Consider the following 230,686-nt stretch of genomic DNA (forward strand, 5'->3'; position numbering starts at 1 on the left):
CCGCACCCGATGGACGATACGTTGGAAGCCAGTCCTCGACGCCTTCGCCATCACCTTCGGTGACCGCTGGCCGGACGCCGAAACCTACTGATCAACACGCTGGAAACACCGTTCCTGCGAAAGACCCAAATCGGGGGGACATGACCGGAGCCGCAGGTCAGCGGGGGCGGGGGGTGTCGAGGTCGGGTCGTTCGGCGGTGGAGGGTGCGTGGTGTGGGAATCGGGTGGGTGCCCGGGTCACTCGCTCAGGCGCAGGAGGACCTTGCTGCTGCCCGTGGTTCGGTCGGCGGCGACCGCGAGGGCTTCGGCGGCTCCGGTCAGGGGGTAGGTGTGGGTGATGAGGGGGCTGACGTCCAGGCCCTCGGCCAGGGCCGTGAGGGCGTCGGTGATCTCATCCGCGAAGCGGTAGGAGCCGGTCCAGGTGATCTCGCGGGTCACCAGGTCGCCGAGCGCCGCCGGAGCGGGCTCGCCGGGGAGGTTGCCGACCTGGACCACGGTTCCGCCGCGGGCGGTCGCGCGCAGCACGGGACCGATGGCGGCCGGTGAGCCGGAGGCTTCGAAGGAGATGTCGACGTCCTCGGGCAGCGATTGCGTTGACAGGTCGCGGGTTTCGTCCGCTCCCATGCGCTTGGCGATCTCCAGCGAGGAGGCGGCGAGGTCCGCGGCGATCACCGCGGACGCACCCCGGTGCTTCGCCGCGGCGACCACGAGCGCGCCGATCGGCCCGGCGCCGTTGACCAGAACCGTTCTGCCGCGCAAGGATCCGGCCCTGCTCACCGCGTGCAGCGCGACGCCGAGCGGCTCGGCGAGCGCGCCCTGCTGCGTGGACACCCCGTCCGGCAACGGCCGCAACTGCCCCACCGGGACCGTCCGGTACTCGCTGAACCCGCCGTCGGTGTGCGGGTCGAACGCCGCCGAGCCGAAGTAGCGGACGTGCGGGTGCAGGTTGCTGCGCCCCTCCGGGTACGCGTGCTCGCCGACCAGCTCGGCCGGGTGCACGGTCACCGGCCGACCGACCTCCACACCGGAAACCCCAGGTCCGAGCCCCGCGACCCGTCCGGCGACCTCGTGGCCGAGGATCATCGGGTGGCGCAGGACGGCGGTGCCGGTGCCGCCGTGGCGCCAGTAGGAGATGTCGGATCCGCAGATCCCGCCCCACTCCAGCGCCAGCAGCACCTCGCCCTCACCGGGCACCGGGTCCGGGACCTCGTCGACGCGGACGTCGCGGTTTCCGTGAACGACAACGGCTTTCACAGGGCGTCCTCCAGTCGGACGAGGTCGCGGCCACGCGTCTCGGGCGACACCCAGGCGGAGACGAGCGTGATCAGCGAGTACACGATGAGCATCGCGGCGATGGGCCACCAGTGCTGCGTCCACGCGGTCAGGCTCGCCGCCATGACCGGGCCGATCGCGGTGGCCAGCGTGCCGCCGATCTCCTTGGCCACCGCCAGCTGCGTGAACCGGGTGCGCGAACCGAACAGCTCGGCCATCGTGACGCTCTCCACCGCGAACAGGCCGAGCACGCCGATGTTGAGGCCGAGGACCATCGCGATCGTCAGCATCACGGTGTTCCCGCTGGCGATGGTGGCCATCATCGGCACCGCGATGATCGCGGTCAGCAGGCTCAGCGCGAGGTAGACGGGGCGTCGGCCGAAGCGGTCGCCGAGCAGTCCCACCAGCGGAATCGTGGCGAAGCCCAGCAGCGAGCCGTAGACGATGGCGTTGGTCGGCACCGATCGGCTCACGGCCAGCGAGGAGGCGATGTAGCCGACGAGGAAGGTCTGCACGAGACCGGAGTTGCCGGCCTGGCCGAAGCGCAGCCCGAGCGAGAGCAGGAACGCCCTGCCCTTGCGCTGCTTGAGACCGGACTCGATGGCGCCCTCGGCCTTCGGCTCGACGTCCTCGCGCTCCTCGAAGACCGGGCTCTCCTTGAGGTTCGACCGCATCCACACGCCGAACAGCAGCAGCACGAAGCTCAGCAGGAACGGGATCCGCCAGCCCCAGGCGATGACCTGCTCCTCCGAGAGCACCACCAGCAGCAACGCCCACAGCCCGGAGGCGGCCAGGGTGCCCGAGTTGGTCCCCAGCGACACCAGCGAGGAGATCAGTCCGCGGCGCTTGACCGGCGCGTACTCGACGAGCATCACCGTCGCCCCGGCGATCTCGGCACCCGCGCCGAAGCCCTGGACCAGCCGCAGCGCGACCAGCAGGATCGGCGCCGCGATGCCGATCGTCTGGTACGGCGGCAGGACGCCGATGAGCGTGGTCGACGCGCCCATGATCGTGATGGTCAGGAACAGGACCTTCTTGCGGCCGATCCGGTCGCCCATCCGCCCGAAGTAGAAGGCTCCGACGAGCCGCGCGACGTAGCCGACGCCGTAGGTGGCCATCGCCGCGATCAGCCCGATCGCGGGGCTGACGTCGGGGAAGAAGATCTTGTTGAACACGATGGCCGCCGCCAGCGAGTACAGCTGGAAGTCCATGAACTCCATCGCGGTACCCAGCCAACCCGACACGGCGGCCTTGCTCAGCTCGCGAGTAGAACGTCTCACGGCACCCGCCGTCTGGGTGCTGTCCGTCATCGTGCGCTCCTTTGCTCCACGCCGCCGACTGATGTGGCAGTGCTGGTATACAAGCACTGACCGATCAGCCGGGTCAACCCTCGTCTAGTCTGACCCCGTGCCCGAATCCAGGAAGCGCTCCAACCGCCGAGTCATCTACGAGACGCTGCGGCGCAAGGTGCTGACCCTGGAGCTCAAGCCCGGCGAGGCGCTGTCGGAGAAAGACCTGGCCACCGGCCTGGGAGTGAGCCGCACGCCGGTGCGCGAGGGGCTGATCCTGCTCGCCGAAGAGGGCTTGGTGCAGGTGTTCCCGCAGATCGGCTCGTTCGTCTCCCGCGTGGACCCGCAACGGGTCGCCGACGCCCAGTTCCTGCGCGAAGCCGTCGAGCTCACAGCACTGGAGGACATGCCGGCCGACCTCGACGCCGAGCTGCTGGCCGAGCTGGAGGACAACCTGGCCCGCCAGCGCTCACCCGAGATCGACGTCGAGGAGTTCTTCGCCCTGGACGAGGAGTTCCACCGCGGACTGCTGCGCCTGTCCGGCCACGAACGCGCCTGGCCCACGGTCGTCTCGGCCAAGGGCCACCTCGACCGCGCCCGACGCCTCGGTCTCGAATCGAGCCCGCCGCAGGTCTACGCCGACCAGCACGTCGACATCCTCGACGCCATCCGAGCCCACGACCTGGACCGCGCCCGCGCCACCATGCGCACCCACCTCCGCGCGGTCTTCGCCGACATCGAACACCTCCGCAACCGCAAACCCGACCTCTTCGCCTCGGAAGAAGCCGCCACCCCGGTCCGCAAGAGCGTCATCGTCTGGCAGTGACCCGAGGCCGGCACGGAGAAATTCATGTCGTGGCGGCGCGGTACCCGCTCCCAGCTGACGCATTCCAGCCAAGTGCGCATCGGAACTTCGATCATTCGAGCCGCTGGCGCCCGCACCCCTCCCGCCGGATGGCGAACAAGGCCCCGCCGGAATCCCATGCTGAACTGGCCCGCCGCTTCTGGATGGATTGACAGCCGGAGGTCCCGGTTTGGGCGGGATGCGGCAGAGGAGAGGTGGACAGCGCCACCTCAGGCGGTCGCCCAGGTCTCGGCCTCCGTCGGGGTGAGGACTCCGTCGGTGATGAGGACTCTCAGGTTTCGGGTCAGTGGTTCGCCGGGTTCGAGTCGGATCGGGTTGTTCGGGGCGAGTTGGAGGCCGACTCCTGGGTAGTCCTCGACGCGCACGAACCACGGGTCGTCGTCACCGGCGAACACGAGGGTGAAGTCCCGGTCCGTCCAGGCCAGCCACGGTGTCGTCGATCCGTGCACGGACCTCTCTCCCTCCCCCTGCGCGGTGAACACCCGGGGCGCCACCGCCTGAGGAAGTCGCCAGAACAGGCCGCCGTAGCCGGCGTCGAGGCGCCCGTTGGTCGCCGGGCTGCCCAGCGCTTCGGGACGGGTGGTGGCGTTGGTCAGCGTCGTCGCCACGTCGAGCTGCCAGCCGCGGAGCGCGGGTCGGGCGCGCACCCGCCGGGATTCCCGGAGCAGCGTCTCGGCGGGCGTGCACCAGCTCAACGTCTCGTCGAAACCCGCGTCAGACCAGGTCAGCGCGGTGCTCTCGATGCGGCCGCGGTCGTCGAGGTCGACGTAGCCCGCGTCGCGGACGTAGGTGGGGCCGCCCCAGAAGTTCCACCCCTCCACGTCCTGCAGCGCCACCGAGAACCCGAGGTGCCACGGGTGGTCGTCCGGACAGGTGTCGGTGACGACCCGCCCCGCGAGGGTGCGGATCGGGTGCAGGTGCGGGCGCGGCCCCAGACGAGGGGGCAGCTCCGCACCGGAGCGGCGCTCGGCGACGACGGCACCGCCGATCCGGATCACTTCAGCCACGGAACATCCATTTCGGACAACATCCTCAACGACTCAGCCGATCGCACAACGTCTTCCGACACTCCTGGAATCACCCGCAGGCGCCGGCCGGGATCGTAGGAGTACGGAACCTCGCGCGGGTCGGGCGCCAGACGGACCGCTTCGAGCACCCGCATGAACGGTCGTGCCGACTCGGGTGGGACCAGCAGCGGTTCACCGTCGCGGATGTGAGCGATGAGGTTCGCCAGCAGATCGGTCGTCGCGTGCTCGGTGACCTCCACCCGGTCCGGCGTTTCCAGCCGGACCCGGTTCTCCCGGTACTCCAGGACGATCCGGCCCTTCGCGCCGTGGATCACCAGGTACGGCTCGACCACCCGATCCGCGCACAACGTCACCGCCACCGTGATCGGCGTGCCGCGCGCGGTCACCAGCCGGAGGCACGAGGTGTCGTCGGCCTCGATCGGGTTCGCCCGGTACAGCTCCACCGACAGCTCGCGCGGCACCTCGCCCGCCGAAACCCCGTCGATGACCAGGGCGTTGGCGATCGCGTGCGCGAAGGGATTCGTCAGCGCGCCGTCCACCACCGCCACGCCGTCCAGCGTGCGGCGCCCGGCCCAGCTGGCGCGGCCGTAGTAGTCGGCGTCGCGCTGCCAGGCGCCCGCGGCTCCGATCCCCCGCAGCTCCCCGATCACCCCGCCCGCCAGCAGCTCCCGCGCGTAGGACAGCGCGTGCGAACCGAGGCTCTGGAAACCGACCTGGCACGCGCGACCCGTGGTCGCCAGCGACGCCGCGAGCTCGTCGAACTCCGCGAGCGTGGGAGTCGGCGGCTTCTCCAGCAGCACGTGCGAACCCGCCCTCGCCGCGGTCAGCGCCAACTCGGAATGGGTGTGGATCGGGGTGCACACGATCGTCACGTCGGGCCGCGTCTTCTCCAGCAGCGCAGGCAGTTCCGGCTCCACCGGAACACCGAGGTCGACCTCCGGAGGGCGGGGATCGCAGATGCCGACCAGCTCGACGCCGGGCGTCCCCCCGACGTTGCGCAGGTGCCACCGACCGTGCCCGTGCACGCCGGCCAGCACGACGGTCGTCGCAGCGCTCATCGTCCCTCGCAAGTCCTCGGCTCCAGCGCATGGTAACCACCAGGAAAGCGCATTCCAATAGGCCGCCGAGTGGTTGACACCGACCGACGGGCGCTGTTCGATGGAAAGCGCTTACCGGCTGATCGGGACAACGGAGTGCCGAGGGGGCACAAGTGGCAACACGCATGAGCGGACAGCGCACCGACGACTCCCGGAGCAGATCGCGCCGGGCCGCCGCCAGCGGATGGATCGGCAGCGCGCTGGAGTACTACGACTGGTTCGTCTACGCCCAAGCCGCAGCGCTGATCTTCCCCAGCATCTTCTTCCCAAGCGGAAACCCCACCGTGGCACTGGTTTCCTCGCTGGGCACCTACGCCGTCGGCTACGTCGCCCGCCCCATCGGCGCGATCCTGTTCGGGCACTACGGCGACCGGCACGGGCGGAAGAACGTGCTGGTCCTGGCGATGCTGCTGATGGGCTTGTCGACCTTCGCCGTCGCACTGCTGCCGACGTACCACCAGGTGGGCCTGTGGGCTCCGGTCCTGCTGGTGCTGCTGCGGTTCGCGCAGGGCTTCGCCGTCGCCGGTGAGCTCAGCGGCGCCAGCGCGATGATCGCCGAGCACGCGCCGTTCGGCAGGCGCGGCTACTACACCAGCTTCAGCCTGCACGGAACGCAGGCGGGGCAGATCATCGCCGCGGCGGTGTTCCTGCCGCTGTCGGCGGTGCTGTCGGAGCAGGCCTTCGACTCCTGGGGCTGGCGAATTCCCTTCCTGCTCAGCGCGGTGGTGGTCTTCGCCGGTTACGTGATCCGCCGCCGGGTCGAGGAGACCGAGGTCTTCACCAAGGCCGAGAACGCTCCGGTGCGGGCGCCGTTCGTGCAGGTCATGCGCGAGAGCGGAACCGACGTGCTGCGGGCGATCTGCATGACGCTGGTCAACGTGATCGGCGTGGTGGTGTCGGTGTTCGGCGCCGCCTACGCGACGCAGTCCGGCTACGGCATCGAGATGAGCACGTCCGTCTACCTGTGGATCCCGGTGGTGGCGAACCTGGTCGCGCTGCCGTTCATCCCGTGGTTCGCGAGCCTGTCGGACCGCTTCGGCCGCCGGCCGCTGATGATCGTCGGCGCGCTCGGTTCGGGCGTGCTGTCCTTCGCCTACCTGTGGTCGGTGAGCCGCGGCGACGTGGTGCTGACCATCGTGCTGGCGATCCTGACCTGGGGGATCTTCTACCAGATCTGCAACGCCACCTTCGCCGCGTACTACCAGGAGCTGTTCCCGGCGCGCACCCGCGTCACGGGCTTCGCCATCGCGCAGAACGTCGGTCTGACCATCACCGCGTTCCTGCCCAGCATCTTCACCCTCGCCGCTCCCCCGGGGTCGGCGAACGTCCCGCTGGTGGTCGGCGGGCTGTGCCTGGGCATCAACGTCATCGCCGCGTTCGCCGCGTGGTCGGCGCGGGAGACCCACCGGGTGCCCCTGGAGGTGCTGGGCGAGAAGGACGCGGTGCCGGTGCCGCGCGAGGAGTTCGACCGGCTGCGCTCCGAGGCGCGCTGATCGGCGGACGGTATCCTGGGGAAACGCATTCCCCCAGGAACAAGGAGCGTCGTGGCGGCACGAGCAGCGACCCTCACCGACGTCGCCAAGGAGGCGGGCGTCTCCCTCGCGACGGCCTCGCGCGCTCTCAACGGCAGCGACCGGGTGGTCCGCGCCGAGCTGCACGACCGCGTGCTGCGGGCCGCCACCCGGCTCGGCTACTCGCCGAACGCCCAGGCGCAGTCCATGGCCCGGGGTTCCACCGACCTGCTGGGGCTGCTGGTCAACGACATCTCCGACCCCTACTTCTCCACCATCGCCGCGGGTCTGGCCAACGCCGCCGAGGAGCAGGGCCTGCTGGTGATGCTGTGCAGCACGGCGGGCAAGCCCGAGCGGGAGCTCGAACTGCTCGGAGCGCTGCGCCGCCAGCGCGGACGCGCGATCGTGCTCGCCGGGAGCCGCACCAGCGACCGCGCCCACCTGCGGGACACGGCCGCCCAGCTCGATCCGTTCGTGGCCTCGGGCGGTCGCGTGGTGGCCATCAGCGAACCGAAGTTGCCGGTCGACACCGTGGTGGTGGAGAACCGCCGGGGCGCGCAGGACCTGGCCGCCGAGATCGCCGTGCTCGGCTACCGGAGGCCGGCGATCCTCGCCGGCCCGGAGCACCTGCTGGTCTCCCGCGATCGGCGGGACGGGTTCACCGCGGGCTGGCCCTCGGGCGAGCCGGTGGTGGTGACCGACGAGTTCAGCCGCGACGGCGGTTTCCGCGCGATGCACCGGCTGCTGGACTCCGGCGCCGAGGTCGACTGCGTCTTCGCGATCAACGACCTGATGGCCATGGGCGCGATGGCGGCCTGCCGCGAGCGCGGTGTGGACGTGCCGCGGGACCTGGCGGTGGCCGGGTTCGACGACATCTCGACGCTGCGCGACGTCACCCCGGCGCTGACCACGGTTCGCCTGCCGCTGACCGACATGGGGCGCGAGGCGCTGGACCTCGTGCTCGCCTCCCCCACCGCGAAACCGCGTCGTCGCAAGGTCCGCGGTGAGGTCATCGTCCGCGAGAGCACTCCGCGGCGCTGACTCCCCCTTGCATCCGGCTCCCGCTTCCGCCTACGGTTTCGGTAAGCGCTTTCCACACAGAGGGGGTTCGGCATGGCCGAGCGACGGCTGGGCGTCATCATGAACGGCGTCACCGGGCGGATGGGATACCGGCAGCACCTGGTCCGGTCGGTTCTGGCCATCCGGGAGCAGGGCGGGGTCGAGCTCTCCGACGGCACCCGGGTGGTGCCGGACCCGATCCTCGTGGGGCGCAACGAGGAGAAGCTCCAGGAGATCGCCAAGAACCACGACATCGAACGCTGGAGCACCGATCTCGACGCCGCGCTGGCCGGGCCGGACGAGCTGTACTTCGACTCCCAGCTGACCTCGGTCCGCGAACCCGCCATCACCCGCGCGCTGGAGACCGGCAAGCACGTCTACACCGAGAAGCCGGTGGCCGACGACGTCGAGGGCGCGCTGCGGCTGGCCCGGCTGGCGCGGGAGGCCGGCGTGAAAACCGGTGTCGTGCACGACAAGCTGTACCTCCCGGGGCTGCTCAAGCTGCGCCGGCTGGTCGAATCCGGGTTCTTCGGCCGGGTGCTGTCGGTGCGCGGCGAGTTCGGCTACTGGGTGTTCGAGGGCGACTTCCAGTCCGCGCAGCGGCCGAGCTGGAACTACCGCGCGGAGGACGGCGGCGGCATCGCCACCGACATGTTCCCGCACTGGAACTACGTGCTGGAGAACCTCTTCGGCCGGGTGGAAGCGGTGACGGCGAAGGTCGTCACGCACGTGCCCCAGCGCTGGGACGAGCGCGGCGAGGCCTACGCGGCGACCGCTGATGACGCCGCGTACGGGATCTTCGAGCTCGCGGGCGGGGTGATCGCGCAGATCAACTCCTCGTGGACCACCCGGGTGCACCGCGACGAGCTGGTGGAGTTCCACGTCGACGGCACGCACGGCAGCGCGGTCGCGGGACTGCACCGCTGCGTCGCGCAGCACCGGGCGCACACGCCCAAACCGGTGTGGAACCCGGACCTGGTGGAGGCCACGCCGTTCCGGCAGCAGTGGTCGCCGGTGCCCGACAACCAGGAGTTCGACAACGGGTTCAAGGCCCAGTGGGAGCAGTTCCTGCGGCACCTGTGCGACGACGGCGACCACCCGTACGACTTCCTCGCGGGCGCGCGCGGGGTTCGGCTGGCCGAGGCCGGGCTGACGTCCTCCCGCGAGGGCCGTCGCGTCGAACTGGGCGAGGTGGCGCCGTGAGCCTGCTCCTCCCCCGCCCCGACGGTCGGATGGTCCCGCACACCACGGGCTCCCCGCGCGAGTGGCCGAAGCCCGAGGGCCCGCTGCGGTCGCGTTCGGCGTTCGCGGCGGCGCACGTGGTTCCGAGGACCCTGGGCGAGAACGTGCCGGGAGCGCCCGCCGACATCGACTGGGACGCCACGCTGTCCTACCGGCACCGGGTCTGGTCCTACGGGCTCGGCGTCGCCGAGGCGATGGACACCGCGCAGCGCGGGATGGGTCTCGGCTGGCGGGAAGCCGCCGAGCTGGTGCGCCGTTCGGCGGCCGAGGCCCGCTCCGTCGGCGGGGTGATCGCGGCAGGCGCGGGCACCGACCACCTCACCGGAACCCCGACGCTGCCGGAGGTGCTCGCCGCCTACCGGGAGCAGGCGGAGGTCGTGGCGGGCGCGGGCGCGCGGGTGATCCTGATGGCCTCGCGCGCGCTGGCGGCGGCTGCCCGTTCGCCCGAGGACTACGCGTGGGTCTACGGGTCGCTGCTGGACGAGGCCGACGATCCGGTGATCCTGCACTGGCTGGGCCCGATGTTCGACCCGGCGTTGCGCGGCTACTGGGGCACCGAGGACGTCCCGGTGGCGACGAAGGCGTTCCTGGAGATCATCCGCGCCCGGCCGGAGAAGGTCGACGGGGTGAAGGTCTCGCTGCTGGACGCCGAGCACGAGATCGCGCTGCGGCGGGAGCTGCCCGAGGGTGTGCGTCTCTACACCGGCGACGACTTCAACTACCCGGATCTCATCGTCGGCTCGAACGGGGAGTTCTCCGACGCGCTGCTGGGGATCTTCGCCGCCATCCACCCGGCGGCCTCCGCGGCGATCCAGGCGCTGGACCGCGACGACCCCGCGACCGCGCAGTCCCTCTTGGACAGCACGAAGGCGTTGGGCAGGCACATCTTCGAGGCACCGACCTTCCACTACAAAACCGGGATCGCGTTCCTGTCGTGGCTCAACGGCCACCAGCCGGGGTTCACGATGGCGGGCGGGTTGCACGCGGGCCGCTCGGTGCCGCACCTGGCCGAGGTGTTCCGGCTCGCCGACGGGGCCGGCCTCCTGGTCGATCCGCAAGCGGCCGAAGAGCGGATGCGCGGGTTCCTCGCGGTGAGCGGGGTGCAGCGGTGAGCGATCAGACGAGGTTGTCGTTGAACATCGCCACGACGAAGCGGTGGACGCTGCGGGAGGCGGTCGACGGCGCCGTCCGCGCGGGCATCCCGGCGGTGGGCCTGTGGCGCGACCGGGTCGCCGAGGAGGGGCTGACCGAGTCGGCCAGGCTCGTGCGCGACGCGGGGCTGCGGGTGTCGAGCCTGTGCCGGGGCGGTTTCCTCACCGCCGCCGACGAGGCCGGCGCGCAGGCGGCGCTGGCCGACAACCGGGCGGCGATCGTGGAGGCCGCCGCGCTCGGCACGGACGCGCTGGTCCTGGTCGTGGGCGGGCTTCCGGAGGGCGATCGGGACCTGGCCGGTGCCCGCGCGCGGGTGGCGGAGCGGATCGCGGACCTGGTCCCGTTCGCCCGCGAGCACGGCGTGCGGCTGGTCCTGGAGCCGCTGCACCCGATGTACTGCGCCGACCGCGCGGTCATCTCCACCTTGGCGCAAGCGCTGGACCTCGCCGCTCCGCACCCGGCGGAGCAGGTGGCGGTGGTCGTGGACACCTTCCACGTCCACTGGGACCCGGCGCTGGCCGAGGGCATCGCCCGCGCGGGCCGGGAGAACCGCATCGCCTCCTACCAGGTCTGCGACTTCGTCCTCCCGATCGCCCGGGACGCCCTGCTGTCCCGGGGCATGATGGGTGACGGGGTCGTCGACTTCGCCTCGATCACGAGCATGATCGACGCAGCCGGGTACACCGGTGACGTCGAGGTGGAGATCTTCAACGCCGAGATCTGGGACTCGCCCGGCGACCAGGTCCTTTCCGCCATGATCGCCCGCTACGGCGATCTCGTCCTCCCGCATCTGACCTAACGTCTACTGGATCCGAACACCCCACGTCAACCTTTTGTCCGGACATTCGCACCTGTCGTCCCACGTCGACCCGGGACGAACCGGCCACCTCTCGTCCACAGTGGACATGCATCGCGGAACCGCTTCGCGCGAACGGCTCTTGACATCGTTGTGAGGCAGCGCACAGCATTGATCCGCGCCAACGCGTCCCTCTAGACGAATCGAGGCCCTCGCCGAGATGAAGATCGGAGTAGCCGGGGTCGGTCGGATCGGCTCCATGCACGCCACGAATCTCGCCGCGCTCGACGACATCGACCAACTGCTGCTCTTCGACCCGGCACCGGGCAGGGCCGAGGCCGCCGCCACCGACCTCGGCCCGCCCGCCACAGCGGTGACCACTGTGGACGATCTCCTCTCGGCCGACGGGGTGCTGATCGCCACCCCGACCGGCACGCACCCGGACCTGGTGCGCGCGGCGCTCGCCGCGAGAACCCCCGTGCTGTGCGAAAAACCCCTGGCCTCAGACATTCCCACGATGTCGGCGCTGGTCGACGAGATCGAGAGATCCGGCGTCCCGGTGCTGGTCGGGTTCCAGCGCCGCTTCGACCCCGACACCGCCGAGGTGCACCGGCGGCTGCGCGACGGATCGGCCGGGTCGGTGTACCTGGTGCGCGCGGTGTGCAACGACCACCTGCCGCCGCCGAAGGAGTTCGTCGCCACCTCGGGCGGGTTGTTCCGGGACTGCCTGATCCACGATCTCGACGCGGTGCCGTGGCTGCTCGGGGAACCGGTCACCGAGGTCTACTCCTCCGGATCGGTGCTGGTCGACGAGGCGTTCCGGGAGGTGGGCGACGTGGACAACGCGGTGGTGTCGCTGCGCTTCGCCGGTGGCGCGCACGCGCTGCTCTCGGCTGCCCGGCACGACCCGGTGGGCTACGACTGCCGTCTGGAGGTCTTCGCCTCGCGCGACACGCTCAGCGTCGGACTCGACGAGCGCACCCCGCTCAACACCGTCGCGGGCACCGGTCCGCAGCGGCCCTGGACGTCCTTCACCGAGCGCTACCACGCCGCCTACCTGCGGGAGACCCGCGTGTTCCTCGACGTCATCGCCGGCCGGGCCGAGAACCCGTCACCGCCGAGGGAGGCGCTGGTCAGCCTGCGCCTGGCCGAGGCGTGCGAGGAGTCGCTGCGCATCGGCAAGCCGGTGGAGGTGGGCGCATGACGTTCAAGGTCGCGGCCGCGCCGATCTCCTGGGGCGTGAGCGAAGTCCCCGGCTGGGGCCGGATCCTCGAACCCGAGCGGGTCCTCTCCGAGATGGCCGGGCTCGGCGTGCACGCCACCGAGCTCGGACCGCCCGGTTACCTGCCGGATCCGCCGACCATCATCGGCAGGAACGGGTTGGAGCTGGTCGGCGGCTTCCTCGCCGTCCCGATGCACGACCCGTCCGCAGCCGAGAGCAGCGTCGCCGAGGCGTCGGCGACGGCGAAGAAGATCGCCGCCGGTGGGGGCGAGATCGTCGTGCTCGCCGCGGCCACCGGGCTCGACGGTTACGACGAACGGCCGCAGCTCGACGACGCGCAGTGGGCGACGCTCATCGACACCTGCCGCCGCATCACCGAGGTCGTCACCGCCGAGGGGCTGCGCGTCGCGATGCACCCGCACGTCGGCACGCACGTGGAGACCGAAGCCGAGGTCGAGCGCTTCCTCGCCGACTCCCCGATGCCGCTGTGCCTGGACACCGGGCACCTGCTGGTCGGGGGGACGGACCCGGTCGCGCTGGCCGAGCGGCATCCCGCGCGCATCGGGCACATCCACCTCAAGGACGTCCGGGCCGATCTGGCCGCCGAGGTCCGCGCCGGGCGCGTGGGGTTCGCCGACGCCGTCGCGCGCGGTCTGTTCGTGCCGCTCGGCGATGGCGACGTCGACACCGAGGCGATGGTCCGCTCGGTGCGCGCGGCCGGCTACCACGGCTGGTACGTGCTGGAGCAGGACACCGCGCTGGGGCCGGATTCCGACGACTGCGGCCCCCGGCGCAACACCGCGCGCAGCCTGGTCCACCTGGACGAGGTGTTCTCCCGGATCCAGGAAGGCCGATGACCTCACACCGCAGACCCGCGACGACGCGGTTGCTGCCGGTGCTCCTGGTCGGAGCGCTGGCGCTGGCCGGGTGCACCGGCCCCGAGGCGTCCGGGCCGCTGCCGGGCGCGCACCAGCAGGCCGACACCCGCGACGGACCGCTGCGCATCGCCGTGGTCAGCCACAGCACGCCCGGCGACGCGTTCTGGAACGTGGTGCAGAACGGCGCCGAGCAGGCGGGCCGGGACCTGGACGTCGAAGTCCAGTACCAGGCCGATCCCGACCCCGGGAACCAGGCGAAGCTGGTGGACAACGCCATCGCCCAGGGCGCCGACGGGCTGGTGGTCTCGCTCGGCAGCCCGGAGGCGATGCGGACCTCGGTGACCAACGCGGTCGCCGCCGGCATCCCGGTGATCACCATCAACGCCGGCGAGGAGGTCAGCCCCGCCTTCGGCGCGATCACCCACGTCGGGCAGAGCGAGGAGGTCGCGGGAACCGCTGCCGGGCAACGCTTCTCGCAGGCGGGCAAGCGCAAGCTGCTGTGCGTGATCCACCAGGCCGGTGTCGAGACGCTCGCCCAGCGCTGCGACGGCGCGCGGGAAGGCTTCACCTCAGGCGAGGTGATCGACCTGCAGGTCGACATCAACAACCCGACCGACGCGCAGTCGCGCATCAAGGGCGCGTTGCAGTCCGACCCGTCCGTGGACGGGGTGCTCACGCTCAACCCGCAGGTCGCCGCGAACGCGGTCAACGCGGTGCGCGAATCGGGCTCCCGGGCGGCGGTGTCGACCTTCGACCTCAACGGCGACGTGGTCGCCTCGATCCAGGCCGGGGAGCTGCTGTTCGCCGTCGACCAGCAGCAGTACGAGCAGGGCTACCTGCCGGTGGTGTTCCTGAAGCTGTTCCTGGACAACGCCAACACCGTCGGTGGTGGCGAACCCGTCTACACCGGACCGGGTTTCGTCGACAAGTCCACCGTGGACGTCGTCGGCGAGTACGCGCGACGCGGAACGAGGTAGGCATGAGCCGGCATCTCACCCGACCGGAGCTGGGCGCGGTGATCGGCGCGATCGTCGTGTTCGCGTTCTTCTCGCTGGTCACCGACGAGTTCCTGTCCCCGCTGGGGACGGCGACCTGGCTGGACGACTCGGCGACGCTGGGCATCATGGCCGTCGGCGTGGCGCTGCTGATGATCGGCGGCGAGTTCGACCTCTCCGCGGGCGTCATGACCGCCTCGACCGCGCTGGTCACGGCGATCGTGGCCACCGAGCTGGAGTGGAACGTCTGGGCAGGGCTGGCGCTGTCGCTGGTGTTCGCGCTGCTCGTCGGCGCGTTCAACGGACTGCTGGTGATGCGCACCGGGCTGCCGAGCTTCATCGTCACGCTCGGCACGTTCTTCGCGCTGCAGGGCCTCAACCTCGGCGTCACGCGCCTGGTCACCGGGACCGTGCAGGTCTCCGGCATCCGCTCGGCGCCCGGCTACGAGTCCGCCGGGTTCGTCTTCGCCTCCACCGCGGACATCGGCGGCACGTCGTTCCAGATCTCCATCGCGTGGTGGATCGGGGCGGCGCTGGTGGCGTCGTTCCTGCTGCTGCGCACGCGGTTCGGCAACTGGATCTTCGCCGTCGGCGGCTCGCCGGCGAGCGCCCGCGCGGTCGGCGTCCCGGTGCTGGGCACCAAGGTCGGGCTGTTCATGACCACCGCGCTGTGCGGGTGGCTAGTGGGATCGATCAACATCCTGCGGTTCACCACCGTGCAGGCCAACCAGGGCGTGGGCCTGGAGTTCCAGTTCATCATCGCCGCCGTCATCGGCGGGTGCCTGCTCACCGGCGGTTTCGGCTCGGCCATCGGGGCTGCCGTCGGCGCGCTGATCTTCGGCATGGTCCGGCAGGGCATCGTGTTCGCCCGCTGGGACAACGACTGGTTCTTCCTGTTCCTCGGGGTGCTGCTGCTCGGCGCGGTGCTGGTCAACAACTCCTTCCGCCGCCACGCGGAACGGCAACGGAGGTGAGGCGATGACTCCGCTCCTGCGAGCGCGCGGCATCGGCAAGAACTACGGCACCGTGACCGCCCTGGAGGACGTCTCGACGGTGGTCAACGCCGGCGAGGTCACCTGCGTGCTGGGCGACAACGGCGCGGGCAAGTCGACGCTGATCAAGATCCTCGCCGGTGCGCACCAGCACGACGCCGGAGAGCTGCTGTTCGAGGGGTCGCCGGTGCGGTTCCGCTCGCCTCGGGAGGCGCTGGACCGCGGGATCGCGACGGTGTTCCAGGACCTGGCGGTGGTGCCGCTGCTGAGCGTGTGGCGGAACTTCTTCCTCGGTTCCGAGCCCGGTAGGTGGGGGTTGATCGACCGCGAGCGGGCGCGGGAGACCACCCGCACCGCGCTCGCCGAGATGGGCATCGAGCTGCGCGATGTCGAGCAGCCGGTGGGCACGCTCTCCGGCGGTGAGCGGCAGTGCGTGGCGATCGCCCGGGCGGTGCACTTCGGCGCGAAGGTCCTCATCCTCGACGAGCCGACCGCCGCGCTGGGCGTCAAGCAGGCCGGGATCGTGCTCCGGCACGTCGCCCGGGCACGCGACCGGGGTTTGGGCGTCGTGCTGATCACCCACAACCCGCACCACGCCTACCCGGTCGGCGACCGCTTCCTGCTGCTCAAGCGGGGACGGAGCCTCGGCAGCCACGAGAAGGAGGACATCACCCTCGACCACCTCACCCACCAGATGGCGGGCGGCGCGGAGCTCGAAACCCTCACCCGCGAACTCGAATCCGACTGACCCTGGCCAACCCCACCTCCACCCGATACCCTACCAAGCACTTGCTTGACCCAGATTTCCACTGAGACCCCACCACCCCCGATTTCCACTGAAACCCGGTCCACGAGTTCCACTGGAATCGGGGTCCCTGGTTTCCGCTGAAGTCCGGTGCCGGATCTCCACTGAAATCGGGGGTGGGGTTTCCACTGAAATCCCGTGGTGGACGAGGTGAGGAGGCGAAGTTGGCGACGTTGCCGTTGTTCCGGCTCGATGGCCGGGTCGCGCTGGTGTCCGGGGCCGGGCGCGGGATCGGGGCCGCCACGGCGCTGGCGCTGGCGGAGGCCGGCGCGGACGTGGCGGTGCTGTCGCGCACGCCCGACCAGATCGAGGCGGTGGCCCAGCAGATCCGCGAGCTGGGGCGACGCGCGGTGGCGATCCCCACCGACGCCGGGGACCCCGAAGCCGTGGCGGGGGCGGTGGCCCGCGTCGCCGAGGAGCTGGGCCGGATCGACGTCGTGGTGAGCGTGACCGGCGGATCGATGCCCCGGCCCTTCACCAACACCCACGACGAGGCGCTGCGGAAGTCCTTCGAGAACAACGTCGTGCACGGGGTGCGTCTGGTGCGCGAGGCCGTGCCGCACCTGGCGAGGTCGGACGCGGCGAGCGTGGTGATGGTCTCCAGCAGCACCGGGCACCTCGTCGGCCGCGGCTACCTCGCCTACGGCGCGGCCAAGGCATCGCTCGACCACGCGGTGCGGATGATGGCCGCGGACCTCAACCCGCGCATCCGCGTCAACGCCGTCGCACCCGGGGCGATCCTCACCGAGGCGCTGGAGGTCGTGGCCGCCGACCCGCAGATGAAGGCGACGCTGGAAGGCCACACCCCGCTGCGGCGGATCGGCGTCCCGGAGGACATCGCCGCGGCGATCCTCTACCTCTCCTCCCCCGCCTCGTCCTACGTCACCGGCCAGGTCCTGGCGGTGGACGGTGGGCTGGTCGCGCCGAACATGCCGTTGCCGATCCCGGACGTCGAGGCCTGAGGCGGTCCCCCGAACGCCACCCGGCACGCGGTATCCGAGGTGAGCACCCGGCGGTAATTTCGAGGTGGGTGCAGGGCGGGACCCGTGGCTCGCGCGCGGTTCCGCGCCGCCGCTGCGGGAAGGAGCCGCCGTGCGTGATGACCTGGACGTGCTGATCGTGGGAGCCGGGCTGGCCGGGATCGGCGCCGCTCACCAGCTCCAGTCCGCCTTCCCCGGCCTGGACTACGCGATCCTCGAATCCCGCGATGCGCTCGGCGGGACCTGGGACCTGTTCCGCTACCCCGGCGTTCGCTCCGACTCGGACATGTTCACCATGGCCTACCGGTTCCGGCCGTGGCCCGGTGCGCAGTCCTTCGCGAGTGGTCCGGCGATCCGCGACTACGTCCGCGCGACCGCCGAGGACGGCGGCATCGACCGGCGGATCCGCTACCGGCACCGGGTGCTCAGCGCCTCCTGGTCCAGCGACGAGGCGCGCTGGACGGTGCTGGCCGAGCACGACGGCGACCAGGTGCGGCTGACCGCGAAGTTCCTGCACCTCTGCGCCGGTTACTACCACTACGAGCAGCCGCACGCGCCGGAGTTCCCCGGCGTCGAGCGCTTCACCGGAACCGTGGTGCACCCGCAGCACCGGCCGGAGGACCTCGACCACGCGGGCAAGCAGGTCGTGGTGATCGGCAGCGGTGCCACGGCGATCACCCTGGTCCCGGCGATGGCCGACGACGCGGCGCACGTGACGATGCTGCAGCGCTCACCCAGCTACGTGGTGTCGGTGCCCGGACGGGACCCGCTGCTCGCGCGCCTGCGCGGCAAGCTCGGCGACCGCGCGACCTACGCGCTCGTGCGCTGGAAGAACATCCTCTACAGCTCGGGCTCGTACCGGCTCAGCAGGGCGTTCCCGACGTGGATGAGCAAGGCGATCCGCAAGGCCGCGGCCGAGCGGCTCCCGGCCGGCTACGACGTCGACACGCACTTCAACCCCAGCTACGACCCGTGGGACCAGCGGATGTGCCTGGCCCCCGACGGCGACCTCTTCGACGCGCTGAGCAGCGGGCGGGCCTCGGTGGTGACCGACCACGTCGAGGAGTTCACCGAGACCGGGATCCGCCTGCGCTCCGGTGCCGAGCTGGACGCGGACATCGTCATCACGGCCACCGGGCTGCGGCTGCGCGCGTTCGGCGGCATCACCTTCACCGTCGACGCCCGCGAGGTCGCCCCGAGCGAGACGACCGTCTACAAGGGATCGATGCTGTCCGGGATCCCCAACCTGGCCTTCACCTTCGGCTACACCAACCACAGCTGGACGCTCAAGGCCGACCTGGTGGGCGAGTTCGTCGTCCGGCTGCTGCGCGAGATGTGCCGCAACGGCCACGACCGGTGCGTTCCGGTGAAGGCGAACCGGGGTGCGCGGCCGATGATCGAGAACTTCACCTCCCACTACGTCCAGCGCGGCATCGACGCCTTCCCGCGCTCGGACGTCAAGGCACCGTGGCGGGTGAAGATGGACTACTTCCACGACCTGCTGGTGCTGCGGCACCTGCCGATCGGCGACCGCGACCTCCGGTTCAGCCGGAGTCAGTCGCACGCGATGCCGTCACCGTCGCTGTCCAACGTGGACGAGTAGCCGGTGTCGCCGCGCCGCAGCGGCGCCGCTCCGGCGGCCCTGGCCTGCTCGCAGGTGGCGTAGTAGGCGGGCAGGACCTCCTCGGCCTGGGGCGGCACGGGCGCGGCTCGGGCCGCGCTGCACTGCTGACCCCACAGCCCGCGGCCCGCGGTCTTGGCCGTGGCCTCGGCCTGGGTGAGCTCCGAGGTGAGCCCCTCCGCCAGGAACGCCTGCGGGTAGAGCCGAGCCGCGCCCTGCTGCAGGGCCAGCGACGAGTACTCGGCGCCGTCGGCGAGGATCAGCGAGACCTCGGGTTCGGGACTGCGACCGCTGCTCCAGCCGACGCCGAAGGTGACCTGCACCGTCGCGTCGCGCAGCGCGCCCTCGGCGAACGCGCGGGCCTCGGAGCTCCAGCACTCCCCCTCCGCCGGGGCCTGCACTCCCGCGATGCGCACCACCTGCAGTTCCCGGCCGGGCACCTGGATCAGCACCCGGTCGTCGTCGAGGACGTCGCGCACCTGCGCCCGGTCCTGCTGCGGCGGGGGCGCGAGGACCGGCTCGGGAGTGATCACCGACGGCGGCGGCGAGCTCGGCTCCCGCAGCACCTGCGGCCCCGCGGGCTGGGCCCGCTGGTCCGTCCCGGACAGCCCGCCGACCACCAGCAGCATGATCACCGCGCCGAGCGCGCACGCCCCGGCGATCAGCGGGGCCTTCGCCGACTCGCCCTTGCGGTGCCAGTAGGCCGCGACCGCGGGCCAGAGCGTCACCGGCCAGAGCACTCCCGCGACCAGCCCGGCCATCAGCCACGGCCACGCGCGCCCCTGCCTGGCCCGTTGCCGCCAGAGCAACGCGCTCATGACCACCGTCGCCACCATGCCGACCAGGTGGACGATCCCGAAGAACATCGGACCCCTCACTGCGCTCGCGTTCGCAACGATGATCCCTCACTCGATCAGGTGGTCGCGGCCAGATCCCCAGGAACTCCACCCCACCGGAGCAACACCGTTCACACCTTCACCAGTGCGGACCCGGAGGACGGGTGCGCGATGCGACCCGAGCAGAAGCGGAGGGAATGATTCCGTTCCGATATACGTATTCAGCTCGCGTTCCGGGCTCTTCGGCGGCTGAACAGGGCGTGCATCGCGCAGGAGTAGTATTCGTATGCAGCTACTCCGAGGGGAGCCAAGTCCTTGATCACCAGTCGCGATGTGGCCCGCCTGGCGGGTGTTTCGCAGCCGACGGTGTCCCGGGCCCTTCGCGGCGATCAGCGCGTGTCGGAGGCTACCCGGGAACGGGTCCAGCGCGCGGCCGATGCGCTCAACTACGTGCCGAGCGAGACCGGCCGCAGCCTGTCGACGCGGGTGACCAAGCGCATCGGCGTCGTGGTCACCGACCTCACCAACCCGTTCTACCCGCACCTGATCGGCCCGCTGCACGACGAGCTGGAGCAGCACGGCTACCGGATGATGCTGTTCACCGAGCGGTCCGAGACCGCCGTGGCCAGCCAGCGCCTGCTGGACCGCTCCATCGACGGCGTCGTGCTGGCGACCGCGACCATCGGATCCCGTCTGCCCGACGACCTGCAGCGGCGCGAGCTTCCGTTCGTCTTCCTCAACCGCGAGGCCGGAGGCCGCCCGGCTGACGCGGCCGTCGTGGACAACGAGCTCGGCGGCCGGCTGGTCGCCCGCGAGCTCGCCCGGCTCGGCCACCGCGACATCGCCCACATCGGCGGTCCGGCGGAGACCACCACCGGCCGCGAACGCGAAATGGGTTTCCGCCTGGGGCTTTCCGAGGCGGGCATCGGCCTGCCCGAGGAGACCGTGCGGCGCGGTCCCTTCGACTTCGACACCGGATACCGGGGACTCACCGAGATCCTGGCCGGACCGACCCGCCCCACCGCCGTGTTCTGCGGAAACGACGTGATCGCGATCGGCGCGCTCAACGCCGCCCGAGCCCGCGGCGTGCGCATCCCCGAAGACCTCACGCTCTTCGGCTTCGACGACCTCCCGATGGCGGCGTGGGAGGCGTTCGGACTCAGCACCGTGCACTACGACCTGGGCGAACTCGCCCAGGAAGCCGCCCGCCTGCTGGTCCGGCGCATCGAGTCCGACGACGACCCCGAGCCCCGGCGCACGCTGTTCACCCCGGAGCTCGTCCTGCGCTCCACCCACGCCTCCCGCTGATCAGCGCAGCCTTCCCCCGGCTTCATCCGCTTCATGTGGATGAAGCCGGGGGAAGGACCGGCGGATCCTCAGCTCTTCAGGCTCCGCAGCAGGTGCATGAGGATGTGGGTGAGGTTGAAGAGCACCATCCCCGGCGGGGCCTGGGCGCCCTGCTCGGTGGAGCCGACGATGGTCATCAGCGGCGCGCCGCCCGCGGCCTCGACGACCTGGGCGAGGCGAGCGGCCACGTCCGGTTCCGACGGCCCGCTGCGGCCCATGGCCACCGAGAGGTCGGCCGGCCCCACCAGGACGGTGTCGACGCCCTCGACGGCGAGGATCTCGCTCGCGTTGTCGCACGCCTGCGGCGTTTCCAGCATCGGGACGACCATCGTGGTGCGCTCGGCCTGCGCTAGGTGTTCGGCGATGCTGTTGGTGCCGAAGCGGCCGGCGCGGCTGTAGGTGGCGAAACCGCGCTCGCCCAGCGGCGGGTAGTGCGCCGCCGCCACCACCTCCCTCGCCTGCTCGGGCGTGTCGACGTGCGGCACGATCACCCCCTGCGCGCCGAGGTCGAGCACGCGCAGCACCAGCGCCGGTTCGCGCTCCCCCACCCTGACCAGCACCGGAAGCCCGTGGGCGTCGGCGATCTGCAGGTGCTGCTGCAGGCTCAGCAGGTCGGCGGGACCGTGCTCGCAGTCGATGACCGCGTAGTCGAGCCCGGCCACGGCCGCCATCTCCAGCAGGTTCTCCGAAGGCAGCCGGAGCAGGCCGCCGTGCAGCCTCTCGCCCGCCAGCACTCGTTGCTTCAGGGTCGTCATCGCGCCACCATCCCCGCCGACAGGTCGATGTCGGCTCCGCACATCCCGCGCATCTGCAGCATCGCCACCAGCGCCTGGCCCACTTCCTCCTCGGTCACCATGCGCCGCAGCAGCGCGCGGGAGACGAACTCCTGCTCGGCGGCGGCCTCGGTGATCCCGCTGCGCTCGGCCTCGAGCCGGAAGTTGCGCGTCATGCGCGGCCCTTCGACCGGCCCCGGCGACAGCGAGTTCACCGTCACCCCGTTCGGCCCGACCTCTCCCGCCAGCGTCGTGGTCAGCCCGATCACGGCGGTCTTCGAGGCGCAGTACGGGGTTCGGCGCAGCAGCGGCCGCTTTCCGGACACCGAGGCGACGTTGACGACGTCACCGGCGCCCCGGTCGACCATCTGCGGCAGGAACGCCCGGCACATCAGGTAGACGCCGCGCACGTTGATGTCGAAGACCTCGTCCCACTCGGCGGGTTCGATCTCCAGCAGCGGTTTGACGGGTCCGGCGATCCCGGCGTTGTTGACCAGGATCGAGATCTCCTCGCCCGCCAGTTCCCCGGCGAGCGCCGCCACCGACTCGGGGTCGGAGACGTCGCAGGTCGCGGCACGTCCGTCGAGACCGTCGAGGGTCTCCTCCAGGGTGTCGCGCTTGCGGCCCACGGCGACGACCCGGGCTCCGGCGGCCGACAGGGCTCGGGACATCGCACGCCCCAGCCCGTTGCCGCCGCCGGTGACCAGGGCCGTTCGCCCGGTGAGCGGTGTGGTCATCGTTCTCCTCGTTCCAGTAGTTGCCCGATCAGCGCGCCCACGACTGCGGGTCGTTCCAGCGGGAGCAGGTGGCCTGCTCCGGAGAGCACGTGCAGCCGTCCCCGTGGTGCGTGCTTGACGATCTCCTCGTGAAAGCCGGTCGGGCACAGGCCGTCCCGGTCGCCGCACAGCACCCGCACCGGTCCGCCGTAACCGGCGATGGCGTCGAACGCCTCGGTCCGGGTGGCCTGGGCGGCGAGCTGGGCGTGGAAGGTCTCGGGCCCGATCCGCCCCGCCATGCCCAGGAACCGCTCCCGCAGGGGGCTTCGCGGTTCGGCGAACATCGCGGGCAGGATCTCCTCGACGACCTCGTCGAAGTCGGCCGCGGCCTGCCGCTCCCACGCTTGGCGCTGGTCCGGCCGAGGCGCTCCGGCGTTGGTCGACAGGGCGCCGAACGCGCTCACCCGCTCCGGCGCCCGCCGCAGCACCTCGAAGCCGACGATCGCGCCGAGGCTCAGCCCCACCAACGCGAACTCACCGTCCACTGCGGACAGCACCTGCTCGGCCATGCCGCCGATGGTCGGTTCGGTGATCTCCGCGTGCACCACCTCGCCCGGCAGCTCCGGAAGGTCCGACCACAGGTCGGCGTCGCAGAGCATGCCGGGCACCAGGACGATCGGGCTCACTTGCCCACCGGTCGCGGGATGAGGTGGAACGGGGCCAGGTAGCCGTTGTGGTCGACGCCGACACCGGCGTCCGCGGCGGCCTTGACGACCTCGTCGTCCCAGTCGAGGCGGACCCGCCCGTCACCGCTGTTGATGATCAGCATGCTCGCGGTCTCGTCGGAGGCGTTGCGGACCTTGCGCCACGCATGGGCCGGCACCGAGAGCATGTCCCACGGACCGAGCCGCACCGAGACCTCCTCCTCGCGGTTGAGGGTCACCTCCCACTCGCCGTCCTTCACCATCAGGACCTGCGTGCCCGCGTGCCGGTGGGTGAGCATGCCCTCGCCCGGGGCCGCGCGCAGCCAGGAGATGTTGTGGCCGTGCGGGTTGTAGATGCGCGGTTCCTGCAGCCGGTCCTCGGTCATGCCGAAGCCGATGACCTGCGCCAGCTCGGCCGCCCCGCCAGGCAGCGCCGAACCGAGCAGCGCCCGGGCCGACCACTCCAGGTCCTCGGCGGTGGCGACGCGCTTGCGCATCTTCTCGACCGGGAAGGAGCTCAGACCGGCGATGTCCTCCGGGCTCATCGGCCGCTTGAGCTCGACGTCCTCGGGCTTCTCATCACCGGCGACGGTGTCGACGAGCCGGTTGTCCTCGGTCAGGAACAGACCGTGCCCCTCGGCCTCGCGCAGCACGCTCGGACCCCAGATGATGCCGCCGGTGTCGTCGTGGCCGAGTGCGGTGAACAGCCAGCCGTCGTCGGGCCCGATGTTGGTGAAGCCCCGGAAGATCCAGGTCGGGATGGAGGCGATGTCGCCCTCCCGCAGCACCAGCTCGCCCTCCTGCCCGTCGGCGCCCCAGCGCAGCAGGAACTCGCCCCGGAAGCAGATGAACACCTCGGCGGTGAAGTGCAGGTGCAGGTTGTTGACGATGCCGTGGGGCATCGCGGCCGCGCCGATGTTGTAGCCGTGCGCCTCGCGCAGGTTGACCACCTGGTTCGGGCTCTGGGTCACCCCCGGCCCGATCATCGAGTAGTTCTCCTTGCGGTCGGAGCCCGGTGTGCGGCAGTCGATGAACGCCTGGTTGCACGAGACGAAGTCCGATCGCCGGATCGTCCGCCGCTCCAGTTCCTGCCGGGTCACCTCGACCTGAGACATCAGCACCTCCGTGTGAATACGTATGTATGGATGGAAGCCGTTGTGAAGAGCCATGTCAAGAGGACTCCGGAAACCGTCTACGCATGCCGTAGGGTTCGGCCGTGACCCTCAACCAGCTGCGCGCGTTCCTGCTGGCCCACCGACTCGGCACGTTCACGGCGGTGGCGGGCGAGCTCGACATGGCCCAGCCGTCGGTGTCCGAACTCGTCCGGAGGCTCGAAGAGGAGCTGGGGACCGCGCTGTTCGTCCGCGGCAGCCGCAAGCTGACGCTCTCCGAAGCCGGGCGCGAGCTGCTGCCCCACGCCGAGCAGGCCCTGGCCGCGGTGGACCACGGCAGCGCGGCCGTGCGCGCGCTGAACACGCTCAGCGGCGGCACGGCCACGTTCGGACTGCTGCGCAACGCCGACTACTACCTGCTGTCGGACCTGGTCCGGCAGTTCCTCGACCGCTACCCCGACGTCAAGGTCCGCTTGGTGGGGCAGAACTCGGCCGAGACCGCGGCGGCGGTCCGCGACGGCGACCTGGAAGCGGGCCTGGTCGTGCTGCCCATCGACGACGAGGCCCTGTCGGTCACCCCGCTGGCGCGCGACGAGGTCCTCTACGTCAGCCCCGATCCCGAGCGCACCCGGCGGCCGGTCGCGGTGGAGGACCTCACGACCGCACCGCTGATCCTCTACGACGCCCGCTACGGCTGGGCCGACCCGACCCGCCGCCAGCTGGCCGAACGCGCCCAGCTGGCCGGGGTGGCGCTGGACGCCGGGATCGAGGTCGAGCACGTGGAGTCCGCGTTGCGGCTGGCCGCCCAGGGCATCGGCGACACGATCGCCTCCCGCGCGGTGGTCAACAGCCGCCGCTTCCCGGCCGAGCTGCACACCGCGCCGTTCGCCGAACCGCTCTACGACACGATCGCGCTGATCCACCGCCGCAACCGCACGCTCTCCCCGGCCACCGGCGAACTCGCCCGCCTCGCCCAGGAAGCCCTCCTCGAAGGAGGAGCCTCCTGGGCGGACGGCTGAACCCCGCGTCAGGACCTGCGCGGCGCCAGCCGCGGGAGATGAAGACCCCGCGACTGGCGCCGCCGCCACCCGCACCGCTGAGCAGGCCACCACCAGACGAGAAGGACTACTCCATCGGTTTCCCCGTGGTGAGGTCGAGCCGGTAGCTCTCCTCCATCCACTTGATGACGACGACCAGGGAGATCACCGCGGCGACCGCGAGGTAGCCCCAGACGGCGTAGATCGTGCCGAAGGTGCTCACCAGCAGTGCCGAGACGAACGGCGTGATACCGGAGAACAGGGCGAACGAGCAGTTGTAGGCGACGCCTCCGGCGCTGAACCGGGTCTTGGTCGCGAACAGCTCGGCCACGCAGACCGTCACGATGCCGGTCAGGAAGAACTCCGGGATCACGTAGATCAGCTGCGCGATCACCGCTGCGGTGAACGTGCCCATCTGCGCGACCGCGAAGGCCACCGGGATGAGCACGAGCGCCGAGAGGTACCCGGTGATGAGCATCGGACGTCGACCGATCCGGTCCGAGAGAGCACCCGCCAGCGGCAGCAGCGGGATGATCGCCGCGACCGAGATGGCGTTGGAGCCCAGGGCCTCCGCCCGCGACAGGCCGACGTTGGACGACAGGAACTCCGGCAGGTACGTGACCCAGGTGTAGGACACGATCGCCAGGGTGATCGACGAGCCGCAGAACACCAGCATCTCGCGCCACTGCGACTTGAACGCCTCGGTGAGAGGTGCCTTGACGACCTCCGCGCCGTCGGCGGTGGCCTTGACGAACTCCGGCGTCTCGCCGACGCGCTTGCGCACCCAGAGCCCGACGAGGCTCAGCGGCAGCGCGAGCAGGAACGGGATCCGCCAGCCGTAGCTCTGCAGCGCGGCGTCGTCGAAGACGGCGGCGGTGAGCGCGGAAACGCCCGCGCCGCCGAGGATTCCGACGAACACGCTGATCGAGACGAACGAGGTGTAGTAGGCGCGTCGTTTCGGTTCGGCCCATTCCACGACGAACGCGATGGCGCCCACGTACTCGCCGCCGGAGATCAGGGCCTGCATCATCCTCATCGCCAGCAGCAGCAGCGGCGCGAGCATGCCGACCTGCGCGTAGCTGGGCAGCACACCGATCAGCGCGGTGCACAGACCCATCAGCGCGATCGTCCACAGCAGAACGCTCCGGCGACCGAAGCGGTCACCCCAACGCCCGAGGATCATGCCGCCGAGGGGCCGGATGATCGTGCCGATGGCCAGGATCGCGTACGTGCTCAGGACACCGACGACGGGATCCTGGGAGGGGAAGAACACCGGCGCCATGACCGGTGCGAGATAGCCGTAGATGCCGAAATCGAACTGCTCGACGAAGTTGCCGATCACGCCGGCCGTGACGGCTCTGCGCATCGGTTCTTTGGACTGTGCCTGCTTTTCGGGCACGGGAGTTGAAGTCGACAAACGTAGCTCCGAGATCCGGGGCGGGCATCTTCGCCCGCGCATGCCTGTTGCTCGATCGGACGAGTCGGCGGATTCGCAAGAGAGTCGCAGCGCCCGAATCGTGTGTCAAGCCCCACATGCATACGGATGAATTCACGATGCGGGAGGATCAAGCCAGTTCGACACCGGCTGTGCATACGGATTAGCTGATCGTGATCGCATAGGGTTGCCCTATGCCTCTTACAAGAAACTCCACTCTTGTCCTGTGGTCCAGCCCCGCTTAGCGTTCGCCTCATGCGATTCAGCTCACGGCTGCTCGGCGACCTGGCCGGGCGGTTCGAACACCTCAAAGCGCCCGCCTCGGACGCACCCGCGGCCCAGCAGGATCCCCGCGTGGCGCAACGCGTCTCGGAGATGCTCGGCGAGATCGAACGGGACGGCTTCGACGCGGTGCTGCGCTACGCGCGCGACCTGGACGGCTGGGACAAGCCGGACGTCGAGCTCAGCCAGGAGGCCATCAGGGCTTCCGGTGACGCGCTCACGCCCGAGCACCGCGCGGCGCTGGAACTCGGCGCCGAGCGCACCCGGCGGTTCGCCGACCTGCAGCGCGCGGGCCTGTCCGACGCCGAGGTCGAGCTCGCCCCCGGCTTGACCACCGGGTACCGCTACGTGCCGGTGCAGAGCGTCGGTGCCTACCTGCCCGCGGGCCGGTTCCCGCTGACCGCCGGCGCGTTCATGACCGTCGGCGTCGCCAAGGCCGCCGGGGTGCCGACCGTGGTGGCGTGCCTGCCGCCCGGCAAGAACGGCGAGGCGGACCCGGCGGTGGTGTACTCCGCGCACCTGTCGGGCGTGGACCGGGTGTTCGTGCTCGGTGGCGTGCAGGCGCTCGCGGCGATGTCGTTCGGCCTGCTCGGCGAGGCGCCGGTGGACATGATCGTCGGCGCGGGCAACGCCTTCGTCGCCGAGGCCAAGCGGCAGCTGTTCGGCCGCGTGGCCATCGACCTGCTGGCCGGACCGTCGGAGGTCGCGGTGATCGCCGACGAGACGGCCGATCCGGAACTGGTCGCCGCCGACCTGCTCGGCCAGGCCGAGCACGGCGTCAACTCCCCGGCCGCGCTGGTGACCACCTCCCGCGAGCTGGGCGAAGCGGTCATCGAGGAGGCCGACAAGCAGCTCTCCTCGCTGGCCACCGAGGAGATCGCCGGCCCGGCCTGGCGCGACTTCGGCTCGGTGACCTGGGCGCAGGACCGCGAGACGGCCGTGGCGCTGATGGACGACCTGGCTCCCGAGCACCTGGAGATCCAGACCGCCGACGATGACTACTACCACGCCTCGCTGCGCAACTACGGCTCGATCTTCCTGGGCACGTGGAGCACGGTCGCCTACTCCGACAAGGGCATGGCGGGCACCAACCACGTGCTGCCCACTGCGGGCGGCGCCCGGCACAGCGCGGGCCTGTCCGTGTCTCGATTCCTGAAACCGCTGACGTACCAGCGGGTTTCGAAGGAGGCGACGCCACTGCTGGCCGAGGCCGTGGAGACGATTTCCGACTACGAGGGCATGGCGGCGCACCAGGCCACCGCGACGCTGCGGCTGGAGCGCCTCCGGGAAGGCGACGCACGATGACCGAGGTTTCCGAGCAGCCCGCGGGATCCCCCGGCGGCACCATGGAGTCCGGCAAGCGCACGATGCCGAGCGACTTCAGCATCGCCGTGCGCCCCGGTGCGGGCGCGACGCTGGGCGGGGTGAACTACGGCGGTGAGCGCCGCCAGTCGATGGAGGGGTTCGAGGACGCCTACACCGACATCGTCGACTACATCGTCCGGATCACCCACCGCATCTGGGAAGACCAGGACATCGGCTACATCTACGACACCTACGCGCAGGGCTGCCGCCTCTACGACGACAGCGGCGTGAAGTTCGGGGTGGAGCGGCTGATCGACGGCACGACGCAGAGCATCAACGCCTTCCCGGACTGCCGTCACTACGCCGATGACGTGATCTGGGCGGGCAGCGACACCGAAGGGTTCGTCACCTCGCACCGGGCCATCAACATCGGCCACCACACCGGTCCCTGGCGCTGGGGTCCGCCCACCGGCCGCAGGCTGGAGACCTGGGTGATGGCCAACTGCGTGGTGTGGCAGAACGAGATCTACGAGGAGTGGGTCCTCTACAACACCGCGGCCAAGCTCCAGCAGCTCGGCATCAACGTGGCCGAGGCGGCGCGCACCTACGCCCGCGAAGGCGGCCTCGTCCCGGTCTCGGAGCGCCCCTCCTCGGAGGCGCTGCGGCTGGTCGGCGGCCGCAAGCCGATCGTGCTGCCGGAACCGGACAACAAGGCCGGTTTCGACGTGGAAGGCTCCGTGCGGGCGTTGTGGCACAACGTCTTCAACCGCCGGGACCTGAGCGCGGTCGACCGGTTCTACGCCGAGAACGTCCGCTGGCACGGCACCACCAACCGCACCGGCTACGGCCGGTCGGACGTGCGCGCCATGGCCCGCAGCCTGCTGGCCACCTTCCCCGACCTGGGCGTGCAGGTCGACGAGGTGTACTGGATGGGCAACGACACCGACGGCTACAGCATCTCGGTGCGCTGGTCGGGTGCCGGCACGCACCGCGGCTTCGGCCTCTACGGCAAGCCCACCGGCCGGCGGGCGCACCTCTGGGGCATGTCGCAGCTCTACGTGATGCACGGCCGCATCGTCGAGGAGTGGTCGCTGTTCAACGAGTTCGACGTCATCGCTCAGCTCGTGAGCGAGGACGGCGGACCGGAACTCCGCTGATCCCCGCCTTCCGCCCGGGTGCCGCGACTCGTGGCCACCCGGGCGGGTGAACGGGGCCCGCGTTCCTGTGAAACGGGCCGGTGGCAGACTCGAGGCGCTGGACATTACCAACAGGTAATGGCACATTCGACGTTTGCACGCACGGCCGCGAGGAGGCAGTGGACGTGAGCGGTTCCGAAGTCGACGCCCTGCTCGACGAGCTCCGGCAGCAAGGCTGGGAGTCCTACGTGTTCGGGCCGCGCGACGACCCGAGCGCGGTCGGCATGGCCTACCGCTGGCAGACCTGCGCCGACGTCCTGGTGCTGCACGCCGAGGACGAGGCCACCGCCTACCGGATGCCGCTGTGCCCGAACGCCGATCTCTTCGCGCCCGAGATCGTGTCCTGGCACTACCACGCCCCCGCCGAGTGGACGATCCGCGCCGTGCTCTCACTCCCCCGCCCCGGCACCCCCGACGCACCGCTGGCGATGCTGACCCCACCGCCCGACTGCGGGGTTCCCGCCCACCTGCGCCGCAGGATGACCATCAGGCCCAACCCCCGCCGCACCCACGCCACCACCTGATCAGGTTCGTTCTGCGCTGCCGCGGCCCGCTTCCGGGCGCAACCTGAGCTGGTGCCGCTGACGCATCCGGACAACACGCCTCGCCCGCACCGCAGCGAACTCGCGGTGAACCCGATCTTCACGCGCGAACCCGTGCACGTGCCGACCTACGACCTCCCCAGCCGGGGAACCGATCCCGAGGTCGCCTACCAGATCGTGCACGACGAGCTGATGCTCGACGGCAACGCGCGGCTGAACCTGGCGACCTTCGTGTCGACCTGGATGGAACCGCAGGCCGCCCGGCTGATGGCGGAGTGCTTCGACAAGAACATGATCGACAAGGACGAGTACCCGCGCACCGCGGCCCTGGAGGACCGGTGCGTGCGGATGCTCGCCGGGCTGTGGCATGCGCCCGACCCGCACCACGTCGTCGGCTGCTCCACCACCGGATCGTCCGAGGCGTGCATGCTCGCCGGCCTCGCGCTCAAACGACGCTGGCGGGGAACCGGCACGCCCAACGTCGTGCTCGGCGCCAACGTGCAGATCTGCTGGGAGAAGTTCGCCAACTTCTTCGAGGTCGAACCGCGGTACGTGCCGATGGAGGGCGACCGCTTCACGCTCTCCGCCGAGGAGGCGCTGCGGCGGGTCGACGAGAACACCATCGGCGTCGTGACCATCATGGGCTCGACCTTCGACGGCTCCTACGAGCCGGTCGCCGAGGTCTGCCACGCGCTCGACGAGCTGGCCTCGCGCGGCGGTCCGGACGTGCCGGTGCACGTCGACGGCGCCTCCGGGGCGATGATCGCGCCGTTCCTGGACCCGGACCTGGTGTGGGACTTCCGGCTGCCGCGGGTGGCCTCGATCAACACCTCCGGGCACAAGTACGGGCTGGTCTACCCGGGCGTGGGCTGGGTCGTGTGGCGCACGCCCGACGCGTTGCCCGACGAGCTGGTGTTCCGGGTGAACTACCTCGGCGGCGAGATGCCGACCTTCGCGCTGAACTTCTCCCGGCCGGGAGCGCAGGTGGCCGCGCAGTACTTCACCTTCCTGCGGCTGGGATTCGACGGGTTCCGGCGGGTGCAGCAGGAGTGCCGCGACGTGGCGATGCGACTGGCCCGCGAGATCGCCGCGCTCGGGCCGTTCGAGCTGCTCACCGACGGCAGCCACATCCCGGCCTTCGCGTTCACGCTGCGCGACAACGTCCGGAGTTATTCCGTATTCGACGTTTCCACTGCTCTGCGCGCCAGCGGTTGGCTCGTTCCGGCCTACACCTTCCCCGAGGAGCGGACCGACCTGGCAGCACTGCGGATCGTGGTGCGCAACGGGTTCAGCCACGACCTGGCCGACCTGCTGCTCGACGACCTGCGCCGCGCCATGCCGGCGCTGGAGGCGCAGACCGCGCCCGCTCGGGGTCACGACTCCGCGGGGTTCGCCCACGGAGCCCGTTCCCGCGACTGAATCGCGAACGGTGAAAACTTCCCGGACAGCGGGAAACCCCAGCCCGCAGCCGGTGGGGACGATCACGCTCAGTCGATCAGCTGATCGCAAGCCGTTCGGGGCCGACTAGCCTGCCCGGTTATGAGTCGTTCCGAGGACGCGAACGCGCGGCTGACCGAGCTCGCGCTGCAGGCGCGTCGCGGTGACCCGCACGCCATGGAGTCGTTCATCCGGGAGAGCCAGCACGACGTCTGGCGCTTCGTCGCGCACCTGGCCGGGCCGCACCTCGCCGACGACCTCGCTCAGGAGACGTTCCTGCGCGCGTTCCGCAGCATCCGCCGGTTCAACGCCCGCTCCTCGGCCCGCACCTGGCTGCTCACGATCGCCCGCCGCGTGGTCGTCGACCAGATCCGCTACGAGCGCTCGCGCCCGCGCACCACCCACGCCACCCCGGCCACCGAGCCGCCCTCGCCGGACACGGGTTTCGAGAACGTCGTCGAGCTCAACCTGCTGCTGAGCGACCTCGACCCGGAACGCCGCGAAGCCCTGGTCCTCACCCAGGTCCTGGGCCTCCCCTACGCCGAAGCCGCCCACGTCACCGGCTGCCCGATCGGCACCATCCGCTCCCGAGTCGCCCGAGCCCGCGACCAACTCCTGGCCACCCAAACCCACCAAGACGAAGAAACCGGCTGACCAGACCCCTCGCGCAACTACGCGGTAAACGGCCTCCCCGGCTACCCCCATCAACCGACGATCCGCCGGTCCCGCCCAGAACACCGGATTACGGCAGTAATCATGCCCCCGATTACGGCGGTAATCAGGGTCGCGGGACCGCCCGGACACGCTGGCGGTCACCCAGCCTCACGGATTTCAGCGGAGATCCGGGAACCCGACTTCCACTGAAATCGGGAACCCAGCCCGGGGGCACCGATGAACCGCTGGTCCTGCCCAGAGCACCGGATTACGGCAGTAATCGTGTCCCTGATTACGGCGGTAATCAGGGTCTTGGGGCGGCCCCGGACACGGTGGTGGTCGCCCGGCCTCACGGGTTTCAGCGGAAATCCGGGGCCTGAGTTCCACTGAAATCGGGAACTCGGCTGGGGGTGAGGGTGAGCGTTGATCATGGGGGCTTCGGGGCGGGACCGGGCGGTGGTGAGGCTCGGTCACGGCGTCTCGGGGTGCGGGTGACCCGGTGGGAACTTCTGGGGTGCGGGGAGCGACAGTAGTGGTGTGGACTGTTGCGTGTGCCGGGAGGCGCTGTCGGCGCGGTTGGACGGCGAGGAGCCTCCGGCGGCCTGGGCAGAGGTGGAGCGGCATCTCGCCGAGTGCGGTGAGTGCCAGGACTGGGAATCCCGCGCCGTCGCGTTGAGCAGGGAGTTGCGGGTGCGGGCGGTGCCGAGCACCCCCGACCTGACCGCGTCGGTGATGCGGGCGCTGCCGGCGCCCGCGGTCCGGCGCTGGCCCCGCGTGCTGCTCGCCGTCGTCGCAGTCGTGCAGATCGCGCTGGGCGTCGCGCAGCTGCTGGGCACCGGCGGCCACGAGGCGATGGCCGGGCACGTCTTCCACGAGAGCACCGCCTGGAACCTCGCGCTCGGAGCCGGGTTCGGCTGGGCGGCCTGGCGGGTCCGCGCGGGTGCCGGGATGGTGCCGGTGCTCGGTGCGTTCCTCGCCGTGCTCACCTTCGTCAGCGTCCAGGACCTGGTGGCCGAGGTCGTCACCACCGGTCGCCTCGTCTCGCACCTGCCGCTGGTGGCGGCGCTGGTGCTGCTGCTGGTCATCCGCCACGACCACCGGGACGGCGAAACCGGCCCGGGCCACGGCATCCGCCCGGGCGAGAACACCATCGCCGCGGACGATCCCGACGAACCGGCGCCACCGCGCGAGCTCGGCCCGACCGCCTACCGCAGGGCCGGATAGGAGCTGTTGAAGAACGCGGAGCCGTTTCAGGTGTGAGACTCAACCTGCACGCCGCAGGTACGCCGCGACGCCTAGCGCTTGCGGGCCATGGCGGCCCAGTAATAGGCGCTGCGCGGGTCGACCTCGTGCTGCGGGTGGAGCTTGGTGATCCCGGCCGGCTCCGGGTCGGGCCGCCACGCCAGCACCGGCGCCACCCCGGGCTCGACCAGGTCCAGGCCCTCGAAGAGCGCGGCGACCTCGTCCTGACCGCGCGGCTGGAACGGGATCCCGGACTGCTCGGCGGAGGCCACCACGCCCGCCATCGCCTCCGGGGCGAAGTCGGCGGTGGGGTGGGTGATCGTCAGGTAGCTGCCCGAGGGGACCGCGTCCATCAGCTTGCCGAGCACCTGCTCGACCTCCGCGTTCTCCCGGAAGTACATGAGCACCGCCACCAGCATCACGGCGGTCGGCTGCGTCAGGTCGAGCGTTTCGGCCAGCGCCGGGTCGGACAGGATCGAGTCCGGGTCGTGCAGGTCGGCGAAGATGAACCGGGTCGCGCCCTCGTCGGTGCTGGTCATCAGCGCGCGGGCGTGGGCGAGGACGATCGGGTCGTTGTCGACGTAGACCACGCGGCTGGCCGGTTCGGCGCTCTGCGCGACCTCGTGCACGTTGCCGCTGGTGGGGATTCCGGTGCCGATGTCGAGGAACTGCCGGATGCCGCACTCCTGCACCAGGTACCGCACCGCGCGCCCGACGAACGCCCGGTTCGCGCGCGCCATGGTCTTGATGGTCGGGATGTGCTCGGCGATCACGTCGCCCAGCGCGCGGTCGGCCTCGAAGTTGTCCTTGCCGCCCAACCAGTAGTCGTAGACCCGCGCCTCGTGCGCGACGGTGGTGTCGATCTCGACCGGTAGCCGGCCGCCCTGCTCGCTCATCGGCATCCCTCGGATTGCTCAGTACTCGTGCATTAACTCGCGCAGCAGCTGCGTGGTGTCCTGCGGTGTCGCCGCCTGCACGCTGAGCAGGTTCATGACCGCCTGGTACTGGTCCAGGTCGTTGCGCTTGTCCAGGTACAGCGCGCTGGTCAGCTGTTCCAGGTAGACGACGTCGGGCAGGTCCGACTCGGGGAACCGCACGATGGTGAACGGACCGCCCGCCGCGGCGTGCCCGCCGACGCTGTAGGGCAGCAGCTGCACGGTCACGTTGGGGAGTTCGGAGATGCGGATCAGGTGCTCGATCTGCCCGCGCATGATCCGCTCACCACCGATCGGGCGGCGCAGCGCGGCCTCGTCGATGACCGCCCACAGCGTCGGCGGTTCACCTCGGGTGAGGATGTCCTGGCGGCGCATCCGCAGCGCGACACGGCGGTCGACCTCGGCCGACGGTTCCTGCCCGTGCCCCAGCAGGATCACCGCGCGCGCGTAGTCGGGCGTCTGCAGCAGGCCCGGCACGAACTGGGCCTCGTAGGTGCGGATGATCTCGGCGGCCTGTTCCAGGCCGAGGTAGGTCTCGAACCACGACGGCAGCAGGTCACCGTACTGGTGCCACCAGCCGGGTTCGTTGGCCTGCCGAGCCAGCGACAGGAACGCCGCGCGCTCCCCGGAGTCCTGCACGCCGTAGAGGGTCAGCAGGTCGTTGAGGTCGCGCTCCCGGAAGCTGACGCGTCCCAGTTCGAGACGGCTGATCTTCGCGTGCGACCCGCGGATGGCATCACCGGCGGCCTCGCGACTGATCCCGCGCTCTTCGCGCAGGCGTCGAAGCTGACCGCCCAGCGCGATGCGCAGCACGGTCGGCCCAGCGGTGGACCCGCTCTGCTGCCTGCCCTGTCTCTCCGGCTCGATGCTCATCGTGTCGATACCCCCATCGGGAGCAATGCGGCGTCCGATCGCCGCCAAAGCCAGTCAGCAGATTAGATCATCGAAGTCGCCTTCTTTAACCCCTTCGAGAAAAGCGGCGATTTCTTCTCGCGTGTAGACCAGCACTGGCCCCTCCGCGAAGCGCGAGTTGCGGACGGCGACCCGGCCGCGCTCCAACTCGGCCACCTCGACGCAGTTCCCGCTCGGGTTGCTGTGCGCGCTCTTGCGCCAGCGCAGGTCAGACCGCCAGCTCAGGTCTGCCCACCGCGGAGTCTCCGGCACTGCGGACTCCGGCATGGATGCCTCCAACATTCGGGCGAAATCGCGTCCGTGCTTGCAGGTGTTCTTGCAAACGTTCTTGCATCTGCAAGGTCAGTCCGGGACAGTAGCAGCAGCAGGACGATCGTCGATCTTGATCCGTCAGCGGGAATCCGGTGCCCGGCAAATGGCCCCGGCGCGCGCGGGAGGAGGCCGAGGGGATGATCCGGTTGTCGCGGCGGGAGACGGTTCGCCGCGTGCATCAGACTCGCCCGGCTTCGACCCAGGATCGGGCGACGCGATGAGCGTGCTCGTCGCGGTCGGCGCGTTAGCCCTCTGCGCGATCCTCTCGGCGGCGCTGCTGGACTCCCGCCGCAAACGTCGCGACCTCGAAAAACGGCTCGCGGTGGCCGATCGCGCCGCGCACACCGATCCCCTCACCGGCCTGGCCAATCGCGCAGGGCTCCAGCGCGCGCTGGACCACCAGCGGGCCTCCACGCGACCCAGCGATCACATCGCCATGATCCTGCTGGACCTGGACGGACTGAAGGAGACCAACGACCTCTACGGCCACGACTTCGGCGACAGCGTTCTGGTCGCGGTGGCCCACCGGATCAATGAAAAGGCCGGACACGCGGCGTGCGCGGCCCGGCTCGGTGGGGACGAGTTCGTGGTGCTGCTCAGCGGCGAGGCGCCGCAGGACGCGGATGCGCTGGCCGCCGAGCTCTGCGCGGACATCGCCTCGGCGGAGGTCATGTCGGAGATGCCGATCCGCTGCTCCGCCAGCGCGGGGGTCGCGGTGCTGCCGGCGCACCGGATGCACCAGCTCGTCACCGCAGCGGACCAGGCGATGTACCGGGCCAAGTCCACGCGCGCGGGAACCTCCAGGTATCAGCCCCTCACCGATGTCGCCGACCGGATCCCGCGAAACCGGACTGCGCTGGTGGCCTTGGAAGGTGGCGCCTCGAAGGAGGCCCAGGGCTGATCCTCCCCAGACCTGCGGGTGCGGGACTCAGCGGCAACAGCGCGGTCTCTTCCCGAACAACGCGCAAGGGGTTTACGAGGCGGCGGAGCCGCTGTTTCAGGTGTGGGACTCAGTCCGCACCGCCGCGGGTTCTCAGCGGTTCTCTGGGGAGGACAGCTGTAGCGCCGTGTATTGGACATACATCAGTCTCGGATCCCGGACCCAGAGGACCGCTGAGGTTCCGCTACCCGCACCGCCACGCAACATGTCTCCAGCTTGAGCAGTCAGACGGTCGCGGTCTGCCGGACTCCGCCGACCATGCGGTGCGCTTCGGCGTTGCACGCCGGGCACGTGTTCCACAGCCACGCCATCTCGCCCACCTCGGCACGCATCTCGCGGTCGCAGAGCGTGGTGATGGTGCTGCCCGCCGGGTATCCCCCGGACGGGCGGTGGTCGGTGCTCGCGTGACGCTCCCCGAGGGCCGGAACCCAATGGAACGGATGCATCCGCACACTCTCCTTCGCTGCCGTGTCCCGCCGCGTCATGTCGTCTTGCCTGATCGCGATCCGGATCGCCGCTCGGCCACAACCCGGATAATCAGCTGTTCAGATGGATTCCAGACCGACGATGCCGGCGGTCACCGCCAAGCACCGGCCACACGGTAGGGCCCCACCCGAAGGAATATTCCCGATTCTGTCATGACCCAGGGGGAGTCCGCACGCCGCACGCGTGACACCGGCCCGCCAGTCCTGCCGCGAAATCGCGTGCGCCTGCCGCACTGTCACACGTGCGGCGGTATGCAAGACCCAGACGCAATCCATACCGGACTGCTCGGCCCGCGCCCCCCGGGTGCCCCCGGTCAAGTTGAGTGGCATGATCCCTCCCCGGATCGTCTACGATTAATCGTAAGCACATCCGCGCCACGGAGTCGAGAGATTCGGAAGGGATGCACCTCGATGCTTCACCCGGAACCGACCGCGATCCCCGCCTTCAGCGCCACTGGCTGGGCTTCGGCGTCCGCCTGCGGGCCGAACGGGGGAAACTGCGTCGAGGTGAACTTGACGGTCCCCGGGCGTGTCGGGGTCCGCGACAGCAAGCGGTTCACCGGCGACGTCCTGCTCAACTTCGACACGACGAGCTGGAACCGATTTCTCACCGACATGAGAGCGGGAAGCTTCGACCTCGACTAGATCTTCGCAGCTCACAGCCGCTTCCTGATTAATCACCGCCGGGTGCGGATCACCGGCGGTGACCCGTTTGCCGCGCATCCACGTCCGAGTGCATTACAGTGTTGTTCTTGACAGACGCGTTTGCGCTTGTCAGACGTGGTGACGGCAGAGCATACGAGCGGAGAACTGGTGCCGAGCACGGTAACCTCGCGACGCAGGCAGCTCGGGAACGAGATTCGCCGCGCGCGGCAGGCCGCGGGCATGACCCAGCAGTACGTCGCCGAGCTGCTCGGATGCAGCCAAGGCAAGATCAACAAGATCGAGTCGGGCACGGTCGCGGTCAAGAAGGCCGAGCTGCAGAAGATGCTGGAGGCGTTCAACTCCGGCAAGGCCGAAGCCGATCTGATGCTGGACCTCGCGCAGTCCAGCTCCGGGCAGCGCGGCCAGTGGGCCGGCTACCGCTCGGCGGTGCCGCAGTGGTTCCGCACCTTCACCGACCTCGAACCGGCCGCCGCGGAGATCCTCAGCTGGCACGGCGAGCGCATCCCGGGCCCGCTGCAGTCCGAGCACTACATGCTCACCCAGTTCTCCGAGGACCGCGCCACCGACGTCACCGCGCTCGTGCGCAACCGGCTCGACCGCAGGCGGGTCTTCGACCTGCCGCGCCCGCCCTACTACCGCTTCGTGCTCAGCGAAGCCGCGTTCCACCGGATGCCGGGCGGACCGAACCCGTCGGTCGCGCTGGACCAGGTCGAGCACCTGCTGGACCTGCAGACCCGGTACCCGAAGGCCTACGTGCACATCCTGCCGTTCGACGTGCGCCTGCCCTACGTGCCGAACGACTTCACGATCATGCGGTTCTCCGACGGCACCAAGGACTTCGTCTTCGTCGAGCACGTCGCGGGCGGGCTGTACCTGGACGACGAGGACGACTTCAACCTGTTCAACGACGCCTGGGACCGGTTGCGCGGAGCCGCGCTGGAGCGCCACGACACCGTCGCCCGCCTGCAGGAGCTGGCGAAGCAGTACCGCAGCCAGATCGACTTCTGATTAATCGTGAAAGACCCTCGTCCGCAGCGGGACCGGGTCAGTCGAGCAGGTCCGCGATCATCGACGCCATGGCGCCGGGATCACCGGTGTCGGGCCGCAGCACCACCTCCGGGCCCTGCGGGGGCTCGTAGGCGTCGTCGACGCCGGTGAAGCCGGTGATCTCCCCCGCCCGCGCCCGGGCGTAGAGGCCCTTGGGGTCGCGCGCCTCGCACAGCTCGATCGGGGTGTCGACGAAGACCTCCACGAACGTCAGCTCCGCGTCCTCGTGCACCTGCCGCACCCGGTCGCGGTCGGCGTGGTAGGGACTGATCAGCGACACGATCGACACCACGCCGGAGTCGGCGAACAGCCGCGCCACCTCGCCGACGCGGCGCACGTTCTCGGCTCGGTCCTCGGCGCTGAAGCCCAGGTCGGAGTTGAGCCCGTGGCGCAGGTTGTCGCCGTCGAGCAGGTAGGCGGGCCTGCCCGCCGCGACCAGCCGGCGTTCCAGTTCGACCGCCACGCTGGACTTCCCCGACCCCGACAGCCCGGTGAGCCACACCGTCGCACCCCGGGTGCGGCGCTGTTCCCTGCGCACGGCGGTGGAGACCCAGCCGATGTGGGACTCGGCGGTGTCCGGGCCGGTGATCATGCCCGCGGCCACGGTGTTGTTGGTGGTCTCGTCGACGAGGATGAAGCTGCCGGTCGTGCGGTTGCGGCGGTAGGCGTCGAACAGCAGCGGCTGCTGCGCGCGCAAGCGGATCCGCCCGATCTCGTTGAGGGACAACGACGTCGCGCTGGTGTCGCGGTGCAGGGTGTTGATGTCGAGCCGGTAGTCCAGCTGCCGCACCTGGGCGCGCGTTTCGCGCGTGGTGTGCTGGAGGGCGTAGCGCCCGCCGGGTTCCAGCGCGAACTGCTCGGTGAGCCAGCAGACCAGGGCGTCGACGTCCTGGCCCGCGTGCGGCCGGTTCTGCGGGCGGCAGATCATGTCGCCGCGCGAGACGTCGAGGTCGTCGGTGAGCCGCACGGTGACCGCCTGCGGGGTGAACGCCTCCTCGACGACTTCCCCGCCAGGCCCCCAGATCTCCTCGATGCCGGTGGTGAAGCCCGAGGGCAGCACGACGACGTCGTCACCGGGTTTGAGCACGCCGCCCGCAACGGTTCCCGCGTAGCCCCGGAAGTCGCCGTCGCGGATGACGTACTGCACCGGCAGCCGCGCGTCGATGAGGTTGCGGTCGGAGGCCACGTGGACCTCTTCGAGGTGGTGCAGCAGCGAAGTCCCCTCGTACCAGGGCATGTTCTCGCTGCGGTGCACGATGTTGTCGCCGCGCAAGGCCGAGACCGGGATGAACGTCAGGTCCGGCGCGTCGAGCTTCATCGCGAAGGAGGCGAACTCGGCCCGGATCTCCTCGAACCGCTGCTGCGAGTGGTCCACGAGGTCCATCTTGTTCACGCACACCACCAGGTGCGGGATCCCGAGCAGGCTGGCCAGGAACGCGTGCCTGCGGGACTGCTCGAGCACGCCCTTGCGCGCGTCGACGAGCACCAGCGCGAGATCGGCGGTGGAGGCGCCGGTGACCATGTTGCGGGTGTACTGGATGTGCCCGGGCGTGTCGGCGATGATGAACTTGCGCCGGGGCGTGGCGAAGTAGCGGTGCGCGACGTCGATGGTGATGCCCTGCTCGCGCTCGGCCCGCAACCCGTCGGTGAGCAGCGCGAGATCGGGCCCGTCGCTCCCGTGACCGGCGCGCTCCACGGCCTCCAGCTGATCGCTGAGGATCGTCTTGGAGTCGTACAGCAAACGCCCGATCAGCGTCGACTTGCCGTCATCAACGCTCCCAGCAGTGGCCAACCGAAGCAGCTGCACCATAGAAGCTCCTCATGCGGTCGTGCTTGCGCTTCCTGCCTTGCAACGGCGAAGCCGTTTCTCCTCGCCCCACCTGAGCAACTCGCACCGCCGCGGGTTCTCAGACGTCTTCTGGGGAGGACAGCCGTAGCGCCGTGTATTGGCATACATCAGTCTCGGATCCCGGAGCCAGAAGGCGTCTGAGGTTCCGCCACCCGCACCGCCTCGCAACAAGACCACCGAACGACCATCAGAAGTAGCCTTCGCGTTTGCGGTCTTCCATTCCCGCTTCTGAGATGCGGTCGTCGGCGCGGGTGGCTCCGCGTTCGGTGACGCGGGCCGCGGCGACCTCGGCGACGACGTCGCGGACGGTGCCGGCCGTGGAGGGCACGCAGCCGGTGCAGGTCGTGTCGCCCACGGTGCGGAAGCGGACGGTGGCCTCGTAGGGCTGCTCGTCCTCGCCCGGCGTCAGGTGCGGGTTGGTGGCCAGCAGCATGCCGTCGCGCTCGAAGACGGTCCGCCGGTGGGCGTAGTAGATCGACGGGAGTGCGATGCCCTCGTCGAGGACGTACTGCCAGATGTCGAGCTCGGTCCAGTCCGACAGCGGGAAGACGCGGATGTGCTCGCCCTTGCGGTGCCTGCCGTTGTAGAGGTGCCACAGCTCGGGGCGCTGGTTGCGCGGATCCCACTGGCCGAACTCGTCGCGGAAGCTGAACACGCGCTCCTTGGCCCGGGCCTTCTCCTCGTCGCGGCGGGCGCCGCCGAAGACGGCGTCGAAGCGGTGCTCGCCGATGCTGCGCAGCAGGGTCTGGGTCTGCAGCCGGTTGCGGCCGGCTCCGGGCTGCTCGACGGAGCGGCCCGCGTCGATGTCGTCCTGGACGCTGCCGACGAGCAGGCGCAGGCCGAGCCGTCGCGCGGTGCGGTCGCGGAAGTCGATGACCTCGTCGAAGTTGTGGCCGGTGTCGATGTGCAGGACCGGGAACGGCAGCGGTGCGGGCCAGAACGCCTTGGTGGCGATGCGCAGCATCACCGCGGAGTCCTTGCCGCCGGAGAACAGCAGCGCGGGTCGCTCGAAGGAGGCGGCGACCTCGCGGAACACGTGCACCGCCTCGGCTTCCAGGCCGCGCAGGTGGGTCAGCTCGTAGGTCGTGGTCACACCGGACCCGCCTTTCCTCGACACCGAACCTAGAACAAGTTTCACAGAAAAGTAGAACAAGTTCTTGCGCTCGGTCAAGCTGCGCGGAAAGCTGGGTCCACCCCTCGAAGCCAACCTCGCAAGACACAAGGAGGCGTCATGGACCTCGTCGCGCTGGAGGAGATCAAACGACTGAAGTACCGCTACCTGCGCGCGGTCGACCTCAAGCTCTGGCACGTGCTCGCCGAGGCGCTCACCGAGGACGCCGTGGCCGAGTACGGCACCGAGGCCACGGGCTCCAAGCTCGAACTCACCAGCCGGGAGGAGATCCTGAAGTTCATGCGGGACAACCTCGGCCCGAGCATCATCACCACGCACTCCGCCGGCCAGCCCGAGATCGACATCGACGGCGACACGGCGACCGGCATCTGGAGCTTCGAGGACACGGTCATCGCGACCGAGTTCAAGACCTTCATCAAGGGCGCGGCCTTCTACGAGGACAGCTACCGCCGCGAATCCGACGGCCAGTGGCGCATCAGCAAGACCGGCTACACCCGCACCTACGAGCTGATGCACACCTTCGACGACCTCCCGAACTTCAAGCTCACCGCGAACCGCTGGAGCTGAGGCGCCCCGGGGCTCCGTCGCCCGAGCGCCGAAGACGACCGCAGAGCACTAGAACGAGTTCTCGAAGAGGAGCTTATGCTCACTCAGCCCTTCGCCGAAGCCGTCTCCGAAGCCGAAGAGGTCATCCGGCACGCCAAGCACATCCGCGACGAGCAGGACCTCATCGAGGGGTACGACTACCTCGCGGGCAGCATCCAGGCGTCCCTCATGCTCGCCTGGGCCTACGAGCGGGACTTCCCGTACTTCGTCCAGTCCACCGGCCCCTACACCAAGATGGGCCTGGACAACCCCGACGCGCTGTACTTCCACTCCTACATCCGCGACGACGCCGAGTACGTCGTGACCGGGAAGCGCGGCAGCACAACGGACCTGAGCTTCCAGGTCCTCAACGGCGACTACTCGCCGGTGGACGTGCCCGACAGCCTCGCCGCCTTCGACGACCGGCGGATCGACGTCGACGACAACGGCGACTTCGAAGTGCGCTTCGGCCCCGGCCCCGCCGGTCCGAACTACTTCACGCTCGCACCGGGTTCGGCGATGCTGGTGGTGCGCGAGGTCTACAGCGACTGGGACTCCGAGCGGCGCGGCCTGATCCGGATCCGCCGCGAGGACACCGCGGGCACCGCTCCCCCGCACCGCACCATGGACGCGCTGACCAAGCGCTACGGCGTCGCGGGCAAGATCCTGCTGAGCCGGTTGCGGACGTTCCTGGCGTTCCCGGAGTGGTTCTACCTGAACCAGCCGGTGAACACGATGAACGACCCGCGCTCCACACCGGGCGGCCTGGCCACCCAGTTCTCCTCGGCAGGGCACTTCGAGCTCTCCGAGGACCAGGCGATGATCGTCACCGTTCCCCGGTCCGAGGCCCCCTACCAGGGCTTCCAGCTCGGCAGCCCCTGGTACGTCTCGACCGACTACATCAACCACCAGACGAGCCTCACCGCGGAGCAGGCGCGCACCGACCCCGACGGCAAGATCCGCTTCGTCCTCACCGAGCGCGACCCGGGGCTGGCGAACTGGCTGGAGCTGACCGGCCACACCCGCGGCTACCTCCAGATCCGCTGGCAGCGCCTCTCCCGCGACCTGGGCCCCGAGGACGGCCCTCAGGTGGAGGTCGTCGGGTTCGACGAACTGCCGCAACGACTTCCGCACCACGAGCACTCCCGCGTGACACCGCAGGAATGGCGGGAGCGAATCGCCGCGCGGCAAGCAGCCGTGCACAACCGGATGCTGGGGTGAGACCGATGCTGGACGGACTGCTGCGCGACAAGGTCGTCGTGATCTCCGGAGTGGGACCGGGACTGGGCCGGGCGCTGGCCCAGCGTTCCGCGATGGCCGGCGCCGACGTGGTGCTGGCGTCGCGGACCGAATCCCGCCTCAAGACCTCCGCCGAGGAGGTCACCGAGCTCGGCAGGCGGGCGCTGGTCGTGCCCACCGACATCACCGACGAAGACGCGGCCACCCAGCTGGTGGCGCGCGCGGTGGAGGAGTTCGGGCGCGTCGACGCGCTGATCAACAACGCGTTCGCGATCCCACCGCTGTCCGACCTCGCCGACACCGACCTCGACGCGATCCGGCAGGGGTTCGAGACCAACGTGCTCGCCGCGCTGCGGCTGACCCGGCTGTTCACCCCCGCGCTGGCCGAGACCCGAGGTGCGGTGCTGATGGTGAACTCGGCGGTGCTGCGGCACTCCCGCCGCAACTACGGCGCCTACAAGATGGCCAAGTCCAGTCTGCTGTCCCTGGCGCAGAGCCTGGCCACCGAGCTCGGACCGAAGGGCGTGCGGGTCAACTCGATCGCACCCGGCTACATCTGGGCGGACTCGCTCAAGTGGTACCTCGGTCACCTCGCCGAGCAGCGCGGCATCACCCGCGACGAGGTCTACGAGGAAACCGCCGCCACCACCGACCTGCGGAAACTCCCGGAACCGGACGAGATCGCCGACGCCGCGCTGTTCCTGATCTCCGACATGGCGCGGATCGTCACCGGGCAATGCCTCGACGTCAACGCAGGAGAATTCCACCACTGAACGTTCAGTCGCTCTCCTTCTGCGAAGCGGTGCGAGTGGCGAAACCTGAGGCGGTGCCGGTTGCGAGGGTGGTTCCCACGCCTCGCGGCTACGCCGCATGCGCACGGTTCACGAACACGGACTGGAGGAGCTGTTTCATGAGCGTCGGGCGTGAGAGTGTTGGTACAGTTGAGGATTTGCACGCTTCGGCGAGTCGTCTTGTGGGGTTGGACGACTTCGGGGCGGATGACTACACCGACGGTCTCGGCGTGCTGTTGGAGTCCTACGCGCGGGATGCCGATCTGACTCCGTTGGGCAACAAGGTCAAGCGGGCCTTCCTGCGGGGTGCGTTGACCGCTCGGCTGTCCAGCGAAGCGGCGTGGAAGCAGCACCCGCAGCACGCCGAAGTCGCCGTCGAGCGGCCCATCTTCGTCACCGGGCTGCCGCGCACCGGCACCACCGCGCTGCACCGGCTGCTGACCGCCGACACGGCGAACCAGGGGCTGGAGCTGTGGCTGACCGAGGTGCCGCAGCCGCGGCCCCCGCGCTCGACGTGGGAGGACGACCCCGTCTTCCGGGGAATCCAGCAGGGCTACACCCGGCACCACGTGGAGCACCCCGAGTTCATGGGCGTGCACTACATGTCGGCCGAGCAGGTCGAGGAGTGCTGGCAGCTGCTGCGGCAGTCGATGCGCTCGATCTCCTACGAGTGCCTGGCGCACCTGCCGACCTATTCGCGCTGGCTGGAAGGCCAGGACTGGACGTCGGCCTACGCCCGGCACAAGCGCAACCTGCAGCTGATCGGGTTGCCCGAGAACGACCGGCGCTGGGTGCTGAAGAACCCCAGCCACCTGTTCGCGCTGGACGCGCTGTTCGAGGTCTACCCGGACGCGCTGGTGATCCAGACCCACCGGGAGCCGCGCACCGCGATCGCCTCGGTGTGCAGCCTGGCCGCGCACGCCACCGACGGGTGGTCGCAGACCTTCCGCGGCGACACGATCGGCCGCGACCAGCTCGACCTCTGGTCGCGCGGGCTGGCCGAGTTCAACGCCGCGCGGGCACGGCACGACCCGGAGCGGTTCTACGACGTGCGCTACGAGGACTTCATCGCCGACCCGATCGGCGTGGTCGAGCGGATCTACGGTCACTTCGGGCTGCCGCTGAGCGAGAACGCGGCAGGGGCGATGCGGAGCCTGCACTCCGAGAGCACCGCAGGTCACGCCAAGCCCGCGCACCGGTATTCGCTGGCCGACTTCGGATTGCGGCCCGAGGAGGTCGACGAGCGCTTCGCCGGGTGGGCTCCCGTCGGTTAGATTCCGCAGCGGAATCGACGACCGGAGGGGCGGCATGGCGTACGGCGACTACCAGCTGGAGATCTACCTCAACGGGTTGAGCGGGGTGCTGCCCGACCTCCCCGTGGAGTTCGACGAGCTGGAGGAACGCGCGAAAGCGGCCATGTCGCCGACCGTCTGGTCCTACGTCCACGGCGGCGCCGGCTCGGAGCGCACGCAGCGCGCCAACGTCACCGCCTTCGACCGCTGGGGACTCGTCCCGCGCATGTTCGTCGGCGCCACCGAGCGCGACCTCGCGGTGGACCTGTTCGGCCTGACGCTGCCGTCACCGGTGTTCATGGCCCCGATCGGCGTGCTCGGCATCTGCGCGCAGGACGGGCACGGCGACCTCGCCACCGCCCGCGCGGCGGCGCAGAGCGGTGTGCCGATGGTGGCCTCCACGCTGTCGTCGGACCCGCTGGAGGACGTGGCGGCCGAATTCGGCGACACACCGGGCTTCTTCCAGCTCTACACGCCGAAGGACCGGGATCTGGCGGAAAGCCTGGTGCGCCGGGCCGAGAACGCCGGTTACAAGGGCATCGTCGTCACCCTCGACACCTGGATCCCCGGGTGGCGGCCGCGCGACCTGGCCACCTCGAACTTCCCGCAGCTGCGCGGGCACTGCCTGAGCAACTACTACAGCGACCCGGTCTTCCGCGCGGGACTCGACAAGACGCCGGAGGAGGACCCGGGCGCCGCGGTGCTGCGCTGGGTCTCCACCTTCGGAAATCCGCTGACTTGGAACGACCTGCCGTGGCTGCGGTCGCTGACCGACCTGCCGCTGATCGTCAAGGGACTCTGCCACCCCGATGACGTCCGCCGAGCCAAGGACGGCGGCGTGGACGGCATCTACTGCTCCACCCACGGCGGCAGGCAGGCCGACGGCGGTCTTCCCGCCCTGGAGGTGCTGCCTGAGGTCGTCGACGCGGCCGACGGCATGCCGGTGCTGTTCGACTCCGGCGTCCGCAGCGGCGCCGACGTCGTCAAGGCCTTGTCCCTGGGCGCCACGGCCGTGGGCATCGGACGCCCCTACGCCTACGGACTCGCGCTCGGCGGTACCCCGGGCGTCGTGCACGTGCTCCGGAGCCTGCTCGCCGAAGCGGACCTCATCATGGCCGTGGACGGCTATCCCTCGCTCGCCGACCTGACCCGGGAAGCCCTCCGCCGGCTGACCTGAAGCACATCGAGTTCCGTTGCCGGACAACCGTTTTCGTTCACATCGGAGGCGGAAACCGAAGCCGCCGCGCGGGAATTCCCGGGGAGAAACGGCAACCGGGTCCCGCGCGGTTGCCAACGCCGCTACACTCCGGCGAAACGTGATCGAGTCCACTGGAGTTCGGGGCCGATGGGAATCGAAGGCGAGGCCGGCGTCGGGGCGGCGGCCGGCATTGACACCAGCAGGGCGAGCATCGCGCGCGTCTACGACATGTTCCTGGGCGGCAAGGACAACTTCGCGGCCGATCGCCAGGTCTACGAGACGATCCAGGCGGTCGCGCCGCAGGGCGACGAGGTGGCCAAGTCGATCCGCCGCTGGTTGATCCGCGTGGTGCGGCACCTGGCGGGGTTCGAGGTCGGCATCGACCAGTTCCTCGACATCGGCTCGGGCCTGCCGACCGTGGAGAACACCCACGAGGTCGCCCAGCGCAACAACGCCGAGGCCACCGTGGTCTACGTCGACAACGACGCGACCGTGGCCGCCTACGGGCGGGCGCTGATGGAGGAGAACGACCACACCCACTTCGCCACCTCGGACCTGCGCGACCCGGCGGCCCTGCTGGCGACGCCGCAGGTCGCCAAGCTGGACTTCGACCGGCCGATGGTGCTGATCCAGTGCGCGACGCTGCATCACATCGACGACGAGGCCGATCCGGCCGGGTTCATGAAGCACTACGTCGACGCGCTGCCGTCGGGCTCCTACCTGGCGATCTCGCACTGGTGGGACCCGGGTGACGAGCTGCCCGAGGGGCACCGGATGGCCCGGGAGCTGGAGCAGCGCTGGCGCGAGTCGTCGATGGGCACCGGCCGCTACCGCACGCGCGCGGAGATCGCCGAGCTCTTCGCAGGCCTGGAGCTCGTCGAACCGGGGCTCGTCGAGCTCAACGACTGGTGGCCGGACGGGCCCCGCCTGCGCGAGACCTCGCTGGTCGAGCGCCTGATCCTCGGCGGCCTCGCCTACAAGCCCTGATCAGTCCCGCTCGCGCTCCCGCAGGGCCGCGCGCAGGGTTTCCGCCTGCTCGTCGCTGACCGAGGCGACGAAGTGCGCCAGGACGACGTCCGGGGCGCCCGAAGCGACGAGCACCTGGTGCAACGAGCGTGCAGCGGCTTCCTCGCGGGTGCGCGACGGCCGGTACCGGTAGGCCCGGCCGTCCAGGTCCCGCTGCACCCAGCCCTTCCGGTGCAGGTTGTCGAGCACCGTCAGCACGGTCGTGTAAGCCAACGACCGGCCGGTGTCGAGCCGCGACAGCACCTCGCGCACCTTGATCGGCTCCACCGAGTCCCACAGCACCCGCATCACCGCGGATTCGAGCTCACCCAGACAACGCATCGGCCTTCCTCCCCGGGGCACATCGTACGTCCGGATGCGCACGTCGCGCGCGCTATGTGAATCGGGTTCGGGTTTTTTGGCGAAACACGATCCATTTTGGACGGGCGTCCGTTCGCAAGGCCGTTGACCCACAATAGGATTCGCATCTACTATGATCCTTAGTAGCGGTGCAGCCCCCAATCCCCGACGCCGCTACCTCGCGAGGCAACCGGTACTCCCCCTCACCGGACCTCGCCGAATGCTGGGCGGGTCCCAATCCCCCCTGGGATCCCGCCCAGCCCCAGGGATGAAATCACATCAAGCGGAAATCCCCCATCCGCTCGCGCTGGGTTGGAGAGCGTCCGCGAAGGCCGCCCACACCTGCTTACCAGGCGTTTCACAACCGGAATCCGGACGACACCATTTCAGAAAACGCGAATTCCACGCGGATAGATCGAGGAGCTGCAACTACCCCGTTCCGCCGGCACAACTCCCCTTTGCCGGACGGCACAAGGTTGCCGCGACGTGATTCGTGCGTCGCCGGATCGTTTTCTCCGATGTGAATTCCCTCCTATTCCAGGCCGGTCCGCTCTGCGATGCTTGCCCGCCGTCCCGGACGACGGCCGATCCAGGGCACCGCAGAGAAATTCGGATGGCTTCATGACACCCACCACACAGCACCCCAGGCCCACCGACGCCGCGCACCTGCGGGACCCGCGATGACCGCCCAGGAGAACCTCGGCGGCGAGGTGGAGCAGCTGCTGCGCACCTTCGAGGCGGCACTGGCCGAGACCGACCTGCTCGGCAGGCACGCCGACCCCGACGAAGAACCTCCGCAGCTCCGCGAGCTGCGGGACCAGGTGGTGCGGCAGGTCCAGGACGTGCCGGCCGACCAGCTGCCGCGCGAGCGGTGCCAGAACTGCGACGGCGAGCGCGAGGTCTCGGCCGTGCACGTGCGGCGCAGCGAGCAGACCGCTCCTCCCGAGGTCGTCACCGCGCAGCGGCTGTGCCCCAACTGCTGGGGAACCGGGCTCTCGCTCCGGCACACCGACCAGCCGCCGCAGCTACACGAGTAGTTCGCCGATGCCGAGGAACCCGTTCTCGGCACCGGGGTTCGCGCTGGTCAGCTCGATCCGAAGCCGGTCGGTCGTCACGGGTTCGAAGGTGATGCGGGTGGTGGCGGCGGGATCACCGCTCCGCCCGCGCACCGGGACGAAGTGCGAGCCGTCCCAGTAGCGCACCTCGATCGACGCGGGCACCGCGTGCGCCGCGTCGACGGTGAAGGTCAGCTCGGCGGCGTCGACCTGGCGAGGTTCGGGCCAGGCGATCGACACCCAGTCCCGCGCGTGCGCTGCGCTGATGGCGGGCAGCAGGCCGGTGGCCTCCTTCACGTAGTGGTTCGACCAGCCGGTCGACGGGTCGCCGTCGATCATGGCGGCGGGCAGGGCGTCGGCCGAACCGGAATAGCTCGCGTCCGCGGTCGTCTCGGCCGGGCGTGCGGGAACCGCCATCGTCACCCGCACGTCCGCACCGGCGGGAACGATCGCCAACGCCTTGCCGCCGAAGGCCTTCCGCGCCGCCGAGCCGTAGTTCTCCGCGCTGTCCTGCTTGCCGTTGTCGGTGCCGAGCACCTGCCCGCCGGTGGCGGTGAAGGTCAGCTCGTGCTCCGCCGAGGGCACCAGCACGCCGTCGGCGTCGACGACCTCGGCGGTCACGAACGACAGCGCACCGACGTCCTCCCTGCTCAACCGGACGTCCGCCGCGGCTCCAGCGGTGCGCAGCACGTCGCGCGCGACCTCCGCGCCGTCCCGCTTGGCCACCGCCACCAGCTCACCCGGCTCGAACGGCACCTCCCAGGTCAGGTGCAGCTTGCCCGCGCTGCCGTTCGGGCTGGTGTAGCTGCCGGGGAACGGACCGTCGGTGACCGTCTTGTCGTCACCCGTCGGCTCGGTGGTCTCCAGGTACTCGCGGCCGTCGGTGGTGGTCTTGCGGTCGAAGCTCTTCTCCCCCAGCGACCGCCCGTTGAGCAGCAGTTCCACGGTCGGCGCGTTGCTGTGGGTCCACACCGCCACCGGCTCGCCCGGCCGGTGATCCGTCCAGTTCATCGGCACCAGGTGCACCATCGGCTCGCGGGTCCACTGGCTGCGGAACAGGTGGTACTGGTCCTTGGCGAAACCGGCGGTGTCGACCGCGCCGAAGAACGACGTCTTGACCGGGAAGACGTCCGAGTACGGCGTGGGTTCGCCGATGTAGTCGATGCCCGACCACAGGAACTGGCCGGCGAAGAACGCCCGGTCCCGGTCCTTCTTCAACCCGTACTCGCCGCTGTAGGTCCACGAGGACAGGTTGTTGTCGTAGGAGGACGTCCCGCGCTTGCCGGGCGTGTGGTTCTCGCCGGTGTTGAGCTGCTGCGGGCTGTCGTAGACGCCGCGCGTGGAGGTCTCCGACGACGACTCGGACTCGAAGAGGAACACCTGCGGGTACTTCGCGTGCAGCTCGTCGACCGAGGAGGCGTTGTTGTAGTTGAGCCCCACGCCGTCGAGCATCCGCAGGATCTCGTCCTGCGGTGATCCGTCGGCGGGGACGCTGCGGTGCTTGTCCGAGCCGATGACCACCGGTCTCGTCGGGTCCAGCGCCCGCACCCGGTCGACCAGGCGCCTGGCGATGGGAACCCCGACCGGTGAGGTGGAATCGGGGATCTCGTTGCCGATCGACCACATGATCACGGCCGGGCAGTTCTTCGCCGCTTCGACCATCTCGGTCAGGTCGGCGTCGCTGTGCTCGTCGAAGAAGCGGTGGTAGTCGTGGTCGGTCTTGCCGGTGCGCCAGCAGTCGAACGCCTCGACCTGCAGCAGCACCCCCTCCCGCTCGGCCGCGCGCAGCAGCTGCGGCGAGGGCGGGTTGTGCGAGGTGCGGACCGCGTTGACGCCCATGCTCCGCACGATCCGGAGTTGCCGGACGATCGCGTCGTAGCTGGTGGCGGCACCGAGCGCGCCGAGGTCGTGGTGCAGGTTGACGCCCTGGAGCTTCATCGGCTCGCCGTTGAGCGAGAACCCGCGCTCGGGGTCGAAGGCGAACCAACGGATGCCGAACGGGGTGCCGGTGCTGTCGACCGCGCTTCCGCCTGCGGACAGCGAGACCTCGGCCGTGTGCAGTGCCGGGGACGCCACCGACCACAGCTGCGGATCGTCCACCCGGAGGTCGAGGCCGAAGGTGCGCGGTTGAGGTGCGAGGTCGACCGGTGTGGTGGCGCGGGCGACCTCGGCGCCCTCGGGGTCGCGCAGCACCACGGTCAGGTCCGCTCGCGTCGCGCCGCTTTCGGCGACGGCGGTGGCCTCGACGTGCACGGTGGCGTGGGCGGGCAGCGACTCGGCGAGACCCGGTGTGGTGACGGTGATGCCGTGCCGCAGGACGTGCACCGGATCGGTGACGACCAGGTGGACGTCGCGGTAGATGCCGCTGCCGGAGTACCAGCGGCTGCTGGGGATCTGGTTGCGCGCCTTGACCAGCAGCTCGTTCTCGCCGTCGGTGCGGGCGAGTTCGGTGAGGTCGATCGCGAAACCCGTGTAACCGTACGGATGAGCACCGACCCGCCGGCCGTTGAAGATGATCTCTGAGTCCATGTACACGCCGTCGAACTCGACGGAGATCTTCTTGCCGGCGGTCTCCGGCGGCAGCGCGAACCTCTTGCGGTACCAGCCGAGCCCGCCGGGCAGGAATCCCGTTCCGCCGGTGGTGAACTCGTCGTCGACCGGGTCGAGCTCGATGCTCCAGTCGTGCGGCAGCTCGACGGCGCGCCAGGACGGGTCGTCCGGCGCAGGTACCGGCGCGTCGTCGCCCGTGGTGTTGAGCAGCGAGAACCGCCAGTCACCGCCGAAGTCGACGCTGCGCTGCGAGCCGGGTTCCGCGACCGCGCGCGGGGCTCCGCCGAGCACCACGGGCGCGGTGGTCGCGGCTGCTGCCAGCGCGATCATCTGCCGTCGAGTGAGCACGAAATCAAACGTCATCGAACGCCCCTCATGTTGATTTCACCGCTGATTCAACACGACCGAACGGGATGTTTCGCCCTCGGAACAGCGATGTCAACGCGGCCGATCGGGTGCTCGCGAGCGGAAAATCGGTGGCGGGCTCGCGGTCTCCGGTGTCATGGTTCTCGCGTGGTTGTGGACCATTTCGGCGAGGACGTCGCGGCGGAGTACGACTCCGACGAGACGGGCATGTTCTCCCCCGCGGTACTCGGGCCCGCGGTGGAGTTCCTCGCCGAGCTCGCCGGTGCCGATGCCGCGCTGGAGCTCGGCATCGGCACCGGACGGGTGGCCCTGCCGCTGAGCGCCCGCGGCGTCCCGGTGCACGGCATCGACCTGTCGGAGGCGATGCTGGCGCGCCTGCGCGCGAAACCGGGCAGCGAGCGGATCGGCGTCACGGCAGGTGATTTCGCGCGCGCCAGGGCTCCCGGCGAGTGCGGCCTGGTGTACCTGGTGTTCAACACGATCAACAACCTCACCACGCAGGACGAGCAGGTCGACTGCTTCCGCAACGCCGCGCGGCACCTGGCGCCGGGCGGTCACTTCGTGATCGAGGTCGGCGTCCCGGCCCTGCAGAAGCTGCCGTTCGGCGAGAGCCACGTGCCCTTCGACCTCGGCGCCGACCACGTCGGCATCGACGAGTACGACGTGGTGGACCAAGGCCTGATCTCGCACCACTTCTGGAAGCGCGACGGCCGGTGGCACCTCGATTCGATGCCGTTCCGCTACGTCTGGCCCGCCGAGCTCGACCTGATGGCCCGGCTGGCGGGGATGCGCCTGGTGCAGCGCTGGGCGGACTGGGAGCGCAGCCCGTTCACCAGCACCAGCGGCGCGCACGTCTCGGTGTGGCGCAAGGAGTCGGGGTGAAAATCATTGGGACTGCCGCGATCGGCTATTAATAGTCTACAGTGGATGATCGACGTCTCGCCTCGGCTCTGGTAGGAAGCGCGCATGCGCTTCTACGCCGAACGCCCGATCCGCTTGGTGGCACAGGTGTTGCTCGACGCCCTCGCGATCGCCTGGGTCGCCGGGTTCTGCCGGCTCGCCGGGCTCGCGAAGTCCGCGGTGCTGGAGTTGCAGGCACCCGGGCATCGCATGATCGAGGCGGGCGGCGAACTCCGGAGCACCTTCGCCGACGCGGCCGGCACCGCCGCGGGAGTCCCGTTCGTGGGCGACGACCTGGCCGGCGCGCTGGGACGCGGCGGATCGGCCGGGGACGTGCTCGTCGACGCGGGCGTGCGGCTGCTGGAGGCGGTCGGGCTGGCGGCCACCGGCGTCGCGGTCGTGATCGTGGCGTTCTCGCTGATCCCGGTCCTGGCGGTGTGGTTGCCGCGCCGGATCCGCTACGCCCGGGCGGCCGGGCAGGCCGTGGCGATGCGCGCCCAGGGCACCGACCTGCTGGCGCTGCGGGCGCTGACCGAGCTGCCGCACCGCAGGCTCAAGCGGATCGGCACCGAACCCGCGGCGGCGTGGCGCGCGGGCGACGCCGAGGCCATCGCGCAGCTGGCCGGGATGCGTCTGGCCTCGCTGGGGTTGCGCGTCAGCTGACCGCGCCGGAGCGGTCCACGAGACCGAGCCGCAGGTGTTCGCTGTGGTAGACCGCCTCGTCGAGCAGCTGGGCGACGTGGTTGTCGTAGAGGCTGTAGACGATGCTGCGCCCCGAGCGGGCGCCGACGACCAGGCCGAGGTTGCGCAGCAGCCGCAGCTGGTGGGACACCGCGGACTGCTCCATGCCGACGGCTTCGGCGAGCTCGGTGACCGGGCGCGGCCCCTGCCGCAGCTCGGTGAGGATCAGCAGCCGGCTCGGCGTGGCCAGCGCCTGCAGCGTGTTCGCCACGTGCGCGGCCGACTCCGCGTCGAGTCTGGTCGCCTCCCGATCCACTCCGTGTCCCATGCGCAGCAGTCTAGACCCGCATTTGCATGAACGCATGTTCATGTGTTCTGCTGTGCGGGTCTAGCTCAGCTCTGCGGAGGTTCCACCGTGGCCACGTCCACCACTGCTCCCCCACGCCTCGCGCCACCGGCGCGGACGCGGCTGTTCGCGCTGCCCGAGATGCGCTGGGCAGCCGCCGCGCTCGGCCTGTTCCTGGCCGGGCTCGGCCTGCAGCTGGCCGGCGCCCCGGCGTGGTCCTGGTGGGCGCTGTACCTGGCCTGCTACGTCACCGGCGGGTGGGAACCCGGGCTGGCCGGGCTGCAGGCGCTGCGGGAGAAGACCCTCGACGTCGACCTGCTGATGGTGCTGGCCGCGATCGGCGCGGCCTCCATCGGCGAGATCACCGATGGCGCGCTGCTCATCGTCATCTTCGCCACCTCGGGCGCGCTGGAGGCGCTGGCCACCGCGCGCACCGAGGACTCCGTGCGCGGGCTGCTCAACCTCGCCCCCGACACCGCCACGGTCGTCACAGCCGACGGCGTCGAGCAGGTGCGCCCGGCCGCCGAGCTGGAGGTCGGCGACGAGGTGCTGATCAGGCCCGGCGAGCGCGTGCCCGCCGACGGCACGGTGCTGTCCGGTGCCAGCGACGTCGACCAGGCGACCATCACCGGTGAGCCGCTGCCGGTGGACGTCTCGGCCGGATCCGAGGTCTTCGCGGGCACCCTCAACGGCACCGGCTCGCTGCGCGTGTGGGTGAGCCGCCGCGCGGAGGACTCCGTGGTCGCGCGCATCGCGGCGCTGGTCGAGGAAGCCGGCCAGACGAAGGCGCGCACCCAGCTGTTCATCGAGAAGGTCGAGCAGCGGTACTCGATCGGCATGGTCGCCGCGACCGTGGCGCTGTTCACGATCCCCCTGCTGTTCGGCTCCGACCTGCGCGAATCGCTGCTGCGGGCGATGACGTTCATGATCGTCGCCTCGCCGTGCGCGGTGGGGCTGGCGACGATGCCGCCGCTGCTGGCCGCGATCGCCAACGCCGGCCGCCACGGCGTGCTGGTCAAGTCCGCGGTGGTGATGGAGCGGCTGGGCACGACCACGAAGGTCGCCTTCGACAAGACCGGCACGCTCACCCGCGGAACCCCGGAGGTCGCTGAGGTGCGGGTGCTCGACGACGCGTGGAGCCGCGACGAGCTGCTGCGCGTGGCCGCCGCGGCCGAACGCCCCAGCGAGCACCCGCTGGCCACCGCCGTGGTGCGCGCCGCCGAACGGGAGGAGCTGTCGCTGCCCCCGGCCGACGACTTCGCCGCGCTGCCCGGTCGCGGAGTCACCGCCCGGGTCGAGGGCCACCGCGTCGAGATCGGTGCCGCGCCTGCGGAGTTCGAGGTGCAGCCGGGGCACACGCCGGTGCTCGTGCGGCGCGACGGTGAGCCGATCGGGCTGCTGGCGATCACCGACCAGCCGCGTCCGGAGGCCCCCGAGGCGGTGGCGGCCACTCGCCGCCTGACCAGCGACCCGGTCCTGCTCACCGGCGACACCGCGGCCGGAGCGGGCGAGCTCGCCGCGCACGTCGGCATCAGCGACGTGCGGGCCGGTCTGCTCCCGGAGCAGAAGCTCGACGAGGTGAACGCGATGCAGTCGGCAGGTCACCGGGTGGCGTTCGTCGGCGACGGCATCAACGACGCCCCCGCCATGGCCACCGCCCACGCCGGGATCGCCATGGGCGGCGCGGCCTCCGACCTCACCCTGCAGACCGCCGACACGATCATCGTCCGCGACGACCTCCACGCGATCCCGGCGGTCATCGACCTCTCCCGGCGAGCCCGTCGCGTCGTCACCGCCAACCTGGTCATCGCGGGCACGTTCATCGCGGTCCTCGCCACGTGGGACCTCGTCGGCCACCTCCCCCTCCCCCTCGGCGTCGCAGGCCACGAGGGCTCCACGGTCCTGGTCGCCCTCAACGGCCTGCGCCTCCTCCGCAAGAAGGCCTGGAAGACCCGGTAACGCCACCGCCCACCGGACCCCGAACAACCCGGCCCACCGAACCCCGTGCCCCCGGAAGCGATCAGCACCCCCGCCCCGGGCCAACCCGGAATACCGCAGTAATCAGGCACCCGAATACCGCCGTAATCCGACGCTCCCGGGTGGGTCGACGGCTCCCCACCGCCGACCCACCCGGGAGTGTCGGGTTTTCGGTCCCGGTGGTCTCGTCCCGTCCCCAGCAGGGTTCCCGATTTCAGTGGAAATCCTCCGTCGGATCTCAGTGGAAATCGGAACCCGGACTTCCACTGAAATCCGGGACGTTGGGCGACCACCTCGCGCCTGGCCGCGTCCCATCAACCCCGCCCCCGGGATCCGGGGACGGGGTTGGCGTCGTGGTCCGGTGGTACGGGCGGGCAGAGCGGGTCTTCGGTGTCGACGGACCCGGATTACCGCCGTAATCGGGAGCCGGATTACGGCCGTATTCGGGGCCCGGATTACGGCCGTATTCCGGGTTGGATTGCGGTGGTGGGGCGGGTTTGAGGCGGGACTGGGCGTTGGGGGACGTTGCCGGTTGGGGTCGTGGAGGGAGCCTTCGACGTCTTGGGGTTCTCGTTACAGGTCGAGGGTGAGGTTCGTTCGGGCTCTGGAGACGCAGGGTGTGATGTGGGTGGGGTGTTCGGAGGGCTGCAGGTAGAGGTCGCCGTGGACGGGGTCGCCCGCGGTGTAGGGGGTGACGCATTCTCCGCAGACGCCCTTGCGGCAGCGGTTCGGGACGTCGATGTCCGCTGATCGCAGTGCCTCCAGGAGGGTTTCGCCCTCCCCGACCTGGAGGGTCGTGCCGGTGCGGCGCAGGTGGGCGGTGAAGGGTTCGCCGGTGGCCGGGGAGGCTCCGAAGTGCTCCACGTGGATGCGGGTGGGTGGCCAGCCGGCGCCGCGGGCCCGGGTCGTGACCTCGTCCATGAACGGCTTCGGGCCGCAGACGTAGAGGTGCGTGCCCAGGGGCTGGTCGGTGAGGTCGAGGGTGCGCCAGAACTCGTCCCGCGACCCGCTGATGTGGCCGTGCAGGTCGTCGGCGTGGGCGGCGTCGCGGGAGACGTAGTGCACCTCGACGGAGCGCTGCCAGGCCTGGGCGGCTCGGAAGTGCGAGAGGATCGGCGTGATGCCGATCCCGGCGGCGACGAGCAGGTGGTGGCGGGCGGTGTGCACCGGCGCGAAACCGCTCCGGGGATGCTCGGTTTCGACGACGTCCCCCGGACGCAGCCGGTGCATCCAGCGCGAACCACCGGAGCCGAGGCGGACCGAGATCTCGTAGTGCTCCGGCCGGAACCCGTCGCCGGTGAGCGAGTAGGAGTTCCAGCGCGGCCGCCCCCGCTCGTCGGCGCCGCACAGCACGTCGAGGTGACTGCCGGGCGTGTACGAACGCAGCTCGCCCACCAGCCGGATCCGACGCACGCCGTCGGCGATGCTCCGGGTGTCGGCGACGGTGAGCCGGTTCATCGGCGCAACCACGCGAGCAGCTCGGGACGGATCTCGCCGTAGCCCTTGTAGTCGGCCATCTCGTCGGGCAGTTCGGCGAGCACGGCCGCGAACTGCTCGCGCCAGGCCGGGACCAGCACCAGCTCCCGCATCGGAAGCAGGTGGGTGCGGATCAGGAACATGATCGAACCCGACATCGGCAGCCGGATCAGGTGCTGGACCTCCACCCGCAGGTGCAGGTCGTCGCCGATGTCGGACAGCCGGCCGCGCTCGGCGCCCCACTCGTCGTAGGTCTCCAGCGAGGCGTCCAGCCGGTGTCCGACGGTCGAGCTCCAGTTCAGCCGCCGGTAGCAATCGCCCGGCTGCGTGCCGAGCAGGAACCGCTCGGCTCGCGGGATCGCGCCGTCGGCGAAGTCCCGCGGAACGGGGCCGTGCAGTTCGGTGAACGACATCCCGAGCACGAACCGGATCGACCAGTTCGACGCGAAGGTCACCACCCCGGCATCGGCGAACAGCCGTCCCTCGCGCTCGTCGAGCAGCACGATGTCGTCGGGCACCTGGGAGGCCGCGAACCGCAGCGGCGGCTCGCCCAGCGAGTCCTCGTCGCCGAAGCGGAACCGCCGCGCAACACCGAGTCTCGCGTTCTCCCAGTGGAATGCGCGGTCACCGCAGGAGTTCAGCGCCATCGCCGGGTCGGTGGCGGCGGCTTCGGAGAGCACGTGCAGCAGCGCGTCCCAGGACGCCGCCCGCATGTGCCCGAGCTCCACGTGCCGACCCGGGTCGCGGGCGAGGATCGCCGCGCGCTCGGCGAGTTCGGGCTCGTAGGCCTCGTTGAAGTCCAGGACCGCGCCACCCCACTCGCCGGCCGCCGTCCGGTGGACGCGGGGCGCGGGTTCGACGTTGACGCTGTAGCGGTAGCGGTCGCCCTCCAGCGGCCACGGGAACCGCCGGACTCGTGCTGGCAGGATCACCGGAACGCCTCCACGTCGGCGCGAAAACCCAGGTACGAACCGCGGAACCGGGACACGTGGGAGTAGATGTGCAGCAGCTGACCGCACCCGCCGCAGGCCGTGCGCTCCCCCGCCGACGCCGTCACCTCGGTGTCGGCGGCGCAGTGCGCGCAGTGCACCACCACCCGCTCCCGGCTGGTGACCTGGCAGCGGATCTCCTCGTCCACGGCACCGGCCGAGAGCGCCTGCGAGCGCAGCGCCAGCACGTCGGCTTCGGGTCCGGCCAGCATCAATCGCCACCCGACCCGCGCCTCCCGCAGCTGCGCGGCCAGGGCTTCGGCGGCGGACGCGACGTCGTCCGCCCGCGACGTCCACACTGGACGGTCGATCGAGCGGACCCAGCCGCGGGTGATCTCCCGCGCCTCGTCGCCGATCCCGAGGACCGCGAAGCACCGGCCCGACGGGTCGACCTCGACCCGCTCCGGCCACGCGGGCAGGCTGGTGCGCGCACCGGCCGCCATCCGCTCGTCGGTCATCGCACCCCCTCCCCCGAGTACACAAAGGCCGGGCGCGGGTGTCAATTACGCCCGGCCCAGGTCACGGCATCACTGCACGGCCCAGTACCCGAACGACTTGTAGTCCGGGGACGGGCCGAACGAGGTCAGCGCGGCCAGGCGGACGGTCAGCTCGCTGCTGGTCACCAGGTGCGCCGGGATCGTGATGACGGTTTCCGACCAGCCCTTCGTCTCCGGCTTGAGCCAGTGCTTGCCGAGGTCGGTACCGTCGACCAGCACCCGCACGTCCCGCGCTCCGGTGTACAAGCCGGGCTTGGGACCGGCGGAGTCGTGCCGGGCGATGAGCCGGACCTCCTCGCCGGGGACCAGGTTGCGCAGCGTGAACTCCTCCTCGCCGACGATGTGCCTGGCGCTGTCGACGACCTCGCGTCCACCGGTTTCGAGCGTGCGGGCCTCGGTGAGCGGCTGGAAGCCCGCTCGCGAGGTGTGCACCTCGTGGTCGTGGTCGGCCTCCGAGGTCATCGACCCGACGTTGACGTGGTCGCGGATGGTGCCGCGGAACGGCCGCATCGGCACGTCACCGGTGTCGATCAGGCTCCAGTCGGCCTTGTACACCGTCATCACCGGCAGCGAGAGCACAGGCGCTCCCAGGACGCCGGCGTCGGCGAGGTGTTCCAGCTGCACACCGTTGGGCATGCGGTCGTAGATGGCGATGTAGTCGGGGCGGTCGTCGGGCGACATCGCGCGCAGTTCCTCGTAGAGCGCGCCCATGCCGTGCAGCGCGGGCTTGGCGAGGCCGTTGGTCGTCAGTCCCACGAGGTCCACCGTCGGGTGTCCGCCCAGGTAGGCGGCGGCGCCGACGTCGTGCACGCCCAGCCGCGCGCCCTCCGGCAGGTTGCCCTTGGTCCAGGCGGCCAGGGCGACGACGCGCTCCCGGATGCCACCGGAGTCCTGCACGACGTTGTGCACCCAGGTCGGCACCGACAGGGCTGTGAACAGCCCGGCCACCGCCAGCAGCGCCACCGGGGCCTTGTCGCCCAGCCGCAGCCGCTTGCCGACCTCGACCAAGCCGATGACGGCGGCGAGCACGAACAGCGGCAGGAACGGCTGCAGGTAGCGGACCTGCTGCCACAGCGCGGTTCCCATCGTGGAGATCGCGCCGAGCGCCAGCAGCGTTCCGATGCCGATCGTCCAGCCGACCCACCGCCGCGTCCCGCCGTCACGGACCAGCACGGCCACGCCGAGCGCGGCCAGCAGCAGCGCGCCGGGGAAGGCGAAGTCCTGCCGGTTGAGCCCGGCGAGGATCTCCATGAACGCCGAGAAGTTGTCGGCGGTCTTGCCCGCGAGCTCGCCGAGGCTCAGGTTCGGCATGCTCATGTGCGACTTGGCCTGCGAGCCGTTCGGCGAGGAGTGCCCGGTGGTGACCAGGTAGAACAGCAGCTGCGCGGCGATCACGGCGAACGGCAGCGCGCACCAGGCGACCGAGGCGATCCGGGTGGCGAGGTTCCGGCCGCGTCGCGCGCTGAGGGCCATCATCAGCGGCGGCACCAGCAGCAGGAACACCAGGGCTTCCAGCCGGCACAGCGCGGCCAGCGACACCAGCACCGGGGTGAACCGGAAGGTCCCGCTCGGCGCCTCGCGGACCAGCATCAGCAGCGTCGCGACCAGCAGCAACGAGGTGATCGAGACCTCCATGCCGCTGGAGGCCCCCCACAGCAGCGGCCCGCTGAGCGCGACGAGCACGCCCGCCCACACCCCCGCGACGGGTCCGGCGACGCGTCGGCCCAGCAGCACCACGCCACCGGCGGTGAGCGCGTGGCAGACCACGCCGAACAGGACGGCGGCGGGCATCAGCAGTCCGCCGTGCATCCCGAGGAAGTGCAGCGCGCCCAGCACCACCACGTAGAGCAGGCTGCTGGCGCCGGTGCTGATCGGGTCGCCGTCGTTGTACCGCAGGAACTCGCCCTGCCCGATCTGCTTGCCGTACTGGAGGTGGATGTAGGTGTCGTCCAGCGGCGGGATGTAGTGGCCGCCGTTGTAGTGGACGTTCACCAGCACGAAGCTCAACCCGGCCAGCAGCGCCAGCAGCGGCACCGCCCACAGGGCGGTCCGGTCCGCGCGCCACCGCGGCGCGGGGATGTTCCCCCGTCGTGTCGGCTCGGATAACTCAGGTTCGACGAGGTCGTTCGTCACGCTCAACCCAACGGGTCCTTCCAGGAAAGTGTTTCGCGCCCTGCGCACCGGTCGGCGGGCCCGCGTGATCGACTATAGATGGGCGTTTTGGCCCGATTCACGGGGACATCCGGTCCGCTCAGCGCTCGGTGCTCGACGTCCAGGTGTCGACGGCGGCGACGAGGCTTTCCGCCCAGGCGCGCAGGATTCGGCGGCCTTCGGATCCGCTGGCGCCGCGCGGGTCGCCGAGGACGCCGTTGTCGCTGACCGCGGCGGTGCCACCCTCGCGAAGCCGGCCGATCAGCTCGTGCAGCGGTTCGGTGTTGCCGGGTTCGGCCCGTTCCCGGTGGACGGTGTGCGGCCGGAGGGCGAGCATCGCGGAGGTTTCGGTGCGTCCGGCGTGGCTGTCGTCGGCCGGTCCGGTCGGCGACCAGGCCAGCACCCGGCGGCCTTCGGAACGCAGCGTGCGCACCGCGTTGCGCACCGCAGCGGCGTTGCCGCCGTGGCAGGAGACGAGCACCACCCCGGCGAAGGCGTCGGCCGAGCGGCCGAGCTCGGTGAGCAGCAGTTCGGTGGCGGCCTGCCCGATGGACAGGGTGCCGGGGAACGCGGCGTGCTCCCCGCTGGAGCCGTAGGCCACGGCGGGCGCGACCACGACGGGCCGCTGCTCGGCGAGGCGATCGCACAGCGCGACGGCGATGTCGGTGTCCACCGTGCACGGCAGGTGCGGGCCGTGCTGCTCGGTGGCGCCGACGGGGACGGCCAGCAGCCGGGGTTCGCGCAGCTCGGGCCAGGTGCTCTCGCCGAGGTTCACGCCGAGTCCCCGTTGACCGGCACGCTGCTGCGCCCGCCCCGGTCGGTGAGCACCGGCCGCAGCGCGATCGTGCTGCGCTCGCGCAGCGCCCCGCGCAGCACGCCGCAGCCGTAGGCGGCGTCGTCGGCGAGGCGGGCGAGGGTGTGCCGGATCGGGTCGAGCTCGCCCTTCTCGGCGAGGTGGCGAGCGGCGACGAGGGCCAGCACGACGCGTCCGCGCCGGGTGAGCAGCAGCGGCGGGATCGCCAGCGGCGCCCAGGACCGCCCGATGGCGTCGCCGAGAAGCCTCGCCGCACCCAGGTTCCCGTGCGCGGCGAGCTTGATCGACTCATTAGCGGGGATGCCGAGCGCGCCGAGCTTGCGGGCGAGCAGGACGGCCGCCGCACCGGTGACGGCCAGCGCGAGCCTGGGTCGACCGAGGCCGATGAGCAGCCAGGTCAGCACGCTCCACAGTGAGATCCGCACGGGTGCGACGTGCTCGCCGTGGCGCCGTCCGAGCGGCCCGGCCGAGCAACCGTAGCCGTAGCGCTGCCGCAGCAGGGCGGGCCAGCTGGGACGCGGGGCGTGTTCGACGATCGCGGCGGGTTCGTAGCGGGCCTGGTGTCGGGCGGTGAGCCGCCACACGAGGTCGACGTCCTCGCCGAAGCGCATGGTCTCGTCGAAACCCCCTAGTTCGGCGAGGGTTTCGGTGCGCATCAGCAGCGCGGCGGTGGGGACGTAGCTGATGCGGCTGCCGGGCAGCACGGGTCCGGGTCGAGCGCCGAGGTCCAGCGGTGAGCGGGTCCGCTCGTAGCGCTCCAGCGCCGAACCACCCGCAACGCTGCGCACTCTCGGCGCCACCGCGGCCACCTCGGGTGCTGCGAAGTGGCGCAGCAGCGGGTCCAGCCAGCCGGCCCGCGGGAGGGTGTCGGCGTCGAGGAAGGCCACCAGCGGCGTCGTGACCAGCCGCCAGCCGGCGTTGCGGGCCGCGGCCGGGCCGCGTGCGGTGTCGTGGCGGACGGTGGCGCCGGGGATCGGCGTCGGGGAGCCGTCGTCGACGACGATGACGCGCAGGCCCTCCAGCGCCGCGAGCAGCGCGGTGGGTTTCTCGCCGCGGACGGGGATGACGACCGTGACGTCATCGGGCCCCAGGTTCGCCGCGTCGTGCTCGGGGTGCACCAGACCCGTGCGGACGAGCCGGTCCGCCAGCGATCTCCCACCGGTCACGGGTTTTCCCGCGAGCCAGTCGTCGAGGAGTGCGCCGCCGCGCGCGGTCAGCCGCATGATGCGGTACGGGGACCCGCCCGCGACGGTCCGCCCGTCATCCCAGCGCTGCAGGCTCGGATCGGCCACCAGTCTCACGTCGTGAAGCCTCCGTCCGCGTGGACGACGGTGCCGGTGATCGCCGAGGCGCGTTCGTCGCAGAGCCAGCACACGGCGGCGGCGACCTCCTCGGGTTCCAGCAGTCGTTCGACGACCTGGTGCCCGGCGAACTGCTCCACGTCGTCGAGGTCGTAGTAGGTGGCGGTGGCGGTGAGCATGTCGGTGCGTGTCGAGCCGGGCGACACCGCGGTGGCGTTGATGCCGGTTCCGCGCAGGTCGGTGGCCAATCCGCGGATCAGCCCGACCACCGCGTGCTTGGCCGCGTTGTACCCGGCCAGGTGGTAGAGGCCCCGGTGCGCGGCGGCCGAGGCCAGCGCGACGAACCGCCCGGCGCGGGGTTCGGGGCGGCGCAGCATCGCCGGGACCGCGGCGCGGGCGAGGTTGGACACGCCCCGGACGTCGATGTCGAAGAGCAGGTCCAGCTCGATGTCGGTGGTCTCCCACAGCGGCGATCCACCGGCCATCACCGCCGCCGCGGCGACGGCGGCGTCGAGCCCGCCGAACTCGGCCTCGGCGACCTGGACGGCTTCGGTCAGCGCGGCGGCGTCGCGGACGTCGGCGACCACCTCGCGCACCGACTCCGGGTGCTCGTCGGCAAGTCGGCGCAGCTCATCGCGGGTGCCGAGCGGGTAGGCCACGCCGGGCAGGTCGGCGCACACGTCGAGCGCGACGACCCGCCAGCCCTGATCGGCGAGTTGCCGCACGACCGCGGCCCCCACTCCCCTGGCGGCTCCGGTGACGATCGCGACCCGGTTCACGGCCGCACCCCGTATCCACGGCGCCGCAGGTAGGCCAGCAGCTCGTCGGCGGCTTCGGCCGCGCTCAGCGGGCCGACGACGGTCGGCGGGGTGCGCTCGACCAGCGCTCCGGTCAGCTCCAGCACCCGGTGGTGAGCGCTGTCCCCGCTGGGTGCGGGGTGTTCGCGGGCTCGCGGGCGCCGGGGCCGGGCGCTGACGACGTCGGCGCGGGCGGGAGCCGCGGTCCACGGCAGGAGTTCGATCTCGGCGTCCTGCGCGGCCAGCACGGCGGGCAGCGCGGCGCGGCGAAGCCGCAGCCCGCCTTCGACGGAGACCACGGCGGGACTGGGCAGGCGCAGGATCTCGCGGGCGCCCCGGTCGAGACGTCGGTGGGCCAGCAGCCGGTCGCCGTCGAGTTCGAGGTCGACGGCACCGAGCGCCTGGGCGGCACCCAGGTGCGCGGCGAGCAACGCCGGGGTGGCGCCGGTTCCGCCGTCGGTGGACCGATCGCCGCAGAGCACCAGGTCGGGCGTCTCCGGCAGGGCGGCGACCAGGGCTGCGGCGGTGGCTCCGTTGTGCGCCAGGGAATTCGGGTCCAGCGGTGTGTCGAGGTCGACGCGGGTGGCGCGGTCCGCTCCGGCCGCCAGCGCCTCGCGCAGCCCCTCCTCCGCTTCCGCAGGACCGGCGGTGATGGCGTGGACCTGCCCGCCGGTGAGCTCGGCGAGGCGCAGCGCGTGTTCCAGCGCGGCGTGTTCGGCCGCGCTCTCGCCCCGGTGCCCGGAGCCCAGGGCGCCGGTGAGCGGGTCGACCTCGACCCGCTGCCAGGATCGGCTCAGTGCCACGGCGATGCGCATGTCCTCAGCCCTCCCGGAACACGACGCCGTGACCGCCGTCGGGGTAGGTCCAGCTGATGGCTCCGGCGTTGTTGCAGATCTGGTAGCACGTGCCGCACTCGAAGCACTGCTCGTAGTTGAACAGGATGCCGCCGTCACCGGTGGGCACGAACAGCTTCGCAGGGCAGGCGGACACGCACGCCTGGGTGGTGCAGGACCGGCAGATGTCGGTGTCGACGGTGATGTGCGCCCGCTCGCCGACGTCGAAGTCCACGGTGTCCATCCGGTCCTCGAACGAGATGCCTCGGTACATGGTCGCTTCTCCTCAGCCGAAGGTGCGCAGTCCGGTCCAGGCGTCCGCGGCCAGCTTCCGCAGGCGGACGCCGTGACGGGCGGCGGTGGAGCGGAACAGCGCGCCCAGGCCGGGTTTCGGTGTCGGGTTGCTGACGGTGAACACGCCCTGGGCGAAGTCGCACAGCAGTTTCGGGTACTGCTGCTGCACCCGGTCCGACAGCACCAGGCCGGGCGCGCGTTGCAGCCGCTCGTGGTCGGCGAGCACGAAGTTGCCCTTGAGGCGTTCGCGGTAGCCGTCGAGCCCGCCACCGTTCTCGACGGACTCGGCTGCGGTACGCCCGGCGGCGAGACCGGATCCGATGGCGAAGTTGACGCCCTCCAGCCAGATCCCGGCCGCCAGGCACATCGCGGCGGCATCCCCGGTCACGAGCATCCCCGGCGCGGACAGCGGCGGCATGCTCCGGTACCCGCCTTCCGGGATGAGGTGCGCGGAGTACTCCTTGAGCTCCGCGCCGCGCAGGTAGGGGGCGATCGCCGGGTGCGCCTTGAGGTCGGCGAGCACCTCCTCCGGCCGCCTGCCCGAGGCGGCGAGCCCGGTGAGCGAGAGGACGACGCCGACGCTGACGGTGTCGCGGTTGGTGTAGAGGAACCCGCCGCCGGGGATGCCCCCTGTGCAGCCGAGGATCTCGAAGTCCGCGCCGTGGTCGCCGGTGAGCGCGAAGCGCTCCTCGATGGATTTCCGCGGCAGCGCCAGTGTTTCCTTGACGCCGAGCGTCTGGTGCTCCGGATCGGTCCGGGGCAGCAGTCCGGCCTGCTTGGCGAGGAACGAGTTGACGCCGTCGGCGGCGATGACCACGCGCGCCCGGATGTCGCCGTCGGGGCGGTCGGTGCGCACCCCGACGATCCGGCCGTCCTCGCGGATCACGTCGGTGGCCACGGTGGAGGTGACCAGCCGCGCTCCGGCGTCGACGGCCTTGCCCGCCAGCCACGAGTCGAAGTCGGCGCGGAAGGTCGTCATGCCGTTGTAGGGGGCGCTGCCCCAGTCCTCGGTGCGGAAGTCGACGGTGAGCGCCTGGTGACCGGTGAGCATCATGGTGCTGCGGCGGGTCACCCAGCGCTGCACCGGCACTTCGCGCCACCACTCGGGCAGCACCTCGTCGAGCACCCGGCCGTAGACGACGCCGCCGTAGACGTTCTTGGATCCGGGGAACGGCCCGCGTTCGAGCAGGATGACGCTGCGCCCGGCTCGGGCGAGTTCCAGTGCGGCGGCCGATCCGGCGGGACCGGCGCCGACCACGACGGCGTCGACTTCAGGCATCTCGTCTCCGGCGGTCGAGTTCGCGCAGGACTTCGGGGGCGTCGGCGATGATGCCGAGGTCGGCCATCGCGGTCATCGGGCAGGACGGGTCGGTGTTGATGCTGACCACGTGCTCGGGTCGTCCCAGGCCACCGGTGTGCTGCGCGGCGCCGGAGATGCCGAGGGCGATGTAGAGCTTGGGGTCGACGACGACGCCGGTGGTGCCGATCTGCCGGTCGTGCCCGGCCCAGCCGGCGTCGGTGACCACGCGGGTCGCTCCGGCGGAGGCGCCGAGCCACGCGGCGACCTCGGTCAGCGTCCGCATCACGGCGGTGCCGTCCTCGCCTCGCCGCACCAGACCGGCTCCGCCGCCGAGGATGCGGTCGGCTTCGGTGAGCTCGACGGTCTCCGGTTCGGGTGCGCGGACCTCGACCGGTTCGGCGTCGAGCACCTCAGCGGGCGTGACGTCGACGGTCACGGGCTCCGGCGGCTCGATCGGGCGGCCGATGCCGCGCACTCCGGGGGTCAGCGTCACCACCACGGGCCCGGTGAAGCGGACCCGGATCTCCAGGGAGTCGTCCGCTCGGGACAGATCGGCGGTGTCGGTGCCGCAGCGGATCGCTCCGGCGTGCAGCGTCCTGCCGGTGCCGAACGCCAGCCGGGGCGCGAGGTCGCGCCCGTCGGGCGAGGCGGGCAGCAGCACGATCCGCACGCCGTCGAGCAGCGGCCCCAGCGTCGCGGCCAGCGAACCGGGCCCGACCTGCGCGGATTCGACGGTCCACGTGCTGCGGGCGGTGCGGAGCTCCTTGGCGGCGCGGGCGGTTCCGGTGCCGGCGAGCAGCACCGCTCCCCCCGTCTCGGCGACGGTCTCGTCGGCCCCGCCCGGCAGCGCGCCGTCGCGGACGACGACCACGGCCAGCACCTCGGGCAGCGCGTTCACAGCTCCACCGCCACTCGATGTCCCTCGATCACCGCGGCGTGCGCGCGACGCGGTGCCAGGCAGTCGCCCGCGCGGTGCACCGGGAACGGCGCGTCGCGCAGCTCGTGCCACAACTCGTCGACCGGGCTCTGGTGCACCGCGCACACCACCCAGTCGACGGTGTGCTCGCCCATCTCACCGGTGGTGTGCTTGAGGATCTGCAGCGACACCCGCTCGCCATCGGCGGACGCGGCCATGACGACCTCATCGGTGCGCTGCCCGATCCCCTTGGCGTGCGCGCGGATGGTGAAGGTCTCCATGTCCAGCGTGACGCCGAGGTCCTGGCAGACGACCATGCCCGGGGTGCTGATCTGCACTCGGCACCCCCGGTCGGCCAGCAGTTCGGCGACCGAGGCGGCCTGGTGGAAGCCGAGCTCGTCGACGATCAGCACGTCGCCCTCGGGCGCGGCGTCGCCTGCGAGCACGTCGCGGACGTCGACCACGCGCGCCAGATCGCCCGCCCACCAAGGCGATTGCGGTCTGGCTCCGGTGGCCAGCACGACCGCATCCGGGCGCTCCTCGCGGAGCAGCCGCGCGGTGGCCTCGGTCCCGGTCTTGATGTCCACGCCGTGGCGCTGGCACTCGGCGCGCAGGTTCCGCACCACGTCGAGGAATTCGGCCCGTCCCGGAACGCTCGCCGCCTGCGCGACCTGCCCGCCCGTCTCGGCCTCTCGCTCGAAGAGCGTCACGTGGTGGCCGCGTTCGGCGGCCGTGGATGCGGCCTGCAAACCGGCCGGTCCGCCCCCGACGACCAGCACGCGGCTGCGCCTGCGCGGCATCGGCAGCGCGATCGATTCCTTTCCGGTGCGCGGGTTCTCGATGCAGCCGAGCCAGCGGTTGAGGCCCATCCGGCCGACGCACTCCTGGTTGCAGGACAGGCAGGTCCGGATGTCGGTGGCGTGCCCCGACCGGGCCTTGGCCGCGAAGTCCGCGTCGGCGATCTGGCCGCGCACCACGCCCACCAGGTCGCAGTGGCCCTCCTCCAGCGCCCGTTCGGCCTGCAGCGGGTCCTTGATGCGGCCGACGCCGACGACCGGCAGGTCCACGGCCTGGCGGATGGCGTTGGAGATGAACAGCGCGTACCCCGGCGGGATCGCCATCGACGCCTCGATCATGTACAGCGTCGAGGTGGCCACGCCGATCGAGGTGTTGATGTAGTCGACCTCGCCGGTGGCCTCGACCATCTTGGCGACCTCGACGGCCTCGTCGATGGTGGTGCCGCCCTCGATCAGCTCGTCGCCGCAGATCCGCACGCCCAGCGCCCGGTCGGGGCCGAGCGATTCGCGGACCGCGTCGATGATCTCCAGCAGGATGCGGGCCCGGTTGGCCAGCGATCCGCCGTAGTCGTCGGTGCGCTTGTTGGTGGCCGGGGACAGGAATCCGCGCACGATCGACGAGTGCGAGCACTGCAGCTCCACGCCGTCGAACCCGCCTTCGGCGCAGTTCGCGGCCACGGTGCCGTACCCGGCGACGACCTCGGCGATCTCGCGGGTGTCGATGGCCTTGGGCACTTCGCGGAACATCGGGTCGGGCACCGCCGAGGGCGCCCACACCGGCAGCCGCGAGTACATCGACGACGCCTGCCCGCCGTTGTGGTTGAGCTGCGCGAAGATCGGCGTGCCGTGGGCGTGCACGGCCTCGGTGATGCGGCGGTACCCGGAGATCACCGACGGGTCGAAGCCGTGGATGAGCTTCTCGTACGGCCAGTCGGTGGGGTGGGTCGAGTGCTCCTCGGTGATCACCAGACCGGCACCGCCCTCGGCGCGCGCCGCGTAGTAGGCGGCGTGCTGCTCGGTGGGGTGACCGTCGCGCGCGTAGTTGGTCAGGTGCGCGGAGAACACGATGCGGTTGGGCACCGTCACCGGCCCCAGCCGCAGCGGGGAGAACAGGTAGCGGGTCATCGCAGACCTCCCGCCGCTCGACGGCCTTCCAGGATCGCCTCGTGCACGGTGCGGGGTGCGACGCAGTCGCCGATCCGCACGCCGTCGAGCCGCTGGTCCGGCAGCCGGTGTCCGCAGTGGACGACGGTGGCGGCCGGGCGCTGGCGGGTTTCGGCGGTGTGGACGTCCTCCAGGACGACGTGATCGGCCCGCACCTCGCGCAGCCGGGACCGCTTCTCCAACGACACCCCGGCCCACTGCAGGCGCGCGTTGGCGTCGGCGAGGTCTCCGGTGAGCGCGAGCTGCGTGCCCACGACCTGGTCCTGCGTCACGATCGCGGTCTCCACGCCCCGGCCCGCCAGCAGTTCGGCCACGCCGACGCCGACGAAGTCCCCGACGGGATCGTGCACCACCACCGGCCCCTCGGGCGTCTCACCGCTGAGCGCCTCGACCACGTCGAGCACCACGCCCCCGTCGACCTTGAAACCCCAGGGCCCCGGCACGGACCCGGTCGCCACCACGACCTCGCGACCGGTCACGTCCTCCGGTCCGGCCTCGACCCCGAGCCGCACCCGGACACCGAGCCGCCGCACCTCCGCCTCCAACCACTCGACGAGCCGCGCCACACGCCCCCGACCGGCGACCTCGGCCGCAACCCGCACCATCCCGCCCACCCGGTCCTCGCGCTCGACGACCTCCACGCTGCGACCCCGCAGGGCCAATACCCGAGCGGCCTCCAACCCCGCAGGCCCACCCCCGACCACCAGCACGGACTCCCGCCCCACCCCCGAACCGACCCGACCTCCACCAGTACCCCCACAACGGATTTCACTAGAAATCAGACCACCGACTTCAGTGGAAATCTGGGGGTGGGTTTTGGTGGGGGTCTGGGGATCGTCGGTCTCGTGGCCGGCTGAGGGGTTGACGATGCAGGTGACGATGGGGTTGCGGTTGTCGCGGACGTTGCACTTCTGGTTGCACAGCACGCAGGGGCGGACCGTCGCGCCGGCGCGGACCTCGGTGACGAGGTCGGGATCGGCGATCTGCGCCCGGGTCATCTCGACCAGGTCCGCCACGCCGTCGTCGAGGGCTCGCTGGGCCTGCTCGGGGTCGACGACGCTGCCTTGCAGCACGACCGGGGTTCCCCCGGCGGCAACGCGGATCCCCGTGCAGAGGTCGATGTTGAAGCCCGGCTCGGTGTGCAGGTCGGGGCGGGTGGCCGAGGTGCCCATCGCTGAGCCCCGGACGACCGCCAGGTAGTCGACCGCGTCGCGGACGGACTCGACGACGCCGACCGCGGCCTCCGGCGTGATGCCGGCCCACGGCGCGAGCTCGTCGCAGGACAGCCGCAGTCCGACCACGCCCTCCCCGACCGACTCGCGCACGGCGGCGAGGACCTCGCGCAGCAAGCGGGTGCGGTCGGTGCCGTAGTCGTCGGTGCGCTGGTTGGTCAGCCCGGACAGGAACTGCCGCAGCAGCGAGAACTGCCCGGCGTTGAGCTCGACCCCGTGCAGCCCGCTGCGCATCGCCTCGCGCGCCGCCGAGGCGAAACTCGCCACCAGCGCATCGATCTCGGCCTGCTCCAGCTCCACGGGCATCTCGCGGCTGGCGACGTCGGGCACCCGCGAGGGTGCCCACAGCACGGACTGCGAGAACGCCGAGGAACCCTGCGACCCGGAGTGCCCGAGCCCGGCGAGCACGACTGTCCCGTGCGGACGGCACGCCTCGGCCACGGCGGCCCAGCCCGGCCCGCAGCGCGAGGCCAGCGGAGCGCGTTCGTAGGGCCAGTCCGAGTCGTGCGCGCTCGCGATCTCGGTGACCAGCACACCGGCTCCACCGGCGGCGCGCGCCGCGTAGTAGCCGACGTGCCGGTCCGAGATGTCCCGATCACGACCGAGGTTGGTCTCGTGCGGTCCGAACAGGACCCGAGACGGTGCCGTGCTCCGGCCGAGCAGGACCGGGTCGACGAGCCTCACAACCCGCTCACCAGCGGAGACGAGTCGCACGGCTTCGCGGGGACGGCGGGCATGCCGAGCCCGACCTTGCGCCGCGAGGAGCGCGAGTGGTCCTGCGTCGCCTTGGGCAGCTCGTTCTTGTCCACGATGGACAGCGCGGACCGCCCGTGCCCCTGCACGCACTCGGGGTCGGGCCCGTCGAGCGGGAGCCCGGTGAAGAACTTCGCCGCCATGCAGCCGCCCTGGCAGGCGTCGTAGTGCGAGCACGACGCGCACGCCCCCGCCGACTGCGGTTGCCGGAGGTCGTTGAACAGCTCCGATTCCCGCCACACGCGGGCGAAACCGCCTTCCTCGCGGACGTTTCCGCCCTTGAACACGTCGTGGATGGCGAACGGGCACGCGTAGACGTCACCGACCGGGTCGATCAGGCACACCACGCGGCCCGCGCCGCACAGGTTCAGCCCCGGCAGCGGGGTCGATCCCAGCGCGTTGAGGTGGAAGAACGAGTCACCGGTGAGCACCTGGTCGCCGCGGGCGACCAGCCAGTCGTAGATCTGCCGCTGCTGCGCGTCGGTGGGGTGCAGCTCGTCCCACACGTCGGCGCCGCGTCCGGACGGCCGCAGCCGGGTGATGCGCAGCTGCGCGCCGAACCGGTCGGCGATGACCTTGAAGTCGTCGAGCTGGTCGACGTTCTGGCTGGTCATCACGACCGAGATCTTGAAATCGCGCATGCCCGCGTCGGAGAGGTTCTGCAGCGCGGTCATCGCCATGTCGAACGATCCGGGTCCGCGCACCGCGTCGTTGACCTCGCGGGTCGCGCCGTCGAGGGAGATCTGCACGTCGACGTAGTCGGTGGCGGCCAGGCGGCGTGCGCGTTCGGCGTCGATGCGCAGCCCGTTGGTGGAGAACTTGACCCCGACCTGGTGGTCGATGGCGTAGTCGAGGAGTTCCCAGAAGTCCGGGCGCACGGTGGGTTCACCGCCGCCGACGTTGACGTAGAAGACCTGCATGCGTTGCAGCTCGTCGATGACCGCCTTCATCTCTGCGGTGGAGAGCTCGTTCGGGTCGCGCCGCCCGGAGGAGGACAGGCAGTGCTCGCAGGCCAGGTTGCAGGCGTAGGTCCACTCCCACGTCAGGCAGATCGGGGCGTCGAGTCCGCCCTTGAACTGCTCCACGAGCGCGGGAACCGGTGCTGTGGTGGTCATTGCAGGCTCACTTCCAACGGGACTTCGTCGTCGACATTGGGTGGCAGGGGTTTCTCAACGCGGCGAAGCGCTCAGGGGCAGGACTCGTCCGGCATCGCCTCGACGAACTTCACTCCTGCGGGCGGATCATGTCGGAGGCGGCCAGGGAGGCGAGTGCTGTGCGGAACTGCGGGCGGCGCTGCTCGGGAATGCGCGCCAGCGCCTCTTCGACGCTGGCGTGCTCGTCGAGCTCGCGGACCAGTTCCACCAGTTCGGGAACCTTCAGGAACGACAGCTTCCGGTTGCCGAAGTGGTACGCGAGCGCCCCGAAGGGTTCGGGGCGCAGCGCGACCTGCGGATTCAACCGGTAGCCGCGGCTGATGTCGAACTCCGCGGCGGCCACGATCAGTAGACCCCGCACATCCCGTCGATGGAGACCTCCTCGACCAGGAGTTCCTCCTCGACGACGGGCTCGTTTCCGGTGCTCTGTTCGATCTGCTGGTCAGCCATGCGATGCTCCTCACAGTGTCGAGCTACCATCGACACGGTATTTGCACCGAGTGCATTTTCACAAGACGTGGAGCGGGATCCGTTGCGGCATGACACATCTGGAGTACAGCGAACGGGTGGGCGCCGAAAGGTCACCACCGCAGCGGAACTGGAGCAGGTCGCCTTCGACCTCTTCGACGAACAGGGCTTCGAACGCACCACGGTCACCGACATCGCGGCCGCCGCCGGCATCGCGCGGCGCACGTTCTTCCACTACTTCCCGTCGAAGAACGACATCCCGTGGGGCGACTTCGACGCGGGCCTGGAGCGGATGCGCGCCGAGTTCCGCGCGCTGCCGGGCGATCTCCCGCTGATGGACGCGGTGCGGCACTGCCTCGTGGAGTTCAACCGGGTCCCGGACGAGAAGGCCCCCGACCACCGCAGGCGGATGCGGCTGATCCTGGGAGTGCCCGCGCTGCAAGCGCATTCGACGCTGCGCTTCGAGGCCTGGCGCGAGGTGGTGGCCGAATACGTCGGCCACCGCCTCGGCCAGCCGTCAACCGCGCTGACCCCGCAGACCATCGCGCACGCGACGCTGGGCGTGGCGCTGTCGGCGTACCAGCACTGGCTAGATCATCCCGAGCAGGACCTCTCGGGCCTGCTCGACGCGGCGATGCGCGAACTCGCGCTCGCGCACACCGCTCAGTAGTCGGCGTCGGTGTAGCGGATCAGGCCGCGCAGGTTCTTGCCGGCCATCATGTCGGCGTAGCCGGTGTTGATGTCCTCCAGCTTGTACTCGGTGGTGATCAGCTCGTCGAGCTTGAGGGTGCCGTTGCGGTAGTGCTCCAGCAGTCGCGGGATCTGGGTGCGCGGGCTGACCCCGCCGAAGATCGCGCCCTGCAACCGCTTCTGCAGCAGGGTGAGCTCGAACAAGCTCACCTGGGCGTCGATCTGATCGGCCCGCCCCATGCCGGTGACCACGACCTGACCGCCCTTCTTGGTCATCGACAACGCCGGCTGCAGGTGCTCACCGGTGGTCTCGCCGATGCAGATCAGCACGCTGTCGGCCAGCTGACCCCAGGTCAGCTCCCCGACCGCTTCGTGCGCCTCGGCCATCGAGGCGAAGGAGTGCGTGGCGCCGAGCTCCTCGGCCTTGGTCCGCTTGAACTCCACCGGGTCCACGGCCACGACGTAGCGCGCACCCGCCGCCGCGGCTCCCTGCACGGCGTTGATGCCGACGCCACCGCAGCCCACGACGACCACGGTGTCACCGGTGCGCGTCTCGCCGATCTCGGTGGCCGTCCCCCAGCCCGTCGACACGCCGCAGCCCAGCAGCGCGGCCTTCTCCAGCGGGATGTCCTTCTCGATGGTGAGCACCGACGCCTGGTTGACCGTCACGTACGGCGCGAAGGTGCCCAGCAGGCACATCGGCGCGGCGGGCTTGCCCTGGTAGGAGATGCGGTGACCCCCGGAGATCGCCTCTCCGGACAGCAGGCCCGCGCCTGCGTCGCAGAGGTTCTGCATCCCCTTCGCGCACGCGCGACACCGGCCGCAGCCGGGGATGAAGGTCAGCACCACGTGGTCGCCTTCCTCGATCCCGGTGACCCCGGCACCCACCTTGGTGACCACACCGGCACCTTCGTGCCCACCGACGGCGGGGTAGATCGCCATCGGGGTGGCGCCGGTCCGCAGGTGCTCGTCCGAGTGGCACAGGCCCGAGGCCGCGAGCCTCACCTGCACTTCGCCCTCGATCGGATCGCCCAGTTCGATCTCTTCGATTTCCCAGTCTTTGCCCGGCTCGTGCAGGATCGCGGCCTTCGTCTTCATAACCACTCCTCGTCGAGTGCGGAAGAACATGCGCATCCGAGAATGAGAACCCGGTCACACCGAAGTCAATGCCGCGATCGAACGATCAGCAGCGGTGCCGGTGTGTGGTGGATCAGCTTGTGGCTGGTCGAGCCCAGGTGAGCGCCCGCGACACCACCACGACCGTGCGCGCCCACGACGACCAGTTGCGCCTCGGTCGAGTGATTGATCAGCGCCGCCACCGGGGAGCCGCGCCCCACGATCCGCTCGACCTCGACGCCGGGGAACCGCTCCCGCCAGCCGGCCATGACCTCGGCGAGGAAGCGCTGCTCCTGCTCCGCGACCTCCTCGCTCGGCAACCTGCTGCGCAGCCACTTCAGGTCGATGCCGACGATCTCCCAGGTGTGCACCACGTGCAGCGGTTCGCCGAGCGTGTCGGCCAGCCGGAAGGCCTGCGCGAGCACCGGCGCGGCGGATTCGGCGTCGTCCACACCGGCCACGATCGGGCCGGCCGTCGGGAACGTGGGCGGGTCGCCGACGTCCGGCACGACCGCGACCGAGCCGAGCGCGTGCGCGGCGACCTTGACCGCGACCGCACCCGCCAGCAGGCCGGTGAACCCGCCGAAGCCCCGGTCGCCGACCACCAGCAGCTCGGCGGCGGCGGACTCGGCGACGAGCACCCGCTCGGGCGGACCCGGGATCGCCGCGGAGGTCACGTCGACGTCGGGCTGGTCGGACCGGACGCGCTCGGCGGCGTCGGCGAGCCAGTGGGCGACCTGCGCGCGCACGTGCTCCTCGCCCGGATGTGCGGTCGGGTCGGCGTAGACGATCCGCAGGCCGCAGCCGCGCCGCGCCGCCTCGCGCGCCGCCCAGGCCGCGGCGTTGCGCGCCACCGCCGAACCGTCGACTCCCACCACGACGTTCATCACGGCCTCCCCGGTCGTCCCCGTTCCAGGGTCGTCGACCGGGGCGCGACGCGCCTGCCGGATCAGACCGGCAGGCGACCCGGGACGAGCAGTTCGGTGTTGCGGTCGGTGTAGGAGCCGAGCCGGCTCAGGTCGGTGTGCGGGTCGTTGAACGACAGCTCCCGGTACAGCGCGGCCAGCCCGGCGGGCGAGCGGTCGTCGTAGTCGGCCTGGTAGGGGCTGTCGGCCTCGATCAAGGTCGTGAACAGCGACAACGTGCCGTCGCGGTTGTCGGCGATCTCGATGGTCCTGGCCAGCTGCGGGAAGTCGACGTGCGACGCGGTGTTGATCTCCCAGAAGCCGCGTTCGGGCTCGTCGGCGGCGTGCGGCGTGATGGTGTTGCGGTGGGTGTGGCCGTTGACCCAGGCCAGCACGTTGGGGAACCGCTGGAGCAGCCGGACCACGCCGTCCCCGCCCACGCGGGCCTCGCCGGGTGAGCGGAAGTCGGGCCACAGGGCGGTCATCGTGTCCGAGGTGTGGTGGCTGAACAGCACGAACAGCTCGTCGGTGGCGTCCCGGCTCTGCTCGCGGCCGAGCTCGTCGTAGTAGGTGGAGCTGCCCCGGGTCAGCACGTCCTGCAACCACCGGTACTGGGTCAACCCGATCGAGCCCTCCGCCAGACCGGCGGTGTTGGTGCTGTCCATCGCGATCCCGGTGACGCCCGGGGCGATGCGGAAGGTGTAGTACGGCTTGGGATCCGCGGAGTCGAACCCGTGGCCGATCGGTCCTGGCCCGGTGTTGGCCTCGTCGAGGTGAGCGGCGATGAACTGCTCGGTGGTGAAGGGGTGCCGCCGCTCGTCGGGCGTCACGGTGCGCACGATGGTGTTGCCGTCGAGCACCATCCGGCCCGACGCCTCCCGCGTGCCGTGCAGCATCTCGGCGACGGCGGCGGCCTCCCGCTCATCGCGCCCGATGATCTTGCGGTCGCCGGTGTACCAGTCGTTGACGCGCGGGATGACCTGGTCGGCCAGGGTTCCCATGACGCTGTTGTCGTGGTTGCCGAACACGGCGTACCACGGGATGTCCAGACCGGGGCTGGCGAAGGGCTGGAGCGCGTCGGTCAGCAGCCCGGGGAGCACGGGGAACCCGGCCTCGCGGAAGCGGTCCTCGACACCGCCTTCGGGGTGCCAGTACAGCGGGTCGCCGGAGTCCTGGACCCCTTCGTAGTGGGCGGCGCCGGTGTTCTGCGCGATCCGCCCTCCGTTGAGGACGGCGAAGTACCAGTCGAGCTCGGCGAACTCGTGGTTGTCGGTGCTGTCACCGGTGGTGATCATGAAGTCCATCGGCGCCCCGGTGACCGGGCCGGTGCGCAGCGCGTTGACCCGCTGCACCAGGTGCGCGGCGGCCAGCGCGCCCAGCGTCTCCTGCGGCCGGAACGCCCCACCGGCCAGCGGGTGCAGGTACTCGAAGCGGGCCGGGCTCTGCGCGTCGGTCACGTGCAGGTCGGTGAACTGGGTGAACGCGGTGATCGGAACCCGCCGGTCGACCCGGCCCGGGTCGGCCACTGCGAGCTCGGTCCGCACGACCTGCGGCCAGCCCGGTCCGGCGATCAGCCGCCGGTAGCCCTCGCCCCCGGAAGCGGGTTGCGCGGCCCCCTCCAAGGTCGTTCGGGCTGGTCGGGGGCTCGCGGAAGCGGAGCCGACGCCCAGTGCCATGCCCGTGATGCCCGCGGCCAGCATGAAGCCGCGCCTGCTCAAGTCCGCCATACCCAGTCCTCTGATCGCGCCGGAACTGATCAGAAAATCTTTCATGTTTGGCGGATGCGGAACACCTCAGTTCAGGTGAAAACCCGGGAAACAACACTCGAACGGCTCAGCCGAGGTCACTTGCGCGCGCCGTCAGCACCACCCGCGCAGCTCTTGCCGCCGGGCGAACGACAGCCCGGCCATCACCCCAGGACGCCGGTCGGCAGCACGGCGTGGACTCCCCAGGTCTGGTTCGCGATCTGGGTGATGCGCAGGTCGACCGTCGCGCTGGCCAGCGCCAGCGCCGCACCGCGGTCGAGGGCCTGCTCGATCTGCAGCCAGTCGACCATCGCGCTCAACGCGGTGGCGGTGGCCTCGTTGAGGTCGGTGTCGAAACCGAACGTGACCAGGCCTGACGGGGTTTCGGCGTGGATGCCGGGAACCGGGCGGTCCACGACCAGGTCCAGCCGCACCCGGGTCGTCATGCCGCACTCGATGGCGGTGCCCCCGACCTCGCCGTCGCCCTGCCGGGCGTGGCCGTCGCCGAGCAGCAGCATCGCGTCCGGAACCGTGACCGGCAGGTACAGGGTCGATCCGGCGACGAGCTCGCGGCAGTCGATGTTGCCGCCGCCTTCAGGGCGCGGCGGGATCGTCGAGTGCTCACCGGGTTCCTCCGGCGGCATGCCGACCACACCGAGGAACGGCGCGAGCCGCACGGTGTGCCCGTGCTGGTCGGTGCCGGTCTCGCCGTCGAGCTCCCACAGCAACCAGGTCCGCTCGGCGTCGTCCACGCGCAGCCGGCGCATCAGCCAGTCGTCCTTGCCCGCGGTCGCCGTCCACCCCCACCCGGCGGGGGTGAGCTCCTCGAAGTGCACCGCCAGCACCATCCCGGGCTTGGCACCGCGCACGGCGATCGGGCCGGTCAGGCAATGCCCCCGCCGCTCGGCGAACAGGGTGGGCTGCTGCTCCCCCGGCACCTCCTGGCGCCGCAGGAATCCGCTGGAGTCCAGCGACTCCACCGTCACGACGTCCCCGGCCTCCACGGTGAGCACCGGTGCGGTGTCCCGGCTGAACACGTCGACGACGCTGCCCGCCTCGGCCCGAACCTCGAAAGAACCCACCACGACCTCCGCCCCCTGGAACTCCCATCACCCAACCAGGACGCACGCTCCTGGCCAAGTGGGGGAGCCCACGTCAGCGATGCGTCACGTCGAGGGCGGCCCGGATGATGGTGCCGGTGTCGAGACCGTGGTGGCGGTAGACGTCTTCGAGCGATCCGGACTGGCCGAAGCCGGTGACGCCCAAGTGGACGGCCGGAACCCGGTTGACTCCGGCCAGGAACGCCAGCGCGTGCGGGTGTCCATCCAGGACGGTGACCATCGGGCGCGCCCGGTCGGCCGGGAAGACCTGGTCCAGCACGCCTCGGTCGGCATCGCCCCGATGAGCCCGGAACAGCAGGCCCGCGCTCGTCACGCACACGACGTCGGCGCCGATCCCCTGCTCGGCCAGCCGGTCGGCCGCAGCCAGCGCCTCGGTCATCAGCGCACCCATGCCCACCAGCGTCACCTGCGGGTCGGCGTCGCGCCGCAGCGCGTAGGCGCCTCCGACGACCTGCCTGCGGCGGCGTTCGCGGGCCGCCGGATCGGCGGGCACCGACGCCAGCGACTGGTCCACCGGACGCGTCGACAGCCGCAGGTAGGACGAGGATCCACCGGGCTTGCCGAGCTGCGACATGGCCTCCAGCAGGCACCACTCGGTGTCGACGGCGAAGGCGGGCTCGTAGCTCGTCACGCCGGGCTGCTCCAGCCCGATCGAGGGCGTGCCGACCGACTGGTGCGCGCCGCCTTCGGGCGCCAGGCTCACCCCGGACGGCGTGCCGACCAGGATCGACTGCCCGCCGCCGTACACGCCGAACGACCACGGCTCCAGCGCGCGCCCCAGGAAGCAGTCGTAGACCACGCCGATCGGCAGCAGCGGCTGGCCCCACCGGCTCCAGGTCGAGCCGAGCTCGCCGAGCAGGCTGACCAGGTTGGTCTCGGCGATGCCCAGCTCGATGTGCTGACCGGCGGGTCGTTCCCGCCAGTGCAGGATGGTCTCGGCGTCGTCGGCGAACCAGTCGACGCGCTCCGACGGGGACCACACGCCGACCTTGTTGAGCCAGCCACCGAGGTTGGTGGTCGAGCTGACGTCGGGGGCCAGCGTCACGATCCGCTCGGCCGCCTCCGGCGACTCACGGGTCAGGTCCAGCAGCGTGCGCCCCAGCGCCGCCTGCGTCGTGGTCGTCCCGCTCGGCGTGCGCCCGATGTCGGTGGGCAGCTTCGGCGGCTTGACGCGGGCGCGTTCGCGGCGGCGCAGCCGGGAAGCCGTTTCCGCGCAGCGCTTCCCAGCCGGGCTGTCGTCGGCGAAGCGGTGCCACGGGTCGTCGAGGTCGGCGCCGACCTGCCCGGCCAGCTGCCGCATCTGCTCCTCGCCCAGCAGCGAACCGTGGTTCTGCGGGTGCCCCTCGGTCGCCAGGCCGTAGCCCTTGATGGTGTAGGCGAAGATGACCGTGGGCCGGGTGTCGTCGATGGCCTTGAACGCCGAGTCCAGCGCGTCCAGGTCGTGCCCGCCCAGGTTGCGGATGGCCACCGCCAGCGTCTCGTCGTCCACATCGGACAGCAGTCGCTCGCTCGCGTTGTCCCCGGCCGGAATCCGCTCCCGCAGCTGCTGCGGGGTGCAGCGCAGCAGGCGCTGGTACTCGGGGTTGCTCATGCCGTCGATGCGCTCGCGCAGCGCCGCGCCGCCGGGGCGGGTGAACAGCTCCTCCAGCACCTGCCCGTACTTGAGGGTAATGACCTGCCAGCCCGCGGCGGTGAACATGCCCTGCAGCCGGTTCGCGGCGATGTTGGGCACGACGCGGTCCAGCGACTGCCGGTTGAGGTCGACGATCCAGACGACCTCGCCCAGGTCGGCGACGGTCGGGTCGAGGATGGCCTCCCAGCAGGCGCCTTCGTCGAGCTCGGCGTCGCCGAGCAGGGAGTACTGGCGTCCGGTGCCCGCCCCTCCGCCGTGGGTGTCGACGTAGCGGCGGGCCACCGCGCCCCAGATCGGCGCGGTGGCGCCGATGCCGACCGAACCGGTGGAGTAGTCGGCCGGGTCGGGGTCCTTGGTGCGGCTCGGGTAGCTCTGCACACCGCCGTAGGAGCGCAGCGTGGTCAGGTGCTTCTCGTCGAGCGAGCCGAGCAGGTAGTTGATCGCGTGCAGCACTGGCGAGGCGTGCGGCTTGACCGACACGCGGTCGGCGGCGGTGAGGTGCTCGAAGTACAGCGCGGTCATGATCGAGACCATCGAGGCGCAGGACGCCTGGTGCCCGCCGACCTTGAGCCCGGAGTTGTTCGGCCGCACCCTGTTGGCGTGGTCGATCATCGCGGTCGCCAGCCACAGCACCCGCTGCTCGACCTCACGCAGATCCGCCGTCTCGGTGCGCGCCGGTACCAGGCTCGTCATCACGCCTCCTCGCGTTGCCACATTGCGCTCAGAAGAACACCAAGACAAGAATCACTGCACAAGACCCGACCGGCGAATCGAGCAATCTGCTCACCCGGCCGGGCCGGAACGACCGACGAGGTGAACAGATTGCCCACCGCCGAGCCGCTCGACGACATCGACATCCGGCTCCTGCTGGCCCTGCGCGAGGAACCGCGGGCGACCGTGGTCGCGCTGGCCGATCGAGTCGGGCTGTCCCGCAACACGGTTCAGGCGAGGCTGGCGAAGCTGGAACCGAAACTCGGTTCGTTCGAACGCCGCATCGACCCGGCGACGCTCGGCTACCCGCTGACCGCGTTCATCACCGTCCAGGTCACCCAGCAGCACCTCGACCGGCTGGCCGGCGCGCTGGCCGAGATCCCGGAGGTGGTGGAGGTTTTCGGCCTCACCGGCGACTCGGACCTCTTGGTGCGCGTGGTCGCCACCGACGCCGACCAGCTCTACCGCATCGCGGGGCGCGTCCTCGACACCCCCGGCGTGGAGCGCACCAGCTTCTCGCTGGCCATGCGCACCCTCGTCGACTTCCGCCTGACCCCGCTACTCGCGGACAAGCTCCGCCCGAACGCCCAGTAGCCGGACCGGGCGGTCCAGCGGGAACCGGCCCAGCGCCTGCTGAGCGGCGACGTCGATGGGTTCGAAGTCCCTGGTGGGTTCGGCGAGCGTGACGCCGTGGGTGTGGGTGGCGAAGCGGGAGTCGCGCACCTTGACCACCACCCGGCGGGCCAGCGTGTCGTCGGCGGCCAGGTCCTCGGAGACCTGGTGGGACAGGCGGGTGATCTCGGCGCGCATCGGCTCGACCTCGCGCAGGTCCCGCTGGAAGGTGACCTCGCGGCCGTGCGAGCGGGCGCGGAACGGCTCGTCGCTGACCGGGGTGGAGTCGTAGCCGTGCGCGAGCGCCACCAGCCACGGTCCGATGTTGGGGCCGAACTCGCCCGCCAGGTCCGCCATCGGAGTGCGGGCCAGCTCGGCCACGGTGGCGATTCCCCGGGCGGCGAGCTTCTTGGCGGTCTTGGCACCCACCCCTTGCAGCGCGTCGGTGGGCTTGTCGGCCATCACCTCGACCCAGTTGGTCACGTCCAGCCGGAACACCCCGGCCGGTTTTCCCATGCCCGAGGCCAGTTTCGCGCGCAGCTTGTTGTCGCCGATGCCGATCGAGCAGTTCAGCGCGGTGCGCTCGCGCACGTAGCGCTGGACGTAGCGGGCGGTGTCGACGGCGTCCTCGGCGTCGACGAGCATGAACGCCTCGTCCCAGCCGATGACCTCCAGGACCCCGCCCAGCTCGCCGAGCGCGGTCATCACGTCGGCGGAAGCGGCCAGGTAGGTCTCGCGGTCGGCGGGCAGGAACACCGCCTCCGGGCATCGCGACGCCGCCGTGCGCAGCGGCGTTCCCGACTTCACGCCCTGGGCCCGGGCCTCGTAGGAGGCACCGGCGACCACGCCGCGCTCTGTCGGATCGCCCGAGCCGCCGACCAGCACCGGCTTGCCGACCAGCTCGGGATGCCGCAGCAGTTCCACGGCGACGATGAACTGGTCGAGATCGATGTGCAGCACCACCCGTTCCACGCCGGTCAGCATCGTCGGAAACGCCCGCTCGCGCCAGGTCCCGCGCCGATGCGCGAGACTGTCGTGGTGAGCAAGCGAAGCGCCGGAATCCTGCTGTACCGCCTCGACGGCCCGAGCGTGCTGGTCGTGCACCCGGGCGGTCCGTTCTTCAAGAACAAGGACGAGGGCGCCTGGTCGCTGCCCAAGGGCGAGTACGAGCCCGACGAGGACCCGAAGGCCGCGGCCCTGCGCGAGTTCACCGAGGAGACCGGCATGTCGCTGCACGACCGCGAACTGCTGCCGCTCGGCGAGGTCCGGATGCGCAGCGGCAAGGTCATCACCGCCTGGGCCGCCGAAGGCGATTTCGACGTGGACTCGTTGCGCAGCAACACCTTCGAGATCGAGTGGCCGCCCCGGTCCGGTCGCCGCGAGCCCTTCCCCGAGGTCGACCGCGCCCTGTGGTGCGATCTCGACACCGCCCGCGAGAAGCTCAACGCCGCCCAGGCCGCTTTCGTCGACCGGCTCGTCGAACAGCTCCAGGCCCCCGGGGAGTCGTGACGCGTCGCGAGGCGGTTTCCGGCAATCTCGGAGAAACGGGCGTGCCCGTGCCGGATACTGCTGCGATGGACCGGATCGAACCGCCGCTGATCGGCGGCGAACGCGAGACCCTCGTCGGTTTCCTCGACTACCAGCGCGCCACCCTCGCCAGGAAGTGCGCGGGACTCGACGATGGCCGGCTGCGGAAGCCGGCCGCACCACCGTCGGACCTGACGTTGCTCGGCTTGGTCAGGCACATGGCCGACGTGGAGCGCGCCTGGTTCCGGCGGTGCGTCAACGGCGAGCCCGACCTGCCCCGGGTGTGGGGTGATTTCCAGGACGCCTTCGACGTCGCCGAGGCGGATTCCGCCGAGGCGTTCAGCGCCTGGGAGGCCGAGGTCGAGCGGGCTCGCGAGATCGAGCCCGCGGTGGGATCGCTCGAGTCGGCGTTCCCCCGGCCCGGGTGGGACGAGGCCTTCTCGCTGCGGTTCGTGCTGGTCCACATGATCGAGGAGTACGCCCGCCACAACGGTCACGCCGACCTGCTGCGCGAGGCCATCGACGGCAGCACCGGCGAATAACGCGATCAGGCCCCGCCCGGAGTCGCCGGACGGGGCCTGACCTGCACGATCCTCACGCCTCCAGGGACTTCTCCCGCGTCTCGCGGCTGGCCAGCAGCGCGATCAGGGTGACCGCGCCGGCCACCGCGAGGTAGACGCCGACCCAGCCCAGCCCGTAGGAGCCGGCCAGCCAGGTGGCGATGTAGGGCGCGACCGAGGCGCCCAGCAGGCTGGCCAGGTTGTAGGACACCGAGGCACCGGTGTAGCGCACCGCGGTCGGGAACAGCTCGGGCAGCAGCGCGCCCATCGGACCGAAGGTCATGCCCATCAGGCCGAGGCCGACCACCAGGAACAGCACCGTTGCCGTGGTCGAGTGGGTGCCGAACCACGGGCCCATGAGCAGGCCGAACACGATGATCGCGAGGGTGGTGACCACCAGCGTGGAACGCCGGCCGTAGCGGTCGGCCAGCAGACCGGCCACCGGCACCGTCAGGCCGAAGAACACCACGCCGACCAGCAGCATCACCAGGAACGTCGAGCGCTCGTAGCCCAGACCCGAGTCGGAGGTGCCGTAGGACAGCGAGAACACCGTCATCAGGTAGAACAGCACGTAGGTCGCCAGCATGATGAACGTGCCCAGCACCAGCGCCTTGAAGTCGGTGCGGAAGACCTGCACGAACGGCACCTTGGCGCGCTCGTTGTTCTCCAGCACCTTCGCGAACGCCGGCGTCTCGTTCAGGCTCAGCCGCACCCACAGGCCGACGATCACCAGCACCGCCGAGACCAGGAACGGGATCCGCCAGCCCCACGAGGCGAACGCGGCGTCGGACATGACGCCGGAGAGGATCAGGAACAGGCCGTTGGCGAAGAAGAACCCGATCGGCGCGCCCAGCTGGGGGAACGTCCCGAACAGCGCCCGCTTGCGCGGCGGCGCGTTCTCGGTGGCCAGCAACGCCGCGCCACCCCACTCGCCGCCCAGGCCCAGGCCCTGCCCGAACCGGCACAGCGCCAGCAGCAGCGGCGCCACGATGCCGATCTGCGCGTAACCGGGCAGCAGGCCGATCAGCACGGTCGAGATGCCCATGGTCAGCAGCGACGCCACCAGGGTCGCCTTGCGGCCGATGCGGTCGCCGAAGTGGCCGAACAGCGCCGAGCCCACCGGCCGGGCGACGAAGGCGATGCCGAAGGTCGCCAGCGAGTTCAGCGTGGCCGCCGTCTCGTCACCCGCGGGGAAGAACAGCTTCGGGAAGATCAGCACCGCGGCCGTGGCGTAGACGTAGAAGTCGTAGAACTCGATCGAGGTGCCCACGAGGCTGGCGAGCACGACCTGTCGGGTCGAGTTGCGTGGGGTCTTCGACCCCGGATCCCCGGAACCTCGCACCTGCGAGGTGTGGCCGACAGCCATGGCGCCGAACCTCCTGATTAACACGAACGGACGAACGACACTCTAAACCGTCGGCGACCACGTCCCGAGACGGGGTTCCCGCATGCTGGACGCTCAGGAAGCGAGGAACTCCATGATCAGCGCAGTGACCCGTGCCGGGTTGTCCTCCTGGACGAGGTGTCCGGCCTGTGGGATCCACTCCAGCCGGGCGTGCGGGATGCGCCGCGCCAGCTCGCGGGCCCGATCCGCCGGGAGCCAGGTGTCGTTCTCGCCCCAGCCGACGAGCACCGGGCAGTCCAGGTCGCCGTAGCGGTCCTCGACCTCCCGGGTGTAGCGCTCATCGGCCTGGGCGATCTGCCGGTAGAAGGCGGGCTGGCCGTCCTCGCCGAGCCACGGCGCCACCATCCGGTCCAGCACGTCGGGCCGCAGCTCGCGGTGCGCGGCGGTGGTCAGGTAGCCGCGCACCAGCGACTCGTGCAGGTGCGGCGGCAGCGCGGCGAAGACCTCGGCGTTGGCGTTGACCAGGCGGAAGAACTCCGAACCCCAGGGCCGGACGCTCACCGCGTCCAGCAGCGCCAGCCGCCGGTAACGCACCCCGTCCAGCAGAGCGCTGCGCAGCGACACCGCGCCGCCGAAGTCGTGGGCGATCACCGAGGGCTCGTTGAGCCCGCAGTGCCGCAGCCACCCGGTGAACACCTCCTGCTGAGCGGCCAGCGACACGTCCTGCCCCTCGAACTTCGCCGAGCTGCCGTAGCCGGGCATGTCCCACAGGTGGACGCGGTACCGGGCGCTCAGCGCGTTGGCGACGTCCCGCCACACGAAGGAGGAGAAGGGCGTTCCGTGCATGAGCACGACGGTCTCCCCCTCCCCGAAGCTGTCCCACCGCACCGCCCCGTGCGGCGACTCGTACACCTCGGCGAGTTCCCAACTCATCCAGACCTCCGCACCCATCGCACCCCTGACCAGGGCGATTCGAATTTCGCGCGAAATTCGAGCCCGAACTTCGCCGCTCGAATTTCGCGCGAAATTCGAATCGGAGCCCGAAACCGCGCCTCAGACGACCGCTTCTTCTTCGTCCGGTGTGTCGTCGCCGCGGACCGGCAGGGCTCCGAAGGCCGCCGGCGGCTCCTGCCAGCACGTCGCCGCAGCACCGTCGCGGATGGCCTGCCAGACGCGTTCGGGCGTGGTGGGCATGTCGATGTGGCGCACGCCCAGGTGCTTGACGGCGTCCACGACGGCGTTCTGCACCGCCGGGGTGGAGCCGACCGTCGCCGATTCACCGATCCCCTTGGCGCCCAGCGGGTTCAGCGGCGTCAGCGTCTCGGTGTTGGACACCTCGAAGGACGGCAGGTCCGCCGCCGAGGGGATCGCGTAGTCGGCCAGGGTCGCGGTCTCCGGGTTGCCGTCGGCGTCGAAGGTGACCTCCTCCCACAGCGCCTGGGCGATGCCCTGCGCGGCGCCGCCGTGCTGCTGGCCGCGCACCAGCATCGGGTTGAGAACCCGGCCGCAGTCGTCGACGGCGATGTGCCGCAGCGGCGTGACCTGCCCGGTCTCGACGTCGACCTCGACGACCGAGACGTGCCCGCCGAACGGGAACGTCGCCCCGCCCGGGGCGAAGTCGACGTTGGCCGCCAGCCGCTCGCCCTCCTGCGCCGCGGCCTCGACCAGCTCGGCCCAGGCCACGGTCGCGCTCGGCACACCGGCCACCCCCAGCGCACCGCCGTCGGTGACCTCGATGTCGTCCACGTCGGCCTCCAGCTTCGAGGCCGCGATCTCCTTGGCCCGCCGCAGCACCTCCGTGCCCGCCTCGCGCACCGCGCTGCCGCCGATCTGCAGCGAGCGGGAACCGCCGGTGCCACCGCCGCGCGGCACCTCGGCGGTGTCGGACTGCACGAACTCGATCGCGTCCATCGGTATGCCGAGCGTGTCGTTGACGATCATCGCGAACGCGGTCGCGTGCCCCTGGCCGTGCGCGGAGGTGCCGACCCGGATGCGGGCGCCCTCGGCGTGCACCTCGACCTCGGCGTACTCGCCGGCACCACCACCGGTGATCTCGACGTAGGCGCTGACCCCGATGCCCAGCAGCCTGTGCTCCCCGGCCTCGATGCGGCGAGCCTGCTCGGCGCGCAGCTCGTCGTAGCCGGCCAGCCGCAGCGCCTCGTCGAACGGCACCGCGTACTCGCCGCTGTCGTAGGTGGCGCCGGTCAGCGTCTTGTACGGGAAGCTCTCCGGGACCAGGAAGTTCTTGCGCCGCAACGCGACCGGGTCCACGTCCAGCTCGGCGGCGGCCAGGTCCATGATCCGCTCCATCATCGCCGCGGCCTCGGGGCGCCCGGCCCCGCGGAAGGCACCGACGGGCGTGGTGTTGGTCAGCGAGGCGATGCCGTCGTAGCTGATCTTGGGGATGTCGTAGACGGCCTGCGCCATGGTCCGCGTCGGGCCCAGCGCCAGCGAACCGCCGAAACCGGCGTAGGCGCCGCAGTCCCCGACGACCCGGCAGCGCATCCCGACGATCGAGCCGTCGCGGCGCAGTCCCAGCTCCACGTACTGCACCTGGCCGCGTCCGTGCGGCATTCCCTGCATGTTCTCCGAGCGCCCCTCGATCCAGCGGACCGGGCGTCCCAGCTTCAGGGCGAGCCCGACGGCCACCACGTGCTCGGAGATCGCCCCGGCCTTGCCGCCGAAGCCGCCGCCGACGTGCGGCGAGATCACCCGCACGCGGTCGTCGTCGAACCCGAACGCCTTGGCCAGACCGCTGCGCACGCCGTGCGGCATCTGGGTCGAGACGTGCACGGTGATGTCGTGGTCCGCGTCGGGCCCGCCCGGTTGCACCGCGACGGCGTTGCCCTCCAGCGGGACGACGGCGACGCGCTGGTTCTCGATGCGGGCCCGCACCACCACGTCCGCGCCGTCGAGCACCGAGTCCCCCGCCGCGTCGCGGTATCCGGCGGCGATGTTCGATCCGAGGTCGGGGAACTGCCGCTCGGCGTCGTCGTCCAGCGCGCGCTCCATGTCGGCGACCACCGGCAGTTCTCGGTAGTCGACGTCGACGAGCTCGATCGCGTCGGCGACGGCCGCGGCCGACTCGCCCACGATGACCGCGACCGGCTCTCCGACGAAGCGCACCCGGTCGGTGGCCAGCGGCGGCCGGACGACCTCCGGGTTGACCTCCACGAACGGCGCGGGTACCGGGAGGTCCAGGTCGGCGGCGGTGTAGGCGCCGACGACACCCGGCGCCTCGGCGGCCGCGGAGACGTCGATCCCGGCGATCTCGGCGTGCGCGAGGTGGGAGCGCACGAAACCGATGTGCAGCAGCCCTTCCACCCCGAGGTTGCCGATGTAGGTGCCCCGGCCGCGCAGCAGATCCGGATCTTCGACGCGCTGAACCTCGGTCCCCAGCAATGAACCCACCATGCGAAAAACCCTATCCCTCCGGACGAACACCGGCAGCGGTCGAAAACCGCGGCGCCGACAGGTGATCAACCGAGCAAGCGGAAGGAAAATTCCCCGTCTCGCACCATCGATTGACCGGCTGTGTTCGCGTGGGTAGCTTTTCACAACCTCACAAAAACTTTCACACACGTGAAAATTCGACGCCTCTTGCCTCACCTCTAGGCACAAGGGAGTGCCCGATGGGAACCAAGGTCGCGAGCGCCAACGCCGATCCCTACCTCCTCACCGCAGACGGCATCAAGGAGCCGCCCACCGGATGGGCCGGGAGCCTGCGCTATCTCGGCCCCGGACTGATCGTCAGCGCCTCGATCGTCGGATCCGGCGAACTCATCGCCACCACCGCTCTCGGCGCGAAGGTGGGATTCGTCCTGCTGTGGATGGTGATCCTGTCCACCGCCGTGAAGGTCGCCGTGCAGGCCGAACTCGCCCGCTGGACCATCCTCACCGGCAAACCGGCGCTGACCGGTTTCAACGAGGTACCGCCCAAGATCGGCCGCATCGGCTGGATCAACGTGCTGTGGATCCTCATGGCGCTGTCGAAGTTCCTGCAGATCGGCGGCATCGTCGGCGGCACCGCCTCGGCCCTGAGCATGCTCATCCCGGTCGGCGGTGAACCCCTGAGCGCCACCTCGCTGGGCGTGTGGACGGTCATCGTCGTGGCCGGCAGCATCGCGCTGCTGTACTCCAACAGCTACAACCTCATCGAACGCGGCGCGTTCGCGCTGGTCGTGGTGTTCTCGATCGCCACCGTGGTCATCGCGCTGGGACTGCCGTTCACGCCGTTCAGCTACGGCGGCGACGACGTGCTCAGCGGCCTGACCTTCACCATCCCGGCGGGCGCGATCGGGGCCGCGGTGGCGATGTTCGGCATCACCGGCGTCGGCGCCGACGAGATCACCTTCTACACCTACTGGTGCGTGGAGAAGGGCTACGCCCGCTGGGTCGGCCCCAACGACGGCAGCCCCGAGTGGAAGGCGCGCGCCCAGGGCTGGATCCGCGTGATGTACAAGGACGTCTTCGTCTCCTGGATCATCTACACGGTCGGCACGCTGGCGTTCTTCATCATGGGCGCGGCGGTGCTCAACCCGCAGGGCCTGGTGCTCGAGGGCAACGAGATGATCACCACGCTCTCGCAGATGTACACCGACGTCATCGGCGAGTGGGCGGCCATCGGCTTCCTGATCGGCGCGATCGCGGTGCTCGGTTCCACCCTGTGGGCCTCGATCCCCAGCTGGTCGCGGATGTACACCAACGTGCTGGCCACGCTCGGCGTGCTCGACTGGAACAACCCGGTGGCCCGCGAGAAGTGGGTCCGCGGGTTCATCGTGGTGCTGCCGATCCTGTGGGGCGCGACGTACCTGTCGATCTCCTCCCCGGTGGTGATGGTGCAGATCGGCGGCGTGGCCACCGGCATCTTCCTGCCCGCTGTGGTCATCGCGACCTGGTACCTGCGCAAGACCCAGGTCGACCCGGAACTGCACGGCGGGCGCTGGTTCAACCTCGTCCTGCTGGTCAGCAGCATCGCGATCACGCTGCTGGGCATCTACAGCCTGCTCAACGTCTTCGGCGTCGAGTTCGGCTGACCAATTCGCTGGACACGGCGGTGACAATCATCGGGTGCCCACGGATGTGAAGGTCATTCCGGCGGCGGTGGACGAGCCGCTCGTCCGAGCCCTGCTGCGCGAGTACACCGACGAGATGGCCAGCCGCTACTACGACCGCCCGGCCACCGAGGCCGAAGTGGACGAGGCGATCGCCGAGGACCCCGACGACGGGTTGCACCCGCCGGCCGGGGTCTTCCTGGTCGCCCGCGACGGACCGGACGTGCTCGGATGCGCGGGGATCCGCGAGCTCACGCCCGGCGTCGCCGAGCTCAAGCGGATGTACGTCCGGCCGGGATTCCGGGCGCGAGGGCTGGGCGGCGTGCTGCTCGACGCGGTCGAGGAGCACGCCACCGCTCTCGGTTACCACGCGATCCGGCTGGACACCCGCTCCGATCTGGTCGAAGCACGTGGGCTGTACGCCAAGCGCGGTTACGTCGAAATCCCGGCTTACAACGACGCCCCCTACGCCTCACACTGGTTCGAGAAGCACCTGTGGAGAGGACGAGTGTTGGGCAACGCTTTCGACGCCGTGACCATCGACGACCTGCGCGCGCGGGGCGGTCTCAAATGGACGCTGCACGGCGACGCGATCGGGGCGTTCGTCGCGGAGATGGACTTCGGCACGGCACCGGCCGTGCTGGACGCCCTGCACTCCGGCGTCGATTCGCTGAACTTCGGCTACCAGCCGCCTCGGCTCGCCGCCGAGATGTCCCGGGCCTGCGCCGAGTACCAGGCCGCGCACCACGACTGGCAGCCGTCCCCCGATCGAGTGCACGCGATCCCCGACGTGATCCGCGCGCTGACGATCACCATCGAGCACTTCAGCGCCCCCGGCAGCAAGGTCATCCTGCCCACGCCCGCGTACATGCCGTTCCTGAAGGTCCCCGGCGGGATGGACCGGGAGCTGATCACCGTTCCGATGGCCCTGGACGGGTTCGCGTTCGACCTCGACGCGCTGGACGCCGCGTTCAAGTCGGGCGGCAACCTGCTGATCCTGTGCAACCCGTACAACCCGCTGGGCCGGGTGTTCACCCCCGACGAGCTGACCGCGATCTGCGAGGTCGTCGACCGCAACGGCGGCCGGGTGTTCTCCGACGAGATCCACGCCCCGCTGGTCTACCGGGGTCACCGGCACGTCCCGTACGCGTCGCTGTCGGACACCGCCGCCGGCCACACGATCACCGCGACCTCGGCGTCCAAGGCGTGGAACCTGCCGGGGCTGAAGTGCGCGCAGCTGATCATCTCCAACGACGCCGACGCGGCGGCGCTGGACGCGTTGGGCCCGCACGCCACCGACGGCGCCTCCAACCTCGGGCTCATCGCCAACACCGCCGCCTACGACTCGGGGCAGCCGTGGCTCGACGAGGTGCTGGACTACCTCGACGGCAACCGCCGGGCGGTCACCTCGCTGCTGGCCGAGCACCTGCCGGAGGTCGGCTACCGGCACCCCGAGGGCACCTACCTGGCGTGGCTGGACTTCCGCGCGCTCGAGCTCGGCGACCACCCCGGCGAGTTCTTCCGCGAGCACGCGGGCGTCGTGCTCACCGACGGCCCCGCGTGCGGTGAGGAGGGACGCGGTCACGCGCGCCTCAACTTCGCCACCCCGCGCCCGATCCTCGAACGCATCGTCCTGAACCTCGCCGAAGCAGTGCGGAACCGCTGATCACGGCCGCAGCGGGCGGTTCCGGTCCGCACTGACCGGACGAATCGGACCTCGGTCCGGACCAGAACCGCACCGCCCGGATCGCACCACCGGAGTTTTCGCCGAAGGGTCGTTCCGGCTTCACCCTCGCCTTACCCCGCGAGGAAACGCCGGGCTCACGATGATCAGGTGCACAACGCGATGACCACCGGGCTCCCCGGCTCGCGACGAGTACGCAGCCTCGCGGTCCTCGGCGACTCCGTCGCCGCAGGCATGGGCGACCCGGTTCCAGGCGGCCGGTGGCGGGGTTTCGCGCCGCTGCTCGCCGACGCGGTCGAGCCCGCCCGCTTCACCAACCTGGCCACCAGCGGTGCCCGCGTCGCCGAGGTCTGGCACACCCAGCTGCCCGACGCGCTGCGCGTGGAACCGGACGCGGCGATCGTGATGATCGGCATGAACGACACGATGCGCTCGGACTTCAACGCCGAGCTGCTGTGGCAGCAGCTCAACCACGTGATGTGCTCGCTGGTCGCAGCGGGCACGGCGGTGGTGACGATCCGGTACCACGATCACGCCAGGGTGTTCCGGCTGCCGGGGCCGCTGCGGCGGTTGCTGAACCGGCGCATCGACTCCCTCAACCGCATCCTCACCTCGGTCGCCGAGGTCCACGGCGCGGCGGTCGTGGACCTGGACCGGCTGCCCGGTGCCTACCACCCCGCCGCGTGGAGCGTGGACCGCCTGCACCCCTCCGAGCTGGGGCACCGGATGCTGGCGGCGGCCTTCGCGACGGGCCTGGCCGAGCAGGGCGTGCCCGTGCCCTCGGAGGTGTCGCTGACCTGCTCGGGCGGTGTGCCGGTGACGCGCCTGGACCACGTCCGGTGGCTGCTGATCAAGGGGGTGCCGTGGGTGGCCAGCCGGACCCGGGACCTGACCCGGTACTCCCTGGCCGCGCTGCTGCGGGCGATCCTGCGCAGATCCCCGCGAACAGACGTCGCGGTGCCCGCCCACATCTGCCCGCCTAGCGACCCGCCCCGGGCGTGGCCGGCCGGTTGAGCCCGTGACGCCCGGCCGGCAACCGGGCCGGCGGCTGCCCGGGCAGCCGCAGCGTGGCGACGCTGCCCTCGGGGACCTCCACCTCGAACTCCCAGTTGTCCTCCCGGCGCCGCCAGGCCACCCCGGCGTGCCCGTGCGGGGTGACGTGCCGGACGTCGGCCCAGGTGACGCGGTCGTCCTGCACGGGGGCGATGTCGAAGGTCCGCCAGCCGGGGCTGGTGGAGCGCAACCCGCCGACGCGCTGCTGGATCCAGGCCGAGGCCGCGCCGAGGAAGTAGTGGTTGTGCGAACGAGCGGTGTCGTCCCACGCCTCCATCAGGGTTTCCATCCCCAACCGGTGCCAGATCCCCCAGCCGGGCCGGTCGGGTCGGGTCGCCACGGTCACCGCGAGGTCGGCGCGACCGACGTCGGCGAGCACCCCGAGCAGGTGCTTGGCGGCCACCGCCCCGCAGTCGAGGTGCCCGTTGGTGCGCTCCTCGATGTCGTCGACGAGACCGGCGCCGACGGCTCCGGCGACGTAGCCCGGAACGGCGCCGAAGGCGAGCGGCAGCACGTTCATCGCCTGCCGGAACCCGGCCTCGGGTGAGCAGTAGGTCCCGCTGAGCTCGTCGAAGAACTTCGCGTGGTAGGCGGCGGCGATGCTGCGCGCGGCGTCGCGGTAGCGCTCGGCCTCACCGTCCAGGCCCAGCGCGTGGCAGATCTCGGCGGTGCGGGTGGTGACCCGGTGGAGCATCATCGTCGCCGTCGGCTCGGGTCCCTCGGGCGCGTGCCAGTGCCCGGGTGAGAGCCAGTCGCCCCAGCTGTCACCGCGCCACAGCCCGCCTTCGGCGAGCTCCAGCAGCCGGTCGGTGTAGGCGCGGATCGGATCGCGGTAGCGCTGCAGCAGGCCCAGGTCCCCGTGCTCCCAGTAGAGGTTCCACGGGATGAGCACCATCGAGGCGCTCCACGCCGGATCGGGTTCGCGCCCCCACCCCGGGGTGGGCACGATCATCGGCACCATCCCCGCCTCGTCGCGCGCGTCGACGTGGTCGTCGAGCCACTTGACCAGCGAATCCCGCAGGTCGAAGTGGTGCAGCACGGCTTCGGTGCCCAGGTGGGCGTCGGCGGTCCAGCCGTTCTTCTCGTACACCGGGGTGTCGGTGGGCACGCCGTGCAGGTTGTTCAGGAACGTGCGCGCGGTGGCCGCGTCGATCCAGCTCAGCGTCTCGTCCTCGCAGACGAAGGACCCGGTTCGCTCGACGGTGGTGGCCAGCCGCACCGCCCGCACCTCGCTGACCGAGACGTCGCCGCGGACCTGCACGCTCAGGTAGCGGAACCCCTTGTAGCTGAACTGCGGTTCCCAGGTCACCGGCTCCGACCCGAGCACGTACCGGTCCACCTGGGCCTCCCCCGCGGCCAGGACGTTGTCGCAGCGCACCGAACCGTCCTCGGCCAACTGCTCGGCGTAGCGCACGACGACCTCGGCACCCGGTTCACCGCTGATCGCGCAGCGCACGCGTCCGGTGAGGATCGTGCCGAAGTCGTGGACGGTGGTGTCGCCGACGGTCGTTTCCCGTTGCGAGCTGCGGATTTCGGTGCGGCGGACGGGTGGTGCGGTGGCCTCGCGCAGCCGCCCGCCGGGTGGCGGTACGACGATCGCCCGCTCCCAGCGGGTTTCGGTGGTCGCGTCGACCGTCTCACCCGTGTAGAGCAGGTCTTCGGCGGTCGGCCCCGCCGCCACCTCCCAGTCCGGCCCCGAGGAGATCACGTGGACGGCCCCCGTGGAATCGAGGTGCTCCAGCTGCGCGAGCAGCACGGGTTCCCGGTGCCAGGGAGCCAGGTTCCAGCCCCAGGTGTTGGCCCCGCGAGCCGCGTAGAAGCCGCGGCCGAGCTCGGCGGTGATCGTGTTCCGACCGGGCACCAGCAGCGGCGTGACGTCGTAGGTGCGGTGCAGGACGGTCTTGTCGTAGGCGGTCTGGGCGGGTTCGAGGACGTCCTCGGTCACCGCGCCGCCGTTGATCCGGAACACGCCGCAGCCCAGACCCACTGCGGTCAGCCGTGCGTCGCGCACGTCGTCGGGAACGTCGAAGACCGCGCGGAACACCGGGTTCGGGGCGGGAACGGTCTCCACGCCGATCGCGCGGGTCCCGGGTTCGGGGACTCCGTCGCGCAGCGCGACCCCGTGGACCGGCAGCGGAGACACACCGTCGTCCTCGAACGCCGGCGCGGGCGCGGTGCGCGTCCGCCAGCCGACCCGCCCGGCCTCCAGGCTCAGCGTGACCCGGTAGTCCCCCGGTGCGGCGGGCTCGGCGAGTTCGAGGTGGTGCGCGAAGCGATCCCAGCGGAACCCGCCGACCTCGATCACCGCGCTGGCCAGGACCTCGCCGCTGGAGTCGCGCAGCTCCCACCGGCCGCGCGGTTCGCCGTCGCAGACCAGGTCCGCGCAGACCGCGGTGAAGCTCCCCGGTGTGGTGAAGGTCTGCCCCAGCCACTCCCCCGGCCCGATCCAGGCGATCGCGTCGGAGTCGATCGAACGCCGGATGCGGTGGGCCGGGTCGGTCCACCTGCCGATCCAGGACGCGGAGCGGCTGATTCCGTCTGGGGTGTGCGGTTCCACGAGTTCCTCTCCACGAGCGTTCAGCGTTCGGCGGCCGCGAGCTGCCGCGCACCCGGAAGCCGGGGTACCCAGAGCAGGCCGATGGCACCGGCGAAGGCCGCCAGGAGTGCGACACCGGTGAAGGTCAGCGCGGGGCTGGCCGACGCCAGCGCCGGTGTGCCGAAGCCGACCAGCGAAGCCGCGACGCGGCCGAAGGCGATGGTGGACCCTTGCGCCGTTCCGCGCAGCAGGGTCGGGAACAGCTCCTGCGACCACACCTTGTAGAGGGTCTCCCCCGCGAAGGAGCTGCCCAGCCCGGACAGCAGAAGCGTTGCCAGCAGCGAGAACTCGTTGAACCCGGTCAGCAGCGGGACGATCCAGGCGAGCACGATGATCGCCGAACCGGCGGCGAACATGTGCGGGCGCGCGGCGGTGTCGACGAAGCGCATGAACACGAACCCGGCGGCCAGCCCGATACCGAGGCCGATCGTGCTCACCAGCGAGTACGTCGCCACGTCCCCGCCGCCGACGTTGACGTAGAGGAACGAGCCGAACTGGCCCATCGTGTTCGCCCCGACGTTCCACATCGCGTAGTACAGGCCGGTGGCCAGCAGTCCGATGAGCAGCGGTGGCCGCACCAGCTGCGCGAGGTCGCGGAACCGCACCGCTTCACCGACCTCGACCGCCTGCCGCGCGGCCTGCCACTCGGTGGATTCGCGCATCGTCCACCGCAGCCCCAGCACGATGAGCGCGACCACGACGAGGTAGCCGAACAGCACCCGCCCTCCCGTGGCGCCGAGGCCGGAGAGCACGGCGCTGAGCAGCATGGTCACCGCGATGCCGATGTTCCACAGCACCGAGGAGAACACGACCAGGGTGGCCTTCTTCCCCTCCGGCGCCTGCTCGTTGATCATCGCCAGCGACACCGGGAGGTCGGCTCCGATCGCCAGTCCGACGACCACGGCGCCGGTGATCAGCGGTGTCGGTCCGCCCGCCACGGCGAACAGCGCGGCACCGACCGCGTAGACCACCATCGACCAGGTGAACACCCTCCGACGGCCGAAGCGGTCCCCGAGCCGTCCGCCGAACAGCGCTCCGACCGCGAACGCCATGGTCTGCAGGCCCAGGACCAGTCCGATCTGCCCGTCCGACAGACCCATGTCCTCGGCGTAGAGCGTGCCGACGACGATCCCGGCGGTCACCAGGGCGCTGGAGTCGAGGAACGAGGCCATTCCGGCGAGGAGCGCGGTGCGCCAGGGGCGTGCCGGTGTCGGGGTGCTGTCCATCGAACCTCCGTGGTCGATGTACCGACGGCCTGCCGCAGCGCGCACGGATCGCTGAGCCGGTCCTTCGAATCTCATGCTAACGATCTACGGCCCGCTCCGGTTCGGAAGATCGGGTGACTGTCCACGTCCGGCGAACCGGCCCCGAAACACCCTGGTGACCTGTGGATTCGTCCATCGTGGTCACTCAATGGTGCTATTTATCAAGCTGTTTCGCGGAGTGACGGTCGAACCCACCTGATCGTGCGTCGATCTTCGGTCGCATTTCCGTTCGACCGCACGGCACAATGGGCACACCAGTTCGAAGCGAACCTGTTCCTTGACAACTCCACAGTGGGAAACCCACGCCCGGACCGCTCCGGGGACGAGCGACGACGACCGTCGCCGCTCATCGCACCCGTTCACGCACCACGAGAGGAACGCAGCCGTGTTCTCTGCACCTTCCCGGAACCCGTCTTCGGCAATCCGTCCACGACGCGCAGTTCCCGCGGGATCTTGTACTTCGCCAGTTTTGAGCTCAGGAACTCCCGCAGTTCGTCCCACGTCAGCTCACCACCCGACTCGCACACCACGTACGCGCACCCGACCTCTCCCCACGTGGGGTCGGGGACTCCGATCACCGCCACCTCGATCACCGAGGGGTGGGCGAAGATCGCGTTCTCCACCTCGGCGGGATACACGTTCTCGCCACCGGAGATGAACATGTCCTTGACCCTGTCCACGACGTAGAGGTGGCCCTCGTCGTCCAGCGTCGCCACGTCCCCGGAGCGGAACCACCCGTCCTCGGTGCGCGATGCCTCGGTGGCCTCGGGCTTGCGCCAGTAACCCGGGCTCACGTTCGGTCCCTTGATCAGCACCTCGCCCGGCTCACCGGGCGCCGTGTCACAGCCGTCGTCGCGCACCACGCGGACGCTGGTGAACATGGTCGGCACACCCGCCGAACCGATCTTCCGCGTGCTCTCGCTCGCCTCCAGGAAGGTCGCGCCCGGCGCCGTTTCGGTCATCCCGTAGCCCTGGCAGAACACCAGTCCGCGTTCCTGGAAGGTGCGGATGAGCGTGTCCGGGACCGCTGCACCACCGGTCATCACCGTCCGCACCGACGACAGGTCCGCCTCCGCCCACCGGGGAGAGGCGGCCATCCCGGCGAACATGGTGGTCACGCCGAACAGCAGCGTGATCCGCCTCCGCTCGATCAGGTCGAAGGCCCGGTCCACGTCCCAGCCCGGCGTGATCACCGCGCACCCGCCCTTGAGCAGCGTCGGCAGCAGGCACTGGTCCAGCGCGGCCACGTGGAACAGCGGAGCGCTGACCAGGGTTCGCTCCTCGCTGGTGATGTCCACGCACACCAGCAGGTTGTAGGCGTTCCACACCAGGTTGGCGTGGCTGAGCATGGCGCCCTTGGGGAGCCCGGTGGTGCCGGAGGTGTAGAGGATCAGCGCGATCTCCTCGCCGCTGACCGGCACGTCCGCGGGAGCGGTGTCGCCCTCGTTCAGCCACGTCTCGTAATCGAGCTCTCCCCGCTCGGGGTCCTCCAGCGCGACGACCACGCCCGGCAGGTCGGCGATCGAGCGCACCACCTCGCGCGATCCGGGGCCGTAGACCAGCACCTCGGATCCTGAATCCTCCAGCATGTAGGCGATTTCGGGGGGCGCCAACCGGAAGTTCAGGGGCACGAAGATCGCGCCGAGCTGGTGGGTGGCGAACATCGTCTCGACGAACGAGGGGTGGTTGGTGCCGAGGTAGGCGACCCGGCTCCCGGCACGCACACCGGCAGCTCGCAACCGGTCCGCCAACCGCGCGACCCGGTCCGCCAGCTCCGCGTAGGTCAGGGAGCGCTCGCCGAACACCACGGCGGTGCGGCCCGGTGTCATCAGGGCGCGACGGGTGATCCAGCTGCCGATGCCTTCGTGCTCGCTCACGTCGTCCCCTCCGCAGCGGTTCCGGCCTCGGGTCTCGCCCGGGCAGCACCCGGGGAGAACGGCCTGGCGGAGCAAACATAGGTCGGCGTTCGAGCCCGGTCAAAGCACGGTTCTCGCCCCTCGGAGGCCCCCGGACGAGGTCATCGGCGGCGGTTCGTACCGCGCGTCGGTGTCGCGTCGGTGGGGTCTTCGGGCCACGGGTGCTTCGGGTACCGGCCGCGAAGCTCGGCCCGGACCTGCGGATAACCGTTCTGCCAGAACGATTCGAGGTCGCCGGTGACCGCGGCCGGGCGCCCCGCGGGCGACAGCAGGTGCAGCACCACCGGAACCGCGCCGTCGGCGATGCGCGGCGCCTGCCGCCAGCCGAAGACCTCCTGCAGCTTGACGGGCAGGGCGGGCTGTTCGGCGCTGTAGTCGACCCGGATGTGCGATCCGGTGGGCACTTCGATGCGATCGGGAGCCAGCTGGTCCACGCGGCCGGTCTGCGACCACGGGATCAGCCGCCGCAGCGCCTCCGCAGCGGACAGCCGCAGGTCCGCACGTCGGCGAGCCTGGGACAGCTCCGGCTCCAGCCACTGGTCGGCCACGGCGAGCAGGGATTCGTCGTCGGTGGCCGGCCAGGGCTCGCCGAGAGCCCCGTGCAGGAAGGCCAGGCGCTGCCGCAACCGGTGGGCGTCGTCGTTCCAGCGGAGGAGACCGAGGGATTCCGCCCGCAACCCGTCGAGCAGCGCCTCCCGGACGCGCGCCGGATCGGGGTCGCGCAGCGGCCGGGTGGCCAACGCGATCGCGCCGAGCCGGTCCACGCGAACCGCGCGCACGTCCCCGTCCGCCCAGGCGATCTCGTCGTCGCTGCTGAGCAGTGCCGGTGCGGCGCGGCGGGCGAGTTCCTCGTCCACGCTCGCGGCGAGCCGGATGATCCCTGCGGAACGCCCGGGCGAGCGGTCGGCGACGGCCACCGCGAGCCATTCCGAACCGCGCAGCCCGGAGCCCGAAGGGAGCTCGACGGCCGTGCCCGAGGCCATCAGGTAGGTGGCCGAGTCCTCACCGCGACGCCTCGCCAGCCGCTCCGGCTGAGCCAGCGCGACCACCAGTGCCTCGTCCCCGCCACGACGCGGCGTGCCGGGCACCTGGGACGCGAGCCTGCGGGCCTCCTCGCGCCACCGCTTCGCGCCGGGCCCACCGCCGCGCAGCTTCGACAACGCGCTGGCCACGTCGGTCTCGCCGGTCAGGCCGTCGTTGTCGAGCAGCGCGACGACCTCGGCCGCGAGTTCGCCGCCCGCGCTGTCGGCACCGTCGAGCAGGGCTCGGGCGAGCCGCGGGTGCAGGCCGAACCCGGCCATCCTCCGGCCCCGTTCGGTGACGGCTCCGGCTTCGTCGAGCGCCCCGAGCCCCCGCAGCACCTCGCGACCGGCGGCCAGAGCCCCGCTCGGAGGCGTGTCCCACCACGACAGCGCCGAGCCGTCGGGAGTGCCCCAGCAGGCCAGTTCCAGCGCGAGTCGGGTGAGCTCGGCGGTGCGGATCTCCGGTTCGGGATACGCGGGAAGCGTCGAGTGCTCGTGCTCCGGCCAGCAGCGGTACACCAGGCCGGGGCCCTGCCTGCCCGCCCGGCCGGCGCGCTGCTCGGCGACCGCGGCCGACACGCGCACCGTCGCCAGGCCGGACAGGCCGCGCCGGGTGTCCGTCCGGGAGACCCGGGCCAGCCCGGAATCGACCACGGCGCGCACCCCCGGCACGGTCAGGCTGGATTCGGCCACCGCGGTGGCCAGCACGACTCGTCGCCGATCGCCCTGCCGCAGAGCGCTGTCCTGCTGGGCGTGCGCCAACCGGCCGTGCAGCGGAAGCACGTCCACATCGGACAGATCGCCGAGCTGCTCGGCGACGCGGCGGATCTCCCCGGCACCCGGCAGGAAGACCAGCACATCACCGTCCTGTTCGGACAGAGCCGCGCGGGTCGCGCGGGACACCACCGACTCGGTCCGCTCCCCGCGCCGCGGCGCCAGGTGCGCCATCTCGACCGGGTGCGTGCGGGCGTGCGCGTGCAGCACGGGCGCACCGTCGAGCACATCGGCCACGCGTTCGGCGGCCACGGTCGCGGAGGTGGCCAGCACCTTCAGATCCGGGCGCAGCCCCTCGCGGGCGTCCAGCAGCAGCGCGAGCAGCAGATCGGCGTCCAGGTGGCGTTCGTGGCACTCGTCGAGCACGACCACGTCCACCCCGGACAGCTCCGGGTCGGCCTGCAGGCGACGCACCAGCAGGCCCGAGGTCACCACCTCGACGACCGTGTCCTTGCCGCGCCGCCTGTCGCCCCGCACCGAGTAGCCGACCCGCCGACCGACCTGCTCGCCCAGCAGTTCGGCCATCCTCCCGGCCGCCGCTCGAGTGGCGAGCCTGCGCGGTTCGGCCACGACGACCCGCAGCCCGGCCTCGGCCAGCGCCAACGGCACGAGCGTGGTCTTGCCGGTTCCGGGTGGTGCGACGAGAACGGCGGTGCCGTGCTCGGTCAGCGCGGAGGTGACCTCACCCAGGACCGGGCGGACCGGGAGATCGGGGAACTCCATCAACGCCCCGGACTCAGACGAGTTCGTCGTCTTCGGGGTTGTGCTTGAAGATCGTCTTGCCGCGCAGGACCGTGCGCAGGCAGCGCGGCATCGGCGCCTGCGGCGAGAGGTCCGGCAGCGGCGGCACACCGGAGCGCGGATCGGTCGACCAGCGCTGGACGCGTGAATCGGTCCCGGCCACCACCAGCTCACCGGTGTCCCACACCGCGTAGGTGGCGGGCGCACCGGGCACCAGCGTGCCGGTCACACCGTCATCGACACCGGCGGCGCGCCATCCGCCCCGGGTGTGCGCGGTGAACGCGGCGCGCGGCGAGATGCCGAAACCGTCGGTGCGGTGGTTGACCGCGGCCTGCACCGAACGCCACGGGTCCACCGGGGTCACCGGCGCGTCCGAGCCCAGCGCCAGCAGCACGCCGTTGGCGGCCAGCTGGGAGAACGGGTTCAGCTGGGTGCCCCGGGGAAGCCCGAGCCGACGGGCGTACATGTCGCCGGTGCCGCCCCAGGAGGCGTCGAAACCGGGCTGCACCGACGCGACCACGCCGAAGGAACCGAGCTCGGCGGCCTGGCCCTCGTCGATCATCTCCAGGTGCTCCAGCCGGTGCCGCATGCTCGCCAGCGCCGGCACGCCGACGATCTCGGCGGCTTTGCGGAACCCGGCGCACACCTCGGCGACCCCGGCGTCACCGATGACGTGGAACCCGGCTTGCAGGCCGGCCCGCGTGCAGGTCACCAGGTGCTCGGCGACCGCATCGGCGTCGAGGTAGAGAACACCGGCGGTGCTCGGATCGTCGGTGTAGGCCTCGCGCAGCGCGGCGGTGCGCGATCCGACGGCGCCGTCGACGAACAGGTCACCGGCCAGACCCCGGGCACCGAGGTCGCGGGCGCGTTCGACGGCGCCGAGCTCGCCCCAGTACCCGACGACCTCCGGCACACCGCCCTGCTCGGACAGCGCCAGCAGTTCGACCAGATCGTCCGCCCCGGAGATGTCCGGTCCGGCGCACTCGTGGACGCAGGCCACGCCTCGGGCGGCGGCCTGCTGCAGGAAGGCCAGCTGCGCTTCCTTGCGCTGCCCCGAACCGAGCGCGTCGCGGGCGGCGCGTCGCACGTGGTGGTGGGCGACGCGGGTCAGCGGGCCTTCGTCGCTCCACCCCTCGGCGCTGCGCGCCAGCGGCGCCAGGTTGACCAGCGCGTTGGACACCAACGCGGAGTGCACGTCGATGCGCGAGAGGTAGACCGGGGCACCACCGGAGGCGGTGTCGATCTCCTCGCGTGTCGGAGGCCGCCGCTCGGGCCACCAGGTCTCGTCCCACCCGTGACCCCACACCAGCGCGCCCGGGTATTCGGCCACGTGGTCGCGCAACGCGTGCAGGAACTCGGTCAGCGAGGCGCACCCGGTCAGGTCCAAGCCGCGCAGCAGCAGTCCGGTGGAGGTGGCGTGCACGTGGGCGTCGACGAAGGCGGGCGCGACGAACGCGCCTTCGAGGTCGATGACCTCGGCATCGGGGTGCAGCGCACGGCCGACCTCGTCGGCGCCGAGCCACGAGATGACGCCATCGGTGACGGCCATCGCGGTGGCGGCGGCGTCGGCGGGCGAGTGGATTCGGCCGCCGAGCAACAACGTGGTCTCGGGCATGTCCTTCGTGCTTTCCGCGTTCCGGGGGCTCAACTGCGCAGTTCGCTCTCGTCCGGGCGGCTCAAAGGCGCCCGATCCCGTGATCGAACTCAGCCCCCGATCCGCCCCGGCAACGATCGTTCTGACGAGCTTACCCGCACTAAACACCCGGCCTTGAACCTGTCGCGCTTAGCGCGAACGCAATGCTCAGGCTCACCGCAGCCGATCGGCGCGTTCACAGCGCGTCAGCGCTGCGGGGGCTCGTCGAGGCGTTCCGCGCGCACCGACTGCGGAGGAAGGATGATCGGCGTGCCCGCGGCGGACCCGGAGGACGTGGAATCGTCGTCCTCGTCGATGACCTCGCCGTCGATGAAGTCGCCCGGACGGCCACCGGAGCGGTTGAACCGCTGCTGGTGCAGCCACACCTGGTCCTGCATCTGCTTGGCCCGCTTCTCGGCCGCGCGCATCATGCGCTTGCGCACCAACGCCCTGGTCGGCGGCAGGAGCAGCAGGAGACCCGCGATGTCGCTGAGGAACCCGGGCAGCACGATCAGGATCCCGCCGGCGGCGATGAGCATGCCGTCGGAGATCTCGCGGTCGGCAGACCTGCGCATGCGGGCCGCCTCGCGGACCTCGCCCAGGGTGCGACGCCCCTCCCGGCGCAGCAACCAGCTGCCCAGGACCGCGGCCAGCACCAGCAGGCCGATGGTGGGCAGCAGCCCGATCGCCTGACCCAGCGCGACCAGCACGGCGAGTTCGGCGACTCCGGCGACGAGGAGCAGCACGAGGATCGGCACCCAGGACCTCCATTGGTAAAGCCTTCTCCCCCGCCCAACGAACGGGAGGCTGGAAATTCTCCCATCCCGCATCGGAACATTTCGGGCGAACCTCAGATCCCGCCCGGCCGCCCCGATGGCGACCGTCGCAACACCGTGTAATGGGCCACAGGCAGCGGCTCCGGACGTTCGCGAACCCCGTCGCCCGCCCCGTCCGAAGACCACCGCCGCGCGCACGGCGAGCGACACGAGCGTGGGAACCGGCGCTCAACACGGCGGTGCTGATCAGCCGTCGCCGACAACTTCGTAGACTGCCTGGTGATGCGGGCGCACAAGTCGAAATCGCTCATCCTCCTGCTCGCGGGCTGCCTGGTGGCACTCGTGGTGTTGATCAGCGATCAGTACCTCCCGGGTCTGCCGATGCAGCCCAAGCAACTACCGGCCGCCGTGGTGACGGTCGGTGACTCAACGCTGTCCGGAGAGGGCGGCGGCAACTACGTGGCGGGCACCAACGGCGAGGGCGACAACTGGTGCCACCGCTCCACCGCCGCTCCGGTGAACCAGCTGCAGCTGCCACCGGACGTGACGCGGATCAACCTGGCCTGCTCGGGCGCCCGCACCGAGTCGCTGCGGGCGGAGCCGGAGTTCGTGGGTGTGGAGAGGTCGCAGGCAGCGCAGCTGGCGGAGTTGGCGCAGCGCTACCGCATCACCAACGTGGTGGTGCAGATCGGCGCGAACGACGATCCGGGCTTCTCCGAGGTCGTCAACCAGTGCGTGGAGGCGTGGGCGCGCCGCGCCCCGGAGGGGTGCTCGACTCGGCTGGACGACGGCCTCTGGGAGGAGCGCATCGACCGGATGCAGCCGAAGGCGCTGGCGGCGGTGCGCGACATCCGCGCGGCGATGGACAGCGCCGGCTACACGCCCAGCAGCTACCAGCTGATCATGCAGTCCTACGCCTCGCCGGTCGCACCGGAGGTGCGGCCGGAGCTGCAGGGCCTGTCGGGCTGCCCGTTCCAGCCCGCCGACCTCGCGTGGATCCGGGACCACGGTGTGCCGCAGCTCTCCGCGGGGCTCGCCGAGGTGGCTCGCGAGGCGGACGCCCGGTTCCTCGACCTCTCCCGCGCGGGCGCGGGCCACGAGGCGTGCACCGGTGATCCCAAGACCGCGAACGGCGAGTGGTTCACCCGGCTCACCGTCGACTGGGAGGCGCTGAAGGACGAGCAGCGCGCACCGCACGCGATGCAGGAGTCCTTCCACGCCAACGCGACCGGTCACGCCCAGCTGGCCCGCTGCCTCGGCCAGTTCATGGCCACCACCGAACCCGGAGCCGCCTGCCTGCCGGACGAGCGCGGAAACCTCACCGCCGTCCCGCTGTCCGACGCCCACCGCTGACGGCTCAGATCGCGGGCGGCCGGTTCTCGAACGGGGTCGACAGCACGACCGTGGTGCGCGTGGAGACCTTGGCGGCTTCGCGGATCTGGCGCAGCAGTTCCTCCAGCCCCAGCGGTGAGGCCACCCGGACCTGGAGGATGTAGGACTCGTCGCCGGCGACCGAGTAGCAGGACTCGATCTCCGGCAGGTGCTGCAACCGCTGCGGGTAGTCGTCCGGCGCGGCCGGATCGATGGGCGTCAGCGAGATGAACGCGGTCAGCGGCAGACCGATCTGCTCACCGTCCACTTTGGCCGTGTAGCCCTGCAGCGCCCCGCGCTGCTCCAAGCGCCGAACGCGCTGGTGCACGGCCGAGACGCTCAGGCCGACGCGTTCGGCCAGTTCGGTGAAGCTGCACCTGCCGTCGCGCGCGAGCTCTCGCAGAATCGCCCGGTCGGTGTTCTCCAGAGCGCCCGGGCCGGTTGTCCTCTCGCTCACGCCGGCAGCACCACCAGCTCGTGCGGCTGGTTGTTCACGCTCTCCACACCGTCGTCGGTGACGATCACGATGTCCTCGATCCGCGCGCCCCACTGGCCCTGCTGGTAGATGCCGGGTTCGACGCTGAAGGCCATCCCCGGTTCCAGGACCAGCTGGTTGCCGCCGACGATGTAGGGCTCCTCGTGCACGTCGAGACCGATGCCGTGACCGGTGCGGTGCACGAAGTTCTCGCCGAACCCGGCCGCGGCGATCGGCTCGCGGGCGGCGGCGTCGATGGACTCGGCGGTGACGCCGGGACGAACGGCTTCGACGGCGGCGCGCTGCGCGGCCTGCAGCACCGCGTAGGTCTCGCGCACGCCCGCCTGCGCCGGCTCGCCGATGGCGTAGGTGCGCGTGCAGTCGGAGTTGTAGCCGCTGGCGATCGGCCCGCCGATGTCGATGACGACCACGTCGCCGCGCTCGATGACCCGGTCCGACACCGAGTGGTGCGGGCTGGCGCCGTTGGCGGCGGAACCGACGATGATGAAGGCGGCCTCGGTGTGGCCCTCGGCGAGGATGGCCTCGCCGATGTCGGCGCCGACCTCGGCTTCGGTTCGGCCGGGCTTGAGGAACTCGGCCATCCGCGCGTGCACGCGGTCGATCGCCGCGCCGGCGTCGCGCAGCGCCTGCAGTTCGGCGGTGTCCTTGCGCATCCGCAGCTCGCGCAGCACCGGGGAGGCCAGCACCTGCTCGGCGCCGGGCAGCTTGGCGCGCAGCGGAAGGGTGTGCAGCGCGGGCATCGCGTCGGCCAGCGCGACCCGCGAGGGCGTGCCCAGCAGGTCGGCCACCATGCCGTGCGAGTCCTGCCCGTCGACCCAGGTCACGACCTCGATGCCGAGGTCGTCCAGCGGGACGTCGGCGTATCCGGGCGCTTCGAGCTTGGGCACCACCAACGCAGGTGCGCCCTGGGCCGGTAGCACCAGGCAGGTCAGCCGCTCGTGCGACTCTCCCCCTGCGCCCAGCAGGTACTGCAGGTCGGATCCGGGCGTGATCAGCAGCGCGTCGAGGTCGGACGCTGCTGCGGTCTGCGCGGCACGGGTCAGGCGAGCCGCGAGCACGGCGGGATCCTGCTTCAGCGAGACAGTGGCCATGCTCCAAGCCTAATCCCGCAGCAGGACGACGCCGACCGCACGGTCCAGGCGTGCCGCGCCCGCGGGGACCGCCGAGCCGTGCCCGGCGGTCCCCCTCGGCGGCCGTCACGGGGCGAGATCGAAGACCTCCAGCTCGACGTGGGCTCCGGCGCCCTCGGCGAAGGCGGAGATCCGGTCGCTGCCCTCGTCGGGGAACACGAGGTCGGTCAGCACGGCGCGGCCACCGTGGGCGAACACCTCGACGCAGCTGCGGTCGGCGATGACCCGCAGCTCGACGGCGTCACCGTCGACGGCCAGCGGTGTGCTGTGGCGGGCCGGGAAATCGGCGCTGACCTGCGCGCTCCCGGAACCTGTCCGGTCGACGAACAGCTCCCCGGCCGCGACGTCGTAGCCGACCCGGGTCCGTCCGCCGGGCCCGGCGAAGACCTCCAGGCCCACGGCAGAGGCCGCACCGAGCTGGAACCGGGCGACGACGTCGACCGCGCTCCCCCGGAACTCCGCGCCGCCGCCCTCGGTGAGCGGACCGCTCCAGGCCCGCGGGTTGGCGCGGACTCCAGTGAGTTCCTCGACGGGCTGCTGCACGAGCACCACCCCACCGCCGACACCGGTGGCGAGGCTCAGCTCGCGCGGCGTGCTCATCATCCCCCGCCACGGGTCGGTGGGGATCTTGTCGGCGTAGTTCCAGTTGCTGGTCCAGCCCAACCACAACCGGCGGCCGTCGGGCACGTCGGAGAACGACTGCGGGGCGTAGAAATCCGCGCCCCGGTCGACCCAGCGAACCTCCTCGGGCGAGCCGTCCGCGGTGAACCGGGTGCCGTCGAAATCGCCGGTGAAGTACTGGGTCGCCGATCCACCGGCGGGCCCGCCCGGGTTGATGCTGACGACGAGAACCCACCGGGTGCGGGCGGGATCGCCGTCCACGGGCAGTTCGAAGAGGTCGGGGCACTCCCACACACCGCCGTGCGAGCCGTGATCGGCGCCGAACTCGCTGAGCAGCTCCCAGTCCCGGAGGTTCGCCGACCCGTGGATCTGGATGCGGTCGCCGGCGGCGACCAGCAGCACCCAGCGGCCGGTCCCCTCGTGCCAGAAGACCTTGGGGTCGCGGAAGTCCGCGATGCCGGGGTTCGGGATCACCGGGTTGTCGGCGTGCTTGGTCCAGGTGCGGCCGCGATCGGCGCTGTAGGCGATGCTCTGCTGCTGGCTCTCGCCCGCGCTGGTGTAGATCGCCACCAGACCTGGCTGCCCGTCGAAGAAACCGCTGGTGTCGTGGTGGTCGACCACGGCGCTGCCGGAGAAGATCTGGCCGAGCTCATCGGGTTCGAGCGCGACGGGTAATTCCTCCCAGCGCACCAGGTCCGGGCTCACCGCGTGCGCCCAGGACATGTTGCCCCACTGGTCGCCGTGCGGGTTGTGCTGGCAGAACAGGTGGTACTCGCCCTCGAAGAACACCAGGCCGTTGGGGTCGTTGACCCAGTTGCGGGCCGGTGCGAAGCGCACCGCCGGGCGCCAGTGCGGAGTCTCCTCCGCGAAGGCCCGACCGGGCGTGGTCAGGCCTCCGAGCGCACCCAAGCCCAGCAGGGCTCCGGTACCGGCGAGGAATCGGCGACGTGGCAATGCGGTTCGGATGTGCTGGCGTGGCTGCACTGGTGCTCCTTTGCTCCAGTTTCCGTTGACCTTCGAAAGCCGTGGGCCGATGAGCCGGTCAGGCCGGGGTCTTGTCCAGGTCCTGCTCCAGCAGTGCGGCGAGTTCGTCGAGCGAGGTCTGGTCGGCGCAGGTCAGCTCGACCTCTTCGCCGTGGTGCGCGCCGAGGCCCATCACGCCCAGGACGCTGGCGGCGTCGACGGGTTCACCGGCCACGCCGTCGACGACCTTCGCGATCCGCACGGATTCGTTCTGGGCGGCAGCGGCTTGGGCGAACAGGGCGGCGGGGCGGGCGTGCAGGCCGACGGAGGCGGCGATGCGGACGCGGCGTTGCATGCGGAGTTCCTCTCGGAAGTGGGTGCGGTGAGGTCTGTTTCGCGGGTCAGGCGGCGACTGCCGCTGCCTGCTCGGTGGTGGGCTCGGCGGCGGGTTCGCCGGAGGGCCGGCCGATCTGCTTGGCCACCAGCACCGCGGCGGCGGAGACCACGACGCCGACCACGATGGCCGCGAGGTACGGCAGCGGGTTTCCCACCAGCGGCGTCACGAAGATGCCGCCGTGCGGGGCGCGCAGCGTGGCGCCGAAGCTCATCGACAGCGCACCCGTGGTGGCCGCGCCGATCAGGGTGGACGGGATGATCCGCAGCGGGTCGGCCGCGGCGAAGGGGATCGCGCCCTCGGTGATGAACGAGGCGCCGAGCAGCCACGCTGTGCGCCCGTTGGCCCGCTCCGCCGGGGTGAACAGGCTGCCGCGCACCGCCGAGGCCAGCGCGAGCGCCAGCGGCGGAACCATGCCGGCCGCCATCACCGCGGCCATGATCTCCAGCGACGTCGTGCCGCCGATGCTCAGACCGCCGACGGCGAAGGTGTAGGCGACCTTGTTGATGGGCCCGCCCATGTCGAAGGCGATCATCGCGCCGAGCAGGGCGCCCAGCAGTGCGGCGTTGGCCCCGGAGAGCCCGGTGAGCCAGCCGGTGAGCGCCGTCATGGCCAGCGCGATCGGCTTGCCGACGACCACGAACATCAGCGCACCGACCACCAGCGTGCCGACCAGCGGCAGCACCACGACGGGCATGATCCCGGCGAGGCCGCGCGGCACCTTGACCGCCTTGAGCCCGGCGATCACGGCACCGGCGAGCAGTCCGGCGACCAGTCCGCCGAGGAATCCGGCGCCGACGGTCACGGCGATCGCTCCGCCGACGAATCCGGGTGCGATGGCGGGCCGGTCGGCGATGGCGAAGGCGATGAACCCGGCCAGCACCGGAACCAGGAACTCGAAGGCCGCGGACCCGATCTGGTTGGCCAGCGCCGCCCAGGAGACCAGGCTGGCCGCGTCGAACTGCTCGGTGACCGGGGGCGCGTCGGTGATCTGGTACCCGCCGAGCGCGAAGCTCAGCGCGATCAGCAGACCGCCCGCGGCGACGAACGGGATCATGTAGCTGACGCCGGTCATCAACCACTGCCGCAACCGGCTGCCGAACCCGGCACCCGCGGTGACCTTGCTGTCCAGCGCGGGTTCGGAGTCGGCCGGTCGCCCGGGCTCGGCGACCTGCCGCCGGGCGGCGTCCGCCGCTCGTTCCAGCAGCGCGGAGGCGTCGTTGATGGCCTGCTTGACGGGGACCTCGACGACGGGTTTGCCGGCGAAGCGCTCCCGGTCCCGCACGCCGACGTCCACGGCGAAGATCACCGCGTCGGCGGCCTGGATGTCCTCTGCCGACAGCGGGGTCGACCCGGCGGAGCCCTGGGTTTCCACCTTCAGCTCGTCGCCCGCGTCCTTGGCGGCCTGTTCGAGCGCTTCGGCCGCCATGTAGGTGTGCGCGATCCCGGTCGGGCAGGCGGTGATGGCCACGTACTTCACGGCGAGACCTCCTCGCGGATGTAGGCGGCCAGCTCCGCCGGATCGGTGGCTTCGGTCAGCGTCTTCTTGAACTCCGCGCGCACCAGTCGCCGGGCGAGTGCGGCGAGCACGGTCATGTGCTCCTCGCCGCCTCCCTCCGGTGCGGCGATCAGGAAGATCAGCTTGGCGGGGCCGTCCTCGGCCCCGAAGTCGACGCCCGCGCTGCTGCGGCCGAAGGCCAGCGATGGCGTGGTCACCGCCGCCGAGCGGCAGTGCGGGATGCCGATGCCGCCTTCCAGCCCGGTGGGCATCTGCGCCTCGCGGGCGTCGATGTCGGCCAGGAAGGTGTCCAGGTCGGTGACCCGGCCGTCCTCGACCAGGCGCTGCGCCAGCTCGCGGACCACGGCTTTCCGGTCTGCGCCGGGCACTTCCAGCTCGACGAGGTTCTGGGTGATCAGTTCGGTAGTCATGCAGCCACTCCGCTGAGGCTCACTGTTGCGTCCACTGAGTCCACCCGCACCCGCTGCGGGTGGACGTCGTCCAGGCCGGGCATGCGGCTTCCCGCCAGCCCGACCGCGGCCGTGCCGTAGGCCACCGCGCTGCGCAGCGCCGTGGCCCCGGATGCGCTCGCGCGCAGGAATCCGGCGAGCATCGCGTCCCCGGCTCCGACGGTGCTGCGCACCTCGGCGGCCTCGCTCGTCGCGTGCCAAGCGCCGGTTCCGCTCACCAGCACCGCGCCGAGCCCGCCGAGGCTGACCAGCACGGTGCCCACCCCACCGGCCCGCAACCGGTGGGCGACGTCGAGCACGTCCCCGAGGTCGCGCAGCGGGTCTCCCGCCAGTTCGGCGAGTTCGGCGAGGTTGGGTTTGATCAGGTCTGGTGCCGCCCGGCAGGCCAGTTCCAGGGGGAGCCCGGAGGCGTCCACCGCGACCCGGGTGCCCGCGGCCCGGGCCGACCCGACGATGCGGGCGTGCAGGTCCTGCGGGCATCCGTCGGGCAGGCTGCCGCAGGTCACCAACCACTCGGCCCGCCCGGCGAGCTCGATCACCGAGTTCTCCAGCGCCGCCACCTCGGACTCGCTGAGCCGCGGGCCGGGCTCGTTGAACTTGCTGGTGGTCCCGTCGGCTTCCACGACCGCGATGTTGCTGCGGGTGGGCGCGTGCACCGGGACCTCGACCACCGGGACCGCTTCGGGTGCGAGGAGCTCGGCGAGCCGAGCCCCTTCGGCACCGCCGGAGGGCAGCACCGCCAGGGTGGGCACTCCTGCCGCGGCCAGCGCGCGGGCGACGTTCACGCCCTTGCCACCGGGGTCGAGGCGCACCTGCTTGGCGCGGTGCACGGCGCCGGGCGTGACCTGATCGACCTGAACGGTGCGGTCGAGGCTGGGGTTGGGGGTCACCGTCACGATCACGCCAGCACCACCTCCGCCTCGGTGGCCTCGAGCTCGTCGACGGCGGCGGCGTCCAGCCCGTCGTCGGTGATGATCAGGTCGATCTCGGAGAGCTCGGCGAAGCGGCTGAACTGGTCGTCGCCGTACTTGCTGTGGTCGGCCAGCAGCACCCGCTTGCGGCTCGCGGCCACCATCGCCGACTTCACCGCCGACTCGGCGGGGTCCGGCGTGGTGCAGCCCCGCGCCGCGGAGAAGCCGTTGGTGCCGAAGAAACCGACGTCCACGGTCAGCAGCCGCAGCACGTCCAGGGCCCAGGATTCGACGGTGGCCAGGGTCGTGCCGCGCACCCGTCCACCGAGCAGGTGCACGTTGAAACCGTTCCTGGTGGCCAGCTGGTTCGCCGCGGGCAGCGAGTTGGTGACCACGGTCAGCTCGCGGTCGGCGGGCAGCAGCCCGGCGAGCCTGGCGGTGGTGGTTCCGCCGTCGAGCAGCACGGTTCCGCGTGCGGGCACCTGGTCCAGGGCCGCCTTGGCGATGCGCTCCTTCTTCTCGGCGTTGGTCTGGTCCCGCAGCGAGACCTCGGGTTCGAAGTCGAGCCGGTCGATGGCGATGGCTCCGCCGTAGACGCGTCGCAGCAGTCCTTGCCGCTCCAGCGCGGCGAGGTCGCGGCGGATCGTTTCGGGTGCCACCTCGAACTCGGCCGCTGCGGCGGTGACGTCGATGCGTCCGTCGCGCCGTGCCCGCTGCGCCAGCAGCTGCTGGCGCTCCGCCCCGTACATGCCCGTTGCCCTCCGGTTGTTGTTTGGTGTTGCCTGATTGTGCCCCTTGTTGTCATATTGTCAAGGCTTCGAGAACACGAGGAAAAACCTCGGCACGGTAGGGAGTGGTGCATGTCCACGCTGCGGGGAGTCGGTGTCAGCCCTGGCAGAGCGGCCGGCCCGGTCTTGTTGGTTCATGACCGGTTGCCCGAGCCCGATCGCGGGCCCGAGCCCGCCGACCCGACGGCCGAGGCCGCGCGGATCCGTCCCGCCGCGCAGGCGGTCGCCCGGCGTCTGCAGAAGCGGGCGGCGGCCACCGACGGCGAAGCCCGGTCCGTCCTGGAGGTGACGGCCGCGATGGCCACCGACCCAGGTCTGCTCTCGGCCGCAGAACAAGCGGTCACCGGTCGGCGGCTGCCCGCCCCGCGCGCGGTCTTCGAGGCCTCCGAGCAGTTCTCGGACGCGCTGGCGGCGGCGGGCGGCTACCTGGCCGAACGCGTCCGGGACGTCCAGGACGTGCGGGACCGGATCGTCGCCGAGCTGTCCGGGACCGCCGCTCCGGGAGTGCCCGAGCCCGCCACGCCGAGCGTGCTGGTCTCGCGCGACCTGGCCCCGGCCGACACCGCCGATCTCGATCCCTCGATGGTGCTGGCCCTGGTGACCGAGGAGGGCGGCCCGACCAGCCACACCGCGATCCTGGCCAGGGCGCTGGGGATCCCGGCCGTGGTCGCCGCGCGCGGCGCGCTGGCGTCGGGCGCCGCCGGTGCGCGCGTGGACGGCGCGGCGGGCACGGTCGAGCTCGTCGCCGAACCCGTCACCGCCGAAGCGGCCACCCGATCCGAAACCCGGTGGCGCGGAACGGGGAGGACCGCCGACGGCCACCCGGTGAAGCTGCTCGCCAACGTCGGCTCCCCCGCCGATGCCACGAACGCGATCGATGCGGGCGCGGAGGGCTCGGGGCTGTTCCGCACGGAGTTCTGCTTCCTGGACGCCACCGGCGAACCGTCCCCGGACGCCCAGCGCCAGTCCTACGCCGACGTTCTTCGCCCGTTCGCCGGAAAGCCCGTCGTGGTGCGCACTCTCGACGCGGGAGCGGACAAACCGCTGCCGTTCCTCGACATCGCCGCCGAGCCCAATCCCGCGCTGGGCGTGCGGGGTCTCCGCGTCGCCTTCGACCGCCCGGGCGTGCTGGACCGGCAGCTCGCCGCGATCGTCGCCGCCACCGAGGACACCGGTGCCGAGGTGTCGGTGATGGCACCCATGGTGGCGACTCCGGGCGAGGCGGCGTGGTTCGCCGAGCGCGCCCGTGCCGCCGGGGTCGGTCGCGTCGGCGTCATGGTGGAAACCCCGGCCGCCGCGCTGTGCGCCGAGGAATTGCTGGCCGAAGTGGACTTCGCCAGCATCGGCACCAACGACCTCGCCCAGTACACCTGCGCCGCGGACCGCATGACCGGCGCGCTGGCCGCCCTCAACGACCCGTGGCAGCCCGCGCTGCTCCGGCTGATCGCCCTGCTGGGCGACGCGTCCGCGTCACAGGGCAAACCGGTGGGAGTGTGCGGCGAGGCGGCAGCCGACCCGCTGCTGGCGGGCGTCCTGGTCGGCCTGGGGGTCAGCAGCCTGTCGATGACCTCGGCAGCCCTGCCCGCGGTGGGTGAAGAACTGGCCCGGCGTTCCCTGCCGGAGTGGCGCGCGGTCGCCGAGCGCGCGGTGTCCGCACCCGACCGCGTCCAGGCGCGCGAAAGGGCCCGGGCGGCCCTGGACGGCTGAGCGGATCGGCAGGTCGGGCGCGTGGTGCGGGCCGGACATGACAAGCTGGTCGCGTGACCGGACCTCTCATGCTCGTCGATTCGGCCGGGTTGTGGTTTCGCTCGTTCTACGCGCTGCCCGACTCGCTGACCGCCCCTGATGGCACGCCGGTGAACTCGGTGCGCGGCTTCTGCGACATGCTGGCGAAGCTGATCACCGATCGCCGGCCGTCCCGCCTGGTCGCCTGCTTGGACAACGATTGGCGCCCGCAGTTCCGGGTCGACGCGCTGCCGTCGTACAAGACGCACCGGGTGGCCGTGGAAGACCCGGAGGCGGAGGAGGTGCCCGACACGCTCTCGCCGCAGATCCCGGTGATCCTGGAGGTCCTCGACGCCGCGGGCATCACCACTGCCGAGGCGGAGGGTTTCGAGGCCGACGACGTCATCGGCGCGCTGGCCGACCGCGAGCGCACCGACCCGGTGGAGGTCGTCACCGGCGACAGGGACCTGTTCCAGCTGGTCCGCGCAGAACCGCAGGTGCGGGTGATCTACATCGGAGCGGGCCTGGCCAAGGCCCAGGACTTCGGCCCCGGTGAGCTCGCCGAGAAGTACGCGCTGTCGCAGGAGCGGGCGGGTGCGGACTACGCGGAGATGGCGGTGCTGCGCGGAGACCCCTCCGACGGGCTGCCCGGCGTGGCGGGCATCGGCGAGAAGACCGCGGCGAAGCTGATCACCCAGTTCGGGTCCCTCGACGACCTGCTGCGGGCGGCCGCCGAAGGCGACGCCCGGCTGACCTCGCGGATCCGCACCAAGCTCAGCGAGTCCGCCGAGTACCTGGCGGCGGCCCCGGCCGTGGTCAACGTGGTCAGGAACGCGCCGGTCGTCATGGACCGCGAGTCCGACGCCATGCCCGCCGAGCCGGACCTCGACCGGCTGCGCGCGCTCCAGTCCACCTGGGGCCTCGGAGCCAGCATCGACCGCCTCATCGCAGCCCTCGAACAGTAGGCATCACAACGGTTTTGCCGGGCGCGGCGGGGAATCCTCACCGCGCCCGGCAGGTCGGAGCGAACCCGGTCGCGTCCACTAGAAGCCGGTGCCGCACCACGGTGGCCGCTGCAGCGGGAACAGCAGGTCGGCGTCGGTCAACGCCTGCGGATCGTGGACCTGGACGAGTCCGGCCGTGGCGAGGGCCGAGGCCGTCTGATCGCCCAGGTAGAGCGCCGCCAGGGCCGCGGCGTCCAGCGTCAGCTGCGGAGCGTCGTCGCAGGTCGTGGCCCCGTCCGGGCTGATGCGGTAGCAGCCGGTGTTGGCGGGCCGGAACTCGTCGACGACCTCCAGGACCACCGGCTCCCCGCGACCGTAGGTGCGGGCCCGCAGGGCGGCGCCGACGTCGACGAGGCGGACCCACAGGTCGTCACTCACCCCCGTGGTGCGGCAGGCGCGACGATCGGTCAGCCACCACTCGACCGGCTCGTCCACCGGGCGCTCGAAGCCCGCGACGGTCGTCACGAGGTCGATGTCGAGCAGGAAGCGCCACAGCTCGATCGCCGCGACGTCGTTGGCCGCCACCAGGTCCCACACGTCCACAGTGGAGGATTCCCCGCGCGGCTGGTACACGGCGAAGCCGTCGTCCGTCCCGGACTCGTCGGCGTGCACCGCGACCGCCTGGCTCTTGTTCAACACGGCGCTCCGGCCCGGCCACCACCCGTCGGGGCGGTGCATCCAGCCCGCGCGGTCCCGCGCGCACTTCGGGTACAAGGCGGGCATCAGCTGCGCCGCCTGCTCCTGCGAGACCAGGCGGACCCGGCCGCCGCGCGGGACCGAGCGGCGCATCCGCGCCCGCGAGCGGTCGACCTCCACGTTCCGGACCCTGCTGGCGACGCCGTAGCCGAAGCGCTCGTAGATCCCGGCCTCGCTGGCGTGCAGCATCGCCACGACCTCACCGCGCCGGGCGGCGTCGTCGAGCTGGAACCGCATCATCCCGGTCAGCAGGCCGCGCCGGGTCGAATCGGCTCGCACCGCCACCCCGGTCACCGCCGCCGCAGGCACCTCAGCGCCACCGGGAACCGTCAGCGAGCTGGTCATCGACAGGGCCGTCCCCGCCAGCTCGCCGTCGAGAAAAGCGCCGAGCACCCGGCCCGGTTCCATGCGCTGCGAGCTCGACGCCCACTGCTCGTCATCGGCCAGCGGGAACAGCAGCGCCCGCCGGAACAGCTCGTTGGCCTCGCGGTACTCGGACTCGGACAGCACCCGGACTTCGGTTTCACCCACGGCAGCGATCGTCTCCGACCCCGACCGCGCAGTCCACCGATTACTTCGGGTGCCCGACCTCGTAGACGCCCTCGTCGTTCTTGACCGTGACCGTGACGACCTTGTCGGCGCCGTTGATCCGCACCTGGCAGTCGAACCGGTGCCGAACCTCCACCGGCTCACCGTCCGGGCAGGTCACCGCACCGACACCGGCGATGTTGTACGAGCCCTTGAGCGTCTGCGTGACGCCCTTCTCCACGCTGGCCGCGTCGAACACCGAGCGCACGAAGAACCCGGGAGCGACGAAACCCAGCACCAGCACCACGGCGAGCACCACGAGCACGCCCGAGCCGCCGAGGATCCACGGCAGCATCGACCGCTTCCGCTTCTGCGGCACCTGCGGGAAACCGAAACCGCTCGGCGACGGGTAGTACGGCTGCGGCTGGCCGTACCCGTATCCGTAGGGCGGCTGCGCGTACTGGGGCTGCTGGATCGGCTGCTGGTGCACCGGTTGCGCGGGGTACGGCTGACCCGCGTAGCCACCCGGCTGCGGATGGCCCGGCTGCATCCCAGGCCCCTGCGGTTGCCCCCACTGGGGGTAACCCCCTGGCGGGCCGTAGGGGGACGACATCTACACCTCCGGATGACTTCAGCTGGCGCGGCCGACTGCCAGTGATCCAACCACAGCCGGGTCACACACCACCGGCGGCCACCACGCCCCGGCGGATCGCGGTCACGGCCTTCGCCGCCGCCGAGCCGACCGGGTCCTTGGTGCCCATCACGTCGCGGATCTGGTCCAGCAGGTCGATCACCTGGCGGCACCAGCGCACGAAGTCGCCTGCCGAGAGCTCGTTACCGGCGGACTCGGCGGCGGTGAGCACCTTCTCCAGCGACTCACCGCGCGCCCACCGGAACACCGGCCAGGCGAACCCCGCATCGGGCTCGCGGGTGCGGTCGAGCTTGTGACGACGCTCGTCGTCCTCCAGCTCCGCCCACAACTGCCAGGTCGAGGTCAGCGCGTCGGTGATCGGCCCGGCCGGGACCTGCGGAGCAGGCCCCTCCCGCCGCGACTCGTAGACCAACGAGGACACCACCGCCGCCAGCTCGGCCGGGCCGAGCCCGTTCCAGGTCCCCACCCGCAGGCACTCGGCGGCCAGCAGATCGGACTCGCTGTAGAGCCTGGACAGCCGCCGACCGTGCTCGGTGACCTGCCCCGCCTGCGTCTCCACCTCGTCGACGTCGTCACCGGGCTTGCCGTCCGGGGCGGGCAGGTAGTCCCGCTCGGTCAGCAGCGCCACGATCCGGTCGAACGAGCGGGCCAGCGAGTGCGTGGTGCTGTTGACCTTGCGACGCAGGTTCTCGTTCTCACCGCGCAGCCGCTCGTAGCGCTCCGCCCAGCGGGCGTGCGCCTCCCGCTCGTCGCAGCCGTGGCACGGGTGCGCCTTCAACGCCCGCCGCAGGCTCGCCAGCTCGGCGTCGTCGGTGGCGTCCGAGCGCTTCCGGCCGCGCCCGCCCGAGGAGCTCAACCCCGTGCTGCGCAGCGACGACGCCAGGTCCCGGCGGGACTTCGGCGAGCGGGTGTCGACGTGCTTGGGCAGCTTGAGCTTGCCCAGCGCCTCCACCGGCGAGGTGAAGTCGGCGACCGACAGGCGTCCCGACCAGCGATCCTCGGTCACCACCAGCGGACGCGGCTCGCCCATCGGCTCCAGACCCGGGTCGATCACCACCGCCAGCCCGGACCGGCGCCCGGCCGGCACCGAGATCACATCGCCCTTGCGCAGCTTCTCCAGCGATTTGGCCGCCTCGGCGCGCCGCGACTGCCGGTTCTGCCTGGCCAGCGCCTTCTCCCGCTCGGAGATCCGGCGCCGCAGGTCGAAGTACTCGGCGAAGTCGCCCAGGTGGCACTCCATCGCCTCGGTGTAGCCCGTCAGGGCCTCGGCGTTGCGATCGACCCGGCGCGAGAGGCCCACCACCGACCGGTCGGCCTGGAACTGCGCGAACGACTGCTCCAGCAGGTCCCGGGCCGAGTCCTGACCGACGCGCTGCACCAGGTTGACCGCCATGTTGTAGCCGGGCCGGAACGACGAGCGCAGCGGGTAGGTGCGCGTCGAGGCCAGACCCGCCACCTGCTTGGGGTCCACGCCCGGCTGCCAGACCACCACCGCGTGGCCCTCGATGTCGATGCCGCGCCGCCCGGCACGACCGGTGAGCTGCGTGTACTCACCCGGGCTGAGGTCCACGTGCGACTCGCCGTTGAACTTCACCAGGCGTTCCAGCACCACCGTGCGGGCGGGCATGTTGATGCCCAGCGCCAGCGTCTCGGTCGCGAACACGGCCTTGACCAGGCCGCGCACGAACAGCTCCTCGACGGTCTCCTTGAACGCCGGCAGCAGCCCGGCGTGGTGCGCGGCCACGCCCCGCTCCAACGCCTCCCGCCACTCCCAGAAGCCGAGCACGCCCAGGTCGGCGTCGGGCAGGTTCCTGGTCCGCTCGTCGATGACCTCGCGGATCTCCTCGACCTCGGACTCGGCGGTCAGGCGCAACCCGGCCCGCACGCACTGCGCCACCGCCTGATCGCAGCCGTTGCGGCTGAAGATGAACACGATCGCCGGCAGCAGCCCCGCGGCGTCGAGGCTGGTCAGCATCTCCAGCCGGGACGGCGGCGAGAACCGGGGCGGACGCGGCCCCTTGCGCTTGTTCGGCGGGCCACCGCGGCGGCCCCCGTAGGGCATGTGGGTGCGCGCCAGCTGCTGGGTGTGCCGCAGCAGCTGGGGGTTCATCGTCAGCTCGTGGTCATCGGTCTCACCGCCGAACAGGTCGAACATCCGCGGCCCGACCTGCATGTGCTGCCACAGCGGCACCGGCCGGTGCTCGTCCACCACGACCGTGGTCTCCCCGCGCACCTCCTGCAGCCACTCGCCGAACTCCTCGGCGTTGCTGACCGTCGCGGACAGGCTCGCGAGCTGCACGTAGTCCGGCAGGTGCAGGATCACTTCCTCCCACACCGCGCCCCGGAACCGGTCGGCCAGGTAGTGGACCTCGTCCATCACCACGTAACCGAGCTGGTCCAGCCCGCGCGAACCGGCGTAGAGCATGTTGCGCAGCACCTCGGTCGTCATCACGACCACCTGCGCGTCGCCGTTGATCGAGGTGTCGCCGGTCAGCAGACCCACCGCGTCGTTGCCGTACCGCTCGCACAGGTCGGCGAACTTCTGGTTCGACAACGCCTTGATCGGCGTGGTGTAGAAGCAGCGGCGCCCCTCCGACAGCGCCAGGTGCACGGCGAACTCGCCCACCACGGTCTTGCCCGCACCGGTCGGCGCGCACACCAGCACGCTCCTCCCGGCCTCCAGCGCCTGACATCCGGTGAGCTGGAAGGGGTCTAGTTCGAAGGACAGCTCCGCGATGAACTCGGCCAGTTTCGGATGGGCACTGCGGCGGGAATGCGCCGAGTACGCGTCGGCCGGCGAGAGCTTGGTCGGGTTGGAACGGCTGGCAGCCACGTACCAAGGTTTTCACATCACCCCGACCGGTGTCTCACAACGCTCGCTTCGGAGCCTCCTGCCAGCCGCGATGCCGCGAGCCGCCGGTCACCGCCACCGCTCGCAGCGCGGCGCCTTCCCACCTGGCCAGTGCGCCGCGACGCCGCGCGACGGATCCCAGCAGGCCTCGTACCAGCACCGCCGCGCAAGCCGGGAGGAGCCGGATGTTCACACGTGCTGTGCGCCACACGCCACGCTGAGCGCACCCGGCGTGCAGCGGATCGTCAGGGGCAACCGGGCCTGGGGTTCACCGTCGGCGTAGGCCAGCCAGCCGTTCTCCCCGCCCAAGCGGACCGACTTGGCGCGCAGCGTCGTCACCGCCGGGTGGTCGACGTGGCGTCCGGTGCGCAGCCTCGGCAGGATCCGCACCAGCTCCCGGCGCGGCACCCGGCCGACCACGGTCACGTCGAACAGACCGTCGTCGTCCAGCGCATCGGGGCAGATCGGGATGCCGCCGCCGTACCAACCGGTGTTGCCCACCGCGATGAGCGTGGCCTCGACGTCGAGGACTCCGCGCTCGGTCTCCAACCGCACCGGCCTGGCCCGCAGCCCCAGCAGCTCCCGCAGCAGCGCGAAGTCGTAGCGGCGTTGACCCCGCGGCCAGCGCATCCGGTTCGCCCTGGCGTTGACCTTCGCGTCGAAGCCGGCGCACAGCACCGTCGCGAACCACCCGGTGCCCGCGATCTTGCCGAGGTCGATGCGCCGCCGCGCACCGGCGGAGATGGCCTTGGCCGCAGCGCGCGCGGCCGCCACCGGCTCGCGCGGGATGCCCAGGCTCCGGGCGAGGTCGTTGCCGGTGCCCGCGGGGATGATCGCCAGCGAGGTCGACGACTCGGCGCACGCCTGCACGGCCAGGTGCGCGATACCGTCACCGCCGACCACGGCCAGCACGTCGGCCTGGTCCTCCACCGCGCGCCGCACGGCGGTTTCGGTGCCGGACGTGTCGGTGGCGATGACCGTCCGCACCTCGCACACAGCGCGAAGGTGGTCGGTGAGTTCACCGACCACCTTCGCGGGAAGACCACCACCGGCCGCGGGGTTGATCACCAGGACGCAACGCATGAGGATGCATCTAATCCCACTTGCGTCCCCGTTGGCCAGGGTTCGACGGGTTGTGACCGTCAGGTGATGTCGTCGTGCTTCTGCGGTGCCGACGGTGTCGTGTCCAGCTTGGACGCGAACGGATCGACCTCGGACGCCTCGTCGAGGCCAACGCCGGTCAGGCCCTCGGCCTCCATCTTCTTGGCCTTGCGCCGGTCGTGCGAACGGCAGATCAGCGCAGCCAACAAGAACAGCAGCGACAGCGCCGCCGACAGCGCCAGCATCGAGAAGGGGTCCTGCCCGGGCGTGGCGATCGCGGCGAACACGAACAGCGCGAACACCAGCCCCCGCCACCACCTGCGCAGCTTCTCGTAGGTGACGACACCGGCGCGGTTGAGCATCACCAGGATCAGCGGGAGCTCGAAGCTCACGCCGAAGATCACCAGCAGCAGCAGCATGAAGTTGATGTACTTGCCACCGGTGAGCGCGGTGAAGAACGCCTCGCCGCCGAAGCCCGCCATGAAGCTCAGCGCCTCGGGAACGATGAAGTACGCCAGGACCGCGCCCGCGACGAACAGGATCGTCGCGAAGAACACGAAGGTCCGGGCGAACTTGCGCTCCTTGGTGTAGAGACCGGGCGTGATGAACGCCCACAGCTGGTACAGCCACACCGGGCTGAACAGGATCGCGCCGACCGACAGACCCACCTTCATGCGCAGCATGAAGATCTCGAAAGGCTCGGTCTGCAACAGCTGGCAGGTCCCGTTCGGGCTGAGCCGCTGCTCCACGGGGAGCGCGCAGTACGGCCCGAGCAAGATGTCACCGAGCGTCGGCCAGCCGAACGGCGCGGTGGAAAACCAGATGAACCCGAGGATGGCTCCGATGACCACTGCCGTCATCGCCACCCCGAGCCGGTAACGCAGCTCGAAGAGGTGATCGATGATCGTCATGGTGCCGTCGGGGTTGTGCCTGCGTCCCCACCGACGGCGATCATTGCGGAACGGGTTCAGGCGACGCAGTGGACTGTCACCCACTTCGCTAGCCCCGTCCTCAGTCAGTTCTTCTGTTCGTTCTGCTGCTTGTCCTCGACCGGCGAGGTCGCCGGCGGAGTGCTCGGCTCACCGGCCGTCAGCTCCGGCTTCTGCTCCTTCTCCGACTGAGCCTTCTTCGCGGCCTCTTCGTCGGCCTTCATGCCTCGCGCCTCAGCCTTGAACACCCGAGCGGACTGCCCCAGAGAACGGGCCATCTGCGGGAGCTTGGTGGCGCCGAAGAGCAGCACCAGAACCAAGACGATGAGGACCAGCTCCCAGCCACCTGGCAAACCCATCCGTACACAACCTTTCGTGATGTCCCTGCTAGGCGCCAATGGTACGCGGGGCAGGGGTCGGCAAATAGGGCCGTTTCTGCTTCTCGTCAACCGCGACGGCGCTGCGAGAGCGCCACCTTGAGGCCCGCTGCACGCGCTTTGACCATTCCGCTGCGGTCAGCGAGATCGTGGGCCGCCCCCCGCTGCACGCGTCGAAAGCGACGCACCTCCATCAAGGTCCTGACCAGCAGGAACACCAGCAGGACGAGGCCTACGGCCAGCAGCACGAGAGTCCACACGAACGGCACGTTGTTCACCGTATCGGGCTCAGGTGGACGGAAGGTGACGGGTCCGCCTCAACGCGGCATGGGCTCGTTGACGCACGTCACCCCCCAACTCCTCGGGGCTGAGCACCGTCACCTGGCCGCCGAGGCCGAGCAGCAGCCTGGTCATCCACGCGCTGTCGGCGTAGCGCATCCGCACCCGGGCCCGGCCGCCGGGGAGCTCGTCGACCTCGTCGACCTGGTAGTACTCGGCGACCCACCGGGCGTCCGGCTCCAGTTCGATCTCGGCCACCCGCTGGTCGGGCGCGGGTTGGAACAGACCTGCGGAAACGTCGGTCGGCTCGGCTTCGGACGGCGGCTCGGCGGGCTCGTCGAGCCGCTGAGCGGCATCGATGCGGTCCAGCCGGAACATCCGGACGCCGTGCGCGCTGCGGCACCAGGCCTCCAGGTAGCTGCGGCCGTCGACCAGCAGCAACCGCATCGGGTCGACCGTTCGCTCGCTGATCTCGTCGCGCGATGCCGTGTAGTAACGGATGCGCAACGCTTTGCCGCCGGTGACGGCGGATTGGACCGTTCGGCGCACCTCCGGGTCGACCGAGTCCTCCGCGCCGAGACCGATCACCACCCCGGACGGGCGGGCCTGGCCGACCGCGCTCTCCACCTTCGCCAGCGTGCGCTGCACCGCGTCGGAGTCGGGAACGCCCGGGGTGTCGGCGAGCGCTCGCAGCGCCACCAGCAGCGACGTCGCCTCGGAGGCGGTCAGCCGCAGCGGTCGCCGCATGCCGGCGTCGTAGGTGACGGTGATCGAGTCGCTGTCGAAGGACAGGTCGATCAGATCGCCGGGCCCGTAGCCGGGCAGCCCGCACATCCACAGCAGCTCCAGGTCCTTGCGCAGCTGCTGCGGGGTGACCCCGAAGTCGGTGGCGGCGTCGGCGATGGGGATGCCGGGGCGGCTGAGCAGGTAGGGAACCAGGGCCAGCAGCCTGGGCAGGCGTTGCGTCGCGCTGGTCATCGCCGTCCCTCCCCCGCCGCGTCCAGGTGGATCTCGTTGACCGCCTTGCGCAGGGTGTCCGGCTGCAGGACGGCGACGTCGGGCCCGTACCCGGCGAGCCAGCTCGCCGCGGACTCCGGGTACTTCACGTCCAGCTCCAGCACCTCGCCGGGATCGCCGTCGAGCTCCCTGCGCTCGACGACCTTGCCGATGCGCCGCACGCCGTGCGCGCGACCGTCGGCGACCCACACGCGGGACGGCGTCGGCGGCGGTGGCTCCCGCTGCTCGCCCGCGACCATCCGCAGCAGGTCGACCTCCTGCGGCCGCTGCACGACCCCGCTCTTGCCGACGGCGCTGACCGGCCCCTGGATGCGGGAGAGCCGGAAGCAGCGCGGCGCCTGCCGGTCGCGGTCGTGGCCCACGACGTACCAGCGTCCGCGCCAGGACACCACGCCCCACGGCTCGACGGTGCGGTGCCGGACCTCGGCGCTGCTGGGACGCCGGTAGTCGAACTCCACGACGCGGCCGGACTGCACGGCCGAGTGCAGCGTGCCGAACGCGGGTTCGCTGGTGCGCACCTTCGGCTCGACCGCGGCCGAGGCGCGTTCGTCCACGTCGACACCGGCGGCGCGGAGCTTGAGCAGCGCGCCCTGGGCGGCGGAGGTGAACTCCGGGGAGTCCCACAGCCGGACGGCCAGCGCGACGGCGGCGGCTTCGTCGGGTTCGAGGTCGATGTCGCCGAGCTCGTAATCGCGCCGGGCGATGCGGTAGCCGTCGGCGCTGTCGAAGGCCGAGTTGCGGCCGGTTTCCAGCGGGATCCCCAGGTCTCGCAGCTCGGCCTTGTCCCGCTCGAAGGTCCGGAAGAACGCCTCGTCGGAGGGCGCGTCGGCGTACCCCGCGACGATATGACGGATCCGCTCTGCGGTGAGGTACTGACGGGTCGACAGCAGGCAGAGCACCAAGTTCACCAAGCGTTCAGCACGCACAGTGGCCACTCCGAAACTCTAGCGCCAAAGTATTCGATCATGAGTTCGGGTACCGGCGTGTCGTCGCAGAACACCCATTCGATCGACCGCCGATTTCGGCCGGCACTGAACTCATCGTCGATGCGAAAGTCGTTCACGAAGCGTTCGCGTTCCTACCCTGAGGACATGCCTGCTCTGATGATCACCGGTGCCTCGCGCGGCATCGGCGCCGCCACCGCCCGCCTCGCCGCCGCCCAGGGCTACCGGCTGGCCCTGCTGGCACGCGACACCGACGCCCTGTCCGGCCTGGTCGAGGAACTGGTTTCGGACACCGCCGTGGCACTGCCCTGCGACGTCACCGACCACACCAGCCTGGCCGACGCCGTCGCCACGACCGAGCAGCGCTACGGCGGTGTGGACGCCGTCCTGGCCAACGCCGGGATGAGCGTGCCGACCTCGTTCCTCGGCAACGACGGCGCCGAACCCGAGCAGTGGCGCGACATGGTGCTCACCAACGTCTACGGCGCGGCGATCACCGCCCGCGCCGCCCTGCCCGCGCTGGTGCGCAGCAGGGGCCACCTCGTGCTCACCGGCTCCAACGCCGGTCGCGGGATCCGCCCGGGCAACCTCTACTCGGCCACCAAGTGGGCGGTCACCGGCATGGCGCAGAACATCCGGGCGGAGTGCGTGGGCACCGGGGTCAGGGTCACCCTCGTGCAACCGGGCATGGTCGAGACGGACATGACCGCGGACCGGACGGACGTCCCGAAGCTGGCCCCGGAGGACATCGCCCGGGGCATCCTCTACGCCCTGGCGCAACCGGCAACGGTCGACGTCAACGAACTGACGATCCGCCCGACCGGCCAGGCGCCCCACAGCTGAAGCCGGGAGCGGCGCTGCGGCCCGGCCGCAGCGCCACCCGGTTCGTGCGGGAGTCGAACGGCGCTACAGCGAGTTGATCAGCCGCTCGACCCGCTCGTCGACCGCCCGGAACGGGTCCTTGCACAGCACGGTCCGCTGGGCCTGATCGTTGAGCTTGAGGTGCACCCAGTCGACGGTGAAGTCCCGCCCCGCGGCCTGAGCAGCGGCGATGAAGTCACCGCGCAGCTTGGCGCGGGTGCTCTGCGGCGGGGTGTCCTTGGCGGCCTCGATCTCGCCGTCCTCGGTCGCCCGGTCCACCAGGTCCTTGCGCTGCAGCATGTCGAACAGCCCGCGCCCGCGCCGGATGTCGTGGTAGGCGAGGTCGAGCTGCGCGATGCGCGGGCTGGACAGCTCCAGACCGTGCTTGTTGCGGTAGCGCTCCAGCAGGCGGAGCTTGATCGCCCAGTCGACCTCGCGGTCGATCAGCGAGTAGTCCTCCTGCTCGACGGCGTCGAGGGTGCGGCCCCACAGCTCCAGGATGCGCTCGGACATCGGGTCCGAACCGCGCCGCGCGACGTGGTCGACGGCCCGGCTGTGGTACTCGCGCTGGATGTCCAGGGCCGAGGCCTCCCGGCCGCCCGCCAGCCGCACCGTGCGGCGCCCGGTGAGGTCGTGGCTGATCTCGCGGATCGCCCGGATCGGGTTGTCCAGGCTGAAGTCCCGGAACTGCACGCCCTGCTCGACCATCTCCAGCACCAGGTTGGCCGCCCCGACCTTGAGCAGGGTGGTCACCTCGGACATGTTGGAGTCACCGACGATGACGTGCAGCCGCCGGTAGCGCTCGGCGTCGGCGTGCGGCTCGTCGCGGGTGTTGATGATCGGCCGGGACCGGGTGGTGGCGCTGGAGACGCCCTCCCAGATGTGCTCGGCGCGCTGGGACAGGCAGTACACCGCTCCGCGCGGGGTCTGCAGGACCTTCCCGGCACCGCAGATGAGCTGGCGCGTCACCAGGAACGGCAGCAGCACGTCGGCGATGCGGGAGAACTCGCCGGAGCGTCCGACCAGGTAGTTCTCGTGGCAGCCGTAGGAGTTGCCCGCTGAGTCGGTGTTGTTCTTGAACAGGAAGATGTCCCCGCCGATGCCCTCGTCGGAGAGCCGGCGTTCGGCATCGATGAGCAGGTCTTCGAGGATGCGCTCACCGGCCTTGTCGTGCGTGACCAGCTGCGTGAGGTCGTCGCACTCGGCCGTGGCGTACTCGGGGTGAGAACCCACGTCGAGGTAGAGGCGGGCACCGTTGCGCAGGAAGACGTTCGACGACCTTCCCCACGACACGACCCGCCGGAACAGGTACCTGGCCACCTCGTCCGGGGACAGTCTGCGCTGCCCGTGGAACGTGCAGGTGACCCCGAACTCGGTTTCGATGCCGAAGATCCGCCTCTGCATGTCTCCACACTAGGCGCAAAACCGCCCTCGCGGCGGTCCGCCGTTCGGGCAACTGTCGAAATGAGTTCGGCTGATTTTGGTAGCAGGCCGTCACTCACCCCGTTGCGCACGCCCCCGCACGGAGCAGCCGGAATCGCCGTACATCCGTACGATTTCCCGGGATGTGGGCCGCCCGTCCCACCGCGAACGACATCGCTCCCGCACCCGAGGCGGGTGCGGGAGCGATGAGCTCGGCCGGGTCACTTGCCGGACGGGGTTTCCTCGCCGTCCTCGGACTTGTCGGAGTCCTCAGTCGACGCCGGCAGCAGGGCGGTCAGCGCGGCGCCCTGGATGCGGCGGAACGTCCGGTTGGGACGGGCGCGGTCGAGGACCGCGACCTCCAGGGCCTTGGTGCCCAGTTCCCGCGCGGAGTCCCCACTGGACGAAAGTCCCTTGACGGCGACCCGGATGGCGTCGCCCAATTCCATTCCATCGCTGAAGGAATCCTTCAGCGAGCTGGTGATGGTGTCAGCCTGACCGCCCATCACGACGTACTGCGGCTCGTCCACGATGGACCCGTCGTAGGTGAGCCGGTACAGCTGGTCCGACTCGGCGGTCGCACCGACCTCCGCCACGCAGATCTCGACCTCGAACGGCTTGATCTGCTCGGTGAAGATCGCGCCCAGGTGCTGGGCGTAGGTGTTGGCCAGCGACCGCCCGGTCACGTCACGCCGGTCGTAGGAGTAACCGCGCACGTCGGCGATGCGCACGCCGGCGACCCGCAGCGCCTCGAACTCGCTGTAGCGGCCCACCGCGGCGAAGCCGATGCGGTCGTAGATCTCGGAGACCTTGTGCAAGGTCGGAGACGGGTTCTCGGCGACGAACAGCACCCCACCGGCGTACTTGAGCACCACCACGCTGCGGCCCCGGGCGATGCCCTTGCGGGCCAGCTCGGAACGCTCCCGCATCAACTGCTCGGGGGAGGTGTAGAACGGCATCGTCACGGCTTCTGCACTCCTGAATCTGCTCGCTGTGGCAGGCGGGATCGTGGGACGGCGCTGGTCAGCCGCCCGGGTTCTCCAGGCGTCCGTTGACCACGGCGGTGGCGATCTCGGAGGTCTGCTCCTCGGTCAGACGCACCGCGCCCTCGGCCGCGGTGATGGTGATGACCGACGGGTAGATCCGCCGGGACACGTCCGGGCCACCGGTGGCGCTGTCGTCGTCCGCCGCGTCGTAGAGCGCCTCCACCGCGGCGCGCGCGGCGGTGTCCAGGTCGGCGTCCGGGTCGAAGCGCTTCTTCAGCGCCGACTTGGCGAACTGCGAGCCGGAACCGACCGCGTGGTAGCCGCCGGCCTCGTTGTAGCGACCGCCGACGACGTCGTAGGACACGATCCGGCCTGCGCGGTCGGGGTCTTCGGCGTCGGTGTCGTAACCGGCGAACAGCGGCACGACCGCCAGCCCCTGCATGGCCGCGGACAGGTTGCCCCGCAGCATCGTGGCCAGCTTGTTGGACTTGCCGTCCAGCGACAGAGAGATGCCTTCGAGCTTCTCGTAGTGCTCCAGCTCGACCGCGTAGAGCTTCACGAGTTCCTGCGCGACACCGGCCGTCCCGGCGATGCCCACCGCCGAGTAGGCGTCGGTGACGAAGAGCTTCTCCATGTCCCGCTGCGCGATGACGTTGCCCATCGTCGCCCGGCGGTCACCCGCCAGCAGCACGCCGCCGCGGAAGGTGACCGCGACGATGGTGGTGCCGTGCGGCGCCTGCACCGTGCCTTCGGGCACCTTGCGCCCGCCCGGCAGCAGTTCTGGTGCGGCGGCTTGGAGGAAGTCGGTGAACGACGAGGATCCGGGGGTCAAGTAGGCGGCGGGAAGCGCCTGCCCGGGGAACTGGGCCGAGCTCTGGTCCATCAGCGACATCGTCTCCGTTCTCACAGGACTCCTGCGACAGGATGCACTTTAGTCATGATCGAGTGCGCAGCGAGCGGCACCGGGCCGGTGTTTCTCCGGCCCGGTGACCGGTTCTCGCTTCGATCACCGCCAGGGCGCACCGGCGGCCGGGGGCCTACTGGCCGCCCTTCTGCACGTAGGCGCGCACGAAGTCCTCGGCGTTCTCCTCCAGGACGTCGTCGATCTCGTCAAGGATGGCGTCGACGTCCTCGCCGAGCTTTTCGCGACGTTCCTGACCGGCGGCCTCCGGTTCGTTCTCTTCCTCGCCGTCGCCGCCGCCCTGCCGCTGAGCCTTCTCCTGAGACATCTCGCCTCCCGGTGGGTTGAAGTCCCGAACTCCCCCGGAATCGGGGGTGTCCTGCCTTGAACACTACCTATCCGACCACTCGTTCGCCCACGCCCAGCTGGGCGTCTTTGACGATCTTTCCGACTACCTGACGTGCGCGAAACGCGGTCGTAGCGGGTCACCCCTTCGTCAGCGAGTCGACCAGTTCCTCGGCGCTGTTGCTGGCTTCCAGCAGGGCGCCGACGTGGGCCTTGGTGCCGCGCAGCGGTTCCAACGTCGGGATGCGCACCAGGGATTCCCGGCCGAGGTCGAAGATGACCGAGTCCCAGGACGCGGCGGCGACCTCCGACGGGTAGCGCTCCAGGCAGCGTCCGCGGAAGTAGGCGCGGGTGTCCTCCGGCGGGGTGGCGACGGCTTCCTGCACCTCTTCCTCGCTGACCAGGCGTTTCATCGAACCCCGGGTGACCAGCCGGTTGTAGAGGCCCTTGTCCAGCCGCACGTCGGAGTACTGCAGGTCGATCATGTGCAGCCGGGGCGAGGCCCAGCCCAGCCCGTCGCGGCTGCGGTAGCTCTCCATCAGCCGCAGCTTGGCCGGCCAGTCGAGCCTGTCGGCGCAGGACATGGGGTCCTTGCCGAGCATGTCGAGCACCTCGCCCCAGGTGTTGAGCACGTCGCGCGAGGCCCGCTCGGCACCGTTGGCGTCGAGGAACTCCGAGGCCCGCTCGTGGTAGGCGCGCTGGAGGTCCAATCCGGTGAACCGGCGGCCGTCGGCGAGCTCCACGGACTGCTTGAGGGTGGGGTCGTGGCTGATCAGGTGCACCGCCTGCACCGGGTCGGCCAGCTTGAGGTCGTCGAACCGCAGTCCGCCCTCGATCATGTCCAGCACCAGCGCAGCAGTGCCGAGCTTGAGGTAGGTCGAGGTCTCGGCGAGGTTGGCGTCGCCGATGATGACGTGCAGCCGCCGGTACTTGTCGGCGTCGGCGTGCGGTTCGTCGCGGGTGTTGATGATGCCGCGCTTGAGGGTGGTCTCCAGCCCGACCTCGACCTCGATGTAGTCCGAGCGCTGGGAGAGCTGGAATCCGGGCTTCTCACCCGACTGGCCGATGCCGACCCGGCCGGACCCGCACATCACCTGCCGGGAGGCGAAGAACGGCGTCAGGCCGCCGATCACCGAGGTGAACGGGGTGTTGCGGGCCATCAGGTAGTTCTCGTGCGTGCCGTAGCTGGCGCCCTTGCCGTCGACGTTGTTCTTGTAGAGCTGTATGGGCGCGGTGCCGGGCACGCTGGCCGCGCGCAACGCCGCCTCCTCCATCACGCGTTCGCCGGCCTTGTCCCAGATGACCGCGTCGCGCGGGTTGGTGACCTCGGGCGCGGAGTACTCGGGGTGCGCGTGGTCGACGTAGAGGCGTGCGCCGTTGGTGAGGATGACGTTGGCCGCGCCGAGGTCGTCGCCGTCCGAACCGTTGGACTGCTGCGCCGCCGAGCTCAGGTCGAACCCGCGCGCATCGCGCAGCGGCGACTCGACCTCGTAGTCCCAGCGAGCCCGTCTGGCTCTCGGGATCTCGGCCGCCGCCGCGTACGCAAGCACGATGTGGGTGGAGGTCAGCACCGGATTGGCGCTGGAATCGCCAGGCACGACGATGCCGTACTCCACCTCGGTTCCCATGATCCGCCGCATACCTCGCAGAGTACGGGGTATCGGCGACGGAGCAGAGTGCTTGAAGCCACAGGTTCGCCGATCGTGCCTTTCGGCGTTGCGCCGACCGGGTGGCACGATCGTGGTGTGGGCATGGGTGAGGAGCAGGTCGCGCTGTACGACGCGGCCGGGCGTGTCGTGGGCCGGGCGTCGCGGAGCGAGATGCGCGCGAGGGGGCTGTGGCACGCGGCGACTTCCGCGCTGCTGCTCTCCGGCGATGAGAAGCGCATCTACGTGCACCGCCGCACCGACACCAAGGACGTCTACCCGGGCCTGCACGACTGCACCGCCGGAGGCGTGGTCGTCGCCGGCGAGGACCCGTTCGACGCCGCCCGCCGGGAGCTGGCCGAGGAGCTCGGGGTGCGCACCGAACCGGAGTTCCTGTTCCGCGAGGTCTTCGAGCAGAACACCGTCCGGTACCACGGTTTCGTGTTCCAGGCGCGCTGGGACGGACCCGTGGTGCACCAGCCCGAGGAGGTCGCCGAGGGCTGGTGGATGCCCGTCACCGAGCTGCGCGAGCGCCTCGACGACCCGCTGTGGCCCTTCGTGCCCGACGGCCGTCAGTTCACGCGGCGGTGGCTGCGGGAGCGCGCTGCGCGCACCTGAGCGGCGCTCAGTGCCACGGCAGCTGGGAGCGCTCGCCCCAGTAGGTCGCCGCGTCGGTGGCGAGTGACTTGAGCGTGGCCAGGTCGTGGTCGTCGAGCTCGACGCGCAGCGCCGCGAGGTTGGTCTCCAGCTGCTCGACGCTGGCCGGGCCGAGCAGCACCACGTCCGCCCACGGCTGGGCCAGGGCGTGGGCGACCGCGATGGCGTCCGGCCCGACGCCGTGGCGGGAGGCGATGGCGGCGAACTCGTCCGGCGGTTTCAGCGCCAGCCGGCCGTTGGCCATGGTCTCCTTGAGCAGCACCCGCCACCCGCCGGTGTGCACCTCGTTGAGGGTGCGGCCGACCGAGGGCTCGGCGGTGTTCCAGGTGGACTGCACGGCGCTGAACAGCTGCGTCCCGCCGATCTCCAGCTCCCACGCCCGCTCGATGGCCTCGGGCTGCGCGGCACCGCTGGTGGAGAAGCCGAGCCGCACGCCGGCGTCGCGGATGCGCGCCAGCTCGTGCTGCAGCTCCAGGTCCTCGAACAGCGGGCTGTCACCGGTCAGCGAGTGAACCTGGTAGAGGTCGATGCGATCGCCCAGCAGCGTGCGGGTCTCCGCCCACTGGGTGCGCAGGCGCTCCAGCGAGTGCTCCTTGACCTCGTGGACCTCGGTCTCGATGCGCCACTCGGCGACGTAGGCGTAGCCCCACTTGCTGGAGACGGTGACGTCCTCGTGGCCCCGCTCCCCCAGCCAGTCGGCCAGGAACTGCTCGGCGCTGCCGTAGGAGCGGGCGGTGTCGACCCATCGGATGCCGTGGGCGTAGGCGGCGTCCAGGACGGAGCGGGTGCGCTCCTTCATCGCCTGGGCCGTGCGCTGCTGGGGCAGCACGTCGGCGCGGCCGACGTTGATGTAAGCGGGCCGGCCCAGCGCGGCCAGCCCGAGTCCCAGCCGCTGCACCGGGTTCTGCGCGGGGATCATGCCCTGCAACGTATCCCGCCGCAGGGCCGCCCGCACGAGCTCGGGGCCGCCATCCCGGAAGGAGGGATGGCGGCCCCGAATCACCGTCGTTCGACCACGCGTGCGAGCGCGGCACCTGAGCTACAGGTACTGGCCGGTGTTCGTCGCGGTGTCGATCGCTCGGCCGGATTCCTGGTTCTTCCCGCTGACCAGGGTGCGGATGTAGACGATCCGCTCGCCCTTCTTGCCGGAGATGCGGGCCCAGTCGTCCGGGTTGGTGGTGTTGGGCAGGTCCTCGTTCTCGGCGAACTCGTCGATGATGGCGTCCTGCAGGTGCTGCACCCGCAGGCCCGGCTGGTTGGTCTCCAGCACCGACTTGATCGCCGCCTTCTTGGCCCTGTCCACGATGTTCTGGATCATCGCGCCGGAGTTGAAGTCCTTGAAGTACAGGACCTCCTTGTCACCGTTGGCGTAGGTGACCTCCAGGAACCGGTTCTCGTCGGTTTCGGCGTACATCCGCTCCACCGTGGCCTGGATCATCGCGTCCAGGCACGCGGCGTTGTCGCCGCCGAACTCCTTGAGGTCCTCCTCATGGATCGGCAGTTCGGTGGTGAGGTACTTGGAGAAGATGTCCTTGGCCGATTCGGCGTCCGGACGCTCGATCTTGATCTTCACGTCGAGCCGGCCGGGGCGCAGGATCGCCGGGTCGATCATGTCCTCGCGGTTGGAGGCACCGATGACGATGACGTTCTCCAGGCCTTCCACACCGTCGATCTCGCTCAGCAGCTGCGGGACGATGGTGGTCTCCACGTCGGAGGACACACCGCTGCCGCGGGTCCGGAAGATCGAGTCCATCTCGTCGAAGAACACGATCACCGGCGTGCCCTCGGAGGCCTTCTCCCGAGCGCGCTGGAAGATCATCCGGATGTGCCGTTCGGTCTCGCCGACGAACTTGTTGAGCAGCTCGGGGCCCTTGATGTTCAGGAAGTAGGACTTCGCCTGACCATCGTCGTCACCTCGCGCCGCGGCCACCTTCTTGGCCAGGGAATTCGCCACCGCCTTGGCGATGAGCGTCTTCCCGCAGCCCGGTGGCCCGTAGAGCAGGACGCCCTTGGGCGGGCGCAGCTGGTACTGCACGTAGAGGTCGGAGTGCAGGAACGGCAGCTCCACGGCGTCGCGGATCTGCTCGATCTGCCCGGCGAGGCCACCGATGTCGCGGTAGCCGACGTCCGGCACCTCCTCGAGGGTGAGGTCCTCGACCTCGGCCTTGGGCACCACGTCGTAGGCGTAGCCGGCCTTGCTGTCGACCAGCAGCGAATCGCCGGCCTTCAGCCCGGAGTCGGCCAGAGGTTCGGTCAGCCACACGACGCGTTCCTCGTCGGTGTGCCCCATCACCAGCGCGCGCGGGCTCTCGCCCTCGGCGTAGGACAGGACCTCCCGGAAGGTGCACACCTCACCGGTCTGCTCGAACGCACCCGCCTCGACCACCGTGAGGGCCTCGTTGAGGCGCACCGACTGCCCCAACCGCAGGTCCCCGGCCTCGACGTTCGGCGACACCGCCACCCGCATCTTGCGACCGGAGGTGAACACGTCGACCGTGCTGTCCTCGTAGGCGTGCAGGAACACGCCGTACCCGCTCGGGGGCTGGGCGAGGCGGTCGACCTCCTCGCGCAGTGCCATCAGCTGGCCCCGCGCTTCCTTCAGGGTCTCGGTGAGTTTGGCGTTCCGTTCGGTGAGCTGGCTCACTCTCTCGGATGCCTCGGCCAGCCGCTTTTCCAGCAGGCGCGCCTGTTGAGGAGACTCGTTGAGCCTGCGGCGAAGCAGTGCGACCTCGTCTTCGAGAAGACGGATCTGGCTGCGGAGCTCCGCGGAGCCCGCACCCTGCTCGCCGTCGCCCTCCTCAGGCCGGCTGCCGGGACGGTCGTGCTGCATATCGGCACCCTCCTCCCGTGCTCGTACCACCACGGTACCGGCGATCACCGACGACGGCGGCGTCGTGAGGTGTCCGCCGGATCGCCCAGCGTGCCACAGAAATCTCCGAATACACACGGTCTAAAGACGTTTGTTCCCGGCGCGTTGCATCCTGGCTGGTCGGGGCGGATACGGTGGGTTGTCGATCATGGTCCGTTCGATACTCCCGGACAACCTTCCGGCACCCCTGCGGAAACACCGCGACCACGGGTTTTTCCGTTGCGCCACAGCGCTCGTGTGCGCTCTGCGATCATCCGGGTTAACGACTCCGGCAACCGGGTGGCATTTTCGGTCCGGAGCCTCCGCACTTCTCCCATCATTTGGAACAACTCCGGGCGTCCGGACATTCCGGACTCCGCCGAGGCGGATGCGGAGGTTGTAATCCGGATACTCCGCACTCGCGGGCCCAAAGGCTCTGGTCTACTTACCGCCGCTAGCGCACAACCGGCGTCGAATGCCGCAGGAACACTCCTGGGAGGAGTCCATGACCTATCCGCCGCAGCAGCCTGGACAGGGCGGGTGGGGGCAGCAACCCACGGGGAACGGATTCCCCCCTCAGCCTTCCGGCGCCCCGCAGCAGCAGCCCAACTGGTACGGCAACCAGCACACCGGTTGGGGCCAGCAGGGCCCGGAGCAGGGACAACCCGGCCAGATGCACCCGGGTCAGCCGCAGCCCGCGCAGCCGCCGCAGCCCGGTCAACCGATGCCACCGCAGTGGGGCAGCGAGTTCGGCCCCGGTTCGTGGCTGAAGGAGCCCGGCGGCTTCGGCGATGTCGAACCGCCCGCACCGCAGAAGTCGAAGCTGCCGGTCGTCCTCGGGATCGTCGCGGCCGTGCTGGTGCTCGCCGGAGCGGGCGTCGGCGTCTACTTCTGGCTCGGCAGCGGCCCGGGCGAACCGCGTCCGGTGGCCCAGGAGGTCGTGGCCAAGGTCAACGCGGGCGACTTCGGCACCGTCGGCGAGCTGTTCTGCGAGTCCAACAAGGCCCAGCTCGACAGCGCCATCGGCCAACTCAAGCAGTGGAAGTTCGACGTCCGCCTCGGGGAGGTCACCCGCAACGGTGACAAGGCTTCGGCGGATCTGACCGGAACCTACGAGGCCGACGGGGCGTCCCAGCCGGTGGACCAGACGATGGGCCTCGTCGTCGAGAACGGCGAGTGGAAGGTCTGCGACCTCGGCCAGTAGCCGGGGCGCATCGAGGGGAACAACAGAAAAGATTCAGGGGGAACACCAGTGACGTACCCACCGCAGCAGCCGCCCGGCCAGGGCGGATGGGGGCAGCAGCCCGGTGGCCAGTACCCGCAGCAACCCGGCGGGCAGTTCCCGCCGAGCGGCGGGCAGCAGTACCCGCAGCAGCCCGGCGGCGCCTACCCGCCCAGCGGGGGCCAGCAGTACCCGCAGCAGCCGCAAGCGGGATACCCGCAGCAGCCGTACCCGAGCCCGTACGGCCAGCCCGGCTACGGCGGTCAGCCGCCCAAGAAGAAGTCCCCGCTGCCGTGGATCCTCGGCGGCGTCGGCGGCCTCGTCGTCATCGGCGTGATCATCGCCCTCGTCCTCGCCTTCACCGGCGGCCCGGGCGATCCTCGACCCGTCGCGCAGCAGGCCGTGGACATGATGAACGCCAAGGACTTCGCCGGGGTGCAGAGCCTCACCTGCGACAAGTCCAGCAGGAAGCTGCAGGACATGGTCGACATGATGGAGGGCAAGGGCTCCCAGTTCGACCAGCTCAAGAAGATGGGCGCCTCCGATGCGGACATCCAGAAGATGCTCGACAGCTTGGAGATGAAGTTCACCCTCGGCCAGGTCATCGACAACGGCGATGACACCGCCACCGCGCAGTTCAACGGCACGATGTCCCTCCACATGGAGGTCATGGGGCGGACGGTTGATCGGGATCTCCCGATCAACGAGACGAACGACCTGATCGTCGAGGGCGGCGAGTGGAAGCTCTGCTGACCGCGCGCTCGGTGGTGAGCAGGGTCTTCTGACCGGAGAGACACGAGAACGGGCCCGTACCGGAAGTTCGGTACGGGCCCGTTCTCCGTCGTGTCAGCCCTTGCTGGGGCGGCGTTGGACGCGCGGTGGGGTGACGCCGTCGGCGAGGCGGCGGCTGGTGAGCAGGAACGCCGTGTGGGCGACCATGCGGTGCTCGGGGCGGACGGCCATGCCGACCACGTGCCAGGGGCGCAGCAGCGTCTCCCATGCCTGCGGCTCGGTCCAGTTCTGCTGCTCGCGGATCGCCTCGGTGACGCGGGAGAGCTGGGTCGTGGTGGCCACGTAGACGATCAGCACGCCGCCGGGGTTGAGCTTCTCCTTGACCAGCTCCAGCACGTCCCAGGGTGCGAGCATGTCCAGCACGATCCGGTCGACGGGCTCGCCGTCGTACTCCAGGAGGTCGCCGAGCCGCAGGTCCCAGTTCTCCGGGATCTCGCCGAAGAAGCGCTTGACGTTGCGCTCGGCGTGCTCGTGGTGGTCCTCGCGCACCTCGTAGGAGGTGACACTGCCCTCCGGGCCGACCGCGCGCAGCAGCGAGCAGCTCAGCGCGCCGGAACCGGCACCGGCCTCCAGCACCTTCGCGCCCGGCCGGATGTCGCCCCACATCAGGATCTGGGCGGCGTCCTTCGGGTAGATGACCTGGGCTCCGCGCGGCATGGACAGCACGTAGTCGGCCAGCAGCGGGCGCAGCGCCAGGAACGACGTGCCGCCCGCGGAGACCACGACCGAGCCCTCCGGCTGCCCGATCAGGTCGTCGTGCGCGAGCGCGCCGCGGTGGGTGTGGTACTCCCCTCCCGCTTCCAGCACGACCGTGTACTTGCGCCCCTTGGGGTCGGTCAACTGGACCCGGTCGCCGGGCTGGAACTCACCGCTGACGGTGCTGCTCAAGTGCTGCCTACCTTCTCCACGCTCGCCTGACGTGCTCGATGCACGGCGAACCATCGTCGCAGATGGGCAGGCCTCTACCCCCGGCGGGAGCGCAGTGCCGAGCGCAGGTCCTCGCGGCGGAGGACTCCGCTGGGCCTGCCCTCCTCGTCGATCACCAGGAACTGCCAGGCGAGCACCGTCTGGACCCGCTCCAGCACCGCGTCCGGCGACTCGCTGTCCAGCAGGATCGTGTCCGCCTCGACCGGCTCCGCGGCGCGCTCGGCGGGTTCGTGCGGGGCATGCGTGGCCAGCCGCTCGGCGGCGGTCTGGTCGAGCAGGCCGACCGCGATGCCGTCGGCGCGGACCAGCACGACGCCACGTCCCGCGGCGGCCATCAGCGCGTCGGCGACCGGGCTCTCGGCGGGCAGCTGCAGCACCGGGCGCACCAGGTCCGACAGCTCCAGGCCGCTGGGCCACCGGCGGCGCTGCTCCGCCTGGTGCTCGGCGCTGGCCCCGGCCACGACGAACCAGGCCATCAGCACGCACACGCCGAGCCGCAGCCACTGGTCGTCGGCTCCGCTGAACAACCCCATCAGCGCGTAGACCAGCAGTGCGACGGCGACGGCTCCGGCACCGACGACACCGGCGGTGGTGCCCGCGACGCGGCGACCGGTGATCCGCCACAGCAGCGCGCGCAGCATCCGACCGCCGTCCAGCGGCAGGCCCGGCAGCAGGTTGAACACGCCGACGGCCAGGTTGGCCACGCAGGTCTGGGCGACCAGCAGCCAGATCGCGCCGCCCGGCGTCATGGCGTACCAGGCGATGCCGGTCGCGCCCGCCAGCACCAGCGACACCGCCGGTCCGGCAGCGGCGATCAGCCCTTCCTGGGCGGGCTTGGGCGGCGTGCGGGAGATCTCGGAGAGCCCGCCGAGCAGGAACAGCCGCACGCGGCGCACCGGCAGTCCCATCCGCAGGGCGACGATGCAGTGGCCGAGTTCGTGCAGCAGCACCGACGCCGCGAGCAGCACCGTGAACACCGCCGCCAGCACGGCGCTCTCCCACACCCCGGCGCCCGGCAGGATGCGGCCCACCATCGGCGTGTAGAGCAGCACGATGAGCGCGGCGCCGAGCCACCACGAGGTGGACAGCAGCACCGGAACGCCGGCCACCCGGCACAACAGCAGCCCCCCGTCGTTGAGCCTGGGCCGGACGGGCGAGGAAGCGGTCGGCGGCATGTGCGAAGGGTAGTAGGTCGGAGGTAAGAGGGCTGTTACGCCCGGGTGGAGCGATCGGAGTTCTCGCGGATTTCGCGACCACGCCCCTCCCGTGCCGATCTCCTGTCAGGGGGTTTCGTTAGGGTCAGTGCTCATGGCTGAGACCGCGCAGCAGGAACCCGAGCAGGCGACCCGCCGGCGCCCGGCGCTTTCGCCGTCGCGGGCCGGGGATTTCAAGCAGTGCCCGCTGCTCTACCGCTTCCGCGCGGTGGACCGGCTGCCGGAGAAGGCCACGCGCGCGCAGGTGCGCGGCACGGTGGTGCACTCGGTGCTGGAGCGGCTCTACGGCCTGCCCACCGAGCAGCGCGACCGGCAGAAGGCCGGGGACCTGCTGACGCCGGCGTGGGAGGAGATCCTCGCCGAGCAGCCGGAGCTGGCCGAGCTCTTCGAAGGCCCGGACGACCCGGAGCTGGCCAAGTGGCTGAAGTCCGCGAGCGGGCTGCTCGACGCCTACTTCGAGATGGAGGACCCGCAGCGGTTGCAGCCGGAGGCGTGCGAGCTGCGGGTCGAGACCGAGCTCCCCTCGGGCGTGCTGCTGCGCGGCTTCATCGACCGGGTCGACGTCGCGCCGACCGGTGAGATCCGCTTGGTGGACTACAAGACAGGCAACGCGCCGCGCGAGATCGGCGAAGCCAAGGCGATGTTCCAGATGAAGTTCTACGCCTTGGTGCTGTGGCGGTTGCGCGGCGAGATCCCCCGCCAGCTGCTGCTGATGTACCTGGCGAACAAGCAGAAGCTCGCCTACTCCCCCGACGAGGACGAGTTGCGCCGCTTCGAGCGGACTCTCGAGGCGATCTGGCAGGCGATCCTGCGCGCGGGCAAGACCGGGGACTTCCGGCCGAATCCGAGCAAGCTCTGCGACTACTGCGATCACAAAGCCCTCTGCCCGGCGTTCGGCGGAACCCCGCCGCCCTACCCGGGCTGGCCGGAAGACCCCGCCACCAACGAGGAGTCCATCCTGGACCGAACGGACTGACAGGCCCTGCCCCACAGCGGAACGAGCGTCAGGCAAGCGACGAAGTCGTTTCCTCTTTCACCACCTGAGCAACTTGCACCGCCGCGGGTTCTCAGACGTCTTCTGGTGAGGACAGCCGCAGCGCCGTGTATTGGTCATACATCAGTCGCGGATCCCGGAGCCAGAAGGCGTCTGAGGTTCCGCTACCCGCACCGCTGAGCAAAAAGAGATCAATCCTCGTAAGGGTCGTAATTGGCCGCGGTGCCGAAGTCGCCTGCTTGGCTCGGGTCGATGACCGCGAAGCGAGCGCCGGTGGGGTCCCGCAGCACGGCCATGCGGCCGATGCTGGAGTCGTACGGGTCGACGCGGACGCGACCGCCGTTGGCGATGGCGGTGCGGACCAGTTCGTCCGTGCCGATCTCGGCGTCGACGCCCAGGTACAGCAGCCAGTGCGGGTGCGTGGACTCGGTGATGAAGTCGCGGATCATGCTGACCCGCGCCAGCACCGATTCGTCGCCCAGGTACCAGACCGAGTAGTCCGAGCGGTGCTCGGTGCCGAACTGCTCCGCGGTGTAGCCGAAGAGCTCCTGGAAGAAGTTGTCGGCGGTCTGCGCCTTGATGGTGACCAGCTCGGCCCACATCAGGGTGCCCGGCAGACCGACGTCGAACTGCCAGGACTCCTCCGGCTCCAGCAGCCCGAACTCGGCGTCGGAGGGACCGACCATGACGGCCTTGCGGCCCACCTGGGGAACCGAGTTCAGCGGGACGGTCTGCACCGCGCCGTGCTGCTCGGCCTCGGCGACCTTCTCGGCGCAGTCGGCGGCCGCGAGGTAGATCCGCCACATCGACTGGTCACCGGAGGCCGCGCGCAGGCTCGCCACCGGGAACCCGTCGCGCAAGGCGATGACGTGCTCCCCGGAAGCCGGGTCGGAGTGGGTCTCGTACTCCCAGTCGAACAGGTTCGCGTAGAACTCCCGCGCCCTGTCCAGGTTGGTGGTGATCAGCTCGATCCAGCAGGGCATGCCTGCGTAGAGCTGCCACTGCGGAGGCGTCTTCCCCGGGACCACTACTGCCATATGCGTGCCAACCCCCATGGGCGTCGTCCAAGATCGTCACGTTCGAAACTACCCCGCAGGTGTGACAACCGTGGAGGCGCCGGACGAACTCGCGCTCACCTCGCCCAGCCTCTCTCGGCGCGGGCGAGGTGAACACGATCGGGAGAACGGTTCGCCCGAATGGAGCACCAGGGGTGCGGTTCTGGTCCGAACCGTCCGCGATCGGGGTTCGGAGCAGAACGGTCCGTCAGAGGCGGCAGGCCCGGATGTCCGAGGACAGGATCGCCTTCGCCCCCACGGCCGCGAGGCGGTCCATGATCGCCGGGGCGTCCTTGCGGGAGACCATGGCGCGGACCGCGACCCACCGCTCATCCGCCAGCGGTGCCATGGTCGGCGACTCCAGGCCCGGGGTCATCTTCGTGGCGTCGTCGAGCAGGTCCTTCGGGCAGTTGTAGTCCAGCATCACGTACTGCTGCGCGAACACCACGCCCTGCAGCCGCGCGATCAGCTGGTTCTTCGCCTGCACCTGGTCGGAGTCGCGGCGCTCGAGGACCACGGCCTCGGACTTGCAGATCGGGTCGCCGAAGGCCACCAGGCCGTGCTGGCGCAGGGTGCGGCCCGAGCCGACGACGTCGGCGATCGCGTCGGCGACGCCGAGCTGGATCGAGATCTCCACCGCCCCGTCCAGCCGGATCACCTCGGCCGTCACCCCGTACCGGGCCAGGTCGTCGGAGACCAGCCGCGGGTACGAGGTGGCGATCCGCTTGCCCTGCAGGTCGGCCACGGTCCACTCACCGGCGTCGGCCGGGGCCGCGTAGCGGAAGGTCGATCCGCCGAAGCCCAGCGCCAGCCGCTCGTCGACCGGAGCCCCGGAGTCCAGCGCCAGGTCGCGGCCGGTCAGGCCGAGGTCGAGCTCGCCGGAGCCGACGTAGATGGCGATGTCCTTGGGCCGGAGGAAGAAGAACTCGACCTCGTTGGCGTTGTCGATCACGGTCAGGTCCCGCTGCTCATGGCGCTGCCGGTACCCGGCTTCCGCGAGCATCTCGGACGCGGGACCGGCAAGCGTGCCCTTGTTGGGCACTGCAACGCGCAGCATTGAACCTGTTCTCCTCGTGTTCGGGTGTTGATCTACAGGTAGCGGTAGACGTCCTCTAGGGACAGTCCGCGACCCAGCATGATGACCTGCAGCCGGTAGAGCAGCTGCGAGATCTCCTCGGCGAGTTCCTCATCGGACTCGTGCTCAGCGGCCAGCCAGACTTCGCCGGCCTCCTCCAGGACCTTCTTGCCCTGGGCGTGCACACCGGATTCGAGCGCGGCCACCGTCGAGGAGCCCTCGGGGCGGGTCCGGGCACGTTCCTGCAGCTCGGCGAACAACTCGTCGAAGGTCTTCACAGTCCTCGATCCTTGCATCCGTCCTGGGCGGGTTCACATCGGACCCGTCCGTTTGCGGGCTCGATCACGGCCGATCAGCGGAAGCCGGTGGTGGCTTCCAGGACCGCGCCGAGCGTGTCCTTGATCATCGCAAGGCCGGCCCCGTGCGGGCTGGAGCGGCCTCCGGAGACCACGACCTGGCCGGCGTCACCGCAGTCGTAGCGCACCGCCTTCTCGGGCCCTCGCAGCGCGCCCAGAGCGGAGGTCTCCGGTTCGGGCGTCAACGCCACCCGGACCACGCCGGGCTCGTCGCGCACCGCGCCGGCGACCTGCCGCAGCCGGTGACCTGCGGGAACGGATGGCAGCGGAGGGGCGATCGGCTCGGCTGGGACCCGGATGCCGGCCGGGTCCCAGCCCCACAGCAGGGCGCTGAGCAGCCGCAGCTTGGTCGCCGCGTCGCCCCCGGAGAGGTCGTTGCTCGGGTCGGCCTCGGCGATGCCCGCGCGCTGCGCCTCGGCGACGGCGCCGTCCAGGTCCGCGCCGTCGGCGAGCCGGTCGAGGACGAAGGTGGCGGTGCCGTTCACGCAGCCGGAGACCGCGCGCACGTCGAAGCCTCGCAGCACCGATCGCGCCAGGTCACCGGCGGGCATCGCGGCGCCGGTGGCGCCCGAGACGCGCACCGACCGACCGGCGGCGTCGGCCGCTGCGGCGAGCTCGTTCCAGTGCGTGAGCAGGTGCGACTTGGTCGCGGTGACCACGTGGGCACCCGCGTTCAGCGCCTGCAGCGCCTCCCGGGCCGCGCGGCCGTCGCCGTCGGAGGGCACGGCCTGGGCGAACACCCGCGCGCCGGTGCGCTCCAGCAGCTCGGGCAGGTCGGTGAGCGGTCCCCACTCCCCCGCTTCGCGCTGGCGTTCCCGGCCGCGCACGGCCACCACCTGCAGGTCCAGGCCGTGCTGCCGCCCGCGCTCGGCGACGAGGTCGGCGTAGGCCCGGCCGACCGGCCCGTGGCCGGCCAGCACGATCGGGACCGGTCCGCTCACGCGGCCGGTGCGAGCAGCTCGCCCAGCGCTGCGATGTCGACATCGGCCAGCGAGTCGCGCAGCGTGCGGCGAGGACCGGGCGTCAGCGGCACCTCGCACGGGATCGCCAGCACCGCGCAGCCAGCGGCCTCGGCGGAGGCCACGCCGGTGGGCGAGTCCTCGACCGCGACGCAGTCGGCGGGGTCGACGCCGAGCAGGCGAGCGGCCTTGAGGTACGGCTCGGGATCGGGCTTGTTCTTGCCCTCGACCTCGTCTCCGCAGACGGTGACGTCGAAGGAGTCGTGCCCCAGGGTGTCCAGCGCGAGGTCGGTGAGCGGGCGGATCGTGGAGGTCACCAGCGCGGTGCGCAGCCCCAGCTCCTTGGCGCGGCGCAGCGCCTCCTCGGCTCCCGGCCGCCAGGGCAGGCCCTCGCCGAACAGCTCGGTCATGCGGCGCGCGACCCAGCTGGCGGCACCGGCGATCTCGGAGTTCCCGTCCGGCAGGCCCAGGTCGACGAGCAGCAGGCGCATGCTGCGGGTCATGTTGGAGCCGACCATGTCCTCGCGGGTCTGCTGCGAGAGGCTCCCGCCTCGATGCGCCGCGTAGTCGTCGAGCGCGATGGTCCAGAGCTTCTCGGAATCGACGAGCGTGCCGTCCATGTCGAACAGCACGGCGGCGGGCTGAGCCACGCGAACACTCCGTTCAATGAGGTGGAAGGACCACCTTCAGTACACACGACCCTCTGTACCGATTCCTACCCAAAGTGTCCGAAGACTCCTCAGATGACGTTGCGGTGTTGCAGGTAGCGGAACATGAGGATGCCGGGCAGCACCGGGATCCAGTAGGTGAGCAGCCGCGACAGCAGCACGGCGGCGACGGCCGCGGTGGGCGGGACGCCCATGGCCCCCAGCCCGGCGAGCAGGACCGCCTCGACCGCGCCGAGGCCGCCGGGCGAGGGCACCAGGTGACCCAGGGTGTTGCCGACGACGAACACGATGGTCACCGCCGTCCAGGAGAAGTTCGGGTGCAGCGCGGCCAGCGACGTCGCCAGCCCGAGCCCGGAGACCACCAGGTAGCCCAGCGCCCCGCCGAACAGCTGCAGCGCGCGCACCGGGTGCCGCAGCGTCTCCAGCAGCTCGCGGCTCACCTCCCGCACCGACGGCATGATCCGGCGCCGCCCCGGTGGGGACAGCACCACCAGCACCGCGACCAGCATCGCGACCGCGACCCCGACCATCAGCTGCCAGCCGGGCAGCGACAGGTTGGTGAAGGTGCCCGACAGCCCGACCGCGAACACCCCGATCACCGACACCACGAACGCCACCGCCCCGGTCCCGGCCTGGTTGAGCAGCGTCACCCCCACCGCCAGCGGCCTGCGCAGCCCGAGCCGTTCCAGGTAGACGACGTTGATGCCGAAGAACCCGGCACCGCCCGGGGTGGTGCGCCCGGTGAACGCGGCGGCGACCTGGACCTGCAGGGTCAGCCAGAACGGCAGCGGGATCCGGCTGGAGCCCTGCACCGAGATCGACGACAGCACCACGGCGGCGAACCCGGTCACCACCGCCACCGCCAGCCAGCCCCAGTGGGCGTGGCGCAGCGCCCCGACCACGTCCCGCGTGTTGGACAGCTCGGGGATCAGCAGGTAGACGGCCGCACCCACCAGCAGCAGGCTCAGCACGGTGGTCGGTCGCACGGGTGAGCGGAAACCGGGGATGGGCAGGCCGAGCCGGTCGGCGAGGGTCTCGCGCAGCTCGGCGAGGAAGTACCGGCCGCGCTGGGCCTGCGCGCGGATCCGGCGCGGCAGCGCCAGCGGCACCACGCTGCCCAGCGCCGCGGCCAGCGATTCGACGGGCAGCGCGGCGATCGCGCTGGTCACGGCCCTCTCGGTGCCGACGACGGCGGCCACCGACACCAGCGCTTCGGCCAGGTCCTGAGCGCAGCGGGCGTCGTCGGCGCCGGGGTGGCTGAAGGTGAACGACAGCAGCCACGGCCGCCCGTGCTCGTCCACCAGGATGTTCTTGGCCCGCAGGTCGTGGTGGGCGATGCGGGCCTCGGCCAGCAGCGCGACCTGCTCCCACACGCCCGCCAGCAGCTCGTCGTCGATCTCCTCCGGCGACAGCTCCGTCAGCCGCCTGCCGGGGACCTCCCGCATCACCAGCAGCGCGGGCGCGTAGGGGACGTCGCCGGCCAGGACGACCTCGGGGGTGCGCACTCCGGCGCGGGCGGCGAGCAACGCCGCGTACGCCTCGTGCTCGACCTCGTGGTGCGGGGTGGACAGGCTCGGCTCGTCCTGCACGTCGAGCAGCATCAGCAGGCGCTTGAGCTTGTACCAGGCACCGGCTCGCCGGCTGAGCCTGCGCACCACCTTGACCCGCAGCGGCGGCCCGTCCACGGTGTCCACCGCGAACTCGCGCGGTTGCAGCAGCCGGTGCCGGAGCGCGCTGATCGACACCGGCGCCAGCCCCGCCTGTTCGAGCTCGTCGAAGATGACCAGCTCGGAGACCTTCCGCCCCGGAGCGCCCCACGCCAGGTGGCACAGCAGCCCGACGCCCCATCCCAGCAGCGCTCCCCCGACCGCGCCCAGCGGCAGGTGCAGGTCGAGGTGCACGACCGCGATCCCGGTCAGCAGGACCAGGCCCCAGCCGAGGTAGCGCGGGGTCCGGCCGAAGTACGGGGTGGCGACCACCGCCAGCACGGTCACCACCGCGACCTCGTCCGACGGGAAGGGAGGGCCGCCGGGTCTCGCCAGCAGCTGGTGCATGAGCATCGCGACCAGCCAGGTCAGCGCACCGGAACCGCCGCACAGCAGCGCCACCCGGATCCAGCCCAGGTAGGAGGTCGCCACGACCACGCCGACGATGCCCGCCCACGACCCGATCCAGGTCAACACCACCCAGAAGGGGTCGGCGACGCGCGGGAGGGCGATCAGCTGTTGGTGAACAGCGATCTCCACCGGGTTCGCCGGGATCAGCACCAGCAGCGCGCTCAGCACCAGCAGACCCGCGACCAGAGCTAGTTTGCCCAGGTCACCGGGGTGGCGGCCGATGGACAGCCGCAAACGCGAACGCGGGGAGACACCGGTTCCCCCACTGGGCGCTGACGGACTCGGCTCCACGGGCACCTGCTCCACACAGACTGGTCTGACAAGCCTCGGACCAGCAGCAGGAACCGTCAAACCGGCACGTCCGCACCGGCCGGGCACGTGATCATGAAATAGGCGAGGAGGTAGCGCTCGGGGAGGGCTTAGGTCGTAGGCTTGCGCAGTGACCGATCGCGAACAGACGCCCGAACCGAACGCCGACCTGCCGCGGTTGACGGACCCGATCGTGGTCTGCGCGTTCGAAGGATGGAACGACGCCGGGGACGCAGCCAGCTCCGCGATCGAGCACCTGCAGCTCATCTGGGACGCCGAGTCGCTCAGCGAGCTCGACCCGGACCCGTACTACGACTTCCAGGTCACGCGTCCGACGGTCAAGCTCGTCGACGGCGTCACCCGGCAGGTCACCTGGCCCACGACCCGGCTGACGGTGTGCCGCCCGCCGGGCGCCGAGCACGACGTGATCCTGGTGCACGGCATCGAGCCGAACATGCGGTGGCGCGCCTTCTCCGCAGAGCTGGTCGACAAGATCGAGAAGCTCGGGGCGCGCACGGTGGTGACCTTGGGCGCGCTGCTCGCCGATGCTCCGCACACGCGTCCCGTCCCGGTCAGCGGCACGGCCTACGACGAGGACTCGGCGGCGACGTTCGGCCTGGAGCGCACCCGCTACGAGGGCCCGACCGGGATCGTGGGGATCTTCCAGGACGCGTGCGTGCAGGCGGGCATCCCGGCGATCTCGTTCTGGGCCGCGGTGCCGCACTACGTCTCGCAGCCGCCCTCGCCGAAGGCGACGCTGGCGCTGCTGCACCGCGTCGAGGAGGCGCTGGACGTGGAGGTCCCGCTGGGCAACCTGCCGGACCAGGCCGAGGAGTGGGAGGAGACGGTCAGCGAGATGGCCGAGGAGGACGAGGACGTGCGCAACTACGTCCGCGCCCTCGAGGAACGCGGTGACGCGGAGGTCCGGCTGACCGAGGCCAGCGGCGACGCGATCGCCGCGGAGTTCGAGCGCTACCTGCGCCGCCGGGGACCGGGCGGCAAGGGCCCGCTGGGCCCCGGACCGGGCTGAGCCCCTGATGCACGCACGGTCGACCGCGATCACCCGATCGCGGTCGACCGTTTTTCGTTCAGGCGGCGGAGCACTCGGCGATGAAGGCGTCGGCGGCGTTCGGGTCCAGGAACCACGCGGTCATGTCGTCGGGGTTGGCGAAGCCGTCGGCGAAGCGCTCGCCGACCGCGGGCAGCTGCGCGGCCGCCCCGAAGATGGTGAGCACGTGCGGGGGCGGCGGCTGCAGGGCGGCGTTGGCCCACGACGTGACGTGCTGGGCGAAGTCCCAGTAGCGGTCGAAGGTGCGCTGCATCCAGTCCCAGTCGAAAGCACCGTCACCGCGGGCGAGGATGCTCTCCAGGTAGATCTGCGCGCTCTGGCAGGCGGCGTTGGAGCCCTGCCCGGTCACCGGATCGTTGAGCACCACGCTGTCGCCGAGTCCGAGCACGAGTCGGCCCGAGGGCAGCTGCCCGATCGGCTTGCTGACGGTCGGCGTCACCGCACCGGCCAGCGTGCCGCCCTCGTCGGTGAGCTCGGCGTCGGCGAACCGCTCGTGCTCCCACGGGCAGTGCTCGCGCAGCAGGCCGAGCATCCGCTCCCACTGCCGCTGCGGTTCGGGCCGGTCGCCGAAGGCGTCCAGCGGACCGCCGGGAACGCCTTCCAGCAGCAGGATCTCGCAGGCGCCGTCGAGCGTGTGCCCGGGGTAGCTGATGACCTCGCCGAGGCCGGCGAGCGCGTTGAAGCGGGCGGCCGACGAGTCGTCCGGGTCGCTGGAGCTGCGCGTGCCGCGGACGTAGGCGACCGAGAGCTCGCGCTGCGGTTCGGTGTAGGGCGAGCGTTGCGCGTCGCGCTCGAACAGCGAACCGAGCTCGCCCTTGCCCGCCGCGACCACCACGAGGTCGAAGTCGGGCGCGATCTCGTCGAGGTCGGCCACCGAGAGCTCGCGGTAGTCGATCGTGCCGCCGCGCTCGGCGAACAGGTCGAGCCAGGCGGCCATCTTCACGCGCTGGTCGATCGACAGCGCGTAGTCCTTCAGCGGCGCCATCCAGTCGATGACCCGCTCCCCCTCCTGGCTCGCGACCGACACGCGCAGGCCGGTGAGCCGGGGCGCGGTGTCGTCCCACAGTCCCAGTCCGTGCCGTCTTTCGATCTCCAGCGTCTGGTAGTACATCGACTGCGTCGACATGACGCGCCCGTTCCGGATCTGCTCCGGTGTCCGCGCCGAGATCAACGTGACGTCGTAGCTCTCGGCCTGCAGCGTGAGCGCCAGTTGCAGCCCTGCCTGCCCGGCTCCGACGATCAGGACTCTCCGCATGTTTCCCCGGCCACCTCTCGAGTGTCCTCATCTTCGGAAATCTGGGCCCACGGCGACATTCCGGACGAACGTCGTCGCTCCCCGTGATGACGCGATGATCAAATCAAACCCGTTCGGACCTGTCCACGGACGCCGAAACTCGTTTTGGTCAACCGCAGATCAACGCTCCCGCCCTGTTCAATTGCCGTTTTTGCCAGAGCGGCCCGGAAAACGAAGAAGGGTGATCGGGAGCCCTCGACGGACTCCCGATCACCCTTCGCTGATGTCGCAGGAGGTTAGAGCTCAACTCCGAGCAGGGCGTCCACCGCCGTGCGGATCAGGGCCGGTGCGCCCTGGTCGTCACCGCCGGACACCAGCGCCGACTCCACCCAGGCGTCGATCGCGCGGAGCGCGCCCGAGGTGTCCAGGTCGTTGGACAGCGCGGCGCGCAGCCCGGCGATCGCCTCGGCCGCCGCCGGACCGGAGGTCAGCTCGACCGCCTCCCGCCAGCGGGCCAACCGCGCGGCACCGGCCGTGAGCGCATCGGCGGTCCAGGAGCGGTCCTGGCGGTAGTGGCCGTCCAGCAGCGCCAGCCGGATCGCCATCGGATCCACCCGGTCCCCGCGCAGCCGCGAGACGAACACCAGGTTCCCGCGCGACTTGGACATCTTCTCGCCGTCCAGCCCGATCATGCCGGAGTGCACGTAGTGCTTGGCGAACGGGAAGTCTCCGGAGAGCGCCTCGGCGTGCGCGGCGCTGAACTCGTGGTGCGGGAAGATCAGGTCCGAGCCACCGCCCTGCACGTCGAACCCGAGCCCGAGCCGGTTCAGCGCGATCACCGAGCACTCCAGGTGCCAGCCGGGACGGCCCGCACCCAGCTCGGAGTCCCAGGACGGCTCGCCCGGCCGGGCCATCCGCCACAGCAGCGCGTCCAGCGGGTGCTCCTTGCCCGGCCGGTCCGGGTCTCCGCCGCGTTCGGCGAAGAAGGTGTTCATGGTGGCCTCGTCGTAGTTCGACTCGGAGCCGAACCGGCCGGTGGCCTGGTGCCGGAAGTAGATGTCCGGGTACTCGGCGTCATCGGCCCGGTAGGCGGCACCGGAGGCCAGCAGCTTCCCCACCGCCTCGACGATCTCCGGGATGGATTCCACGGCGCCGATGAAGTCCGCGGGCGGCAGCACCCGCAGCGCCTCCATGTCCTCCCGGAACAGCGCGGTCTCTCGCATGGCGAGGACGACCCAGTCCTCGTTGTCCCGCTCGGCCCGCTCCAGCAGCGGGTCGTCGATGTCGGTGACGTTCTGCACGTAGTGGACCTGGTGACCGTTGTCCAGCCACACCCGGTGGATCAGGTCGAACGCCAGGTAGGTCGCGGCGTGGCCGAGGTGGGTGGCGTCGTACGGGGTGATGCCGCAGACGTACATCCGCGCTTCGGGCCCGGGCTCGGTGGGCCTGATCTCAGCGGCGGAGGTGTCGAACAGCTGAAGTGGACGTGGGGTGCCTTCCACCTCGGGGACGGAAACCGATGACCAGGGTTGCATGCATCCGACCTTAAACGTCCGGGACGAGGCGCCGCCTCCATCCGGGGCATCACCCGTGTCACATGCTGGGACGTCCTGGGGAGCAGATCTTTCCCGAAAAATACCGGCATTCCGTTTCCTCCTCCCCGTTCCGCCGATTTCCGGCCAGCTGGAACGATTCCTCGGATTCACCGCCCACGACCACCTGCACGCCTGGGCGGAAATGGGTCTATCTTTTCTGCAGGTAGCCGATTTTCCCAGGTCAAGCGGGAAACACGAGCCCCACGAGGACACCGGGGAAACAAAGCGCGGCACAAGCGGAATCGACGGTTGTCGCCGATCCCGAACGCTGGAGGCGATCGGTGAGTTCGGTACGCGTGGAACGGCTGTACAAGATTTTCGGGCCACAACCGGCCGAGAAGGTCCGGCTCCTGAAGCAGGGCTCCGATCCGGCGGACCTCGTGGCCGGAGGGACGACGGCCGCCGTCGTGGACGCCACCTTCTCCGTCGCCGAGGGCGAGACCTTCGTGGTGATGGGGCTGTCCGGTTCGGGCAAGTCGACGCTCATCCGCATGGTCAACGGCCTGCTCGCGCCCACCGACGGCGCGGTGTTCGTCGACGACGTCGACGTCACCGCCATGAGCACCCGCGAGCTGCGCACCGTGCGGCAGCAGAAGATGAGCATGGTCTTCCAGCACTTCGCGCTGTTCCCGCACCGCACGGTGCTCGACAACGCCGGCTACGGCCTGCGCGTGCGGGGCACCGACGAGCGGGAGATCGCCGAGCGCGCGGGCGAGGCGCTGCGGCTGGTCGGGCTCCAGGGCTGGGAGCAGCGCTACCCGCAGCAGCTCTCCGGCGGGATGCGCCAGCGCGTCGGGCTGGCCCGCGCGCTGGCCACGGGCACCGACGTGCTGCTGATGGACGAGGCGTTCAGCGCCCTGGACCCGCTGATCAAACGAGAGATGCAGGACCAGCTGCTGGAGCTCAACGCGCAGCTGGCCAAGACCATCATCTTCATCACCCACGACCTCAACGAGGCGATGCGGCTGGGCGACCGGATCGCGGTGATGCGCGCGGGCCGGATCGTGCAGATCGGCACCGCCGAGGACATCCTGCGCGCGCCGGCCGACGACTACGTGGCCGAGTTCGTCCAGGACGTCGACCGCAGCCGCGTGCTCACCGCGGCGGCCATCGCCGACCCGGACGCCACGCCCGCCGACGGCGCCGTCCCGGTCCCCGGATCGACCCCGCTGAAGGACCTGTTCGCGCTGATGAGCGACCGCGCCGAACCGCTGCTGGTGGTCGACGAACGGCAGCGGCCGCTGGGGGTGGTCACCCCCGGCGCGGTGTTCGCGGCGCTGAGCCACCGGGAGGCGACCTCCGATGCTTGATCCGGTTCTGCTCACCCAGCTGCCCAGGGTGCCGCTCGGTGACGCGTTCCAGGCCGTCGTGGAGTGGCTGAACAGCAACATCGGCCCGGTCTTCGACTTCATCGAGCTGGTGGTCAGCGGCGCTGTCGCCGGCCTGACGGCCGCGCTGACCTGGTTGCCGGACCTGGTCATGGTGCTGGTGTTCACCGCGCTGGCGTGGTGGTTGCGCAGCTGGCGGTTCGCGCTGTTCAGCCTGATCGGGTTCGGCCTGATCGCCAGCATCGAGGAGTTCGACCCGGCGATGGAAACCCTGGGGCTGGTGCTGGTCTCCAGCGCGCTGGCGGTGCTGATCGGCATCCCGATCGGGATCCTGGCCGCGCGCAACCAGAAGGTCAGCCACGTGGTGCGGCCGGTGCTGGACCTGATGCAGACCTTGCCCGCGTTCGTGTACCTGGTGCCGGTCATCGTGTTCTTCAACATCGGCGTCGTGCCCGGCGTGGTGGCGACGGTGATCTTCTCGCTGCCGCCGGGCGTCCGGCTCACCGAGCTCGGCATCCGGCAGGTCGATTCCGAGGTCGTGGAAGCGGGTGAGGCGTTCGGCGCGCGAACCGGTCAGATCCTCACCGGGATCCAGCTGCCGCTGGCGATGCCGTCGATCATGGCCGGCATCAACCAGGTGATCATGCTGTCGCTGTCGATGGTGGTCATCGCGGGCATGGTCGGTGCCCCCGGGCTGGGCACCAACATCTACGAGGCCGTCACCCGGGTCCAGCTGGGGCAGGGTTTCGAGGCCGGTTTGTCGGTGGTGATCCTCGCCGTCTACCTGGACCGGATCACCGCGGTGCTGTCGGACCGCTCGCCGGTCGCGCGGGCGGAGCGGAAGGCGGCCAAGACCGGATGAGCCCCGGCCTTGACCAGAAGGGCGGATTGATGATGTCGCACAGCAGGACCAGACGGCTCTTGGCGCTGTTGGCCGCATTGGCGGCGACGTTGTCCCTGGCCGCCGGTTGCGGCGGGCGGGAGGCGCAGACAGGGCAAGAGGCCAAGCAGATCAACATCGGGTACATCGCGTGGGACGAGGACATCGCGGTCACCTACCTCTACAAGGAACTCCTCGAACGCCGCGGCTACACGGTCAACGCGACCGAGCTGGAGGCGGGCCCGATCTACGCCGGTCTGGCGCAGGGCAACCCGGACCTGTTCCTGGACGGCTGGCTGCCGTCGACGCACGAGGACTACTGGAAGCAGTACGGCCCGCAGCTGGAGGACCTGGGCGTGTGGTACGACCAGGCCACGCTCAACATCGCCGTGCCCAACTACATGACCGACGTCAACTCGATCGCCGATCTCAAGGGCAGGGGCGCCGAGCTGGGCGGGACCATCACCGGGATCGACCCCGGCGCCGGGCTGAGCCGCACCACCAAGGAGGCGCTGCCCGCGTACGGCCTGCAGGGCGAGTTCACGCTGCAGACGTCCTCGACCACGGCGATGCTCGCCGCGCTGCAGAAGGCGACCGACGAGAGGAAGCCGATCGTCGTGACGCTGTGGCACCCGCACTGGGCCTACGCCCGCTACCCCATCAAGGACCTGCAGGACCCGATGGGAGCGATGGGCGCGGCCGAGCAGATCCACGCCATCGGGCGCAAGGGCTTCAGCCAGGACTTCCCCGAGGTCACCGACATGGTGAAGAAGTTCAGGCTGACCGACCAGCAGCTGGCGAGCCTGGAGAACGAGATCAACAGCGCGGCCAAGGGCCAGGAGCAGGCCGCAGCGAAGAAGTGGGCCGATGCGAACCCCGACGTGATCAGGTCGTTCGCGGGCTGAGGCACCGCTTCTCGGTGGCCGGTGGGAACTTCCCGCCGGCCACTTCTCCGCGACGGACACCCGCGGCGGGCGCTCGCCGTGGGCGAACAGCTGGTCGCGTTCGTCACACCGCTTACCGGCCGCGGATACCTCCTCCGCAGCCCGTGAACAGCGCTGGACCGCAGCGGCTTTCACCGACGATCACCGGATCGTGCGATGGCGATTCGCTCGCGTTTTCGAATCGTTGGGTGCACCATTGAAACATGAGTTCGAACAGGACGCCTCAGCCCAGAAACGCCCGATCGACGATCCGGCGCCTCGTCCCACGACGGAACGACGGAGAGCCGGAGCCAACCTGATTACGACCAGTGCTCGACAACCGGTGGCCGATGCCACCGGTCGCCCCAACGCGCCCCAGCGGCGCTTGTTCTTTGACAAGTCCAGAGTGGGAAACCAGCGACCGCTCAACGACGGCGCTTGGTGCGGAGGTAGTCGCCGACGACCGCCGCACCGAGCCCGTCGGAATCCGGGGCGAGGACCCGGCCTCCGCCGCGCTTGGCGACGACGTCGACGAACGCGGCGAGGCTGGGGTCCTCCCCCAGCATGAACACGCTCAAGGTGGTGCCCAACCGCTGCAACGCGTCCACTTCGGACAACGTGACGCTGAGCGTGTGCGGACTGGGCGGGTACTGGAACACCGCTTCGCCGTCGGGTTCCAAGTGCGCGGTGGGTTCGCCGTCGGTGATCACCAGCACCACCGGCTGCGCGTCCGAGTGCCTGCGCAGGTGCCGACCGGCCAGCAGCAGCGCGTGGTGCAGGTTCGTGCCCTGCTCCCACACGCCTTCCAGCGCCGCGAGCTCGCCGACGTCCACGGTGGACGCGTAGCCGCCGAAGGTGACCAGCTGCAGGGCGTCCGAGCGGAACCGCGTCGCGATCAGGTGGTGCAGCGCCAGGGCGGTGCGCTTCATCGGCACCCACCGGCCGTCCTGCACCATCGACCACGAGGTGTCCACGCACAGCACCACCGCCGAGCGGGAGCGCTGCTCGGTCTCGGAGACCTCCAGGTCGGCGATGTCGAGCATCGGCGAGTTCTCGCCCTCGGCCGCGCGGCGCAGCACCGCGTTGCGGACCGTGCGGACCGCGTCCCAGGGCTCCGCGTCGCCGTAGGTCCACGGCCTGGTCGTGCCGGTCAGCTCCCCGGCAGCGCCGGCGCGGTCGGTGTCGCGCTCTCCCCTGCGGGTCCGCAGCTGCGAGACGACCGATTGCAGGGCGTTCTCACCGAGCCTGCGCATCGCGCGGGGGCTCAACCGCAGGCTGCCGTCCGGTGCGCGCTGCAGCAGCCCCTGATCGCGCAGCTGGCGCTCGATGTCAGACAGGCGCTGGGCGTCGACCACGGCCTGCGGGCCGAGCTGGCGCTGCAGGGCCTCCAGGTCGATGTCCTCCAGGCTCGCGCCCGGGTAGGACTGGCCCAGCTGCTCGGCCAGTCGATCCATCTCGCCCAGTTCGGCCATCGCCGCGGTGGCCTCGGCCATGCCCATCGGCTGGTCGCCGCGGAATCGCGCCCGGCCGTTCCAGTCCTCACCGGGGCGCAGTCCCTGCAGCTGGCGGTCGATCTGCTGCAACGCCTGCGCGATGCGGGGATCGCCGAAAGCCTGCTGGGACAAGGCCATCAGCTCGTCGCGCTGCTGCTCGCTCATCGAGTTGAGCATCCGCTGCGCGGCCGCCGACCGCGCCGCCAAGGCGTCGATCAGCTCGTCCACGTCGCGCGGGTTCTCCGGGAAGAACTCGCCGTGCCGTCCCATGAACTCGTCGAACTTCGACTGGATGTCCTCATCACCGCGGGCGTGCGCGGCGAGCAGGTTCGACAGGTCGTCGAGCATCTCGCGCACCCGCTCGACGTCCTCCGGCGAGACCTGCTGCATGGCCTCCTTCATGCCCTCGAAGCGCTGTTCGAGGACTTCGGTGCCCAGCATCTGCCGGATCTCCTCGAAGGTCTCGCGGGCTTCGGAGGAACGCCAGTCGTACTCCGACAGCTCGTTGACCTGACCGGCCACGTCCGGCGGCAGGGCGCTCAACTGCAGTTCGCGGAACCGGGCGTCCTCGGTCGTGTCGGCCGCCAGCGCCAGCCGCTCCTGCTCCAGGGCGCGGTCCAGCATCCTGCGGACCTCGGAGATCGTGCCGTCCAGCCGGTGCCTGCGCTGCATCTCGCTGCGGCGCTGCCACAACCGGCGGGTCAGCTCGTCCAGGCCCGCGGAATCCCGGGTGCCGGTGCGCAGCAGCTCCTCCAGCGCCGAGCGCGGGGAGGCGCCCTCCATCACGTCCCGGCCGATCTGGTCGAGCGCCTCGCGCAGGTCGACCGGTGGCTGCAGCGGGTCCGGCCCGCCGTGCCACGCCGAGTACCGGTAGCGGGGACTCATCAGCTGTACACCGAGCGGTCGTCGTCGGAGTCCTTGCCCAGCCGCTTGGCCAGGTACAGCGATTCCAGGGCCAGCTCCACGGCGCTGGCGATGCGACCGGGCGGGTCCTCCGCGCGCACACCGGCGCGTTCGGCGACCTGGTGCAGCACCGGGAGCTCCGGGAGCGCCGTGAGCACGTCCTTGCCCGCGATCTGCTCGCCGGTGGCCACCGGGTGGCCGTCCACCACGGCGTCGGCCAGCGACTGCAGGTCCAGGCCGGCGAACAGACCCCGCGCGGTGTCGGCCACGGACCGGCGCAGCAGGTAGCCGAGCAGCTCGTCCTCGCGGCCCTCCTCACCGGCCTCGAACTCGATCTTGCCGCGCAGCACGGCGGGCACCGCCGCGAGGTCGACCGGTCGCGCCACGGCCGGCTCCTCCCCCGTCAGCGCCGACCGGTGCAGAGCAGCGGCGGCGACGGTCTCGGCGGCGGCGATGGCGAACCGGGCGGACACGCCCGAGCGCTGGTCCACCGCGCTGGATTCGCGCAGGTGGTCCACGAAGCGGGCCAGCACCTCCAGCAGGTGGTCACCGACCTCGGCGGGCAAGTCCGCTTCCTGGCGCATCAACGACACCTCGTCGTCGATCTCCATCGGGTAGTGCGTGCGGATCTCGGCGCCGAAGCGGTCCTTGAGCGGGGTGATGATGCGCCCGCGGTTGGTGTAGTCCTCGGGGTTCGCGGTGGCGACGAGCAGCACGTCCAGCGGCAGCCGCAGGCTGTAGCCGCGGATCTGGATGTCGCGCTCCTCCATCACGTTCAGCAGCGCGACCTGGATCCGCTCCGCGAGGTCCGGGAGCTCGTTGATCGTCACGATGCCGCGGTGCGCGCGCGGGACGAGTCCATAGTGGATGGTCTCCGGGTCGCCCAGCGAACGCCCCTCGGCGACCTTGACCGGGTCGACGTCGCCGACCAGGTCACCGACCGACGTGTCCGGAGTGGCCAGCTTCTCGACGTAGCGATCATCGCGGTGGCGCCAGGTCACCGGCAGCTCGTCGCCCAGTTCGGCCGCACGGCGCAGCGATGCGGGCGTGATCGGCTGCAGCGGGTGCTCGCCCAGCTCGGAACCCTCGATGACCGGGGTCCATTCGTCCAGCAACGCGTGCAGACCGCGCAGCAGCCGCGTCTTGCCCTGGCCGCGCTCACCGAGCAGCACCACGTCGTGCCCTGCGATCAGGGCGCGTTCCAGCTGCGGCAGGACGGTCCGGTCGAAACCGACGATGCCGGGCCAAAGAGCCTGCCCGGAGCGCAGCGAGGTCAGCAGGTTCGCGCGCATCTCCGCCTTGATGCTGCGGGGTTCGTGGCCGCTGTTCCGCAGCTCCCCCGCCGTGCGGGGCAGCCCTGGAGGTGGGGTCGGATTCGTCACGCCTACGACGCTACTCCGCAGGAAACGTGAACGCCGCCACTGCGCCCAGGATTTCGAATGCTGGACCGGAGGAGTAGAAAACTCCAGGTAACGTCATGTCGCACAACGCGGTAGGAGGCCCTGGTGGCTCTGGAAATCGAGGTGGATCCCGGCGAGGTCGGCTTCGACGCGGCCCGGCTGCAGCGGATCGATCAGCACTTCGAGAACTACGTCACGACGGGCAAGCTGCCCGGCTGGCTGGCGCTCGTCGCGCGCCGGGGCAAGATCGCGCACCTGTCCACGCACGGGATGCGGGACGTCGAAAGCGGCAAACCGGTTGAGACGGACACGCTCTTCCGCATCTACTCGATGACCAAGCCGATCACCTCGGTCGCGGCCATGATGCTCTACGAGGAAGGCGCTTTCGAGCTCACCGACCCGGTCAGCGACTTCATCCCGTCGTTCGCCGACCTGAGCGTCTACACCGGAGGACCGGCGCGCAATCCGCAGACCCGGCCCGCCACCGAGCCGATGCGGATCTGGCACCTGCTCACCCACACCGCCGGGCTCACCTACGCGTTCAACTACCTGCACCCGCTCGACGAGCTGCACCGCCGAGCCGGCTTCGAGTTCGGCATGGCATCCGACCTGGACCTGGCGGCCTGCTGCGACGCCTGGGCCGAGATCCCGCTGCTGTTCGACCCGGGCACCCGCTGGAACTACTCGGTGGCCACCGACGTGCTGGGCCGGGTCGTGGAGGTCGCCTCCGGGCAGCCCCTCGACGAGTTCTTCCGCACGCGCATCCTGGATCCGCTCGGCATGACCGACACCGGCTTCCAGGTCGCCGCTGCCGACACCGACCGGCTGGCCTCGCTGTACGCGGCGGACCCGCAGGGCAAGGCGCGGCTGCACCCCAAGCACGAGCAGATGTACGACACCGCGTTCGAGCCACCCAAGGCCCCCTCCGGCGGCGGCGGGCTGTTCTCCTCCGCCCGCGACTACCACCGCTTCACGCAGATGCTGCTGCGTCGCGGGGAGCTGGACGGCGTGCGGCTGCTCGGCGCGCGCACGGTCGACTTCATGACCCGCAACCACCTGCCCGGCGGCGCCGACCTGGAGACGCTGGCCATGGGCGCGTTCTCCGAGGTCGCCAACGCGGGCAAGGGCTTCGGCCTCGGGTTCTCGGTGGTCGACGACCCGCTCGCGGCCAAGGTGCTGAGCTCGAAGGGCGAATTCGCCTGGGGTGGCCTGGCCAGCACGGCCTTCTGGGTCGACCCCGCCGAAGACCTCACGGTCCTGTTCCTGACCCAGCTGATGCCCTCCAGCACCCACCCCATCAGGCCCTACCTACACCAACTCGTCTACCAGGCGCTGGTGGACTGAGGTACATCATTTCCAGTGGTTGCCTTGCTCCGCGGTGCGGGTAGCGGAACCTGACACGCCTTCTGGACTCCGGGCGCCACTCCTGATGTATGTCCAATGCACGGCGTCGCGGTGTCCTCGCCAGAAGACGTGTCAGAACCCGCGGCGGTGCCAGCTGAGTCCCGTACCTGAAACGGCGGCTGCCGCCGTACTGAAACGGAGCGCTAGAAGGCAGGCCAGGGGATCGCGGGCCAGTCTCCGGAGGGTTCCGGGAAGACTCCGGCGTCGAGCAGCCGGTCGATGCGGGTGCTGACCGCCTGCACTTCCTTGATCGTGAGGTGCTCGGACAGCTGTTCGGCGAGGTCACCCTCCATGAGGGCGCGGACCTCGCCGAGCCGCTCGATCTCGGCTTCCGGAACGGCCTCGCCGATCCAGCCCCACAGCACGGTGCGCAGCTTGTCGTCGGTGTTGAGGCTGATGCCGTGGTCGACGCCGAGCACGCGGCCGTCGGGGGCGCGCAGGATGTGCCCGCCCTTGCGGTCGGCGTTGTTGATCACGATGTCGAGCACCGCCAGCCGTCGCAGCTGCTCGTGGTCGGCGTGGGCGAGCACCACCGGATCACCGTCGGGGTCCTGCGCCCGCAGCACCTGCCGCCAGCCCTCGCGCACCTCGCTGGGGTGCGTGATGTCTACCAGCTGCGCGTCCTCGTCGGTGGCCTCGTCGATCCACAGCTGCACCATGCCGGGTCCGAACGGCCCGTTGCGCAGCAGCGTCGGCGGGATCAGGTTCCAACCGGTGGCCTCCGACAGCAGGTAGGACGACACCTCGCGGCCGGCCAGCGTGCCGTCCGGGAAGTCCCACAGCGGGCGCTCGCCGCGCACCGGCTTGTAAACGCACTCGCCGGAGACCCCGTCGAGCTCGACCGAGCAGAACAGCGTCGCGTTGGACGCCTCCACGAGGCGGCCCTGGATCTCCAGATGCCCGTGCCGCAGCAGCTCGCAGGTCGCGGGCTCCTCGACGGCCACGGGCCTCAGACCTCTTCCGAGCGGCGGTAGCCGTTCTGGCGGGGGCAGATGTGCCCGGCCGGGTCGAGCGGTTCGCTGCACAGCGGGCAGGGCTTGCGGCCGGCGTTGATGACCCGTTCCGCGCGTTCGGCGAAGGCCCGGGCGTGCACCGGGCTGAGGAACACGCGCAGCGCGTCGGGCCCCTCCTCGGTGTCGTCGAGCACCACGGACTCGTCGATCTCCTCCTCGGTGACCGCGAGCAGTTCGACGACGACGGCCTCGGATTCGGCGTCCCAGCCCAGCCCCATCGTGCCGACGCGGAACTCCTCGTCGACCGGCACCGCGAGCGGTTCGGTGTCGACGAGGTCCTCGGGCGTGCGACCGGGCAGGTCGGCGTCGAACCGGCGCTGCACCTCGTCCAGGAGCGCGCCGATTCGCTCGGCGAGAACCGAGACCTGTTGCTTTTCCAATTGCACGCTCACCGTGCGGACGTCCTCGGACGCCTGCAGGTAGAAGGTGCGCTCACCGGGTTCCCCGACCGTTCCGGCGACGAATCGGTCGGGTTGGCGGAAGACGTGGATGACACGAGCCATGACCCCTCCGACATTAGGCCACCGAGTGCGCGTCCTGCGCGGCTGGCCCCCGTTTTGTACATCACCTTTCCGCACAACGCGGTGACCTGCGACGAACAGTCCCGCCAGGACGACGTTCCCGCCGTGTTCGCTGTAGGTGAACTGCGGCGCGTTGTCCTGACTGCCGATACGCTCGCGGCAAGATCAGGGGTGTTCGAACGGACCCGGATGGAGCACGCCGATGAGCATGCGCGAACTGACCCGGCCGCGGAGGCTGCAGCCGGGTGACACGGTGGCGCTGGTCGCCCCGGCCGGACCGGTGCCCGAAGACCTGCTGGAGGCGGGGCTCGCCCAGCTGCGCGCCTGGGAGCTCGACGTCCGCGTCGGCAAGCACGTCCTGGACCGCCACCCCCGCCTGGACTACCTGGCGGGCACCGACGCGGACCGGGCGGCCGACCTGCAGGAGGCGTGGTGCGACCCGCAGGTCTCAGCGGTGTTCTGCGCCCGCGGCGGCTACGGCTGCCTGCGCATGATCGACCACCTGGACTTCGCGGAGCTGGCCAAGGCGGGCCCGAAGATCCTGGTCGGTTCCAGCGACGTCACCGCGCTGCACGAGGTCTTCGCCGCCGAGCTCGGGCTGGTCACGATCTTCGCCCCGATGGTGGCGACCAAGGCGTTCGCCCACGACGAGAAGGCGCGCGGCCACTTGCGGCGCACCCTGTTCGAGCCGCAGGGCGTGACCATACTGACCGGTCGCAGCGCGCAGACCATGGTTCCCGGGCGCGCGCTGGGCGTGACCTACGGCGGCAACCTGAGCCTGCTCGCCGGCTCGTTGGGAGCGGGCGTGGCGGCACGGCCTCCGGAACGCGGCATCGCGCTGCTGGAGGACGTCACCGAGGAGCCCTACCGCCTGGACCGCTTCCTGATCCAGCTCATCCGGGCCGGCTTCTTCCAGGGCGCCACCGGGATCGCACTGGGCTCGTGGACCGACTGCGGCCCGACGGGCGAGGTGTACGCGATGCTGGAGAACCTGCTGGGCGGCCTCGGAGTGCCGATCCTCTGGGAGCTGGGGTTCGGCCACTGCGAAGCCCAGCGCACGGTCCCCCTCGGCGTCGCAGCGGAACTCGACGCCGACGCCCAGCGCCTCTCCATCCTCCAGCCGGCGCTGCGCTGAGCACGGGTTCGGGACCGCGCTTGATAGCTTCGGGATGTGCGTGTCCGGCCGATCTCCCCGCAAGCCCTGGTCGACGAGGTGGTGGAGCGCGTCGACGCCATCTCGGGGCGGTGGGCCCGGGTGGCCGTTGACGGTGCTCCGGCCGCGGGCACCGGTGATCTCGCCGATCTCCTGGTGTCCCCGCTGAGGGAACGCGGCCGCGAGGCGGTCCGGGTGCGCGCGACGGATTACCTGCGCCCGGCATCGGTGCGCCTGGAGTACGGCCACCACGACCCGGATTCCTACTACCTGTCCTGGTTCGACACCACGGGGCTGGCCCGCGAGGTCCTCACACCGCTGGCCGCGAACGGCACCGGGCAGGTGTTGCCCGCGCTGTGGGATCCGGAGGCGGACCGCTCCCCTCGCCTGAACCGCGTGGCGCTGCCGGAACGGGGTGCGGCCATCGTGGACGGACCGCTGCTGCAGGGCGTCGGACTCGACTTCGACCTGGTCGTGCACCTGTGGCTCTCCGACGCCGCGCTGCACCGGAACACACCGGAGGACCAGCGCTGGACGCTGCCCGCGTTCAAGCGCTACGCCGAGGAGGTCGACCCCACCGGGCTGGCCGACCTCGTGGTCCGCGTCGACCACCCCGACCGGCCCGCGATCATCGACAGCTTCGACTAGGAGCGGCGGTGGCCGCTGCTCCAGGTGCGGACCGCCTCAGGTTCCGCCACCCGCACCGCCGAGCGGGGTGACCACCGATCTCACGCCACGCGCCGGGTCGTGGTCGGCACCGCTGCGAGGAGCGTCTTGGTGTAGTCGTGCTGGGGATCGAGCAGGACCTGCTCGACGGTGCCGAGCTCGACGATCTCGCCCCGGTACATGACCGCGACGCGGTCGGCGATGTTCCAGGCGAGACCGAGGTCGTGGGTGATGACCAGCGTCGACAGTCCCTTGTCCACGCGCAGCCGGAGCAGCAGCGAGAGGATCTCGCCGCGCACCGTGGCGTCCAGCGAGGCGACCGGCTCGTCGGCGATGAGGACCTCCGGCTCCAGCACCAGGGCACCCGCGATGACGACGCGCTGGCGCTGACCGCCTGAGAGCTCCTGCGGGAAGCGGGAGAAGAACTTCTCCGCCGGTCGCAGTTCCGCGGCTTCCAGGGCGGCGGACACCCGGCCGACCTCGTCGTCGGTGATGCCGTGGATCCGCAGTCCCTCGGCCACCGCTTCGTAGACGGTGTGCCGCGGGTTGAGGGCACCGGTGGGGTCCTGCAGGACCAGCTGCACCTTGCGGCGGTAGTCGCGCAACGCCGCCGCCCCGGCGGGCAGCGGAACACCGTTGAACCGCACCGCACCGCCGGTGGGACGCTGCAGGCCGAGCAGCGTGCGCGCCAGCGTGGTCTTGCCGGAGCCGGACTGCCCGACCAGCGCCACGATCTCGTTGGCGCCGACCGCGAGGTCCACCCCGCGCACCGCGCGCACGGCCTGACCGGAGCGGCTGCGGAAGGTCACCGCGACAGCGTCGGCGGACAGGAGCGACTCACCGGCGGACCCGCCCTCGGTGAGGCGGAACCTCGGGTCGCCCACGGTCGGGAACGCGTCGGCCAACGCTCTGCTGTGCTCGTGCTGCGGCCGGCTCATGACCTGCTCGGTCGGCCCGTGCTCGACGACCTCGCCCCGGTACATCACCGCCAGCCGGGAGCAGGTCGCCGACAGCACCGACAGGTCGTGGCTGATCATGACCAGCGCGATACCGCGTTCGGCGACCAGGCGCTTGAGCAGGTCCAGCACCTGCGCCTGCACCACGACGTCCAGCGCCGTGGTGGGTTCGTCGGCGATGACCAGCCGGGGTTCGCACGCCAGCGCCATGGCGATCATGACGCGCTGCTTCTGCCCGCCGGAGAGCTCGTGCGGGTAGGCGCCCGCGCGGTCGGCGGGCAGCTCGACCTGGGCCAGCAGCTCCGCGACCCGCTCGCCCAGATCGCCCTTGCCCCCGTGCAGCCGGATCGGCTCGGCGATCTGCTCACCGATGGTGCGCACCGGGTTCAGCGCGTGCATCGCCCCCTGGAACACCACCGAGGCACCGGCCCAGCGGACCGCGCGCAACCGGCCGAAGCTCATCTCGCGGACGTCCTCGCCGTCGAGCAGCACCTCGCCGTCGACGCGGGCGGTGCGCGGCAGCAACCGCAGCACCGACATCGCCACGCTCGTCTTGCCGCACCCCGATTCCCCGGCCAGGCCGAGTGTTTCGCCCGCGTCCAGGCTCAGGTTCACCCCGGACACGGCGGGCTCGTCGGCGCCGCCGTAAGTGATCGACACGTCGCGCAGTTGCAGAATCGGACTCAACGTCGCCCCCGCAGCCTCGGGTTGAACACCGCTTCCAGCGCCCGGCCGCACAGCGTGAAACCGAGCACCACCAACACGATTCCCAGGCCGGGCGGCAGCAGGTACCACCAGGCACCGCCTGTGACCGCACCGGTGTCCATCGCCGACTTCAGCATCGTGCCCCAGGAAACCCGGCTGGGATCGCCCAGACCGAGGAAGGACAGCGTGGATTCGGAGATGATCGAGCTGGCCACCGACAGGGTGGTGTTCGCGAACACCAGCGGCAGCACGGCGGGCAGCACGTGCTTGAAGATCACGTGCCCGTGCCCGGCTCCGAGCGCGCGGGAGCGTTCGATGTAGGGGCGGGCCTCGATGGTCAGCGTCTGGGCGCGCACCACCCGGGCCGTGTGCGGCCAGGAGGTGACGCCGATGGCGAGCACGATCGTCCACAGCCCGCGTTCGAGCACCGTCGACAGCGCGATGGCCAGCACCAGCGACGGCAGCACCAGGAAGAAGTCGGTGAACCGCAGCAGGATTCGCGAGGCCCAGCCGCCGAAGTGCGCTGCCGCCACCCCGACCAGCGCACCGATCAGCACCGACAGGATCGCCGCCGACAACCCGACGACCAGCGAGACGCGCGCGCCCCACCAGGTCAGCAGCAGCACGGATCGGCCGGATTCGTCGGTGCCCAAGGGGTATTCGGCGCTGGGCGCCTGCAGCGCGGCACCGGTGGCGCGGGTGACGTCCAGCCCGGTGGAGTCGGTGAGCAGCGGCGCCAGCAGGGCCAGCAGCACGATCGCCGCCAGCAGCACCAGGCCCACCAGTCCGGCGCGGTCGGCCCGGAAGACCCGCCAGCCCTCGGCGAGGCTCGCCTTCCGCCGGGCGCGCACGACCTGGGATGCGGTGGGGGCGGTCATGACTCGCGCACCCGAGGGTCGATGACCCGGTAGAGCAGGTCTGCCAGCACGTTCATGACCACCACGCTTCCCGCCAGCACGATGAAGATGCCCTGCAGCAGCGGCAGGTCGGGCACCCGCAGAGCCTCGTAGGTCAGCAGCCCCAGCCCGGGCCAGGAGAACACCGTCTCCACCGTGATGGCACCGGCGACCACCAGCCCCAGCCGCAGGAAGATCAGCGTCACCGTGGGCAGCAGCGCGTTGGGCACGGCGTGCCTGCTGCGGACCAGGTCCTCGCGAAGCCCCTTGGCGCGGGCGGTCGTCAGGTAGTCCTCACCCATCTCCTCCAGCAGCGAGGAGCGCATCACCATCAGGTATTCGGCGTAGATGACCGCGAGCATCGTCAGCACCGGCAGCACCATGTGGTGCGCGACGTCGAGGATCTGCGGCAGGAGTTCCGGGGGCGTGTCGGGGTCGGAGATGCCGCCGACCGGGAACAGTCCCGGGATCGGGCCGACCCCGACGCCGAAGGCCATCAGCACGATCAGGCCAAGCCAGAACGTCGGCACCGACCACAGCGCCAGCGCCACCGAGCTGGTGGTCTTGTCGAAGGCCCCGCCGTGCTTCCAGGCCGCGCGCGAACCCATCCACAGGCCCAGCACGATGGCCAGCACCGTCGCGGTGCCGACCAGCAGCACCGTCGGGCCGATGCGCTGCAGGATCAGCTCGCCCACCGGCCGGGTGTAGGTGTAGGAGGTGCCGAGGTCACCGCGCAGCAGGTTGCCGAGGAAGTCCAGGAACTGCTTCCACAGCGGCTGGTCGAGACCGAGCCGTTCGCGCAGGTCCGCGATCTGCTGCGCCGTCATCGGAGCGCCGCGGGTCATGGTGCGCACCGGGTCTCCGGGCATCACGCGGAACAGGAAGAAGCCGAGCACGGCGACCAGCAGCAGGCTCACCAGCCCGCCGCCGATCTTGCCGCCGACGTAGCGCAGGAGCCGGCCACCGTTGCCGGTGGCCGGTTCCTGGTCGTCCACAGTGGTCAGCAGGTCCGGCACGCGGTCACTCCCGGTCGTCCGCGGTGGCACGGCGCCGCACGACGACCACCACTCCCACCAGCACGATCAGCACGACGAGCCCGCCGAGGCCCCAGGCGACGGCGGTGTAGTTCGTGCCGTCGGAGCCGTTGATCGCCTTGTCGGTGGGCTCGGCGCCGTAGTAGCCCCAGTAGCCCTGCTGACCGGTGATCACGCCTTCGGCCGCCGGCTGCGTCGTGAAGCCGTTGTACCGGTCGGTGCGGTAGGCCTCCAGCGAGTTGGCGTAGTACAGCACCAGCCCTGTCGCCTGGTCGTAGAACCGGGACTGCAGCTGCTTGACCAGGTCGGCCCGCTTGGCCGGGTCGAACTCGGCGAGCTGCTTGCCGTACAGGTCGTCGTAGGCCGGGTCGCACTGCAGCGTGTCCGGGGTGCCGTTGCCGTCGGGCGTCGGGCGGGCGCCGCAGGTCTGCAGGCGCAGCACGTAGTCCGGGTCGGGGTTGGCCGACCAGCCGCTGATGACCATGTCGAAGTCGCCGGCGGTGGTGCGATCGTTGAGCTGGTTGTCCGACACCGGCTGCAGCTCGACGTTGATGCCCAGGTCGGCGAGCCAGCGCTTGACGAACTCGCCGACCTGCGAGTCGGCGGCTTCGTCGCCGTGCAGCACGAAGTCGAAGTTCAGCGGTTCGCCCTGCGGCGTGCGGCGGATTCCGTCGGGCCCGCGGGTGTACCCGGCCTCGTCGAGCTGGCGGTTCGCGGCGGCCGGGTCGAATCCGCGCGGCTGCGGCGGGGTCCAGTGGTAGTCGCCGAAGATGGGTGGCAGGTATCCCCCGCCGACCTGCCCGTAGCCGCCGAGAACCCGCTCGACGAGGGCCTTCCGGTCGATGGCGAGATCGATGGCCTGCCGGACCCGGACGTCGGTGAGCGCGGGGTGCCCGCTGCCGATCGGCTGGTTCTCGCTGTTGGTGGCGCCGGGGTTGAGGATCATCTCGTAGAACCGGCGGCCCTGGCCCTTGACCTGCTTGATGTCGGCTTCGCCCTCCAGCGCGTCGAACTGCGCGGGGGTGAGCTTCTGGACCACGTCGAGGTCGCCCTTGCGCAGCGCCTGCACGGCGGCGTCGCTGTTCTTGAACTGGGTGAACTGCACCTCGGCGACCTTCGGCGCGCCCCGCCAGAAGTTCGGGTTGGCGGTGAGCGTGACGTCCTGCTCCGGCCGGTAACCGGTGAGCACGTAGGGGCCGCTGCCGACGACCGGCATCTGGTCGTTGGCGAAGTTCTCCACGTCGGCGACCTTGGACCACACGTGTTCGGGCACGATCGGCGCATCGATGGCCAGCATCGTGGCCTGCGGCGTCTTGGTGCGGATGACCAGCGTGGAGTCGTCCGGGGCGGAGACCTGGTCGAAGTTCTCCACGAAGTTGCCGTTGGCGGTGGAGGCGGCCGGGTCGGTCATCATCCGGTTGTAGGTGTAGGCGGCGTCCCGCGCGGTGACCGGCTGACCGTCGGACCAGGTGACCCCGGGCCGGATGTGGAAGGTCCAGGTGAGCTTGTCCGGTGTGGACTCCCACCGCTCCGCCAGCTCCGGTTCCACGCCGAAGTCTTCGGTGCTGTAGGTGGTCAGCGTCGGGTAGATCGCCCGGAAGATGTCCGTGGCGGCCAACGTGTAACCCAGGAACGGGTTGAGCGAGTCGATCTGCTGCTGCAGTCCGACGCGCAGCGTGGCGCCCTGCGGGCGGTCCCCGTTCTCCTGTGCCGACGCCGGTGCGGGCAGCAACGAGCCGACCAGCAACGCGGCCCCCAGCGCGACGAGTCGTCTACGCACGTGTGGCCCCCTTCGTCCTCGCGCGAATGGAAAGAAGGAACCACCTTTTCCTGCTGTTAGTCAATGCTTCACCGCGGGTTGTCGCGAACCCGCGTCACGCTCGGGCACGAAACCGTTGCCCGAACGCGCTGCCGACCCAGCGGGCGCCGAACCCGCGAGGAGCGCGATCGCGCGTTCGGGCACGTCTTGCCGTACGAGTTCCGCTACCCGTCCCGGCGGGCGAAACGACCGCGGGAAGCCCGGTTTACAAGTCACCCCAGCGGGCCGGTTGCCACTGCACGCATTCGGGCTTGGCTCCGGTCCGGGTGAATTCGTCCAGGGCTGCGCGGAGTTCGCGGAACGACAGCACCGCGTTGCGCGGGAACTTCAGCGTGCTGCCCGCGTCGAACGGCAAGGCGGGCGCGTCCCCCGACGGCTGCGGGTTGCAGGTGTGCCAGGAGATCATGTCGCCTTCGACGTCCTCTTCGGTGAAGTTGAGGACCCCGAGTTCGCTCTCGGCATCGGTGACGATCCGGATCTGCTCGTACGGACCGGGCGCTTCGGGATCGGCGTGCGGCCGGTCCCAGACGTAGATGTGCCCGGCGCCCTCACCGGGCGAGCGCAGCAGCTTGTCGACGAGTTCGGCCTTGTCGTCCTCGTTCTGGGCGTAGTGCCGTTCGCCGTCGATGACCGCGGTGGTGACGGTGACGCCGAGTTCGGTGTTGCGGGCACCGACGGCCTCGGCCCGCAGACCTTCCAGGCAGGTCTTGGCCTCGGTCAACGCCCGCATCGCCGCCCCCTGGTGGTACACCAGGTCTCCCCAGTACGGGTGGCCGAGGACCTTGTTGAGGTCGTCGTAGACGGCGCGGGTGTCTTCGATCAGCTTGTCCAGGGCATCGACCGGTACGTCGGTCAGACGCGCGAAAACCACCGCGGGCGGTTCCAGCGGTGCGTGCGGGTCGGGCTCGTCCTGTGCTGGATTCGACATGCCTTCCCTGCATCCACTTCGATCACGGGTACCAGCGGGGGCACCCCAGGCGCAGCTCGTTCACAGTGAGGCTACCGCGAGTCATCTCGCGGTCCCGCAGCGCATCCGGTTGATCTCCGAACGGATCAACCGGCCCAGTCGCGCAGCACTTCCAGCGCCGACTCATCGCGGGTGCCGCCGAGGGTCAGCAACGCGCGGGTCAGCCCTTCGGCGTCGTCGAGCCCGAGGTCTTCGACGAGTTCACCGGGCAGGCTGAGGGTCGACAACGCGACGCCGAGCATGCCCGCGTCGAGCAGACCCGCGCCGCGCCTGCCGATCCGGCGCCCGACCGCGGCGTGCAGCTGGACGGCGGTGTCGACGCTGGCCCGGCTGATCTCGCCGAGCGCGGTGCGCACCTCGGGGTTGCGGACGGCTTCCAGATGCAGCTCGAACAGCGCGAGGAACTGGGAACGGGCGTTGCCCGACATGCGGCTCAGCATCGCCGCGTACAGCGCGGTGATGTCGTCGGGGCAGACGTCCTCGGGGATGTGGGCGCAGAGCGCTTCGAGCGCGGCGACGTGCCGTTCGGCGAGGTAGTGCGCAATGGCCTCGAACAGGGCGTTGCGCGTCGGGTAGTAGTTCTTGGTGGTGCCCTCCGGGACCCGCGCCTCGCGGTCGATCGCGCGATGGGTCAGCCCGCGGCCGCCGTCACGCGCGAGCACCTCGATGGCGGCATCGGCGAGCAGTTCCCGACGGTTTCCTCGCTGCGTCATGCATCCCCTAGATCTCGCTCGAGTTGAGCAAGATCGTATCCCCGACACCACAGCGGTGGTGCGAGGGCACGCGGGGGTGTTGCAGCGCAGAGCGCTATTACGAGCCGATGATCAGCAACGGGTGATCATCGGACCACGCCGAGCTGCTGGGCGAGCTCGGTGATGCGGCGCAGCTGCGCGGCGCGCTCGGCCGCGAGCTGCTGCTCCGGATCGACGGCCTCGTCGGCCAGTGCCAGCAGCGACAACGTCTCGCGGACCGCGCCCTCCGGCGGAGCCGCCACCGACTCGACCAGGGCGTCGACCGCGGCGTCCAGCCCGTCCGGGTCGACGACCTGGTTGGCCAGGCCGATCCGCATCGCTTCCTCGGCGGTGACCTCACGCCCGGTCACGCAGATCTCCACCGCGCGCGCGTAACCGACCGCGCGCACGAGCGGCAGCGTCCCGCCGAGATCGGGCACCAGCCCGAGCCCGGTCTCGGCCATCCGCAGCCGCGCGTCGGTGGCCAGCACCCGCATGTCGCAGGCGAGCGCCAGCTGGAACCCGGCTCCGATCGCATGACCCCGCACGGCAGCGATCGTGACCCGTTCCGGTTCCCGCAACCAGCTGAACGCCTGCTGGTAGCCGGCGATCTCGGCGTCGGACTGCTCGGTGGGGCGCTCGGCCAGCGCCGCCAGGCCCGGAGCACCGTCCACCCCTTCAGGGCTGAACATCCTCCGGTCCAGTCCGGCCGAGAAAGCCCGGCCGGCTCCGCGCAGCACGACAACCCGGATCTCCGCGCTCAACGACCGGCCGATTTCCCGCAGCGCCTGCCAGGTGTGCGGGGTTTGCGCGTTGAGCTTGTCCGGGCGGTCCAGCGTGATGGTGGCACGCCGCCCGTGGATCGTGAGCCCCACACCGCCACGATCCAACAGGTCGGCGTCCACTACCGACTCCGCCAAGCGGACCTCCAGGCTGGACGGCACGACCGGGAACGGCCGGCCGTCGAGTTCACTTCTTCTTGGACCGCGTCGCGCCGCCACGGCCACGCAACTGCACGCCTGATTCGCTCAGAACCCGGTGCACGAAGCCGTAGGACCGACCGGTCGACTCCGCCAGTGCGCGGATGCTCGCCCCCTTCTCGTACTTCTTTCTCAGATCACTGGCCAGCTTGTCGCGCGCGCTTCCCGTAATGCGCGCGCCCTTCTTCAGCTCAGCCACGGTGTCCCCGCCTTCCCTCTGAGCAGGTCGGGCCTCGCGACCCCTGTCAGCGCAATGATCGAACAGGAAAGGCCCGAACGCCAGGCGATCATGGAAAAAAGATCGGCCATCGGTCGAGATGGGCACGCGGCGATCACCGGAATGCACTAATCCATCCGTAGTAGCCCGCCGTCGTGGTATACGGAGCGCTACGCCAACTGGACCAGATCCAGGTATTCGGCTGACCAGTGGTCCTCGGTGCCGTCCGGCAGCAGGATGACCCGTTCGGGCTCGAGCGCTTCCACCGCGCCGGGGTCGTGCGTGACCAGCACGACCGCGCCGCTGAAGCTGCGCAGCGCGTCGAGCACCTGCTCGCGGCTGGCGGGGTCGAGGTTGTTCGTCGGCTCGTCCAGCAGCAGCACGTTGGCCTGGCTGGAGACCAGTCCCGCCAGCGCCAACCGCGTCTTCTCACCGCCGGAGAGGGTGCCCGCCGGTTGCTGCAACTGCTCGCCCTGGAACAGGAACGTGCCCAGCAGGTTGCGCAGCTGCTGCTCGGGAGCGTCGGGAGCGGCGGAGCGCACGTTCTCCCAAACCGTGGCGTCGTGGTCGAGGGTTTCGTGCTCCTGGGCGAAGTAGCCGATGCGCAGGCCGTGACCTGGGACGACAGCTCCGGAGTCGGCTTCTTCCTGACTGCCGAGCAGCCGCAGCAGCGTGGTCTTGCCCGCACCGTTGAGGCCGAGCACGACGACCTTGGACCCGCGATCCACGGCCAGGTCCACCCCGCTGAAGATCTCCAGCGAGCCGTAGGACTTGGACAGGCCGTCGGCGGTCAGCGGCGTCTTGCCGCACGGGGCGGGATCCGGGAAGCGGATCTTGGCGACCTTCTCCTGGGCCTGCTCGGCCTCGGCGGAGGCCAGCAGCTTCTCGGCGCGCTTGGCCATGTTCTGCGCGGCGACAGCCTTGGTGGCCTTGGCCCGCATCTTGTCGGCCTGCGTCATCAGCGCGGACGCCTTCTTCTCGGCGTTGGCGCGCTCCCGGCGGCGCCGCTTCTCGTCGGCGGCGCGGGCGTCCTGGTAGCGGGTCCAGTCCATGTTGTAGACGTCGGCCTCGCCGCGGATGGCGTCGAGGAACCACACCTTGTTGACCACGGCCGACAGCAGGTCGATGTCGTGGCTGATGACCACCAGCCCGCCGTCGTGGTTCTTCAGGAAGTCGCGCAGCCAGTTGATGGAGTCGGCGTCGAGGTGGTTCGTGGGCTCGTCGAGCAGCAGCGTCGTCGCCGAACGGCCACCGGGCCCGGCCTCGGACGCGGCGAACAGGATGCGCGCGAGCTCGACGCGGCGGCGCTGACCACCGGAGAGCGTGCTCAGCGGCTGGTTGAGGACTCGGCCGGGAAGCCCCAGGTTGCTGCAGATGCGGCCGGCTTCGCTCTCCGCCGCGTACCCGCCGCGGGCGCCGAAGCGCTCCTCCAGGCGGCCGTAGCGGTTGATGGCCTTGTCGCGCTCCTTCTCGTCGACGAGCTCGGCCATCGCGGTCTGCGCCTTCTCCATGTCGCGCAGCAGCTTGTCGAGGCCGCGCGCCGAGAGCACCCGGTCCTGGGCGGTCACGGTCAGATCGCCTTCGCGCGGGTCCTGCGGCAGGTACCCGATCTCGCCGCGGCGGGTGAGATCGCCGGCGTGCGGTTGGCCCTCACCTGCGAGGACCTTCAACGTCGTGGTCTTGCCCGCTCCGTTGCGGCCGACCAGGCCGACTCGGTCGCCGGGCTGGACGCGCAGGGTCGCGTCGGCGAGCAGGATGCGGGAACCGGCGCGCAGTTCCAGGCCAGTGGCTGAGATCAAGGAGAACTCCGGGTAATAGGTGGTCTGCGTGGCATGAGTGCGCCCACCGGCGACGAACGGGTGGGCGTGCGGGCGCGGAGCTAATCGACGCGCGGAGTGGCGCGGGAACGCACCAAGATTCGCTTGCTGACCACGGACTCGAGTCTACCGGTCGGGATCCAGCGGATTTCGCCTGCGTTCAACCTCACTGCGGGTCCCGGACCTCGATCTCCACGGCGACCGCCCGCTTGGCGGCTTCGTCGAGGATCGCGCGGCGCGGTTCGGGCACGTCGAGAACGCGCTGCTCAGCGCGGTCGAACAGCGTGGTCAGCCGGGTGTCCTCGCGCAACGCCTGCAGCGCCTGCCGGTCGCCGCCGAGGACGAGCGCGTCGAGCTCGGCGGCCACCGGCAGCAGTGCCTTGGCGACGGCGTCGGCGGCCGAGGCCAGCGAGCGCGCCGACTGCCCCTCGCGGCGGCGGGCGAAGCGCTGCTGGGACCAGCCGCCCGCCTTGTTCCGGCCGTGCACGAGGTGCCGGTCGGTGGTGGAGGTCTGCACGACGCCGTCGACGGCGACACCGATGCTGTGCGCGCCCAGCCGCACCAGCACCAGTCCGATCCGGCGGGACACCGACACGTGCTCCACCAGCGACGACACCACGAGGCCGGGGTGCTCGCCGTGCGGCGCCGGGAGCGGGCCGAAGGGCACGCGCACCGTCGCCGTGGCGCCGTCGGTGGCGGTGACCAGCACCGTTCGCGGCTCCACCAGCGTGCTCGCGGCACCGCCGTGGGAGGCGGCGAAGCGCTCGAACCACCCGGCCACCCGGCCCGGCGCCACCTCCACCGCCCGCCCACCACCGGCCAGCTGACGAACCTTGCTCATATCCGACTCCGCTCAGAACTCGATCCTGAAGGCGGCGATAGCCGCTGCATCAGGTGTGGGACTCAGCCCGCACCGCTGCGGGTTCTCAGCGGTTCTCTGGGGAGGACAGCCGACACGCCGTGCATTGGCATACATCAGTCTCGGATCCCGGAGCCAGAGGACCGCTGAGGTTCCGCCACCCGCACCGCCAAGCAGGGTGATTCTTGAACAGCCTCAAAGGACGAAGGTGTCGTTCCACAGCTGCGTGGTGCGTCCCGACAGCGCTTCCAGCAGCGCGGCGGCCTGGTCGTCGGTGAGCGAGGCGATGAAGTCGATCACCGCGCGACCGCGTGCCAGCGTCGTGAGGTCGGCGCCCTCGGGCAGCATCTCGCGCGGCAGCTCGTCGAACTCCTCGCGGGCCAGGCCGAACAGATCGCGCAGCCGGTGCGGAGCGACCTCGACCTCGTCGATCAGCCACTCGTCGAGGGCTTCGACGAGATTGCTGATCAGCCTGTCCTGGCCGCGTTGGTGCAGGGCCAGGTCCGGCCGTTGCAGCACGAAGTGCCGGTGCACGAACTTGAGCACCTGCACCTCGTGCCACTGCTCGGGCGCGAGCGCCACGTGGCCGGAGCGGGGCTGGACGGCCCGGTCGACGCGGATGCCCTCGACCAGTCGCCGGGTCCAGTCCGCGGAGAACCTGGCCACGGCCTGCTCCGCCTGCTGGGAGCGGTCGAAGGGCACCTCCAGCAGGTCGACCGCCAACTCGGTGCGCACCTTCTTCACCGCGTCGTTGAACGCCTCGTCGTCGGCGATCCAGCCGTCCTTGGCGTGCAGGCGGCGGCGCAGCAGCTCCAGCGAGGCGCCGGGCCGCGAGTCTCCGGCCGCGACGTGCTCCTCGGCGGCGAACTCCACGCTGTGGCCGAGCCATTCCTGCAGCTCGTGGTGCACGGAGGTGAACTGCAGGATGCCGACGCGGTGGAAGTCCTCCAGGTCGTGGATCGCGTAGGCGATGTCGTCGGCGGTGTCCATGATCGACGCCTCGACGGTCTGCTGCCAGTCCGGCACGACCTTCTCGAACGGCAGGCGCGCGTCGAGCAGGTCGTCGAGCTCGGTGCTGTAGGCGGAGAACTTCGCCGCTCCGGTGCCCGGTGCGCCGGCGGGCTCCGACGCGCCGCGCGGCAGTTCGGCCGCCTGGCGGGGAACCGGCGAGTTCCTGGTCCACGGGTACTTCAGCAGCGCCGAGCGCACGGCGGCGGTCAGGTCCAGGCCCTTGCCCTCCACGCCGCGCACGTCGATGCGGGTGACCACGCGGTAGGTCTGGGCGTTGCCCTCGAAGCCGTCGGGCAGCGCGAAGCGCTCGCGCGCCAGCCTGTCCAGCACGCTCTCCCCGAGGTGCCCGAACGGCGGGTGCCCGAGGTCGTGGCCGAGCCCGGCGGCCTCGACGACGTCCAGATCGCATCCGCCGAGCTCGTCGAGCTCGGCCCGGGTGACGGGGTCGGCCAGCAGGCGCTCGGCGATGGCGCGGGCGACCTGGGCGACCTTGAGGCTGTGGGTGAGCCGGTTGTGCAGCAGCAGGCCTGAGCCGGACGGGCTGACGACCTGGGTGACGCCGCCGAGCCGCGCGAAGAAGGCAGAGGCGGAGATCCTGTCGCGGTCCGCGCGGAACGGGCTCGCGGCCAGGTCACCCGGCACGGTGTGCCCGGTGCGATCGCTGCGGCGGGCGGCGCGTGGTTGCACTTCCTCCATGCGGTCAAGGTATCGGCGGCCACCACGCGGGCCCCAGGGCGGGCGTGATCTGATGATCGGGTGGCGGATGTCGTGGTCGTCGGAGGCGGGCCTGCTGGTCGGGCCGCCGCCTCGGCCTGCAGCGATGCCGGTTTGGCGGTGACGCTGGTCGATCCGGCACCGCGCAGCGGCTGGGCGAGCACCTTCGGTTCCTGGGCCGACGAGCTGCCGCCCGACGTCGCCTCGCTGTCGACGGTGATGGACCGCGTTCACGTGCACGGCACGAGCTCCCACGTGTGGCAGCGGCCCTACGCGGTGCTGGACAACACCGCCGTGTGGAAGCACCTGTGGCGCGCCGACGTCACCGAGGTGACCGGCCGCGCGGTCGCCGCCGAGCACGGCCCGACGGGTTCCACGCTGATCCTCAAGGACGGCAGGCGGCTCGCGGCAGGGGTGGTCGTCGACGCCACCGGCCCTGCGCGAGCGCTGTCCGGCGGACGACCGGCGCACCCGCCTGCGCAGCAGACCGCGGTGGGCTGGCTCGTCGACTCGGCCACGGCCGAGGCGTTCTGCGGCCCGGGCGAGGGCGTGTTCATGGACTGGCGTTCGGCGCCGCGCACCCGGGGCGGCTGGCCGACGTTCCTGTACGCGGTGCGGGTGGGGCCCGACCAGGTCCTGTTGGAGGAGACCTCCCTCGCCCGCCGCCCCGCGCTGCCGCTGGCCCTGCTGCGGCGCAGGCTCGCCGGGCGCCTGACCGACGCCGGGATCGACCCCGAATCGCGGCTGGGCGAGGAGCGGGTGCGGTTCCCGGTCGACGATCCGCTGCCCCGGCCCGGCCGGGTCGTGCCGTTCGGCGCCGCGGCCGGATTCGTGCACCCGGCCAGCGGCTTCAGCGTCGCGCGGGCGCTGCGCCGCGCGCCTTGGCTGGCGGCGGCGCTGTCCGGTGGTCTGGCGGGCGTGACACCGGGTCCTGCCACGGCCGCGCGGGCGGGCTGGCAGGTGCTGTGGCCGCCGGACGTGCTGGCCGCGCACGTGCTGCGGCAGCGGTCGCTGCGCGTCCTGCTGTCGTTGCCGCCGGAGCTGGTGCCGGAGTTCTTCGAGGCGTTCTTCACCCTGCCCGAGGCGCACCGGATCGAGTTCCTGTCGGGTGAGGGCACCTCGGCGGGCACGGCGCGCGCCATGTCGGCGCTGTTCACCCGGGTTCCGTGGAGCGTGCGCCGTAGGATCGTGCTGGGTGGGATGTCGTTCGGGCATCCCGCTGCGAAACACGGTCTCGGCGGAAGTTGATCTGCGTCCCATTCCACGCTGAATAAGCGGTGAAATGGCGTCCGCTTTTACGCCATTCGCGGGACGCGCAAATCACAATCCTGTTTTTCGAGTCGCCCTATTCACAAAACGTTCACGCTGCGTGCAGGCATTTACCCGATAGGCTCTGGCCGTTGTCTACGCAGTGTGATCAGGCAGACTCGGAATGAGGTGCCCGGTGCCACGCACCGTTCGTCCGGCTGATGTTACGTGCTGCTCAAGCACGCTAAGTTGGTCGGCGGGAATGGCGGCGCTCCGCCGACGAGGAGGAGCTGAGATGTCGGTGAACAGATCGTGAACACGGTCGCTGGAGAAGTATGAGCCGGGGCAATATCGACTCCGTGCTCGCGCTGGTGGACGAAGTGCGCTTCGCGTTCCAGCCATTGATCAACATCAAGACCGGTGCCATCGTCGCGATCGAGGCGTTGGCCCGGCCGGCGGGCGCGCACGTCCAGGACCTGTTCCGGGAAGCGGCGCGCCTTCGTCGGCTCACCGAGCTCGATGTGGACTTGGCGGTGAACGCCGTGCAGGCAGCGGCGGAGCACGAATCACTGCTCCCGCTGCACGTGAACCTCTTCGGGGGCACCGTGGTCCACGACCACGACCGGCTGGGCCTGCTGCGCGAGAAGCTGCGCGAGGTCGGCAGGCGCGAGCAGGAGATCACCCTCGAGATCGGGCCGCCGTTCGCCCGGATCGACCCGGATCAGCTGCTGGAGGGCATCGGCAAGCTGCGTTCGGAGGGCTTCCAGATCGCCCTCGACGGGGTCGGCGACGGCGACATCCCGCTGACGATGATCGGTGACATGGGCCCGGCCACCATCAAGCTCGACCGGGGTGTCGTGCAGGGCCTGCCCGACGATCCGGCGCGGGTCGCCGTCGTCGAGTCGGTGCGCCACCTGTGCGAGGCCACCGAGAGCCAGCTGGTCGCCGAAGGCGTCGAGAGCGACCGCCAGCTCAACGCGCTGCGGCGCAACGGCGTGCGCCTGGTGCAGGGCAACCTGCTCGCACCGGCCGGCCGCAGGCCTCCGACGACGAGCACCGTTCCGGGCGTGGCAGCCGAGGTCACCGACCCGCACTCGCCGACGGTCAGCACCCTCGCCAGCGGGCCGCGCGTGACGGAGTTCCTCTCGCCCGCGACGGTGCTGTCCATGGACGTCACCGCCGACAAGGTGCGCGAGGTGCTGGCCGACCACACCGAGATCAGCGGTGTCGTGCTGGTCGACGAGCACAACCGGCCGAGGCACACCATCGACCGGAACCGCTTCCTGCTGGCGGTGACCGGCCCGTACGGGCACGCGCTGCACGCCAAGCGCCCGGCTTCGCGGCTGGCCGACGAACCACGGGTGGTCAACACCGGCACCACCGCGATGGAAGCGCTGAGCATGGTCACCCGCTCCGACCAGTACCGGATGTACGACGACGCGATCGTGGTCGACGAGGCCGGCCGCTGCCTGGGGGCGGTCCGGGCCGGTGACCTGATCCGCGGCATGGCGGAGATGAAGGTCGAGGAGGCCGCCGCGCTCAACCCGCTGACCCGCCTGCCGGGCAGCGACGCGATCGCCCGCGACGTGGCCCGGCGGATCGCCGCCGGCGAGATCTTCGCGGTGAGCTGGCTGGACATCGACGGCTTCAAGGCGGTCAACGACACGGCCGGCTTCTCCGCCGGTGACGACGTGATCCGCTCGATCGGGCGCAGCCTCACCGACGCGGCGGCAGCGCTGACGTCGGTGCAGGTCGGTCACGTGGGCGGCGACGACTTCCTGCTGGTCGCGGACCTGGACGACCTGGTCACGCTGGCCGACTCGGTGCTGGGCACGTCCCGCACCGCGGGCGACGTGGAGATCACCGTCTCGCTGGCCACTCTGGTGTGCACGACGCAGACGGTCTCCGACTACGACGAGGCGTCCAGCAAGCTCGCCCCGCTGAAGCACTACGCCAAGCAGCTCACGGGATCGAGCTGGGTCATGTCCCGACCGGGCTCGGAGCGGATCGAGGTCCTCAGGGGTCAGGGCCCCGGAGCACCCCCGGTCCAGGCACCGCCTCTGACCAGCACCCCTCCCCCGCCGGTGCCGCCCACCCAGGGACCCCCGCCATCGCCGCCCATGGGTTTCCCCACCCACGACCCCGAGCAGATGCACTACGGCTACTGAGCGCGAAGAGGCCCCCGGCACGAATGCCGGGGGCCCCAACGTCAGGCAAGCGGCGAAGCCGCTCTCTCTTCTCAACACCTGAGCAACCCGCACCGCCACGCAAGCGGACCGCGGGATTCAAGAACGATCAGACCGTGAAGCCGAGGGCTCGTAGTTGCTCGCGCCCCTCTTCGGTGATCTTCTCCGGTCCCCACGGCGGCATCCAGACCCAGTTGATCCGGAAGTCCGAGACGAGGCCGCCACCCGGTCCGCCGCACAGGGCGGCGCGGGCCTGGTCCTCGATGACGTCGGTCAGCGGGCAGGCCGCCGAGGTCAGCGTCATGTCCACGGTCGCGGAGTTGTCCTGCTCGACGCGGACGTCGTAGACCAGGCCGAGGTCGACGACGTTGATGCCCAGCTCGGGGTCGACCACGTCGCGGAGGGCCTCTTCGACGTCCTCCAGCTTGGCGACCTCGGCCGCCGGGGCGGCTTGCTCAGGCAGGGCGTCAGCAGTGCGCGCCTCGTCCTGCACTTGGGTCTCGTCGCTCACATTGCCTCCTGAAAGTCTGTTGGCATGGACTGGCCGTCAGGCCTAGCGGCGGAGCCGCTTGCTCCTCACCCCACCCGAGCAACCTGCACCGCCGCAGGTTCTGAGCGGGTTCGTGGCGAGTACGCCGCGACGCCGTGTATTGGCATACATCAGGAGCGGCGCACGGAGTCCACGAAGCCGCTCAGGTTCTGCCACCCGCACCGCTACGCACATCTCCGCACACCCTCACTCTCACGCTCGGGAGACCGCGTCCTTGAAGGCCATCCAGCCGAGCAAGGCGCACTTCACTCGCATCGGGTACTTGGCCACGCCGGCGAAGGCGATGCCGTCTTCCAGCACGTCCTCGTCCGGTTCGATCTTGCCTCGGCCGTGCATCAGCTCGCTGAACGCGGCCTCGGTTTCCAGGGCTTCCTTCAACGGCCTGCCGACGACCAGGTCGGTCAGCACCGACACCGCCGCCTGGCTGATCGAGCAGCCCTGTCCCGCGTAGGAGACGTCGTCGACGATGGCGTTCTCGTCCTCGCCGGTCAACCGCACCCGCAGCGTCACCTCGTCCCCGCAGGTCGGGTTGACCTGGAAGGACTCGGCGTCGAACGGCTCCCGCAGCCCGTGCCGGTGCGGGTTGCGGTAGTGGTCCAGGATGATCTCCTGGTACATCTGCTCAAGCTGCATGTCGCGATCCTCGGTCGAAAGTCAGGCAACCCCGAAGAAGCGCTGCGACTCGCGCACCGCATCCACCAACGCCTTGACCTCATCCAGTTCGTTGTACAGGTAGAACGACGCCCGGACCGTCGCGGGAATTCCCATCCGGCGGTGCAGCGGCCAGGCGCAGTGGTGGCCCACGCGGACCTCCACGCCTTGGTCGTCGAGCACCTGGCCGGCGTCGTGCGGGTGCACGCCGTCGATCACGAAGGACACGGCGCCACCGCGGTGCTCGGTGCTGGTGGGGCCGATGATCCGCACGCCCTCGATCGCGCTGAGCTCGCGCAGCGCGGTCTCGGTGAGCGCGTGCTCGTGCGCGGCCACCCGGTCCATGCCCACCTCGTTGAGGTAGTCCACGGCCGCACCGAGCCCGACGACCTGCGAGGTCATCGGCACGCCCGCCTCGAACCGCTGGGGCGGCGGGGCGAACGTGGAGCGCTCCATGTGGACCAGCTCGATCATTGAGCCACCGCTGATGAACGGCGGCATCGCGTCGAGCAGCTCGCGGCGACCGTAGAGCACGCCGACCCCGGAGGGGCCGAGCATCTTGTGCCCGGAGAACACCGCGAAGTCCACGCCCATGGCCTTGAAGTCCACGGGTGCGTGCGGCACCGACTGGCACGCGTCGAGCACGACCAGCGCGCCGACCTCGTGGGCGCGGCGGATGATGTCCTCGCCGGTGTTGACGGTGCCCAGCACGTTGGACTGGTGGGTGAAGGCCACGACCTTGGCCCGCTCGGAGATCACCGAGGCGACGTCGGTGGTGTCGAGCCGGCCTTCGTCGGTGACCCCGAACCAGCGCAGCGTGGCGCCGGTGCGCTCGCACAGCTGCTGCCACGGCACCAGGTTGGCGTGGTGCTCCATCTCGGTCACCACGACCTCGTCGCCGGGGCCGAGGCGGAAGCGCTCGGCTTCCGCCCCGGCCGTCGCGGCGTTGCTCATGGCGTAGGCGACGAGGTTCACGCCCTCGGTGGCGTTCTTGGTGAACACCACCTCGTCATCCCCGACGCCGATGAAGTTCGCGATGCGTTCTCGCGCGCCTTCATAGGCGTCCGTGGCCTCCTCGGCCAGCTGGTGCGCGCCGCGGTGCACGGCGGCGTTGGAGGTCTCCAGGAAGGAGCGCTCCGCGTCGAGCACCTGGCGCGGCCGCTGCGAGGTCGCCCCGGAATCGAGGTAGACCATGCGCTTGCCGTCGCGGATGGTGCGACCCAGGATCGGGAAGTCCGCGCGGATCGATGCCACGTCCAGCGGGGTGCTCGCACCAGTGGTGCGAAGAGGCTGTTGGGTCATGACTGGGCGGCCGCCTCCTTCTTGCCGGTGAACCGCACGTAGCCGTTGGTCTCGAGCTCGTCGGCGAGCTCGGCGCCACCGGACTCGACGACCTTGCCGTCGGAGAACACGTGCACGCGGTCCGGGGTGATGTGCTTGAGGATCCGGGTGTAGTGGGTGATCAGCAGAACGCCCTTGTCACCCTTGCCCTTGAAGCGGTTGACGCCGTCGGAGACGACGCGCAGGGCGTCGACGTCCAGACCGGAGTCGGTCTCGTCGAGCACCGCGAACTTCGGGTTGAGCAGGTCCAGCTGCAGGATCTCGTGGCGCTTCTTCTCACCGCCGGAGAAGCCCTCGTTGACGCTGCGCTCGGAGAAGGACGGGTCGATGTCCAGGTCGGACATCGCCTGCTTGACCTCCTTGACCCAGTGCCGGATCTGCGGGGCCTCACCGCGGACGGCGGTGGCGGCGGTGCGCAGGAAGTTCGACATCGACACGCCCGGCACCTCGACCGGGTACTGCATCGCGAGGAACAGGCCCGCGCGGGCGCGCTCGTCGACGGACATCTCCAGGACGTCCTCGCCGTCGAGCAGCACCGTGCCCGAGTCGATCTGGTACTTGGGGTGACCGGCCAGCGCGTAGGCCAGGGTCGACTTGCCGGAGCCGTTGGGCCCCATGATGGCGTGGATCTGACCGGAGTCGATGGTCAGGTTGACGCCCTTGAGGATCGGCTTCGGGCCGTCCTCGGTGAGGACCGAACCGTGCAGGTCCTTGATCTCCAGGGTGGCCATTTCTTCTCGTTCTCCTGGTGTGTGGTACCGAAAGTCTGGAATCGATCGTGGCGCTCAGGCGCCGACGACTGCGAGCTCTTCCTCGATCTCGGCCTCGAGGCGCTCCCGCACCTCGGGCACGTTGATCTTCTGCAGGAGCTCGCCGAAGAAGCCGCGCACGACCAGGCGGCGTGCCTGGTCCTGCGGGATGCCCCGGGCCTGCAGGTAGAACAGCTGCTCGTCGTCGAACCGGCCGGTGGCGCTGGCGTGGCCGGCTCCCTCGATCTCGCCGGTCTCGATCTCCAGGTTCGGGACCGAGTCGGCCCGCGCACCTTCGGTCAGCACCAGGTTGCGGTTGAGCTCGTAGGTGTCGGTGCCCTCGGCGGCGGCCTGGATGAGCACGTCGCCGATCCACACCGAGTGCGCCGAATCGCCCTGCAGCGCGCCCTTGTAGAGCACGTTGCTGCGGCAGTTGGCCACGCTGTGGTCGACCAGCATGCGGTGTTCCAGGTGCTGGCCCGCGTCGGCGAAGTAGATGCCCAGCAGCTCGGCGTCGCCGCCCTTGTCGGCGTAGTTGACGGTGGTGTTCACGCGCACCAGGTCGCCGCCGAGGGTGACGGCGAAGTGGCGGAACACCGAGTCGCGGCCGAGGGTGGCGTGCTCGGAGCTGACCTGCGTGGCGTCGTCGGCGAAGTCGTGGATGGACACGACCCGCAGCTGCGCGCCGTCGGCGACGACGAACTCGACGTTGTCGCCGATGGTGCCCGAGCCCCGGTAGTCGATGACGACCACGGCTTCGGCGAACTGCTCGGCGTGGATCTGCAGGTGGCCGAAGGCGACCTGGTCCGCACCGGGGCCGTCGATGGTGACGGTGACCGGCCCGGAGAGCTTGGTCTCCTTGGGCACGGTGACCACGGTGGCCTCGGTGAAGGCGCTCCAGGCCTGGGCGGCGACGCGGTCGGCGGGCACTCCGCCCTTGCCGATGCGCGCGTCGTCGCGGCCCACGGTCTCCACGGTCGCCTCACCGGTGACCTCGATCTTGAGGTTGCCGGTGGCGGTGGCGGAGCCGTCGTGCAGGCCCTTGAGCCGCTTCAGCGGGGTGAACCGCCAGTCTTCCTCGCGCCCGCCCGGGACCTCGAAGGCCTCGACGTCGTAGGAGCGGAAGCGCTCCCCGCGGGAGGCCTGCGGAACGACAGGCCCCCCGTGGGAGTGCTCGGCGAGGCCGTGCTGAGCGGCGTCGTCGGTCTTGGTGGTGCTCATCTCAGCCGACGGCCCCTTCCATCTGCAGCTCGATCAGTCGGTTCAGTTCCAGTGCGTACTCCATCGGCAGCTCGCGCGCGATGGGCTCGACGAAGCCGCGGACGATCATCGCCATGGCCTCGTCCTCGGTCAGACCGCGCTGCATCAGGTAGAACAGCTGGTCATCGCTGACCTTGGACACCGTCGCCTCGTGACCCATGGTCACGTCGTCCACGCGGACGTCGACGTACGGGTAGGTGTCGGAGCGGCTGATGGTGTCGACCAGCAGCGCGTCGCACTTGACGTTCGACGAGGAGTGGTGGGCGCGCTTGGCGACCTTGACCAGACCTCGGTAGGACGTGCGGCCACCACCGCGGGCGATCGACTTGGAGACGATCGTCGAGGAGGTGTGCGGCGCCAGGTGCTCCATCTTCGCGCCGGCGTCCTGGTGCTGGCCCTCGCCGGCGAAGGCGACGGACAGGACCTCGCCCTTGGCGTGCTCGCCCATCAGGAACACCGAGGGGTACTTCATGGTGACCTTGGAGCCGAGGTTGCCGTCGACCCACTCCATGGTCGCGCCCTCTTCGGCCTTGGCGCGCTTGGTCACCAGGTTGTAGACGTTGTTCGACCAGTTCTGGATCGTCGTGTAGCGGCAGCGGCCGCCCTTCTTGACGATGATCTCCACGACCGCCGAGTGCAGCGAGTCGCTGGAGTAGATCGGAGCGGTGCAGCCCTCGACGTAGTGCACGTAGGCACCCTCGTCGACGATGATCAGCGTCCGCTCGAACTGGCCCATGTTCTCGGTGTTGATCCGGAAGTAGGCCTGCAGCGGGATGTCGACGTGCACGCCCGGCGGCACGTAGATGAAGGAGCCACCCGACCACACGGCGGTGTTCAGCGCGGAGAACTTGTTGTCACCGGCCGGGATGACCGAGCCGAAGTACTCCTTGAAGATCTCCGGGTGCTCGCGCAGAGCGGTGTCGGTGTCCAGGAACAGCACGCCCTGGGCCTCCAGGTCCTCGCGGATCTGGTGGTAGACGACCTCGGACTCGTACTGCGCGGCGACACCGGCGACCAGCCGCTGCTTCTCCGCTTCCGGAATGCCCAGCTTGTCGTAGGTGTTCTTGATGTCCTCGGGCAGGTCTTCCCAGGTCTGGGCCTGCTGCTCGGTGGACCGGACGAAGTACTTGATGTTGTCGAAGTCGATGCCCGACAGGTCCGCGCCCCAGTTCGGCATGGGCTTGCGGTCGAACAGCTTCAGGGCCTTCATGCGAGTCTCGAGCATCCACTCGGGCTCGCTCTTCTTGTCCGAGATGTCGCGGACGACGTCCTCGGACAGACCTCGCTTGGCGGTTGCGCCCGCGACGTCGTTGTCGGCCCAGCCGTATTCGTAGCTGCCCAGCGTCGCCAGGGTTTCTTCCTGGGTGAGCTGACCAGAACCGTCGGTGGTGGGATTGCGCTGCTCCGCAGCGGCAGTCATACGGACTCCCCTCCAGCAGGAATCGGGGCGGTGTTCTGCCGGTCCTTCGGGACCGAACCGGCAGAGGTCTGTTCGGAGTCCGGGCTCTGGCCCGGATCCGTCAACCGCGCGGTTGGTACGTGCGTGGTGCAGGCCGCATCACCGTTCGCGATCGTGGCCAGCCGCTGCACGTGGGTGCCGAGTACTTCGGCGAACGCCGCCGTCTCGGCTTCGCACAGCTGCGGGAAGTCCGCAGCCACGTGCGCCACCGGGCAGTGGTGTTGGCAGAGCTGCTCGCCGCTTCCGACGCTGCGCGCCGAGGCAGCGTAGCCCTCCCGGGTGAGCGCGTCGGCCAGTACCTCCGCGCGCTCGGCCGGGGTCCGAGCGGCTACGAGAGCGTCGCGGTGATGGGCCACGAGGGCTGCCATCCTCCGCTCGGCGAACTCGCGCACCGCTTGTTCCCCTTCGTGTTCGGCGATGAACCGCAGTGCCGCCACCGCCAGGTCGTCGTAGGCGTGCCCGAACCTCGCCCTGCCCGACTCGGTGAGCAGGTAGAGCTTGGCCGGCCGGCCACGACCCCGACGGCCGCGCGGAGAGGACTCCCGGGTGTAGGCCTCACCCTCGGCGACCAGCACGTCCAAGTGCCGGCGCACCGCGGTGGGGCTGACCCCGAGTTCTTCGGCCACCGCAGCAGCGGTGATCGGCCCCCGTTCCAGCAGCAACCGCGCAACCGTGTGACGGGTCCGGCCGTCGCCTTGCGCAGCCGTGCCGAGATGGCCCGCAGGCCCCGTCTCGGTGGCGGCTGCGGTCGGCTTCGACGTCCCGACCTTTTTCACAACACGAATGTTACCTATTTCGATCGCAGGCACCAGGGCGCGGGGCGGGCACGTGACCTGACTCACGCGATTAGGCTTCGTCCTCGTGGCTGCAGGCGAAACGACGACCCAGGCGGCGTTGCTCCCCGGATCGGACTCCTCCGAACGGACCAGCACGTTGCCGATCGACCATGCCGAGCGGAGGCAGCTCGACCACATCCGTCGCTTCGGCACCACCGGATCTCTGATCCTGGCCGCCGGAGCGTTCGGCGCAGGCGCCAACCCGGTGATCAACCCGCTCTACGGCGCCCGCCTGCTCGGCCTGCTCACCCGGATGCCCACGGTGGCGATGGCCATCTGCTGGCTCGGGATGCTGATGATCATCGCGGCCTGGCTGTGGCTCGGGCGGCTGTGCCTGCCCGGACGCGAACGCATCCTCACCGTCGGCCAGCTGGCGCGCACCGCCGCGATGTGGGCCCTGCCGCTGGCGCTGTGCCCGCCGCTGTTCAGCACCGACATGTACAGCTACCTCGCGCAGAGCGAGGTGGCCGCGCGCGGGCTCAACCCGTACCTGGTCAGCCCGGTCATCGGGCTGGGCGTGGACCACCCGTTCACCAGCAACGTGCCCAACATCTGGCGCGACACCCCCTCGCCCTACGGGCCGCTGTTCCTGATGTTCGGACAGCTCATCTCGCGGATCATCGGCGACAACGTGATCTTCGGGGTGCTGCTGTGGCGCGTGGTGATGCTGTGCGGCCTGGCGCTGGCGATCTGGGCGATCCCGCGGCTGGCCCGCCGCTGCGGCGTGCACCCGGCGGCCGCGCTGTGGCTCGGCGTGGCCAACCCGATCGTGCTGTTCCACGTGATCAGCGGCATGCACAACGAGGCGCTGATGGTCGGCATCATGCTGACCGCCATCGAGCTGGGCCTGCGGTTCCAGTCGATCCCGGGGACCGTCGCCGCCGGCGTGCTGCTGACCATCGCCGGTGCGATCAAACCACCGGGCTGGATCGCGCTCGGCTTCTTCGGCATCTGCCTGGTGCTGCTGCAGGGCGGTCGATGGCGCGACCTGTTCCGCATCGGCGGCCTGCTCGGTGCGGTGTTCCTCGTGACCATGACCGTGATCACCGTGGGCAGCGGCTGGGGCCTGGGCTGGATCGACACCTTCGACGTGCCCAACCGGGTCAAGACCGTCATGGCCCCGCTGACCGCGTTCGGCATGGCCGGCGGCGGGGTGTCCACGCTGCTGGGACTGGGCAACCAGACCGACGCGATGCTGGCCATCACCAAGATCATCGGCTACCTGATCGTCGCCGGCGCGTGCCTGTGGATGCTGTGGCTGTCCTTCCGCGGGCGCATCCAGCCGCTGGTGGCCATGGGCGCGACGTTCCTCACGCTGGCGCTGGCGGTGCCGGTGCTGTGGCCCTGGTACCTGCTGTGGTCGGTGGTGCCGCTGGCGCTGGCGACCAACAGCTCCCGGTTCCGGGTCACCGCGACGGTGATCTGCGCGGCCGTGTCCCTGGTGGTCCCGCCGACCGGGGCCGGATTCCTGCTGCGCGCCTACCAGGTTCCGCTCGCGGTGATCGCCGCGCTCATCGCCTTCACGATCATCCTGCTGCTGGTGAGGAAGCGCATGCCCGCCCTCTGGCCCACCCTCGGCCGTGTTCGGCCCGTCACGCAATAGGCTGTGAATCCGTGAGCAACGAGAGTCCGGCCGTCCTGCTGCGCGGGCTGGAGAAGCGCTTCGGGGACACCACCGCGGTCGCCGGCCTCGACCTGTGCCTGCCGCGCGGCAGCGTGCTCGCGCTGCTGGGCCCCAACGGCGCGGGCAAGACCACCACGGTGGAGATCTGCGAGGGCTTCCAGCGTCCCGATCGCGGCGAGGTCCGCGTCCTGGGCCTCGACCCGCGCACCCAGGGCGAGCAGCTGCGACCCCGCATCGGCGTGATGCCGCAGGGCGGCGGCGCCTACCCGGGCGTGCGCACCGAGGAGATGTTGCACCTCGTCGCCGCGTGCACCGCCGACCCGCTCGACCCGGCCTGGTTGCTGGAGGTGCTCGGGCTGGAATCGGTGCGCCGGACCTCCTACAAGCGGCTCTCCGGTGGCCAGCAGCAGCGCCTGTCGCTGGCCTGCGCTCTCATCGGCAGGCCGGAGCTGGTGTTCCTCGACGAGCCGACCGCCGGGCTGGACCCGCAGGCCCGCCGCATGGTGTGGGACCTGGTCGCGGCGCTGCGCCGGGACGGGGTGAGCGTGCTGCTGACCACGCACCTGATGGACGAGGCCGAGGCGCTGGCCGACCGGGTGGTGATCGTCGATCACGGCCGCGCGGTCGCCGACGGCACCGCCGAGGAGCTCACCGCACCCGCCGACGGCAAGCAGGAGCTGCGGTTCCGCTCGCAGACCGCGCTGGACCTGGACCTGCTGCTGGCCGCGCTGCCCGAGGGCTACAACGCCGAGGAGCTGCGGCCCGGCGACTACGTGGTGCGCGGCGAGATCAACCCGCAGGTGGTCTCCACGGTGACCGCCTGGTGCGCCCAGCACAGCGTGCTGGCCCAGGAGCTGCGGGTGACCCGCCGCAGCCTGGAGGACGTCTTCCTGGACCTGACCGGACGGGAGCTTCGATCGTGACCGCCGCCGAGCTCGGTGACCGGTTCCCCGCCGGAACCTTCTCCCCCTCCCCCGGCCGCGGCAGGCCGCTGCGGATGCTGGCCGCCCAGACCCGCATCGAGACGCTGCTGATCGTCCGGCACGGCGAGCAGGCCCTGCTGACGCTGATCATCCCGATCGCCCTGCTCATCGGCATGAGCACGATCCACATCGGCGACCTGCCCGACCCCCGGGTCAACTCGGTGATGCCGAGGATCCTGGCGCTGGCGGTGATGTCCACGGCCTTCACCGGCCAGGCCATCGCACTGGGCTTCGACCGCCGCTACGGCGTGCTCAAGCGGCTCTCGGCGACGGCGTTGCCGCGCTGGACGCTCATCTCCGGCCGGGTGCTGGCCACCCTGCTCGTCGTGGCGCTGCAGGCCGTGGTGCTGAGCGCGACCGCGCTGCTGCTGGGCTGGTCACCGGCCCTGACCGGGCTGCTGCCCGGCGTCGGGCTGCTGATCCTGGGCACGCTCGCCTTCGGCGCGGCCGGCGTGCTGGTCGGCGGCGCGCTGCGCCCGGAGATCGTGCTGGCGCTGGCCAACGCCATCTGGTTCGTGCTGCTGCTGGCCGGAGGCCTGGCGCTGCCCGCCGACGACCTGCCCGGCCCGCTCGCGGTCATCGCCGGGTTCCTGCCCTCGGGCGCGCTCGCCGAGGCGCTCGACGCGGTCATGGTCCACAGCGCCCTGCCGGGCGCGCAGCCGATCCTGGTGCTGCTCGCCTGGGGCGTCGCCTGCGGAGCGACGGCGCTCCGCACGACCCGGCTGACCTGAGGCGCTTCCTCCTCCGGCGAGGGCGGCCGCGGCGCCGCCCGTCCGACCTCCCGGAGCCGAGGTCGCGCTACTCACACCGCTGGGAGGAAAGGGCCGCTGTTCCTTCTAAAGTGGCGGGCATGACGAAGATCGCTCGGCATGCCAAGGCATCCCTCGAACTGCTCCACGCGATGATCTACTTCGCTCCGGAGGCCGAAGACCGCTTCACCAAGCTCGGCCTCAAGCCCGGCCGGATGAGCTACTACGCGGGACGTTCCGCCGCGATGGGTCCGGTCGGCGCCGGTGTGGTGGCCGCGACCTTCTACAACTTCAACCCGGTCTCGGTCGCCAAGTCGATCCCGGCCGCCTGGGACATCGTCTCCCCCGCCGAGGTGCTCGACGCCCGCCTGGACGCCGTCGACGCGGCGTACCACCGGCTGCTCGGCGACGAGGTGCTGGCGTCCGAGGACGTCGTGGAGTGCGCGGAGCTGGCGCGGATCGCCTCCGAGGCGTGCCTCCCGGACGGCAAGCCGCTCTACGCCGCGCACGCCGACCTGGAGTGGCCGGAGACCCCGCACCTGAAGCTGTGGCACGCGATCACGCTGCTGCGCGAGTTCCGCGGCGACGGCCACATCGCCGCCCTGCAGCAGGCGGGCATCTCCGGCATCCAGTCGCTGGTGCTGCACAGCACCATGCGCGGCGGGTTCACCCCGGAGGCCGCCCGCACGCTGCGCGAGTGGTCCGAGCAGGAGTGGGCCGAGGCCGGCGAGCAGCTGCGGGAGCGCGGGCTGATCGACGCCGACGGCGAGCTCACCGAGGAGGGCAAGCAGTTCCGCGAGTCCATCGAGCTGCGCACCGACGAGATGGCGCTGGCCCCGTGGCAGCACCTCGGCGAGGAGCGCACCGCGATCCTGGTCGAGAAGGGCGGCAAGCTCAGCAAGACCCTCGTCGAAGCAGGAGCCCTGCCTGCCGGGCTGTTCAAGTGATCGAGCTTGCACAGGCGTGACCTGCGGGCGGGGTGATCCGAGGCGCCGAATACCATTCGGTTGTGGCGCTACCTACTTGGATCTCCCGCCCGTCACCGCGCACCGTGCGGATCCTCGCGATCGCCGTGCTGGTGACGCAGGCATTGATCTCGGTGACCGGAGCGACCGTCCGCGTGACGGGCTCCGGACTGGGATGTCCGACCTGGCCGCAGTGCTTCCCGGGCAGCATGGTCCCGATGCCGCACGCGGAGGTCGCCGTCCTGCACCAGGTGATCGAGTTCGGCAACCGGCTGCTCACCGGTGTCGTCGGCTTCATCGCGCTGGCCTGCCTGCTGGCCGCGTGGCGCTGCCGCCCGCACCGCAAGCGCCTGGTGCTGCTGGCGCTGATCATGCCGCTGGGCGTGGTCGCGCAGGCGATCATCGGCGGCCTGACGGTGCTGGTGAACCTGGCCTGGTGGAGCGTCTCGGTGCACTTCATGGCCTCGGCGGTGCTGATCTGGCTGGCCGCGATGCTGGTCAAGGCCACCACCGAGGGCGATCGGGCCCCGCTGGCCGTGGTCACCCGGCCGATGCGCCGCCTGCTGGTGGCGCTGGTCGTGGTCACCGCCGCGGTGCTGGTGGCGGGAACGCTGGTGACCGCCGCCGGTCCGCACGCGGGTGATCCGGACACGCCTCGCCTGGGCTTCGCCGTGGCCACCCTGGTGCAGCTGCACGGCCTGCTGGTGATGGCCTACGTGCTGCTGCTGGCGGTCTTCGGCGCGTGGCTGCGCTCGGCGCGACCCACCAAGGCGCTGATCAAGGCCTACGTCGCGGCGTGCGCGATGGTCCTCGTCCAGGGCGCGATCGGCTCGGTCCAGTACTTCCTGGGCGTCCCGGAGGTCCTGGTCGTGCTGCACGTCGCCGCCGCCACCTGCGTGATCATCACAACAGCGATCCTCTGGACCGAGTCCCGCAACCGAGGCCCCCTCCCCCACCCGGAGATCGCCGAACCCCAGCGCTCCGTGGCGGTCTAGGAGCATGCGGCGGAGCCGCATCCTCTTTCACCACCCTGGCAGCCGGCACCGCCGCGGGTTCTGAGCGGTTTCGTGGCGAGTACGCCGCGACGCCGTGTATTGGCATACATCAGGAGTGGCGCACGGAGTCCACGAAGCCGCTCAGGTTCCGCCACCCGCACCGCCGAGCCGAGCGACCACGCACCATCGCCTAGAACTTCAGCTTGGGTTTGCCTTCTCTTTCCCAGCGCCGCCACAGCTCCGGCATCTCCCCGGAGAGCCACCTGTAGAACTCGTTGACGGTGCGCAGGCGGCGGGCTCGTTCGCCTTGGCCGCTGAACATGCGCAGACCGGTGGCGGTGAGCTCTTCGAGGTCGGTGACCCGCTCCATGCGCTGGCGCACGAGCGCCGGCCAGCGGTCCTCCTCGACCTGGTAGAGGGCGGCTTCCCGGCCTTGGCGGGTGGTCTTGGAGATCACGCCGAGGCGCATCAGCAGGCGAACGTTGGTGCTGATGGATCCGGTGCTGGCGGCCAGGGCGTGGGAGAGCTCGTTGGCGGTGCGCTCCGGCGGGTCGCAGATCAGCAGGAACGCGAGGATGCGGCCGGCGATGAGCGGCATTCCCTCGGTCGCTTCGAAGTGGGCCGCCATCTGCTCGATCCACTCCGACATGGCGGGCCGGTCGGTGCGCTGCAGGTATTCCTCGGCCTCGGACACGCCGCCTCCCTCTAGATCGAGTTCAGTATCCGCTGAAAACATAAACCACAGCGAACGACTCGACCAGCCGGTGGCGACGGCGTGTCCGGAAGTGCCAGGTCAGCCGGCGTTCCGACCGGCCATCTTGCGGCGGTGGGCGGCGCCGATCTTCAGGGCCGCGGTGGTCTCGGAGTCCCACTCGCTGGCGGTCAGGCCGTCGACGGCCTCCACCAGGGCCTCGCCGACGGCGGGGCCGGTGACCATGACGTCGCCGAGGCGGCCGTCCTCGCCGATCAGCACCACCCGGGCGCCGGCACGGCCGATGTTCTCCACCACCGCGCGGGCCGACCCACCGTGGTCGGCGACGAACGCCTTGGCCACGGCCAGGGCCTTCGGGGTCGGCGCGGTGCTCTGCTCGGTGTCCTTCTCGGCTGTCATGCCGGGATCCTAAACAGGTTAGGCCCCGGGGCAGAACCGGTCGTTGCGGAAGACACTCGATCTCGGGCGCTCCAGCGGCTCGCACCCGAAGATGGGAGGCGGTGGTCGTGGGCGGGATGATCGACGGCGGCCGTCGCGTTGCTCCTGACGGCCATGAAGCTAGCCCTGCGAAGGAGAAGACAGATGCGCGCGATTCGGGTAGCGACCAACGGTGGTCCGGAGGTCCTCGAACTCGGTGAGGTCGAGGTGCCCGAGCCCGGCCCCGGTCAGCTGCTGGTCGACGTCGCCGCCGCCGGGGTCAACTTCATCGACACCTACCAGCGCAGCGGCCTGTACTCGATGCAGCTGCCGTTCACCCCGGGCTCGGAAGGCGCGGGCGAGATCGTGGCGGTGGGCCCGGACGTCGACGGGTTCGCGGTCGGCGAGCGGGTCGCGTGGGCGATGGCACCTGGCAGCTACGCCGAGAAGGCGCTGGTCCCGGCGAGCTCGGTGGTGAAGGTCCCCGACGGCGTGGCCTCCGACGTCGCTGCGGCGGCGATGTTGCAGGGCATGACCGCGCACTACCTGATCAACTCGACCCACGAGGTCAAGACCGGGGAGACGGTGCTGGTCCACGCGGCGGCGGGCGGCATGGGGCTGCTGCTGACCCAGCTGATCAAGTCCAGGGGCGCGAACGTCATCGGCACCGTGTCCACCGACGAGAAGGAGCGGCTGGCGCGCGAGGCCGGCGCCGACGAGATCATCCGCTACACGCAAGCCGACGTGGCCGCCGAGGTCCGCGATCTCACCGACGGGCGCGGCGTGGACGTGGTCTACGACGGGGTCGGCAAGTCCACGTTCGAGGCGAGCATGGCGAGCCTGCGCCCGCGCGGGACGCTGGTGCTCTTCGGCGCTTCCAGCGGTCCGGTGCCGCCGGTCGACCCGCAGCGCCTGAACTCCGGTGGCTCGCTGTTCCTGACCCGGCCGTCGCTGGGCCACCACCTCCTCAACCGCGAGGAGCTCGACTGGCGCGCGGGCGACGTCTTCAACTGGATCGCCAGCGGCGCGATCACCATCCGCATCGGCGGCACCTACCCGCTGACCGACGCCCGCAAGGCCCACGAGGACCTCGAAGGCCGCCGGACCACCGGCAAGCTCCTCATCATCCCCTGACCAGCCCTTTTCGAATTTCGCGCGAAATTCGAGCTCGAAAGTTCAGGCTCGAATTTCGCGCGAAATTCGTATCCCACAACGTCCACACACGCCTGACCTGCGCAGACACGCCCGACCGCGGGGTGTTGTTCAATGTCGCGCGAAATTCGAATACCGCTGCCCGGGTGGGGTGGCCTACCAGGGCCAGCCGAGGACCGGGAGGCTCAAGGCCGAGTCCACCGCGAGGGCCACGAACACGATCATCAAGTACGTGTTGGACATGTGGAACAGGCGCATGGGCTTGGTCGGCACGCCGCGCTTGGTGGCCGCGTGCAGGCGGTGGGCCAGCACGATGAACCACGCGCCGGCGACCAGGGCGAAGGCGGTGTAGAGCCAGCCGGTCGCCGGGACCAGCAGCAGCGTCCAGAGGACCATGAGCCAGGTGAACAGCACGATCTGCCGGGACACCGCGGTCGGACTCGCCACGACCGGCAGCATCGGCACACCGGCGCGCTCGTAGTCGTCCTTGTACTTCATCGCCAGCGACCACGTGTGCGGCGGCGTCCAGAAGAACACGACGCCGAACATCACCAGCGCGGGCCAGTCGATGCGGCCGGTCACCCCGGCCCAGCCGATCACCACCGGCATGCAGCCGGCGGCGCCGCCCCACACGATGTTCTGCGCGGTCCGCCGCTTGAGGACCATCGTGTAGATGAAGACGTAGAACAGGATCGTGGCCACGGCGAGCACGCCGGCCAGCAGGTTCGTGGCCGCCCACAGCACCAGGAACGAGCCGGCGCCCAGGGCGACGCCGAAGATCAGCGCGTGCCGGTTGGACACCGTGTGCCGCACCAGCGGCCGGGCGCGCGTGCGTTTCATCACCTGGTCGATGTCGGAGTCGACCACGCAGTTGAGCGCGTTGGCGCTGCCCGCGGCCATGGTTCCGCCGACGAGCGTGGCCAGCACCAGGAAGGGCGACGGGATGCCGCGCACGGCCAGCAGCATGGCGGGGATGGTGGTGACCAGCAGCAGCTCGATGACCCGCGGCTTGGTCAGCCCCAGATAGGCCTTGAGCAGGTCAGCGGCCTTGCGGGCGGGCTGACCGGAGAGGTGCGCGGCGGTGGTCACGACGCTGCGCTCACCGACGACATGACACTCCCCGCACTTGCCGAGTCACGCTCCCACCGGTTCCCGAAGAACGGAACCGAACCGTTAGGCAATAGTAGTCGCGCTACTGAAGCCGGTCCCGCGCGGGTGCGAGTGCGCCTGTTCACACGGGTCACGGGCTAAACTGGAACCGTTCGGCGATCAGCCGCGTTCCGGCGGTTCAGCAGCGCGAAGACCGGTTCTCGTGCACGCTGGTCGACGAATCGCCGGCACCCCCATCGCCTGAGGAACGGTCCTCGCAGGTCGAGGCTGGTCAGCAGGGGGTCTGCACCGTTTCTCAACGGGCCGCCGGGCGCCTGATCCCGAGAGACTAGGCTGCCCGACGGACGAGGGATAACTGCGGTTCGAATCGGTCCAGTGGACCGTTCGCCGCGTTGAGGGAAATACCGCCGAAGGAAAACTGGAGCTGCGTCCGTGTCCGTCACCGACGACCTTGCCCGCTTGACGACCAAGCGACTGCCCAACGACTGGACCGAGCTGGATCAGCGCGCCGTCGACACCGCGCGCGTGCTCGCCGCCGACGCGGTGGAGAACTGCGGAAGTGGACACCCGGGCACGGCGATGAGCCTCGCGCCCGCCGCCTACGCCCTGTTCCAGCGCGTCATGCGGCACGACCCCACCGACCCCGAGTGGATCGGCCGCGACCGCTTCGTGCTGTCGGCCGGGCACTCGAGCCTGACGCTGTACGTGCAGCTGTTCCTCTCCGGCTACGGCCTGGAGCTCGAGGACCTCAAGCAGCTGCGCAAGTGGGGTTCGCTGACCCCGGGTCACCCCGAGTACGGGCACACCAAGGGTGTGGAGACCACCACCGGCCCGCTGGGCCAGGGCCTGTCGACCGCGGTCGGCATGGCGATGGCCGCGCGCCGCGAGCGCGGTCTGTTCGACCCGGAGGCCGGCGCGGGCGAGAGCCCGTTCGACCACCACATCTACGTGATCGCCTCCGACGGCGACATCGAGGAGGGCGTGACCTCCGAGGCGTCCTCGCTGGCCGGCGTGCAGCAGCTGGGCAACCTCACGGTGATCTACGACGCGAACGAGATCTCCATCGAGGACAACACCGGCATCGCGCTGACCGAGGACACCGCCAAGCGCTACGAGTCCTACGGCTGGCAGGTGCTCACCGTCCACGGCGGTGAGGACGTGCAGGGTCTGCTGGAGGCCATCGAGTCGGCCAAGGCCGAGACGGCCCGCCCGACCCTGATCGTGCTGCGCACGGTCATCGGCTACCCGGCTCCGACCAAGATGAACACCGGCAAGGCCCACGGCGCCGCGCTGGGCGGCGACGAGGTCGCCGAGATCAAGAAGGCGCTGAGCTTCGACCCGGAGCAGTCCTTCGAGGTCACCGACGAGGTCCTGTCGCACGCCCGCGAGGTCGTCGAGCGCGGCAAGCAGGCGCACGCCGAGTGGCAGGTCGCCTTCGACAAGTGGGCCTCGGCCAACCCGGAGCGCAAGGCGCTGCTGGACCGGCTGGCCACCCGCGAGCTGCCGGCCGGCTGGCAGGAGAAGCTGCCGAGCTGGGAGGCCGACGGCAAGGGCGTCGCCACCCGCAAGGCCTCCGGTGAGGTCCTCAACGCGCTGGCCGACGTGCTGCCCGAGCTGTGGGGCGGTTCGGCGGACCTCGCCGAGAGCAACAACACCAGCATGAAGGGCCAGCCCTCGTTCGGCCCGGAGTCGATCTCCACAGACTCGTGGTCGGCCAACCCCTACGGCCGGACGCTGCACTTCGGCATCCGCGAGCACGCCATGGGCGCGATCCTCAACGGCATCGCGCTGCACGGCGGCACCCGCCCGTACGGCGGCACCTTCCTGGTGTTCAGCGACTACATGCGTCCGGCGGTGCGCCTGGCGGCCCTGATGAAGGTCCCGTCGATCTTCGTCTGGACGCACGACTCCATCGGCCTGGGCGAGGACGGCCCGACGCACCAGCCGATCGAGCACGTCGCCTCGCTGCGCGCGATCCCCGGCTTCTCGCTGGTCCGCCCGGCGGACGCCAACGAGACCGCCGCCGCGTGGAAGACGATCCTGGAGAACCCCAGCGGCCCGGCCGGCCTGGCGCTGACCCGCCAGGGCGTTCCGACGCTGGAGGGCGTGACCGCCGACGGCGTCGCCAAGGGCGGTTACGTCCTGGCCGACGCCGCCAACGGCAACCCGGAGCTGATCCTGATGGCCACCGGTTCCGAGGTCCAGCTGGCCGTCGAGGCCCGCCAGGCCCTGGAAGCCGAGGGCGTGGCCACCCGCGTCGTGTCGTTCCCGTGCGTCGAGTGGTTCGACGCCCAGGACGAGGCGTACCGCGAGTCGGTGCTGCCGAGCTCGGTGAAGGCCCGCGTCTCGGTCGAGGCCGGCATCGCCATGCCGTGGTACCGGTTCGTCAAGGACGCCGGTGAGTCGGTTTCGCTGGAGCACTTCGGCGCTTCGGCCGACTACAAGACCCTTTACGAGCAGTTCGGCATCACCACCGAAGCCGTTGTCGCAGCTGCTCGACGCAGCCTGAGCAACGCCAAGCAGGCGTGAGCGGAGGAATTTCTGTGACGACCAACGCGAACCTCAAGGCCCTGACCGAGGCCGGAGTGTCGATCTGGCTGGACGACCTGTCCCGCCAGCGCATCAGCTCGGGCAACCTGGCCCAGCTGATCACCGACCAGGCGGTCGTCGGGGTCACGAGCAACCCGACGATCTTCGCCAACGCGCTGTCCAACGCCGCCGACTACGCCGACAAGGTCAAGGACCTCGCGGCGCGCGGTGCGAGCGTGGACGACACCATCCGCGAGCTGACCACCGCGGACGTGCGGGACGCGGCGGACATCTTCCGCGACGTCTACGATCAGACCGGTGGTGTGGACGGTCGGGTCTCCCTGGAGGTCGACCCGCGGCTGGCGCACGACACCGACAAGACGGTCGCCGAGGCGATCGATCTGTGGAAGGCCGTGGACCGGCCGAACCTGATGGTCAAGATCCCGGCCACGGTGGCGGGCCTGCCGGCCATCACGAAGGTGATCGCCGAGGGCATCAGCGTCAACGTGACCCTGATCTTCTCCGTCGAGCGCTACAAGGCCGTCATGGACGCCTACCTCGCCGGTCTGGAGCAGGCCAAGGGAGGCGGGCACGACCTCGCGTCGATCGAGTCGGTGGCGTCGTTCTTCGTCTCCCGCGTGGACACCGAGATCGACAAGCGGCTGGACGCGATGCAGGAGGGCCACCCGCTGCGCGGGCAGGCCGCGATCGCCAACGCCCGCCTGGCCTACGCCGCCTACCAGGAGGTCTTCTCCTCCGAGCGGTGGAAGGCCCTGCAGGCCGAGGGTGCTCGGGCGCAGCGCCCGCTGTGGGCCTCGACCGGAGTGAAGGACAAGTCCTACTCCGACACCCGCTACGTCGACGAGCTCGCCGCGCCGAACACGGTCAACACCATGCCGGAGTCGACGCTGCAGGCCACCGCCGACCACGCCGACGTGCGCGGTGACCTGGTCAGCGGCACCGCCGAGGCCTCGCAGAAGGTCTTCGACGACCTCGCCGCCGCGGGCATCGACCTCGACGACGTCTTCAAGCACCTGGAGACCGACGGCGTCGACAAGTTCGAGAAGTCCTGGAGCGAGCTCCTGGACACGGTCGCCGCTCAGCTGGAGCAGGCCAAGTAAGTAACGCCACGTGCGTTGAGTCGGTCCGGGCCGGTGCGGCGTCATGTCGCACCGGCCCGGATCGGCGAGAATCCCCTACGAACTAAAAACTCTTTCGAGCCCTGAAGGATCTTCATGGCAACCGATGTTTCTGTCGAAATTGCCGACACGGCGCTGGCGGCCGAGGCTCGCCCACTGGTCGAGCGGCTGACCGCCGACGCGGTTGCCGGCAAGCTCGCCGCCCAGGACGCCACGCTGTGGGGCACCGACGCCGAGCCCGAGGCGTCCATCCGCCTCTCCTGGACCACCCTCGCCGAGAGCTCCCGCCCGCTGCTCGCCGAGATCGACGCGCTGCGCGCCGAGCTGCACGCCGAAGGGCTGGACCGAGTCGTGCTGGCCGGCATGGGCGGCTCCTCGCTGGCACCCGAGGTGATCACCGGCACCGCCGGTGTCCCGCTGACGGTGCTCGACACCACCGACCCCAGCCAGGTCGCCGACGCGCTGGCGGGTGATCTGGACCGGACCGTGCTGGTCGTCTCCTCCAAGTCGGGCACGACCGTCGAGACCGACTCGCACCGCCGGATCTTCGAGAAGGCCTTCTCGCAAAACGGAATCGATCCTGTGACCCGCATCATCGTGGTCACCGACCCCGGTTCCCCGATGGAGACCGCGGCCCGCGAGGCCGGCTACCGCAAGGTCTTCACGGCCGACCCGAACGTGGGCGGCCGCTACTCGGCGCTGACCGCGTTCGGCCTCGTCCCGGCCGGCCTGGCGGGCGCCGACATCGCCGCGCTGCTCGACGACGCCGCGAGCGCGTTCAAGGCGGTGAGCCTGGATTCGCCCGAGAACCCGGCCGTCGTCCTGGCCGCCGCCATCGGCGCGGCCCACGACCGGGGCGCCGAGAAGCTGGTCTTCGCCGACACCGGTTCCGGCATCGCCGGTTTCGGTGACTGGGTGGAGCAGCTGATCGCCGAGTCCACCGGCAAGAACGGCACCGGCGTGCTGCCGGTCGTGGTGGAGAGCGACGACGCCCCCGGCTTCGTCGACGCCGGTGCCGACGCCACCACCGTGGCCGTGGGGCCGGGTGTCGACACCGCGCGGATCAGCACCGACGGCCCGCTGGGCGGTCAGCTGCTGCTGTGGGAGTTCGCCACCGCGCTCGCGGGCCGGCTGCTGGGCATCAACCCGTTCGACCAGCCCGACGTGGAGGCCGCGAAGAAGGCGGCACGCGCGCTGCTGGACGGCCCGGCGGGTGGGCCCGCGGCGACCCCGGCGGTCGTCGACGGCTCCATCGAGGTGCACCCCTCCGGTGACTGGGCCTCGGCGGGCGTCGGCAACGTGACCGAGGCGCTGCGCGCGTTCCTGGCCACCGCCCCGACCGGCGGCTACCTGGCGATCCAGGCCTACCTGGACCGCCTCGACGACGCCTCCGCCGCGGTGCTGCGCACCGAGCTGGCGCGGCGGACCGGGCTGCAGACCACCTTCGGCTGGGGTCCGCGGTTCCTGCACTCCACCGGCCAGTACCACAAGGGCGGCCACCAGAACGGCCTGTTCCTGCAGATCACCGGCGACTCCGAGGGCGACCTGGAGGTGCCGGAGCGGCCGTACACGCTGGCCGGTCTGCAGCGCGCCCAGGCGCTGGGCGACGGGCAGGTGCTGGCCGACCACGGCCGTCCGGTGCTGCGCCTGCACCTCACCGACCGCGCGGCCGGGCTCGTCGAGCTCGTCAAGGCCGTGCAGAACCTCCACCAGGGAGGACGAGCGTGAACAGCAGCGAATGGACGAACCCGCTGCGGGATCCCCGGGACAAGAGACTCCCGCGGATCGCCGGGCCCTGCGGCCTGACGATCTTCGGCGTCACCGGTGACCTCTCCCGCAAGAAGCTGATGCCGGCGATCTACGACCTGGCCAACCGCGGCCTGCTGCCGCCGGGCTTCGCGCTGACCGGCTTCGCCCGCCGCGACTGGGCCGACCAGGACTTCATGCAGGTCGTCTACGAGGCGGTCAAGGAGAACGCCCGGACCCCGTTCCACCAGACGGTCTGGGACCGGCTGGCGGAGGGCATCCGGTTCGTGCCGGGTTCCTTCGACGACGACGCGGCGTTCGACAACCTCGCCGACACCGTCAAGGAGCTCGACGCCGACCGGGGCACCGGCGGCAACCACGCGTTCTACCTGTCGGTGCCGCCGTCGGCGTTCCCGACGGTGCTCAAGCAGCTGTCCCGGTCCGGTCTGACCGACCCGACCGACGAGAGCTGGCGCCGGGTGGTCATCGAGAAGCCGTTCGGCCACGACTCCGGCAGCGCCAAGGAGCTCAACCGGATCGTCAACGACGTCTTCCCCGAGGAGTCGGTGTTCCGCATCGACCACTACCTCGGCAAGGAGACGGTGCAGAACATCCTGGCGCTGCGCTTCGCCAACCAGCTGTTCGAGCCGATCTGGAACGCGCACTACGTCGACCACGTGCAGATCACCATGGCCGAGGACATCGGTCTGGGCGGTCGCGCGGGCTACTACGACGGCATCGGCGCGGCCCGGGACGTCATCCAGAACCACCTGCTGCAGCTGATGGCGCTCACGGCGATGGAGGAGCCGGTCTCCTTCTCGCCGGACGACCTGCGCGCGGAGAAGATCAAGGTGCTCTCGGCGACCAAGCCGGTGGGCCCCTTCGACCACACCACCGCTCGCGGTCAGTACACCGGTGGCTGGCAGGGCGGTTCGCTGGTGCCGGGTCTGCACGAGGAGGGCGGTTTCGCCTCCGACTCGATCACCGAGACCTACGCGGCGATCACCCTGGAGGTGGAGAGCCGCCGCTGGGCGGGCGTGCCGTTCTACCTGCGCTCGGGCAAGCGGCTGGGCCGCCGGGTCACCGAGATCGCCGTGGTGTTCAAGCGCGCGCCGCACCTGCCGTTCGACTCCACGATGACCGAGGAGCTGGGGCAGAACGCCCTGGTGATCCGGGTGCAGCCGGACGAGGGCGTGACGATGCGCTTCGGCGCGAAGGTTCCGGGCACCTCCATGGAGGTCCGGGACGTCACGATGGACTTCGGTTACGGCCACGCCTTCACCGAGTCCTCGCCGGAGGCCTACGAGCGGCTGATCCTGGACGTGCTGCTGGGTGAGCCCTCGCTGTTCCCGGTGAACGAAGAAGTCGAACTGTCCTGGAACATCCTGGACCCGGTGCTGCAGCACTGGGAGTCCCGCGGCAAGCCCGAGCCGTACAAGGCCGGGACCTGGGGTCCGTCCTCCGCGGACGAGATGCTGGCCCGCACCGGACGCGTCTGGAGGCGACCGTGATCATCGACCTGCCGTCGACAACCACCTCGCAGGTCAACAAGAAGCTGGTGGAGCTGCGCGAGTCCGGTGGCGCGGTGGCGCTCGGCCGGGTGCTGACGCTGGTGATCGCCACCGGCGACGGCACCGAGGTGGAGAAGGCGATCCAGGCCGCCAACGACGCGAGCCGGGAGCACCCGTGCCGCGTGATCGTGGTCGCCAGCGGTGCCCGCCAGGCGGCTCCGCGGCTGGACGCGCAGATCCGCGTGGGCGGCGACGCCGGTGCTTCCGAGGTCATCGTGCTGCGGCTGTACGGCCCGCTGGCCGACGAGGGCGCGGGCTCGGTCGTGCCGCTGCTGCTGCCGGACGCACCGGTGGTGACCTGGTGGCCGACCGACGCGCCGGAGGCCCCGGCGAAGGACCCGCTGGGTGCGCTGTCGCACCGCCGCATCACCGACGCGGCGGCCGAGGGCGACCCGATCGAGGCCCTGCAGAAGCGGCTCAAGTCCTACGTGGACGGTGACACCGACCTGGCCTGGACGCGTCTGACGTCCTGGCGGGCGATGCTGTCGGCGGCGATGGACCTGCCGCCGCACGAGCGCGTCACCTCGGCGACCGTCACCGGCGCCTCCGACTCGCCCTCGACGGATCTGCTGGCGGGCTGGCTGTCGGCCTACCTGGAGATCCCGGTGCGGCGGTTGGAGAGCGCGCGGGCCGGTTCGGGCATCTACTCGGCCTTGCTGGAGCGCCCCTCCGGCAACATCGAGATCGTCCGCCCGGACGGCAAGGTCGGCACGCTGACCCAGCCGGGGCAGCCGGACCGGCGGATCTCGTTGCAGCGCCGCGAGGTCCAGGACTGCCTGAGCGAGGAGCTGCGCCGCCTCGACCCGGACGAGATCTACGAGGTCACCCTGGGTGGGCTCAAGGGCATCGTGCGCGGCGAGGACGCCGAGGACTCCGACGAGGAAGGGGACGAGCAGTGAGCCGTCCCGAGGCCCTGGTCCACTCCGGCGGCGACGTGCTCGCCGCCGCGGTGGCGGCCCGGTTGATCACCGCGATCACCGACGCGCAGGCCGCTCGCGGCTCGGCGTCGGTGGTGCTCACGGGTGGCCGCACCGGCATCGGCGTGCTGGAGCAGGTCCGCCTCTCCCCCGCGCTGGGCGCGGTGGACTGGTCCGCTGTGGACGTCTTCTGGGGCGACGAGCGGTTCCTGCCCGACGGCGACGGCGAGCGCAACGAGACGCAGGCCCGGCAGGCGCTGCTGGACCACGTCGACGTCGACCCGGCGCGGGTGCACCCGATGGCGCCTTCGGACGGCGAGTTCCGTTCGGACGCGGACGCCGCCGCGGCGCACTACGCCGAGATGCTCGCCGGGCTGGCACCCGAGGGTGCTGCCGTGCCGCGGTTCGACGTGCTGATGCTGGGAGTCGGCGAGGAGGGCCACACGGCCTCGCTGTTCCCGGACACGCCGTACGTGCGGGAGGAGTCCCGCACGGTGGTGGGCGTGCACGACTGCCCGAAGCCGCCGCCCACCCGGATCTCGCTGACGCTGCCCGCGATCGGCGCCGCGTCCGAGGTCTGGCTGATGACCACCGGCGAGGCCAAGGCCGAACCGGTGGCGTCCGCCCTGGGCGGCGCGAAGCCGGTCGACATCCCCGCCGCGGGAGCCGTCGGCCGCGATCGCACGCTCTGGCTGCTCGACACCGACGCGGCGGCCCAGCTGGGCTGAGAGCTGTTGAGGAGCGATTGCCTTGTTTGCCGGTGCGGGTAGCGGAACCTGAGCGCCTTCGTGGTCTCCGTGCGCCGTTCCTTGAGTATGTCAATACGCGGCGTCCCGGCGTACTCGCCACGAAGGCGCTCAGAACCCGCGGCGGTGCCAGTGCCTCCGGTGGCGGAAGAGGATGCGGCTCCGCCGCATTCATGAACAGCTCCTAGTTCCGGCAAGAACGTGAACGCGCCTCCTTCTCGCTGAAGGGGGCGCGTTTTCGTTAGCCCCGATCGGTGATGACCTGTGCGGCGGGCCCGGTGGGGCAATACGCTGTGGCGCGGTCGATGATCGCGGCGAAGGGGATCCGATGCACAAGCTCGGTTTGCTCGGCACGGCAATGGGTTTGGCAGCGGTCCTGGTGGGGTTGCTGGGCACGGCCGGGGTCGCCGCGCCGTCGAGCACCGCGATGCGCGGGGTGTGGATCGCCAGCGTCGCCAACACCGACTGGCCCAGCCGGCAGGGGTTGTCGGCGGAGCAGCAGAGGTCCGAGTACCGGGCGATGCTGGACCGGGCCGTGGCGAACCGGATGAACGCGGTGTTCGTGCAGGTCCGGCCGACGGCGGACGCGTTCTGGCCCTCGCCGCTGGAGCCGTGGTCGCACTGGCTGACCGGGCAGCAGGGACGCGATCCCGGCTACGACCCGATGCGGTTCCTCGTCGACGAGGCGCACCAGCGCGGCCTGGAGTTCCACGCCTGGTTCAACCCGTACCGGGTCAGCATGACCGACGACCCGAACTCGCTGGTCCCCACGCACCCGGCCCGGATCCATCCGGAGTGGACGTTCTCCTACGGCGGCAAGCTGTACTACGACCCGGGCGTGCCGCAGGTCCGGCGGTTCGTCACCGACGCGATCATGGACGCGGTGTCGCGCTACGACGTCGACGGCGTGCACCTCGACGACTACTTCTACCCCTACCCCGTCGACGGTCAGCGGATCCCGGACGAGCGAACCTTCGCCGCGCACGGCAAGGGTTTCGACAACATCGACGACTGGCGCCGCGACAACGTCAACGACCTGATCTCGGGGCTGGACGAGCGGGTGCACGCGGTTCGGCCGCGCGCCGAGTTCGGCGTCAGCCCGTTCGGGATCTGGCGCAACGCCAGCAGCGACCCCGCCGGTTCCGACACCAACGGCATGGAGTCCTACTCGTCGATCTTCGCCGACACCCGCCGCTGGGTCCGCGAAGGCTGGGTGGACTACGTCGCTCCCCAGGTCTACTGGCAGTTCGGCCACCCAGCGGCCGACTACGCCAAGGTCGTGCCCTGGTGGTCCCGGACCGTCGAGGGCACCGACGTGAAGCTCTACATCGGCCAGGCCGCCTACAAGGTCGGCCAACCCAACTGGACCGACCCGGCCGAACTCACCAACCACCTCGCCTTCAACGCGGGCCAGCCCAACGTCGAGGGCGACCTCTACTTCAGCGCCAAGTCCCTCACCACGGTCGCCGAAGAAGCCATGGCCCGAGTGGTCCAAGACCACTACACCCCCTGAACCCGGAACACCGCCGCAATCCGAGGACGGAATACCGCAGTGATCAGACCCCCGATTACCGCCGCAATCCGAACTCGACCACCCCCGTGGTCCGGGAAACCTGCTCACCGCCGTGGTCCGGAACCCGGAATACCGCAGTAATCGGGTACCGGATTACTGCGGTATTCCGGCGACGGATGACGGCGGTGTTCGTGACTCCGGGGCGGGTCAGGCTTCGCGGTAGAGCTGGAGGCGGAGGTCCCGGGCCTTGGCCATGTGGGTTCTGGCGAGGGTTCCGGCTCGGTCCGCGTCTCGGGATTCGACGGCCTGGATCAGGTCGTGGTGTTCGGCCAGGGCTTCGGCCCAGCGGCCGGGGATCTCCAGGGTCGTGGCCGGGTACCGGGTGAGGTGGTTGTTGAGCCTGGTCAGCAGGTCGACGACCGTGCCGTTGTGGCTCGCGGTCCAGATCGCCTCGTGGACGGCGCGGTTGGCCGAGGCCATCGCCGCCGGGTCCTCCTGGGAGACGGCGTCCATGGCGGACTGGGCCTTGTGGATGCGGATGAGGTCGAAGTCGCTGTGCCGGGTCGCGGCGGCCGAAGCCGCCGTGGCCTCCAGGGCGATGCGGACCTCGTAGATCTCCAGGATCTCCTCGGGACTGCGGGAGCGGACGCGCATGCCGCGGTCACCGCGTTCGACGAGACCGTCCTGCTGGAGCCTGCGGAGGGCTTCGCGGATCGGCGTGCGGCTGGTGCCGTACCGCTCGGCGAGCGCCAGCTCCACCAGGTTGGCACCGGCGTCGAAGGTGCCGTCCACGATCTCGCCGCGCAGCCGCTCGTACACCTCGGACAGGGCCGCCATCTCCTTCATCGCTGGGTTCACCTGGCAGAAGGCCAGGATACTCAGACCGTCGCGGCCCCCGCCCCGGCGAGCCTGCCGAACACCGCGCCCGAGGTCAGTCCGCTGCCTCCCGGGTAGTTCCCGGAGAACAGCCCGCCGACCACCTCGCCGCAGGCGAACAGTCCCGCGATCGGCGAGCCGGAGGCGTCGAGCACGCGGGCGTCGGCGTCGACGTGCAGGCCGCCGAAGGTGAAGGTGATGCCGCACCCGACCGCGAATCCGTAGTAGGGCGAGGTGTCGAGGGCGAGCGCCCAGTTGGACTTGGGCGGTTCGACGTGCGCGGCGCGGCCGTCCTTGACCGCGGGGTCGAACTCGGCGTCCACGATGGACTCGTTGAACTCCCGAGCGGTCCGGGCGAGTCGGTCGGCGTCGATGCCCAGCGCCTCGGCGAGTTCGGGCAGCGTGTCGGCCTGCGCGGCGGCGATCGGGTGCGAGTCGTACTCCTCCGCGCGCAGCAGCGGGCGAGTTTTCGCGTCGAAGAGCTGGAAGGCCCGTCCGCCGGGCTGTCGCAGGATCTCCCGGCCGTACTTGGCGTAGGTGTAGTTGCGGAAGTCGGCGCCCTCGTCGACGAAGCGCTCCCCCGCCCGGTTGACCACGATTCCGATCGGATAGCTCTGCCGGGTCAGCTGGTTGGTCAGCTCGCGGTTCCCGCCGTCGGGGTCGGCGTCGGCGTCCCACGCGGTGCTGTGGCAGGTGGTCCAGTCGCCGTGCGGCACGGCGCCGGCGGCCAGCGCGAGGTCGAGGACGTCGCCGGTGTTGGTCGGCGTGCCGCGCACGTAGGCGCCGGCCCACTCCGGCCCGAGGTTGCGGGCCCTGCGTTCGGCGGAGGCCTCGAAGCCCCCGGCCGCCAGCACGATCGCCCCGGCCGACACCCGGTGCTCGGTTCCCCCGGCGCGGTAGGTGACGCCGCGGTCGTCGAGGTGCAGCGCGGTGACCTCGGCGCCGTAGCGGATCTCGACGCCCTCCTGCAGCGCGGCTGCGGTGTGCTGGGCGATCAGGCCCTTGCCGCCGTCGACGGTGCCCACGTAGAGCCCGCCGGAGAACACCCACTTGCCACCGGAGAGGTAGGCCTGCCGCTCGTACATCAGCCGCCAGGTCAGACCCTTGCCCGCCAGCCACCGCACGGTGTCGGTGGACCGCGAGACCAGCACCTCGGTGAGCACCGGATCGCAGCGTCCCCCGGTCACCCGGTCCATGTCGGCGTGGAACGCGCTCGGCGGGTAGGCGGGCACGACCGAGTCGGCGTGCCGCTCATCGGGTTCGAGCAGGTCGGCGACGTCGTCGATGTCGTCGAAGGTGAACCGGAACGCTCCGGCCGTGTAGAAGGAGTTGCCACCTGCCTCGGCTTCCGGGGCCTTCTCCAGCAGCAACACCCGGGCACCCCGCTCGGCGGCGGAGTGCGCCGCCGAGAACCCCGCGTTGCCCCCACCGACCACCACGACGTCGAAGTCCACCACGCACCTCCTGCACACGACTGTATACAGAAGAATACCGGCCGGAGGGCCGTTTGGGAACGACGTGGGTGCGCGGGACGCTCAGGTGCGCTCGGCGAAGGCTTCGACCTGCGTGGTCGTTCCCGCGACGATCAGCATGTCCTGCTGGTCGACGGTGGTGTCGGCCGTGGCGTAGGTGAAGTCCTCCCCCGGCCGCTTGATGCCGACGACCGTCACGCCGTACTTGGACCGCAGCTTCAGCTCGCCCAGGGTGTTGCCGACGGCTTCGGCGGGCGCGTGGGTCTTGATCAGCGCGTAGTGCTCGGCGAGCTCGATGTAGTCGAGCATCCGGCCGTTGACCAGGTGCGCGACCCGCTCCCCCATCTCGTGCTCGGGCAGCACCACGTGGTGCGCGCCGACGCGCTCCAGGATGCGTCCGTGCTGGCGGCTGGTGGCCTTGGCCCAGATGTGCGGGATGCCGAAGTCCGCCAGCAGCGAGGTGGTGAGGATGCTGGCCTCCAGCTCGGTGCCGATGGCGACCACGGCCCGCTTGAACTGGTGCACGCCGAGCTGGCGCAGGCTCTCGGGGTCGGTGCTGTCGGCGACGGCGGTGTGGGTGAGCTCGTCGGCGTAGCGCTGCACCACGTTCGGCCGCGAGTCCAGCGCCAGCACCTCCGAGCCGCGCCGCACGAGTTCGGCGGCCAGCGAGCTGCCGAAGCGGCCGAGCCCGATGATCACGATCTGGTTGGTGTCGTCGTTCTTAGCCAACGATGGGTCGCTCCTCCGGTAGTTCGTAGCGCCGCCCGCGTTCGCGGAGCGCGAGCGCGGAAGCGAGGGTGATCGGACCGAGCCTGCCGATGAACATGAGCAGCACCAGCAGTATCTGCCCGAAGGGCGGCAGCTGTGCGGTGATCCCGGTCGACAGGCCGACCGTGGCGAAGGCCGACACCGCTTCGAACAGGACCTGGTCCAGTCCGAACGGACTGATCGTCAGCAGGATCAGCACGGTCAGCATCACGAGACCGACGCCGAGCAGCACGATCGTCAGCGCCTGGCGCTGCACCGCTCCCGGCAGCTGCCTGCCCATGACGTGCACGGTGGGCTCGCCGCGGATCTCGGCGAGGATCACGTACGCCAGCAGCGCGAAGGTGGTGACCTTGATGCCGCCGGCCGTGCCCGCGCTGCCGCCGCCGATGAACATCAGGATGTCCTGCAGCAGCAGCGTCCCGGGTTGGAATGCGGCGACGTCGAGGATGTTGAAACCGGCGGTGCGCGGCATGACCCCGCTGGCGAACCCGGCCACCAGCTTGCCCGGCCAGGGCATGGGCCCGAGCGTGCCGGGGTTGGTCCACTCGGCGGCGGTGATCCCGACCGCGCCCACGGCCAGCAACAACGCGGTCGCGAGCAGGGTGACCTTGGCGTGCATCGTCCAGCGGCGCGACACCCGCAGGTGTCGGAAGATCTCCACCCACACCGGGAAGCCGAGACCGCCGGCGATCACCGCGAGGCAGATCGGCAGGAGGAAGAACGGGTCGGTGGCGAAGGACATCAGGTTGTCGCTGCGCAGCGCGAACCCGGCGTTGTTGAAGGCCGAGACCGCGTGGAAGACGCCCTCGTAGATCGCCCGCCCCAGGCCCAGCTCGTAGCCGAACACCAGCCGCGCGGTCAGCAGCGCCGCCACGACCAGCTCGAACAGCAGGCTGAGCGTGATCACCCGGAAGACCGTGCGGCGCACGTCGCCCAACCCGAGGGCCTTGGTCTCGGCCTGCGCGGTCAGCCGCATCCGCAGTCCGAAGCGGCGGAACATCACCAGGCTGAGCAGCGAGGCGACGGTCATGATGCCCAGGCCGCCGAGCTGGATCAGCACGATGATGACCACTTCGCCCGCGGTGGAGAAGTGGACGGGCGTGTCCAGCACGATCAGCCCGGTCACGCAGACCGCCGAGGTGGCGGTGAACAGCGCCGGGAGCAGATCGGTGGGCTCACCGCTCTCGGTCGAGAACGGCATCATCAACGCGACGGTGCCGACCGCGATCAGGGCTGCGAAGCCCAGCACGATCGGCACCGATGGACGCCGCACGACGGCGGCGAACCCGCGCTCGAAAGCAGGGATGACGCTCACGCGAGCACCCTACTTCGACTGGATGATCAGGGTTCGCTGACCACGACGACACCGTCGCTGTCGGCGTAGACGTACTCGCCGGGCACGAACTTCACGCCACCGAGCTCGACGACCTCGTCGAGGACGCCTTCACCGGTCTTGGTGGACTTGCGCGGGTTGGTGCCCAGCGCCTTGACGCCGAACTCCATGCCGCCGATGACCGCGGAGTCGCGGATCGCGCCGTTGACGATGATGCCGCTCCAGCCGTGGGACCGGCCGAGCTCGGCGATGAGGTCGCCGACCAGTGCGGTGTGGATCGAGCCCGCGCCGTCGATGACCAGCACAGCTCCGTCGCCGGGCTCGGAGAGGGTCTTCTTCAGCAGAGCGTTGTCCTGGAAGCAGGTGACCGTGCGAACGCGCCCCTCGAAGGCCACCACACCGCCGTAGTTGCGGAACTGCACATCGCAGCTGCGCACCTCCGGCCCCTCCCGATCCGCCAGATCAGCCGTCGCCGTAGCCATGAATCCTCCCGAGAAAGAGCGCAAAGACCAGAAGAACCCTACCCGCCAGTAACAAACCCAGCCAACCCCAACCAACAACCAACCAACCAACGTCAGGCAAGCACCGAAGGTGCTTTCTCATTACCCCAAGCAAGCAACCGGCACCGCCGCGGGTTCTCAGACGCCTTCTGGGGAGGACAGCCGAAGCGCCGTGTATTGGCATACATGAGCCTCGGATCCCGGAGCCAGAAGGCGTCTGAGGTTCCGCTACTTGCACCGCCAAGCAGCACGACCACTGAGTGGTTTCAGTAGAACCGGACAAAAGAAAAACCGGGCTCAGGAACAAATCCCGAACCCGGCTCTCCAATGTGAAAACCCTACCGCCCCTTGCGCTCCCGAAGCTTCGCGAGCGCTTCGTCGAGGATCTTCATCCCATCCTCATCGCTGCGCCGCTCCTTCACGTACGCGAGGTGGCTCTTGTAGGGCTCGTTGCGCTTCGCCGCCGGAGGGTTCTGCTCGTCCCGGCCTGCGGGCAGTCCGCAGCGCGGGCAGTCCCACTCCTCCGGCACTTCGGCGTCGAGCGCGAACGACGGCTTGCTGTGGTGCGCGTTGGCGCACCAGTAGTCGATCCGCTTCCGCGGAGCGGCTTCCCCCCGCTCAGACTCGCCTACCGTGGGGCCCGAGCCCACACGAGTGCCGCGAATGGCATTACCGCCAGTCATCCATCCTCACCCACCAAGCGGCCCGGGGTTGGTCGACCGTCACCAGGCCGGTCGATCAACCGATCTTGATCAACAGGCCGACGCCGACGATGGAGATGACCCACAGCGCCATGACGAACAGCGTCATTCGGTCGAGGTTCTTCTCCGCCACGCTGGAGCCGGCCAGGTTTGACTGCATACCGCCGCCGAACAGCGAGGAGAGTCCGCCCCCCTTGGCCCGGTGCAGCAGGACAAGCAGCACCAGCAGGACACTCGTCACGATCAACATGATCTGCAGGAAAAGAGTCATATCGTCCTCGTTCGCACAGCGGTTCGCAACCTAGAGTACCGGCCCGCCAACCCCCAGTTGACCAGTCCACCCATTTACGCACCGAGGGTCCCACACGCCGACCTGTGATTCTTCGGCGGGCGACAACCGGACACCGGAAATCTTGAAGTGGAATTCACCCGAAACGACGAGAGGGCACCCCGGTGCTGACCGGGGCGCCCTCTCGTGCAGGTCACGGCAGCGGTCCGCCCGCGGCCATGGCGGAGAGCTTGGCGAACTCGTCGGCGTTGAGGCTCGCGCCGCCGACCAGCGCGCCGTCGACGTCGCTCTGGCCGATCAGCTCACCGATGTTGCTGGACTTCACCGAGCCGCCGTAGAGCACGCGGATCTCGTCGGAGATCTCCTTGCCGTACTTGTCGCTGAGCGCCTGCCGCAGCGCGCCGCAGACCTCCTGGGCGTCGGCGGCGGTGGCCACCTTGCCGGTGCCGATGGCCCAGACGGGCTCGTAGGCGACGACGACCTGGCGGACCTGCTCGGCCTTGAGGCCCTTGAGCCCGTTGATGAGCTGCGTGGTGCAGTGCTCCACGTGGCCGCCGGCCTCGCGCACGTCGAGGGCTTCGCCGACGCAGAGGATCGGCGACATCTCGTTCTTGAGGACCTGGCGGACCTTCTTGTTCACGAGCTCGTCGGTCTCGGCGTGGTACTCGCGGCGCTCGGAGTGCCCGACCACCACGTAGCTGCACCCGAGCTTGGCCAGCATCGGTCCCGAGACGTCACCGGTGTAGGCACCGGACTCGTGCTCGGAGACGTCCTGGGCACCGTATTTGATGCCCAGCTTGTCGCCGTCGATGAGCGTCTGGACGCTGCGGATGTCGGTGAACGGCGGGATGACCGCCACCTCGACCTTGGCCAAGTACTTCTCCGGCAGCGTGAAGGCGAGCTTCTGCACCAGGGCGATGGCCTCGAGGTGGTTGAGGTTCATCTTCCAGTTGCCGGCGATGAGGGGCTGACGAGCCATCAGGCTTCACCTTCCAGGACCTGAACACCCGGGAGCTCCTTGCCCTCCAGGTACTCCAGCGACGCGCCACCGCCGGTGGAGATGTGCGAGAAGCCGTCCTCGGGCAGGCCGAGGGTGCGCACGGCCGCGGCCGAGTCGCCGCCGCCGACGACGCTGAAGGCCTCGGAGTCGACGATGGCCTGCGCGATTCCCCGGGTGCCCTCGGCGAAGGCCGGGAACTCGAACACGCCCGCCGGGCCGTTCCAGAACACGGTGCCCGCACCGCGCAGGACCTCGGCGAACTGCTCGACGCTGCGGGGGCCGATGTCCAGGCCCATCCAGCCGTCCGGGATGGCGTCGGCGTCGACGGTCTGCTTCTCGGCGTCGGCGGCGAAGCGGTCGCCGGCCACGATGTCGACCGGCAGCACGATCTTGTCGGCCGCGTCGGCGAGCAGCTTCTTGGTGTTGTCGATCTGGTCTTCCTGCAGCAGCGAGGAACCCACGCCGTAGCCCTGGGCGGCCAGGAAGGTGTAGGCCATGCCGCCACCGATGAGCAGCTTGTCGACCTTGGGCAGCAGCGCCTTGATCACGCCGAGCTTGTCGGAGACCTTGGAGCCGCCGAGCACCACCGCGTAGGGGCGCTTGGCGTCGCCGGTGAGGGTGCGCAGCACCTCCACCTCGGCGAGCACGAGGCCGCCGGCGTAGGCGGGCAGCTTCTTGGCGACGTCGAAGACCGAGGCCTGCTTGCGGTGCACGACGCCGAAGCCGTCGGAGACGAAGGCGGCACCGTCGCCGACCAGAGCGGCGAGGTCGGCGGCCAGCGACTCGCGCTCGGCGTCGTCCTTGCTGGTCTCGCGGGCGTCGAAGCGCACGTTCTCCAGCAGCGCGACGCCGCCGTCGGCCAGTCCGGCGACGGTGGACTTGGCGGACTCGCCGACCAGGTCACCGGCCAGCGCGACGTCGGAGCCCAGCAGCTCGCCGAGGCGGCGGGCGACGGGCGCCAGCGAGAACTGCGGGTCGGGCTCGCCCTTCGGGCGGCCGAGGTGCGCGGTGAGCACGACCTGCGCACCGGCTTCGGTGAGCTTGGTGACGGTCGGCAGCGAGGCGCGCACGCGGCCGTCGTCGGTGATCTTGTCGCCGTCCAGCGGCACGTTGAGGTCGGCGCGCACCAGGACGCGACGACCCCGCACGCCCTCGGACAGCAGATCGTCGAGGTTCTTCACGCTCTAACTCCTCGTGAGACGGGAAGACCCGCACGAGCCGGGCGGAAGCGCTGCGGCTCGTGCGGGTCTCATCCAGTGCTTGCTCAGGAAAGCTTGGAACCGACGAGGTTCACCAGGTCGGCGAGGCGGTTGGAGTAGCCCCACTCGTTGTCGTACCAGCCGACGATCTTGACCTGGTTGCCGATGACCTTGGTCAGCGGCGCGTCGAAGATCGTCGAGTGCGGGTCGGTGACGATGTCGGAGGAGACGATCGGGTCCTCGTTGTACTTGAGGATGCCCTTGAAGCGGCCCTCGGCAGCGGCGGCCTTGAAGGCCTCGTTGACCGACTCGGTGGTGGCTTCCTTCTGCACGGTGGCGGTGAGGTCGGTGACCGAACCGGTCGGCACCGGCACGCGCATGGCGTAGCCGTCGAGCTTGCCGTTGAGCTCCGGGATGACCAGGCCGATGGCCTTGGCGGCGCCGGTGCTGGTCGGCACCACGTTGACCGCGGCGCCACGGGCGCGACGCAGGTCCTTGTGCGGGCCGTCCTGCAGGTTCTGGTCCGCGGTGTAGGCGTGGACCGTGGTCATCAGGCCCTGCTCGATGCCGAAGGTGTCGTTGAGGACCTTCACCATCGGCGCGAGGCAGTTGGTGGTGCAGGAGGCGTTGGAGATGATGGTCTGCGTGCCGTCGTACTTCTCGTCGTTGGCACCCAGCACCACGGTCAGGTCCTCGCCCTTGGCCGGGGCGGAGATGATGACCTTCTTGGCGCCGCCCTCGTCGACGTGCTTGCGGGCGTCGGCGGCGTTGGTGAAGAAGCCGGTGGACTCGACGACGACGTCCACACCCAGGTCGCCCCACGGCAGCTTGCCCGGGTCACGCTCGGCGAGGATCTTGATGAGCTTGCCGCCCACCTCGATGCCCTCACCGGTGACCTTCACCTCCTGGTCGAGGCGACCAAGGATGCTGTCGTACTTGAGCAGGTGCGCCATGGTCGCGACGTCGCCCAGGTCGTTGGCGGCCACGATCTCGATGTCGTGATCGCTGGCGGTCGCCGCACGCCAGAAGTTCCGCCCGATCCGACCGAAGCCGTTGATACCTACGCGAACGGTCACGCCGATCTCTCCTCGTGACTGACCCGGCCGATGACTTCGGCGGGTGAGTTGATGGTCTCGGGTTCACCCTATCTGCCTCGACAGCCCCCGCACGTGGGCGGTCGCGGGCTGTCACCGCGCGTTCGGGTGAGCGACGCCGAGCATACCCGCCGAACCCCGAGCAGGCGGCATCTTTGCAGTTCAGAAGCCCACCCCGGGCGGTGACGACAATGCGCCACCGGTGATCGGAATCTCTGCACCGGTTCGGCGCAAGCGAGGAAGTCGCTTCGCCGCACCAACCACCGGAAACCGACGCACCGCACGTCAGGCAAGCGGCGAAGCCGCTTCCGCAGCACCCCACCCGAGCAACCGGCACCGCCGCGGGTTCTGACACGTCGTCTGGCGAGGACAACCGTTGCGCCGTGTATTGGACATACATCAGCAACGGATCCCGCAGCCAGACGACGTGTCAGGTTCCGCTACCCGCACCGCGAAGCAAACCGGGTCTGGAACACCGAGGATCACGCTTCGGCTTCGAGCATTTCTGCTGTTACTGCTGACTCCGTGTCCGGAACGCCTAGCTCGCGGGCGCGCTTGTCGGCCATCGCCAGCAGCCGCCGGATGCGGCCGGCGACCGCGTCCTTGGTCATCGGCGGGTCGGCGAGCTGGCCGAGCTCCTCCAGGGACGCCTGGCGGTGGGCCAGTCGCAGCCGGCCGGCGACCGTGAGGTGGTCGGGCGCGTTGGGGCCGAGCAGGTCGAGGGCCCGCTCGACGCGGGCGGCCGAGGCGACCGCCGCGCGGGCCGACCGGCGCAGGTTCGCGTCGTCGAAGTTGGCCAGCCGGTTGGCGGTGGCGCGCACCTCGCGCCGCATCCGCCGCTCTTCCCAGGACAGCACGCTGGAGTGCGCGCCGAGCCTGGTCAGCAGGGCTCCGATGGCGTCGCCGTCGCGGACCACGACGCGGTCCGCGCCGCGCACCTCGCGCGACTTGGCCGACACCCCGATCCGCCGGGCCGAGCCGACCAGCGCCAGCGCGGCTTCCGGTCCGGGGCAGGTGACCTCCAGGGAGGAGGACCTGCCGGGTTCGGTGAGGGAGCCGTGCGCGAGGAAGGCGCCGCGCCACGCGGCTTCGGAGTCGCAGGAGCCGCCGGAGACCACGTGCGCGGGCAGCCCGCGCACCGGACGTCCGCGCGGGTCGAGCAGCCCGGTCTGCCGGGCGAGCCCTTCGCCGTCCTTGACCACGCGCACCACGTAGCGGGTCCCCTTGCGGAGGCCGCCGGAGGTGATCACGTGCACGTCGGAGTGGTGTCCGAACAGCTCGTGGACCTCCTTGCGCAGCCTGCGCGCGGTGGATCCGCTGTCGAGTTCGGCCTCGACCACCACCCGGCCGGCGACGATGTGCAGTCCGCCGGCGAAGCGCAGCAACGACGAGACCTCCGCTCGTCGGCAGCACGTCTTGCTCACCGACAACCGGCTCAACTCGTCCTTGACCGCCGCGGTCATCGCCACTGGTCCGTCCTCCTCTCCAGTGCGGCCCGCAGGCTCGCCGCGAGCGCCTGCGGGTCGTGCCGTCCCGGCACGGCGGGCGCGGCGATCTTGTCCAGCAAGGTCCAGGCACCCAGGTCCGAGGCCGCCGAGCGCAACCGGTCCGGAGTGGGCACCGAGTCCGCATCGGCCAGCACGGCGTCGACCTTCAGCCGGGGCGCGTGTTGCGAGAGTACGTCCAGGTGTTGTTCGGGCGAGAAGCCCGCCGTCTCACCCGGCTGAGGGATGAGGTTGAGCACCACGAAGCGGCGCGCCGACGTGGTCACCAGAGCCTCGTGCAGCTCCGGGACCAGCAGATGTGGCAGGACGCTGGTGAACCAGGAGCCGGGTCCGAGCAGCACCAGATCGGCGCGGGTGACGGCCTCGACGGCCTGCGGGCACGCCGTCGGGGGACCATCACCGTTCGCGTGCAATCGCACTTGTTTCACCCGACCGGGTGTACTGGCGAGAGCGACCTGGCCTCGAATGGTGCGCACGGCCTCCGGATCGGAGTCCAAACCGACGACGTCGCCGATCATGTCCAGCGGTCGCGTCGACATCGGGAGCACCCGGCCCCGCACGCCGAGGAGCTCGCAGGCGTGGTCGAGCACCTCGACCGGGTCCTGCAGCACCTCCAGCAGACCGGCGAGCAGCAGGTTGCCGACCGCGTGCCCGGCCAGCGCTCCCGAACCGCCGAAGCGGTGCTGGAACACCTGCGACCACAGCTGCCCCCGCTCCCCGCCGTCGGCCAGCGCCGCGAGCGCCTTGCGCAGGTCGCCGGGCGGCAGCAGGCCGAGCTCGCGGCGCAGCCTGCCCGAGGACCCGCCGTCGTCGGCGACCGTGACCACGGCCGTCACGTCGGGGGTGATCCGGCGCAGCGCCGCCAACGACGCCTGCAACCCGTGCCCGCCGCCCAGGGCGACCGCGCGGAGTGGCCGGTCTTCGCCCGTCACTCGCGCCCCAGGTCCCGGTGGACCGTCTTGACCATCATCCCGTCGTCCTCGGCGAGCCTGCGCGCCAGTTCCTCGACCAGCGCGACGCTCCGGTGCTTGCCGCCGGTGCAGCCCAGCGCCAGCGTCAGGTAGCGCTTGCCCTCCCGGTGGTAGCCGGCGCCGACCAGCCGCAGCAGCTGCTGGTAGCTGTCCATGAACTCCTCCGCGCCCTCCTGGCCGAGCACGTAGTTGCGCACCTCGTCGTCGAGGCCGTTGAACTCGCGCAGCTCGGGGATCCAGAACGGGTTGGGCAGGAAGCGGCAGTCCATGACCAGGTCGGCGTCCATCGGCAGGCCGTACTTGTAGCCGAAGGACAGCACGGTCACGCGGGTGCGGGTGCTGGCCTCGGTGCCGAAGGCGTCCTCGATCTTGCTGCGCAGCTGGTGCACCGACAGACCGGTGGTGTCGAGCACCAGGTCCGCTTCCGAGCGCAGCCGCGACAGCAGCGACCGCTCGGCGGCGATGCCGTCGGCCAGCCGGCCGTCGGCCTGCATCGGGTGACCGCGCCGCACCTGCTCGAAGCGGCGGATCAGCACCTCGTCGGTGGCCTCCAGGAACAGCACCTTCGGCTTGTACCCGCGGGCGTCGAGGTCCTTGATCACCGAGCCGAGGTCTTCGGTGAAGGCGCGGCTGCGCACGTCCATCACCACCGCGACGCGGGTGATCTGACCGCTGGAGCGGGCGCCCAGCTCCACCATGGTGGCGATCAGCTCCGGCGGCAGGTTGTCCACCACGAACCAGCCGAGGTCCTCCAGGCACTTGGCCGCGGTGCTGCGGCCGGCTCCGGACAGGCCGCTGACGACCGCGACCTCGATGCCCGAATGCTCGTCACTCACTTTGTTCCCCTTGTTTTCCGGCTGTCCCTTCGGCCAGCGCCGCGTGAACGGTTTCCGCGGTGCTGCGGCCGATCCCGGGTACCGCCACGATGTCCTCGACCGATGCCTGGCGAAGTTTCTTCACCGAGCCGAAGTGCTTGAGCAGCGCCGCGCGACGAGTCTCACCCAGACCCGGGATGGCGTCCAATGTGGAGCTCGTCATCCGCTTGCCCCGCTTGGACCGGTGGTAGCTGATGGCGAAGCGGTGCGCCTCGTCGCGCACCCGCTGCAACAGGTACAGCGCTTCGCTGTTGCGCGCCAGGATCACCGGATCGGGGTCGGCGGGCAGCCACACCTCTTCGAGGCGCTTGGCCAGGCCGATCACCGCGACGTCGGTGATGCCCATCTCGGTCAGCGCGTCGGCGGCGGCGTTGGCCTGCGGCCCGCCTCCGTCGATGACCAGCAGGTTCGGCGGGTAGGCGAACTTCTTGGGCCGTCCGGTGTCCGGGTCGATCCCGGACGGGGCGTCGGCTCCGTCCTCCCTCGCCTCCTCCTTCGCGGTCTCGCTGAGGTAGCGGGCGAAGCGGCGGCGCACGACCTCGTCGATCGAACCGACGTCGCCGCCTTCGGCGCCCTCGCGGACCTCGAACCGGCGGTACTCGGACTTGCGCGGCACACCGTCCTCGAAGACCACCAGCGAAGCCACCACGTCGCTGCCCTGCACGTGGCTGACGTCGATGCACTCGATGCGCAGCGGCGCGGTGTCCAGCGCGAGCGATTCCTGCAGCTCCTGCAACGCCGCCGAGCGCGCGGTGAGGTCACCGGCGCGGCGCAGCTTGTACTGCTGGAACGCCTCCTTGGCGTTGCGCTCCACCGTTTCCATGAGCGCACGCTTATCACCGCGCTGCGGAACGCGCAGGCTGACGCGGCTGCCGCGCAGCTCGCCCAGCCAGCCGGCGATGGTCTCGGAGTCCTCGGGCAGGTCGGGGACCAGCACCTCGCGCGGCACCGGACTGCCACCGGCGTCGGCCTGATCGGCCAGCGCGGCCTGCTCCCCGTAGAACTGGGTGAGGAACTGCGAGGTGAGCGCGGCGGTGTCGGTCTCCTCCAGCTTGTCGATCACCCACCCGCGCTGACCGCGCACGCGGCCGCCGCGGATGTGGAAGACCTGCACGGCTGCGGCGAGTTCGTCCTCGGCGAAGGCCACCACATCGGCGTCGGTGCCGTCGCCGAGCACCACCGCCTGCTTCTCCATCGCGCGGCGCAGCGCTTCGAGGTCGTCGCGCAGCCGGGCGGCGCGCTCGAACTCCAGCTCCGCCGAGGCCGCCTGCATCTGCTTGTCGAGCTTGCGCATCAGCTGGTCGGTCTGGCCGGCCAGGAAGTCGCAGAAGTCCTCGACGATCCCGCGGTGCTCCTCGGCGCTGACCCGGTCCACGCACGGCGCCGAGCACTTGCCGATGTAGCCGAGCAGGCACGGGCGGCCGATCTGCGAGTGCCGCTTGAACACCCCGGACGAGCAGGTGCGCGCCGGGAACACCCGCAGCAGCAGGTCGAGGGTCTCCCGGATCGCCCACGCGTGGGCGTAGGGACCGAAGTAGCGCACGCCGCGCTTGCGCGGGCCGCGGTAGACGTGCAGCCGCGGGTACTCCTCGTGCAGCGTCACCGCCAGCACCGGGTACGACTTGTCGTCGCGGTAGCGGACGTTGAACTTCGGGTCGTACTCCTTGATCCAGGAGTACTCCAGCTGCAGGGCCTCCACCTCGGTGCCCACCACGGTCCACTGCACGCCGGTGGCGGTGGTGACCATCTGCCGGGTGCGCGGATGCAACCCGGCGAGGTCGGCGAAGTACGAGGAGAGCCTGCTGCGCAAGCTCTTCGCCTTGCCGACGTAGATCACGCGCCCGGTGGCGTCGTGGAAGCGGTAGACGCCCGGGGCGTCCGGGATCGTGCCTGGTGCTGGTCGGTAGGTGGACGGGTCGGCCACGCCACCAGCCTACGTGCGAGCCCCGACGAACCTCGTCGGCGGCCGGTCACCACACCGGGTGCGCTTGCGGGCACACTGGGTGGTCCACGATCTTCGCACGCGCCGCCGGGAGGTCACCGTGAGCTACACCCACACCAGTCGTCCCGACCGAGGCCCCGAGCGATCCGCCCCCGACCGCGCCGCGCTCGCCGAAGTGGGACCGGGCGTGCACGCCTGGGTGCAGCCGGACGGCTCGTGGTGGATCAACAACGCCGGTGCGGTGATCACCGACGACGGCATCGTGCTGGTGGACACCTGCGCGACCGCCGAGCGCACCCGGCGGTTCTTGGACGCGGTCCGCGCGGTCGGCGGCGAGGCCCCGATCCGCTTCGCGGTCAACACGCACCTGCACGGCGACCACACCCACGGCAACGCGCTGCTGCCCGATTCCACAGCGGTGGTGGGCCATGTCGCGACGCGCGACGGCATCCTCGCCGACACCCTGCTCACCGCGCCGCCACCGGTCTGGGAACCCGTGCCGCGGTGGGAGATCACCGAGCACCGCGCACCCTCGGTGGTGCTGCGGGACTCGCTGACGCTGCACGTGGGCGAGCGCGCCGTCGAGCTGCACCACCCGGGTTTCGCCGCCCACACACCCGGGGACGTGGTGGCGTGGGTTCCGGACGCGGCCGTGCTGTTCAGCGGCGACCTGCTGTTCCACGGCGTGACGCCGCTGGTGTTCATGGGTTCGGTGGAGGGCGCGCTGAAATCCCTGGAGTGGCTGGCCGGATTCCGGCCGACCGCGGTGGTTCCGGGCCACGGCCCGACGTTCCCCGGCTCCGCGCTCCCCCGCGTCCTGGAGGACCACGCGCGCTACTACCGCTTCGTCCTGGACACCGCGCGCAAGGGCCGCACCGACGGCCTCAGCCCGCTGGAGGCCGCGAAGCGTTGCGACCTCGGCGAATTCGCGAACTGGCCGGACGCCGAGCGCATCGTGCTCAACCTCCACCGCGCCTACGCCGAGGCCGACGACCGCGACATGGACCTCGCCGAGGCGTTCGGCGACACCGTCACCTACCACGGCGGCCCCCTGCCGACCCACGTCTAGGCGTCACCCGGGCAGTGCCGCCGGTCGAATTTCGCGCGAAATTCGAGTCCCCGGTTTCGGACTCGAATTTCGCGCGAAATTCGAAGAGAACGTCCCGGGTCGGGTGACGGTCAGAGGGGGCGCGGGAGGCGTTCCTCCACCGGGGCGAGGGTGACCGGGAGCGCCGGGAGGGTCTGGTACCAGTAGGCCGTCGAGGAGACGTCGTCCGAGCGCTTGTTGGCGTGACCGTGCTCGATGGTGGCCTTGATGGAGCGGTCGAAGACGATCGGGTCCTCGACGTGGAAGCGGTAGTAGGAGACCTGGCCGCTCCAGTTCTCGCCGCCGGGCATCGTGATCCCGTGGTAGGGCCCGTGGAACTCCTGGTTCGGGCACCACGCGGTGTTGAAGTAGTCCTCGGTCCCGGTGCCGTGCAGGCGGGGCGGCCAGGGTTCTCCGTCGATGAAGAACATGTCGTCGCCCTCGCCGTACCAGTTCCACTCCGTGGTCTCGCGCAGGTTGTGCACGTTGAGCACGGTGCCGACGTAGTGCCCGCGCCCTTCGGCCTCCAGCATCACGAAGTTGCCCGCGCCGTCGGTGTTGTGGCCGCCGAAGAGGAACTCCTCGTTGGTCTGATCGCCCTGCGGGACGCCGTCGGTGGGGTTCTGCCGCCGCCACTGGGCGTGGAAGTAGGCCAGTTCCGGGTCGGCTTCGCCGTAGCTCTCGTAGTCGACGTAGAAGTAGAACGTCACGGGCTTGACGCTCATCTCGCTGATCAGCTCGACGCGGGCGCGGCCGGCGAAGGGCATCGCGAACCAGCAGTTGAAGCCCTTGCCGTCCTGCGGGCTCATCTGCAGCGGTGCGGAGCTGAAGTTGACGCTGTGGGCGTGGCCGACGCCGAAGAAGTCGCCCAGCGGCACCAGGACGGCCGGGTGCGGCTGGTCGTCCCAGGTGATGCGCAGGACGAGCCGCCGCAGGTAGTCGGCTTCCAGCTCGACGGGTTCACCGGCGTGGTCGAGCGCGACGGTGCACCAGATGTGAGTGATCACCCCGGGCCCGGTGATGTCGGCGAGCAGCCGCGTCTCACCGGGCATGACGCGCACGTTGTCCTGGTTGCCGCCGGAGGTGTCCCAGCTGGACACCCTGCCGCGGCGCGTGGCGCGCAGCCGCGGCAGGTCCCTCAGACTGCTCCCGAAATCCCCGTAACCGGCCACAACGGCCTCCCCAGTTGGCAGACGACAGTGTCGATCATCACTGTCTACCATCTCGGGCCGCCCGGCCGGCCTCGTTTCACCGAGCCGGTGGCGTGTAGTTCTCGATGCGTCGCAACAGGTTCCGGATGCGGGCGCCGTAGATCGGCGAGAGGGCGTAGCCCGGGTAGCTGGCGAACCAGCTGGCGCTGCCGAGGCTGACGGCGTCGGCGCCGGCCCAGAAGTACTCGCGGCAGTCGTCGAAGCTGCGGATGCCGCCGGTGGCGATGATCGGCAGCGTCACGTCGGCGTCGCGCAGCTCCTTGACCACCCGCAGGCCGATCGGCTTGATCGCGCGGCCGGACAGCCCGCCGAAGCCGTTCTTGAGCAGCGGGGTGCCGGTCTCCGGGTCCAGGCGCAGGCCCTTGACGGTGTTGATCGCGGTCAGCGCGGACACGCCGTGCTTGGCGGCGAGGCGGGCGTGGCCGATGTAGTCGTAGTCGGGCGAGAGCTTGAGGATGACCGGGTGGTTGCTGCGCGGCACGGCCTCGGCCAGCACCGATTCGATGATCTTGTTGAAGTCGAAGTTGACGTTGTGGCAGGAGACGTTGAACTCCAGCGCCGCGATCTCGCCGACCGGCACGGCGGCGTTGACCTTGTCGACCAGGGTCACGAACTCCTCGGTGGAGAAGCCGCCGACCGACATGATCGTGTTCTGCGCCCGGGTGCGGGGGTAGTAGTCGCGCAGGTAGGCGTCGATGCCGACGTTGCACCAGCCGAAGGCGTTGAGCCAGCCGCCGTCGACCTGCCGCAGCGCCTGCCCGTAGCGCTTGAGCAGCCCGGGCAGCTCCCGCAGCTCCCAGTCGTCCTTGGTGGTGAAGTGGCCTTCGCGCGGTTCGACGGTGACCGTGCGGGTGGTGACGGCGCCGAAGCGCTCCAGCGGAACGAAGTTCGAGATGGGGCTCATGCCGTAGGCCATGACCTTGGCGTTGGCCACGCCGTAGCCGAGCAGGCTGGACGAGGTGACCAGGCGGTTGCGCAGCCTGATGTCACCGAGCCGCACACCGGGTTCGGCGCTGTCATCTCGCACCAACCGAAGGTTGCGCTCCTGGGCCAAGCTCACGATCTCCTCCTGCGGCACCCCGGTCGGCCTCGTGGACCGACGAACGGCCGCGGCCCGTGTGCCGGCGACCGACCACCGTCCATTGTCCCCCACGACCGGCGATGCCCCCATGCGGGTTCGCACACAGTTCCCCGAGGGCGTTTGCGTTTCGAACGCAGATCATGTTCGATTGAACACGTGGAGAGTTCAGAACGAAGCCAGATCATCATCGAACGGCTTCGCCAGGCCGAACGGGTGACGGTCGCCGAACTGGCGGCGGCCACCAGCTGCTCGGAGATGACCATCCGCCGCGACCTCGACCAGCTCGCCGAGCAGGGCGTGCTGCGGCGGGTGCGCGGCGGCGCGGTGAGCTTCCTGCGCGGCCAGTCCGCTCCGTTCTCGCTGCGGGAGCGCGACTCGGTGGAGGTCAAGCGCAGGTTGGCCGCCGAGGTGGAGTCGCTGATCGCCGACGGCGAGTCGGTCATCCTCGACACCGGCTCCACGACCCTGGAGGTCGCGCGACAGCTGGCCGAGCGCCGGGTCACCGCGATCCCGCTGGACATGCACGCGGCCAACGCCCTGGCCAACGCCGCCGAGGTCGACCTGCTGCTGCCGGGCGGCCGGGCGAAACCGGGTGAGCTGTCCTTCGTCGGCCACCTGACCGAGACATCGCTGCGCGCGCTGCGGGTCGACACCACCGTGCTCGGGGTGTGCGGCCTGTCGGCGGAGCGCGGCTTGACCGCGCACGACCTGGAGGAGGTTCCGATCAAGAACGCGGCAGCGGACGCGGCGCAACGCGTCATCGCGGTGTGCCACGGCGCCAAGTTCGCCCGCACCGGACTGGGTTTCGTGTGCCCGGTGACGAGCCTGGACGTGGTGGTGACCGATCGCAGCGCACCCACCGAGATGCTCGCGGAGCTGGAGGCGGCCGGAGTGGAGGTCCGCGTTGTCTGACACGCTCTCCGCTCCCGCCGATTCCGACCGCCGCGCTCGCTGGGGAGTGATCGGCTACTTCGTGGCCACGGGTGCGGCGCTGGGCACCTGGACCTCGCGGATCCCGGCGATCAAGCAGGACCTGGGGCTCGACGACGGCCAGGTGACGGTGGCGCTGTTCGCGATCGCCGTGGGGTCGGTGCTGGCCATGCAGGTCGTCGGGCACCTCGCCGACCGCTACGGCAGCGCCCGCGTGCTCGGGCCCGCCGGTCTGGCGATGGCCGCGAGCCTGCTGGTGCCGGGTTACGCGGGTTCGCTGCCGGTGCTGGTGGGCGGCCTGGTGCTGTTCGGCGCCGGGCACGGCGTGGTGGACGTGGCGATGAACGCGCACGCGATGCAGGTGCAGCGGCGCTACTCGCGGCCCATCGTGATCACCTTCCACGCGCTGTTCAGCGTCGGCGGTCTGATCGGCTCCGGCGTCGGGGCGGTGGCCGCGCAGCTGAGCACGCCGGTGTCGCTGCACTTCACGCTGGCGGCGATCGCCCTGGCGGTGCTGGTGGAGACCTCGCGCCGGCGGCTGCTGCCCGCCGAACCGCAGGAGGCGGCCGAGCGGAGCCGCGCTCGCGGCATGTCGCCGGCGATCCTGCTGCTGGGGGTCCTGGCGTTCAGCTGCTCGCTGGGCGAGGGGTCGATGGCCGACTGGTCACCGCTGTACCTGCACGACGAGCTGCGGACGAGCCCGGCGATCGCGGCGATCGGCTACGCGGTGTTCTCCACGATGATGGCGATCTGCCGCTTCCTCGGCGACCACCTGGTGGCCCGCTTCGGCCCGGTCGTCCTGGTCCGCACCTGCGGTCTGATCGCGGGTGTCGGCATGGGCGCGGGACTGCTGGCGCACCACCCGGTGGCGGCGATCATCGGCTTCGCGCTGTTCGGCATCGGCCTGTCCTGCATCATCCCGCAGGTCTTCAGCGCCGCCGGTTCCCGGGACCCGGCCCGCGCGGGCCGCGACCTCGCCCAGGTCAGCACCCTCGGCTACGGCGGTCTGCTGGCGGGCCCGGTCGTCATCGGCGTCATCACCCACTGGACCGACCTCACCACCGCGCTCCTCATCCCGGCGGCGTTGGCCCTCGTCGTGGCCCTCACAGCACCCATCGTCCGCCCCCGTCCCGTTCGGGTATGACCGGATTTCAGTGGAACTCGGGTCCCCGATTCCAGTGGAAATCCGGGTCCAGACTTCCACTGAATTCCGGTCGCCCAGGGGTCCCGACATCCACCAAGCCGGCCAACCCAGGGGGCCCGACCTCCACCAAAGCCCGGTTACCCGGGGGTTCTGATTTCCACTGAAATCCGGTGGCGCCGGGGGTCGGGGTGGGGTGGCGTGCTCTGGGCGTCGGGTGCGACCACAATGGTCGGTGAACGTTTCCGAACTTCTAGGAGCACTTCGTGAGCAACGAGAAGCCCGTCGTCGAGGCACCCACCGGCGAGCCGCCGGCAGACCTGGTGATCGAGGACCTCATCGTCGGCGACGGCGCGGAGGCCAAGGTCGGCGACAAGGTGGCCGCGCATTACGTGGGCATTTCGCACAGCACCGGCCAGGAGTTCGACGCCAGCTGGAACCGCGGCACGCCGCTGGAGCTCCAGCTGGGCTCGGGCATGGTCATCGAGGGCTGGGACAAGGGCCTGCAGGGCATGAAGGTCGGCGGCCGCCGTCGCCTGTCCATCCCGCCGCACATGGGTTACGGCCCCCGCGGCGTCCCGGGCGTCATCGCCCCCAACGAGACCCTCATCTTCGTCTGCGACCTCGTCTCCGCAGGCTGACACCCCACCCACCCGGATTACGCCGGTGTTCAGGCACCTGATTACGGCGGTAATCCGGGTTCTTCCGGCACCGGGGCTGGGGTGGACATGAGAAACCCCGGTGGTCCTGGGATCACCGGGGTTTTCTGGGGTTCTGGGTCAGGCGTCGATCGTTCGGCGGAGTTCTCGCAGGCTGCGCATGGCCGTGACCGCGTGGTCGCCGTCGGTGGCCTGGACGGCCATGATCGGCACGTACTCGTCCTCGGGCAGTTCCACCCGCGCCCACGGGGCTCCGTCGGGGAAGGTGACGCCCTGCACCAGCTGCCACGGGATGCGCTGGGTGCCGATGATGTTGCGGATTTCCAGGCCGTCGGCGTCGGCGCGCAGCCGCGGCCTGGTCAGCAGCATCACGCCGGACGCCAGCAGCAGTCCGAGCACGCCCATCGCGATCTGGTCGGAGAGGTTGAACACCACACCGGTCGGGGTGTTCCGCAGCAGCGTTCCGACCAGCGCGAACACCACGATCAACAGGATCGCGATCGGGATCGCCACCCGGCGCACCTTGCGGGGGCGGACCACCACGGCTTCGGCGCTCACAGGAACCCCCTGTCGCCGTCCACGCCGCCGCGCAGCTCGCGCAGCACGAGCGCGGTCTCCAGCGCCGCCGCGGTGGCTTCGAAGCCCTTGTCCTCGACCGAGTCGGCGAACCCGGCGCGGGCCTCGGCCTGCTCCAGGGTGTCGCAGGTCAGCACGCCGTTGCCGACCGCCGTGGACTCGTCCAGCGACACCCGGGTCAGACCCTGGGTGACCGAGTCGCACACGTACTCGAAGTGCGGGGTGCCGCCGCGGATGACCACGCCCAGCGCGACCACGGCGTCGTGCGAGTGCGCGAGCTGCTGGCACACCACCGGCAGCTCCACCGAGCCCGGCACGCGGACCACGGTCGGCTCGGCGATGCCGGCTTGCCTGGCCGCCTCCACCGCGCGGTCGAGCATCTGGTCCACCAGCCGCTCGTGCCAGCGGATCGCCGCGATGGCCACCGTCAGCTCGCCCGCCTCGGGCACGCTGATCCGCGGCCTTCCTTCCCCACTCATTGCCTGTCCCGCCTCACTGTTCCACCTCTCCGCGCCCCTCAGCGCGGCCGGGCTGCTGCACGGTCCCCTGAGGTGCGGTTCTCGAGAGCTGCTGCTCCGGCGAAGCTCACGCCGTCACGCCGGTGTCACCGCTGATCGAGGAGTCCTCGCCGTCGTCCAGATTGTCCAATACGTGGCCCATGCGGTCGCGCTTGGTCCGCAGGTAGCGGATGTTCTCCGGGTTCGGGCGGATCGGCAGCGGCACGCGGTCGACGATCCGCAGGCCGTAGCCCTCCAGACCGATCCGCTTGGCGGGGTTGTTGGTCAGCAGCCGCATCGACTTGATGCCCAGGTCGCACAGGATCTGCGCGCCCTGGCCGTAGTCGCGGCTGTCCACCGGCAGGTCCAGCGCGACGTTGGCGTCGACGGTGTCGGCGCCGTCGTCCTGCAGCTGGTACGCCTGCAGCTTGTGGATCAGCCCGATGCCGCGTCCCTCATGGCCGCGCATGTAGAGCACCACGCCTCGCCCGGCCGCGGCGACCTTCTCCATCGCGGCGTCCAGCTGCGGGCCGCAGTCGCAGCGCAGCGAGCCGATGACGTCGCCGGTCAGGCACTCGGAGTGCACCCGGACCAGGATGTTCTCGCCGTCGCCGATGTCGCCGTAGACCATCGCCAGGTGCTCGATGCCGTCGAGCGTGCTGTCGTAGCCGACGGTCCGGAAGGTGCCGTGCACGGTGGGGATGCGGGCCTCGGCGACGCGCACCACCTGCTTCTCGAAGCGGCGGCGGTAGGTGATCAGGTCGGCGATGGTGATCAGCGCGAGGTCGTGCTCGTCGGCGAAGACCTCCAGCTCGTCGCGGCGCGCCATGTCGCCCTCGGACTTCTGGCTGACGATCTCGCACAGCGCGCCCGCCGGACGCAGCCCGGCCAGCCGCGACAGGTCCACCGACGCCTCGGTGTGCCCGGGACGGCGCAGCACGCCGCCCTCGCGGGCGCGCAGCGGCACCACGTGGCCCGGACGCGTGAGGTCCTTCGGGGTGGCTTCGGCGTCGGCGAGCACGCGCAGCGTCTTGGCGCGGTCGGCCGCGGAGATGCCGGTGGTCACGCCCTCGGCTGCGTCCACCGTGACCGCGTAGGCCGTGCCCTTGCGGTCCTGGTTGGAGTGGTACATCGGCGGCAGGTCGAGGCGGTCGCAGTCCTCGGCGGGCATGCCGACGCAGATGTAGCCCGACGTGTAGCGGACCATGAAGGCCACCAGCTCCGGCGTCGCCTTCTCGGCGGCGAAGATCAGGTCGCCCTCGTTCTCGCGGTCCTCGTCGTCGACGACGATCACCGGCTTGCCGGCCGCGATATCGGCCAACGCCCGCTCGATGGTGTCGAACTTCTTCGTGCTCACCGTTTCCGAAACCTCGTCCTCGGGGTTCATCGCGCCTCCCTGATGCCGCCATTGTCCCCCGTCACCGCGGGTGCACCATGGTCGTGCCCGGCCAGCTGAGCTGCGGAGAGCCGTTCCAGGTGCTTGGCCAGCACATCCACCTCGATGTTCACTTCGTCACCTGCGGCGCGTCGGCCGAGGGTGGTCAGCTCCTCGGTGGTGGGGATCAGCGCGACGGAGAACCGCGCGGGCTCGCCGTCGGCGATCTCGGCGACGGTCAGGGACACGCCGTCGACGGTGATCGAACCCTTCTCCACCAGGTAGTGCGCGAGGTGCCCGGGCAGGTCGAAGGAGGTCAGCCCGGTGGCCTCGTCGGTGTCGCGCAGCACGGCGGTGCCGTCCACGTGACCCTGCACGATGTGCCCGCCCAGGCGCTCCCCCAGCGCCATGGCGCGTTCGAGGTTGACCCGCTCGCCTGCGGCGATGTGCTTGAGCGAGGAGCGGCGCAGCGTCTCGGAGACCACGTCGACGGTGAACGCGCCGCCCTCGGTGGTGACCACGGTGAGACAGACGCCGTTGACCGCGATCGAATCGCCGTGCTTGGCGTCCTGGGTGACCACCGGACCACTGATGGTCAGCCGCGAGCCGTCCTCAAGGGGCTCCACGGTCTCGATGGTGCCGAGTTCCTCGACGATCCCGGTGAACACTGCTGCCTCCTGCCTGCCCTTGCGGGTCGCACCGGACTCAGTCCTGGGGGACCGCGCTGATCCGGACGTCCGGGCCACTCATCGTCGTCTCTTCGATCCGCAACCGCCATGCCTGCGAGATGCTTCCCACGCCCGCACTTCCCAGCGCGGCGGGCCCGGCTCCCAGCAGGGCCGGTGCGACGTAGGCCAGCACCCGGTCGACCAGGCCGGCTTCCCAGAAGGCGCCCGCCAGGGTCGGCCCGCCTTCCAGCAGCACGTCGACCACTCCGCGTCCGGCCAGTTCGGCCAGCGCCGCGGCGGGGTCGCCGCCGGGCAGCCGGAGGGTCTCGGCGGCGTCGTCGAGGACGCGCGCCCCCGGTGGGATCTCGCGGTCGCCGATGACCACCCGCAGCGGTTGCCGGTCCAGCAGGTTCCCGTCCGGGTCGCGGGCGGTGAGCTGCGCGTCGTCGGCGAGGATCGTGCCGGTGCCCGCGATGATGGCGTCCATCGCCGCGCGCACCCGGTGCACCTCGGCCCGCGACTGGGCCGAGCTGATCCACTTGCTGGTGCCGTCCGCGGCCGCTGAACGTCCGTCCAATGTGGCCGCGTACTTCCAGGTTACATGGGGCCGTCCGGTGTGGACGAAGTGCAACCAGGCCCGCAGCGGACCTTTCGCGACCTCGTCGGCGAGCAGACCACTGTGGACGTCGACCCCGGCGCTCCGCAGCACCTCGGCCCCGCCGGAGGCCGAGGGGTTCGGGTCGGAGGCGGCGTGCACCACGCGGGCCACCCCGGCGGCCTGAAGCGCGTCGGCGCACGGCGGGGTGCGACCGGTGTGCGCGCAGGGTTCGAGGGTCACCACGGCGGTGCCGCCCTCGGCGCGGGCTCCGGCCTCGCGGAGGGCGTTGACCTCGGCGTGCGGGCCGCCGGGCGGGCTGGTCGCGCCGACTCCGGCGACCTCGCCGCGCGCGTCGAGGATCACGCAGCCGACCGGCGGGTTCGGGCTGGTGGTGCCGCGAACCCGCTCGCTGGCCGCGATCGCGGCGCGCATCGCCCGGACTTCGACCTCAGCGGTCATGACGTGCTCCTCGGGCGATGCGCGGCGGTGGTGATCAGGCCCGGGCGTGGGCGAACGCCGGAGCGGCGGTGGCCCGCAGCGCCTCGATGGCCTGGGCGGGGTCCTCGGCGTTGTAGACGGCCGAGCCCGCCACGAAGCAGTCCACGCCGGCTTCGGCGGCCTGCTCGATGGTCTCGGCGTTGATGCCGCCGTCGATCTCGACGAGCAGCTTCAGGTGCCCGGTGTCGACCAGCCGGCGGGCCTTGCGGGCCTTGTCCAGCACCTCGGCCATGAACTTCTGGCCGCCGAAGCCCGGCTCCACCGACATCACCAGCAGGGTGTCGTAGTGCTTGAGGACCTCGACGTAGTCGTCGAAGTTCGTGCCCGGCTTGATCGCGAGACCGGCCTTGGCACCCGCGGCGCGCAGGTCCTTGGCGAGGTTGACCGGGTCGTGGGCGGCCTCGACGTGCACGGTGACGTTGTGCGCGCCGGCCTCGGCGTAGCCCGGCGCCCACCGGTCCGGGTCGTCGATCATCAGGTGGCAGTCGATCGGGATGTCGGTGGTCTTGAGGATCGACTCCACGACGGGCAGGCCCAGCGTGAGGTTCGGGACGAAGTGCGCGTCCATCACGTCGACGTGGAGCCAGTCGGCCCGCTTGCCGGGTTCTCCGCCCACGGCGGAGATCTCTTCGGCGAGCCGGGCGAAGTCTGCGGAGAGGATGGAAGGCGCGATCATCGGCTGGTTCGACACATGCGCGAGTTTAAATCCCGCGCGGCCGGGCCGACCCCACGCCCTCCTCCGATGGCGGCCTCCCCGTCACGAGTGGTCGCCGGGGCCCACCTTTCTCGGTCAAGCCGCCTTCCTCCGGTTGATCGCGTAGTAGGCGATGCACAGGATCAGCAGGAACGGCACGCCCGCCTTCCACGCGGTGTTGAACTGCTCGGTGAACGGGGTCGTGAGCAGCACCGCGGCGACGAACAGCATCGCCAGCACGGTGGTCACCGGGGCGCCCGGCAGCCGGACCGGCGAGGGCTCCAGGCCCTGGGCGGCACGGCGACGGCGGAACACCAGGTGCGCGGCGAAGATCATCAGCCACACCACGAGCGCCGCGAACAGCGCCAGACCGATGAGCAGCGGGAACGCGCTCTCCTCGGTGAACACCGCCAGCGCTGCGGCCAGCGCCAGGCCCGCCGCCGAGAGCACCAGCGCGCGGCGCGGGACGCCGTTGGCGCTGACCCCGGCGAACCACCGGGGGGCGTAGCCGTCGAGCGCGAGCGAGTGCGTCATGCGGGCGGTCAGGTACAGGTTGGTGTTCATCGCCGACAGCGCCGCGGTGAGCACCACGAAGTTCATGATCCCGGCCGCCGCGGGGATGCCGACCATGCTGAACAGGCGCACGAACGGGCTCTGCGTGACGTCCTCGGACGAGGAGATCTGGTCCCAGGGCAGGATCGAGACGACCACGAGCATGCCCATCACGTAGAACAGCGCGAGCCGCAGCACGGTGCTGCGCGCGGCACGCGGGACGTCGCGGGCGGGGTCGCGGGACTCGGCGGCGGTCATCGACACCGCCTCGGTGCCCAGGTAGGAGAAGGTGACCACGGTCAGCGCGAGCCACACCGCGCCGAGCCCGTTGGGCAGGAATCCGCCGTGCTCGGTCAGCGCCCCGACTCCGGCGGGCGCCTGCCCGGGCAGGCCGAAGACGATGTAGACGATGCCGAGCACCACGAACACGACGATGGTGACGACCTTGATCATGGCGAACCAGTACTCGAACTCGCCGAAGAAGCGCACGGCGGCGAGGTTGATCGCCAGCATCACCACGGAGAAGCCCACGACAGGGACCCACAGCGGCAGCTGCGGGTACCAGAACTGCAGGTAGAGGCCGGCGGCGATGACCTCGCTGCCGATGTTGACCACCTGCGCGGCCCAGTAGATCCAGCGCGAGATGAAGCCCGGCAGGCCACCGAGGTATTCGCGGATGACCGCGCCGAAACCACCGGCTTCGGGGTGCACCACGATCATCTCGGCCAGCGCGTAGGCCAGGGCGAGCGCGGCGAAGGCGGCCACGGCGTAGGCGATGATCACCGCGGGTCCGGCGATGGAGATCGCCAGGCCGGATCCTAGGAACAGCCCCGTCCCGATGGCGCCACCGATGGCGATCATGCCGACCTGGCGCCCGGAGAGAGCCCGGCGCAACCCGGACACCTGGGCCGGTGCGGTGTCGTCTACCACCTGAACTGCCTCCTGCTCGTCGCCGACCTGTTCGGACGTCCGAGCACCTTACGACGCGCTGCCGATCTCCGGTCCCGAGGTTGCCGAAGCGTTGCCTACGACTCCCCCGGAACCCTCATCAGCGCGGGAGGGTCAGGTTGATCGGGGTGGACTCCTCCACCGAGCGGCTGACGGTGCAGTACTTCTCGATCGCGCGCTGAACGGCGTCCAGGAGCTTGTCTCGGTTCTCGACGCCGTCGAGCTCGGCCTCCAGCGCGACCTGGATCTCGGCGAACTTGTGCTCGTCCTCGGGGTTCTTGGTCCGGTCGGCCCGCGCGACCAGCCGGGCGTCCTCGCCGATCCGCCGGACGAACAGGTTCTCGCTGGTCACCACCGAGCACGCGGCCACGGCGGCGAGCAGCAGCTCACCGGGGGTGAACGCGCCGGGCGCACCGTCGCGGCCCACCGCGACCTCTGCGCCGCGCGAGTTGGTCGCGGTGAACGTGTGCTCGCCGGTGCGGGTCACTTCAACCGGAGTGGAGGACATTCGAACCACCTGTCGTCGGATTGCGGGGCCGCCCAACCTTCGTCGAGCCCGCCTGCCCCGGTCAACCGGACGACGCCGGACGATGTTCCGCCGAGAGACGACGCTCTCACTCCTCGCCGATGTCCTCGTTCCACAGCCGCGGA

Annotated in this window: 209 protein-coding genes (1 of these 209 cut by a window edge); 75 read left to right on the forward strand and 134 right to left on the reverse strand. The window is 70.5% G+C overall.

Annotation, left to right across the window (positions count from 1 at the left end; all coding sequences use genetic code 11):
* Window positions 1-237: 237 nt before the first annotated feature.
* Both KBO27_RS20385 and KBO27_RS20390 read right to left on the reverse strand, forming a co-directional pair.
* Window positions 238-1,254: an L-idonate 5-dehydrogenase gene (locus KBO27_RS20385; RefSeq protein WP_210971499.1), complete on the reverse strand. Its 1,017-nt coding sequence runs from the start codon at window positions 1,252-1,254 to the stop codon at window positions 238-240.
* Complete coding sequence (locus tag KBO27_RS20390; RefSeq protein WP_210971500.1) at window positions 1,251-2,582, reverse strand: MFS transporter; 1,332 nt, start codon at window positions 2,580-2,582, stop codon at window positions 1,251-1,253. The genes KBO27_RS20385 and KBO27_RS20390 overlap by 4 nt, the downstream gene beginning before the upstream one ends.
* 97 nt (window positions 2,583-2,679) lie before the next feature.
* Between KBO27_RS20390 and KBO27_RS20395 the strand changes: the two genes are divergently transcribed.
* Window positions 2,680-3,387: a GntR family transcriptional regulator gene (locus KBO27_RS20395; protein WP_210971501.1), complete on the forward strand. Its 708-nt coding sequence runs from the start codon at window positions 2,680-2,682 to the stop codon at window positions 3,385-3,387.
* 248 nt (window positions 3,388-3,635) lie between these two features.
* Here the strand turns inward: KBO27_RS20395 and KBO27_RS20400 are convergent, their stop codons facing one another.
* Window positions 3,636-4,433 (reverse strand): DUF6807 domain-containing protein, encoded by a 798-nt coding sequence (locus KBO27_RS20400; RefSeq protein WP_210971502.1) that lies wholly within the window; start codon window positions 4,431-4,433, stop codon window positions 3,636-3,638.
* Window positions 4,421-5,512 carry a Gfo/Idh/MocA family protein gene (locus KBO27_RS20405; RefSeq protein WP_210971503.1) on the reverse strand — a complete coding sequence of 364 codons (1,092 nt, stop codon included), beginning with the start codon at window positions 5,510-5,512 and terminating at the stop codon, window positions 4,421-4,423. Before KBO27_RS20405 ends, KBO27_RS20400 begins: the two co-directional genes overlap by 13 nt.
* Window positions 5,513-5,664: 152 nt before the next feature.
* Between KBO27_RS20405 and KBO27_RS20410 the strand changes: the two genes are divergently transcribed.
* From KBO27_RS20410 to KBO27_RS20465, 12 genes are all read left to right on the forward strand, one after another.
* Window positions 5,665-7,044, forward strand: coding sequence for an MFS transporter (locus tag KBO27_RS20410; RefSeq protein ID WP_307870517.1), 1,380 nt, complete (start codon window positions 5,665-5,667; stop codon window positions 7,042-7,044).
* A gap of 51 nt (window positions 7,045-7,095) precedes the next feature.
* Entirely contained in the window at window positions 7,096-8,103 is a 1,008-nt protein-coding gene (locus KBO27_RS20415; protein ID WP_210971504.1) for a LacI family DNA-binding transcriptional regulator, read from the forward strand.
* Window positions 8,104-8,175: 72 nt separating this feature from the next.
* The gene (locus tag KBO27_RS20420) at window positions 8,176-9,324 is read left to right on the forward strand and encodes a Gfo/Idh/MocA family protein (protein ID WP_210971505.1); all 1,149 of its coding nucleotides are present in this window, start codon (window positions 8,176-8,178) and stop codon (window positions 9,322-9,324) included.
* A 29-nt stretch (window positions 9,325-9,353) separates the two neighbouring features.
* Window positions 9,354-10,475 carry a dihydrodipicolinate synthase family protein gene (locus tag KBO27_RS20425; RefSeq protein ID WP_210971729.1) on the forward strand — a complete coding sequence of 374 codons (1,122 nt, stop codon included), beginning with the start codon at window positions 9,354-9,356 and terminating at the stop codon, window positions 10,473-10,475.
* On the forward strand, window positions 10,472-11,314 hold the full coding sequence (locus KBO27_RS20430; protein ID WP_210971506.1) for a sugar phosphate isomerase/epimerase family protein: 843 nt from the start codon (window positions 10,472-10,474) through the stop codon (window positions 11,312-11,314). The genes KBO27_RS20425 and KBO27_RS20430 overlap by 4 nt, the downstream gene beginning before the upstream one ends.
* A 217-nt stretch (window positions 11,315-11,531) precedes the next feature.
* Entirely contained in the window at window positions 11,532-12,515 is a 984-nt protein-coding gene (locus KBO27_RS20435) for a Gfo/Idh/MocA family protein (protein WP_210971507.1), read from the forward strand.
* The gene (locus KBO27_RS20440; protein WP_210971508.1) at window positions 12,512-13,390 is read left to right on the forward strand and encodes a TIM barrel protein; all 879 of its coding nucleotides are present in this window, start codon (window positions 12,512-12,514) and stop codon (window positions 13,388-13,390) included. Before KBO27_RS20435 ends, KBO27_RS20440 begins: the two co-directional genes overlap by 4 nt.
* Window positions 13,387-14,388 carry a sugar ABC transporter substrate-binding protein gene (locus KBO27_RS20445; RefSeq protein WP_210971509.1) on the forward strand — a complete coding sequence of 334 codons (1,002 nt, stop codon included), beginning with the start codon at window positions 13,387-13,389 and terminating at the stop codon, window positions 14,386-14,388. The genes KBO27_RS20440 and KBO27_RS20445 overlap by 4 nt, the downstream gene beginning before the upstream one ends.
* Before the next feature lie 2 nt (window positions 14,389-14,390).
* Window positions 14,391-15,380 carry an ABC transporter permease gene (locus KBO27_RS20450; protein ID WP_210971510.1) on the forward strand — a complete coding sequence of 330 codons (990 nt, stop codon included), beginning with the start codon at window positions 14,391-14,393 and terminating at the stop codon, window positions 15,378-15,380.
* 4 nt (window positions 15,381-15,384) lie between these two features.
* Window positions 15,385-16,146 carry an ATP-binding cassette domain-containing protein gene (locus KBO27_RS20455; RefSeq protein ID WP_210971511.1) on the forward strand — a complete coding sequence of 254 codons (762 nt, stop codon included), beginning with the start codon at window positions 15,385-15,387 and terminating at the stop codon, window positions 16,144-16,146.
* A 221-nt stretch (window positions 16,147-16,367) separates the two neighbouring features.
* Entirely contained in the window at window positions 16,368-17,165 is a 798-nt protein-coding gene (locus KBO27_RS20460; RefSeq protein WP_246537680.1) for an SDR family oxidoreductase, read from the forward strand.
* 130 nt (window positions 17,166-17,295) lie between these two features.
* Window positions 17,296-18,786: a flavin-containing monooxygenase gene (locus KBO27_RS20465; protein ID WP_210971512.1), complete on the forward strand. Its 1,491-nt coding sequence runs from the start codon at window positions 17,296-17,298 to the stop codon at window positions 18,784-18,786.
* Here the strand turns inward: KBO27_RS20465 and KBO27_RS20470 are convergent.
* Window positions 18,738-19,670 carry an excalibur calcium-binding domain-containing protein gene (locus KBO27_RS20470; protein WP_210971513.1) on the reverse strand — a complete coding sequence of 311 codons (933 nt, stop codon included), beginning with the start codon at window positions 19,668-19,670 and terminating at the stop codon, window positions 18,738-18,740. The two genes, KBO27_RS20465 and KBO27_RS20470, sit on opposite strands and share 49 nt — an antisense overlap.
* Window positions 19,671-19,955: 285 nt before the next feature.
* Here KBO27_RS20470 and KBO27_RS20475 point away from each other — a divergent pair, with 285 nt between their 5' ends.
* On the forward strand, window positions 19,956-20,948 hold the full coding sequence (locus KBO27_RS20475) for a LacI family DNA-binding transcriptional regulator (protein WP_210971514.1): 993 nt from the start codon (window positions 19,956-19,958) through the stop codon (window positions 20,946-20,948).
* Window positions 20,949-21,016: 68 nt separating this feature from the next.
* Here KBO27_RS20475 and KBO27_RS20480 read toward each other — a convergent pair whose 3' ends face one another.
* Genes KBO27_RS20480 through KBO27_RS20495 form a run of 4 tightly spaced genes read right to left on the reverse strand, consistent with a single transcriptional unit; the run spans window position 21,017 to window position 24,295 of the window.
* The gene (locus KBO27_RS20480; protein WP_210971515.1) at window positions 21,017-21,742 is read right to left on the reverse strand and encodes an HpcH/HpaI aldolase family protein; all 726 of its coding nucleotides are present in this window, start codon (window positions 21,740-21,742) and stop codon (window positions 21,017-21,019) included.
* Entirely contained in the window at window positions 21,739-22,497 is a 759-nt protein-coding gene (locus KBO27_RS20485; RefSeq protein ID WP_210971516.1) for an SDR family NAD(P)-dependent oxidoreductase, read from the reverse strand. The genes KBO27_RS20480 and KBO27_RS20485 overlap by 4 nt, the downstream gene beginning before the upstream one ends.
* Window positions 22,494-23,162 carry an alpha/beta fold hydrolase gene (locus tag KBO27_RS20490; RefSeq protein ID WP_307870519.1) on the reverse strand — a complete coding sequence of 223 codons (669 nt, stop codon included), beginning with the start codon at window positions 23,160-23,162 and terminating at the stop codon, window positions 22,494-22,496. The genes KBO27_RS20485 and KBO27_RS20490 overlap by 4 nt, the downstream gene beginning before the upstream one ends.
* On the reverse strand, window positions 23,159-24,295 hold the full coding sequence (locus KBO27_RS20495) for a cupin domain-containing protein (protein ID WP_210971517.1): 1,137 nt from the start codon (window positions 24,293-24,295) through the stop codon (window positions 23,159-23,161). Before KBO27_RS20495 ends, KBO27_RS20490 begins: the two co-directional genes overlap by 4 nt.
* Before the next feature lie 101 nt (window positions 24,296-24,396).
* Between KBO27_RS20495 and KBO27_RS20500 the strand changes: the two genes are divergently transcribed.
* Window positions 24,397-25,311 carry a LysR family transcriptional regulator gene (locus KBO27_RS20500; protein WP_307870520.1) on the forward strand — a complete coding sequence of 305 codons (915 nt, stop codon included), beginning with the start codon at window positions 24,397-24,399 and terminating at the stop codon, window positions 25,309-25,311.
* Between the two features lie 106 nt (window positions 25,312-25,417).
* On the opposite strand, the gene KBO27_RS20505 is transcribed toward KBO27_RS20500, so the two are convergent.
* Window positions 25,418-26,695: an MFS transporter gene (locus KBO27_RS20505; protein ID WP_246537681.1), complete on the reverse strand. Its 1,278-nt coding sequence runs from the start codon at window positions 26,693-26,695 to the stop codon at window positions 25,418-25,420.
* Between the two features lie 324 nt (window positions 26,696-27,019).
* Between KBO27_RS20505 and hisD the strand changes: the two genes are divergently transcribed.
* The 6 genes from hisD to KBO27_RS20535 all read left to right on the forward strand — a co-directional run bounded on the left by hisD (window position 27,020) and on the right by KBO27_RS20535 (window position 33,404).
* Window positions 27,020-28,351 (forward strand): histidinol dehydrogenase, encoded by a 1,332-nt coding sequence (gene hisD / locus KBO27_RS20510; protein WP_210971519.1) that lies wholly within the window; start codon window positions 27,020-27,022, stop codon window positions 28,349-28,351.
* Window positions 28,348-29,508, forward strand: coding sequence for an ester cyclase (locus KBO27_RS20515; protein WP_210971520.1), 1,161 nt, complete (start codon window positions 28,348-28,350; stop codon window positions 29,506-29,508). Before hisD ends, KBO27_RS20515 begins: the two co-directional genes overlap by 4 nt.
* A 164-nt stretch (window positions 29,509-29,672) precedes the next feature.
* Window positions 29,673-30,071 carry a hypothetical protein gene (locus KBO27_RS20520; RefSeq protein ID WP_307870521.1) on the forward strand — a complete coding sequence of 133 codons (399 nt, stop codon included), beginning with the start codon at window positions 29,673-29,675 and terminating at the stop codon, window positions 30,069-30,071.
* Between the two features lie 51 nt (window positions 30,072-30,122).
* Window positions 30,123-31,508 (forward strand): glutamate decarboxylase, encoded by a 1,386-nt coding sequence (gene gad / locus KBO27_RS20525; protein ID WP_210971522.1) that lies wholly within the window; start codon window positions 30,123-30,125, stop codon window positions 31,506-31,508.
* Between the two features lie 120 nt (window positions 31,509-31,628).
* Window positions 31,629-32,180: a sigma-70 family RNA polymerase sigma factor gene (locus tag KBO27_RS20530; protein ID WP_210971523.1), complete on the forward strand. Its 552-nt coding sequence runs from the start codon at window positions 31,629-31,631 to the stop codon at window positions 32,178-32,180.
* 537 nt (window positions 32,181-32,717) lie between these two features.
* Complete coding sequence (locus KBO27_RS20535) at window positions 32,718-33,404, forward strand: zf-HC2 domain-containing protein (RefSeq protein WP_210971524.1); 687 nt, start codon at window positions 32,718-32,720, stop codon at window positions 33,402-33,404.
* A gap of 71 nt (window positions 33,405-33,475) precedes the next feature.
* Here KBO27_RS20535 and KBO27_RS20540 read toward each other — a convergent pair whose 3' ends face one another.
* The 3 genes from KBO27_RS20540 to KBO27_RS20550 are packed head-to-tail and all read right to left on the reverse strand — an operon-like array spanning window position 33,476 to window position 35,536.
* Window positions 33,476-34,318, reverse strand: a complete 843-nt coding sequence (locus KBO27_RS20540; RefSeq protein ID WP_210971525.1) for an SAM-dependent methyltransferase — start codon at window positions 34,316-34,318, stop codon at window positions 33,476-33,478.
* Between the two features lie 18 nt (window positions 34,319-34,336).
* Window positions 34,337-35,230 (reverse strand): Sco1979 family transcriptional regulator, encoded by an 894-nt coding sequence (locus KBO27_RS20545; RefSeq protein WP_210971526.1) that lies wholly within the window; start codon window positions 35,228-35,230, stop codon window positions 34,337-34,339.
* A 54-nt stretch (window positions 35,231-35,284) separates the two neighbouring features.
* On the reverse strand, window positions 35,285-35,536 hold the full coding sequence (locus KBO27_RS20550; RefSeq protein ID WP_132674437.1) for a DUF397 domain-containing protein: 252 nt from the start codon (window positions 35,534-35,536) through the stop codon (window positions 35,285-35,287).
* A 262-nt stretch (window positions 35,537-35,798) separates the two neighbouring features.
* Between KBO27_RS20550 and KBO27_RS20555 the strand changes: the two genes are divergently transcribed.
* Window positions 35,799-36,482 (forward strand): GGDEF domain-containing protein, encoded by a 684-nt coding sequence (locus tag KBO27_RS20555; protein WP_210971527.1) that lies wholly within the window; start codon window positions 35,799-35,801, stop codon window positions 36,480-36,482.
* A 263-nt stretch (window positions 36,483-36,745) separates the two neighbouring features.
* Here the strand turns inward: KBO27_RS20555 and KBO27_RS20560 are convergent, their stop codons facing one another.
* Window positions 36,746-36,967: an HC3 family zinc finger protein gene (locus KBO27_RS20560; protein ID WP_246537682.1), complete on the reverse strand. Its 222-nt coding sequence runs from the start codon at window positions 36,965-36,967 to the stop codon at window positions 36,746-36,748.
* Between the two features lie 450 nt (window positions 36,968-37,417).
* On the opposite strand from KBO27_RS20560, the gene KBO27_RS34355 reads away from it, so the two are divergent.
* Complete coding sequence (locus KBO27_RS34355) at window positions 37,418-37,651, forward strand: DUF397 domain-containing protein (protein ID WP_210971529.1); 234 nt, start codon at window positions 37,418-37,420, stop codon at window positions 37,649-37,651.
* A gap of 168 nt (window positions 37,652-37,819) precedes the next feature.
* Complete coding sequence (locus KBO27_RS20570) at window positions 37,820-38,680, forward strand: helix-turn-helix domain-containing protein (RefSeq protein WP_210971530.1); 861 nt, start codon at window positions 37,820-37,822, stop codon at window positions 38,678-38,680.
* Between the two features lie 37 nt (window positions 38,681-38,717).
* On the opposite strand, the gene cysC is transcribed toward KBO27_RS20570, so the two are convergent.
* Window positions 38,718-40,529: an adenylyl-sulfate kinase gene (gene cysC, locus KBO27_RS20575; protein WP_210971531.1), complete on the reverse strand. Its 1,812-nt coding sequence runs from the start codon at window positions 40,527-40,529 to the stop codon at window positions 38,718-38,720.
* Between the two features lie 226 nt (window positions 40,530-40,755).
* Window positions 40,756-41,706, reverse strand: a complete 951-nt coding sequence (gene cysD / locus KBO27_RS20580; protein ID WP_372448864.1) for a sulfate adenylyltransferase subunit CysD — start codon at window positions 41,704-41,706, stop codon at window positions 40,756-40,758.
* A 93-nt stretch (window positions 41,707-41,799) separates the two neighbouring features.
* Between cysD and KBO27_RS20585 the strand changes: the two genes are divergently transcribed.
* The 6 genes from KBO27_RS20585 (at window position 41,800) to KBO27_RS20610 (ending at window position 47,792) form a co-directional block, all read left to right on the forward strand.
* Window positions 41,800-42,267, forward strand: a complete 468-nt coding sequence (locus KBO27_RS20585) for a nuclear transport factor 2 family protein (RefSeq protein ID WP_210971533.1) — start codon at window positions 41,800-41,802, stop codon at window positions 42,265-42,267.
* A 75-nt stretch (window positions 42,268-42,342) separates the two neighbouring features.
* Complete coding sequence (locus tag KBO27_RS20590; protein WP_210971534.1) at window positions 42,343-43,506, forward strand: hypothetical protein; 1,164 nt, start codon at window positions 42,343-42,345, stop codon at window positions 43,504-43,506.
* 5 nt (window positions 43,507-43,511) lie between these two features.
* Window positions 43,512-44,297, forward strand: a complete 786-nt coding sequence (locus KBO27_RS20595) for an SDR family oxidoreductase (protein WP_372448865.1) — start codon at window positions 43,512-43,514, stop codon at window positions 44,295-44,297.
* A gap of 137 nt (window positions 44,298-44,434) precedes the next feature.
* Entirely contained in the window at window positions 44,435-45,589 is a 1,155-nt protein-coding gene (locus tag KBO27_RS20600; protein WP_210971535.1) for a sulfotransferase family protein, read from the forward strand.
* A 34-nt stretch (window positions 45,590-45,623) separates the two neighbouring features.
* On the forward strand, window positions 45,624-46,784 hold the full coding sequence (locus KBO27_RS20605) for a lactate 2-monooxygenase (RefSeq protein WP_210971536.1): 1,161 nt from the start codon (window positions 45,624-45,626) through the stop codon (window positions 46,782-46,784).
* Between the two features lie 168 nt (window positions 46,785-46,952).
* The gene (locus KBO27_RS20610) at window positions 46,953-47,792 is read left to right on the forward strand and encodes an SAM-dependent methyltransferase (protein ID WP_210971537.1); all 840 of its coding nucleotides are present in this window, start codon (window positions 46,953-46,955) and stop codon (window positions 47,790-47,792) included.
* Here the strand turns inward: KBO27_RS20610 and KBO27_RS20615 are convergent, their stop codons facing one another.
* A complete protein-coding gene (locus KBO27_RS20615) occupies window positions 47,793-48,152 on the reverse strand; it encodes a BlaI/MecI/CopY family transcriptional regulator (protein ID WP_210971538.1) in 360 nt (119 codons plus the stop codon).
* Window positions 48,153-48,850: 698 nt separating this feature from the next.
* Between KBO27_RS20615 and KBO27_RS20620 the strand changes: the two genes are divergently transcribed.
* The gene (locus KBO27_RS20620; protein WP_210971539.1) at window positions 48,851-49,207 is read left to right on the forward strand and encodes a hypothetical protein; all 357 of its coding nucleotides are present in this window, start codon (window positions 48,851-48,853) and stop codon (window positions 49,205-49,207) included.
* Here the strand turns inward: KBO27_RS20620 and KBO27_RS20625 are convergent.
* Window positions 49,196-52,138, reverse strand: coding sequence for a glycoside hydrolase family 2 TIM barrel-domain containing protein (locus KBO27_RS20625; RefSeq protein WP_210971540.1), 2,943 nt, complete (start codon window positions 52,136-52,138; stop codon window positions 49,196-49,198). The two genes, KBO27_RS20620 and KBO27_RS20625, sit on opposite strands and share 12 nt — an antisense overlap.
* 210 nt (window positions 52,139-52,348) lie before the next feature.
* Between KBO27_RS20625 and KBO27_RS20630 the strand changes: the two genes are divergently transcribed.
* Together KBO27_RS20630 and KBO27_RS20635 are read left to right on the forward strand one after the other, a co-directional pair.
* Window positions 52,349-53,023: a class I SAM-dependent DNA methyltransferase gene (locus tag KBO27_RS20630; protein ID WP_246537715.1), complete on the forward strand. Its 675-nt coding sequence runs from the start codon at window positions 52,349-52,351 to the stop codon at window positions 53,021-53,023.
* A gap of 84 nt (window positions 53,024-53,107) precedes the next feature.
* Window positions 53,108-53,704 carry a hypothetical protein gene (locus KBO27_RS20635; RefSeq protein WP_210971542.1) on the forward strand — a complete coding sequence of 199 codons (597 nt, stop codon included), beginning with the start codon at window positions 53,108-53,110 and terminating at the stop codon, window positions 53,702-53,704.
* Here KBO27_RS20635 and KBO27_RS20640 read toward each other — a convergent pair.
* Window positions 53,697-54,050, reverse strand: a complete 354-nt coding sequence (locus tag KBO27_RS20640) for an ArsR/SmtB family transcription factor (RefSeq protein ID WP_132625730.1) — start codon at window positions 54,048-54,050, stop codon at window positions 53,697-53,699. The genes KBO27_RS20635 and KBO27_RS20640 overlap by 8 nt on opposite strands.
* Before the next feature lie 159 nt (window positions 54,051-54,209).
* Between KBO27_RS20640 and KBO27_RS20645 the strand changes: the two genes are divergently transcribed.
* A complete protein-coding gene (locus KBO27_RS20645; RefSeq protein ID WP_210971733.1) occupies window positions 54,210-56,027 on the forward strand; it encodes a heavy metal translocating P-type ATPase in 1,818 nt (605 codons plus the stop codon).
* A 591-nt stretch (window positions 56,028-56,618) separates the two neighbouring features.
* Here the strand turns inward: KBO27_RS20645 and KBO27_RS20650 are convergent.
* The 16 genes from KBO27_RS20650 to mftA form a co-directional block, all read right to left on the reverse strand.
* On the reverse strand, window positions 56,619-57,503 hold the full coding sequence (locus KBO27_RS20650; RefSeq protein WP_210971543.1) for a PDR/VanB family oxidoreductase: 885 nt from the start codon (window positions 57,501-57,503) through the stop codon (window positions 56,619-56,621).
* Entirely contained in the window at window positions 57,500-58,453 is a 954-nt protein-coding gene (locus KBO27_RS20655) for a heme-dependent oxidative N-demethylase family protein (protein ID WP_210971544.1), read from the reverse strand. The genes KBO27_RS20650 and KBO27_RS20655 overlap by 4 nt, the downstream gene beginning before the upstream one ends.
* Entirely contained in the window at window positions 58,450-58,968 is a 519-nt protein-coding gene (locus KBO27_RS20660) for a dimethylamine monooxygenase subunit DmmA family protein (RefSeq protein ID WP_210971545.1), read from the reverse strand. Before KBO27_RS20660 ends, KBO27_RS20655 begins: the two co-directional genes overlap by 4 nt.
* 69 nt (window positions 58,969-59,037) lie before the next feature.
* Window positions 59,038-61,140, reverse strand: coding sequence for a DUF8728 domain-containing protein (locus tag KBO27_RS20665; RefSeq protein ID WP_503454124.1), 2,103 nt, complete (start codon window positions 61,138-61,140; stop codon window positions 59,038-59,040).
* Between the two features lie 118 nt (window positions 61,141-61,258).
* On the reverse strand, window positions 61,259-61,933 hold the full coding sequence (gene mftE, locus KBO27_RS20670; protein ID WP_210971547.1) for a mycofactocin biosynthesis peptidyl-dipeptidase MftE: 675 nt from the start codon (window positions 61,931-61,933) through the stop codon (window positions 61,259-61,261).
* Window positions 61,930-63,273: a mycofactocin biosynthesis glycosyltransferase MftF gene (gene mftF / locus KBO27_RS20675; RefSeq protein ID WP_210971548.1), complete on the reverse strand. Its 1,344-nt coding sequence runs from the start codon at window positions 63,271-63,273 to the stop codon at window positions 61,930-61,932. Before mftF ends, mftE begins: the two co-directional genes overlap by 4 nt.
* A complete protein-coding gene (locus KBO27_RS20680; protein ID WP_210971549.1) occupies window positions 63,270-64,052 on the reverse strand; it encodes a mycofactocin-coupled SDR family oxidoreductase in 783 nt (260 codons plus the stop codon). Before KBO27_RS20680 ends, mftF begins: the two co-directional genes overlap by 4 nt.
* Window positions 64,049-64,885, reverse strand: a complete 837-nt coding sequence (locus KBO27_RS20685; RefSeq protein WP_210971550.1) for a mycofactocin-associated electron transfer flavoprotein beta subunit — start codon at window positions 64,883-64,885, stop codon at window positions 64,049-64,051. The genes KBO27_RS20680 and KBO27_RS20685 overlap by 4 nt, the downstream gene beginning before the upstream one ends.
* Before the next feature lie 4 nt (window positions 64,886-64,889).
* A complete protein-coding gene (locus tag KBO27_RS20690; RefSeq protein WP_210971551.1) occupies window positions 64,890-65,177 on the reverse strand; it encodes a ferredoxin family protein in 288 nt (95 codons plus the stop codon).
* A gap of 12 nt (window positions 65,178-65,189) precedes the next feature.
* Entirely contained in the window at window positions 65,190-66,476 is a 1,287-nt protein-coding gene (locus KBO27_RS20695; protein ID WP_210971552.1) for an FAD-dependent oxidoreductase, read from the reverse strand.
* Window positions 66,469-67,395 (reverse strand): mycofactocin-associated electron transfer flavoprotein alpha subunit, encoded by a 927-nt coding sequence (locus tag KBO27_RS20700; RefSeq protein ID WP_210971553.1) that lies wholly within the window; start codon window positions 67,393-67,395, stop codon window positions 66,469-66,471. The genes KBO27_RS20695 and KBO27_RS20700 overlap by 8 nt, the downstream gene beginning before the upstream one ends.
* On the reverse strand, window positions 67,392-69,335 hold the full coding sequence (locus KBO27_RS20705) for a mycofactocin system FadH/OYE family oxidoreductase 2 (RefSeq protein WP_210971554.1): 1,944 nt from the start codon (window positions 69,333-69,335) through the stop codon (window positions 67,392-67,394). The genes KBO27_RS20700 and KBO27_RS20705 overlap by 4 nt, the downstream gene beginning before the upstream one ends.
* Entirely contained in the window at window positions 69,332-71,290 is a 1,959-nt protein-coding gene (locus KBO27_RS34650; RefSeq protein ID WP_210971555.1) for an oxidoreductase, read from the reverse strand. The genes KBO27_RS20705 and KBO27_RS34650 overlap by 4 nt, the downstream gene beginning before the upstream one ends.
* Window positions 71,287-72,474 (reverse strand): mycofactocin radical SAM maturase, encoded by a 1,188-nt coding sequence (gene mftC, locus KBO27_RS20715; protein WP_210971556.1) that lies wholly within the window; start codon window positions 72,472-72,474, stop codon window positions 71,287-71,289. Before mftC ends, KBO27_RS34650 begins: the two co-directional genes overlap by 4 nt.
* 109 nt (window positions 72,475-72,583) lie before the next feature.
* Entirely contained in the window at window positions 72,584-72,856 is a 273-nt protein-coding gene (gene mftB, locus KBO27_RS20720) for a mycofactocin biosynthesis chaperone MftB (RefSeq protein ID WP_132673719.1), read from the reverse strand.
* A 2-nt stretch (window positions 72,857-72,858) separates the two neighbouring features.
* A complete protein-coding gene (gene mftA / locus KBO27_RS20725; RefSeq protein WP_132673720.1) occupies window positions 72,859-72,963 on the reverse strand; it encodes a mycofactocin precursor MftA in 105 nt (34 codons plus the stop codon).
* A gap of 82 nt (window positions 72,964-73,045) precedes the next feature.
* Here mftA and mftR point away from each other — a divergent pair, with 82 nt between their 5' ends.
* Window positions 73,046-73,651, forward strand: a complete 606-nt coding sequence (gene mftR / locus KBO27_RS20730; RefSeq protein ID WP_235876660.1) for a mycofactocin system transcriptional regulator MftR — start codon at window positions 73,046-73,048, stop codon at window positions 73,649-73,651.
* On the opposite strand, the gene KBO27_RS20735 is transcribed toward mftR, so the two are convergent.
* The 5 genes from KBO27_RS20735 to KBO27_RS20755 form a co-directional block, all read right to left on the reverse strand.
* On the reverse strand, window positions 73,645-74,769 hold the full coding sequence (locus KBO27_RS20735) for an NDMA-dependent alcohol dehydrogenase (protein ID WP_210971558.1): 1,125 nt from the start codon (window positions 74,767-74,769) through the stop codon (window positions 73,645-73,647). The genes mftR and KBO27_RS20735 overlap by 7 nt on opposite strands.
* A 65-nt stretch (window positions 74,770-74,834) precedes the next feature.
* On the reverse strand, window positions 74,835-75,674 hold the full coding sequence (locus KBO27_RS20740) for a universal stress protein (protein ID WP_210971559.1): 840 nt from the start codon (window positions 75,672-75,674) through the stop codon (window positions 74,835-74,837).
* 62 nt (window positions 75,675-75,736) lie between these two features.
* Complete coding sequence (locus KBO27_RS20745) at window positions 75,737-77,419, reverse strand: TIGR03767 family metallophosphoesterase (RefSeq protein ID WP_210971560.1); 1,683 nt, start codon at window positions 77,417-77,419, stop codon at window positions 75,737-75,739.
* Between the two features lie 182 nt (window positions 77,420-77,601).
* Window positions 77,602-78,519, reverse strand: a complete 918-nt coding sequence (locus KBO27_RS20750; protein WP_210971561.1) for an acetamidase/formamidase family protein — start codon at window positions 78,517-78,519, stop codon at window positions 77,602-77,604.
* 73 nt (window positions 78,520-78,592) lie between these two features.
* On the reverse strand, window positions 78,593-80,884 hold the full coding sequence (locus tag KBO27_RS20755) for a transketolase-like TK C-terminal-containing protein (RefSeq protein WP_210971562.1): 2,292 nt from the start codon (window positions 80,882-80,884) through the stop codon (window positions 78,593-78,595).
* A 129-nt stretch (window positions 80,885-81,013) separates the two neighbouring features.
* Between KBO27_RS20755 and KBO27_RS20760 the strand changes: the two genes are divergently transcribed.
* A complete protein-coding gene (locus KBO27_RS20760; RefSeq protein WP_210971563.1) occupies window positions 81,014-81,496 on the forward strand; it encodes an Lrp/AsnC family transcriptional regulator in 483 nt (160 codons plus the stop codon).
* Here the strand turns inward: KBO27_RS20760 and KBO27_RS20765 are convergent.
* A complete protein-coding gene (locus KBO27_RS20765; protein WP_307870524.1) occupies window positions 81,461-82,486 on the reverse strand; it encodes a DNA polymerase IV in 1,026 nt (341 codons plus the stop codon). The genes KBO27_RS20760 and KBO27_RS20765 overlap by 36 nt on opposite strands.
* A gap of 63 nt (window positions 82,487-82,549) precedes the next feature.
* On the opposite strand from KBO27_RS20765, the gene KBO27_RS20770 reads away from it, so the two are divergent.
* Window positions 82,550-83,023 carry an NUDIX hydrolase gene (locus KBO27_RS20770; RefSeq protein ID WP_307870542.1) on the forward strand — a complete coding sequence of 158 codons (474 nt, stop codon included), beginning with the start codon at window positions 82,550-82,552 and terminating at the stop codon, window positions 83,021-83,023.
* A gap of 65 nt (window positions 83,024-83,088) precedes the next feature.
* Entirely contained in the window at window positions 83,089-83,583 is a 495-nt protein-coding gene (locus KBO27_RS20775) for a DinB family protein (protein WP_210971566.1), read from the forward strand.
* A gap of 52 nt (window positions 83,584-83,635) precedes the next feature.
* Here KBO27_RS20775 and KBO27_RS20780 read toward each other — a convergent pair whose 3' ends face one another.
* The 3 genes from KBO27_RS20780 to KBO27_RS20790 all read right to left on the reverse strand — a co-directional run bounded on the left by KBO27_RS20780 (window position 83,636) and on the right by KBO27_RS20790 (window position 88,360).
* A complete protein-coding gene (locus KBO27_RS20780; protein WP_210971567.1) occupies window positions 83,636-84,967 on the reverse strand; it encodes an MFS transporter in 1,332 nt (443 codons plus the stop codon).
* A gap of 93 nt (window positions 84,968-85,060) precedes the next feature.
* Window positions 85,061-85,879, reverse strand: a complete 819-nt coding sequence (locus KBO27_RS20785) for an alpha/beta fold hydrolase (protein WP_210971568.1) — start codon at window positions 85,877-85,879, stop codon at window positions 85,061-85,063.
* A 120-nt stretch (window positions 85,880-85,999) separates the two neighbouring features.
* Window positions 86,000-88,360 (reverse strand): xanthine dehydrogenase family protein molybdopterin-binding subunit, encoded by a 2,361-nt coding sequence (locus tag KBO27_RS20790; RefSeq protein WP_210971569.1) that lies wholly within the window; start codon window positions 88,358-88,360, stop codon window positions 86,000-86,002.
* A 218-nt stretch (window positions 88,361-88,578) separates the two neighbouring features.
* Between KBO27_RS20790 and KBO27_RS20795 the strand changes: the two genes are divergently transcribed.
* The 3 genes from KBO27_RS20795 to KBO27_RS20805 all read left to right on the forward strand — a co-directional run bounded on the left by KBO27_RS20795 (window position 88,579) and on the right by KBO27_RS20805 (window position 92,698).
* Window positions 88,579-89,982 carry an Nramp family divalent metal transporter gene (locus KBO27_RS20795; RefSeq protein WP_210971570.1) on the forward strand — a complete coding sequence of 468 codons (1,404 nt, stop codon included), beginning with the start codon at window positions 88,579-88,581 and terminating at the stop codon, window positions 89,980-89,982.
* A 34-nt stretch (window positions 89,983-90,016) separates the two neighbouring features.
* Window positions 90,017-91,666: an aminotransferase class I/II-fold pyridoxal phosphate-dependent enzyme gene (locus KBO27_RS34655; protein ID WP_307870525.1), complete on the forward strand. Its 1,650-nt coding sequence runs from the start codon at window positions 90,017-90,019 to the stop codon at window positions 91,664-91,666.
* A 168-nt stretch (window positions 91,667-91,834) separates the two neighbouring features.
* A complete protein-coding gene (locus KBO27_RS20805) occupies window positions 91,835-92,698 on the forward strand; it encodes an SGNH/GDSL hydrolase family protein (RefSeq protein ID WP_307870526.1) in 864 nt (287 codons plus the stop codon).
* On the opposite strand, the gene KBO27_RS20810 is transcribed toward KBO27_RS20805, so the two are convergent.
* The 6 genes from KBO27_RS20810 to KBO27_RS20835 all read right to left on the reverse strand — a co-directional run bounded on the left by KBO27_RS20810 (window position 92,664) and on the right by KBO27_RS20835 (window position 103,442).
* Window positions 92,664-95,294 carry a family 78 glycoside hydrolase catalytic domain gene (locus tag KBO27_RS20810; protein WP_210971571.1) on the reverse strand — a complete coding sequence of 877 codons (2,631 nt, stop codon included), beginning with the start codon at window positions 95,292-95,294 and terminating at the stop codon, window positions 92,664-92,666. The genes KBO27_RS20805 and KBO27_RS20810 overlap by 35 nt on opposite strands.
* A 20-nt stretch (window positions 95,295-95,314) precedes the next feature.
* A complete protein-coding gene (locus KBO27_RS20815; protein ID WP_210971572.1) occupies window positions 95,315-96,559 on the reverse strand; it encodes an MFS transporter in 1,245 nt (414 codons plus the stop codon).
* A gap of 398 nt (window positions 96,560-96,957) precedes the next feature.
* The gene (locus KBO27_RS20820; RefSeq protein ID WP_210971573.1) at window positions 96,958-98,475 is read right to left on the reverse strand and encodes an acyl-CoA synthetase; all 1,518 of its coding nucleotides are present in this window, start codon (window positions 98,473-98,475) and stop codon (window positions 96,958-96,960) included.
* Between the two features lie 140 nt (window positions 98,476-98,615).
* On the reverse strand, window positions 98,616-101,033 hold the full coding sequence (gene hrpB, locus KBO27_RS20825; RefSeq protein ID WP_210971574.1) for an ATP-dependent helicase HrpB: 2,418 nt from the start codon (window positions 101,031-101,033) through the stop codon (window positions 98,616-98,618).
* 13 nt (window positions 101,034-101,046) lie between these two features.
* Complete coding sequence (locus tag KBO27_RS20830) at window positions 101,047-102,666, reverse strand: amidohydrolase (protein WP_210971575.1); 1,620 nt, start codon at window positions 102,664-102,666, stop codon at window positions 101,047-101,049.
* Window positions 102,667-102,890: 224 nt separating this feature from the next.
* A complete protein-coding gene (locus KBO27_RS20835; protein ID WP_210971576.1) occupies window positions 102,891-103,442 on the reverse strand; it encodes an FxsA family protein in 552 nt (183 codons plus the stop codon).
* Window positions 103,443-103,742: 300 nt separating this feature from the next.
* Between KBO27_RS20835 and KBO27_RS20840 the strand changes: the two genes are divergently transcribed.
* Window positions 103,743-104,813: a GDSL-type esterase/lipase family protein gene (locus tag KBO27_RS20840; RefSeq protein WP_210971577.1), complete on the forward strand. Its 1,071-nt coding sequence runs from the start codon at window positions 103,743-103,745 to the stop codon at window positions 104,811-104,813.
* A gap of 4 nt (window positions 104,814-104,817) precedes the next feature.
* On the opposite strand, the gene KBO27_RS20845 is transcribed toward KBO27_RS20840, so the two are convergent.
* From KBO27_RS20845 to KBO27_RS20880, 8 genes are all read right to left on the reverse strand, one after another.
* Window positions 104,818-105,288, reverse strand: coding sequence for an Lrp/AsnC family transcriptional regulator (locus tag KBO27_RS20845; RefSeq protein ID WP_235876663.1), 471 nt, complete (start codon window positions 105,286-105,288; stop codon window positions 104,818-104,820).
* Window positions 105,285-106,418 carry a M24 family metallopeptidase gene (locus KBO27_RS20850; RefSeq protein WP_210971578.1) on the reverse strand — a complete coding sequence of 378 codons (1,134 nt, stop codon included), beginning with the start codon at window positions 106,416-106,418 and terminating at the stop codon, window positions 105,285-105,287. The genes KBO27_RS20845 and KBO27_RS20850 overlap by 4 nt, the downstream gene beginning before the upstream one ends.
* Before the next feature lie 105 nt (window positions 106,419-106,523).
* Window positions 106,524-108,062 carry a glycoside hydrolase family 32 protein gene (locus tag KBO27_RS20855; RefSeq protein ID WP_210971579.1) on the reverse strand — a complete coding sequence of 513 codons (1,539 nt, stop codon included), beginning with the start codon at window positions 108,060-108,062 and terminating at the stop codon, window positions 106,524-106,526.
* A 58-nt stretch (window positions 108,063-108,120) separates the two neighbouring features.
* Window positions 108,121-108,396, reverse strand: a complete 276-nt coding sequence (locus KBO27_RS20860; RefSeq protein ID WP_210971580.1) for an HPr family phosphocarrier protein — start codon at window positions 108,394-108,396, stop codon at window positions 108,121-108,123.
* A gap of 46 nt (window positions 108,397-108,442) precedes the next feature.
* Window positions 108,443-109,915 carry a PTS fructose transporter subunit IIC gene (locus KBO27_RS20865; protein WP_210971581.1) on the reverse strand — a complete coding sequence of 491 codons (1,473 nt, stop codon included), beginning with the start codon at window positions 109,913-109,915 and terminating at the stop codon, window positions 108,443-108,445.
* On the reverse strand, window positions 109,912-110,364 hold the full coding sequence (locus tag KBO27_RS20870; protein WP_210971582.1) for a PTS sugar transporter subunit IIA: 453 nt from the start codon (window positions 110,362-110,364) through the stop codon (window positions 109,912-109,914). The genes KBO27_RS20865 and KBO27_RS20870 overlap by 4 nt, the downstream gene beginning before the upstream one ends.
* Complete coding sequence (gene pfkB, locus KBO27_RS20875; protein ID WP_132673746.1) at window positions 110,361-111,305, reverse strand: 1-phosphofructokinase; 945 nt, start codon at window positions 111,303-111,305, stop codon at window positions 110,361-110,363. Before pfkB ends, KBO27_RS20870 begins: the two co-directional genes overlap by 4 nt.
* Window positions 111,302-112,063 (reverse strand): DeoR/GlpR family DNA-binding transcription regulator, encoded by a 762-nt coding sequence (locus KBO27_RS20880; RefSeq protein ID WP_210971583.1) that lies wholly within the window; start codon window positions 112,061-112,063, stop codon window positions 111,302-111,304. Before KBO27_RS20880 ends, pfkB begins: the two co-directional genes overlap by 4 nt.
* Window positions 112,064-112,174: 111 nt before the next feature.
* Between KBO27_RS20880 and KBO27_RS20885 the strand changes: the two genes are divergently transcribed.
* Window positions 112,175-113,809 carry a phosphoenolpyruvate--protein phosphotransferase gene (locus KBO27_RS20885; protein WP_210971584.1) on the forward strand — a complete coding sequence of 545 codons (1,635 nt, stop codon included), beginning with the start codon at window positions 112,175-112,177 and terminating at the stop codon, window positions 113,807-113,809.
* 68 nt (window positions 113,810-113,877) lie between these two features.
* The gene (locus KBO27_RS20890) at window positions 113,878-114,792 is read left to right on the forward strand and encodes a 5'-3' exonuclease (protein ID WP_210971736.1); all 915 of its coding nucleotides are present in this window, start codon (window positions 113,878-113,880) and stop codon (window positions 114,790-114,792) included.
* Between the two features lie 78 nt (window positions 114,793-114,870).
* On the opposite strand, the gene KBO27_RS20895 is transcribed toward KBO27_RS20890, so the two are convergent.
* From KBO27_RS20895 to KBO27_RS20935, 9 genes are all read right to left on the reverse strand, one after another.
* The gene (locus KBO27_RS20895; protein ID WP_210971585.1) at window positions 114,871-116,058 is read right to left on the reverse strand and encodes a GNAT family N-acetyltransferase; all 1,188 of its coding nucleotides are present in this window, start codon (window positions 116,056-116,058) and stop codon (window positions 114,871-114,873) included.
* A 40-nt stretch (window positions 116,059-116,098) separates the two neighbouring features.
* Window positions 116,099-116,605: a DUF4333 domain-containing protein gene (locus tag KBO27_RS20900; protein WP_246537684.1), complete on the reverse strand. Its 507-nt coding sequence runs from the start codon at window positions 116,603-116,605 to the stop codon at window positions 116,099-116,101.
* Window positions 116,606-116,729: 124 nt separating this feature from the next.
* The gene (locus KBO27_RS20905; protein ID WP_210971587.1) at window positions 116,730-119,540 is read right to left on the reverse strand and encodes a DEAD/DEAH box helicase; all 2,811 of its coding nucleotides are present in this window, start codon (window positions 119,538-119,540) and stop codon (window positions 116,730-116,732) included.
* 207 nt (window positions 119,541-119,747) lie between these two features.
* Window positions 119,748-120,641: a diacylglycerol/lipid kinase family protein gene (locus tag KBO27_RS20910; protein ID WP_210971588.1), complete on the reverse strand. Its 894-nt coding sequence runs from the start codon at window positions 120,639-120,641 to the stop codon at window positions 119,748-119,750.
* 59 nt (window positions 120,642-120,700) lie between these two features.
* Window positions 120,701-121,654 carry a twin-arginine translocase subunit TatC gene (gene tatC / locus KBO27_RS20915; RefSeq protein WP_307870527.1) on the reverse strand — a complete coding sequence of 318 codons (954 nt, stop codon included), beginning with the start codon at window positions 121,652-121,654 and terminating at the stop codon, window positions 120,701-120,703.
* Between the two features lie 20 nt (window positions 121,655-121,674).
* Window positions 121,675-121,947: a Sec-independent protein translocase subunit TatA gene (tatA, locus tag KBO27_RS20920; protein WP_093417273.1), complete on the reverse strand. Its 273-nt coding sequence runs from the start codon at window positions 121,945-121,947 to the stop codon at window positions 121,675-121,677.
* A gap of 86 nt (window positions 121,948-122,033) precedes the next feature.
* Window positions 122,034-122,234: a bacteriophage holin gene (locus tag KBO27_RS20925; RefSeq protein WP_132673754.1), complete on the reverse strand. Its 201-nt coding sequence runs from the start codon at window positions 122,232-122,234 to the stop codon at window positions 122,034-122,036.
* Between the two features lie 19 nt (window positions 122,235-122,253).
* Window positions 122,254-123,222, reverse strand: coding sequence for a helix-turn-helix transcriptional regulator (locus tag KBO27_RS20930; protein WP_210971589.1), 969 nt, complete (start codon window positions 123,220-123,222; stop codon window positions 122,254-122,256).
* The gene (locus KBO27_RS20935) at window positions 123,219-124,196 is read right to left on the reverse strand and encodes a helix-turn-helix transcriptional regulator (RefSeq protein WP_132673756.1); all 978 of its coding nucleotides are present in this window, start codon (window positions 124,194-124,196) and stop codon (window positions 123,219-123,221) included. The genes KBO27_RS20930 and KBO27_RS20935 overlap by 4 nt, the downstream gene beginning before the upstream one ends.
* Window positions 124,197-124,352: 156 nt before the next feature.
* Between KBO27_RS20935 and KBO27_RS20940 the strand changes: the two genes are divergently transcribed.
* On the forward strand, window positions 124,353-125,048 hold the full coding sequence (locus KBO27_RS20940) for an SDR family oxidoreductase (RefSeq protein WP_210971590.1): 696 nt from the start codon (window positions 124,353-124,355) through the stop codon (window positions 125,046-125,048).
* Between the two features lie 63 nt (window positions 125,049-125,111).
* On the opposite strand, the gene pafA is transcribed toward KBO27_RS20940, so the two are convergent.
* From pafA to dop, 5 genes are all read right to left on the reverse strand, one after another.
* Window positions 125,112-126,470, reverse strand: a complete 1,359-nt coding sequence (gene pafA / locus KBO27_RS20945; protein ID WP_132673758.1) for a Pup--protein ligase — start codon at window positions 126,468-126,470, stop codon at window positions 125,112-125,114.
* A 239-nt stretch (window positions 126,471-126,709) separates the two neighbouring features.
* A complete protein-coding gene (gene prcA / locus KBO27_RS20950) occupies window positions 126,710-127,453 on the reverse strand; it encodes a proteasome subunit alpha (protein WP_210971591.1) in 744 nt (247 codons plus the stop codon).
* Between the two features lie 58 nt (window positions 127,454-127,511).
* The gene (gene prcB, locus KBO27_RS20955) at window positions 127,512-128,357 is read right to left on the reverse strand and encodes a proteasome subunit beta (RefSeq protein ID WP_210971738.1); all 846 of its coding nucleotides are present in this window, start codon (window positions 128,355-128,357) and stop codon (window positions 127,512-127,514) included.
* 154 nt (window positions 128,358-128,511) lie between these two features.
* Complete coding sequence (locus tag KBO27_RS20960) at window positions 128,512-128,703, reverse strand: ubiquitin-like protein Pup (protein ID WP_132622389.1); 192 nt, start codon at window positions 128,701-128,703, stop codon at window positions 128,512-128,514.
* 157 nt (window positions 128,704-128,860) lie between these two features.
* Complete coding sequence (dop, locus tag KBO27_RS20965; RefSeq protein WP_210971592.1) at window positions 128,861-130,360, reverse strand: depupylase/deamidase Dop; 1,500 nt, start codon at window positions 130,358-130,360, stop codon at window positions 128,861-128,863.
* 111 nt (window positions 130,361-130,471) lie between these two features.
* Between dop and KBO27_RS20970 the strand changes: the two genes are divergently transcribed.
* Window positions 130,472-130,984 carry an NUDIX hydrolase gene (locus KBO27_RS20970; protein ID WP_246537685.1) on the forward strand — a complete coding sequence of 171 codons (513 nt, stop codon included), beginning with the start codon at window positions 130,472-130,474 and terminating at the stop codon, window positions 130,982-130,984.
* Between the two features lie 7 nt (window positions 130,985-130,991).
* Here KBO27_RS20970 and KBO27_RS20975 read toward each other — a convergent pair whose 3' ends face one another.
* Together KBO27_RS20975 and arc are read right to left on the reverse strand one after the other, a co-directional pair.
* Window positions 130,992-131,942 carry an aldo/keto reductase gene (locus KBO27_RS20975; protein WP_210971593.1) on the reverse strand — a complete coding sequence of 317 codons (951 nt, stop codon included), beginning with the start codon at window positions 131,940-131,942 and terminating at the stop codon, window positions 130,992-130,994.
* Between the two features lie 120 nt (window positions 131,943-132,062).
* Window positions 132,063-133,853: a proteasome ATPase gene (gene arc / locus KBO27_RS20980; protein WP_210971594.1), complete on the reverse strand. Its 1,791-nt coding sequence runs from the start codon at window positions 133,851-133,853 to the stop codon at window positions 132,063-132,065.
* A 523-nt stretch (window positions 133,854-134,376) separates the two neighbouring features.
* On the opposite strand from arc, the gene KBO27_RS20985 reads away from it, so the two are divergent.
* Together KBO27_RS20985 and KBO27_RS20990 are read left to right on the forward strand one after the other, a co-directional pair.
* Window positions 134,377-135,075, forward strand: a complete 699-nt coding sequence (locus KBO27_RS20985; RefSeq protein WP_210971595.1) for an Rv0361 family membrane protein — start codon at window positions 134,377-134,379, stop codon at window positions 135,073-135,075.
* A 48-nt stretch (window positions 135,076-135,123) separates the two neighbouring features.
* Window positions 135,124-135,846: a hypothetical protein gene (locus KBO27_RS20990; protein ID WP_210971596.1), complete on the forward strand. Its 723-nt coding sequence runs from the start codon at window positions 135,124-135,126 to the stop codon at window positions 135,844-135,846.
* Window positions 135,847-135,939: 93 nt separating this feature from the next.
* Here the strand turns inward: KBO27_RS20990 and KBO27_RS20995 are convergent, their stop codons facing one another.
* On the reverse strand, window positions 135,940-136,773 hold the full coding sequence (locus KBO27_RS20995; RefSeq protein ID WP_207920185.1) for a tRNA (adenine-N1)-methyltransferase: 834 nt from the start codon (window positions 136,771-136,773) through the stop codon (window positions 135,940-135,942).
* A gap of 74 nt (window positions 136,774-136,847) precedes the next feature.
* The gene (locus KBO27_RS21000; protein WP_210971597.1) at window positions 136,848-137,987 is read right to left on the reverse strand and encodes a site-2 protease family protein; all 1,140 of its coding nucleotides are present in this window, start codon (window positions 137,985-137,987) and stop codon (window positions 136,848-136,850) included.
* Between the two features lie 133 nt (window positions 137,988-138,120).
* Here KBO27_RS21000 and KBO27_RS21005 point away from each other — a divergent pair, with 133 nt between their 5' ends.
* Window positions 138,121-139,002, forward strand: coding sequence for a RecB family exonuclease (locus KBO27_RS21005; RefSeq protein WP_210971598.1), 882 nt, complete (start codon window positions 138,121-138,123; stop codon window positions 139,000-139,002).
* A 209-nt stretch (window positions 139,003-139,211) separates the two neighbouring features.
* Here KBO27_RS21005 and KBO27_RS21010 read toward each other — a convergent pair whose 3' ends face one another.
* The 6 genes from KBO27_RS21010 to KBO27_RS21035 all read right to left on the reverse strand — a co-directional run bounded on the left by KBO27_RS21010 (window position 139,212) and on the right by KBO27_RS21035 (window position 145,484).
* Window positions 139,212-140,057 (reverse strand): VOC family protein, encoded by an 846-nt coding sequence (locus KBO27_RS21010; RefSeq protein ID WP_210971599.1) that lies wholly within the window; start codon window positions 140,055-140,057, stop codon window positions 139,212-139,214.
* 226 nt (window positions 140,058-140,283) lie between these two features.
* Window positions 140,284-141,132, reverse strand: coding sequence for an ATP phosphoribosyltransferase (gene hisG / locus KBO27_RS21015; RefSeq protein WP_210971600.1), 849 nt, complete (start codon window positions 141,130-141,132; stop codon window positions 140,284-140,286).
* A 32-nt stretch (window positions 141,133-141,164) separates the two neighbouring features.
* Complete coding sequence (locus KBO27_RS21020; protein ID WP_132622409.1) at window positions 141,165-141,428, reverse strand: phosphoribosyl-ATP diphosphatase; 264 nt, start codon at window positions 141,426-141,428, stop codon at window positions 141,165-141,167.
* A 74-nt stretch (window positions 141,429-141,502) separates the two neighbouring features.
* A complete protein-coding gene (locus KBO27_RS21025) occupies window positions 141,503-142,447 on the reverse strand; it encodes a homoserine dehydrogenase (protein WP_210971601.1) in 945 nt (314 codons plus the stop codon).
* Complete coding sequence (locus KBO27_RS21030) at window positions 142,444-143,115, reverse strand: HAD family hydrolase (RefSeq protein ID WP_307870528.1); 672 nt, start codon at window positions 143,113-143,115, stop codon at window positions 142,444-142,446. Before KBO27_RS21030 ends, KBO27_RS21025 begins: the two co-directional genes overlap by 4 nt.
* A gap of 89 nt (window positions 143,116-143,204) precedes the next feature.
* A complete protein-coding gene (locus tag KBO27_RS21035) occupies window positions 143,205-145,484 on the reverse strand; it encodes a lysylphosphatidylglycerol synthase transmembrane domain-containing protein (protein WP_210971602.1) in 2,280 nt (759 codons plus the stop codon).
* A 205-nt stretch (window positions 145,485-145,689) separates the two neighbouring features.
* On the opposite strand from KBO27_RS21035, the gene KBO27_RS21040 reads away from it, so the two are divergent.
* Complete coding sequence (locus tag KBO27_RS21040; protein WP_210971603.1) at window positions 145,690-146,589, forward strand: PAC2 family protein; 900 nt, start codon at window positions 145,690-145,692, stop codon at window positions 146,587-146,589.
* A gap of 58 nt (window positions 146,590-146,647) precedes the next feature.
* On the opposite strand, the gene KBO27_RS21045 is transcribed toward KBO27_RS21040, so the two are convergent.
* Both KBO27_RS21045 and mshC read right to left on the reverse strand, forming a co-directional pair.
* Complete coding sequence (locus tag KBO27_RS21045) at window positions 146,648-147,883, reverse strand: styrene monooxygenase/indole monooxygenase family protein (RefSeq protein WP_210971604.1); 1,236 nt, start codon at window positions 147,881-147,883, stop codon at window positions 146,648-146,650.
* Window positions 147,884-148,158: 275 nt separating this feature from the next.
* Window positions 148,159-149,397, reverse strand: coding sequence for a cysteine--1-D-myo-inosityl 2-amino-2-deoxy-alpha-D-glucopyranoside ligase (mshC, locus tag KBO27_RS21050; RefSeq protein WP_210971605.1), 1,239 nt, complete (start codon window positions 149,395-149,397; stop codon window positions 148,159-148,161).
* Between the two features lie 341 nt (window positions 149,398-149,738).
* Between mshC and KBO27_RS21055 the strand changes: the two genes are divergently transcribed.
* The 3 genes from KBO27_RS21055 to KBO27_RS21065 are packed head-to-tail and all read left to right on the forward strand — an operon-like array spanning window position 149,739 to window position 152,570.
* Entirely contained in the window at window positions 149,739-150,767 is a 1,029-nt protein-coding gene (locus KBO27_RS21055; RefSeq protein WP_210971606.1) for a quaternary amine ABC transporter ATP-binding protein, read from the forward strand.
* Window positions 150,760-151,647, forward strand: coding sequence for an ABC transporter permease (locus tag KBO27_RS21060; RefSeq protein WP_210971607.1), 888 nt, complete (start codon window positions 150,760-150,762; stop codon window positions 151,645-151,647). The genes KBO27_RS21055 and KBO27_RS21060 overlap by 8 nt, the downstream gene beginning before the upstream one ends.
* A gap of 32 nt (window positions 151,648-151,679) precedes the next feature.
* Complete coding sequence (locus KBO27_RS21065) at window positions 151,680-152,570, forward strand: glycine betaine ABC transporter substrate-binding protein (RefSeq protein ID WP_246537687.1); 891 nt, start codon at window positions 151,680-151,682, stop codon at window positions 152,568-152,570.
* Between the two features lie 443 nt (window positions 152,571-153,013).
* Here the strand turns inward: KBO27_RS21065 and KBO27_RS21070 are convergent, their stop codons facing one another.
* Together KBO27_RS21070 and KBO27_RS21075 are read right to left on the reverse strand one after the other, a co-directional pair.
* The gene (locus KBO27_RS21070; protein ID WP_210971608.1) at window positions 153,014-154,966 is read right to left on the reverse strand and encodes a vWA domain-containing protein; all 1,953 of its coding nucleotides are present in this window, start codon (window positions 154,964-154,966) and stop codon (window positions 153,014-153,016) included.
* Window positions 154,966-156,366, reverse strand: a complete 1,401-nt coding sequence (locus tag KBO27_RS21075; RefSeq protein ID WP_210971609.1) for an ATP-binding protein — start codon at window positions 156,364-156,366, stop codon at window positions 154,966-154,968. The genes KBO27_RS21070 and KBO27_RS21075 overlap by 1 nt, the downstream gene beginning before the upstream one ends.
* A 120-nt stretch (window positions 156,367-156,486) precedes the next feature.
* On the opposite strand from KBO27_RS21075, the gene KBO27_RS21080 reads away from it, so the two are divergent.
* Window positions 156,487-157,728, forward strand: coding sequence for a serine hydrolase domain-containing protein (locus KBO27_RS21080; RefSeq protein ID WP_210971742.1), 1,242 nt, complete (start codon window positions 156,487-156,489; stop codon window positions 157,726-157,728).
* 203 nt (window positions 157,729-157,931) lie between these two features.
* Here the strand turns inward: KBO27_RS21080 and KBO27_RS21085 are convergent, their stop codons facing one another.
* Together KBO27_RS21085 and KBO27_RS21090 are read right to left on the reverse strand one after the other, a co-directional pair.
* Window positions 157,932-158,732: an SCO1664 family protein gene (locus tag KBO27_RS21085; protein ID WP_210971610.1), complete on the reverse strand. Its 801-nt coding sequence runs from the start codon at window positions 158,730-158,732 to the stop codon at window positions 157,932-157,934.
* A gap of 5 nt (window positions 158,733-158,737) precedes the next feature.
* The gene (locus KBO27_RS21090) at window positions 158,738-159,304 is read right to left on the reverse strand and encodes a DUF3090 domain-containing protein (protein ID WP_132673781.1); all 567 of its coding nucleotides are present in this window, start codon (window positions 159,302-159,304) and stop codon (window positions 158,738-158,740) included.
* Between the two features lie 220 nt (window positions 159,305-159,524).
* Between KBO27_RS21090 and KBO27_RS21095 the strand changes: the two genes are divergently transcribed.
* Both KBO27_RS21095 and KBO27_RS21100 read left to right on the forward strand, forming a co-directional pair.
* On the forward strand, window positions 159,525-160,457 hold the full coding sequence (locus tag KBO27_RS21095; protein ID WP_210971611.1) for a S66 peptidase family protein: 933 nt from the start codon (window positions 159,525-159,527) through the stop codon (window positions 160,455-160,457).
* 36 nt (window positions 160,458-160,493) lie between these two features.
* Window positions 160,494-161,123 (forward strand): nucleoside/nucleotide kinase family protein, encoded by a 630-nt coding sequence (locus KBO27_RS21100; protein ID WP_210971612.1) that lies wholly within the window; start codon window positions 160,494-160,496, stop codon window positions 161,121-161,123.
* An 80-nt stretch (window positions 161,124-161,203) separates the two neighbouring features.
* On the opposite strand, the gene nikE is transcribed toward KBO27_RS21100, so the two are convergent.
* The 11 genes from nikE to KBO27_RS21155 all read right to left on the reverse strand — a co-directional run bounded on the left by nikE (window position 161,204) and on the right by KBO27_RS21155 (window position 173,829).
* Window positions 161,204-162,784: a nickel ABC transporter ATP-binding protein NikE gene (gene nikE / locus KBO27_RS21105; protein WP_210971613.1), complete on the reverse strand. Its 1,581-nt coding sequence runs from the start codon at window positions 162,782-162,784 to the stop codon at window positions 161,204-161,206.
* Window positions 162,781-163,680 (reverse strand): ABC transporter permease, encoded by a 900-nt coding sequence (locus KBO27_RS21110; protein ID WP_210971614.1) that lies wholly within the window; start codon window positions 163,678-163,680, stop codon window positions 162,781-162,783. Before KBO27_RS21110 ends, nikE begins: the two co-directional genes overlap by 4 nt.
* The gene (locus KBO27_RS21115; RefSeq protein WP_207922099.1) at window positions 163,677-164,705 is read right to left on the reverse strand and encodes an ABC transporter permease; all 1,029 of its coding nucleotides are present in this window, start codon (window positions 164,703-164,705) and stop codon (window positions 163,677-163,679) included. The genes KBO27_RS21110 and KBO27_RS21115 overlap by 4 nt, the downstream gene beginning before the upstream one ends.
* Window positions 164,706-164,718: 13 nt before the next feature.
* Window positions 164,719-166,512 (reverse strand): ABC transporter substrate-binding protein, encoded by a 1,794-nt coding sequence (locus KBO27_RS21120; protein WP_210971615.1) that lies wholly within the window; start codon window positions 166,510-166,512, stop codon window positions 164,719-164,721.
* A gap of 244 nt (window positions 166,513-166,756) precedes the next feature.
* Window positions 166,757-167,479: an Imm1 family immunity protein gene (locus KBO27_RS21125; RefSeq protein WP_132673788.1), complete on the reverse strand. Its 723-nt coding sequence runs from the start codon at window positions 167,477-167,479 to the stop codon at window positions 166,757-166,759.
* 125 nt (window positions 167,480-167,604) lie between these two features.
* On the reverse strand, window positions 167,605-168,231 hold the full coding sequence (locus tag KBO27_RS21130; RefSeq protein WP_210971616.1) for a TetR/AcrR family transcriptional regulator: 627 nt from the start codon (window positions 168,229-168,231) through the stop codon (window positions 167,605-167,607).
* A gap of 125 nt (window positions 168,232-168,356) precedes the next feature.
* On the reverse strand, window positions 168,357-169,169 hold the full coding sequence (locus tag KBO27_RS21135) for an enoyl-CoA hydratase/isomerase family protein (RefSeq protein WP_246537688.1): 813 nt from the start codon (window positions 169,167-169,169) through the stop codon (window positions 168,357-168,359).
* A 49-nt stretch (window positions 169,170-169,218) separates the two neighbouring features.
* A complete protein-coding gene (locus KBO27_RS21140) occupies window positions 169,219-169,428 on the reverse strand; it encodes a helix-turn-helix domain-containing protein (protein ID WP_093260265.1) in 210 nt (69 codons plus the stop codon).
* 188 nt (window positions 169,429-169,616) lie between these two features.
* Window positions 169,617-171,245 carry an ABC-F family ATP-binding cassette domain-containing protein gene (locus tag KBO27_RS21145; protein WP_210971617.1) on the reverse strand — a complete coding sequence of 543 codons (1,629 nt, stop codon included), beginning with the start codon at window positions 171,243-171,245 and terminating at the stop codon, window positions 169,617-169,619.
* Window positions 171,246-171,429: 184 nt separating this feature from the next.
* Window positions 171,430-172,104, reverse strand: a complete 675-nt coding sequence (locus KBO27_RS21150) for an acVLRF1 family peptidyl-tRNA hydrolase (RefSeq protein ID WP_210971618.1) — start codon at window positions 172,102-172,104, stop codon at window positions 171,430-171,432.
* Window positions 172,105-172,317: 213 nt separating this feature from the next.
* On the reverse strand, window positions 172,318-173,829 hold the full coding sequence (locus KBO27_RS21155; protein WP_210971619.1) for a deoxyguanosinetriphosphate triphosphohydrolase family protein: 1,512 nt from the start codon (window positions 173,827-173,829) through the stop codon (window positions 172,318-172,320).
* Window positions 173,830-173,889: 60 nt separating this feature from the next.
* On the opposite strand from KBO27_RS21155, the gene KBO27_RS21160 reads away from it, so the two are divergent.
* Together KBO27_RS21160 and KBO27_RS21165 are read left to right on the forward strand one after the other, a co-directional pair.
* Window positions 173,890-175,095: a lycopene cyclase family protein gene (locus tag KBO27_RS21160; RefSeq protein WP_210971620.1), complete on the forward strand. Its 1,206-nt coding sequence runs from the start codon at window positions 173,890-173,892 to the stop codon at window positions 175,093-175,095.
* Window positions 175,096-175,430: 335 nt separating this feature from the next.
* On the forward strand, window positions 175,431-177,263 hold the full coding sequence (locus KBO27_RS21165) for a GGDEF domain-containing protein (protein ID WP_210971621.1): 1,833 nt from the start codon (window positions 175,431-175,433) through the stop codon (window positions 177,261-177,263).
* Window positions 177,264-177,390: 127 nt separating this feature from the next.
* Here KBO27_RS21165 and KBO27_RS21170 read toward each other — a convergent pair whose 3' ends face one another.
* The 7 genes from KBO27_RS21170 to KBO27_RS21200 all read right to left on the reverse strand — a co-directional run bounded on the left by KBO27_RS21170 (window position 177,391) and on the right by KBO27_RS21200 (window position 184,067).
* The gene (locus KBO27_RS21170; protein ID WP_132678060.1) at window positions 177,391-177,792 is read right to left on the reverse strand and encodes a metal-sulfur cluster assembly factor; all 402 of its coding nucleotides are present in this window, start codon (window positions 177,790-177,792) and stop codon (window positions 177,391-177,393) included.
* Window positions 177,793-178,023: 231 nt separating this feature from the next.
* Window positions 178,024-178,464, reverse strand: coding sequence for a Fe-S cluster assembly sulfur transfer protein SufU (gene sufU, locus KBO27_RS21175; protein WP_210971622.1), 441 nt, complete (start codon window positions 178,462-178,464; stop codon window positions 178,024-178,026).
* Window positions 178,465-178,485: 21 nt separating this feature from the next.
* A complete protein-coding gene (locus KBO27_RS21180; protein WP_210971623.1) occupies window positions 178,486-179,784 on the reverse strand; it encodes a cysteine desulfurase in 1,299 nt (432 codons plus the stop codon).
* Entirely contained in the window at window positions 179,781-180,554 is a 774-nt protein-coding gene (sufC, locus tag KBO27_RS21185; protein WP_210971624.1) for a Fe-S cluster assembly ATPase SufC, read from the reverse strand. The genes KBO27_RS21180 and sufC overlap by 4 nt, the downstream gene beginning before the upstream one ends.
* 54 nt (window positions 180,555-180,608) lie before the next feature.
* The gene (gene sufD, locus KBO27_RS21190) at window positions 180,609-181,793 is read right to left on the reverse strand and encodes a Fe-S cluster assembly protein SufD (protein ID WP_210971625.1); all 1,185 of its coding nucleotides are present in this window, start codon (window positions 181,791-181,793) and stop codon (window positions 180,609-180,611) included.
* A 1-nt stretch (window position 181,794) separates the two neighbouring features.
* Entirely contained in the window at window positions 181,795-183,252 is a 1,458-nt protein-coding gene (sufB, locus tag KBO27_RS21195) for a Fe-S cluster assembly protein SufB (protein ID WP_132678068.1), read from the reverse strand.
* Complete coding sequence (locus tag KBO27_RS21200) at window positions 183,249-184,067, reverse strand: helix-turn-helix transcriptional regulator (RefSeq protein ID WP_210971626.1); 819 nt, start codon at window positions 184,065-184,067, stop codon at window positions 183,249-183,251. The genes sufB and KBO27_RS21200 overlap by 4 nt, the downstream gene beginning before the upstream one ends.
* 85 nt (window positions 184,068-184,152) lie before the next feature.
* On the opposite strand from KBO27_RS21200, the gene mptB reads away from it, so the two are divergent.
* The 5 genes from mptB to KBO27_RS21225 all read left to right on the forward strand — a co-directional run bounded on the left by mptB (window position 184,153) and on the right by KBO27_RS21225 (window position 189,443).
* On the forward strand, window positions 184,153-185,730 hold the full coding sequence (gene mptB / locus KBO27_RS21205; RefSeq protein ID WP_307870530.1) for a polyprenol phosphomannose-dependent alpha 1,6 mannosyltransferase MptB: 1,578 nt from the start codon (window positions 184,153-184,155) through the stop codon (window positions 185,728-185,730).
* Between the two features lie 11 nt (window positions 185,731-185,741).
* Complete coding sequence (locus KBO27_RS21210) at window positions 185,742-186,674, forward strand: ABC transporter ATP-binding protein (RefSeq protein WP_210971627.1); 933 nt, start codon at window positions 185,742-185,744, stop codon at window positions 186,672-186,674.
* 74 nt (window positions 186,675-186,748) lie between these two features.
* Window positions 186,749-187,465 carry an ABC transporter permease gene (locus KBO27_RS21215; protein ID WP_210971745.1) on the forward strand — a complete coding sequence of 239 codons (717 nt, stop codon included), beginning with the start codon at window positions 186,749-186,751 and terminating at the stop codon, window positions 187,463-187,465.
* 119 nt (window positions 187,466-187,584) lie between these two features.
* Complete coding sequence (locus tag KBO27_RS21220; RefSeq protein ID WP_210971628.1) at window positions 187,585-188,430, forward strand: SCO6745 family protein; 846 nt, start codon at window positions 187,585-187,587, stop codon at window positions 188,428-188,430.
* Window positions 188,431-188,492: 62 nt separating this feature from the next.
* Window positions 188,493-189,443 (forward strand): COX15/CtaA family protein, encoded by a 951-nt coding sequence (locus tag KBO27_RS21225; protein ID WP_210971629.1) that lies wholly within the window; start codon window positions 188,493-188,495, stop codon window positions 189,441-189,443.
* A gap of 190 nt (window positions 189,444-189,633) precedes the next feature.
* Here KBO27_RS21225 and KBO27_RS21230 read toward each other — a convergent pair whose 3' ends face one another.
* Together KBO27_RS21230 and KBO27_RS21235 are read right to left on the reverse strand one after the other, a co-directional pair.
* Entirely contained in the window at window positions 189,634-190,137 is a 504-nt protein-coding gene (locus KBO27_RS21230; protein WP_307870531.1) for a GbsR/MarR family transcriptional regulator, read from the reverse strand.
* Window positions 190,138-190,236: 99 nt separating this feature from the next.
* Window positions 190,237-190,554, reverse strand: a complete 318-nt coding sequence (locus KBO27_RS21235) for a hypothetical protein (protein WP_210971630.1) — start codon at window positions 190,552-190,554, stop codon at window positions 190,237-190,239.
* Window positions 190,555-190,737: 183 nt separating this feature from the next.
* Between KBO27_RS21235 and KBO27_RS21240 the strand changes: the two genes are divergently transcribed.
* A complete protein-coding gene (locus KBO27_RS21240; RefSeq protein WP_210971631.1) occupies window positions 190,738-191,706 on the forward strand; it encodes a quinone oxidoreductase family protein in 969 nt (322 codons plus the stop codon).
* 174 nt (window positions 191,707-191,880) lie between these two features.
* Here KBO27_RS21240 and KBO27_RS21245 read toward each other — a convergent pair whose 3' ends face one another.
* A complete protein-coding gene (locus KBO27_RS21245; protein ID WP_210971632.1) occupies window positions 191,881-192,813 on the reverse strand; it encodes a heme o synthase in 933 nt (310 codons plus the stop codon).
* Between the two features lie 453 nt (window positions 192,814-193,266).
* Between KBO27_RS21245 and tkt the strand changes: the two genes are divergently transcribed.
* From tkt to KBO27_RS21280, 7 genes are all read left to right on the forward strand, one after another.
* Window positions 193,267-195,363: a transketolase gene (tkt, locus tag KBO27_RS21250; RefSeq protein ID WP_210971633.1), complete on the forward strand. Its 2,097-nt coding sequence runs from the start codon at window positions 193,267-193,269 to the stop codon at window positions 195,361-195,363.
* A 14-nt stretch (window positions 195,364-195,377) separates the two neighbouring features.
* Window positions 195,378-196,484 carry a transaldolase gene (tal, locus tag KBO27_RS21255; RefSeq protein ID WP_210971634.1) on the forward strand — a complete coding sequence of 369 codons (1,107 nt, stop codon included), beginning with the start codon at window positions 195,378-195,380 and terminating at the stop codon, window positions 196,482-196,484.
* A gap of 114 nt (window positions 196,485-196,598) precedes the next feature.
* The gene (locus tag KBO27_RS21260; protein WP_210971635.1) at window positions 196,599-198,230 is read left to right on the forward strand and encodes a phosphoglucose isomerase-related protein; all 1,632 of its coding nucleotides are present in this window, start codon (window positions 196,599-196,601) and stop codon (window positions 198,228-198,230) included.
* Window positions 198,227-199,759 (forward strand): glucose-6-phosphate dehydrogenase, encoded by a 1,533-nt coding sequence (gene zwf / locus KBO27_RS21265; RefSeq protein ID WP_210971636.1) that lies wholly within the window; start codon window positions 198,227-198,229, stop codon window positions 199,757-199,759. The genes KBO27_RS21260 and zwf overlap by 4 nt, the downstream gene beginning before the upstream one ends.
* The gene (gene opcA, locus KBO27_RS21270; RefSeq protein ID WP_210971637.1) at window positions 199,756-200,718 is read left to right on the forward strand and encodes a glucose-6-phosphate dehydrogenase assembly protein OpcA; all 963 of its coding nucleotides are present in this window, start codon (window positions 199,756-199,758) and stop codon (window positions 200,716-200,718) included. Before zwf ends, opcA begins: the two co-directional genes overlap by 4 nt.
* Complete coding sequence (gene pgl, locus KBO27_RS21275) at window positions 200,715-201,464, forward strand: 6-phosphogluconolactonase (protein WP_210971638.1); 750 nt, start codon at window positions 200,715-200,717, stop codon at window positions 201,462-201,464. The genes opcA and pgl overlap by 4 nt, the downstream gene beginning before the upstream one ends.
* 346 nt (window positions 201,465-201,810) lie before the next feature.
* Window positions 201,811-202,995, forward strand: a complete 1,185-nt coding sequence (locus KBO27_RS21280; protein WP_210971639.1) for a glycoside hydrolase family 10-like protein — start codon at window positions 201,811-201,813, stop codon at window positions 202,993-202,995.
* Window positions 202,996-203,202: 207 nt separating this feature from the next.
* On the opposite strand, the gene KBO27_RS21285 is transcribed toward KBO27_RS21280, so the two are convergent.
* The 14 genes from KBO27_RS21285 to uvrC all read right to left on the reverse strand — a co-directional run bounded on the left by KBO27_RS21285 (window position 203,203) and on the right by uvrC (window position 217,502).
* Window positions 203,203-203,853, reverse strand: coding sequence for a GntR family transcriptional regulator (locus KBO27_RS21285; protein ID WP_210971640.1), 651 nt, complete (start codon window positions 203,851-203,853; stop codon window positions 203,203-203,205).
* 20 nt (window positions 203,854-203,873) lie between these two features.
* Window positions 203,874-205,325: an FAD-dependent tricarballylate dehydrogenase TcuA gene (gene tcuA / locus KBO27_RS21290; RefSeq protein ID WP_307870532.1), complete on the reverse strand. Its 1,452-nt coding sequence runs from the start codon at window positions 205,323-205,325 to the stop codon at window positions 203,874-203,876.
* Between the two features lie 81 nt (window positions 205,326-205,406).
* Window positions 205,407-206,072 carry a potassium channel family protein gene (locus tag KBO27_RS21295; protein WP_246537690.1) on the reverse strand — a complete coding sequence of 222 codons (666 nt, stop codon included), beginning with the start codon at window positions 206,070-206,072 and terminating at the stop codon, window positions 205,407-205,409.
* Window positions 206,065-207,417, reverse strand: coding sequence for a TrkH family potassium uptake protein (locus tag KBO27_RS21300; protein WP_307870543.1), 1,353 nt, complete (start codon window positions 207,415-207,417; stop codon window positions 206,065-206,067). The genes KBO27_RS21295 and KBO27_RS21300 overlap by 8 nt, the downstream gene beginning before the upstream one ends.
* A 35-nt stretch (window positions 207,418-207,452) precedes the next feature.
* On the reverse strand, window positions 207,453-207,926 hold the full coding sequence (gene rraA, locus KBO27_RS21305; protein WP_210971642.1) for a ribonuclease E activity regulator RraA: 474 nt from the start codon (window positions 207,924-207,926) through the stop codon (window positions 207,453-207,455).
* 356 nt (window positions 207,927-208,282) lie between these two features.
* Window positions 208,283-208,627, reverse strand: a complete 345-nt coding sequence (locus tag KBO27_RS21310) for an RNA polymerase-binding protein RbpA (RefSeq protein WP_210971643.1) — start codon at window positions 208,625-208,627, stop codon at window positions 208,283-208,285.
* Window positions 208,628-208,682: 55 nt separating this feature from the next.
* Complete coding sequence (gene secG / locus KBO27_RS21315; protein ID WP_093155681.1) at window positions 208,683-208,916, reverse strand: preprotein translocase subunit SecG; 234 nt, start codon at window positions 208,914-208,916, stop codon at window positions 208,683-208,685.
* A 211-nt stretch (window positions 208,917-209,127) separates the two neighbouring features.
* Window positions 209,128-209,913, reverse strand: coding sequence for a triose-phosphate isomerase (tpiA, locus tag KBO27_RS21320; RefSeq protein ID WP_210971644.1), 786 nt, complete (start codon window positions 209,911-209,913; stop codon window positions 209,128-209,130).
* The gene (locus KBO27_RS21325) at window positions 209,913-211,115 is read right to left on the reverse strand and encodes a phosphoglycerate kinase (protein ID WP_210971645.1); all 1,203 of its coding nucleotides are present in this window, start codon (window positions 211,113-211,115) and stop codon (window positions 209,913-209,915) included. Before KBO27_RS21325 ends, tpiA begins: the two co-directional genes overlap by 1 nt.
* An 83-nt stretch (window positions 211,116-211,198) precedes the next feature.
* A complete protein-coding gene (gene gap, locus KBO27_RS21330) occupies window positions 211,199-212,209 on the reverse strand; it encodes a type I glyceraldehyde-3-phosphate dehydrogenase (protein ID WP_210971646.1) in 1,011 nt (336 codons plus the stop codon).
* A 500-nt stretch (window positions 212,210-212,709) separates the two neighbouring features.
* Entirely contained in the window at window positions 212,710-213,696 is a 987-nt protein-coding gene (whiA, locus tag KBO27_RS21335; RefSeq protein WP_132622499.1) for a DNA-binding protein WhiA, read from the reverse strand.
* Window positions 213,687-214,664, reverse strand: coding sequence for a gluconeogenesis factor YvcK family protein (locus tag KBO27_RS21340; RefSeq protein WP_210971647.1), 978 nt, complete (start codon window positions 214,662-214,664; stop codon window positions 213,687-213,689). Before KBO27_RS21340 ends, whiA begins: the two co-directional genes overlap by 10 nt.
* Complete coding sequence (gene rapZ, locus KBO27_RS21345; RefSeq protein ID WP_132622503.1) at window positions 214,661-215,539, reverse strand: RNase adapter RapZ; 879 nt, start codon at window positions 215,537-215,539, stop codon at window positions 214,661-214,663. The genes KBO27_RS21340 and rapZ overlap by 4 nt, the downstream gene beginning before the upstream one ends.
* Window positions 215,532-217,502, reverse strand: a complete 1,971-nt coding sequence (gene uvrC / locus KBO27_RS21350; RefSeq protein ID WP_210971648.1) for an excinuclease ABC subunit UvrC — start codon at window positions 217,500-217,502, stop codon at window positions 215,532-215,534. The genes rapZ and uvrC overlap by 8 nt, the downstream gene beginning before the upstream one ends.
* Window positions 217,503-217,620: 118 nt before the next feature.
* On the opposite strand from uvrC, the gene KBO27_RS21355 reads away from it, so the two are divergent.
* Window positions 217,621-218,589 (forward strand): MBL fold metallo-hydrolase, encoded by a 969-nt coding sequence (locus KBO27_RS21355; protein WP_210971649.1) that lies wholly within the window; start codon window positions 217,621-217,623, stop codon window positions 218,587-218,589.
* A gap of 110 nt (window positions 218,590-218,699) precedes the next feature.
* Here the strand turns inward: KBO27_RS21355 and KBO27_RS21360 are convergent, their stop codons facing one another.
* The gene (locus tag KBO27_RS21360; RefSeq protein WP_210971650.1) at window positions 218,700-219,779 is read right to left on the reverse strand and encodes a glycoside hydrolase family 172 protein; all 1,080 of its coding nucleotides are present in this window, start codon (window positions 219,777-219,779) and stop codon (window positions 218,700-218,702) included.
* A 76-nt stretch (window positions 219,780-219,855) separates the two neighbouring features.
* Complete coding sequence (locus KBO27_RS21365; RefSeq protein ID WP_307870534.1) at window positions 219,856-220,878, reverse strand: beta/alpha barrel domain-containing protein; 1,023 nt, start codon at window positions 220,876-220,878, stop codon at window positions 219,856-219,858.
* A 177-nt stretch (window positions 220,879-221,055) separates the two neighbouring features.
* On the opposite strand from KBO27_RS21365, the gene KBO27_RS21370 reads away from it, so the two are divergent.
* The 3 genes from KBO27_RS21370 (at window position 221,056) to KBO27_RS21380 (ending at window position 223,611) form a co-directional block, all read left to right on the forward strand.
* Complete coding sequence (locus KBO27_RS21370) at window positions 221,056-221,811, forward strand: DeoR/GlpR family DNA-binding transcription regulator (RefSeq protein WP_210971651.1); 756 nt, start codon at window positions 221,056-221,058, stop codon at window positions 221,809-221,811.
* A complete protein-coding gene (locus tag KBO27_RS21375; RefSeq protein WP_210971652.1) occupies window positions 221,804-222,973 on the forward strand; it encodes an MFS transporter in 1,170 nt (389 codons plus the stop codon). The genes KBO27_RS21370 and KBO27_RS21375 overlap by 8 nt, the downstream gene beginning before the upstream one ends.
* Window positions 222,974-223,236: 263 nt before the next feature.
* Entirely contained in the window at window positions 223,237-223,611 is a 375-nt protein-coding gene (locus KBO27_RS21380; RefSeq protein WP_132679555.1) for an FKBP-type peptidyl-prolyl cis-trans isomerase, read from the forward strand.
* Window positions 223,612-223,749: 138 nt separating this feature from the next.
* Here the strand turns inward: KBO27_RS21380 and KBO27_RS21385 are convergent, their stop codons facing one another.
* The 9 genes from KBO27_RS21385 to KBO27_RS21425 form a co-directional block, all read right to left on the reverse strand.
* The gene (locus tag KBO27_RS21385; protein WP_210971653.1) at window positions 223,750-224,187 is read right to left on the reverse strand and encodes a PH domain-containing protein; all 438 of its coding nucleotides are present in this window, start codon (window positions 224,185-224,187) and stop codon (window positions 223,750-223,752) included.
* Window positions 224,184-224,684 (reverse strand): 6,7-dimethyl-8-ribityllumazine synthase, encoded by a 501-nt coding sequence (gene ribH, locus KBO27_RS21390; protein WP_210971654.1) that lies wholly within the window; start codon window positions 224,682-224,684, stop codon window positions 224,184-224,186. Before ribH ends, KBO27_RS21385 begins: the two co-directional genes overlap by 4 nt.
* Window positions 224,685-224,790: 106 nt before the next feature.
* Window positions 224,791-226,089, reverse strand: coding sequence for a bifunctional 3,4-dihydroxy-2-butanone-4-phosphate synthase/GTP cyclohydrolase II (locus KBO27_RS21395; RefSeq protein ID WP_210971655.1), 1,299 nt, complete (start codon window positions 226,087-226,089; stop codon window positions 224,791-224,793).
* Window positions 226,086-226,745, reverse strand: coding sequence for a riboflavin synthase (locus KBO27_RS21400; protein ID WP_210971656.1), 660 nt, complete (start codon window positions 226,743-226,745; stop codon window positions 226,086-226,088). Before KBO27_RS21400 ends, KBO27_RS21395 begins: the two co-directional genes overlap by 4 nt.
* Before the next feature lie 37 nt (window positions 226,746-226,782).
* Complete coding sequence (ribD, locus tag KBO27_RS21405) at window positions 226,783-227,802, reverse strand: bifunctional diaminohydroxyphosphoribosylaminopyrimidine deaminase/5-amino-6-(5-phosphoribosylamino)uracil reductase RibD (protein ID WP_210971657.1); 1,020 nt, start codon at window positions 227,800-227,802, stop codon at window positions 226,783-226,785.
* A 34-nt stretch (window positions 227,803-227,836) separates the two neighbouring features.
* A complete protein-coding gene (gene rpe / locus KBO27_RS21410) occupies window positions 227,837-228,517 on the reverse strand; it encodes a ribulose-phosphate 3-epimerase (protein ID WP_210971750.1) in 681 nt (226 codons plus the stop codon).
* 114 nt (window positions 228,518-228,631) lie between these two features.
* Complete coding sequence (locus KBO27_RS21415) at window positions 228,632-230,017, reverse strand: amino acid permease (RefSeq protein WP_210971658.1); 1,386 nt, start codon at window positions 230,015-230,017, stop codon at window positions 228,632-228,634.
* Between the two features lie 118 nt (window positions 230,018-230,135).
* Complete coding sequence (locus tag KBO27_RS21420) at window positions 230,136-230,543, reverse strand: OsmC family protein (RefSeq protein WP_210971659.1); 408 nt, start codon at window positions 230,541-230,543, stop codon at window positions 230,136-230,138.
* A 106-nt stretch (window positions 230,544-230,649) separates the two neighbouring features.
* Window positions 230,650-230,686, reverse strand: the final stretch of a protein-coding gene (locus KBO27_RS21425; RefSeq protein WP_210971660.1) for a nucleoside deaminase. It continues 416 nt past the right edge of the window; 37 of the gene's 453 nt are visible here — the last part of the coding sequence; the start codon falls outside the window, past its right edge — the gene reads right to left on this strand; it ends in the stop codon at window positions 230,650-230,652.

It is taken from the genome of Saccharopolyspora endophytica, assembly GCF_018070075.1.
Lineage (GTDB): Bacteria > Actinomycetota > Actinomycetes > Mycobacteriales > Pseudonocardiaceae > Saccharopolyspora > Saccharopolyspora endophytica.

Bases quoted from the DNA above. Each gene is read 5' to 3' on its own strand.
- KBO27_RS20390 (WP_210971500.1), bottom strand. From the start codon at position 2,582: ATGACGGACAGCACCCAGACGGCGGGTGCCGTGAGACGTTCTACTCGC.
- KBO27_RS20405 (WP_210971503.1), bottom strand. From the start codon at position 5,512: ATGAGCGCTGCGACGACCGTCGTGCTGGCCGGCGTGCACGGGCACGGT.
- KBO27_RS20420 (WP_210971505.1), top strand. From the start codon at position 8,176: ATGGCCGAGCGACGGCTGGGCGTCATCATGAACGGCGTCACCGGGCGG.
- KBO27_RS20425 (WP_210971729.1), top strand. From the start codon at position 9,354: ATGGTCCCGCACACCACGGGCTCCCCGCGCGAGTGGCCGAAGCCCGAG.
- KBO27_RS20435 (WP_210971507.1), top strand. From the start codon at position 11,532: ATGAAGATCGGAGTAGCCGGGGTCGGTCGGATCGGCTCCATGCACGCC.
- KBO27_RS20440 (WP_210971508.1), top strand. From the start codon at position 12,512: ATGACGTTCAAGGTCGCGGCCGCGCCGATCTCCTGGGGCGTGAGCGAA.
- KBO27_RS20445 (WP_210971509.1), top strand. From the start codon at position 13,387: ATGACCTCACACCGCAGACCCGCGACGACGCGGTTGCTGCCGGTGCTC.
- KBO27_RS20450 (WP_210971510.1), top strand. From the start codon at position 14,391: ATGAGCCGGCATCTCACCCGACCGGAGCTGGGCGCGGTGATCGGCGCG.
- KBO27_RS20455 (WP_210971511.1), top strand. From the start codon at position 15,385: ATGACTCCGCTCCTGCGAGCGCGCGGCATCGGCAAGAACTACGGCACC.
- KBO27_RS20470 (WP_210971513.1), bottom strand. From the start codon at position 19,670: ATGTTCTTCGGGATCGTCCACCTGGTCGGCATGGTGGCGACGGTGGTC.
- KBO27_RS20480 (WP_210971515.1), bottom strand. From the start codon at position 21,742: ATGACGACCCTGAAGCAACGAGTGCTGGCGGGCGAGAGGCTGCACGGC.
- KBO27_RS20485 (WP_210971516.1), bottom strand. From the start codon at position 22,497: ATGACCACACCGCTCACCGGGCGAACGGCCCTGGTCACCGGCGGCGGC.
- KBO27_RS20495 (WP_210971517.1), bottom strand. From the start codon at position 24,295: ATGTCTCAGGTCGAGGTGACCCGGCAGGAACTGGAGCGGCGGACGATC.
- KBO27_RS20505 (WP_246537681.1), bottom strand. From the start codon at position 26,695: ATGCGCAGAGCCGTCACGGCCGGCGTGATCGGCAACTTCGTCGAGCAG.
- hisD (WP_210971519.1), top strand. From the start codon at position 27,020: ATGCGATTCAGCTCACGGCTGCTCGGCGACCTGGCCGGGCGGTTCGAA.
- KBO27_RS20515 (WP_210971520.1), top strand. From the start codon at position 28,348: ATGACCGAGGTTTCCGAGCAGCCCGCGGGATCCCCCGGCGGCACCATG.
- KBO27_RS20530 (WP_210971523.1), top strand. From the start codon at position 31,629: ATGAGTCGTTCCGAGGACGCGAACGCGCGGCTGACCGAGCTCGCGCTG.
- KBO27_RS20540 (WP_210971525.1), bottom strand. From the start codon at position 34,318: ATGAGCGAGCAGGGCGGCCGGCTACCGGTCGAGATCGACACCACCGTC.
- KBO27_RS20545 (WP_210971526.1), bottom strand. From the start codon at position 35,230: ATGAGCATCGAGCCGGAGAGACAGGGCAGGCAGCAGAGCGGGTCCACC.
- KBO27_RS20550 (WP_132674437.1), bottom strand. From the start codon at position 35,536: ATGCCGGAGTCCGCAGTGCCGGAGACTCCGCGGTGGGCAGACCTGAGC.
- KBO27_RS20555 (WP_210971527.1), top strand. From the start codon at position 35,799: ATGAGCGTGCTCGTCGCGGTCGGCGCGTTAGCCCTCTGCGCGATCCTC.
- KBO27_RS20560 (WP_246537682.1), bottom strand. From the start codon at position 36,967: ATGCATCCGTTCCATTGGGTTCCGGCCCTCGGGGAGCGTCACGCGAGC.
- KBO27_RS34355 (WP_210971529.1), top strand. From the start codon at position 37,418: ATGCTTCACCCGGAACCGACCGCGATCCCCGCCTTCAGCGCCACTGGC.
- cysC (WP_210971531.1), bottom strand. From the start codon at position 40,529: ATGGTGCAGCTGCTTCGGTTGGCCACTGCTGGGAGCGTTGATGACGGC.
- KBO27_RS20585 (WP_210971533.1), top strand. From the start codon at position 41,800: ATGGACCTCGTCGCGCTGGAGGAGATCAAACGACTGAAGTACCGCTAC.
- KBO27_RS20590 (WP_210971534.1), top strand. From the start codon at position 42,343: ATGCTCACTCAGCCCTTCGCCGAAGCCGTCTCCGAAGCCGAAGAGGTC.
- KBO27_RS20595 (WP_372448865.1), top strand. From the start codon at position 43,512: ATGCTGGACGGACTGCTGCGCGACAAGGTCGTCGTGATCTCCGGAGTG.
- KBO27_RS20600 (WP_210971535.1), top strand. From the start codon at position 44,435: ATGAGCGTCGGGCGTGAGAGTGTTGGTACAGTTGAGGATTTGCACGCT.
- KBO27_RS20605 (WP_210971536.1), top strand. From the start codon at position 45,624: ATGGCGTACGGCGACTACCAGCTGGAGATCTACCTCAACGGGTTGAGC.
- KBO27_RS20610 (WP_210971537.1), top strand. From the start codon at position 46,953: ATGGGAATCGAAGGCGAGGCCGGCGTCGGGGCGGCGGCCGGCATTGAC.
- KBO27_RS20615 (WP_210971538.1), bottom strand. From the start codon at position 48,152: ATGCGTTGTCTGGGTGAGCTCGAATCCGCGGTGATGCGGGTGCTGTGG.
- KBO27_RS20620 (WP_210971539.1), top strand. From the start codon at position 48,851: ATGACCGCCCAGGAGAACCTCGGCGGCGAGGTGGAGCAGCTGCTGCGC.
- KBO27_RS20625 (WP_210971540.1), bottom strand. From the start codon at position 52,138: ATGACGTTTGATTTCGTGCTCACTCGACGGCAGATGATCGCGCTGGCA.
- KBO27_RS20630 (WP_246537715.1), top strand. From the start codon at position 52,349: ATGTTCTCCCCCGCGGTACTCGGGCCCGCGGTGGAGTTCCTCGCCGAG.
- KBO27_RS20635 (WP_210971542.1), top strand. From the start codon at position 53,108: ATGCGCTTCTACGCCGAACGCCCGATCCGCTTGGTGGCACAGGTGTTG.
- KBO27_RS20640 (WP_132625730.1), bottom strand. From the start codon at position 54,050: ATGGGACACGGAGTGGATCGGGAGGCGACCAGACTCGACGCGGAGTCG.
- KBO27_RS20645 (WP_210971733.1), top strand. From the start codon at position 54,210: ATGCGCTGGGCAGCCGCCGCGCTCGGCCTGTTCCTGGCCGGGCTCGGC.
- KBO27_RS20650 (WP_210971543.1), bottom strand. From the start codon at position 57,503: ATGAACCGGCTCACCGTCGCCGACACCCGGAGCATCGCCGACGGCGTG.
- KBO27_RS20660 (WP_210971545.1), bottom strand. From the start codon at position 58,968: ATGACCGACGAGCGGATGGCGGCCGGTGCGCGCACCAGCCTGCCCGCG.
- KBO27_RS20685 (WP_210971550.1), bottom strand. From the start codon at position 64,885: ATGCGCATCGCCGTGGCACTGAGCCGATCCTGGCAGCGGGTCGAGGTC.
- KBO27_RS20690 (WP_210971551.1), bottom strand. From the start codon at position 65,177: ATGTACCGAGGCATCTCGTTCGAGGACCGGATGGACACCGTGGACTTC.
- KBO27_RS20695 (WP_210971552.1), bottom strand. From the start codon at position 66,476: ATGCCTGAAGTCGACGCCGTCGTGGTCGGCGCCGGTCCCGCCGGATCG.
- KBO27_RS20705 (WP_210971554.1), bottom strand. From the start codon at position 69,335: ATGACCCGCTACCTGTTCTCCCCGCTGCGGCTGGGGCCGGTGACGGTG.
- mftC (WP_210971556.1), bottom strand. From the start codon at position 72,474: ATGACCACCACAGCACCGGTTCCCGCGCTCGTGGAGCAGTTCAAGGGC.
- mftA (WP_132673720.1), bottom strand. From the start codon at position 72,963: ATGGCTGACCAGCAGATCGAACAGAGCACCGGAAACGAGCCCGTCGTC.
- KBO27_RS20735 (WP_210971558.1), bottom strand. From the start codon at position 74,769: ATGAAGACGAAGGCCGCGATCCTGCACGAGCCGGGCAAAGACTGGGAA.
- KBO27_RS20740 (WP_210971559.1), bottom strand. From the start codon at position 75,674: ATGAACGTCGTGGTGGGAGTCGACGGTTCGGCGGTGGCGCGCAACGCC.
- KBO27_RS20745 (WP_210971560.1), bottom strand. From the start codon at position 77,419: ATGGCGGACTTGAGCAGGCGCGGCTTCATGCTGGCCGCGGGCATCACG.
- KBO27_RS20755 (WP_210971562.1), bottom strand. From the start codon at position 80,884: ATGACGAGCCTGGTACCGGCGCGCACCGAGACGGCGGATCTGCGTGAG.
- KBO27_RS20775 (WP_210971566.1), top strand. From the start codon at position 83,089: ATGGACCGGATCGAACCGCCGCTGATCGGCGGCGAACGCGAGACCCTC.
- KBO27_RS20780 (WP_210971567.1), bottom strand. From the start codon at position 84,967: ATGGCTGTCGGCCACACCTCGCAGGTGCGAGGTTCCGGGGATCCGGGG.
- KBO27_RS20785 (WP_210971568.1), bottom strand. From the start codon at position 85,879: ATGAGTTGGGAACTCGCCGAGGTGTACGAGTCGCCGCACGGGGCGGTG.
- KBO27_RS20790 (WP_210971569.1), bottom strand. From the start codon at position 88,360: ATGGTGGGTTCATTGCTGGGGACCGAGGTTCAGCGCGTCGAAGATCCG.
- KBO27_RS20795 (WP_210971570.1), top strand. From the start codon at position 88,579: ATGGGAACCAAGGTCGCGAGCGCCAACGCCGATCCCTACCTCCTCACC.
- KBO27_RS20815 (WP_210971572.1), bottom strand. From the start codon at position 96,559: ATGGACAGCACCCCGACACCGGCACGCCCCTGGCGCACCGCGCTCCTC.
- hrpB (WP_210971574.1), bottom strand. From the start codon at position 101,033: ATGGAGTTCCCCGATCTCCCGGTCCGCCCGGTCCTGGGTGAGGTCACC.
- KBO27_RS20830 (WP_210971575.1), bottom strand. From the start codon at position 102,666: ATGCCCGAGACCACGTTGTTGCTCGGCGGCCGAATCCACTCGCCCGCC.
- KBO27_RS20840 (WP_210971577.1), top strand. From the start codon at position 103,743: ATGCGGGCGCACAAGTCGAAATCGCTCATCCTCCTGCTCGCGGGCTGC.
- KBO27_RS20850 (WP_210971578.1), bottom strand. From the start codon at position 106,418: ATGGCCACTGTCTCGCTGAAGCAGGATCCCGCCGTGCTCGCGGCTCGC.
- KBO27_RS20860 (WP_210971580.1), bottom strand. From the start codon at position 108,396: ATGCAACGCCGCGTCCGCATCGCCGCCTCCGTCGGCCTGCACGCCCGC.
- KBO27_RS20870 (WP_210971582.1), bottom strand. From the start codon at position 110,364: ATGACTACCGAACTGATCACCCAGAACCTCGTCGAGCTGGAAGTGCCC.
- KBO27_RS20880 (WP_210971583.1), bottom strand. From the start codon at position 112,063: ATGTACGGGGCGGAGCGCCAGCAGCTGCTGGCGCAGCGGGCACGGCGC.
- KBO27_RS20885 (WP_210971584.1), top strand. From the start codon at position 112,175: ATGTCCACGCTGCGGGGAGTCGGTGTCAGCCCTGGCAGAGCGGCCGGC.
- KBO27_RS20890 (WP_210971736.1), top strand. From the start codon at position 113,878: ATGCTCGTCGATTCGGCCGGGTTGTGGTTTCGCTCGTTCTACGCGCTG.
- KBO27_RS20900 (WP_246537684.1), bottom strand. From the start codon at position 116,605: ATGCAGCCGGGCCATCCGCAGCCGGGTGGCTACGCGGGTCAGCCGTAC.
- KBO27_RS20910 (WP_210971588.1), bottom strand. From the start codon at position 120,641: ATGCGTTGCGTCCTGGTGATCAACCCCGCGGCCGGTGGTGGTCTTCCC.
- tatA (WP_093417273.1), bottom strand. From the start codon at position 121,947: ATGGGTTTGCCAGGTGGCTGGGAGCTGGTCCTCATCGTCTTGGTTCTG.
- KBO27_RS20930 (WP_210971589.1), bottom strand. From the start codon at position 123,222: ATGACCAGCGCGACGCAACGCCTGCCCAGGCTGCTGGCCCTGGTTCCC.
- KBO27_RS20940 (WP_210971590.1), top strand. From the start codon at position 124,353: ATGCCTGCTCTGATGATCACCGGTGCCTCGCGCGGCATCGGCGCCGCC.
- pafA (WP_132673758.1), bottom strand. From the start codon at position 126,470: ATGCAGAGGCGGATCTTCGGCATCGAAACCGAGTTCGGGGTCACCTGC.
- prcB (WP_210971738.1), bottom strand. From the start codon at position 128,357: ATGGACCAGAGCTCGGCCCAGTTCCCCGGGCAGGCGCTTCCCGCCGCC.
- KBO27_RS20960 (WP_132622389.1), bottom strand. From the start codon at position 128,703: ATGTCTCAGGAGAAGGCTCAGCGGCAGGGCGGCGGCGACGGCGAGGAA.
- dop (WP_210971592.1), bottom strand. From the start codon at position 130,360: ATGCGGCGGATCATGGGAACCGAGGTGGAGTACGGCATCGTCGTGCCT.
- KBO27_RS20970 (WP_246537685.1), top strand. From the start codon at position 130,472: ATGGGTGAGGAGCAGGTCGCGCTGTACGACGCGGCCGGGCGTGTCGTG.
- KBO27_RS20975 (WP_210971593.1), bottom strand. From the start codon at position 131,942: ATGATCCCCGCGCAGAACCCGGTGCAGCGGCTGGGACTCGGGCTGGCC.
- arc (WP_210971594.1), bottom strand. From the start codon at position 133,853: ATGCAGCACGACCGTCCCGGCAGCCGGCCTGAGGAGGGCGACGGCGAG.
- KBO27_RS20985 (WP_210971595.1), top strand. From the start codon at position 134,377: ATGACCTATCCGCCGCAGCAGCCTGGACAGGGCGGGTGGGGGCAGCAA.
- KBO27_RS21000 (WP_210971597.1), bottom strand. From the start codon at position 137,987: ATGCCGCCGACCGCTTCCTCGCCCGTCCGGCCCAGGCTCAACGACGGG.
- KBO27_RS21005 (WP_210971598.1), top strand. From the start codon at position 138,121: ATGGCTGAGACCGCGCAGCAGGAACCCGAGCAGGCGACCCGCCGGCGC.
- KBO27_RS21010 (WP_210971599.1), bottom strand. From the start codon at position 140,057: ATGGCAGTAGTGGTCCCGGGGAAGACGCCTCCGCAGTGGCAGCTCTAC.
- hisG (WP_210971600.1), bottom strand. From the start codon at position 141,132: ATGCTGCGCGTTGCAGTGCCCAACAAGGGCACGCTTGCCGGTCCCGCG.
- KBO27_RS21045 (WP_210971604.1), bottom strand. From the start codon at position 147,883: ATGCGGAGAGTCCTGATCGTCGGAGCCGGGCAGGCAGGGCTGCAACTG.
- mshC (WP_210971605.1), bottom strand. From the start codon at position 149,397: ATGCAACCCTGGTCATCGGTTTCCGTCCCCGAGGTGGAAGGCACCCCA.
- KBO27_RS21060 (WP_210971607.1), top strand. From the start codon at position 150,760: ATGCTTGATCCGGTTCTGCTCACCCAGCTGCCCAGGGTGCCGCTCGGT.
- KBO27_RS21065 (WP_246537687.1), top strand. From the start codon at position 151,680: ATGTCGCACAGCAGGACCAGACGGCTCTTGGCGCTGTTGGCCGCATTG.
- KBO27_RS21070 (WP_210971608.1), bottom strand. From the start codon at position 154,966: ATGAGTCCCCGCTACCGGTACTCGGCGTGGCACGGCGGGCCGGACCCG.
- KBO27_RS21090 (WP_132673781.1), bottom strand. From the start codon at position 159,304: ATGGCTCGTGTCATCCACGTCTTCCGCCAACCCGACCGATTCGTCGCC.
- KBO27_RS21095 (WP_210971611.1), top strand. From the start codon at position 159,525: ATGAGCATGCGCGAACTGACCCGGCCGCGGAGGCTGCAGCCGGGTGAC.
- KBO27_RS21110 (WP_210971614.1), bottom strand. From the start codon at position 163,680: ATGACCGCCCCCACCGCATCCCAGGTCGTGCGCGCCCGGCGGAAGGCG.
- KBO27_RS21125 (WP_132673788.1), bottom strand. From the start codon at position 167,479: ATGTCGAATCCAGCACAGGACGAGCCCGACCCGCACGCACCGCTGGAA.
- KBO27_RS21130 (WP_210971616.1), bottom strand. From the start codon at position 168,231: ATGACGCAGCGAGGAAACCGTCGGGAACTGCTCGCCGATGCCGCCATC.
- KBO27_RS21150 (WP_210971618.1), bottom strand. From the start codon at position 172,104: ATGAGCAAGGTTCGTCAGCTGGCCGGTGGTGGGCGGGCGGTGGAGGTG.
- KBO27_RS21155 (WP_210971619.1), bottom strand. From the start codon at position 173,829: ATGGAGGAAGTGCAACCACGCGCCGCCCGCCGCAGCGATCGCACCGGG.
- KBO27_RS21165 (WP_210971621.1), top strand. From the start codon at position 175,431: ATGAGCCGGGGCAATATCGACTCCGTGCTCGCGCTGGTGGACGAAGTG.
- sufU (WP_210971622.1), bottom strand. From the start codon at position 178,464: ATGCAGCTTGAGCAGATGTACCAGGAGATCATCCTGGACCACTACCGC.
- KBO27_RS21180 (WP_210971623.1), bottom strand. From the start codon at position 179,784: ATGACCCAACAGCCTCTTCGCACCACTGGTGCGAGCACCCCGCTGGAC.
- sufC (WP_210971624.1), bottom strand. From the start codon at position 180,554: ATGGCCACCCTGGAGATCAAGGACCTGCACGGTTCGGTCCTCACCGAG.
- sufD (WP_210971625.1), bottom strand. From the start codon at position 181,793: ATGAGCACCACCAAGACCGACGACGCCGCTCAGCACGGCCTCGCCGAG.
- sufB (WP_132678068.1), bottom strand. From the start codon at position 183,252: ATGACTGCCGCTGCGGAGCAGCGCAATCCCACCACCGACGGTTCTGGT.
- KBO27_RS21215 (WP_210971745.1), top strand. From the start codon at position 186,749: ATGCTGGCCGCCCAGACCCGCATCGAGACGCTGCTGATCGTCCGGCAC.
- KBO27_RS21220 (WP_210971628.1), top strand. From the start codon at position 187,585: ATGACGAAGATCGCTCGGCATGCCAAGGCATCCCTCGAACTGCTCCAC.
- KBO27_RS21235 (WP_210971630.1), bottom strand. From the start codon at position 190,554: ATGACAGCCGAGAAGGACACCGAGCAGAGCACCGCGCCGACCCCGAAG.
- KBO27_RS21240 (WP_210971631.1), top strand. From the start codon at position 190,738: ATGCGCGCGATTCGGGTAGCGACCAACGGTGGTCCGGAGGTCCTCGAA.
- KBO27_RS21260 (WP_210971635.1), top strand. From the start codon at position 196,599: ATGGCAACCGATGTTTCTGTCGAAATTGCCGACACGGCGCTGGCGGCC.
- KBO27_RS21280 (WP_210971639.1), top strand. From the start codon at position 201,811: ATGCACAAGCTCGGTTTGCTCGGCACGGCAATGGGTTTGGCAGCGGTC.
- rraA (WP_210971642.1), bottom strand. From the start codon at position 207,926: ATGGCTACGGCGACGGCTGATCTGGCGGATCGGGAGGGGCCGGAGGTG.
- KBO27_RS21310 (WP_210971643.1), bottom strand. From the start codon at position 208,627: ATGACTGGCGGTAATGCCATTCGCGGCACTCGTGTGGGCTCGGGCCCC.
- secG (WP_093155681.1), bottom strand. From the start codon at position 208,916: ATGACTCTTTTCCTGCAGATCATGTTGATCGTGACGAGTGTCCTGCTG.
- tpiA (WP_210971644.1), bottom strand. From the start codon at position 209,913: ATGGCTCGTCAGCCCCTCATCGCCGGCAACTGGAAGATGAACCTCAAC.
- ribH (WP_210971654.1), bottom strand. From the start codon at position 224,684: ATGAGTGGGGAAGGAAGGCCGCGGATCAGCGTGCCCGAGGCGGGCGAG.
- KBO27_RS21395 (WP_210971655.1), bottom strand. From the start codon at position 226,089: ATGAACCCCGAGGACGAGGTTTCGGAAACGGTGAGCACGAAGAAGTTC.
- ribD (WP_210971657.1), bottom strand. From the start codon at position 227,802: ATGACCGCTGAGGTCGAAGTCCGGGCGATGCGCGCCGCGATCGCGGCC.
- rpe (WP_210971750.1), bottom strand. From the start codon at position 228,517: ATGATCGCGCCTTCCATCCTCTCCGCAGACTTCGCCCGGCTCGCCGAA.
- KBO27_RS21420 (WP_210971659.1), bottom strand. From the start codon at position 230,543: ATGTCCTCCACTCCGGTTGAAGTGACCCGCACCGGCGAGCACACGTTC.